We start from the raw sequence: 230,686 nt of genomic DNA, 5'->3' as shown, positions 1-230,686 counted from the left end.
CGGTTTGATATACCAGCCCCACGGGTCAGTTATTCCGGAAATCGATCCTTACCGGTTAGTAATTCGGGTTACGGGTTGCTACGCTCGACGTCGTCGGATTCAATTCGGCTTCATCCGCCGGTACGTCCCAGTAATCCATAAAGTTATAGCTGATGGTCACGTTTTTATTTACGACACCGGCGGTTGTAACAACGGTGTTGCCGTAGCTGCCGCCACCCGCTGAAATGTCATAGGTCCAGCCCCAGCGGCGGCTATCGTAATAGGCCAGCCCACGGCTGAACAGTGATACCCGGCGCTCTTTGGTCAGTTCGGTCATGGCCGCAGCAGCGCTCAGGCTTGTACCCGCCACAGCGGCGACGCCGGCGCCCTGCGTTGTCCGCACAGCGTCGATCAGTTTGAGACCATCCTCTACTTTACCCAGACGAATGTTGGCTTCAGCCAGCATCAGCGCGTTTTCTTCGTAGCTGCCGGCAATGTATACTTCAATCGCACCGGCAGATTTACTACCATACGTATAGACACCTGACAACCCTTTACCATCCACAATCATGCTATAGCGTGTGGTATAAATGTAGTTGTTTTTGTAAGTCGTCGTCGTATTAAAGTTATTAGCCACCCGCTGATCGCCGGTGTTATAATTCTGCATAAAGCGCTCACTGATCTTGAAGGTCGTTGAGGTATTTACGCCCGATGTCAGCGAGGCAACCGTACCGCCTGACGGCGAGAAAAACGAATTTGACGACGTGCTACGGCCGGTAAACACTTTATCACCCTTCTGGATACCGTTGGTAGTCAGTGTAAACACGTTGTTCCAGTCGGCAGCTGTCATAGCCGACATAGACGCCTTCGAAATTGTTGCGCTCAGGTTACCTTTTACAAACGGGGCCAGCTTGTTAACCAGAATGTTACGGGCCAGCATGGTATTGATGTTCCGTTTCCACTCGGCAATACTCGGCACTGTCCCGAGGCCAACCTGATTTGCAGACGGAATCATTGCTGATAATGCCGTGGCATAATCTGTGGCATTCGTTACACTGCCCAGCGTTGTCGCTGCCAGGTTGTAATATTTGTTCGATGCATCAATGATGGCATCATGGGTTACATAGTTGCTGTTGGTTTTACCGGCTTCATCTTCAATCAGGCCTGCATAATACATCGATCCGATGGACGCATACGCATAGCCTTTCCACCAGTACGCCCATGCCTTTACCGTATTCGCTTTCGAAGTTTTGTCGCCGGTAAACGGAATCTTGTCTACCAGGGCCAGTACCTGATTACAGGCATTGTTCAGCGAGTACATGTTCAGCCACTGGTAATAAATCGCGTTATTACCAGATCCCGTAGCCGCGCGGCTGTTATACGCACGGATGATGCCGACCTGCGGTGCCGAGTTTGTTTGTTTTGTACCATCATCCATGATGATGTAATCCGGTTGCCCGATGGTCGTCACCTGGTTGTTAGAGGCATCGGCCCCAACCATGTCGGCCATCAGTTCGCTGTAGCCCCACGGCAGCGAAAAGTAGCTGTTCCCTAGCCAGCCGTCTCCGTTCAGGAAACCGTTGACGTATACACCACCCTGCGCAAACTGGTACAACCCCGTTTCTGTATTTACGTTGGCTGCCAGGGTTGGCGCATTCGGGTTACCCACATCCAGCTGATCCTTACAGGATACGCTGCTGAGTAAAAGAGCAGTACAAAGAGCTGAAGTATATAATGTATGTTTATTAAACAGTTTCATAGTCTGAAGGATTAAAAATTAGAACCCGATGTTCAGGCCGATTTGGTACGACTTCGTGTTTGGCAGCGTGCTGTGGTCGACACCGCGGTCGAATGACGAGTTTGAGGCACCCGAGCTGATTTCCGGATCATAGCCTGAATATTTCGTGAATGTCAACAGGTTGCGGCCTGTAAACACCAGCTGTGCTTTTTTCAGGTACGGTGTTTTAATCACTTTTGCCAGATCAAACGCCAGTGACACGTTCCGCAGGCGAACAAACGATGCGTCTTCGAAGAAGAAATCTTTCGTAGCGTTGTTACCGGCACCCCGTAAGCTACCCCACAGGTTGTAGTAAGCACTTGACCAGTAGGCTGTATAGGCGCCGGTTTTTCCGTCGATGGTTACCGGTTTGGTGAAGTCGCCGCTGATACCGTCCCGATACATCCATTCTTTCGTCTGATTGTACAGGTGGCTGCCATATACCCAGTCGAACTGGAAGTTTAACGATACGAAGTCTTTGTACGAAAATACGTTAATGAATGATGCATTGAATTTAGGGTTCGGGTTCCCCAGGGCATACGTCTGATTCGTGAACTGCATCTGGTAGGTTGTCTTATCCACCACATGGCCATCTACCATGGTATATTTTCCCTCGTCGGCGGCGGCAATGTACCGCTGTCCTTCCTGATTTTTATAATCCAGGCTGGTCAGCAACTTATAGCCGTAAATCTGCCCGATCGGCTGACCAGGGGTCAGCACCAGGGCCGTGCTACCCGCCGAGGTCGTCAGGATAATGTCGGCACCACCCGAGATTGCGTCGATTTTTGATACCTGATGGCCGAAGTTTGCCGTGAAATCCCATTTCAGACCACGTGCGTTGTAGACCGGCAGATCCAGCGAGAACTGCACCCCGTTCGAGGACATGTCGATGGCATTGGTCAGCTGACCGGTAGATCCCAGCGACGGTGGTACACTCACGGTGTAAATTACGTTCCCGCTCTTGCGTTTCCAGTAGGTCAGACTGGCATTCACCTGCCGCAGCCATGCCCCGCCGGTATTTGTGTTGATCGTGAAGTCCGTACCGATTTCAAGTTCTTTCGATACCTCTACCTGGAGGTTCGGGTTCTTGGTCGTTGTCGGGATCGTATACACCAATGACGAACCCAGGTTTTGCTGGCTTAATACCGGATAGCGGTCAAAAGCGCCTGGCTGGATACCTGCTTCACCATAGGCTGCCCGTAACTTGAAATAAGGAACCGAGTTGCCGATCGGGTTATCTTTCAGGAACGACAGCGGGTTTACGTGTGCATCAAAGTGCGGGAATGTAAACGGCGTCGCACCACCGCCAAAGGCCGATGACCAGTCACTCCGGAAGCCGGCTGTTAACCCACCGTAATCACCAAAGTCAACCTTCTGGTTCACCAGATAACCATACGTAATAAACGGCGTCACTACGTCATAGGCAACAGCCTGTGAACTTGTTGAGGCAATGTTGTATGGCGGCGCAGTACTCAGGCCGATACCATACGTATCGTATTCCGACGACTTGTTTTTACGGTAATCAAACGTGATCTGCGTACTGGTCTGAATCGGCAGGTCAATGTTGAAATCGTCCTTGAAGTTTGTCCGGATGTAGGCCGTTCCCAGGAAGTTCTGGAACGTATTTGTATAGACAAAGTTGTTGATTTCTCCTTTGTTATCCGGTGCATAGTTACTCGCCCACGACTCGTAATACTCCGAACTTCCGTTCTGAGACTGGTTAAAATAGGTCTGCCGTAGGGTTTCCGTACGGTAGTCAATACCGTATTTAGCGTCCAGCTCAACAAACTTGTTGACCTTATAATTGGCATTAAAGTTCTGAATCGCGTTGACCTTATTGTTAACGGCATCTGTATACGCAGCCTGATAGAACGGGTTACCGGCGTTAACGCTGAGGAAGTCTGCCGTCGGGTAAACCGGATATGTTCCGTCGGCCAGTGTACGCGTCAGGTCAAAAAACGGTGATGTGTTCAGGAAGCCGTAGACCGAGCCAACGTTACCGGTACCGGTACCGAATACGGCACCCAGCCCCGGCTTCAGCGTGTTTTTGGTATACACCAGCTGCGTCGACGAGCGGATCGTAAAGTTTTTGAACAGCTCCGTACCCAGATTAACCGACACGTTGCTCCGGTCTACATACCCGTTCTGCTTGGTCAGGATTGGCGAAGTCGTGTGGTTGTTGGCTACCGAAATGTTGTAATCGCTCTTATCAGATGCCCCTGAGATACTCAGCGTATTGTTTGCCGTATGACCGGTCTGGAACACCTGTTTGAAGTGATCATAATACTTCAGGTTGGCATTATAGGCCTTGCTGGCATCATTCCGGATGTCCTGAATCGCATACCGTGTGGCACCGCCATACTGGTAAGAAATACCGGAAATCGCGCCGTACTGCGTATAATCCAGGATATTCCCCTTGGCATCGACGATGTTATTGTTTGCATCAGTCAGGTAAGGGTGTTTATCGGCTTTGTGTACATTACCGGTATTCAGGAATTCGTTTGTTGAATAGCTGGTTGAGAAATTGATAGCCGTCCGGCCTTTTTTCCCTTTTTTTGTAAAGATCTGAATAACCCCGTTAGCACCCTGCGCCCCGTAAATTGAGGCCGAAGCAGCACCCTGGGCCACCTCAATCCGGTCTACGTTACTCAAATCAAGTGAGTTGATGTCGGTCGCCGCTACCTGCACTCCGTCTACCATGATCAGGGGTTTGGTACCACCCTGTACCGAGTTAATCCCGCGAAGCAGGATGTTGACCGGGTCACCGGGGTTACCACTCACCGACGAAATCTGGGCGCCCGGGATTTTACCGATCAGCGCCTGGTCAATCGAAGCAGTTGGCGTCTGCGGCAGTTTTGCGGCCGAAATACTTTCGACGGCGATACCCAGATTGGCCTTGCTCGTCGCCACACCACTACCTGTTACGACCACTTCGTTCAGTAACCGGGAATCTGACACAAGCGATATATTAATTTCGGACTGCGCCCCCACTGCTTTCTCCTGTGGAGCGAAGCCGACAAAACTATATACCAATACTGCATTTTTCTCCGGTATGGAAATCGTATACGCGCCAGTAGCATCTGTAGTGGTCCCCCTATTGCTACCCTTCAGCGAAATAGATACACCCGGCAGCGGGGCTCCATCTTCTGAGCTGGTAACTTTGCCGACAATTTTCCTCTCCTGTGCCCATGCCGTGGCAAAGAGTGAACATACTAACAGCATGCTCACAAATAAAGATCTCATCATGATTGTTTGGTTAGTTAAGAAAATGTGTTTCCGACAAATTTAGCCGCTCAGAAACATTCAACAAATTCGTATTAACCCGTTTTTAACAATCATAAATTCTACAAATTAAAGCATAAGCAGAATTTTGTATTAGATAGCAACTCATTAAAACCATATTAAAAAAAGAAACTATTAACATTAAAAATTCTTCTTTTTTTTTAATACATGACAGCTATCATATTTTATAATATATGGCTTACTACCAAATAAATAAAATATTATTTTACTTATTTGATTTTTAACAATACACATACTAATAAATAAAATCACTTTCAGCATATACTAACAACTACAACAACTTAGCACCATATCGAAATTCGGATACGAAGTCATATTAGAGCAAAACATAGGTCAAGGCGATAAAACTATAAGCCCGATGCCGCTCAGTAGCAGCACCAGGCCCTGAAGAAAACAACCTGACAACTACCAGGAAGTCGGCAAAAACGTACTTACGTTCGTGTCGGCCTTATTAAAACGTACCACAAGGTTCTGTTTTCCGTTGCTCCCTTTCTGGATGGTATAATAATACGTCTGTGCCTTCAATTCAGAACGTTCCATGGGTCGGTTCACATTTTTACCGGGAATACAGGAGTAAAACCCACGGTATTTGCCCTCAGTGGGCGTTGTCGTAAACGAACCGTTGGCCTGATCGAAGTCTACGCTCCCTTTTTCGTACGTGAAAGCCTCTGTCCGGCAATTGGTGTAATCGCGGGTTGATGCTACAAAATACTTTTCATAGGTACCGTTTTCTTTAAAATCAAACACGACCGCCAATTCAAAGGGATTTCCCTGATAGGCCCCGTCATACGACCAGAACTGGCTCATAGCAAAGGATCCATACATCCATTTCCCGGTTGCCTGCGGATCTGGTCTTCCACCGGGAATTATAGCATCTTTCGTCTGACAGTTCAGACACAGCATGGCCACGGCAATTAGTGAAAAGAGTATACGCTTCATAATAGATGTGGGGACAAACCCCTTATTTGTTGTTTATGATTAAAAATTAGTACAATGAGCTATTGATGCTTACCTAGATGCCAACTGCGCTTCCGTATTTTTCTGCGCAATGTTATTTTTCAGTTTTGGTATGGTCTTCAGATAGTCATAAATCGCTCCGGCCTCGGCATCTGTCAGGACCGGACGCGGTTCCATCGGGTAGCTGATTATGCTTCCATCCGGTCTGACACCTGTCTTAACGGCCTTAATGAATTGCTCTCTGGTGTATTTTTTACCAATACCGGTCTTTTCGTCGAATGTCAGGTTTGCCGAGAAAACCGGTTTGCCGTCCAGATCTTTGAATTCACTGCCACCGCCGAAATAGCCCTTTGTCCGCTCCGGATACTCACCATCCAGGTCAAGGTAGTCCGCCGAATGACAGCCAAAGCAATCCGCTACGGCTGTCGCCAGGTATTTTCCGGTCTGGATCTGATCAGTACTGTCGGGCATTGGAATCAGTTGTTCAGGATATTTACCCGGCTTCATAACCGTCCAGGGCAATAGTTTAGCAATCAGACTATATTCAGCCGGCGGTGCTTCGTTGGTGGCAGGCTGCACAGGAAAGCGATCCGACCGCAGCCAGGCCACTACCGAATAAATGTCCTCCTCGGCCATGTGGGCATAGGTTGGCATAAAGGCTACCTGTCCGTTCCTGCGGATTCCCGTCCGCAAAAAATAAATGATGTCTCCGTCCGTCCAGTTGCCGATACCAGCCGCTTTATCCTGTGTGATGTTACGGGAAAACACCTTGCCGAAAACAGACGGGATGTCATTCAGTTTTTTACCGGTCAGCCGGTTATTTTCATCTGCATGGCAGGCAATACACTGGAGATGCGCAATTTTTTCACCGCGCGCCACCCGCGATTCCGTGACAGCGACATTGATCCGGGGTGTTACCGGAGGTTCATACGTACGCATCGGCGACAGCGACAGATACGTACAGAAACCGGCCCCGATAAGTGTTAAACCGCCCAATCCAAGACCAATGATTTTCAGTACTTTTTTCATGCGTATTGTTGTTTTAGTATTATCCGCTTACCGGACAACTCCACAAAACTCTGCCTGAAACCCTCTGAAACCAGCAATTTTCCGGCGGAAACAGCAATCAGACCCGACGAATAGACACAATTTGTCCATGAAGTGTGCCTTGAATCCTGCCAGACAGATACAAAAAAAGCCGGACAGGTAATCCCGTCCGGCTTTTCGGTAACGCTACTCTCTCATGAAAACTATCTTGGTCCTCGACGGCCGTTTCCGCCCTGACCGCCGCCTAAATCAGGCGTTGGGGTGGAGCGTTGCTCCTGACCACCGCCGCGCTGCTGGTACTGTCCGCCACCGGATTCCTGACGGCCGCCGCCCTGCACCCCGCCCCCTGCCTGCGGCATGGTTGGCTGGCCCGGGGCTTCATACCGGCGTGATGGCTGGCCACCGCGCGGGGCATCGCCACCGTAACCGCCGGCATTCGTTGATCCGGCATCGGACGGGCGACCGCGGAAGCCTCCGTTATCGTTCCGGCCCCAGCCCGACTCGCCGCGGCGCTCCGGCATGGTGGCCGGTGCGTTGTTCTGTGACTGGTAATCAGGACGCTGGCTGCGGTCACGGTTGTTATCGAAACCACCGCCGGCCGGTGCGCCCGGGCTTTGGCCGCGGTCGCGGTTATTATCGTAACCACCGTTCGACGGGGCATTTGGTGCCTGGTAGCGGCCACGGTTATTATCATAACCGCCGTTTGCCGGTGCGTTCGGACTTTGGTAGCGGCCATTATTGCCGTTGCCTGGGTAGTTACGTGTACCATCATTCATGTCCCGTGAAGGGCCCGGATACGAACCGGTCCGGTTTGACTGTCCACGATCGGGGCCATTACGCCAGCCATTATTGGCGCTGTAACTACCACCGCCACGACGTTCGTACCAGCTGTTATTGTTACGGGAATACCCTCCCGAACGATACACTTCGTTGCTGCGATAAACCGGCAGATTCCGGCGGGTCACATATTCAATATCGCGGCGGTTGGGTCCGTAATAATACGTCCGGTTATTGTACCGGTGATAATTATTGATAATCACTGTATTATTAAAGAACCCGCCGTAGTTATTCCGTGGCAGACAATAACTGTATACCCGCGGGCTGGTGATGTACATCTGCGGCACAAACACCCAGTAATTGTACGGGATATTTACGTTCAGGCTGATATTGATGCCAGGCGCTAACGGAGCCCAGCCATAATAGCCGCCACCCGACCGCCAGGCAACCCAGGCCGGTGCCCATTCGCGGCCAGGCACCCAGACCCAACCCCGGTAAGCATCAAAGTACCAGCGGCCGTAGTGAAACGGAGCCCAGCCCCAGGCATAGTCCGAGACCCAGGTATTGCCGTACTCTGTCATAACCCAGTGCCCGTTGGTAGCATATGGCTGGAATCCCTGCTCAACGCGCGGCATCCAGACACGGCCATATTCAGGCGTATTCACCCATTGTCCGTAAGGACTCAGTTCATCGTAAAAGCTGTCAACCGGCCGGTCAACGGTATAATCGCCGTATTGATCATAGCCGGTATCGTAACCGGGCTGATCATAGCCATAGCCGGTTTGGGGCTGACCGCCATAGAGCGGATCATAACCAGACTGCGCCATTGCACCGGAGGCAACGGACAGGCCTAGTACACTTAGTAATATCCGGAAAATAACACGGGCACTCCGTTGGGTATTCATGGCTTTATGTGTTCAGAATCAAATACTGATGGTTAGACGGTACACACAATCAAAGGTTTAACGAATACTAACTTTTTTTGAACATAAATCCGCGCGACCGGTCAGAATTCAGTACCACGGGCTAATTCTGTACAAGTTCTGATAAACAAACCATAAATTATTGCCTTAACTTTGCACATTATTTGACTGCGGGATGTTATACCGTCCCATATGCAACCTCTTTATTTCATGGAAACTGCGCAAAACGACGAACTTATACGGATCATTGATCTTTTAAATACAACATACGAAAGTGAAGAAACCTGGCACGGGCCTTCGGTAGTTGAAGTCCTGCGGGACGTAACGCCCGATATGGCCGGTCTCCGGATTACCCCGAATACCCATTCGATTGCCGAACTGGTTTTCCACATGACGAGCTGGCGTATTTTCACCGTCAAGAAAATGCAGGGCGATCCGACATTTGATATTCTGACGCCGGAGAAAAACTTTGGTTCGTTTCCGGATAAAATTGACGATTTCGAGTGGGAAGCGCTGCAGATGGAACTGAGTCTGAGCCAAGAAGAACTCGTGAACGAACTTGATAAGCGCGACGACGACGAGTTCCTCGAAGACATTGTCCCCGGCCGCCCGTATACGTATTATGACCTGCTGCACGGCATGATTAACCACGATGTGTATCATACAGGACAGATTGCCATTCTGCGGAAAGCACTGGCCTTTAAAAGCGCCGGTATGTCGAGCAAATACAGCGACGATGAATACGGCAGCGGCTACGGCGACACCTACGACAACGACGATTATTATTGATTCAATACCGGGGCGCCGGCCAACCCGCGCCCCGTTTTGTTAACTCACTTCACGTTACATTGAACTACTGGTTAGTTAAATCAGAACCCGACGCCTATTCATGGGATCGGTTTGTTAAGGAAGGACGCGCAATCTGGGACGGCGTCCGGAACTATCAGGCACGCAACAACCTGAACGCCATGAAAAAAGGTGATCAGGTTTTATTTTATCACAGCGTTAGCGGCACAGCCGTTGTCGGCCTGGCCATCGTTGACCGGGAAGCATACCCCGATCCGACCGATCCGCCGGCAGCCAATGGCAAGCCCACGCCCTGGGTAGTCGTTGAACTCATTCCGGAAATTGCCTTTGCCCGCCCTGTTTCACTGGCACAGATCAAGGCCGAACCACTGCTACAGCATATTTCCCTTATCCGCCAGTCGCGCCTATCGGTGATGCCGGTAAAACCTGACGAATTTGAACTGATCCTGGCCATGGGTCTTCACTAACCTCATTACTAGCCTATGCAACTGTTAACACCCGCTCCGTGGCCGGATTACGAACTATTGGACAGCGGAAATTTTGAAAAACTGGAACGCTTCGGCCGCTACATCCTTGCCCGCCCCGAACCACAGGCGATCTGGGATAAAACCCTGCCGGAACAGGAATGGAAACGCCTGGCTGATGCCTCTTTCCGCCGCGATAAACAGTCGCCCGAGCGCGGCGACTGGACGATCAGTCCGGGCATGCAGGTCCCGTGGATGATTAATTTCAACCAGCAGGGCCTTGATTTGCGCTTTAAACTGGCCCTGACGACGTTTAAACATGTCGGCATTTTTCCGGAACAGGCCACTAACTGGACTTTTATTCATGACCGGATTCAGGCGCTGCGCCAACAGGGCGTGGAACGTCCGAAGGTGCTCAACCTCTTTGCCTATACCGGTGCTGCCTCTCTGGCCGCCCGCCAGGCCGGTGCCGACGTGACACACGTAGATGCGGTTAAACAGGTGATCAGCTGGTCGCGGGAGAATATGGAAAACAGCAAGCTCGAAAACATCCGCTGGATTGTGGAAGATGCGCTGAAGTTTGCCCGTCGTGAAGCCCGCCGCGGAAATACCTACAATGGCATTATTCTTGACCCGCCGGCCTATGGACGCGGTCCGGAAGGGGAAAAATGGGTGCTCGAAGAACATCTGAATACCCTGTTGCAATTGTGTGCAGAATTGCTCGATAAAACAAATTTCTTTTTTATTATCAATCTGTATTCGCTTGGTTTTTCGGCACTTATCCTCGACAACCTGATTCAGCAGCACTTTGGTAATCAGGCCAAAGCCGAATGGGGCGAGCTGTTTCTGAACGATTCGCACAAGAAACGCCTGCCACTTGGTGTCTTTTATCGGTTTTCTTCCATATAAAAGCCTTATCTTTGCGGCAGGTGAATAACACGTTTATTACCGGACACGATTACAGGACAGTATCTGGCACTAAACATCCTGTTAACCCTGTAATCCTGTCTTGTTTTTCCTTTTGTCAATTAAACCGGATGTGCCTTGGGGACGCTTTTAAATACATAGTATTACTTGGGATAGTGCTGACACTGGCTGCCTGTGGCGATAACGAACGCCGTCAGGCGCGTATTCCACCCCTGCCCGATCAGGCAGACAGCAGTCGCAGCGAAGCTACCCTACGTGCGTTGACCCGGGCCATTAATCAATCGTCTTCCCCCTACGCTTACGCCAAACGAGCTGCCCTGTATCTTTCTATGGAGAAAAAGCAGGAAGCCCTCGATGACATTGATGAAGCAATCAGCCGTAATGCAAACGTTGGTAGCTTTTACCTGATCCGTGCGCAGGTGTACCGCCTGATGAAACAAATCCCGAAAGCGCTGGAAAATGCGCAGCGGGCCGAGATTCTGGGTGTTGACACGCCTGAACTGTATACGATCCTGGGAGACCTGTACCAGCAGCAGAAGCAGTTCGGCAAAGCACGGCTGCACATTGCCCGCGCCCTGCAAATGGCTCCATACGACGGAGAAGCCTACTTTTTTGAAGGCATCATTACGGCTTATCAGGGCGATACCGGCAAAGCGATCACTCTCTATGATCATTCGCTGAGCCTGAAGCCACGTTATCTGGCCACGTATAACCAATTGTCGAACATTTACCGGGCACTGGGGAATATTGACCAGGCACTGGCCTATAACGAAAAGGCTTCAGCCTACTTTCCGGACAATGCAGACCTCTGGTTTACCCGTGGCCTTACGCTGCAGAGCGGCGGCAAACTGGAAGACGCACTGGGTTGTTACCGGCAGACGGTAAAACTACAGACCAACTATTATCAGGCCCATTTTCAATCGGGTCTGATTTATCAGAAGTGGAAAAGTTTCTTTCCGGCGCTGGCCAATTTTCAGAAAGTACAGCAGTATAAACCGGATTACCCGCGGATCGATACATACATCGGCCAGTGCCAGGAACAGGTTGGTCAGTTAGACGAAGCCATTGCTTCGTACACAAAAGCCAGCCAGCTTGATCCGGGCGATCAGCTCGCCACTGCCGGATTGTACCGGGTGCAGCGCCGTCAGATGGGGTATTACTACAATAACCAGCAGACAACGGGCGGTTCTGAGACCAATACACCGGCCGTGAATCCGGCCGACACGGCGCGCTTACGCATTCAGGCACTGCCGTCGCGAACCCGGATGCAAAGCCGTAGTGACTCCATAAACCGAACCGTTAAACCAATCGGACAAAATTAAGTATGGTGGTACCGGCCTTTGCCGGCCGATGCCACGGTATGAATGATTAACTATTTATAACTATGACTGCACAGGACGTAATGATCCGTGTGACGCTCCCCGACGGAAGCGTGCGGGAATACCCAAAAGGAAGTACCAGCCTCGACATTGCCACCAGTATCAGCGAAGGCCTTGCCCGCAATGTGCTGGCCGCCAAGGTTAATGGAATTGTTCAGGATGCAACGCTTCCGATCGATGCCGATGCTACGGTGCAATTGTTGACGTGGAATGACCCCGAAGGTAAGTCTACGTTCTGGCACTCATCGGCCCACTTACTGGCCGAAGCACTCGAATCGCTCTATCCGAACGTAAAATTCGCCATCGGTCCGCCGATCGAAAACGGCTTTTATTACGACATCGACCTGAATGGTCAGCACTTTTCGCAGGAAGACTTCAAAAAGGTTGAAGACAAAATGCTGGAACTGGCCCGTCAGAAAAATGCCTATGTCCGGAAAGCAGTGCCGAAAGACGAAGCCATTGCTTATTTTGAAGAAAAAGGCGATCCGTATAAAGTAGAGCTGTTGCAGGACCTGCAGGACGGCAACATCACGTTCTACACCCAGGGCAATTTTACCGACCTGTGCCGCGGACCGCACATACCGAATACCGGTTTCATCAAGGCGTCGAAAATCATGAACGTAGCCGGTGCGTACTGGCGAGGAGATGAAAAGAATAAGATGCTGACGCGGGTATATGCCATCACGTTCCCGAAACAAAAGGAACTGGATGAGTACCTGCACCGCCTCGAAGAAGCAAAGAAACGCGATCACCGCAAACTGGGTAAAGAACTGGAAATCTTTACGTTCTCGGAAAAGGTTGGTCAGGGGTTGCCGCTGTGGCTGCCGAAAGGGGCCCTGCTGCGCGAACGGCTGGAGAACTTCCTGCGCCGGGCGCAGGTACGGGCCGGTTACTCACCGGTTGTCACGCCGCACATCGGCGGTAAGCAGCTGTATGTAACGTCAGGCCACTGGGATAAATACGGGAAGGACTCGTTCCAGCCGATTCATACGCCGGAAGAAGGCGAAGAGTTCATGCTGAAGCCAATGAACTGCCCGCACCACTGCGAAATTTACAAGTCGAAGCCACGGTCCTACCGCGACCTGCCGCTGCGGCTGGCAGAGTTCGGAACCGTTTACCGCTACGAGCAATCGGGTGAGCTGCACGGCCTGACGCGGGTCCGGGGCTTTACGCAGGATGATGCCCATATCTTCTGCCGCCCGGATCAGGTGAAGGAAGAATTTATCAAGGTAATTGATCTGGTACTGTATGTATTCCGGTCACTGGGCTTTGACGATTTCAGCGCGCAGATTTCGCTCCGCGACCCGAACGAGCCTGGCAAATACATCGGCTCCGACGATCTGTGGGAAAAAGCCGAATCGGCCATCATCGAAGCCGCTGCCGAAAAAGGCCTGAATACGGTGACCGAACTTGGCGAAGCCGCCTTCTACGGCCCGAAACTGGACTTTATGGTACGCGACGCCCTGGGCCGGAAGTGGCAGCTGGGAACGATTCAGGTAGATTACAACCTGCCGAACCGTTTTGAGCTGGAGTATACCGGTGCCGATAACCAGAAGCACCGTCCGGTAATGATTCACCGGGCACCATTTGGTTCACTGGAGCGGTTCATCGCGATTCTAATCGAAAATACGGCCGGTAACTTCCCGCTGTGGCTATCGCCGGAACAGATCGTTATTCTGCCGATTTCCGAGAAGTTTGAAGACTACGCCAACGAGCTGTTCTTTATCCTTCAGGAGCAGGATATCCGTGGCTTTGTGGATCACCGCGATGAAAAAATCGGCCGGAAAATCCGGGATGCGGAAGTTACCAAGGTACCGTTCATGCTCATCGTTGGTGAGAAGGAACAGGCCGAAGGCAAGGTTTCTGTACGCCGGAAAGGTCAGGGCGACTTAGGGACCATGACCATTGACGAGTTTGTCGCTATTTTCAAAGCGGAAGTAAAAGTTTAGTAAATAATAGAGTGGTTCCGGTAGCTTGTTCGTTGTGAATGAGCTACTGGTACCCGATTTGTAATCCTTGATAAAATTTGCGCTGAATCAACAAATTCAGTATTTTCCCGAAACTTTTCACGGGACCTGACGTTATCAGGGAAATATTTGTATCACTAACCAGTTTATATGGCATTACCCCAGCGCAGGCCACCACGTCGTGTGGTTGAAGAACCCTACCGAATTAACGATCGTATCCAGGCCCGTGAAGTTCGGGTTGTCGGAGAAAACGTAGAGCAAGGTATTTATAATCTCCAGCAGGCGAAAGCCATGGCCCAGGCACAAAACCTTGATCTGGTAGAAATTTCGCCTAACGCAACCCCTCCTGTCTGCCGCATCATTGATTATTCTAAGTTCAAGTACGAACAGAAGAAAAAGCAGAAGGAAATTAAGGCAAACGCCCAGAAAGTTGTTATTAAAGAAATTCGTTTCGGCCCGAACACCGATGACCACGACTTTGAATTCAAACTGAAGCACGCCATTAACTTCCTGAAAGAAGGAGCCAAAGTGAAGGCGTACGTACAGTTCGTTGGCCGTGCCATCGTTTTCAAAGAACGCGGATTCCAGCTGCTCGACCGGTTCGCAAAAGGTCTGGAAGAGCACGGAAAATTAGAAGCAGAAGCCAAACTTGAAGGAAAACGGATGAGTATTTTCGTTGCTCCGAAACAAGTGATTAAAAAATAATCTGCCTTAAGCAGACTTCAGGGAGAAAAGAAGCCTCACGGGACGTTTTTTTAAAACATTCCGCGGGAACTTCCTTTCTCCCTTTCTTTATTTTTCCGTATCTTTGCGGCCTGTTTACTTTTTTACATTTAGCGGTTCAAACTAATGCCTAAATTAAAAACAAACTCGGCAGCCAAAAAGCGTTTCAAGCTGACAGGCACCGGGAAAATCAAGCGGAAGCATGCCTTCCACAGCCACATTCTGACAAAGAAAAGCACAAAGCGGAAGCGCAATCTGGTGCACACGTCACTGGTACATACCAGCAACGAAGACCGGATCAAGGCTCTGTTGAAAGTGTAATTGTCGGTTTGTCCGATTGAGTAGCGCCAGGATTGGCCGTTTTTACTCACCCAAAATAATTAGGAGTCTGACTCCTGGTTTTATGTTTCACCCGATGGCCGGTATTAAGTGCAGCAAATTGCCACCGGCAGTCAAAAAACAAGTATTACAAAATGCCACGTTCCGTCAATCATGTTGCGTCACGCGCACGCCGGAAGAAATTCATGAAGCTGGCCAAAGGTTATTACGGCCGGCGTAAAAACGTTTGGACAGTAGCGAAAAACGCTATTGAAAAAGGTTTACAGTACGCATACCGCGACCGTCGTGCCAAGAAACGGGATTTCCGTGCTCTCTGGATTCAGCGTATCAACGCTGGTGCCCGCATCAACGGTTTATCATACTCTGCCCTGATGGGTGCCCTCAACAAATCGGGAATTGAATTGAACCGCAAGGTTCTGGCTGACCTGGCCATGAACCATCCCGAGGCTTTCAAAGCCATCGTTGACAAAGTAAAGTAGGGGCGCCCCCACGTGGGCGCCCGATTCTCTGAATTGAGTTCACTACGTCCACGTGAGCACCCGACACAAACACTGGTCACTCCAGATGCAAAAAAGGCACGCCGTTCGGCGCGCCTTTTTTGTTGTGGTACAGCTTGATATTAGGGTTAAAATGCAGGCAACCACCCGCAATTTTGGGGCGACCACGTGATTACAAAAGGGCGACCACGTGGGGTCGCCCGTACGATTACGATTATGTTTCGATGACGCGGGTTTTCAGGCCGGCACGGCCGGACCCGTCGGGTAGCCGCCCCAGCAGGTATACATCGACCTCCGTATCGCCCACGCGGAACACCTGACAGCCCGTCAACGGCGCAAGTGCCTCCTGAATCTGCCGGTACGCAGCTGTACGGGATTTCTCCTCCTCTCCGTACCAATCCTGCTCTGTCGTGACCGGCTCCCAGAACCAGTCTGTCGTTGTTTCTTCCACATAAACCGAAGGCGGAAGCATCAGCCAGTCCTTAATCTGACTGACTGTTAACGGTTCCTCCTGCTTCAGATAGCAGGTTACAAACGTAACGGCTTCGTCTGATTCGCTCGGGTACAGGACGTTTTCAAGTAGTGGCGTTACCTGAGATTCTAATTGGTTATTTCCCGCTTCGGATATGTTACTATTTTCGGTATTGTCCGTCATAAGATCGAAAAGCTTTACAGCAAAATAAACAGATATGCTGATTGCTGTGTCTTTTTTCATTTATTTTTAGGCCTGTACTCAAAACCCGTTAATACCGGTCTTTACCCCAAAACAGTAATACTCATGTTAGAAACCCTGTTGAATCTCGTCCGCGAATCATCTGGTGACGCCATCGTTAACAACCCTGCTATCCCGAACCAGCAAAATGAAGCGGCTATCGAAACCGTATTAAGTGGTATCACCAACGGCTTGCAGCAGCAGGCTCAGGGCGGTAATATCGGCGGGCTGCTGAGCACAATTATGGGTCAGGGCGGTGGTCTATCGGCCTCAAACCCAATGGTGAATGGTATGATCAGCAATGTAGTCGGCAACCTGATGGGCAAACTCGGCGTTTCCGAAACCGTGGCCAAAAGCATTGCCGCAGCCGTTATCCCGATGGTGTTGAGCAAACTCTTTGCCAAAGCAACAGACCCGAATGACTCCAGCATTGACGTTGGCAGCATCATGGGCGCCGCTACCGGCAACCAGAATGCCGGCAACATCGACTGGATGGGCATGGCCTCTACCGCTATGGCCGACGGTAAACTGGATATGAGCGATGTCATGCGTGTGGCCGGCGGCCTGATGGGTGGCGGCAACACGGGCGGCACGCAGCAGTCGGGAGGCCTTGGCGGCTTACTGGGAGGTCTGTTCGGGGGCAAATAATTGCAGTTTCCCCTTTTTTGGCTTTTTTTGTTAAGGCAAGCACATGCTTGCCTTTTCATTTTCCAGCCAGCTTATGCAGCCACTTTTTGACCTGATCCGCTCCATCAAACCCATGCCTGATGGCTTCGACCATGAATTAAGTACCTTCCTGACACCACACCGGCTCCGTAAACACGAGGTAATTCTACAGGCCGGTACTACGTCAAACCGGATCTTTTTTATCGAGACCGGGCTTACCCGCCGCTATTACCTGAAAGACGACAAGGAGATCACTACAGACTTCATGCGGGAGGGTGATTTTATCCTCTCTCCTCTCAGCTTTTACACCCGGCAGCCTTCGTTTGAGTTTGTTGAAACACTCGAAGCGTCGGTGCTCTGGTCAATTTCCCGCCCTCAGCTTGAATTCCTCTATGACAGATTCCCTGCTTTCAACGCTATTGGCCGCGTGCTGACCGAACAGTATTATGTCAAAAGCGAATTACGCGCCCATAGCCTGCGCCATCTTTCGGCCGAAGACCGGTATGAGCAGTTTTTCCATACCCATAAAGACCTCCTGAACCGGTTACCGGGAAAGCACGTTGCCACACTCCTCGGCCTGACACCGGAGACCTATAGCCGCATCCGGGCGAAAAAGGCGAAAGCCTAATTGATACAGATCAAGAAATTTACCCGGCCTCACAAGCACTTTTGTAAAAAAAGTCATGAGGTCAACACTCTTTTCGGTTAATACCCTCCGCAGTTTCCTGCTGCTGCTTATGGCTGGTTCTTTTGCGTTTATACACATCGGTGACGGGACTGTCTTTATGCCGCTCCTGATGTGGCTCCTCCTGCTATTGTGTATTCCGACCCTGGCAAACCTGATTACACTGCTGGTTCTCGCCTGTTGGGGATATTTGCTGGCAGCCGCCCTCTATCCGCGTTTCAGGCAAAGCGAGTTAACGATACAGATCATTATCACGGCTGCAATCCCGCACGGACTGGTGCTTTTAGCGCGCATACCGTTTCTGTCAGCCTCGAAGGAATCTCTTTTATGCTGGCTGCCGTGCCTGATTTTCGTACTAGCCAGTTACTTTTATATACTGATCCGCAATCATTGACTATTAATTTCTTAAAACTATGGCAGGAAAAAAGCTTCTAAAACCGCTGATGTTCATCATTGCTCTTTCCTGTAGTCTTTGTGGCGTAGGAAATGAGTATATGCTTTATCCGATATTCGGATTAGTGCTGTTCAGCGCGCTTACTCCATCCCCCTATGTGCTATACAGTCTCCTGTTTTGTTTTAGCTGGTCAGGTGTATGGCTCTATTTATCAGGCTATCTGCAACAGCCGTACTATGCTGTTTATGTCATTATACTACCTTTCTGGGTACCATTTCTGGTTTACCTTCCCGAATATTTGACCAGACCTGTTGCATCATGGAGCCTATACTTCTGGATTCCGTTTACAATATTTATTCTGGCTTTCGGCCTGTTTGCCTTCTTTCATCTAGCCAACGACCTTAAACAAAAAGCAACCAGGGAATAAACTCAGACAGTACGGCTGACTTTGTCAGAGCGACCCGCCGACTTGTCTCATTCGTTCGGATTCCACTGCCAATCTGTCACGATTCCGAACAAAATTACGGGCTGGCATATTGCTTGATAGGATAGGTGTAACTGACATTTAGAACACAAAGCATAAACATAGCAATAAACCATCATGGGAAAGATTATTGGCATTGACTTAGGTACTACAAACTCATGTGTAGCCGTCATGGAAGGTAACGAGCCTGTCGTTATTCCGAACAGCGAAGGAGCCCGCACCACGCCTTCAGTTGTGGCTTTCATGGACAACGGTAACGGTGAGCGTAAAGTAGGTGCTCCGGCCAAACGCCAGGCCATCACCAACCCTAAGCACACTATTCAATCAGTTAAGCGCTTCATGGGTAAGCGTTTCGCTGAAGTTCAGAACGAAATCAAAACGGTTGCCTATGACGTGGAGCGTGGTGCCAATGACACCCCGCGCGTACGTATCGGCGACCGTCAATATACACCACAGGAAATCTCGGCGCTGATTCTGCAGAAGATGAAGCAAACAGCCGAAGACTATCTCGGCCAGACTGTTACAGAAGCCGTTATTACGGTTCCTGCCTACTTTAACGATGCTGAACGTCAGGCAACTAAAGAAGCCGGTCAGATCGCTGGTCTGGATGTAAAACGGATTATCAACGAGCCGACTGCGGCCGCTCTTGCCTATGGTCTGGATAAAACCGATCAGGATCGCAAAATTGCCGTATTCGACTTAGGCGGTGGTACATTTGATATTTCAATCCTTGAACTGGGCGACGGTGTCTTCGAAGTAAAATCAACTGACGGTGATACACACCTGGGTGGTGATGACTTCGACCAGGTAATTATCGACTGGCTGGCCGACGAGTTTAAGAAAGACGAAGGCATTGACCTGCGTCAGGATCCGATGGCCCTTCAGCGTCTGAAAGAAGCTGCGGAAAAAGCCAAGATCGAATTGTCGAGCTCAACATCGACAGAGATCAACCTGCCGTACATCATGCCGGTAAACGGTATTCCAAAGCACCTTGTCCGTTCACTGTCACGCGCTAAGTTTGAGCAACTGGCTGATTCGCTGATCCAGCGCAGCCTTGAGCCTTGCCGCCGCGCGCTGAAAAACGCTGGTATGTCGCCAAGCCAGATCGACGAAGTGATCCTGGTCGGTGGTTCGACCCGTATCCCGCGTGTACAGGAAGAAGTTGAAAAACTGTTCGGCCGCAAACCATCGAAAAGCGTTAACCCTGATGAAGCTGTTGCCGTAGGTGCAGCGATCCAGGGTGGTGTATTGACCGGTGAAGTGAAAGACGTACTGCTTCTTGACGTTATCCCGCTTTCGCTGGGTATCGAAACAATGGGTGGCGTGTTCACGAAAATGATCGAAGCCAACACAACTATTCCGACTAAAAAATCGGAAACGTTCTCAACGGCTTCTGACAACCAGCCAAGCGTGGAAATCCACGTATTGCAGGGCGAGCGTCCGATGGCCACGCAGAACCGCCAGTTAGGCCGGTTTATCCTGTCAGACATTCCGCCGGCACCACGCGGTGTTCCACAAATCGAAGTTACGTTCGATGTGGATGCCAACGGTATCCTGAATGTAACGGCCCGCGACAAAGGCACCGGTAAAGAGCAGAAGATCCGGATCGAAGCATCAAGCGGTCTGACTGACGCCGAAATCAACAAAATGCGTGAAGAAGCGAAAGCCAACGAAGCGGCTGACAAAGCGGAACGCGAAAAAGTTGAGAAGGTAAACCAGGCTGACTCAATGGTGTTCCAGACAGAGAAGCAGTTGAAAGATTACGGCGATAAACTGTCGGCAGCCAATAAGTCAAACATTGAAAGCGCCCTGGCCGAGCTGAAATCAGCGCACGCCTCACGGGATGCGGCGGCAATCGACGCGGCCATGACAAAAATTACCGAAGCCTGGAACGCAGCCTCTCAGGATATTTATAACGCTGGTGGCGCAGAAGGTGCTCCAGGTGCTGATTTTAACGGCGGCGCACAAGGCCCTCAGGGTCAGGCAACCGAAGACAATGTGTCTGACGTTCCTTACGAAGAAGTGAAGTAATTCAAAGACCCTCGTGGTCTCTCATAAATACCGAAGCCCTTTACTGAACCAGTAAAGGGCTTTTATTTTGTAGTTCTTCATCACAACGGCCATGATTTCGTACAAGCACGAGGTTTTTATTGAGGTTGCCCGGCTGCTGAGCTTTACCAAAGCCAGCCAAACGCTGTTTATCAGTCAGTCGGCCATCAGTAAACAAATCCAGGCACTGGAATCCTTTTACAAAACCGGCCTGTTCGAACGGAAAGGCAACAGCATTCACCTGACCCCTGCGGGTAAACTTTTGTACGAACGGCTGCTTGAGGCGCGGCAGTTCCAGCAAACTTTATTTCAGGACATGCAGGCGCTGAACGAGGCATTTGCCCCGCCCCTGCGTATGATCCTTGGCGCAAGTACGACCATTTCGCTCTACGTGCTGCCTCGGGTGTTGTCGGCTTACCTGCAACAACATCCGTCCCTACAGCTCACCCTAAAAAACCGCAACAGCGAGAACATTCTGAAAGCCTTGCTCGACCATGAAATTGATCTGGGTATCGTTGAAGCAGTCAGCAAAGCAAACAACGTCACGTCTATTCCCTTTCTGACGGATGACGTGATTGCCGTCTGTTCGCCAACCAGTCCGCTGAAAGATCAGACGCTGACCATTGCAGACCTGCGCCAAACACCGATTGCCTTGCGCGAAACCGGCTCGGGCACGCTGGCCGTTGTCGAGGAAGCACTTGCCGCTACTGGTATTGATCTGTCGGAGCTACCGGTCCGTGTACGGCTGGGCGGCACGGAGGCCCTGAAAAACTTTGTCCGTGTAGACACCGCCATGGCCTTTCTGCCCCGTCAGGCGGTAGCGAAAGAGCTTGAATCCGGCGAGCTTATTCAGCTCCATATCAACGGATTACAAATCACCAGAACATTTCATTTCATTCAGCGTCGCGGCACCGAAAACCAGCAGGCGTTGCAGGACTTTATCCGGTTTACAAAGCGCTATTATGCCAAACCGGCATAACCCATTCCAAAAACGAGATTGCATTCCCGCCCGGTTGTGCGGTCTTTTGGGGCATGACTGCTGCTTTACCTACTTCATCGCCGACCCATAGCCGGTTCAGCCACCTGACCTGTTCCGCTTGCCGGAAGCCCTATACAGCGGCTGTTTTACATACACTGTCTCCCTGTTGTAACATGCCGCTGCTCGCGCAGTATACCCTTTCCGGCGGGCTGGACAAGCAGATACTCCGCCACCGCGAAGGCACTATGTGGCGGTATCAGGAAGTTTTACCCGTGCATAATCCGGTGCATATCATCAGCCTCGGCGAAGGCTTTACGCCCATGCTCCGGCTCAACCGGCTCGGCGCGGCCCACGGCTTTCCGGAACTGTGGCTGAAAGATGAAGGCAAGAATCCGACCGGCTCATTTAAAGCGCGCGGCCTGAGCATGGCCATTTCTAAAGCGCATGAATATGGCGTCGAGGGGTGTATTATCCCGACGGCGGGGAATGCCGGTGTGGCCATGGCGGCCTACTGCGCCAAAGCCGGTATAAAAGCCACCGTTGTTATGCCCCGGCACACGCCGAAAGCGTTTCAGGAAGAATGTTACTGGTATGGTGCCGACGTACACCTGATCGACGGGCTCATTAACGACTGTGCGGCCATCGTTCAACAGCTTAACGCCAATAAACAGTGGCTCGACGTGTCGACGCTCAAAGAGCCATACCGGATTGAGGGAAAAAAGACCATGGGCTACGAAATTGCCGAACAGCTTAGCTGGCAGTTACCGGATGTAATTCTGTATCCGGCAGGGGGCGGAACCGGGCTGATCGGCATCTGGAAAGCCTTCCATGAGATGCAGCAACTGGGCTGGTTAACGGCCAGTGCCCGGCTCCCGCGCATGGTGGCCGTTCAGGCTGAAAACTGCCAGCCGTTGGTGGATACATGGCTCGGCAGACAACAAAATGCAAAGCAGTATACCGGTAAACCAACGCTGGCAAACGGGCTGGCCGTCCCCCGCCCCATTGGCGAGCCGCTGATGCTGAATGTGCTACACGAATCACAGGGCGTGACACTTGGCATTCCGGAATCAGACATGGTTGACAGTGTGCGGGAAATCGGCAAAACGGAAGGAATTTTTGTTGCCCCTGAAGGAGCCGCCTTATGGGCCGCTGCCCGCCAGCTGGTTCAGCGCGGCTGGCTGCTGCCAACGGAGAAAATACTTTTACTCAACACCGGCAACGGCCAGAAATACCTTGATAATTTACGTTCCTTCCAGACCACATAACGGCTCCTTATTGCGCGGTATTCCCTATTTTTAGTAGCTTCGCAGGAAACCTGAACCATCATGCATCCATTCACGTATACAATTCTGCCTCCGCCGGTCAGCTGCTAAGCTAAACAACCGGATGTGATTTCGGGCACACACCTTTTGTGCCGTAAAGCCAGTCAGTCAGGTTGTTTAGCCGATTGCCCGTTTTATATGCAATTCAGCCAGACAATCCTTTTTATGACTAAATATATCTTCATGGTGTTAGCCGGTGCGGTCAGCTTCGGCATCCTGTCTTCTTTTGTCAAGATCGCTTATCAGCAGGGCTATACGCCGGCTGAAATTTCCTTTTCGCAAGCCTTTACCGGTGCCATACTGCTCTGGTTGCTGGCCCGTATCACCTCACCCGGCTTTCCGGTACGGTCCATGGGTATAGCGCAAATACTGGCTTTGTTGGGTACCGGAGCAACTATTGGCCTGGCTACCTTTTACTATTACCTTTCGGTTCATTACATACCGGCATCCCTCGCTATTGTCCTGCTGATGCAGTTTACATGGATGGGGATCCTGCTCGACTGGATCTTCTTCCGGAAAAGGCCGTCACTGATGGAAACAGGAATCTCGGCTGTTATTATCGGTGGTACTGTTTTAGCCGGCAATCTTGTGGAAAATACCGATATACAGTTTTCGTGGACCGGCGTTTTTTATGTATTACTGGCCTCTGTGCTGTACGCAGGTTATGTTGTCGCAAACAGCCGGGCGGGGAAAAACATACCGAATCTGACGAAAAGTGCATGGATCATGACCGGCTCGGCCCTGGCCATTGCACTGGTTAATCTCCCGTCACTCGCTGCCGAAAGCCATCCTGGCCTTGCCCTTGGCCAATGGGCTTTGTTTCTGGCCCTGTTCGGAACGGTGATTCCGCCGGTGCTGTTTGCCAAAGGTATTCCCCACGTCGGTGCCGGTATCAGTGGTATTCTGATGACAGCCGAACTACCGGTAGCGGTCATTACCGCCCATTTTCTGTTGGGCGAACAGCTGACTAACACGCAGCTGACTGGCATTGTTATCATGCTTGGGGCAATCATCGCCATGAATCTGTACCGCGTCAGGAAGGTAAAGCCGGTAACGGCTGAGTAAGGTATGCTGGTTTCACACCTGCTTTTACATATCCTTTAGCAGGTGTGAATCACAGCACATATATTTACGGCAATACACGATATCAGTCCAACCATTCACAAGTATGAAAATAACGATCCTCCCGGCGATAGCCTTATTTTTCACATCGCTCTCTTTATCTGCTCAGTCCACAAAAGAATTTCGCCCTGACAGCTCATTTGAAAAGCTTATTAACACGTTCACTTCGTTAAGGCCGTTCAGGCGGGATTCGGCACAGCTGCCCGTGCTGATGAAAGCCGAAAAGTTCAGCATACAACTGGCTGACGCTGTTTTGCCTTTGCAACTCAGAAGACGGCTTGAACGTAATCCGTTCAGCCACGAAAAATTTCCGCTATGTTATTCTGTTTTGTACCATAAACAGCTTGTGGCACTCTTTGCACCAGGAAAGTTTGCCTGTTATGACCCCGATACCTGGCAAAGGAATAAATCACTTGAAAGACACCTGAACACAAAAAACTTTGAGCGTCATTGGCTGATCGACGGACAGTTAACCGCATTATCGAATGGCAAGTACTGGCAGTTTGAGGAGCACAAAGGCTGGCAACCGTACAATAAGTCAGTCCCAATGAACGACAGACCCAAACTATTCGAGGATCATGATTTTATTGTGTATAATCTGAGCAGGGGTGAATTTGGCGGTTTCCTGTACTTTTTCGACAAACATTCCGGCAAAACCTATTACACTGATTTTGCTGATGCGGTCTGGGTGAGGAAAGAACCGGAGGGTTACGTTGTTCTGGCTAACTCCGGACACATGGTCGGTACGGGTCTGCAACAACTGATCGCAGATCCGCGCACTTTGGCAGAATGGACACTTGAGAGGGCGTCGAATAACCAAAAAGCAATATTTAAAAAACTTCCGGTCACCTTCAAATTCACGGGACTGCAGCTTTTTGGCGGAATAGAATATAATCGAACAATTTATTACCTACTACATATTCAGGGCATTACGTGTTTAGCTGCGCTATCCGACCAGACCTTTACTATTGTACATCCCTTATTCAACAATGCACTCTACACCCACAACCCGGCCACAACCCGCTACGGCGATGCCTATCTGATCAATCTGGACTTTTACGGAATAGGTGGAAATCGCGAAATAGCCTGCTTGCTTATCCGAGGCAATAAAATCACCTTTCTCAACTGGCATGATTTTCATAATTACTACTGACATGCACATGTCAGCCTAAGTCAGTAACTTGCCGGAAACAAACGTGCTTTGTGCATGATAACGTTTCAGACAGAACTGCTTAAGTTCGGAGCAAAAGGCGAAAAATCGGGCTGGACATATATTGAGATTACCACGTCAATGGCTGAACAGCTTAACCCCGGTACCCGTACGTCATTCCGCGTCAAAGGGTCCATTGATCAATATACCCTCAACCAGATCGCTCTGGTGCCGATGGGTGAGGGTGATTTTATTCTGGCCGTCAATACTACCATGCGGAAAGCCTTACGGAAGGAAGCCGGTGCTAAAGTAACGGTTACGCTGGCCCTTGATGAGTCAGCAGTGCAGCTATCCGCCGATTTACTGGCGTGTCTGGAAGACGCTCCGGAAGCCAAAGCCTACTTCGACAAGCTGCCGGGCAGTCACCAGAAGTATTATACCCGCTGGATTGAGTCGGCCAAAACACCAGGCACAAAAGCCAAACGGATCACGCAGGCCATCATGGGCATGACCCAAAAAATGGATTTCGGCGAAACACTCCGCCATTTTAAGGGCAAGGATGCTTCCTGAAGACCCGAAACTTTCCGGTCTGGCGGGGAGTTACGTTTCTGACCGGCGCACTTGCCCGGTCAGTACTATCTTTCTCAGCAACAAAAATTATGGCAGACGTTAGTAAAACGGCATTTATAACCGGTGGTTCCAAGGGGATTGGTTACGGAATTGCCGAGGTATTGATAAAAGAAGGCATCAACGTGGCGATCACCAGCCGCTCACAGGACAGTGCAGATGCGGCCGCCGCAGCACTCAACGCCATCAGACCGGGTTCGGCGCTTGGCCTCGAAGCCGATGTGCGTGATTTTGCCTCCCAACAAAAAGCGGTCGATACCATTCTCGAAAAATGGGGCCGTATCGATTATGTCATTGCCAACGCGGGCGTAGGCCATTTCGCATCAATTCAGGAGCTTACGCCGGAACAATGGCATGAAACCATTGATATTAACCTGACGGGTGTTTTTTATACGGCCAAAACAACGCTGGAAGCACTAAAATCATCAGAAGGTTATTTTATCACCATCGCCAGTCTGGCAGGTACCAACTTTTTCGAAAAAGGGTCGGCCTACAATGCCAGCAAATTCGGTTTGGTGGGCTTCACGCAGGCCGTCATGCTTGACCTGCGCAGCGAAGGTATTAAGGTAACGACCATCATGCCTGGCTCCGTGGCTACTTATTTTAACAACCACGAGCCGAATGACAAAGATGCCTGGAAAATCCAGCCGGAGGATATCGGGCAACTCGTCTCCGATCTTATTAATATGCCGGCCCGTACGCTGCCCTCCAAAATTGAGGTTCGCCCTACCCGCCCCGGCGGAAAATAAAACACAAAAAATCCCGTCAGACACTGACGGGATTTTTTGTTAGTACGGAATGCTATTCCGTTTTATTAATTGCAGGACGGAATTGCATTCCGTACTACATTATGCAATCTGAATTTGTTTTGGCTCAGGCTTCTGTTCAGCTACCTTCGGCACAGAAACCGTCAGGATACCATTTGTGTACGTAGCCTGAATGGCATCTGCATTTACATGTTTAGGCAAACGGAACGAGCGGGTAAAGCTGCCGGTAGTGAACTCCTTATGTGTATATTTCTCCTGCTTCACGTCTGCATCGGTTTCTGCCGGAGCATAGGCCAGTGTCAGGATATTGTTGTCTACTTTAACGGAGAATTGCTCCTTAACCAATCCCGGAGCCGCGACTTCCAGAGTATATGCCTCTGCTGATTCCTTTACGTTTACGGCCGGAACAGAACCACCTTTCTGGTAACGCGAGATAACAGGCTGGGCAAACACAGGGTGTTTAGCCAGACGGTTGATTTCCTGATTGAATAACTGATCAAAAATTGTTGGTACCTGGTTTGAGCGAATTAGCGTTGCCATTGTATTTCTTGTTTTTTAGTTCTTATGTGTTTGACTAGCTGATTTGCAAATGATGTACCAAAGCTAAAACACCGCCATAATGACATAAAAACAGGAAAATCGCACCAATAAACCGCCATATTGTCATATTCGACCGAATAATTGGTGGTTATATTGACAGCACAGCGCATAAATAGGGACTATTTCGCTCAACAATACATCAGATAACCAGTCTCCAACGTTTAAAGTTGATACGTTTTACTTTACAGAATGGGTGAAAGTTAACTGCCACTTCCTAAATTTTGACGGATTTTAGCTTGGTAAGCGTAGCTAATAGGGCTAATTTTAACTTTTCATTTACCACTCTGTGCTACCAGAAACCATCTATTAGCTCAATGAAGCACGTTTTTCAACCGCTGGCGAAGGTCTCTTTCCGGATACTTTTCTGCACAGGATTATGCCTGTCTGTCTTACCTGAGACGGTTAACGCCCAGCAAACAGCTGCTGATTATTTTGAAAGCGGCATTACCAAAAGCAAAGCCAATGACTTTACCGGGGCCCTGCAGGCTTTCAGCATGGCCATTACGATGAATCCCGATAATGCCGCCAGCTACTACAACCGCGGGTTGGCTAAAGCAAACCTGAAAGACCACCGGGGCGCTATTCTGGATTATGACAAAGCAATTGACCTCAACCCGAAAGATGCACTGGCGTTTCTAAGCCGGGGTGTCAGTAAGAGCAAGCAGGACGACCACCGGGCCGCTTTGCTCGACTATAGCCGGGCCATCGAACTGAACCCGAATGATCCGCAGGGTTACTATAACCGTGGTATCAGCCGGAGCTACCTGGAACAATACCGGGGTGCCCTTCAGGATTTCAGCAAAACCATCGAGCTCGATCCGGGCAATATCAACGCTCTGTTTGCGCGTGGTATCACCAAACAAAAGCTCGATGACTATCCGGGTAGTCTGGCCGATTTTACGAAAGTCGCCGAACTGAACCCGAAACGTTCGCAGGCCTACGCCGCCCGCGGTATGTCACGGGTGAAGCTGAACGATTTTACGGGTGCCATTCAGGATCTGAACAAAGCACTTGAACTCAACAGCAATGATGCCGAATCGTTCTACTACCGTGGTTTTGCCCACAGCAAGCTGGAAGACTATAAAACGGCAATCGCTGATTTTGACCGGGCCGTTGCTGCCGACAATGCCAATTACAAGTACTATTACGGGCGCGGCTTCTGCCATAGTAAACTCGGCGACCAGAAATCAGCGCTGGCTGATTTTAACAAGGCAATTGAACTGAATAATGCCAATGCTGACGGGAAAGTATATTATTCCGGAAAAATCACGCGCCCTATTCTGGATAATCTCCGGAATATCGTGCAGGAGCGGAATAAAATTAACGATCTGTCACCGGAGCGTTCAGAAGCGTATTTTAGCCGCGGTATTACCCGCAGCAAGCAGGGCGATCCGAAAAATGCAATTCTGGACCTCAATAAAGCCATTGAGCTCAACCCGACCTACTCCGAATCGTATTTTACCCGGGGATTAATTAAGTCACAGCAAGGCGATCAGAAAGGAGCTATTCTGGATTGTAACAGCGCGATCAAGCTGAATCCGCGCTATGGTGAAGCCTATTATGTGCGCGGCATTATCAAACACACGCTGGGAGACGAAAACGGAGGCTGTTTTGATCTGTCGAAAGCAGGCGAGCTGGGCTATACACCGGCTTATAAGGTAATCAGCGAATATTGTAACTAATACCGGCAACGGGGTTAGCGGGGCATTAAGCCCGCTAACCTCAGTTTCTTATTCAAACCGAAGGTGTTTAACCGATTCGCCCGAAGACCCTAACTCCTTCAGTGAGTCGATTCCGATTTCGAGGTGTTTATCGACAAAGTTAGTCGTCACCCGCTTATCACTTTCTTCCGTTTTTACCCCTTCCGGCACCATCGGGTTATCCGATACCAGCAATAATGCCCCGTGCGGTATTGAATTAGCAAACCCTACCGTAAAAACTGTCGCCGTCTCCATATCAATGGCCATCGCCCTGATTTCGCGCAGGTAATCTTTAAACACTTCATCGTGTTCCCAGATACGGCGGTTCGTGGTATATACCGTTCCTGTCCAGTAATCTAATTCGTGCTTTTTAATCATTGACGATACGGCGCGCTGTAACCGGAACGAAGGCAGTGCCGGAATTTCCGGCCGCATGTAATCATTACTGGTACCATCGCCGCGAATGGCCGCAATCGGCAGGACAAGATCCCCGATCTGGGTCTTTTTCAGCCCGCCGCATTTTCCCAGAAACAGGACTGCTTTCGGATTCACGGCTGTCAGCAGATCCATAACCGTGGCCGCCATCGGGCTGCCCATCCCGAAGTTAATGATCGTTATATTATTTGCCGTTGCCGTTTGCATGGCACGGCCCATTCCGTAGATTTCGACATCAAACTTTTTCGCGAACATTTCGACATAGTTGATGAAGTTGACGAGCAGAATGTACTCGCCGAACTGATCAATTGGTGTACCGGTATACCTTGGCAGCCAATTGTTTACGATTTCCTCTTTTGACTTCATAGATTAATCTGACGTTAGTGTTGAGGCAGGAAACTGACGCTTTCGTCGTATCTTCGTTACATGTACGACATTAATTTACCTTCCTTTGACTGCAAACTTAAGCAGATTGACGGGAAACCTTACATATTTGATCAACTTCGGCGTAAGCATATCCGGTTAACACCCGAAGAGTGGGTTCGTCAGCATGTTATCAACCTGTTAATCAGTCATTACCGGTACCCCAAAGCGCTAATCCGGTGCGAAGGGGGACTCATGCTGAATAAGCTGCAAAAACGCACCGATCTGGTGACATTTGACCGTCAGGGAAACCCATTTCTGCTGGTCGAATGCAAGGCGCCTCATATTCCGATCAATCAGGCTGTCTTTGATCAGATCGGCCGGTACAACCTGATCCATAAAGCCCCGTTTCTGGTGATCACCAACGGTAACGTACATTACTGCTGCGCCATCGACTTTGAAACGAATGCCATCACCTATCTCGACGATTTTCCGGCTTTTCCGGCATAACATATAGCTATAAAAAATCCCGGCTTCACCGAAATGAAGCCGGGATTTTTATGTATACCGGAGCAGATTACTTTGTAGCAACCAGTTTCAGGTCAACGGTAAAGTCGTCGTAGATCGCTTTGTCACCGATGTTTTCGAAGAATGACTTCGAGCCATAACGGATATCATATTTTGTACGGTCCAGCGTAGCTTTACCAGTCGCTTCCAGACCAGCCGGTGTTACTTTAACAACTGACGGGAATGTAACGGCGTTAGTAATTCCTTTAATGGTCATGTTGCCGGTAATGTCGAAGTTAGTACCACCTTTAGGCGTAACCTTTGTGATTTCAAACTTCGCAGTCGGGTATTTCGCTGTGTTGAAGAAGTCTTCTGACTTCATGTGGCCGATAAACTTGGCGTTATAACCGGCATCTGTCAGATCAGAACAAGTGATGCTGTTCATATCGATCAGGAATGTACCGCCAACCAGTTTCGTACCATCAACCGAGATTGTACCGTTTTCGATTTTCACCGAGCCAGAGTGCTCACCGGTTACTTTTTTACCGTTCCAGTTTAATACGCTTTTCTGCGCATCTACCTTCAGGGTAGATGCTTTCTTAGCAGTTTTGTCAGGGCCGATAAATGCTAAGTTACCAGCAAGTAAAGCAACGGCAGCAAGGCCAGCGATGAATTGACGAGTTTTCATAGGGATTGTTTTCCAGGTATTATAATTATTAAAAAAAGTAAACTATTGTTTCGAGTCGCACTCCTTACGGAGTTTATCAAGCAATTCACTGATCACAACGGCCTCATCTTCCGACAACCGCTCTTTCAGGCCATCTTCCCATCCAGCCTGGCATTCGTCCAGCATGTTCAGAAGGTCCAGCCCTTTTTGGGTTATCACCACATCGACCGCCCGGCGATCACTCGGGCACTCTGTCCGTTCAGCCAGCTGCTTCAACAGCAATTTATCGACCAGACGGGAAGCATTCGACATTTTATCCAGCATCCGTTCCGTGATGTCACTCACTTTGACCGGATTAGGGTATTGTCCCCGCAGAATACGCAACACGTTGTACTGTTGCAGGGTAACGCCATGCGGCTTCAGAATCTGCATCTGACCATCCCCGATCCAATTGCTGGTAAACATGATATTTACCAGTAACCTATGGTAAGGATTGCGGAATGCAGTTTGTTTTATATCCGTTTCAATTGACATGGTTCTTATGATCGGGGGTTAGTTAATAAGTCACCTGATATAACTTACAAAATAAGCACACCCATACATCAATGCCAGCAGTCTGCTGTTGTAATTTGTTGATGACGATGCAAATATAATGTCATTACATTAAATGTAACAACAGTTAATTCAAAAAAAGTTCTTTTCTGCTCAAAGATTTTCGTAAAGCTGCTTTGGAAATGTTCTTCTTAATAAAACTTGTATCTGAATCACATAATTCCGTATACTTTATGGTCATTTTCAATAATTATTGAGTATATATTGTTAAAGCTTGACTTGTAACGATACATATTAACACGTTTATGACTATCAACTCTTTTCTCTAATCACGCCCCCTGCCGTAGCCGTACCTTAACACGTTTACTTTTCATCTTTAACACCCCAAATCCCTAAGGTTATGTCAGCTTCTTTACTCAAATCCGGCTTTAGACAGTCAGGCTTCTTTTCATGCAGGATGCATCTGCTTTTTTTAGCAGCGTTATGCACGGTTTCTTTATTCAATAAGGCACATGCCCAGAGTAATCTGGCAGGATGGAATTTAAATAATACGTTAGTACCAACATCTGCCTCAGTAGTAACTGGGGTCACAGCAAGTAATTTTTCCTATGGCTCTAATGTAAAAGGGGGAGTGCCTTTTTTAAACACGTTTTTTTCAGTAAATTTTACAGGTTTTTTCTTAACAACTAAGAACTGGACTCAAAGCACAACACCAAATAATGACCGGTATCTGGAGTTCACAGTAACACCGGGAGCCAACAATATCATGCGCATTAAATCTGTTTCTTTTGAAGCAACTAACGCATTAGGTTTAGGCCCCAGAGAATTGATATTGAAATCCAGTTACGATAACTATACAAGCACACTATCATCTATAACCAGCTTTTCACAAACCTTTATAAACTTAACGAACTTCACCCTTCCACCTCCGGTGTCAATGACTTTATCATCTCCGATTAGTACAACAGGAGCGGTCACTTTTAAAATATTCGGATACAAAAGTGGAAGTAGTAACTCAGACGTTGCTTTATTAAATATTGACAACTTAAAAGTCAACGGTACTTTAATCTCTGTCTCATCGTCTTCCCTCAGCGGCTTAAACGCTACATGCAGCACTGCGTCAACGGCGCAGTCTTTCACATTAGCGGCAACCAATGCAACTGGCGCAGTGAGTCTGAACGCACCGGCAGGCTTTGAAGTAGCCCTCCGCTCCGGTGGTTCCTGTCCGACAACCGGTTATGCATCAACCACAACCGTTAGTCCAACAAGCGGAACCATTAATCAGGCAGTTTGCGTGCGCCGCCAGAGTGGGCTGACGCCGGGCTCAGTTACATCAGCGGCCCAATTAACCATTTCGGGTGGTGAAGTCGCCACGGTTACGGTTGGCCTCAGCGGCTCAACAACAGCTGCTTCAACAGTTAGTATTACCTCCTCAACTGCTTGTCAAGGCCAGGGTCAGAGCTTAACACTGGCAGCCGTTCCGTCATCAGCGGGCAGCTACACGTACAGTTGGTCCCCATCACCAAGTGCCGGTCAAAGCACCAGCCTGGTTACGATAACAACGGCTAATACCTACAGTGTACTCATTACTGATGCTAATGGCTGTACAAATACAGCATCAGCTTCGGCTTCATTTACTCCGCTACCGAATCCATCATTCACCGGTTTACCAGCCAGTTATTGCTTCGGCGCAGCGCCGTTGCTGTTAACACCGGCAACCCCTGGCGGTAGCTTCTCAGTTTCCGGTTTGGGTTCGATTAGTGGTAACAATTATGTACCACCCGGTTCAGGCGCTCCGGGCCCGGCAACAATTACCTACAGTGTTACAACCAGCGGGTGCAGCAATACCGCATCAGCATCCATTTCACTCGGTGATCAACTGCCAACCATTACCAATTTACTCGCCAGCAGCCCGGTTGGTAACGGTACTTGCTCCGTTAAGTTAACAGCAACCGGTACTGGCCCGAAATTTACCTTTACAGGCCCGAATGGCTATACATTTACAAATGTTTACCGCTCGGCCGGTACCTATAATGTATCTGCTATGGATGTGAAAGACCCGGGTACGTATACCTTAACTATTGATAACGGCAGTTGCCAGACCTCGGCACAGGTTGACGTAACAGGCACGGCTTGTCCTGAATAACAGTGCTTTCATAACTTACCAAAAGGCGGGGAAGCTATTCTCCGCCTTTTTTTATCACCGGTATGGAATAATTTCAGGCGCATTGATGTCAAAATCGCGGAAACGCAGGACGGGAACGGCTTCAAACGCAAAGCGTAACGCCTGAGCATTGTTAGGAATATTCGGGTAGTAGGCAACCCTGACCTGGAAGCTGTTGAAAGTCAGGTTCTCATTCCGGAAACGGAATCCCAGACCGTATCCTTGATATAACGGGCCGGCCAGCAATGATCTCTCCGGAAAACTGGCCAGCCCTAACGTCGCAAACGTAACAATAGCCACCCGGAAACCAACCAGATTGAGCTGAGAGAATAACACGTTCTCATAACTCAGAAGCAGCCGCTTGGTTCCCCGCAAGTTATCGTTGTTGATACCCAGACCGTCCCGGCCGCTCAGCGTAATATATTCGTTGGTAAACCGGTCGACTCCGCGGGTGTACCGTACATTAAGGAAGTGGCGCATGTTACCCCAGTGCGTTTTATGCAACGGACTGAAGTAATTCCCGATAAAGCCAAATAGCCCCTGCTCAATATTGTTAGAACGGAAAAAACCGCCCATACTAATCAAGGTATATAAATAGCCTGCCTTCTTCAGATACTGCCCCCGCGAAAAGTTGATTCCCCCATATATCCGTTCTCCCAGCTCCGCCCGGTCAAAGCCCCCCACGACAGAGAGCAGATTTCCGGCCGGCACATCCTCCGTACGGCCAAAACCATAAATCAGTACATCACGCACATAACGGCGCTGAGAGTACCCGACACTAAACAGTGTTGTCCGTGTATTCTGGTATAACTGGTTGGTATCTGCCCGTAATTCAGGCCGTTGAAAATACTTATAACTACTGCTTCTGGCAGCAATTACCAGCCGCGCCCGTGTAGAATCATTTGATAACCGGTAAAGTTTAAACGCCCGGCCCAGCCAGATATCACTATATAAATAATCCAGCCGGACGGTCTGGAGGCTGTCAAACCGGTCGAAAATATAGTTCCGGACTACATTACGGCTCAACTGAATGGAACCGGCATATTTCGTGTCGGGTGTGATAAAATTCCGGAATAGCCGCAATGAAATCTGCTTCAGATCGCGCTGATAAAAGAAATCGCCCTGGGCAGTCAGAAAGGTTTTGACATTAAAAGCATTAATGTAGGGTATAATATACCGCCCCTGGTACTCCAGTTTCTGCTGCGGATTTTTCCCGTCGTATGACACCCTGTTATAGAAATCATGGCCCAGACCACGGAAATTCCGGTCATCGAGCCCGAGCGTAAACCGGTCAAGCCCGCCGACACCGCCATCGGGCAATAACGACCAGACATCCTGCGTAATCACATATACATCAACAAACTGCCGGCTGCCGGGCCGGTTAACGACCAGAATCCGGGCATCGTGAAAAAAAGACGTATTCCGGAGTACCCGTTCATTATCCCGCAGCTTTACCGGATCAACCCGGTCTCCTTCCTGAAAAAGCAGGTACTGCCGCCGGATAACGCTCTCACGGGTATTAACGTGTAACCGGCTGCCGAAACGCTCAAACCAGTTATGCGATTGCCGGAGGGTATCATATACACTGGGCCCGAACACATCCAGCCGCCGGATATAAATCGTCCCGATTACCTTCCCGTCATATTCGCGGAACGGATTATTCTCCAACGCATCAACCTCACCCGTCTTTAACTGACTATTATACACGTCACGGAAAAGAGCATCGTACATCTGCCGCGTAAGCCTGCGCTTATACATCCGCTGTTTGAACCGGGTATACAGAATGCTATCCGTCCGGCGGCGCATACTGTCAGTAACAGGTACCTTAAACCGTACCTGAACAGAATCCGTCTGGTGCCTGAAAAGTGTATCGTTCTGCGCATACACCCATGAACCGGTGACAATCCAGCAGATCATCAGGCTTACAGAAACAATACCGGCACGTTTCTTCATTGGGGTACACAACTCAGTCATTATGTCTTATAACTCTTTTGGCGGCCATTTGTCACGCCGCCGGTCAATCCCGGACGGCACTGATTGTACCGAAACCTACTTTATGGTAAAAGCCGCTGCCTTCTGCGGGCTCTGCGCTCAGCTTTTCTGACAGTTCCGGTTCGGGCAAACGGTCTTTGTCTGTACTTTTGGGGTACGTATCATACAGTACCGACAACTTACAAAATTTACCAGACATGCTGCAACTTCGCTATCCACTTGTTTTAGCGTCGGGATCCCCCCGCCGGAAACAGCTGATGACCGATGCCGGATTCGACTTCACCATTGAAACCCGCCCCACCGACGAGTTATTTCCGCCCACGATGCCGGTCAATGACGTTGCCGAATACCTGGCATGTCAGAAAGCGGCCGAATTTAAAGCGGACCTTGGCGAACGGCTGGTACTTTGCGCTGATACGGTAGTTATTCTGGAAAACCGGATCATGAACAAACCGGCGGATGCTGCGGAGGCCTACCGTATGCTCCGTGATCTGGCAGGCCGCTCCCACCGCGTCCGTACGGGTGTATGCCTGTTGAGTCCGCAGGGGCAGCAATCCTTTACTGACGAAACCATCGTCCATTTTGCCCATCTGACTGACGAAGAAATCGGCTACTATATCCGTGAATGTAAACCCTTCGATAAAGCGGGCTCCTACGGTGCACAGGATTTTATCGGGCTGGTTGGGATTGAACGGCTCGAAGGCTCGTTTTATACAGTTATGGGGTTACCGACTCACCGGGTTTACCAACTTCTTAAACAGTTTGTCCAATAAACTATACAGATTATCCTACCACTCAACCTTAACTCCTGAATGGAGGTTAATATTTGACAAAACATAAAATTAATTTTCGCAAAGCAAGGTTCGTAACGTTTGTCATCCTATATTGCAGGCCAATACCAATAAAATAATGCAAAAAGGCACAGTTAAATTTTTCAATGAAACCAAAGGTTATGGTTTCATTAAGCCGGAGAACGGCGGTGAGGATATCTTTGTTCACGCTTCTGGTTTGATCGACCAAATCCGTGAAAACGATCAGGTTAAGTTCGAAGTAGAGCGCGGAAAAAAAGGCGTTAATGCCGTTAACGTTGAACTCGTTTAATCTTTCGATATAGCTCTTCCGATGAAAACACGCCTCCGGCGTGTTTTTCTTTTTTTGCAGCATACCACTGCGCACATTGTAGTGCCACTTTCCTAAAACGCCCCCACCATTTCGCTTAATATGCTTACCAACAACCAATTAACCGCCTCCTTTTCTTTCTTCTGCTACTACGAAAGTGGAACGATTCCTGACCGGAAGCCCCTTACTTTTGTCAGGCTATAATCCCATTATTTATAGCGATACTTCAGTTTCGTATTTTCTTAACTACACAAGGGTGCATAGCACTTTGTGGTCCGGACTCAATGCAACGATCTTTACTCTTTTTCGTCGGCTGGCTGTTTGTACTTGTACAGGCATCGGCCCAGGTTATCACCACACAACCTGCCTTCCCCACAGCAGATCAGGAAGTCACACTTATTGTCGATCTCAGACAGGCTAAAGACGGCCGCGCCGCAGGGCTGCTGGGCAAAACCAATGATGTTTACCTTTGGTCAGGTGCGGGCAGTACTGAAACCAATCCATGGGAGTTTGCACCAACCGGACAGACGGATTTCAGCAAGCCGTATGAACCTGGCCGTATGACGGCCTTAGGCAACGACCGGTGGCAGATTAAGCTGACACCGCGCACCTATTTCAACGTTCCGGCCGCCAAAACGGTTAAGCGGCTGGGGGTTGTTATCAAAAGCGGGGACGGCCGGTTTCAGACTGAAGACCTGTTTGTGTCTGTTTATGAAAACAAATTATCGGTAATTTTCACAAAACCGGCAGAGCAGCGTTTTTTTGTGGAAGCTAACAGCGTCATTGATATTCAGGCTATTGCCTCCCAAAAAGCAAACTTTACCATTACACGGCAAGGCACAACTATTTTTACCGCCTCTAACCGGGATACCGTCAGCTTTTCCTTTTCGGCCGGTAACCTTGCGAATACGGTTTTCCCCGTCATTGTACAGGCAAAAACTGCCACCGAAACAGCGGCTGATACCTTTTTCTACAGCATCCGGCCGCAACCGAAAATCGCCGATTTACCGGCCGGCGTCAAAGATGGCATCAACTACCTTGCCGCCGACCGCGTTATCCTGTCGTTTTTCGCGCCTGAAAAACAGTTTGTTCACGTTATCGGTGAATTTAATAACTGGACGTATAGCCCGGCTTACCTCATGAACCGCACGCCGGACGGCAACCGCTATTGGATCGAACTGGGCAGCCTGCCCGCCGGTCAGGAGGTGGCATACCAGTACCTGGTTAACGGTACACTCGCCGTGGCGGATCCGTATGCTGACAAGATACTCGACCCCAATAACGATAAATACATTTCATCAACAACCTATCCGAACCTGAAGGCCTATCCGCAGGGCGCTCAGGGGATTGTCTCGGTATTACAGACCAATCAGACGCCGTATGTCTGGAAGACCGCCAGCTTCCAGCGCCCTGACCCGAAAAAGATGGTCGTTTACGAGCTGCTCGTCCGCGATTTCTCATCGAACCGTTCTTATAAAACACTGACTGACAGCCTTTCCTACCTGAAACGGCTGGGCGTAAACGTCATTGAACTAATGCCCGTTATGGAGTTTTCGGGCAATGATTCATGGGGCTACAATCCGATTTTCTACTTCGCACCGGATAAAGCCTACGGAACCAAAGACGACCTCAAACGCTTTGTTGACGCCTGCCACAGCAACGGCATTGCCGTAGTGCTTGACATGGTATTAAACCAGGCAGATTATGAGTTTCCGTACGTAAAAATGTACTGGAACAACGACCGTCCGGCGGCCAACAACCCGTTTTTCAACCAGCAGGCTACTCACCCGTTCAGCGTTTTCTTTGATTTTAATCACGAAAGCACAGCAACCCAAAGCCTGGTGCAACGGGTTTGCCAGTACTGGATTCAGGAGTTTAAATTTGACGGCTACCGCTTCGACCTCTCCAAAGGGTTTACGCAGAAAAATACCGGCAATGATGTTAACGCCTGGGGTACCTACGATGCCAGCCGTGTAGCCATCTGGAAACGGATTTATGACCAGATCCGTAGCTATGATAAAACCGCGTATGTCATTCTTGAACACTTTGCTGATAATCAGGAAGAAAAAGAGCTGGCTAATTACGGTATGATGCTGTGGGGTAACCATAATTACGATTTCCGCGGTGCTGCCCGTGGTCAGGGTGGTAATTTCGAAGGCATTTCGTACCAAAAACGGGGCTTTACAAACCCGAATCTGATTGGCTACGCCGAAAGCCACGATGAAGAGCGGATTATGTTTGATCTGGAGCAAAACGGCATTATTGACGGCAGTTACAACATTAAAACCGTAGCCACAGCCCTGGAACGGTCGAAACTGGCAGCGGCCTTTCTGCTCTCAGTGCCTGGCCCGAAACTGATCTGGCAGTTCGGCGAACTGGGGTATGACCTGTCGATCAATGCCTGTTCGGACGGAACAACGATCTCAAATGACTGCCGCACCTCCGCCAAACCTGTCCGCTGGAATTATGCGCAGGACGCTCAACGGCTCAAACTTTACAAAACCTACAGCGAGTTTATCAAGCTGAAACAAAGCCTGCCGGCATTTTCATCCACCGATTTTACGATGGATTTCAGCACCACAATCAAGCGGCTGACGTTGCCGCATGTGAGTGGCAGTGCCTTTCTGATCGGCAACTTTGAAACCCGCAGCCAGACAGTGAAGGCCGGTTTTCCATCGGGCGGTATCTGGTATCACTATTTTACGGGGCAGGAAATCAATGTTCAGGACCCGAACATGACACTGGTCCTTGAGCCGGGTGCGTTCCACTTGTTTACGCAAACCAAACTGCCCGCCCCTGAATCAGGTATCGTGCCCTTTACACTTACCGCAAGCCTGATTACGGCCGTACCAGAAGAGCTGCAACTCGACCTGCAGCTTGCTCCCAACCCAACGACCGATGAAATTATACTGAACCTGACAAACGGGTATCGCGGGCCGGTCACCATCACGCTGATCGATATGCAGGGCCGCGAGGTGGTGGCAAAGCAGGCGCAGAAAAACAGCCCGCAACTCCGGCAGCCAATCTCAACCCGATCACTGCCCGCAGCAACCTATCTGATCCGGGTAACACAAGGCGACCAGCAGGCAGTGAAGCGATTTGTCAAAGAATAGTTTGCGATTGAGCGAATGAGTGATTGAGTGATATACCAACGCAAAAGGGAATATACAACCACCACCTTTTGCCAGTCTATCTATAAGTAAGCCGCATCTTTCTCACCCATTCGCTCAATCACTCATTCATCACTAATTTCCCAGGTGCCACTTTCCTAAAACGCTCCTAAATAGACTGGACAAATTCCTGAAAAACAATAGTTTAAAATTTTTTAGCGATAAAATACCATTCCTTCTAAAGTGGAACGACTGACCCACATCAGTCCTTTACCTTTGCATCATTGAAATAGGGCTTTTGTTATCCTTTTTTGAACAAAAGAACCTTGGCTCATTTTCTTAACATACTAGTTTCGTACACTCTACTCATGATGAAACAACATTACAAGCCTTTCCGGCAAGTGGATGTTAACCGTCGTTTCCGGCGGTTGTCGTCATTGATGATGCTGTTTGTTTTCGGACTGCTCAGCATGGCAGCAATGGCGCAGGATGTTACCATCACCGGTACCATCCGCGAAAAAGACGGTGCTCTTCTACCAGGCGCCAATATCGTTGTAAAAGGTACAACCCGTGGAACGCAATCAGACGTTAACGGCGCCTACAAACTCATCGTTCCGGCTAATTCCACGCTTATCTATAGCTTTGTTGGTAAAAACCCGCAGGAAGTAGTTGTCGGTAGCCGGACGTCGATTGACGTAACGCTGGAAGACGATGCCAAGTCGCTTACGGAAGTGGTCGTTATCGGTTATGGTACACAGCGGAAGAAAGACCTGACCGGTTCCGTAGTAGCCGTCACGTCGAAGGATTTCGTGCAGGGACAGATTACTAACCCGGAACAGCTGGTAGCCGGTAAGGTAGCCGGTGTGCAGATCACCTCAAACGGTGGTGCCCCGGGCTCGGGCAGCCAGATCCGTATCCGCGGCGGTTCGTCACTGAACGCCAACAACGATCCTTTGATCGTCATCGACGGCGTACCGGTTGACAACAACAGCATTTCGGGCTCGCCAAACCCGCTGAGCATGATTAACCCGAACGACATTGAAACCATGACGGTCCTGAAAGATGCGTCGGCCACGGCGATCTATGGTTCACGGGCGTCGAACGGGGTTATCCTGATCACGACCAAAAAAGGCGTAAAAGGTGACCGGATCCGGTTTAACTTCAGCTCACAGGAATCGCTGTCGAAAAACTATAAGCAGTTGAATGTATTGTCGGCTGACGATTTCCGCGCGCTGGTCAACAGCAAAGGCACGGCCGCTCAAAAAGCGCTGATGGGTAAGGAAAGCACCAACTGGCAGGATGCTATTTTCCAGACCGGTTTCACCCACGACAATAACCTGAGCGCAACCGGTTCACTGGCGGGCATGCCGTTCCGGGCATCAGTCGGGTACCTGGGGCAGAAAGGTATTCTGAAAACGTCAGATCTGGGCCGTACATCCGGCTCACTGGGCATTTCGCCGATGTTATTCAACAACCACCTGCGCATCGACGTAAACCTGAAAGGTACCATCGCTAACAGCCGTTTCGCCGATCAGGGTGCAATCGGCGCAGCCGCCTTCTTCGACCCAACGCAGCCAATCTACAGCGGAAACAACAATTTCGGCGGTTATTTCGAATGGCTGGACCCATCAACCAAGCTCCCGAACACACTGGCGACGAAAAACCCGGTCGCTATGCTGGACCTGAAACAGGACAAAAGCACGGTAAAGCGCAGCATCGGTAACGCCCAGTTTGATTATAAATTCCACTTCCTGCCGGAATTGCGCGCCAACCTTAACCTGGGTTACGACGTTTCGTCAAGCGAAGGCACAATTTATATCCCTACGTTTGCCGGGCTCCAGTATGCCCGTAAAGGCACAAACAACCAGTATTCGCAGACGAAGTCCAACAAACTGTTAGAGTTTTACCTGAACTATACCAAAGACCTGCGGAGCATTGCCAGCCGGATCGAAGTATTAGGCGGTTACTCGTACCAGGACTTTATGCGCGAAAGCCCGGCTTACCCGGACGTGAACGCCGAAAACGTGGTGATCAGCCCGGCCGGTATTCCGTTCAAGACCCAGAATACGCTGGTGTCGTTCTATGGCCGTGCTAACTACACCCTGAAAGACCGCTATCTGGTGACGTTTACGTTACGTAACGACGGTTCGTCACGGTTCAGTCCGAGCACCCGCTGGGGTCTGTTCCCGTCGGCCGCCTTTGCCTGGAAAATCAAGGAAGAATCGTTCCTGCGTAACTCAACCGTTATTCAGGACCTGAAACTGCGCTTAGGTTACGGGGTAACCGGTCAGCAGGATGTCGGTAGCGACTACCCGTATCTGGCCCGCTACACCTACGGACAAAGCACCGCCCAGTACCAGTTCGGCAATGGCTTTTTCCAGACCCTGCGTCCGGAAGGCTACGACGCCAACCTGCGCTGGGAGTCAACGACTACCTACAACGCCGGTCTTGACTTCTCCCTGTTCAAAGGCAAACTCAGCGGTACGATTGATGTGTACCAGAAAAAGACCAAAGACCTGCTGAGCGTAATTCCGGTTCCGGCGGGGTCTAACCTGACCAACCGTATCCTGACGAACGTGGGTAACCTCGAAAACCGTGGTATTGAATTAGGGCTGAACGCAACGCCGGTATCAACGGAGAAGTTTACGTGGGATGCCAACTTCAACATTACCTATAACGAGAACAAAATCACAAACCTGACCAAAGTACCGACACCGAACGATCCGGGCGTACTGATTGGTGGTATCTCCGGTGGTGTAGGTAATACGGTACAGATTCATACAGTGGGCTACCCGACGTTTGCCTATTACCTCTACAAGCAGGTATATGACACGAACGGCAAACCGATTGAAGGTCTGTACGTAGATCAGGACGCAAACGGCATCCTGACGCTTGGTGATCGCTACCGCTACAAATCACCGAATCCGAAAGTATACCTGGGCTTTAGCTCAAACTTTACGATGGACAAGTTTTCGGTAGCGTTTACACTGCGCGGCAACATCGGCAACTACGTGTATAATAACATCAACTCGGGTGCCGGTGCGTTGCAGAACGTCTTCAATACAAACAACTACCTGTCGAACGTATCGTCGAGTGTGTTGTCGACCAACTTCCAGACGAACCAGTATTTCAGCGATTACTATCTGGAAAACGCTTCGTTCCTACGTATGGAAAACCTGACTGTGGGTTATAACGTGTACCAGTCTAAGCTGGCAAGCGCACGCCTGACAGCCGCGGCTCAGAACCTGTTTGTGCTGACAAAATACTCAGGTCTGGATCCTGAGATTCCGGGTGGTATTGACAACAACTTCTATCCCCGCCCCCGTACCTTAACGCTTGGATTGAACGTAAGTTTCTAACCATAAACTAATCCGTCAGAAGAGTTTGACGTTTGCCGGCCCCGCAACAAGAGGTGAATAGGCAACAACTTTTATTGGGTAGGCTCCGGCAAACGACTCAAACTCTTCTGACCTGTTTTTTAGAACACGATGAAAGCATTCGGATTAAAACATATTTCTGCACTGGGCATCATGACGGCAATGCTGACCGTTTCGTCCTGTGTACAAGACCTTGACCGTCAACCGTTCTACGACGTTACGTCGGCAACGGTTTATAATGACCCGGCCAATTACAAGAAGATTCTGGCGAAGGTATATGCAGGTCTGGCCGTAAGCGGTCAGCAGGGCCCGGCCGGTCAGCCGGACATCAGCGGTATCGACGAAGGTTTTTCGACCTACCTGCGCCAGTACTGGAAAGCGCAGGAGCTGCCAACCGACGAAGCCGTGATCGGCTGGAACGATGGTAGCTTACCGGATTACCACCGGATGACCTGGACATCAAGCAACGAGTTTATCGCCGCGATGTACAACCGTCTGTATTACCAGATTGCGCTTTGCAACGAGTTCATCCGCGAAACAAGCGACGAGAAGCTCAGCAGCCGGGGCATTAGTGGCACCACCGCTACCGATGCTAAAGCCTATCGCGCCGAGGTTCGTTTCCTGCGCGCGCTGAGCTACTACCACGCACTCGACATGTTCGGCAATGTGCCGTTCGTGACTGAAAACGATGCCGTTGGTTCATTCCTACCGAAGCAGACAACCCGCGCCGAACTCTTCAATTATGTTGAGTCGGAGCTGAAAGCTATTGAAAATGATCTGGTAGCTGCCCGTCAGAACGAGTATGGCCGCGCTGACAAAGCCGCCGCCTGGACATTGCTGACAAAACTGTATCTGAATGCACAGGTCTATATCGGCCAGGCAAAATATACGGAGGCCATCACCTATGCCAGCAAGGTAATCGGAGCCGGTTATACCCTGGATCCGGAATACCGCAAGCTGTTTCTGGCCGACAACAACAAATCACCGGAAATGATTTTCCCGGTAACCTTCGATGGCCAGAATACAAAGACCTACGGGGGTATGACCTTCCTCGTACACGCACCGGTTGGCGGTTCGATGAATCCGGCTGATTTCGGTATCAACGGTGGCTGGGGTGGTGTCCGTACGACAAAAAACATCGTAAACCTGTTCAGCGATCCGTCGGGCAAAACCGACAAGCGGGCCATGTTCTATACAACAGGTCAAAACCTCGAAATCGCCGATATTTCGACGTTTACGGATGGTTATGCCATTACGAAATATAAAAACATTACCTCGGGCGGTGCCAAAGGCTCTGACCTGACCGGCGACTTTGTCGATACGGACTTCCCGCTGTTCCGGCTTGCCGATGTCTACCTGATGTATGCCGAAGCCGTTGTTCGCGGTGGCTCAGGCGGAACAACCGCACAGGCATTGCAGTATGTAAACGCACTGCGTCAGCGGGCGTATGGCAACGCGACCGGCAACGTTACGGCCTTGACACTTGACTTTATCCTGCAGGAGCGCGCCCGTGAACTGTACTGGGAAGGCCACCGTCGTACTGACCTCATCCGGTTCGGTAAGTTTACGGATGCCAGCTACGTATGGCCATGGAAAGGCAACGTAAAAGACGGTAAAGGTGTCGCCGACAACCTGAATCTGTTCCCGATTCCGGCAACCGACATTGTTGCCAATCCAAACCTGAAGCAAAATTCCGGATATTAAGCTATCGTGCTCAGCCTGCCGGACGTCCCTCCCGCAGGCTGAGACCAACCCATTATAGATCGCCATGAAGTTCAAAAAATTACTCTTATTGGTGGCCGCATTGCCCGTGCTGTGGTCATGCGAAAAAGACGAAATCAAAGCCACGCTGAACCCGGGCGTTGTGCCGGTAATTTCAGTATCGTCGCAAAGCGTCGTCCTGACGAAAGAAAATGCCGCTCAGGACGTACTGACCGTAAAATGGAGTCAGCCGGATTACGGGTTTCAGGCAGCATCGGCCTACACGGTACTGGTCGACAAAAAAGGCGGAGATTTCACTAACGCCGTCAGCTTTGCCGTCGGCAGCAATCTCCAGAAAGTATTCAAAGCATCAGAACTGAATCCGGCACTGTTGAAGCTGGGTCTGAAAGCGGCTACTGCCGGTGATATCGACATCCGCGTACAGTCGGTACTGGGACCTAAAACAACGCTGTCGTCAGCGATCAGCTCGATTAAAGCAACGCCTTACCTCGACAAGCTGGATCTGAGCTCGAACTGGGGCGTAGTCGGCAGTGCGACGACCAACGGCTGGAACGGGCCCGATATGCCATTCTATAAGTCAGACAAAGCCAATGTGTATGTGGCTTATGTGTATCTGGCGGTCGGCGAAATCAAAATCCGGCAGGATAACAAGTGGGACGTTAATTACGGCGACGACGGCGCTAACGGAACCCTTGAAGCAGGCGGCGCCAACATTGCGGTGAAAACAGCCGGCAACTACAAGATTACGTTCGATCAGGGTGCGCTGAAGTACACGATTGAGAAGTACGCATGGGGTATTGTCGGCAGTGCCACGCCAAGCGGCTGGGCCGCACCGGACGTACCGTTCTTCTACGATCCTTCCTCGGATCAGTGGCGGGCCATTGCTACACTGAAAGACGGTGAGATTAAATTCCGTCAAAACGAAGACTGGGCCGTTAACTACGGCGATACCAAGGCTGATGGCGTACTGGATGCCGGTGGTGACAATATCGTGGTGAAGGCCGGAACGTACCTGATCACCGTTGATTTCAAAACGCTGAAATACACCATCGAAGCCTATAAGGTATGGGGTATTGTGGGCAGCGCCACCGCGACCGGCTGGAATGGGCCTGATGCGAAATTCAAACCGGATTTTGCCAATGACGGCATCTGGACCCTGACAGGTATCAAACTGGTTGACGGCGAGATTAAATTCCGTCAGAACGATGCGTGGGATGTGAACTACGGGGATACCAAAGCAGACGGTATCCTAGACGCCGGTGGTGATAATATTGTTGTAAAAGCCGGCACGTATGACATCACCCTTGATTTTTCAATTGCAAGCAAACCTACCTATAAACTAACTAAGAAGTAACCTGCTTCTTAGGCCGGGTGGGGGCTTTCGGGCCTCCACCCGTTTTTATTAATCACCTCTCTCTCACTTTCCCGCCCTGTTACCTGCCGGCCCGCACGGGCTCCGGACAGGTGTCTACACTCTTTTAAGCATCCACCGCAACAGAATGGCACCCTAACTTTATTTCATTATGCGTAAGGTTTATTTCTGGATTTGCTGCTTACTATGCGCCCTCAGCCTGACTGCTCATGCACAACAGGTTATGCTACAGGGGTTTTACTGGGATTATCCTAAAACAGGTCAGGGCTTCAATTGGTCAGATACCTTGCGGCTGAAGGCACAGAACCTTGGGCAGGCTGGCTTTACCCACGTATGGTATCCCCCGTTTGCCGGAAACGGCAATAAAAGCGGTGGATACGATCCGAAAGATTTGTTTATCGGCCCGTCACAGACCTCACTCGGTACACTCCCGCAAATCACGGACATGGTTAATTCCTTCACTGCCAACGGCATTACACCCGTCGCAGACATGGTTTATAATCACCGCGACGGAGGCCGGCCGGAGAATAACCCTGCCGTTAAGGAGTATATGCTGAATTACGCCGGTGCCAACAATGGCAGCTGTAATTACGGTGACAACAACACGACCCAAACAACCAGCTATAAACAGCCCTTCCCCTCTGACCGCGTCAGAATGGTGGTGCCTGTTGGCGGATCAACCGGCCTTGGGGCAGGGCATTACTACATCAATATCAACTCGCGGTCAAGCGGTTATGTGGGACAGCGGTATCTGTTGTATATCACGACCAACAAAGCAGGCGGCGGCTCGGCCTGGGACTTTGCCAGCGGCTGTAACCCCTCAGCAGCAGCCACATCCATAAATGCCCCTAACGGCACCTATTCAGCCGGTTTACGGCAGGGCTACTGGGTGGAAATGAACAACAACAAAACTGAGTTTGATCTGAATCTGCAAGCCACTGATTTTAACGCCGACGGCGACAGTTTGTTTATTCAGGCGGTCAACCTGTGCGGCAACTACACCGATCACCGCATCTGGAAAATCTGGTACGGTGCCGGCAACTACGACATTGCCGATCAGGGGGCTCAGAACGGTGCTAACTATAGGCTGCTGTTTCAGACCTATACCGATTTCAGCGGATTACCCAGCAAACGCGGCGGTCTCAACTGGAACGCGTTCCGCCCGAACTGGAACGCCCAGAACGTAGCCGCGACAAACGGCAGCGGCTATCACGACGTCAGCAAAGGCGGTTACGGTTTCGGTGGCGCTACCGGCACCTGTCTTGGGCCCGCCTGGAGTCAGCAAAGTATGGACTATTTTAACGACTACGATCACTCGCAGTCGAGCGGACGCGATACGCTGATTGCCTGGACAAAGTGGGCCTATGACAAACTTGGATCAAAAGGATTACGGATGGATGCCGTTAAACACTTCGACCCTAAGTTTGTCGCCGATATGCTCAGCAGCATGTATACCAGCGGCCGCACGCCGAATCTGGTCGTTGGGGAATGGTACGGCGAAAACCTGAACGAACTACAGGGCTGGGTCACTAATGTATCCTCCCACCTGAACCTGCTTAACCCGTCGGCAGCCAGTGCCATTCCGGTTAAGGTGTTCGACTTCTCCCTGCGCCGCGCGCTGAAAGATGCGATTGACAACGGCGCCAATGCGCGGCAGGTTTATTTCTCGGGCCTGCGGGACGGTAAAGGTATGTCAGGCTTTAACATTATGACGTTCCTGAACAACCATGATTTCCGGTCGTCGAACTCGTCATATGGTGATGCGCTGGTGCACACCAACCCCATACTTGGCTACGCTTATCTGCTAACGAACAACCAGTTGGGCGTTCCTACAGTATTCTACCCCGATTATTACGGCTATCCGGCACGGAACTCGACATTTGGTACGGATTCTTACCCCTTCGATTACCATCCGACCGGCCTGCGTCCGATGAAAAAAGAAATTGACCAGCTAATGCTGGTGCTGAAACGATACATTACCGGCTCACAGGCCGTTAGTTATCTGAATCACTACGGCGGAACCGGCAACGCCCCGACCTCGCCAACCAATTTTATCAGCGGGGATTACAACCGGTGTTTGATTTATCAGCTGAACGGTACGGGAGCCGCCGGTGGCAAAGACGTCATTGTGGCCATTAATTTTGACTCAAACCCGCTGAAGGTTGATCATGCCATTGCGGCTCAGAACGGCATTAGCAGCGGTACCCGTTTTCTGGATGTACTGGGTCGCTCGGCCTTTCCGTTCGGTGTGGTCGACAACCAGAACCGGATGTATATCGAGCTGCCAGCGAAAAGTTATTCGGTCTGGGTACGGGATGCCACTCCCCTGTCGGCAACGCTGGCATCTGCCCCCGCCAATGCGACCATCTGCCCTGGTCAATCAGCGACGTTGACCATCAATACCGTTGGCGGTACGGCCCCCTACAGCTATTCATTTTCATCGAATGCAACCGCCACCAGCAGCAGCAGTGTTGTATCGGCGACGGCAAGCGGCACTTACTCGGTTACGGTCACAGATGCTCTCGGCCTGACAACCGTTGCTTCTGTTGACATTGCCCGGTACAGTGTTTCTGCCTTGACCCTGAGCAACAACACGCCGGTTTGTGCCGGCACACCGGTATCGCTATCAGCAAGCACCGGATTCAGCAGCTACACCTTTACCAGTAATAATACCAGCAACAGCGGCAATACACCTGTATTTACCCAAAGTCTGTCAGCGGGCATCTATGCCTATACAGTCACCACAACAGACGCCAATGGTTGTACAGCTGTCAGCAATGCATCTTCCGTTACGGTCAATGCACTGCCGGCTACCTCGCTGAGCGCCATTGGCAGCGGCCTGATTACCTGTGCCGCCCCGGCCACACTAGTAGCCTCCGGCGCCAGCAGTTATACACTCGCGGGCCCAAATAATTACAGTCTGACCCAAAACGCGGCAGAATTCATCGTCACTTCGGCAGGTGTTTATACGTTAACCGGTCAGAATTCAGCAGGTTGCCTGACCAGCGCGACGCTTTCTGTTTCCGAAGACAAGACCCCGCCAGCGGTCAGCATCAGCCCGTCGGCCCTCACCCTGACCTGCACCAGTCCGACGGCCTCGCTGTCAATCAATGGTACAGGCACCATACGGTGGGACAATGCCTCTACGGACGTCACCCGCACGGTCAGCACATCAGGTACTTATTCAGTCACGCTCACCGCCGCCAACGGTTGCACCAATACCGCCAGTGTGACCATTGCTGCCGATCAGGGAGCACCAACGGTCAGCATCAGCCCGTCGGCCCTCACCCTGACCTGCGCCAGCCCGACGGCCTCACTGTCAATTAACGGAACCGGCACCATCCTGTGGGACAATGTGTCAACGGACGTCACCCGCACGGTCAGCACATCAGGCACTTACTCGGTCACGCTCACCGCCGCCAACAACTGCACGAACATCGCCAGTATTCAGGTTTCAGAAGATAAAACGGCTCCTTTAGCCGGTATTTCCGGCAGCACATCGCTCTGCCTTGGTCAGTCCACAACCCTTACGGCAACCGGTACCGGTACATTCCGCTGGGATGACAACTCCGGCAATCCGGTGCGCGCCGTAAACCCCTCGACTGATACTCCGTACAGTGTTACACTGACGGGAGCAAACGGATGTTCGGCAACAGCAGGGCTTAGCGTCAGTGTCATCGCCGTACCGATGGTCAGCATTTCACCGGCCAATACAACGGTGGGTGTTGGTCAGAGTGTAACCTTGACGGCGGCGACTGCCAACACCTACCTGTGGTCAACGCAGGAGACGACCCCGCAAATTTCAGTATCGTCAGCCACGGCTGGCTCAGCAACGTACTCTGTAACAGGCACATCTGCCGGTTGCTCGGCCACTGCTACGGCGACTGTTTCTTACACGGGTACGCTCCCCTGCAACCGGGCAGCAGCAGTGCAGGTAAGCCAAAACGGCTGGATGTGTAACGGCAGCGGGCAGGTTTCGCTCTCAGCCACCGGACCGGGAAGCTACACCCTGACCGGCCCGAACGGAACCCAGCCGATGCCAAACGGAACGGCAACGGTCAGCCAGGCCGGTACTTATACCATTGTCACAATGAATGGCGGCTGTCCGGAAATCAGTACCGTTACGATTGCCCCGACAACACAGTCGCCGGTAGTGTCAAGCCTGACGCTGACCAGTCCGTTAAGCAGCAACACGTGCTCAGCAAAAATTACGGGGCTGGCCACGGGTACCAACTTTGTATTCACCGGACCGAACGGCTATGTATTCAGTAATGTTTATCGCGATCCGCTGACAACCAATGCCTTTGCGCTGGATGTCCGCCAGCCCGGCACCTACGTGCTTACCACTTACCTCGGCGGCTGTTCGGTTACCAATTCCATTGTTGTCACCGGCACCGCTTGTCCATAACAAACCGGCAGTCCGGCGATGGAGACGGACTGCCCCTTTTTATTTGTATGAAACGTTTCATTCTCTCTCTTTTCGCCGGCGCACTGGCCATTGGTCAGGCAGCTTATGCACAACCTAAAACGCCTAAGGTTTGCTACGAGATTTTTGTCCGCTCCTTTGCCGATTCAAACGGTGACGGCCTTGGCGATCTCAATGGCATTACTGCCAAACTGGATTACCTGAAAAACCTCGGCGTTGATGCACTCTGGCTGACCCCAATCAGCAAATCGCCTACGTATCACAAGTACGATGTGGTTGATTACAAGTCTATTGATCCGGAATATGGCACGCTGGACGATTACAAACGACTGATTCAGGAAGCTCACAAACGGGGCATTCTGGTGTTTAAGGATTTCGTCATCAACCATTCGAGTAGTGAGCACCCGTGGTTTGTGTCAGCAAAGGGCTCAAAAACAAGCCCGTACCGCAACTACTACAACTGGTTGCCACCCAAAACCATTGACTCGCTGGGAATCGCCACCCGCGAGGCGGCCGGCGGCTCGTGGGAGCTTACCCCCTGGCACTTTGCCAATAAGGGTGACGACGAAAAATACTACGGCCTCTTCACGGGAATGATGCCCGACCTGAACTACGATAACCCGAAGCTCCGGCGAGAAATCTACGAAATCGGTAAGTGGTGGCTGCAGGACATCGGTGTCGACGGCTTCCGGCTCGATGCGGCCAAGCACATTTACCCGGATTGGGAAGCCCCGAAATCACATGCGTTCTGGCAGGAATTTTACAAGGAAATGGCGAGTGTAAAGCCCGAAGTGTACCTCATCGGCGAAGTATGGACTACGCCGGATAAGGTAGCGCCTTACTTCAAAGGATTACCGGCGAACTTCAACATTGACGCCCACCTCAAACTGCACGAGATTCTGAAAACGGGTAATGAGCGGGGATTCATCAAAAAGCTGATCAGCGACTACAAAACCTATGCGGCAGCCAACCCGAACTTTATCGACGCCCCGATTCTGAGCAATCACGATGGTACTCGGATCGGTACGGTTGTCGGCGGCGACATCAATAAAATGAAGGCGGCGGCCAATTTGCTGCTTACCCTGCCGGGCGAACCGTATCTGTACTACGGCGAAGAAATCGGGATGCTGGGCGAAAAACCGGATGAATTCCTGCGCGAGCCGTTCCTCTGGACAGCACAGGCTACAGACAAAAGCCGGCCTACCTGGGAAAAGCCCCGCTTTTCGAACGACCAGACCGTGCGGCCGCTGAGCGTGCAGGAAGCTGATCCGAACTCGTTGTATAATCACTACAAAAAGCTGATCGCTTTCCGGAAAAGTCAGCCGGCACTGGTGCAGGTGACTCCGGTTAATCTGGCAGAATCGGGTATTGATCAGGAGGGTGTACTGTCGTTTATCCGGCCGCACCAGAAAGGGAATCTGGTGATTATCCAGAACCTGACCGGCGAAATGAAGACCATTCCCTTCTCTTCTACAACTAAATCATATAAAAAGGTGTTATTTCGGACAAATTCGGCCAACGTCGTCAAGGATGCGCTGCAGTTAGGCGCGTATGGCATGGCGGTTTTAACGAAGTAAGTTCAGAAAACACCTATGACAACCAGTAATGCATCCGTTACGGCGGCCAGAATGGGCCATACCGGCGTTCACTACGAAATCTTTGTCCGTGCGTTTGCCGACTCGAACGGCGACTCAATCGGCGATCTGAATGGCGTAACGGCCAACCTCGATTACCTGAAAGACCTGGGCGTTGCGGCCATCTGGCTGATGCCGGTAAACCCTTCGCCATCGTACCACAAATACGATGTGGTTGATTATTACGGCATTGACCCTGAATATGGCACCCTTGACGACTTCAAACGACTCGTACAGGAGGCCCATAACCGGGGCATTAAAGTGATCGTAGACTTTGTCATCAATCACACAAGCCGGCAGCACCCGTGGTTTCTGGAAGCCTGCAAAGGGCCTGATAATCCGTATCGGGACTGGTATGTCTGGATGACTCCGAAGCAGATTAAAGACCTTAACATCGCTACCCGTGAAATCACGGCCGATTCGCAGGAAAAAAATCCGTGGCACAAAGTACCGAAATCTGCTTATGACGAACGGTATTACGCCCTGTTCTGGAGCGGCATGCCCGACTTGAACTACGACAACCCGAATGTGCGGCGTGAGATTTATAAGGCGGGAAAATACTGGTTGGGCGAAATCGGGGTCGACGGATTCCGGCTTGACGCGGCCCGCCACATTTATCCGGACTGGGAAGAGCCGAAAAACCATGCGTTCTGGGTGGAGTTCCGGCAGGAAATGGAAACGGTGAAACCCGATGTGTACCTGATCGGCGAGGTCTGGACCCGCCCCGAACGCATCGCGCCCTATTTCCGTGGCCTGCACGCCAACTTCAACTTTGACCTCCAGCTGGCACTGGTCGAAATCATCCGCAACGAGGCCGATACCGAATCCATCATTCCGTATCTGACCGACGTGCACGCTGCTTTCAGCAATGTCAACCCGCAGTTTATCGACGCCCTGATTCTGTCGAACCACGATCAGGAGCGCATTGGCTCGTCGCTGAAAGGCAACATTGACCATCTGAAAGTCGGGGCCAATCTGCTCATGACGCTGCCGGGTAATCCCTACATGTACTACGGGGAGGAAATCGGAATGCTCGGCCCTAAGCCGGACGAATGCATCCGCGAACCGTTTGTGTGGGACATTGGCAAAAACGACCGGCAACGTGCCCGCTGGCGTAGGCCCCGCCACTCGACGAGCCGGACGGTACGCCCGCTGGCTCAGCAGATGAAAGACCCGAATTCACTGTATCATCACTACCGGCGACTAATCCACTTCCGGAATCAGCATCCGGTACTGAACAATAACCTCAGCCGCCTCGAATACGCCGGTATCCGGCAGGAGGGCATTGTTGCATTTATCCGGTGCTCCGGCGAACAGCGACTGCTGGTTGTGCAAAACCTGAGCGGAAATGCTATCGACGTAGTCTTTTCGCCAACTGAAGACGCATTCAATACGATTATTTTCCAGACAAACGAGGGTACAGCCTTGTCAGACGGTACGCTCCGGCTACCGGCTTACGGCTGTGCCCTGCTCGAAGCCTGATCCCTGATCAACGGTTTCATTCATTTACCATATAGTTGCATAGAACACCTGAGAATAAATCTTTGTTTTCTATGTAGCTATGTGGTAAACCTGTAAAAGAAGCTGCTCGTCAGCAATTTTCTACACTTCGTCGTTTGCCGGTTGTGGTTCGGTTGGTTAGCTGCCATCTTTGTAGCAGCAAAACGAACAACAGGTATGAACGCATTTACCGGTTCGATCCTCAGCATGGAACTGATGTCGACCAACCCTGCTAACCAGTATTTTCAGATCGTCATTGTCTCCGTCGGGCTGCTGACACTCATGGCTACCGTCTGGTGGCAGATCGACACGGCCTCCGAGGAGGAAAACAGCGAGACCGTCACCATCAGCCCCTTTGATACCATTGATCTCTCGGGCGCACTACATGTGTTGGTGCTGTGCGGTCATGAGACTACGCTCAAGCTACGGGGCAGCCGCAAAGCCCTGTCGTGGCTCCGTGTCCGGCAATACGGCCAGACCCTGAAAATCGGTAACCGCTTTTTCCTGAAGGCATGGGGTCATCATAAATCGCTGTTTATCACCATCACAACACCAACCCTGCGGCATCTGGAGATTTCCGGTGCCAACGTGGTGCAGGTCAATGGGTTCACGGATCTGGCCTCGCTCGACATGAACATTACCGGCGCTTCGAATGTCTCATTTGAGGGAAGTGTCGGCTTTTTAAGTACGGAAATCACCGGCGCCTCCCGCCTCACACTACAGGGAACGGGGCAGCACCTGAACGCTGAAATTACGGGGGCCTCATCGCTGCACGCCCTGCACTATGCGACTGAAATAGCCGGTCTTGAGCTGGCAGGCGCCTGTTCGGCACGGGTAAAAGTCAGCAAACAGCTGACGGCCGAACTGGCCGGAGCCAGCCGGGTGCAGTATCAGGGAGAGCCGATGATGCATGTCAAATCGGCAGGCGCCAGTTCTGTCAGCCGCGTTTAACTCCGTTATATATGCGCCGATTTGCGAAACTGATCATCCCCGCTGCCGGAGTCATTACCTTTCTCCTCTTTATTGACACTCCACTGCCGCTGTCAACACGGCTGCAAATCATTGGCCTGGTACTGCTGTCGGCCATGATCATTTACCGGTCGCTGGCGTTGTCGATTAATTACCTCATCACCCGCTCGGCCGAACGACTGACGCCCAAGCAAATCATTGCCAACATGGTTTCTTCCAGCGTTTTTCTGGCCGCGTTGGTCGGGTCAATTGCTACCATTACATTCGAGTGGCTCATCGGGGTCCACCTGACTGCCATCGACTATGTGTATAACATCGGCCTTTTCAGCGTTATTGCGGCGGGCGTTACGGCGATTTACTCGCTGCGGTCGTTTGTGCAGCGCTGGAAAAGCCTGTTGCTGATGGAAGAAGGGTTGAAACAGGCGGCTCTGAAAGCCGAATTTGAATCGCTGAAAAATCAGGTGAACCCGCACTTTCTGTTCAATTCGCTGAATATCCTGAGCGCGCTCATTCCCGAAGACCCGGCAAAATCGGTGCAGTTTGTAGAACGCTTATCGAAGGTATTCCGCTATAGCCTGCAACATGCCGACCAGAATACCGTCGAACTGGCTACGGAGCTTAAAGTTGCCGAATCCTATCTGTTTATCAACCAGATGCGGTTTGGAGACAATTTTTCGTATGACTTCGATCTGCCCGATACTGACCGGCAAAAACGGGTGGTGACCCAGGGACTGCTGACATTGCTTGAAAACGCGCTCAAGCACAACGAATGCTCCCGCGAACGTCCCCTGCACGTACAGGTGGCTACGGAAGAACAGTTTCTGGTGATTACGAATAACTTTCAGCCCAAAGGCAGACTGGGTACCGATTCGACGGGCATTGGCCTGAAGAACCTGCAAAACCGCTAAGCCCAGCTTGCCGCCGACCGACCGGTCACCATCAGCCAGACCGATACGGCTTTTACGGTTAAACTACCATTACTATGAACGTATTAATTATTGAAGATGAACCACTTGCCGTCAAACGCATCCAATCGCTGCTGAACGAAGCGGCCCCTGACCTGCGCGTGGTGGGCCAGATTGATACCGTCCGGGGAGCCGTCAGGTGGTGGGAACAGCTGCCGGACAACATGGCCCTCAAACCCGATTTACTCCTGATGGATATTCAGTTGGCCGACGGGCTGAGTTTCGAGATTTTCCAGCAGGTCGCGATTGATACGCCGGTGATCTTTACCACTGCCTACGACGAATATGCGCTGAAAGCCTTCAAGGTGAACAGCGTTGATTACCTGCTGGAACCCATTGAATTAGACGAGCTGAAAACGGCAATTGATAAATTCCGGCAACGGCAGCGGGGAGCAATGTCTGATAGTCTGATCAATATGCTGGAGACGTATGGCATTAAACCAATTCAGTACAAAAACCGGTTTCTGATCAGGCAGAACGGCCGTTTTGATGTGGTGGATACAGCTGATGTGCTATATGCCTACGCCGACGACAAAGTGATTTTTCTGGTCACCACCCAGTCCCGGAAATACGTCATTGACGAAACGCTGGATGAACTGGCCCCGAAACTTGATCCGAAGCTGTTTTACCGCATCAGCCGCAAATACATCTGCCACCTGTCGGCCATCGAGCGTATTGAGCCCTATTTTAACGGCCGGCTCCGGCTGTGGCTTAAAAACCGCCCCGCCGACGAAGAAATTTTTGTCAGCCGCGAGCGGGTGGACGGCTTTAAACAATGGCTTAATAATTAAGCACTTAAACAATAAAATTTTACCACATAGCCACATAGAAAACATAGTTTGGTTACTGATGTACGCGATGAGGCTATGTGGTAAACTTCGTTTATGCCAGTAAACCGCTCCGGCGGAGCATAGCTTTCGGCGACGGTTCGCGGCCCCGGAACTTCTTGTACAGGTCCATCGGCTTTTCACTGCCGCCCTTTTCCAGCACAAACTTCCGGAAACTGTCGGCCACCGCTTTATTGTTGAGTCCGCCGTTTTCCATGAACGCATCGAAGGCATCGGCATCGAGCACTTCCGACCACTTATAACTATAATAACCAGCCGAATACCCACCGGCAAAAATATGCGAGAACGACGGACTGAAGGCTACCCCCTCCACCCGTGGCAGTAGCTGTACCAGCGCATCAATCCGGCCTTCAACGGCCGAAACGGATTCGCCGGTTGGTGCCTGATTATGCCAGTACATGTCGGTCAGACCAAACCGCAACTGACGCAGGTTAGCCATACCGGCCATGAAATTCTGGCTGGCTTTGATTTTATCGATCAGCTCATTCGGGATCACCTCACCGGTCTGGTAATGTCGGGCGAACAGCTTAAGGGCTTCCGGTTCATAACACCAGTTCTCCATCACCTGCGACGGCAGCTCCACGAAGTCGCGCGGCACGTTGGTTCCGCTCAGGCTTTCGTATTGTCCGTTGGCCAGCATACCGTGCAGCGCGTGGCCGAACTCATGGAACAGGGTCGTAACCTCCATAAACGTCAGCAGCGACGGTTTGGTCTCCGTCGGGCGGCTGAAATTACAGACATTGACAATGTGCGGACGGATGTTCACCCCGTTAACGATCTTCTGCCCCTGCACGTCGTTCATCCAGGCACCGGCCCGTTTGCCTTCGCGCGGAAAATAGTCGCCGTAGAATACCGACAGAAATTTGCCGTCAGCATCGAATACCTCGTAGGCTTTCACCTCCGGATGATACACCGGTATGGCCTTGTTTTCGGTGAAAGTCAGACCATAGAGCTTATTGGCGACCAGAAAAACCCCTTCCAGCACGTTATCCAGTTCAAAGTACGGCTTCAGGGTTTCATCGTCCAGCTCGTATTTTTCCTTTTTCAGTTTTTCACTGTAATAGGCGTAATCCCACTGCTGAACGCTGTCACCGGCAAAGCCATTGGCGTTCGCATAGGCATTCAGTTCGGCCAGCTGTGCTTCGGCGGCCGGTTTCGCATACTCTACCAGCTCATTCAGAAACGACTGTACCTTATCGCTCGAACCCGCCATGCTTTCTTCCAACACAAAATCGGCGTGGGTTTTATACCCCAGCAGATTGGCCCGTTCGTGGCGCAGCGCTACGGTTTGCTGAATGATCTCCTGGTTATCGTTTTTATTGCCCCGGCTACCACGGCTGTTATAGTCGATGAACAGTTTTTTACGCAATTCACGGTTGTCGGCATACTGCATAAACGGCATGTAGCTTGGCATCTGGAGCGTAAACAGCCAGCCGTCAACACCCTTTGCCGTGGCCAGTGCTTTGGCACTTTCGAGGGCAAAATCCGGCAGACCGGCGAGATCCCGCTCGTCTGTCACAACCAGTTGATACTCGTTGGTTTCGTTCAGCACGTTTTCACCGAATTGCAGCGATAAGCGGGACAGTTCCTTGTCAATCTCCCGCAGCCGTTCCTTACCGGCCTCGTCCAGATTGGCGCCGTTGCGGGCAAAACGCTTGTAGGCTTTTTCGAGCAGCATGCTGCTTTCAGGGTCAAGGCTCAGGGTCTCACGCGTGTCCCAGACAGCTTTGATCCGGGCAAACAGGGCTTCATTCAGCGTTACGTCGTTGCCATACTCACTCAGCAGCGGGGAAGCGGTCCGGACAATTTCCTGAATTTCTGCACTGGTTTCAGCCGCATTCAGGTTAAACAGCACCGAGGCTACGCGATTCAGCAGAAAGCCCGAATGTTCGAGTGCTACAATGGTGTTTTCAAACGTCGGCGCATCCGGATTACCCGTAATCGCCTCTATTTCTTTACGTCCTTCGGCCAGCGCTTCATGCAGGGCCGGCAGAAAATGTTCGTTTTTTATCAGGTCAAAAGGAGCCGTTTCGTGCGGGGTCTGAAACGGCTGCAATAAGGGATTATCAAGCATAACCACGTTGTTATTTAAGTCAATACGTACAGATACTACATTATTTGCCGGTAATAAGTTTGGCCGCCGCTACTCCTTCCCGACCAGCAACGGGTGAAACCGTAAGCCGTTGAGGCGGTTGTATTCCAGCGAAGGGGCCGCAATTTTCATAAACTGGGCGGTACCGATAAACCGCTGCCACGAGGGGTTCAGGGTCCGGATGCGGGAAAAATCAGCGTCCGGTGAGAGAAAGAACTGCCGGTAGCGCTCAAAATGCAGTTCCTTGCCGGACGCATCCAGCACCCGCGGATTTTCATGCCCGCCGATCATTCCGCTCCCGCTGTAGCCAACGGCCAGATTAAGCCAGCGCGGAAACTGCGGGCCCACCGGCAACACCGACGCCACATTCATCGACAACCAGTATTGCTGGGCATTGTAATCCTTCAGCAGCTGTACACCGGTTGTCTTGCCCAGCAGGTTCGGGCGGTATTGCGCATAGATGCTTTTGCGCCAGCCGTATTTCAGGTTCACCTTTTGCTCGCCCCATGCATACTGCTGCCCGACAAACAAGGCCGTACCGGCCACATTGGCCACCATATCGCCCTTCGAAAAGCCCCAGCCTTCCGAATAGCCGTCATAGACTTCCAGCGTCGATTGAAACAGCAGCGCCAGCAGGCCACCGGTCAGAATAGATGCCCGTTCGTTGACTCCACTCCACCGAAAAAGCTCGTAGCCGCCACGGCTCATCAGGTAGGCCGTCGCCGAATGCCCCACCTTGTCCATCTGCAACCATTCCCGGTTGTCGTTGAAGGTATGAAACGGCACACTTTTTTTATACCACTGTTTCTTCAGCATCAGCAGGGTCAGGCCGTAAAACACAGCCGTACCGGCCACCACCCCGATAAACCGGCCTTTATTGATCCCCGCCGGTTCGGGCGGCGTCACGACCGGTGTGAGTGATTGCGCCATTACCGGACATATCAACAGCCAGCCGGCCAACCCCATCCATATGGTTTTCCGCACGTTACTCATGCCGCGAAGTTCGGGCAAAAAACTGACAGCCGCTCTCCCGCCTCCGAAAGTTTTTGGCCGCCTGAGCCAACGGCCTGCCGCGGACGATTACGGTTTGATAATCTGTTTCCCCATCGTAAATCAGCCGGAATCGCCGTATCTTTCGCCCATCACGAAGTCATTACCCACTCATGCATCAGTCTCCGCCTCTAACGCGCGCGCAGGCATCGCGCACCGCCATCGAACGATTGTACATCTCGATGCGTCAATTATTTAACCGTGGCTTTTATAAACCGTCAGGCGTATCAGCCGAAGAAATGCGGCGGGCCCTGCTGACCCTGAATCCCGAAATTTACGGCTCGGTCAACGACCCGCAGCGCGTCGAACTCGACGGCCTTGTCTACGTCATGGACCGCCTACCGAAAGGCATCGAGGCCTGCCGGATTATTACCCTGGCGTCGAAAGAAGGGTATGAACACTCCCATTTTCCGGTCCTGATTCCGGCCAAACGCCGCCGTAACTGCTACCGGATCGATCAGGAGCAGATGGTCATTGAAGTCACCAACGGCCGCAGTGAAATCTACGATATCCTGACCCACCTGACGTTTATGTACATGGAAGCCGACAAAATCCGGCGTAACGCCTTTGAAGGCCGTGGCAGCAAACAAAGGGAATGGGAAAAACTGGAGGCCATTGTGCAATCGGGCGGAAAGGTTGCCGAGGATGAACGCGAACTCGCGCTGACCTACCTGAGCTCGATTCTGGGCCGGACCTTTGAGGAAACGCAGCAGGCCTACCAGCGTTTTGATGAAACGGCCGGCACCAATACCGGTCTTTTTCAGATCGTGTACGGCCTCGGCAAAACCTCGATCCGCGAAGCAAACGAAGGCATCGACCGCGAAATTAACTTCACGCTGATGCTGCGCGAACGCATTGGTCAACACCTCTACGGCGAACGCTGGGCCAACCGCATCAAGGAATACATCTGGGAACAGGGCCTGCAGGAGCGGCCGATCCATATTATCAGTGCCAACCCGCACAGCGTTGTCAACAGCCTCTATGCCCCGGCAGCCCTGGCCGACAGCGTGTCCTGGGACTCTATCTATGACCTCGCCCTGACCCTCAGCCAGCCGTCGCAGCGGGCATTGGGTCAGCAGGTGTTCAATTATGCGCGTGAGCATGGCCTGCATGTGCTCGAAGATCAGGCCGGCACCAGCCTGCTTGTGCAGCTGATTGATACAGCCGACATCGAGATTGCGAAGCTGTCGCCCGACATTATCCATAATCCGGAGAGCATCGCCACCGAAAAACCCCTGCTGCTGGTGATGGATTATGCATTCGGCGAACAGGCGTTTGAAACAATGGACGAACTGCTCAAACCGTTCAAAATCAACGGCGAGTCGTTTCCGCTGAACGTAGCATCGATTTCGATCATGGGCAAAGCCGGTATCCTGACCGGCGATAAGGGCGATCTGATGATTCCGACCGCGCACATCTTCGAAGGCACCGCCGACAACTATCCGCTGGACAATGACTTCACAAAAGCAGACTTTGATGAATATGGCATCGACGCTTTTGAAGGAGCCATGATTACGGTATTGGGCACGTCGTTGCAGAATAAGGATGTACTGAGCTACTTCAAAAACTCATCGTGGCAGGCCATCGGGCTTGAGATGGAAGGCGCTCATTACCAGAAAGCCATTCAGGCACAGGCCAAAATCCGGAAAAGCATTGCCGCTAATGTGAAGGTGCGGTATGCATACTATGCCTCGGATAACCCGCTTATTACCGGTGCGACCCTGGCTTCCGGCAGTCTGGGCACGATCGGCGTCAAACCTACTTATGTGATCACGGTAAAATGCCTGGAAAAGATTTTTAAGTAGCGGAGTATCACCTCTTCCCGACATAAAAAGCGGCATGGCTCGTGAGCCATGCCGCTTTCCCTTTTTACGGGTTCTGTGAACTAGTTTATTTTTTTCTGCGAATGAATTCTATGATAATCAACCTGTTAATACGCTATTACTAGTTTATAACAAATAGCTTCTTCTATTCTGAGCAGAACCCGGATCATTAACTTGTATTACAATTATTTCATTATTGAAGCACGCTTAACCCGATTGCGACGGGGCCGAAGAACAGGCCGCATTTGTCCCCCATTCCCGGCGACAATCGGGCAAGCGTGACCAGGCAAGAGAGTTAACTCTCCGTATCGTATCATCCTGCCGGATGATTAATTCAATAGTTCTGTTTTGAGAATTTTTCGGTAACCAACAGCTTTTCTACAAAAACTGAGCTTTTGCAGGGTTGGTTAGCGTATATAATAATCCTTCAAGTGCGGCCAAAAGGATTTTATAGACCAATGCTAAATTGTATTTTTTCCGATTACATGAGCTAACTTATACAATCCATAGTCATTAATCAAATTTCAAGGCATATTATTTTAACATTTACCTAAATTTCAGATTTTCTTTAAAGTATTTCTACATTTTAACCAATTTTTATTCTAAATCACAAGTATATATAGTTAGCGAAAAGAATATCCTGACCATATATACAAAAACCTATATTTATTAATTTCTCACTTTTTTTGCAGTATATAGGCCACTTTTTAACCAATATTTCTTCACTTAACAGACTTTTTCAAAAAAATACCAAAAAATCAAACTTCTTTATGCAACATATAAATTGAACTTTATTACTTTTGTGTCGCAGCAGCAACAAATGATTGCAGGCATGCTTTACGAGAATCCAGGCAAGACGATTTATCTCTGACTTTAACCGGTTCGAATTACAAATCATTAACCGCAACCTAACACAAGCGTAGTTATGTCAAATTCTTTATCTCGTCGTCAGTGGTTGAAATCCGGTCTGTTAGCATCAGCCGGTACCATGGCTCTGCCTGCATTTGTTAACGAAGCTTACGCTACCGCACTGACCGGCCCTTATGGTACGGTGTATGCTGACCGCGAACGTGAGCTTGCCTTCGAAGCCGCTCTGGCAGCAGCCCCGCAACTGAAAGCCCGGCTGTCGGCCAACGAAAACCCGTGGGGACCTTCAGCAAAAGCAAAGGAAGCACTCATTAAATCCGTTGACTCTTCCTTCATGTACGCCGGTCCGGTTGTGATGGAACTCCGGAAAGTGATTGCCGAACAGGCCGGTGTTTCAGAAGATTATATCCTGCTTGGTGCGGGATCATCAGAATTGTTGTCGGCCAGCGTCATGATGGCGGCCACGAAAGGAAAAATCCTGATGGCAGATCCCTGCTACATCTCAAACCGGGACGACAAGAGTGACAACAGCGGCATGCAGCTTGATAAAGTTGCGCTAACCAAAGACTATCAATACGACCTGAACGCCATGGCACCCCGCGTGTCGTCGCAGACAAGTCTGGTCTATATCTGTAACCCGAACAACCCGACCGGTGTCATGCTGCCAGCTGAACAACTGCGTTCGTTCTGCGAAAGCATGTCGCCAAAGGCTCCGGTTCTGGTAGATGAAGCCTACATTGACTATGCGCCTAACCCGAAAACTGACAGCATGGTCGACTGCATCCGTAAAGGACAAAACGTCATCGTGCTTCGCACTATGTCAAAGCTGCACGCATTTGCCGGCCTCCGCGTAGGTTACGCCATTGCTCAGCCAGCGATGATTAAAGAACTCCGGAAATACTGCTCAGGTGGTTTTTCCATCTCTACACCGTCGGCGGCTGCGGCTCTTGCGAGCTTAGCAGACACCGGATTCCAGAATTTTGCACTTCAGAAAACAAATGAATCGAAGAAGTTCTTATACGACTTCTTAAAACAAGCCGACTACAGTTGGCTACCTTCATCAACAAACTTTGTTTTATTCCCGCTTCGCATGAAGAGTCAACCCTTTATGGCGAAGATGATGGAAGAAGGCGTCAGCGTCCGCCGCTGGGAATTCGACAACCAGCACTGGTGTCGGGTAAGCATCGGCACGCTTGACCAGATGAAAGCCTTCGCAGGAGCTTTCCAGAAAGTGGTAAGCTAAGTCCATTGAGTGAATTGTGAATGAGTGAATGAGCGATAAAACCTCGCAATTCACTCATTCGCTCAAGCACTCAATAGTGAATTTTGCTATCTTTATCTCCATGTTTGGCCTCGCCTGGCCCTTTGTTTACCTTCCAACAAATTTGATTTTGTATGTTAACCAGGCGTGATTTTCTTGAACGCTCCGGTCTGGGTTCGCTTGGCCTTATGGGTCTGGGCATGATTCCGGAAGCACCGGCCAGCGCGTTTGCCCTTGAGCGGACGGTCGTTGGCAAAAAAGTATTGATCTTAGGGGGCGGTCTGGCTGGTTTATGTTCGGCGTATGAGCTGGGCAAACTGGGCTACCAATGTACCATACTCGAAGCCCGCTCACGGGTCGGTGGCCGTGTATGGACGGTCCGGAAAGGTACAACCGAAACCGAAACCGGCGGAACGGCCCAGTCCTGTCAGTATGATCAGGGACTATTTTTCAATGCCGGGGCCGGCCGCATTCCGCATACCCATGCGCTGACGCTGCAATACTGCCGCGAACTGGGGGTGAAGCTGGTGCCGTTTCTGAACGTAAATGAATCGGCTTACCTCTACATGGAAGGCAGCGGTCCGCTGGCCAACCGCGCAATCCGCCAACGGGAATTTCACAATGACCTACGGGGCTTTACGGCCGAACTGCTTGCCAAAGTGGCTAATCAGCAGTCGCTCGACAGTGCAATGACCAAAGATGATGTGGAACAGCTCACCGAGTTCCTGCGTATGGAAGGCGATCTGAGTCCGGATCTGCTCTACAAAAGTACCGAACGGCGGGGCTTCAAAACACCGCAGGGCGCGGGTGACGCCCCGGGTGAATTCAGCGAGGCCCACCGCCTGCTCGATTACATCCGGTCGGGAATTTTCCACCCCTCCCTGTCGAACTACGGCGAATATACCCTGTATCAGCAACCGCCCATGCTACAGCCGCCCAATGGCATGGACGAGATTCCGAAAGCCTTTGAAAAACAGCTCGCCGGTAAGATTCTGTACGGAGCTGAAATTACCGAAATCCGGAAAACGCAGCCCGGGGTGCGGGTGGTTTATACCGACAAGAAAACCGGTGCCAAAAAAGAACTGACCGGCGATTATGCCATCTGTGCGATTCCGCTGCCGGTACTGCGCAAAATTCCGTCTGATTTGTCCCCTGCCGTTCAGCGTGCTGCCGACTTTGTACCCTATGTCAATACCGGCAAAATCGGTCTGGCGTTCAAACGGCGTTTCTGGGAAGAAGATGACCACATTTATGGTGGTCTGTCGAAAACCAACATGGACATCAACCAGATCATTTACCCGTCGCAGGACATTATGGGTAAAGGCGGGGTGCTCTGGGGGTATTACAACTTCAACGAAAAAGCCGTAAAGCTCGGGAACATGTCGCTGAAAGAACGGGAAGCCCTGGCGCTGGAACAAGGCGGCAAAATTCACCCGCAGTATAAACAGGAATTTGCCTCGTCGTTCTCGCTGGCATGGCAGAAAATCCCGTATAATCAGGGCGGCTGGGCCAACTGGTCGACCGAAGCGCGGAACCGCCACTACAAAGCACTGACCCGGCCCGACGATGATATTTACTTTGCCGGCGAACACGTCAGCTACCTGACCGCCTGGATGGCCGGCGCTCTTGAATCGGCACGGATGGTGGTCGGGCAATTACACAAACGAGTTAGTCAGACAGCAGCTATTAACGGTAAATAATTTACCAGAGTAAACCATGAAAAAACTCCTTTACGTAAGTCTCGCCCTGCTGATAAACGTCGCGGCATGGGCACAGGAAGAAAAGCGCGGCATCACCACCGCGGAGTTTACGGCCGCAAAAGCCGCTACGTTTAAAAACCTTGAAAAAGACTCGTACTTTAAGTCGGGTGGCCTGGTGTTTGACCGTAACGACGAGAAACCGCCGTATACCTTTAAGTTTAGTGACGGGCTGGAACGCAAGGTCTACCTGTACAGTCTCTTCGGCGCCGAAGACATGAAGTCGGTCGGGAGCCTCGCCGTTTTCACCTGGTCGAAGAGCCCGAAACCGTTGCTGGTTTGCATCCCGAACACATTGGCCGACAAAGCGATCTGGGGGCAGTACATCGACGATCTGAAAGACGGTGCCAAACAGGCTGACGGTTTTGCCGTATGCCTGGCCTTTGCCTTGTCCCGCGAATTTTCGGGGGGAGCCAAAGCGGAAGGCGCTAAAGCCGGCGAAAAAGACCACAATGAGTTCTGTTTTCCGGCTGACACCTATGTTTCGCTGGCAAACGGCCTCGAAAAACGCATGGATGCCATTCAGTCGGGTGACGTGATTGCCGGTTTCGGGGATCAGACCGTAACGGCCGTAACCGTTCACGAAGGCGCGTTTGCACTTACTCAGGTTGTGGTTCGTCCGGCAGAAAGTGTACTGGCAGCAAAAAATACAGGTCATACCCTGATGATGCTCGAAGCAACCGCCAATCACCCGATCCTGACAGCAGCCGGTCGCAAGGCCATGGGCTCGCTGACCAAAGGTGATTACGTTTTCGTTGCCAATGGCAGCAGCTATCAACTGGCCGAGGTCGTGGCGACACACGCTAATGCCCGCCAGACCAACCGTGTATACTCGATAGCCACCCAAAACGGGCTATCGGTGATCAATGGCATGGTTACTTTAGACAAACAGTAAGCTAATTCTATATTCCTTTTCATAAACGCCCGGTCAGTCTTTTCCGGGCGTTTTTTTTATCTCCCTGCCAAAACCTGAATTCAGGTAAGTTATGATGTAACCGAAGCCATAGTTAAAGTTTTACCGTATCTTTGGGCAATCATCCACGACCAGCAATTCTATAAATCCCCGCCTTTCGGCCTACTAAAATCTTATCATCTATCCGTTTGAAAAATCACGTTAACTTCTCTACAGTAAAGCTTACTGTCGCCCTGATCGTACTTATATGCCTGTCTGCGGCAACGTACATTTACCGCAATCCCACCGGCGACGATGCCTGGTTTGCCGAACAATCCTATTGGCTCAAGGAGACAGGCATCGTCAGGTCCAACTTCTTTACCGGCGTGCTGGACTGGGATAAACAGCTACTGGTCAGCCACAAGCTGTTCCTGGCGGTGGGTGCTGCGCTGATGGCTTTATTCGGCAATAACCTGGTGGCCGTTCAGTTCAGCGGACTGATTTTTTTCCTGATCATGGTGCTGGAGATCGGCGCGTATGTCTATAAAAGAGAACAGTCCCGGTCGTCTTTTTACCTGCTTGCTATCCTGATCCTGATTTTTTCAAACCGGTTGCTGATCAAAATGAGCTTCGAGAACCGGCCGGAAATGATGCTCGCTGCATTAGGTTTCGGATCCTTTCTATGCCTTAATGGCTCTCAGACCAAACCGTTTCGGGTGGTGCTAGCCGGTATCCTCGCCGGTGTAGCCTTTCTGACTCACCTCAACGGAGCCATCTACAGTTTTGCCGGGTTTGTCATGCTGTTGTACCTCCGTGATTACAAATCAGCCCTGATTTTCGGAATCTGTACTGGTCTGGTCAGCCTGTGTTACTTCATTGATGTGTTTATGGCACCCAATGGCCTGTCGGTGTGGTACTACCAGTTCCGGCACGATCCGGCGACCCAGAATGCGTTTGGTCTCTGGTCAAAACTGACGGTTATGCTGACCTATCCGAAAATGTTTTTCCAGCCGCTCGAAGTACTGGCACTTTCGCTCCTCCTGCTCTTTGTCGGTTACACCCAACGGGCGTTTATCCGGAAATTACCGGTAAAACTAACCGTATATTTTTTGTGTCAGCTTATTGCGTTCTGGCTGATTACCAAGAAGAATTCCGGTTTGTATACCGTTCTGTTTATGCCGCTTATGTTTGTGCTGCTTTATGAGTTATACCGTATCAACCCGTTCCGGAACCGTGGTTTATACGTTGTTCTGGCCGCTTATTTTATCATCGGTTTTTACGGGATTATTGAGATCATTTACAAGAATTTCTCGAAACCCTATTTACCCGACGCATACGCGTCATTACGGACACAGCTTCCGGCCGGCTCCAGTGGCCTGGTGCCGCTTACGTTTTTTTTCAACGATTATGAGCGCTATGGGAAACTGATTGCATACGAAAGTTTTCTGTTCCAGTTTAACGAATCAGAACGCAATACAGAGCGGCTCGCAGCCTGGGCTAAAGCCCAAAACCTCCGTTTTATGCTGGTTGATTATAAAAATGACCGGGCAGACTATGTACCTGATGAAAACACCACCCAACTCGGCGATTTCCGCCGGACCTATACTGATGGCCGGTTTGGGGTGTATAAGCGGTAAAGGGCATAAAAAAGTGGTGGCACGACCGGCAGCCAAAGCTGTTAAAATCGTGCCACCACTAAATTGCACCTGTATTCAGATTCAGGTACTACACATTAATCTCCCCCACCATATCGCCGGGGATTACCCACTGATCGAATTCTTCGGCAGTCAGGTAGCCCAGTTTAATGGCCGTTTCTTTCAGCGTTGATCCCTCACGGTGAGCCGTTTGGGCGATTTCCGCCGCTTTGTAATAGCCGATTTTTGTGTTCAGCGCCGTAACCAGCATCAGCGAGTTGTTTACGTGCTTCGTAATGTTTTCTTCAATCGGACGGATACCTTCCGCACACTTATCGTTGAACGATACGCACACATCGCCGATCAGGCGGGCTGAGTGCAGGAAGTTGTAAATCATTACCGGCTTGAATACGTTCAGTTCGAAGTGGCCCATGGCACCACCGAAGTTGATCGCCACGTCATTGCCCATTACCTGAGCCGCCACCATTGTCATCGCCTCACACTGGGTCGGGTTCACCTTACCCGGCATAATCGACGAACCCGGTTCGTTGTCCGGAATAAAGAGTTCACCGATGCCTGCCCGTGGTCCCGACGACAGCATACGGATGTCATTACCGATTTTCATCAGGCTGGCAGCTACGGTTTTCAAGGCACCGTGGGCTTCCACAATTGCATCGTGGGCAGCGAGTGCTTCAAACTTGTTTTCTGCTGTCACAAATGGCAGACCCGTCAGGCCGGCAATGTGTTTCGCCACGTTTTCTGAATAGTCCGGCGGCGTGTTAATGCCTGTTCCGACGGCTGTACCGCCAAGGGCCAGTTCTGACAAATGGGCCAGTGTATTGTTGATCGCCCGCAGGCCGTGATCCAGCTGCGATACATAGCCCGAGAACTCCTGCCCTACTGTCAGCGGCGTGGCATCCATGAAGTGCGTCCGGCCGATTTTAACGACGTTTTTAAACTCAACGGCTTTGGCGTGCAGCGTATTCCGCAGCTTCTGAATGCCCGGGATTGTTACTTCCATCAGGATTTTGTACGCCGCAATGTGCATCGCCGTCGGGAATGTATCGTTCGATGACTGAGACTTGTTCACGTCGTCGTTCGGGTGCAGAAACTTTTTCTCATCCGTCAGCTGACCGCCCTGCATCACGTGACCGCGATACGCAACCACCTCGTTGACGTTCATGTTCGACTGCGTACCTGAACCGGTCTGCCAGACCACCAGCGGAAACTGGTCATCGAGTTTACCCTCCAGAATTTCGTCACAAACCTGACCGATCAGATCACATTTTTCTTTCGGCAATACGCCCGCGTCGAAGTTCGTCAGCGCCGCCGCTTTTTTCAGGTAAGCAAATGCACGGACAATCTCGCGGGGCATTTTATTGATGTCCTGCGCAATTTTAAAGTTTTCGATGGACCGCTGGGTCTGGGCTCCCCAATAAACGTGAGCCGGTACTTCCACCTTACCCATCGTGTCTTTCTCAATGCGAAATTCCATAGTATAGTTAAAGAGCGAAAGAGTGAATGAGTGAATGAGCGGCGTTTAGACAACGGTCGCCCGTTCACTCCCTTAAATTTCGCTGCAAAGGTAAAGCACAGGGCAATACTATGTCCGGTAATTCAAAATTTTCCTGGTCAACCCCTATAGATGGGGGTTGTTTGACCAGCCTAAAGTAGCGCCCCTGCTGCCTCGTCGATAAACCAGATCAGCTGGCCATCGGCAGGTTTGATCACCTGCGACGGGTACTGGTCCGGAACGTATGGCCCCTCCAGCACGGCTTTGAGCGTTTCGGACTTGCCGGCTCCGGCCACCAGAAAGGCCACACAGGCTGCCTGATTGACAACCGGTGCCGTCAGTGTAATCCGATACATGTCCTGACTGGCCAGCCAGAACGCACTGGTCCACGCATGCTGCTCATGCACAACGTCCTGCCCCGGAAAAAGGGAAAGCGTATGCCCGTCGTCACCCATACCCAGCAGAACCAGATCAAACGTATGCGGTTGCCCGTCGAACAGGGAATGCAGTGTGTAGGCGTACTCGGTGGCCGATTCAATCGGCTCAAGGTCAGTCCGCATCACGTGAATCTGCGCCGGAGGCACCGGTACGTGGTTCAGCAGTGTTTCGTAGGCCATCCGGGCGTTATTACGGTCATCGTCAAACGGAACCGCCCGTTCATCGCCCCAGAACACCTGCCAGGCCGACCAGTCAGTCTGCGAACGGTAGGGTTCAGCCGCCAGTAAGGTATGCAGCGCTTTCGGCGTACTCCCCCCCGACAACGCGATGGCAAACCGCCCCTGCCGCTCAATGACCTCATTGGCATAGCCAATCAGCCAGTCCGCCACACGGGTTGCCAGTTCTTCGGTTTTTGTTTTGATTATCATACCTGTAGCATCACTGTAATACGGCACGCTATTTATTCCGTGCTAGACTTTTACATTTACCCAATGGTGCCCATCCTGTGCGATCAGCGCCTCTGCATCTTCGGGGCCCCACGAACCCGGCTGGTAGTTCGGAAAATCAACCGGCGGGCGTTTCTGCCAGACATCCAGAATCGGCGTAACCACCTGCCAGGCCTGATCGACCTGATCGGCACGCATAAATAAGGTAGCATCGCCCTGCATCACATCCAGTAACAGCGTTTCATAGGCTTCCGGCTGCTGCCCGTCAAAAGCATCGGCGTAATTAAACACCATCTCGACCGGATTCAGCATCATCGACTGCCCGGGGCGCTTGGCCTGAAAACGAAGACGAATGTCCATATCCGGCTGAATACTGATAATCAACCGGTTTGGCCGCCATGTATCGGCCGATTCCTGAGGAAACGCGAAATGCGGTGCTGATTTAAACTCAATGGTAATCTGGGTCTTTTTCTGTTGCAGAAATTTGCCCGTCCGTACATAAAACGGTACACCCGACCAACGCCAGTTGTCGACAAAGAACTTCACGGCCGCAAAGGTTTCCGTCGCCGATTCATGGGCGACTCCTTCTTCATCGCGGTAAGCAGCCACCTTTTTCCCGTTTACAACACCGGCGTCATACTGTCCGCGTACGGCATTGTCGCGAACGGCGTCATGCGTAAAATGACGGATCGCACTCAGCACATCCACCTTTTTATTCCGTACTTCATCGGCATCAAACGAGACCGGCGCCTCCATAGCAATCAGGCAAAGGACCTGAAGCAGGTGATTCTGGACCATGTCCCGAAGCGCACCGGATGTTTCATAGTAACCGCCACGGCCCTCCAGACCAACGGTTTCGGCCGCCGTAATCTGAATATGATCGATATAATTACGGTTCCAGAGGGGCTCAAATAACGCATTGGCAAAGCGAAGTGCCAGAATATTCTGCACTGTTTCTTTTCCGAGATAATGGTCGATGCGATAAATCTGCTTTTCGGCAAACAAACCGCCGAGCAGGGTATTCAGCGAACGGGCACTTTCCAGGTCATGCCCAAACGGTTTTTCCACCACAATACGCACACGCGACGTGTCGCCGCAGAGCGGGAGTTTCCCCAGATTTGTGGCAATATCCGGCACAAGCTGAGGAGCCACCGCCAGATAAAAAATAACATTTGCCTGCGTATTCCACTCCGTTTCCTTTTCCTTGACCCAGTCGGCAATCTTTTTATAGGCCCCGGCATCTTCGCCATCCATATTCAGGTAGGAAACCGATTTAGAAAAGGCATCCCATTTTGTATCCAGTTCGTCTTTCTGCCGCGAAAATGATTTAATCCCTTCCAGCAAACGGTCCCGGAATGAGCTGTCGCTATATTTACTACGGCCGATACCGACCACGGCAAACTGCTCCGGCAGGTAGCCGTCGAGCGATAAATTGTAAAGTGCAGGTATTAATTTCCGGTAGTTGAGGTCACCACTGCCGCCAAAAATAAAGACAATTGAGGCAGGTGGTCGTTTTGTAGTTGCAGTCATGTACAATTTTTGGTTGTATAACCCCTGTAACATGAAGAATTAATAAAACGTTATCTTTGGTAAGAATTTATCTCCTTTTTTATGGATCACAGATGGGATTTAGCAATCTATGACCGTCAGAACCGGCTTGTTCTGACCGGCGAAGTTAAGAACCGAAAGGGTACAACTCCTGCCTGGGCAGCTCAATACCGACGCAACATGAACGCGCACGGAGGTTTACCGGATGCACCTTTCTTCTTGCTGGCTACTCCCGACTTCTTTTACTTATGGTATGGTGATAATAAGTCGGACCTTACGAAACCAATAACTCCGGACTACATTATTGATGCTAAATCAATCATTGGCCCTTATCTGAACGGAGTTGTTGTTTCATCAGAGCAAATAAATAGTCAAATTCTTGAGTTTATTGTTTTCTCGTGGCTTAGCAACCTTATCCGGCAAAGTACAGCTACCGATTCCGTATTACCTCAATGGATCAAAAGTACAGGTTTGCAAGAGATGTTACCCCATGCTAATGTTGTTTATGAAATTGCAGCATGAATGTCTATATAGAGACTAATTTTATACTCGAACTGGCCTTTCAGCAAGAACACTGCAATGCCTGCGAAGCACTTTTAGTGTTAAGTGAACAACAAGTGTGTCAACTGATTTTACCTGCCTATTCGCTGGCAGAACCACACGAAAAGCTGAAAAGACAGGCAACAATACGAAAAGGGCTGCAACAGCAGCTAAATAATGAACTCGTGCAACTACGCCGGAACAGCGGTAATGCCGGACGAATTGATAGTCTTACAAACATCACCCAGTTTCTTATTCAGAGTTCAGTTGACGATTGGCAGCGATTTTCAGCATACAGAAAACGGCTTTTAGCAACAGCTGAAATAATCCCGTTAACGGCATCTATACTGAACCAAGCAACATATTACGAAAACACGTTCGGCAGTTCCCAGGACGCCATTGTATATACCTCCGTTTTACATCATCTTCAACAACATAAGTCTGACCAAAGCTGTTTCCTGAATAAGAATCGCAAAGATTTTGATGATCCTGTTCTCAGAGAAGAGCTTGATCTGCTCAGATGTAAGCTCATAACAAATTTTGATCATGGACTGCATTTTGTAAAAAACAATACATAACGATTATGAAAATAGCCATTGGATCCGACCACGCGGGTTTCCGGTACAAGGAAGCCATCAAAAAACTACTGACCGATCTTGGCCACGAGGTCATCGATAAAGGTACCGACAGCGAGGCTTCTGTTGATTATCCGGTGTTTATACGCCCTGTGGCAGAAGCCGTTGCGGCTGGTGAGGTTGAGCGCGGCGTTGTCCTGGGCGGTTCCGGAAACGGAGAAGCCATGATGGCCAACCGCATCAAGGGTGTCCGGTGTGCGCTGTGCTGGAACGAAGCGTCGGCGCGGCTCGGGCGGCAGCACAATAACGCCAATGTAATTTCTATCGGCGAACGGATGGTTACGGAAGATATGGCCCTTCAGATCGTCCGGATCTGGCTGGAAACGCCATTCGAAGGAGGCCGGCACCAGCAACGCATCGACTTGCTGGACGCCTGAAAAAGAAAGCGACCCAACTATCGGAAAGTCCGCCACACCACACGCACCAGTTTGTGGTTGAGCTTCCCGAAGTTGAGTCGTTTCTGATTTGCAGAGCCCCCAGCTCTAATTTGTTATTTTCGTCGCAGTTACCTTGATTTTGTTATAATACAAGGTAGTGATACCTTCAAAACCGGAGTCGGTCCCCACAATGACCCACAATTCGCCTTTGTCGTTGGTTTTGGCCGAAAACGTTTTGGTAGCATTATCCCGCTGAATCAGCTTATACTGGGTTACATCGGTTCCGGCACCGACATTTCCCAGCACAATCAGGTCCTTACCGCCCTCTGCCTGGTTGCCTTTATCCAGGTTCAGGTGATAGAAGTCATTTTCCTTTACTTTCGCCGGTTCGGTTGCTGACGCTCCTGCTTTCAGGTAAACACTGCCACCCGGCGATCCGCCAATGCCTACGCTGTTATCGGCATACATCGACGCCAGTTCAATGTCAAACCGGAGCTGATACGTTGTATTTGCCGTCAGACCAGTCACTTTCCGCTTCACGAACATAAACATATCATCGCTCCGGTTACTGCCGGTAATCCGCAAGGCCTTTTTCGTTGTATCCAGCGGAGCCGGTAGCCCCTTATGTGTCAGGCTAAATTCCATGATACTGTCCTGCTGAGTACTGTAATCCGTGAAATCACCCGTCCAGCTATCCGTATTCTGTTTAAAATCAGAATTTACCACAACACCATTATCCGGGGTGACTGAATCATTATCCTGCTGACAGGCAGACACTAAAGCCGCTAAGCCAAGCAGGCCATACATGAATGTACGCTTCATAAAAATTGAGTTTGTTAAAATAAAATCAATCCCGGGATCTGATAAAAAGACCCTGTCACCGGAAAAAGCGTTGGAACGATGGATTGAATTTCAGTGTAAGGCAGCAGGTGGTTCAACGGTAAGCTTCTTTCTATCAAGCCACTAGACGGCTAAAAAAAATAACTTTTTTTAGCCCAATCATTCAGTTGAGGTTTGTCTGAAGACAGGTGAAAATAAAAATCCCCGGCCGTCACTGACCGGGGATTTTTGTCTTTAAGCTAATGTAACAGTAAAACATTCTGACGGGTCAATTTGTTTCAACCCTGAAAAATAGTCCGGTTATTTTTCATAAATAATCTCATTATTACCAATTATCTTCGTTCGTAAATATATGGCCTGCATTTTGGGGCCTTTTACAGACCTAACTTGAACCAATTACACGGATGCCTTTTCTTGTTCTTGACCTTGAGATGACCGGCCCGGAGCCGGACTGGAATGAAATTATTCAGATTGGTGCTGTTTTATTCGACGATAACTGGGTGGAGAAAGGCCGGTATCTGACCAATGTGTACCCCGAAAATGAAGAAGCGTTTTCGTCATATTCCGAAAAAATTCACAACATATCGCTGGCCGAGCTCGAAGACGCGCCGATGATCTATGATGTGTTGCCGGAAATGGAAGAGTGGATTATTGAGCACCTGGGTATCCGTAAAACGCAGCAGACATCCGACAATACGCCCTACCTGAAAAACGTCATTATCTGCGGACAAAGCGTGATTAATGACATTAATTTCCTGAAAGAAGCGTATCGGCTCGAGAAGCTGAAATGGCCTTACAGCCGCACGCTCGTTGACCTGCACACGCTGAGTTACTTTATTTTCCGTGTGCTGAAGAAAAACAACCAGCGGGTACCCGACCGGCTCAGCCTCACCGCCATTGCCGCCCATTTCGGGCTTGAACGGGAAGACGATTTCCATAATGCACTGGAAGATGCCGTTCTGACGGCCGAGTGTCTGAAACGAATTTATGCCATCGGCGATAAGATGCAGATTAGCTTATAAAAACAAGGCCACTGCCTGTATTCGGGCAGTGGCCTTGCTGTTTAGTCCCACGTTGCTAGCTCTTCGGCATTTTCTCAAATAACCTGCCGACCGCCTGCTGTAACTCATCATTTGCCAGAGGCTGCGATGTAATTACGCGTGAAATGGCGGCGTCCCATACCAGTGCGTTCCGGTGGGCATCCACAATATGCACATTCAGCGTTCCCTCCTGATAATTCCCCACCGGCACTTCCTGGCTTTGCCAGTGATAACGGCGCTGACCGACATATAACGGCGCCTCCTGAATCGTAGTCTGACGGGTTTGGGTCTTTTCCCGCACCACAGCCCCTAAATTCACCAGCAGATCGGGATTATCGTTTGTCAGCTGATATCCCCTTTGCCGCATCTGTACCGTCACTTCTTTTTTGATGCGCTCCATCGCTGCCATGTAGCTGGTGCCCGGCTCCGACCCGACCCGGTTTGTATCAATAAAGGCAAAGGTCCGGTAATCAGACCATGTCGCCGACCGGTCGGTTTTGTTCTGAACTATCCGATAGGGCGAGCAGCCGATAACGCTTATCAGAAAGAGTCCGATGATTCCTTTAACTGCGTTTTTCATGTTCATTAGTATTTACTATAAAACACGTTTAAACGCTAAACAGTTGCTAACGGGCAGCCTGTGCCTGCACGACCTTCACCGTTACCAGTAACTGGCCCAGATGCCGCATCGTATGTTCCGCCGAATGGACGAGCAATCCCAGCACCGTCGATGGAAGCTGTGCACGACCGACGCCCCGGAAATTAGTCAGCGTCTGTTCATCTGTCCGGCTAAGCTGAGCCAACGCCTTGTCAACCTGCTGGTTGAAGGCCGCGACAAGCGCTTTTGCCGTCACACCGGTCACCGGTGGTTTCCCTTCCTGCGCCAGGCCCTCAAGCTGTTCCGGTGACAGCATTTCTCCCCGCGCATAGGTATGTAAACGGTCAAGCACACCCGTAAGATGCTGTAAATGGAACCCCGCCGAAGCCAGTCCGGCCGGGCGTTCCCAAAGCAGTTCATCGGCTACCCCGCTCATCAGTATATTTACTTCTTCACGGGCCTGCAACAACGCATGCGCCACCGGCTGTAGCAACGCCGGCATATCGGGCAACGGCCCCCGCAACCAAACCTCTTTTGTTTCTGCCATATTTTTTAACCTTAAAGGCCTGAAAGCGGTACGACAATCAATCTATTCCACCGGTCAACTAATCATGCCGGTCATTAAATCACACAAATCCTGTTATAATTCTCCGTCATCCGTCCTGAACGGAATAACAGGCAGGCCACCTTTGCTGAACAGATTCGGCTCCGGCGCGTCACGGAACGCAAACCGCACCGCCACCGGATTCGACACCGCCGGGCTCGATACCTCAATCGTGTTGCCCTTCACGCGTGCCTGCGCTTTCGTAAATACCTTATCCGGACCGGCAATTTCAAACTCCGTAATGTCGGTGCCTTTCACGATAAACCCGTCCGGCGCATTGTCGAACACAACCCGCACCACATTACCCGTCACCTGCATTGACTTGTACTGCGGGCTTTTATACGCACCAACCGCCTTACCATAGGTCTCGGCCAGTGCATAATTTGCCAGCCGTAACCCGACTTCTTTTTTGTAAGCCGGATGAATATCCCGGATGTTATCGACCAGATCGGTTGTTATCACAATTCCTGATTTGGGCAGATCCGTGGCCCGCACCTGTGCCTCGCGCACCGCAGCCGTCTCGTACTTACCATTATAGGTGTAGGGCGCAATCTGAACGCTATAGAACGGAAATTCCTTTTGCCACAGGCCCCGCCAGCTATCGACCATTACATGGGTCAGGTGATAATAGGCCCGGGGATCGTGCCGGTTCGATTCGCCCTGGTACCAGATCACACCGGCAATCGGAAATTGTGTCAGTGGCGCAATCATACCATTGTACAGCACACCGGCTTTATTCGGGCTCCACGGTGCCTTTCCAATCGCCTGTGCCGACCGCTTCAGATCGGGGTACAGCATTACCAGCGACTCCGGCACCCAGCTTTCCATATACGATCCGCCCCAGCTCGCATCAATCAGCCCGACCGGTACATTCAACGTTTGCTGAAGCTTCCGCCCAAAGAAAAAGCCAACCGCACTAACGTTTTTCAGGCTGTTGGAATCACAAACGGCCCAGCTGCCCCGCATCGTTGACTGCGGATAATCGGCCGCTGTTTTCGGGATTTTTATAAACCGGATCGCCGGATTATAGGCCGACGGCAATTCCGCACGGGCATCTTTCGCCCCGTAGCCCGACATTTCCATATTTGACTGACCGGAGCAAAGCCATACTTCACCGACCAGAACATTGGCAAGCACAATGGTGTTGTACCCCTTGATCGTGATTTTATACGGGCCGCCCGCAGCCGGTGTGTGCAGCGTGACGCGCCAGGTTGCATTCTCGGCACAGGTCGTGCTGACGGGTTTATTATCCCAGCCGGCCGTAATTGTAATCTGCTCCGTCGGGTTGGCCCACCCCCACAAGGTAATATCGGTCTGCTGCTGGAGCACCATATCAGAACTCAGGATGGCAGGCAGATAAACATCAGCGCGCGACCGGGCAGCTACCAGGAGCAGTAACAGGCAAAACAGATTTTTCATACGTGAAGGGTTACTGGTTTTTCCATGCAAATACTGGTGTCAAAACCAACATACGGCGGGTAATTAGGAATACGCACAAAACCGGCTTTTTCGTATAACCCAACGGCTTCGGGCTGTTTGTTGCCGGTCTCCAGCCGGGCAACCCGGAAGCCCTCTTCGGCAGCCCACGCCTCCAGCGCCTTCAACATGGCCATAGCGACGCCGTTGCCTCTGGCTTCAGGCTTGACAAACATCCGCTTGATCTCCACAGCCTCATCGTCTGTCATCGGCCGGAAACAGGCGCAGCCGACCGGCTGTTCATCCAGAAAGGCCACGACCACACGGGCCGTGGTATCAACCTTGTTGAAGGCATCGTATTTGGCCTGATAGGGCTGATACCGGATCCACAGATCAGCATCCAGGTCAGTGACCAGCGCCATAAAGTCCGGATCAGCCGCTGTCGTACGATTTATTGTTACTAAACTCATCGCAGTGATTTCTATAAAGATGACAAATCTGCCTAAATTTGACCTTACAACCGACAAATCCCCTGACAAATATCGTGAAACCGACTGTTACCATCGACTATTGCCCGAAATGCGGCTGGCTGCTCCGGTCGGCATGGATGGCCCAGGAACTCCTGACCACGTTTACCGACGACGTACATGGCGTGCTGCTCCACCCGTCGGAAGTCAGCGGACGCTTTACAGTCAGTATCGACGGGCAGGAGATTTTTAACCGCAAGGTAGCCGGCCGATTCCCTGAGATAAAAGAATTAAAGCAATTGGTGCGGGACATCGTTAATCCGGCTAAGAGTCTCGGGCATTCTGATAACCGTTAAGGCCGTTTTTGCCCGATTTTGCCTTAATTTTGTGCCTACATAGGTAAATGCATGAATACTAAACCGGCTGGCCGGCCAATTCCGGCGCAGCGGTTATAAATTAGTCAAACTGAAAAATGGATAACGCAAACTTCCGACGCTTCTTCGGTGCCTTCCTGACGATCCTGGGCACCTTTGTTATTTTATTTGCTCTGGTTGCCTACCTCAAGGACGGGCAGGCCGTATTGGGCATGAAAGTTAAAAACCTGGGCGAGGCCATCGTTCCGTTTCTGGTTGGTCTTGTGTTTTTCGGCGCCGGTGTAAGCCTGATCAACAGAACCTAGTATGTCCGGGCCTGATGCAACAATGTCAGGCCCGGCCTATTCTTCTTTTTACCTCTCTGCCTCCTGCTATAACGCTTGCATTTCTGTATTTATCAAGGAAAATTCTGCAACCTTATGGCAATATACATAAATTTTCAAAGTATTAATAAGATCATTTGCGGTCAGTAAGGGTAAAATCTGTCATGTAATAGACGGACAGCCTTCAACTTTATGAGCCGCAAAGAGCTAGGTTATTTACTGCAACAGTATCTGGAAGGGAAATGCACCGATGAAGAAAAACTCTTTGTTGAGCATTGGTACGGTACGCTACAAAATGATACTAAGCAGCCCGTTTCCGAACTCGAATTTCAGGAACTGGAACCCATGCTGTGGCAGCAGATACAAAACCGGACTTTATCCGCCGGTGTAGTTCCCATGCCGGTGCCGGCGTCCTCCCGCCGGATCGGTTTCCGACAGATCGCCATTGCCGCATCGGTGGTACTGGCGCTAACCCTTAGCTGGTGGTTCTTACGGCCACCGTCAAGCCCGATTGCACGGGTAAGCCCGCAGGAAATCGGTCATCCCGACTGGATTCAGCATATCAATACCTCCCGTCAAACCGAAACCGTCCGGCTCAGCGACGGCAGTACGGTCCGGCTCGCCCCCGGAAGCGCAGTCACCTACCCGACCGGTTTTGCCCCCGGAAAGCGGGAAATTTACTTAGCCGGGGAGGCATTCTTCGACGTTACCAAACAACCGGATCGCCCGTTTTATGTCTATTCCGGCCCGGTCATCACACGGGTATTAGGTACCAGTTTCCGGATAAAATCACAGGATCAAACCGACAATGTTGTAGTAGAGGTAGTAACCGGGCGGGTTTCTGTTTATCAGAGCACAGGGCAATCAACGCGTGGTCAGGCGGGTAAAATCATTCTTCGGCCCAATCAAAAAGCAACCTATATTACTGACAAACAACAGTTTGATATAAACGTATCAGATCATCCGCAGCTCATTGCCGAAGAGGCTACGATTCCCGTCAGGCCATCCTTTAATTACGACGATGTGCCCCTTGGCGAGGTAGTGACACAATTAGAAGCCGCCTACGGTATTAGCATCCGGCTCGATAATCCAAAACAAAAAGACTGCCCGCTGACGGCCGATCTCGGAGGCCTTGGCCTCTATGCACAACTCGATATGATTTGTGCAGCGACCAAATCCAGTTATGTCACAGAAGGAACAACAATTGTTATCAGTGGCAAGGGCTGTGCGAACATTTGACATTAACCTTAACCCGACCTGTAAACCAGATGCCTATGTAAGATCACTATACGCAAAAAAGCTGACCATGTTTGCACCACGGCCAGCTTCCGATACTTCCCTCCCTCATAGCCCGCCAGCTACGTGACCAGGCATTTGCACTGCCTGATCCAGAGGTTTTTTTGTCAAATAGTCCATTTAACAATCCTTAAAGGTATGAAAAAAATTGATGCAGCTCTGCCGGGCTGGTCATGCAGCCGACGTATATCGTTTTTTCTGCTGCTTATGAAACTATCCTTCGTTCAACTTTTTCTGCTCATCACATTCGTCAGCCTCTCCTTTGGTTACGACAGTAAGGCTCAGGAGCTCCTGAGCAAGTCAGTGTCGCTGCACATTGACGGTCAACGTCTGCGTTCGGTACTAACCCAAATCGAAAGGCAGACTACGACTAAGTTTGTCTTCAGCTCCCGCAACATCGGAGCCGACCGTACGGTATCGATTCACGTCAATAAAGTCCGGCTCGACGAGGCACTGATTCAGTTACTAAGGCCCTTAAACCTGACTTACCGCATTCTGAACGGTCAGATTATTCTGGACAGCATTGTACCGAAAGACGAAGCCGGCCTGCTCACGATTCCGCCTCCTACAGAAATAGCCGATCAGGTGATTACCGGTACGGTATCTGACGAAAAAGGTGAAAAACTACCAGGCGTCAGCATCATAGTGAAAGGGACGACCCGGGGAACGGCAACAGAAGCCAACGGGCAGTTCCGGCTTTCGGTCCCGAACGGTGACGTTACCCTGATCTTCTCCTTTGTCGGTTACAAAAGCCAGGAAGTTATGATCGGCAAGCAGACAACCCTTAACCTTGTTTTACAACCAAATCCGAATTCACTCGACGAAGTCGTAGTAATCGGCTACGGTACGACCAAACGGAAAGACCTTACCGGTTCCATAGCCAGTGTAAAAGCCGCTGACATTATCCTCAGTCCGGTCACCAGCCCGATGGAAGCACTGCAGGGCCGTGTGGCCGGCCTGGATATCGAACGGACCAGCGGCCGCGCCGGTACAACGCCAAACGTCCTGCTACGGGGTAACCGGTCTATTTCGGGCGGCCAGTCACCGCTCTACCTGATCGACGGTGTACCAGGCAACATCAACGCTCTGAACCCGAACGACATTGAAAACATTGACGTTCTGAAAGATGCCGCCGCAACCTCTATATATGGGGTTGCCGGAGCCAACGGCGTAATTATTGTTACGACCAAAAAAGCCAAAGCCGGGAAACTCCAACTCGATGTCGACAGCTATTATGGCATTAACGGGTTCGCCAGGTTTCCGAAACCGCTCACTAAAGATCGATGGATTAACTACCTGAAAGACAAATACTTTATGTCGCAGGGTGTTTATACCGACGATCTGGTGGAGCTTGTGCCGTCCATTGAAGTCCGTAACCTGGTTCAGCAGGGCAAGTGGGTCAACTGGGTGGAGGAAACGATGAAAACCGGTATCCAGCAGAACCACTTCGTATCCCTGCGCGGCGGCAGCGAAAAAATTCAGGCCTATCTGTCACTGGGTTACATCGGCGAAAAAGGGATTTATAAATTTGATGAGACCAAAATCCTGAATGCGCGGGCAGGCATGGATGTGAGGTTCAATAAGCTTCTGAAAGCCGGTATTCAGACGGTTGTAACAGCGCGAAACAACGATGCTACGTCGAGCCGCGTTAATAAGGCATATGGACTGGCACCGGTCGGCACTCCCTACAACGAGGATGGTACCATCAATATGAGACCGTTAGGAGCTACCAGCGCCACCATCAGCCCGATTGCCAACTACGCCCCTGGTGTTTATGTTGATAATTCGAAGAACATGAACATAAACATGTACCCGTATGTGGAGTTCACACCCTTCAGTAACCTGACCATCCGGTCAAACCTGGGTTTATCAGCATCAGCATCACGGGACGGTTTCTTTCAGAGCGAACTCGCCTACATACCGGCCTCCGAAGGACGGGTTACCAAAGAAGCCAGCTACGGAAATGGCCTCGGCTATTCATATATCTGGGAAAACTACGCTACCTACAACTTCGCGATCAACGACGTTCATCAGTTTACCGCAACCGGTATCGTTTCGATGGGAAAATCCCGGTCTGAATCGTCGATCATCGCTGTAAACGGGCTCGATTTTGACTATTACACCTACTACAATACCGGTGCAGCCAGTACTGTTACCAACCGCTCGACAGGGTACTCAGAGTCCAGCCGGATGTCGTATGCGGGCCGCCTCCACTATAACTACCGGAGTAAGTATCTGTTAACAGTTTCGAACCGCTGGGACGGCGCCTCGCAGCTCTATCAGCACTGGTCATCGTTCCCGTCAGTTTCAGCCGCATGGCGGGTCAGTGATGAATCGTTCCTGAGCAACCTCAAGCACTGGATCAGCGACATGAAAATACGGGCCAGCTACGGGGTTACCGGCAATAACAACATCTCTCCCTACCAGAGCATGACTGAAATGGTGTCGAAAACTGCCTCCGCCAACCTGTCCCTCGGCGGGTCAGGGGTGTTACCGATCTATGTTCTGAAACAGGCACTAGGTAATGAAGAACTCTCCTGGGAAAAATCACGAACGACCAACCTCGGCCTTGATCTCTCGCTGTTTAAAGGCCGGCTTGATCTGACCGCCGATCTGTATCAGACTTATACTGACGGGGTGTTATACAAACGTACACTCCCGTCAACAGCCGGCGGCTTTGACGCTAAAAACCTCTATACCAAGGTACTGAACATTGCCGAAACAGAGAACAAGGGTATTGAGCTGACGGCGTCAATCCGGACCATGGCGAAGAAAAATTTTCAGTGGAATACGTCCATTACCTACACAACAGCACGCGAAAAACTAAACAAAATCGATCTCGGTAACTCCGTAAACGTTACGTCGCTGATTTCGGAAAACCTGTTTGTCGGCCAGCCCCTGCGGAGTTTTTACGACTACAAGAAAATCGGTATCTGGCAGACTGTTGATACCACGGAAGCGAAACTCTACGGTGCGCGGCCGGGAGACATCAAGCTGGCAACCGTACCTAAGGTCAGCGCTACGGGCGAATCAGACAACGGCGTTCACGTTTATTCGGCCGCCGACCGGATGCTGGTAGGGCACGCTAACCCGAACTGGATGATGGGAATTCAGAACGCGTTCGTCTACAAAAACTTTGATCTGACAGTATTTGCCAATATGCGCTTCGGCCATACGATTAACGCCACCAGCCTCGGCTACTGGAATGCAACGGCTCAGCCGGAAACCTATGACTACTGGATGCCAACAAATCCGACAAATGATTTTCCGCGTCCCGGTTCATCGTTCAGCAACACCTTCACGTCGGCGCTCAGCTTAGTGGACGGTTCATACGTCAAGATCAAGAACATTACGCTGGGTTATACCTTACCGAAAACCTTACAGGATAAACTCGGTTTGTCACGCATGCGGGTCTACAGCACTATTTATAATCCCATCATCCTTACCCGCAGCAGTATGTTGAAAGGTGTTGATCCGGAATCAGGTGGTGCCGACTCGTTCCCGCTTTTCAAGCAAATCATCGTTGGTGTTAACCTTTCTTTCTAACCATAATTTCTTATGCGCTTACCAGTTCTTTTTTTCATAACTGTCCTCTTGCTCTCTTCCTGTCAGGGCCTGGATGAATACAATCCGGCAGGTTTACCCGTCGATAAAGTCCTGAAAGACAAAGTTGGTTTAGAAGGGGCGATTAACGGCTGTTACACAGACCTGTACTTTTTCCATGGTAAAATCGACTTTATCGGCCCGACGGAGGCCGGAACTGATAGCTGGGTAAATGTCGGCAACAACGACATTGGTCTGGCTCTCTATAACAATACATTGAATACAACCACAGGCACCATCCGCGTGATCTGGAATGGTTTGTATTCACTGGTGAACTACTGTAATACGGCTATTTTATATGCAAACGATGTGAAGGGCTACAACAGCAAGGATGAGCTGAATGCAAAAATTGCCGAAGCCTATTTTATCCGTGCCTATGCCAATTTCAATCTCGTCGAGCAGTTTGGCAATGTTACTCTATCGCAGAGTTCATCGGCGGAAGGCACCATTAACCTGACTCCGAAACGGAACACCGAAAAAGAGTTTTACGATGCCATCATTTCGGATCTGAAGTTTGCCTGCCAGTACTTGCCCTATACACAGGCGCTGCGGGGCCGGGTTACGAAAAAAGCAGCTTACGGCCTATTGGCCAAGGTATACCTGCAACGTACACGGCTTGGCGAAAAGGCAGAATATGCCAGACTGGCGCTGGAAACAGCAGAACAACTGATCAGCAGTGCCGCTACGTTTCAGTGTGCGCTCTACCAGAGTGATGCCAGCCGATCAGGATTTACTAAGCTGTGGGATGGTGCCAACAACAAGAACAACACGGAATCCTTGTTCCTGCAGGCCGTAGATGCCATGTCAGGCCTGAATCCGGAGCAGTATAACCGTGGCCGGACCCGGCAGTATTACCTGCCCGACCTCGGCAGCCGTGGTGCAGAATGGGGGACGCGGGAAACCAGTGTATTATATGGACGGTCAAACTCCCGCTATTATAAACCCAGCAAATACCTGCTCACCAGTATTTTTGAGCCGTCCGAAAATACGCCTGACACCCGGTTTAAGGAAACTTTCACCTACAAATTTTACGCTAACGCAAACAAAGCCATTACGGCGGCCCTGGCAACAACATACCGGAAAGACCCGTCCATTATCGGCAAAACCATTCTGGGAACTACGGGCGGGTACGCCAGTCCGTTCCTGCCGGTTACAACCCAGCTCGAAGAAGAAGCAAATATGGGGAATGATCAGGGACTGGCGATATTTACGCCCAACTGGACAATCGATGAAACAACAAAAAGCAAAATGGCGTATCTGGTAACTGATCCTAACGACCTGTTCGATCCGGCAACCGGCAACTACAGGACGTCGGTACCGGCCGGCTATCCTAACCTGCTCAACATCTATCCGGCATTCCGGAAATTTTCGAGCAAGCAGTTTTCTTACACCAATCAATACTGGCTCGGCGATATTCCGATCATCAGACTGGGCGATATTTATCTGGTGGCGGCTGAGGCAGCCCTGCTTTACAATAACAATCAGGCGAAAGCGGCAGAATACGTCAACGTTATCCGTAAACGGGCAGCCATTACATCACGCCAGAACGAAATGACAGTCACTCCGGGCGATATGACAATTGACTTTCTGCTTAAAGAACGCGGCCGTGAACTAACCGGCGAGCACTGGCGCTGGTATGATCTGAAACGTACCGGCAACCTGACTAAAAATTACCTGCAACTGACCAATCAGGTGGTCAGCGTGCTGTTCAGCGAGGCAAAACATACTGTGCGCCCAATACCGCAGGCGTTTCTCGATGCCGTTAATAATGCAGGAGAATACGGGAACAACGGGTACTGAGTATATGAATCTGCTTTATTAATCAGACGCTTTTCGTATCAGGATCCGCCGCTTGTGCGGATCCTGATACGAAAAGCGTTTTTTAGTCCCAAAACCAGAGTACTACTGCCAGCATAAAATAATCCTGTAATAAAGGGCGAAGGCGTTTGAGCGCAAGATGAATGTGATATTCTACAGTCCGTTCCGGAATTTCCAGCCGTGCAGAAATTTCTTTGGCTGATTTATATTCCAGCCGGTTCAACTGAAAAATAAGGCGGGTCTTTTCCGGTAAGTCATTCAGTTGCCGCAGCACTGTGCCCATCAGGTCATTCAAGGCAATCTCTTCTTCAGTATCATGGCCGGCATACGCTACGGTCTGAGCGTGTTCAACATAGCGTTCACGGGTTAGCCGTGCTTTAAACAGGTTAATAACGGCATATTTAAGGCTGGTATGCAGATAAGCGCCGAGATTGTCAATAGCAAGTTGTTCGCGTTGCTCCCAGAGCCTGACAAACAGATCCTGCACCATATCCTCCGGACTATCCGTTGCTGGTAGCTTTGCGCGGGCTGTAGCATAAAGTTTCCGCCAGTGCCGCATATAAATTTCCTGAAAAGCGGCTGCATCCCCTTTTTTCAGGCACTCTAATAAAGCCTTATCAGACAGATTTCGATACTCCATAATAGACATCATCATCCACGCAAGCACTTGCTAAAATACACAATTTTATACGGATAATGATGATATAAAACACTCTGGCATGTATGACAAATAAGTACATACAGTCAAGATACAATACTTTTTAGCTTAAAACAGCGATATTTAACAGCCAAGATCCGGCTGGCAACGTTGCCGGGAACGATTGCGTAAATAATCAGCCCATGTACAGAAAGGGGATAATTAAGCCGGTTTTTCAGTTTCCCGGATGCGCCGTCAGTAACCAGCTATAGGTATTACGCGGAACAGGTAACCCGTCCGGCCGGATCGCCAGATACATCAGGTGCAGGTGTGTCGGCGAGCGGGGATTGTAGGCGTTAAAGCCCGTACGGCCCACTTCGCTGATTTTTTGCCCGGCCCTCACCCATTGTCCGGGCGTCACCGATACTACTTTATTATGGGCATAATAGAACAGCCCGTGTAAGACGGGGTCATAAATCCAGATCCAGTTCCCGCCGCGGTATTCGCTGCCGGGCTGCCAGCCGGTTTCGATACCCAACACAATTCCGGCCGTCATCGCCACCACATCAACGCGTTCGCCCGTTTTATCGTCGACACTGTCCTGATTGCGGTCAGTAATGAAAATATCATGGGCCGGATGACTGCCCCGTACCTTGTAATCGAACAAATCAAAGCCCTTGTCACGGTAGCCTTCGCCGTGGGTCCCGCCAATGGCCTTCGGGGTATAGTTCCGCAACGGGAAGACCATGCTGCCGATGGCCGCCTTCATCACCGCGACGCTGTCCTGCTTCAGGGTATCTTCTTCCGAACGCAGCCGGGCCTGTAACCCATGCATGATACTACTGAACCGCATCCGGGCCGAATCGGGCGTGACGGTCTGCTCCCTGATTTCAACATACAGCTGCTGAAAGTCCTGGCAGAATTCGTATAGGGTCCGGCGATCTGAAGTATCCGCAATTACAGTTTGTGAAGAAGCCGCATTAAAGGTACCCAAAAGCACAGCCGCCACTAATCCCGTCAAACGCATGTATCTGGTAAAAAATTGAGTCACTAAATAGGTGATTGAGTTAGCTTCTCAAAATTAGGCGGTATCGGGCAGGTTTGCCAAAAAAACGAAAATTTCTCTTGACGCTGACCCAACGATATAGCCTGCACATATGATGTAAATCCAGTTTAGTTCCAGAAACATGCGTGTTCACTGCAAAAAAAACTCCCCGGAAGTTTAAAACTTCCGGGGAGTTACCTCCTTCTATATCTGACTGATTACTCAGTTACTTCTTCAGGTTTTTTCACGGTAATTGTCAGCGCTTCACCGGTACCGTCATAGTCGGCCATGAGTACATCGCCTTCTTTCAGGTCACCTTTCAGAATTTCCTCGGCGACGGGATCTTCGAGGTACTTCTGAATAGCACGGTTCAGCGGACGGGCACCATATTGCGGGTCGTACCCTTTTTCCGACAGGAAGTCTTTCGCTTTTTCTGTCAGCTCAACACGGTAACCCAGGTTGATCACACGATTCAGCAGTTTACCTAACATCAGATCGATGATGCGGTGCAGGTCTTCGCGTTGCAGCGAGTTGAACACAATCACATCGTCCAGACGGTTCAGGAACTCAGGCGAGAATGCCTTGCGCAATGCGTTCTGAATCGTATTTTTCATCATCTCGTCCTGGCTTTCAACTTTGGCCTTTGTACTGAAACCAATACCGGAGCCAAAGTCTTTCAGGTCACGGACACCAATGTTTGATGTCATGATGATGATGGTATTACGGAAGTCAACGCGGCGACCCAGACCATCCGTCAGGATACCATCGTCCAGCACCTGTAACAGGATGTTGAACACGTCAGGGTGTGCTTTCTCGATTTCATCAAGCAACACAACGCTATATGGCTTCCGGCGGATTTTCTCGGTCAGCTGACCACCTTCTTCGTAACCAACGTAGCCCGGAGGCGCTCCGACCAGACGGCTTACACTGAATTTCTCCATGTACTCCGACATATCGATCCGCACCAGTGCATCTTCCTTATCGAAGAGGTATGTAGCCAGAACTTTCGCCAGTTCGGTCTTACCAACCCCTGTCGGACCAAGGAAAATAAACGAACCGATTGGTTTTTTCGGATCTTTCAGGCCGACGCGTGTCCGTTGAATGGCTTTCACCAGTTTTTCAATGGCGGCGTTCTGCCCGATAACCCGACCCTTCAGTTCGTCGCCCATTCTCACAAGCTTCTTGCCTTCGTCGTTCGAAACGTTAGTTACCGGGATACCGGTCATCATCGCTACTACTTCGGCTACGTTGTCTTCCGTAACCGTATAGCGACGCTTCTTGGTATCTTCTTCCCAGGCTTGCTTAGCACGGTCCAGCTGATCGATCAGGCGTTTTTCCTTATCGCGCAGTTGTGCTGCTTCTTCGTATTTCTGGCTCTTAACAACCTGGTTTTTCTCCTTCTTGATATTTTCGATCTGCTCTTCGAGCTTCAGAATATCCTCAGGAACCGTGATGTTGCTGATGTGTACACGAGCACCTACTTCGTCCATTACGTCGATGGCCTTGTCCGGCAGGAACCGGTCAGAGATATAACGCTCTGACAGTTTCACCGCTGCATCAATGGCTTCCGGCGTATAATTTACGTGGTGGTGATCTTCGTACTTATCCTTAATGTTATTCAGGATTTCAATCGTTTCGTCGATCGACGTAGCGTCTACCATCACCATCTGGAAACGACGGGCTAATGCACCATCTTTCTCGATGTACTGACGGTATTCGTCCAGCGTGGTGGCACCGATACATTGAATGTCGCCACGGGCCAGCGCCGGCTTGAACATGTTGGAAGCATCCAGGGAGCCTGAAGCCCCGCCGGCACCCACAATCGTGTGCAGCTCGTCGATAAACAGGATCACTTCCGGTGATTTTTCCAGTTCGTTCATAACGGCTTTCATCCGTTCTTCGAACTGACCACGGTATTTGGTCCCGGCTACCAGTGACGCCAGATCAAGCGTTACCACGCGTTTTCCGAACAGAACGCGGCTAACTTTTTTCTGTACGATACGCAGGGCAAGCCCTTCAGCGATGGCAGTTTTACCAACACCCGGTTCACCAATCAGGATCGGGTTATTTTTCTTCCGGCGGCTCAGTACCTGGGCCACGCGTTCGATTTCTTTTTCACGGCCGACGATCGGGTCAAGTTTACCCAATTCGGCAAGTTTAGTCAGGTCACGGCCAAAGTTATCCAGTACAGGCGTCCGCGATTTTTCGGTGCCTTTAGGATCCTTGCCCGAACCAGAGCTACCGCTGCCGCCGAACATACCACGATCGTTATCGTCGTCGTCTGTTTCGGGGCCCATGTGCGGACGGGTTCCGGATGATTGATATTCGAGCATCTCCTTTATTACTTCGTAGTTGACGTTGTACTTATTCAGAATCTGCGTGGCGACATTGTCTTCATCGCGCAGAATTGACAGCAGCAAGTGCTCCGTTCCGATGAGCGGGCTCTTAAAAATCTTAGCTTCGAGGTAAGTAATCTTAAGCGTTTTTTCCGACTGACGGGTCAGCGGAATATTCGCCAGATTCTTGACGTTATTTGTGGCGGTTCCTTTGGTTGCCTGTTCGATGGTGATCCGGAGTTCATCCAGCGATAGACCCAGCTTTTTCAGCAGCCCGACGGCTACTCCCTCGCCTTCGCGAATCATACCCAGCAGCAGGTGTTCCGTACCGATATAGTCGTGACCCAGCCGCAAAGCTTCTTCCCGACTAAGCGAGATAACTTCTTTTACACGGTTTGAAAATTTTGCATCCATTCGCTTTGCCTCTCCTGTCGTAAGCGGTATTAATAGCTTAACGAATTTTATTTTGGGTTTGTTCACCAAGAGAAAAATGAGTGAATTGCGATTGAGTGAATTAGTGAATAGCCAACCGATAGCCTGATTCATCACCAATGTATGTCTCTTGTTAAATCACCAATTCGCTCACTCACTAAATCACTAAATCAAAAATCGCCTGGCTTCCGGGCCCTGGCAGAACATTATGTCCAGCAGACTTAAGTTCGGTACAAAATCAGGGCCAAAGTTCTGCGCATACGGGCTGGGCTGGTAAAAGGTATAGTTTTCGGTTCGTTTACGGGCATTCAGCCGTGAGCGTGCGTCAAAAATACCGGCAGCAGGTACCTTTTCGTAACTTTCTGTCAGGTTTACGGGTAGTTTAGTACGCAGCCACTTCCGACAAATTGTCAGTATCTCCCAGTTCAGGTCAAACAGATACGTCCAGTTCTTCTGTAAAACGGCATGTACATCGGGGCCGTAGTAGTCAAAAAAAGGAGCTTTCCCGTAAGCCGCCTGCAAACAACGCCAATGACGGTCCTGCCAGTGCTGACCGGTATCGATCTGTACATCCCGGATGGGCTGATGAGGGGCAAGGCTTTGTACAGGTACGGTCAAACAATCTGTTTTATTCGCCGTCAGCACATAACACCGGTTCCGGTAGCTTTGCTTCTGGTAATGCTCATGCGCTTCAATCCAGGTTTGATCGTGTGCCAGTAAACCCGAAAAAAAATCAAGGCCGGGCCAGTAATGCAACTCGATCAATAGTTCAGATAAATCAGTTGACGTTTGGTACTTTTCCAATAAATCTACACGTAATTGTTCCCAATTAACAGAAAAAACCGATACAGTCAAATACTTTTGTGCAGATTTATATAAATAAAAAAAGCGTACCCGGCGAATGTTCTTTTTCCGATTACTTTCCCGGCTGCCGTTGTTTGTTTTATACCGGCTGGCCGATTTTTTATACTTACTACTCTACTACGTTATCGGTTATCGCCGGGCTGTGGTAGCGGCTAATATCCGGCGTTCGTTTCCCGAAGCATCTGAAAAACAGCGCCTCGCCTACCGGAAAGGGTTTTACAGGAATCTGGCCGATCTGATTGTAGAAGCCATCAAACTGCCTTCTTTCTCCGCGGATGAGCTGCAACAGCGTGTAAAGTATACCAATCCGGACGTAGTGAAGGCATTACTTAAAAAAAGTCCGGTGATCATCACCGCTTCTCATCAGTGTAACTGGGAATTACTACCCCCTGCGGCTTTATTGAACGGTTTTCCTGCCGACTCAGTTTACAAGCAGCTGAGCAGTCCGTTCTTTGAAAAACTGATGCGGTCGATACGGTCAACATTCGGGGCCAATCCGATCCCGATGCATCAGTTATTGCGTGATATGGTAAAGCGCAAACACGAAAACCGGCTGATTGCGCTGGTCGCCGACCAGGTACCGGATGTTCCCGAAAATGCGTACTGGACCAGCTTTCTGCATCAAGATACTCCTTTTTACAACGGCACCGAGAAACTGGCCCGCAGCCTGAAACTGCCCGTTGTTTTTGTCGAAATGGTCCGCATCCGGCGGGGGTATTATGAGGCTACCTTTTTTCCGCTTGCCGAACCGCCTTACGAGGCGCTGCCTTTCGGCGAACTGCTCGAACGCTACCGCGATCAGCTCGAACGCAGCATTAATGCCCATCCTGCCGAATGGCTATGGTCTCACAAACGCTGGAAACACACCCGCGAAAAATTAATGGGACAGGGACGCCTGAAACGAAATGCAGAAAAGTAGCGTACAGGTTCTAAAATGGTCGGTTTATCAACGATCTGTCCCTATCTTATTGGTTACGCCTCGTGTTTTTCCAATAAATTAGCTGACATATCAACTAAATCTTCAAAAAGTACCACAATTCAATAAACCAAGTTGACCATCTGTGCGTTTACTTCTTCAAATAAATAGCTGCATCATATGGGCAATGGTATACGGTTTGTGTGGGTATGTTGGTTGATGCTGTGTAGCCTTTGCTCACAAACAGCATTGGCCCAAGCTACCTTTACAATTTCAGGACGGATTACAGATGCGTCTACAAAAGAAGGCGTTCCGTTTACAGCTGTTTCTATCAAGGGAACAACAAGCGGCACTACTTCAGATGTTGACGGAAAATATACACTTACGGTTAAGCAGCTCAGCGACTCGCTGCTGATTGCCAGCCTGGGCTATCAGACGAAAGCAGTTGCACTACAGAGAACAGCAGTACAGCAGATTGATGTGGTTCTTCAGCCTGCGGCTACCAAATTACAGGAGGTAAGAGTATACGGTAAAGGCGGCGATCCGGCATACCGAGTACTAAGACAGGCAGTAGCAAAGACGGACCTGTTCAATCCGGACAAACTTTCTGCGTATCAGTATGATAGCTACACTAAGATTGAAGCATTCGTAAACGAATTCAGCAAACCGCGGAAAGCCAACCGCAAGCCTGGTCCCGTCGGCCGGCTGCTGGGCAAACTGCCTTCGGTGACCGACGAAAACGGCAGTCCGGCGGTTCCGGTGTTTATTTCCGAAAACGTCTCGGAGCTTTATCAGCGTAATCAACCTGACTACACGAAGGAGCGGATTCTGAAGTCACAAGTACGGGCAGTCGGCATTACGGATGGCAGTCTGGTATCGCAGTTTACCGGTGCCTCGTTTCAGCAATACAACTTCTACCGGAATTATGTCCGTGTTCTGCAAAAGGACATTCCGTCGCCCATCGGTCAGAACTGGCAGACCATGTATACCTTTCGGATGATGGATACAACCATGGTAGGTAACGCGACGGTATACGAGATTGATTTCGAGCCGAAACGGGAAACCGACCTTGCCTTTACCGGTACGGTCTGGATTGACACGCTCTCTCTTGGCTTAGTACAAATTGAAACGAAAGTCGGGAAGCGCGCGAACATCAACTTTGTCGACGAATTACGGATTGATCAGGAATGGGAAGCGATCGGGTCCGGCGCACTGTTACCGGTACGGACGCAGGTCGTGATTGATACGGATGAAGTAACAGCCCGCTCACCGGGCGCACTGGTGCACTTTTTCGCTTCGGCCAAAAACATCGTAACCAGTCAGCCAAAAGAGATTTCCTTCTACACGCCATCCATCGAGCTGGCGGATGATTATAAGGAAAGTTCGGCTGAGTTCTGGCAGCATGCACGGCCGGAAACCATGACGGCTGAGCAGTTCCGTGCAATGCAGGTGGTTGACTCGGTCCGGAATGTGCCGTTTATCAAATTTACGGGAGAGGTACTGAAACTAGGGTTTAACGGCTACCAGCCGATTGGCCGGACTAATATTGATTTCGGGCCGCTGCTTTATACTTATGCGTTCAATTCTATTGAGGGCAACCGCATCCGGCTTGGCCTGCGGACCAATACCGGCTTCAGCCGCCGCTGGATCTTCAACGGATACCTTGCCTATGGCACACTCGACGACCGGTTTAAATATGGCATCGGCGGCGAATTTATTGTAAAGCGTAAACCATGGACGGTCATCGGTCTATCGCACAGGTATGACCTGGAGCGCCTGGGTGTTTCGGCAGAAAACGTTGGCCCGAGCTCATTTTTTCTGGCTTACTCCCGTTTTGGTACCATCCGCCGGCCTTATTTGCAGGAACAAACGTTTTCTTACATCCGCAAGGAAATGGGACGCGGTTTTACGCAGATGATCGGCCTTCGCCAGCAGTCTTTTGACCCCCAGTTTGCGTTTGCTTTCAAGAGTCTGTCCAATGACCCGGCCGATCCGGCCATTCAGCGGACATACAACACAACCGAAATTCTGTGGGAAACCCGCTTTGCTCCCGACGAAATTGTTCTGCAAAACGATAACGAACGGTTAAGTTTCGGGGCTATCCGTAAGCCTGTAATCACCTTCCGCTATAATTTCGGTCTGTTCTGCAACAGTCCGCAGCCTTATCACAAGTTTACACTGGATATCCGTCATTCGCTCCGGCTGGGTGTGCTCGGACGTACAACGTACACCATCGGGGCGGGCATTATTCCCTCGACACTCCCCTATCCGTTGCTGTTTATACCACTCGGTAACGAGTCGTGGTTCCGCGTTGACAATGCGTTTAACCTGATGAACTACTTTGAATTTGTCAGCGATAAGTATGCCTCAGCCATGATTGAACACAACTTTGAAGGGCTGCTGTTCAACCGGATACCGGCAATCCGGCGCTTAAAATGGCGGACACTGGCTACTGCAAAAATCTACTATGGCGGCCTTAGTCAGGCAAATGCCAATCTGTCTCCGACTGTGGATGAAAAAGGTAATCTGGTGCAGGGTTTCCGGACGTTTTCCCGTACGCCGTATGTAGAAGTAGGCTACGGTATCGATAACATTTTCAAGCTGTTCCGTGTCGACGCTATTCACCGGTTAACCTACCGCACCTCAAGCCTCGATCCGACCATTAAATCGGTAACCCCGTTTGCTATTAAAGTGTCAGCCTGGCTGAGCATGTAACTATCCGGCCAGGATACGCACCTCCTCCGGCAGGATGGTAATAGTTAATTGCTGCCCGACACTGACCGCCGGATCTGTAGTAAATAACTGAAGCGGCAGGCCACTGCCGGCTTCTGCCAGTAATTCGGTATATCCGCCCCGGAATAACACCGCCCGGATCACAACCGGAATCCCTGATGGACTTACCCGTATAGCCTCCGGACGAATACAGACCAGTTGATCCGGATCAGCGGTGGCGGACAGGTGAAGGGTTGGCAATAGTCCTCCGGCCATGATATTGGCAGGCCCCGTCATTTGGGCGACATACGCTGTTTCCGGTTGCCGGTAGACCGTTTGCGGCGTACCAAGCTGAATTAGTTCGCCGTCCTGCATGACCCCCACCTCATCAGACAACGCCAGGGCATCCGTGGCATCATGCGTTACAAACAGGCAGGCAAACGAAGCAGGCTCACCAGGTTCCGCCTCCCGGACCAGATCAAGCAGCAGGTCACGGATGTGCGTACGGTTTGGCAGGTCAAGGTGGCTGAACGGCTCATCGAGCAGTAAAATGACCGCCCGCCCGTCGGCAGAGGGTTCGGCAATGGCACGGGCGATGGCTGTCCGCTGTTTTTCTCCCCCCGAAATCTGGCGCGGAATCCGGTCGGCAACGGCCTCCAGCCGGCACAGGCGAAGGAGTTCATTCACGCGGTAAGTCTGATAGTCTTTCTGATAATACCGGACCGCATACGCAATGTTCTGCCGGACGGTTATGTTCGGCATCAGCTGATACTCCTGATGTACAAGACGGATATCCGGGTGGCCGGGCACCAGCTTTTCACCGGGTGTGGCGACATGAACGTCATTCAGCCGGACCTCGCCTTCGTCGGGATCCATCAGCCCCGCCAGCAGGTTCAGTAAGGTACTTTTGCCGGAACCGCTGGCGCCAACCAGTGCCATAATCCTGCCCCTTTCCAGCGCCAGTGATACATTCCGGACCGCAAACGTGTCGTTAAATGATTTGTATAAGTGATGAGCGGTAAGCAATCGAATACGGTTTTAGAGCCGCAAAGGTACGACAATAAGCGCTTACCAAAGAGACGCAGGTTACCTCATAAAACGATGCAGCTTACTATTCGTGAGGTAAAAGCGGCAGCAGGAGATAATATAGTGAGCAACGCGGACATGTATAATGCGTACTGTAAACTGACTGGTTAAAGGACAACCCGGCTTTTCACCGCTCTCACTTTACAATACGCATTTCCGTTTATCATTCCTGTTACTCGTAGGCAATACGGCTCAGAATACTACGCCCGAGCGTTACCTCATCGGCGTATTCAAGGTCACCGCCAATCGGTACACCACGGGCAATTGTCGAAATTCTGAGTTGATACGGCTTTAGTTTTTTCTGAAGGTAGAATGCCGTCGTATCGCCTTCCATTGTCGGGCTCAACGCCAGAATAATTTCTCTGACATCCTGTCGCTCAGGCCCTTGTAGTCGTTCCAGCAGGGAGTCAATGTGCAGATCGCCGGGACCGATACCTTCTACCGGCGAGATAATACCTCCCAGTACATGGTAGAGTCCTTTAAACTGTGCGGTGTTTTCGATGGCCAGTACATCGCGGGTATCTTCGACCACGCAGATGACTGACGGGTCACGGCGGTGGCTGGCACAGATCGTACAAAGCTCGCCATCGGCCAGGTTATGGCACTTGCGGCAATACTGCGTTTTGGTACGCATGGCAACGAGGGTATCAGCCAGCGCCTGTGTCTGTTCTTCATCCCGTTTGAGCAGGTGCAACACAAGGCGTAAGGCGGTCTTCTTGCCGATTCCCGGCAGTTTAGACACCTCGTTCACCGCGTCTTCGATTAGTTTTGATGGAAAATCCAATGGATGTCAGCTTGATAATCCGTTCTGTATGCAGTCTATCCGAACAACGATGCCCGCTGTTCAGGCAATCAATACATCACTATAATACTTCGGCACTGATGCCCCGGCGGCAGATTTCATTACGCATCGGGACCAAATCTTCCCATGAACCGTTCTTCACCGTACACTTGCCTTTATAATGAATAATCAGGGTACATTGCTCTGCTTGCTCCGGTGTATGGTCACAGACATCAATCAGGGTGTCGATCACATGGTCAAATGTATTAATGTCATCGTTAAACACTACCAGATTATGAACGTCGGTTTCAATGACTTCGTCCAGGACCTCTACGTCGTTTTCCTCGAAAGGTTGCATGTAAAAGAAAATTGTATTTGTTTAGCAAATTTACTGAAATCCGGCCACAAAATCTAGTAGTTTCGGGTCCGTTTGCAGCGTAAAAGGCGGTTTCAACCCCGACCATTACGTCACGGATAACCTATAAAAATAACCCCGATCCGGCCGGAAAAGTTGCCTGTTTACTCAATGAACGCTACTATCGCCCTCGTCATTCTGATTGCCTATTTCGGGATGCTCATTACGGTTTCGTACTATACGTCACGCGGAGCCGACACGAATACCTTTTTTACCGCCAACCGTCAGTCGCCCTGGTACTTAGTGGCCTTTGCCATGATCGGTACCTCGCTTTCGGGGGTTACGTTTATTTCGGTGCCGGGTGCAGTCGGTGCGCCGGTTGCCGGTTTTCCTGGCACCAAAGCCTTCTCCTACTTTCAGGTTGTGCTGGGCTATATCATTGGCTACTATGTCATTGGCACAGTGCTGATGCCGCTCTACTACCGGATGAACCTGATTTCGATCTACGGCTATCTGGAAAAACGCTTCGGGTTCTGGTCCTACAAAGCGGGCGCCGGTTTCTTCCTGCTGGCGCGTACCGTCGGATCGGCGGTACGGCTCTACGTAGCGGCAGGGGTTCTTCAGCTGGCTATTTTCAACAGCCTCGGCATTCCGTTCGAAGTATCAGTCGCCATTACGATTCTCCTGATCTGGCTGTACACATTCAAGGGTGGTGTAAAAACCATTATCATTACCGATACGTTGCAAACCACCTTTCTGGTAACCGCCGTTATTCTGACCATTATCCTGATTTCAAACGAATTAAACTTCGGGTTCGGGGAAATGGTGAGTGTAGTTAAGGGCAGTTCGTACTCACAGATTTTCTTCTGGGATGTCAACGATCCGCGTAACTTCTTCAAACAGTTCATCTCGGGAGCATTCATTGCCATTGTGATGACGGGCCTGGATCAGGATCTGATGCAGAAAAACCTGACGTGTAAAAACATCGGCGAAGCCCAGAAAAACATGTTCTGGTTTACGATTACCCTGACTATCGTGAACCTGTTGTTCCTCTGCCTCGGGACGTTGTTGTACCTCTATGCCGAGTCGAAAGGCATCAGTATTCCGGCCAAAACCGATAACCTCTACCCCGAACTGGCGCTGAATCATTTCGGCATGGTCGTCGGCATTACGTTCCTGCTGGGCATTACGGCCGCTACGTATGCCAGCTCTGACTCGGCGCTTACGGCCCTGACTACCTCGTTCTGTATCGACTTCATGAATGTAGAAGGCCGCCCTGAATCCGAACGGTCTAAAATCAAACACTGGGTACACATTGGCTTCTCAGTACTGTTCTACGTTGTGATTATTATCTTCAACCAGCTGAACAGTCAGGACGTGGTAACGACCGTATTCGATCTGGCCGGCTATACCTATGGGCCTTTACTGGGGCTCTACGCATTCGGTCTGTTTACCAAACGGGGTGTTAAAGACAGGGTTGTTCCGTTTATCTGCATCATTTCTCCGTTGCTGACGCTGTACATCAACAACCATTCAGCCGAGTGGTTTAACGGCTATAAATTCAGCTTCGAGCGGCTTGTACTGAACGGACTGATTACATTCCTGGGGATGCTGGCCGTTTCGCATAAACAAACAGCTGCACAGCAGGAAGCAACAGCCTGATGATTCCGGAAAGCTATACACAGAATGCCCGGGTATGCCTTTGCATACCCGGGCATTCTGCTTTAAATCCTATGGTTTACCCTAAATATCCAGTTAGGACTTACCTGCTTTTCTGTACAATCTGAACAAAAACCAATACTCAACGGCAGTTATACCATCATTTGTTTGGCTATTCCCGTACGAGTTTGTAATTTTCTTTGCCTTTATGCGGCCATCTGGTACGCACAACGGCAATTAACCTACTTTTTGTTTTCGGGCCCTGATGCCTGAATTACCTGTTACATGGAAAGACGTACTGCATTAAAAAGCCTGGCTGTGGCAGCGGGTGGCCTCATCAGCCTGCCGGGCTGGGCCAATGGCTGGTCCAACGTTTCAATGCCCGCAAACGGGGCACTGCTCACAACGGGCCAGAACGAATTACTTGCCGAATTTGTCGAGGTAATTATCCCTGAAACTAAAACACCCGGGGCTAAATCGCTGGGTATCCATCAGTTTGTGGAACGCATGGTGACCGACTGCTACGAACCGGCAGCGCAGGAATCATTCAAAAAAGGCCTTGGCATTGTAGAAGAGATGGCGCAGATCAGCTACGGCAAACCATTCGTCAGCTGCCAGCCGGCTCAACGGAATGAACTGGTCACGAAGCTGTCTACCTCGGCAGACGGGGCGCAGAAAGGGTTTTATTCGCTGGTAAAGGGACTGACCATCCGTGGCTATATGTCATCTGAATACGTCATGACGAACCTGACGCATTACGAGTTTGCCCCTGCCCGTTATCTGGGCTGCGTACCGGTTGTCTCCAAAGCCGTTTCAGAAAAAAAATAAACGGACATACCATATAACTATGTTTTCTTATGTGGCTATGTGGTATAAAATATTATTCCTTTTAAATCAATTCGATCTTACCACATAGACACATAGGGCATATCAGAAAAACGGTGCATATGGTTGTGTGGTGAAAAACTTTTTCAGCTTCTCATTGCCCCTGTTATCATGGCAAATTTCAATATTGATGTAAAAGCAGCAACCACCTACGACGCCATTGTCATCGGATCCGGCATTAGCGGCGGATGGGCTGCCAAAGAATTAACCGAAAAAGGATTACGAACACTGGTGCTGGAACGGGGCCGCGATGTCCGCCACATTGCCGACTACCCGACGACGATGATGCAGCCCTGGGAGTTCGAACACCGGAATCAGTTGCCGCTGGACGTAAAAAAAGCGAACCCGATCATCAGCAAGTGCTACGCGTTTTACGAAGGCACCACCCAGTTTTTTGTCAAAGACGCCGAGCATCCGTATGTGCAGGAAAAACCCTTCGACTGGATACGCGGCTATCAGGTCGGCGGAAAATCGCTGATGTGGGCCCGTCAGACCCAGCGCTGGAGCGACTTCGACTTTGAAGGTCCGGCCCGCGACGGTTTTGCCGTTGACTGGCCGATCCGGTATGCTGACCTGGCGCCGTGGTACAGCTACGTTGAAAAGTTTGCCGGTATTTCGGGCAACAAGGACGGCCTGGCCACCCTGCCCGACGGTGAGTTTCTGCCCCCTCACCAGTGGAACTGCGTCGAAAAATACTTCAGCCAGCAGATGGCCGGTAAGTACAAAGACCGCCATGTGATTATGGGCCGCGCAGCGCATATTACCAAACCGAACCCGATCCACATGCAGCAGGGCCGGGCTCAATGCCAGCATCGGACCATCTGCGAGCGCGGTTGTCCGTACGGCGGCTATTTCAGTAGCAACGCCTCGACCATCCCGTGGGCGATGAAAACGAAGAAACTGACCCTGCGTCCGGACTCGGTCGTTCACTCGATCATTTACGACGAGAAAAAAGGGAAAGCAACGGGTGTCCGCGTTATTGATGCCAACACCAAACAGATGATCGAGTTCTACGCCCGCATCATCTTCGTCAACGCGGCGGCCCTGAACTCAAACCTGATCCTGCTGAACTCCACGTCGAACCGGTTTCCGAACGGGCTGGGTAATGATAGTGGCGCGTTGGGTAAATACGTGGCATTCCACAACTACCGCGGTGGTATCTCGGGCGAATACGACGGCTTCCTTGACTCGACAACCGAAGGCCGCCGGCCAAACAGTCCGTATATTCCTCGTTTCCGGAACGTGTTCAAGCAAGAGACCGATTTCTTACGGGGGTACGCCGCCGGTTTCTCGGCCGGCCGTAGTTCACGGACCAATCAGGAAGGCCACGGTGTGAGCCTGAAAGACAATCTGGTGAACCCGCAGCTGGGCGGCTGGCATGTCGGCTCTCACATGATGGGCGAAACCATTCCGAAGGAAAGCAACTACGTGGCGCTGGATAAGGGGTTGAAGGATCCGTTCGGTATTCCACAGCTCAAAATTTCCATCGCCTACGACGAAAACGACGACAAGATGGTAAAGGATTATCAGGAGCAGATGACCGAGATGTTTACGGCGGCGGGTTTCAAAAACATCCGCGTCCGCGACGACCACCGGAATCCGGGCCTTGATATTCACGAAATGGGCGGCGTCCGGATGGGCAAAGACCCTAAAACGTCGATGCTTAACAAGTGGCATCAGCTACATGCCTGTAAAAACGTGTTCGTCACCGACGGCGCCAGCATGACCTCTACTTCGACGCAGAACCCGTCCCTGACCTACATGGCGTTCTCCGCCCGCGCAGCCGACTATGCGGTGAAGGAGATGAAGAAACAGAATTTGTAAGCCATTATTGGTTTCTGATCAATTCCTGTAGCGACAAGGCATACCTTGTCGCTACTTTTTTATGCCCTGTCTGTATTATTCCTCTAATTTTGCCAGCCGGGTATATCCTGACCGATCAACGTACTGCAAACAGACAAGACGTGTCTTGTCGCTACCTTGTTTTTCGATGCAACGATTTTTCTCCATCATTCTCCTGTGTGCCCTCTCTGTGCTGGCGCAGGCGCAGGACCCGTCTCAACGTTATCCGATTATTCCATTCCCGACGTCGCTGGTACCGGCGGCCGGACAGTTTACCATTACAGTCAACACGGCACTGATCGTTCAGGACAAACGCTTTGCCGGTGAAGGACAGCAGTTACAGGAACTGCTCCGGCCTGCCCTCGGCAAACAGCTGTCTGCCAATGGTTCCGGTACCAAAATCCTGCTACAACATGACCCTTCCATTACCTCGCCCGAAGGATACGTTTTGCGCATTACACCGCAACAAATTACGCTGAAAGCCGGTCAGCCGGCGGGTATGTTCCGTGCCATTCAGACCATTCGTCAGTTACTGCCGGTCCATATTGAAAAACCGGCCAAACCGGTTGCGTCCCTGACACTACCGGCCGTTACTATTCAGGATCAGCCGGCCTATGCGTGGCGGGGCATGCACCTCGATGTTTCCCGGCATTTTTACTCCATCGACTACCTCAAAACATTCATCGACCGGCTGGCGCTCTATAAATTCAACACTTTTCACCTGCACCTGACCGACGACCAAGGCTGGCGGATTGAAATCAAGGCCTATCCCAAACTGACTTCCATTGGTGGTTGGCGGACGTTTAACAACCAGGATTCGGTCGTGTTGAAGCGCGCTGTAACCAACCCTGATTTTGACCTCCCGAAGCAGTTTATCCGCCAACAGGACGGACAGACGCAATATGGTGGCTTTTATCCCCAGGCACAGATGCGGGACCTTATCGCCTATGCGGCGGCCCGGCACATCGACATCGTACCGGAAATCGACATGCCGGGTCACCTGAGCGCCGCCATCAAAGCCTATCCGTTTCTGAGCTGCACCGGTCAGGATGGCTGGGGGAAGACCTTTTCTGTTCCGGTTTGCCCTTGTAATGAACCGACATACACGTTTATGGAAACCGTGCTGAGCGAAATAATCGCCTTGTTTCCAAGTCAGTATGTGCATATCGGCGCTGATGAAGTCGAGAAGTCGACATGGGCGAAGACACCAGCCTGCCTGGAACTGATGAAGCGCGAAAAGCTGAACAACGTGGAGGAGCTGCAAAGCTATTTCGTCCACCGGATCGAACAGTTTGTGCAGTCGAAGGGTAAAAAACTCATGGTCTGGGACGATGCACTGGAGGGTGGCCTGAAGCCGTCATCAACGGTCATGTACTGGCGCAGCTGGGTAAAGAACGCGCCGCAAAAGGCCGCCCAAAATGGCAATAACGTGGTGATGACACCCGTCAGCCACCTGTACTTCGACAGCCAGCCAAACATTCAGTCGGTCGAAAACGTCTACAACCTGCCAGTGGTTCCGGAGGGTATTCCCGCCAGCCAGACAGGGCAGTTTCTGGGCGCGCAGGCCAACATCTGGACGGAATACATCCCGACAGAGAACCGCGTCGATTACATGAGCATGCCCCGCATGACAGCACTGGCCGAGATGGTCTGGTCGGCGAAAAAAGACTATCCGGCTTACCAACAGCGACTGTTACAACACTTTCTGCGCATGGAAAAAATGGGCATCCATTACCGTCTGCCCGACCTGACCGGCTTTACGGAAGAAAACGTCTTTGTTGACAAGGCGACGCTCAGCATCAACAAGCCCCTGACCAGCTATATATTACGGTACACCACAGACGGCACCCCGCCCACAGCAACCTCGAAGGAACTGCCTGCTGCTCTGACGATTGACAAGCCGCAGTCGGTTCAGGTAGCGGCCTTTACGCCATCGGGCATCCGCGGCGACATTTACACACTCCGTTACCAGCAGCAGGCTTATGCCCAGGCCGTTACACCGGCCGGTACGCAACCGGGCTTAACCTGTGAACTGCTGAAAAAGTACTTTAAAGCGACTACGTTCATGAAAGGTCTGCCTGCCGACAGCACGTATTTGATTAACAACCTGACGGTACCGAAGACCGTGACGGCGCCGAGCTTCGGCACCCGTTTCCGTGGGTATCTGAGCGTACCGGAAACCGGTGTTTACAGCTTTTTCTATACCTGCGACGATGGCGGTGTGCTTCGGATTGCTAACCGGCTGGTGGTCGATAATGACGGGAATCACGCACCGGTTGAAAAAAGCGGGCAGGTCGCACTGGCGAAGGGCAAGCATCCGTTCGAAGCCGATTTCATCGAAGGCGGTGGTGGCTTTACCCTGAAGCTCAACTATAGCGTCAACGGCTCAGCCCCTGCTGCTATTCCCGACAGCTGGTTTACGCATTAAGAATGAATAATGGTTAATGAGTAATGGATAATGTAACCGACACTTCATCATTATTCATTGTACATTACTCATTGTTCATTATCCATTAACCATTACTTTTTCTCCAGCCCGTCGATCCATGCTTCGATCAGCGCGACGCCCTCGTTGTGGATGCTGACGCGGCCGATTTCAGGCATCATGATCCCTGGATGGACTGAATTCATCCGGTAGGTCATGATCGACGCCTTGCCGTGACCCGGATTAACGTCAAATTTGAACGTTCCCGCCCCGATACCGGCCGCAACCGGCGATTTCAGTACGCCCCAATGAAACGGATCCCGCTGCTCGTAGTTCAGGTATAAGCCCGAGGTTGAGGCGGGGCCTTTCGGATTGTGGCAGTGTCCGCAGTTGACATCCAGGTACGAACGGGCGCGGGCATCAAGCGAAGCCTTCGAATCCTGCATGGCCACCAGTGGCTGAATGGCCGCAAGTGACTCCGGTGTTGCTTTCAGGTAACCGACCTTCATCCAGCGTGTTAACTGATTTTCAGCCGTATCCCCATACGCAATGCTGTGGTTCAGTTGCTTTACTTTCGGGCCAATCGGCACAAAGGCATCTTTCTGATTATGACAGCTTTTGCACTGATTTTTGTTCGGCATAGCATACGTGATCCGGTGTGCCTCTCCCTGTTCGTCTTTCCAGCTTACCGGTATGGCATCCCCCGTTACCTTATAGTCAGCATCTGTCTGCGCATCGTTCCAGCGATAGGGATAGGCTTTCCAGACGCCATCATTTTTTACGAGCAGCCGCGTTTCCAGAATCCGCCGGTCGCCGGTTGGTTTGGCGAAATCGGCGGGGTAATAAAAGTTTTTGATCAGGATTGTTTTGTCCGGAAACTGAAGCGGGTCGTCGGGCTGACTAGCATCAACGGTGGCGGCGGTACCCTCAGGCATCCAGACAAACCGCTTTTTAAAGGCATAATCGGTAAACAGCGTAGCAACCGGCTCATAAGGCAGTACCTTATCAGCGGGTGTCAACTGCCGCATCTCCCCTTCATAAAAACCATATTCCGATAATTTCTTCAGCGGAAACGTGGTAAAATCAAGCTGCGATGGGTGTTTACCGGCCTGATTACCCACGAAACAGGCATGCAGCACACTACCCGCAAATACTACCACCGCTATTAATAAGGCATTCTTTTTTGGCATATCCATCTTTTCATATCTGTACGGGCGACCCCATGTGGTCGCCCATCTAACCGGCAGGCTCGCCCATTTACAACGCAGGTGGCGTCGTCTGAACCTTCACCGTACAGCTTTTAAATTTATCGACATCATTGTGGGCTTTAATCTCCGACAGTTTACCGCTTGCTGGAATTTCGAAACGCGTAAACCGGAGATCTTCCTGCTTTTCCTGCACACAAATATTCATCGGGTTCTGCGCAATGGACTTGCCCTTGCTGTCGTCGATAATCCCGTCGTAAACCACATCCTGCGATTTAAAACACTTGGCTGCCACCAGCTTACCCATATCTTTTGTCAGGTCCGGCACACTGATTGAGCGTTCGAAACTGTTGTTGTGTACATATACATTGGTGGTGAACGGCGACCAGCCCGGATGCTTCGGAATCGGCAAATCGGTGATGTGATAGCTGGCAATGGCGATGCCGATGGTTTTGTGGTCAATCAGTTTGTTATCGAAAATATCGACCTCGTTGCCCGCCAGCACAATAATACCGCTCCCGGGAGGTACCATCGTAATAGCATTGCCATTCTGACCGGCACTGGCAACCGCAAAGTTTTCGTGGTTATTGTTCTTAATGGTGTTCTTATACACCTTCGTCCGCGATCCGAACGGCTTAGGCAGCCCCGGCAGGTTAAAAATCAGAATCCCGCCGGTATTGTTCTCGGTGAGGTTGTTATAGACTTCGGCGTTATCGGAGTTTTCAATTTCGATGCCGGCAACGTTCTCGAACACAAGGTTATCGCGGACAATGATGTTCTCGGACTGGCCCACATAAATACCGGCGTCCCGGGAATGGGAAACTTCGCATTTTTCGACCAGCACATTCTTACACTGCACCGGATAAATCCCGTAAGTGCCGCTTTTGCTCAGGTCCTGATTGGTCCATGTCGTGTTAATTCTACGGAAAGTCAGGCCTTCGCAATGCTGGGTTTTGATACAATCACCCGGCGCATCCATGACCGTAAAATCCTGTAAAACAATCTGATTACCCGCAATTTTCATTCCTTCACCACCCGTTGTGATGTTCTTAAACGACAGCACCGTTTTGTACATGCCCGCTCCCTGGATCGTCACCTTATTGATCTTATCCAGAATCAGCTGCGTATTCAGTTCAAAATATCCCTCCGGAATCTGAATGGTTTCCCCTTCCTTTGCCTCGATAAATTTCTCGACCAGCCCCTCCATCTGTTCCGCAGAGGCTTTGGGTAAGGATGTTATATCTAATTTCGATTGCTGTGAGCTCTCTGTCTGGCAGCTCATGAGCCATAAGCTCAGACAGCCAAGACAAAACAATGTGCGGGTGACGGTCATGTGTGCAGTTAGGTTTAGGAATATTTTACAATAGTATATACTTTTTCAGTGACCTGAAAGGCTATAATGCTGTAAAATAGTCCATGCCGGCAGATACTGAAACAGTAGATAGCTGCCTGAAATGATCTTAACCCCATGTCAGGCAGCTCCGCAGCGTGTACTTTTTTCAGACAGGATTACAGGATGAACCGTTTTTTTGCCGGTAACAATCCTCTTTAACCTGTAATCCTGTCAACATAGTCATCACCGGAAGCATACCAATCTGTATATCAACATAATCATAGTCATTACAGCAATCATTCGAACCATAGTATGCGTTTTCTCTCACTCATCGTTTTCTCTCTTTTCGCGTTTACAGGCCCTGTCCCGCTCAACCGGCCAGCCGGCACCGCCACGATGGTGACGGGCCCGATGGCCGCACCGCCCGGTTTGTCGGAGCAGCAGTTTTTGCGGCCATCGTCCCAATACGGGATCCGGTGCTGGTGGTGGTGGCTCAACGGCAACGTCACCAAAGAAGTGATTACCCGCGACCTGGAGGCCATGAAAGCCAAAGGCTTCAGCGGCGCCTGTATTTTTGATGCGGGGGGTGCCGAACAACGCGGCAACGCCCAGGTGCCGGAAGGACCGCTGTTTGGCAGTCCGGCCTGGCGCGAGCTGTACCTGCATGCCGTCAAGGAAGCCAACCGGCTGGGACTTGTCCTGAGTATGAGCATTCAGAGCGGCTGGAACCTCGGCGGACCGGACATTACGCCCGAAGAGGCCGCCAAGCAGGTAACCTGGTCGGAAGTGACGGTGAAAGGGCCCATGACCTACCGCGAAACACTGCCGCAACCTAAACTGCACAAAGACCCGTTTTACCGCGACATTGCCGTTCTGGCCTTTCCGGCTAAATCCACCAAACCAGCCGCTATTAAAGACCTGACGGCCAAATCGGGTACCGTTGAACTGGGTGGTTCTGCCCCGGATACGCGGTTTCTGCTGAACGACATTCCCGCCACGGCGGGCGAAGAGCACACCACGCTGAGCCAGATGCAGAACCTGACCACCAAAATGACTGCACAGGGCGTGCTCGAATGGCAGGTCCCGGCCGGTGAATGGACTATCATGCGCTTTGGCTATACCTCAACTGACGCCGAAGTATCGACCTCCAGCGGGAAGTGGCAGGGCCGCGTTATGGACCACATGAGCCGGAAGGTATTTAACCGCTACTGGGACACCCACGTTGATCCGCTCCTGAAACTGATCGGGCCGATGGCCGGCAAAACGCTACGCTATCTCCAGACCGACAGCTGGGAGGCAGGCGGCTGCAACTGGACCGATGAATTTGCGCAGGAGTTTCAGAAACGCCGTGGCTACGACATCATCCCCTACCTGCCCGTCATTGCCGGAAAAATCGTTGACAACCGCGACGCCAGCAACCGCTTTCTGGCCGACCTCCGTAAAACCATCAGCGACTGTATCGCCGACAACCACTACCGCCTGTTCGGCGAACGGGCCCGCCAATATGGCATTGGCCTGCAACCTGAATCGGCCGGACCACACGCGGGGCCAATCGACGGAATCAAAAATTATGGTTTCAGCGAGATCATGATGAGCGAGTTCTGGTCGCCGTCGCCCCACCGCCCGACGCCGGTGAACCGCTTTTTCGTGAAGCAGGCCGCCAGTGCTGCCCACATTTACAACAAGCCGCTGGTCGGTGCAGAATCGTTTACGACGATCGGTCCGCACTGGAATGACGTGATCTGGTCGGCCATGAAGTCGAGCGCCGATCACGAGTTCTGCGCCGGTCTGAACCTCGTCTACCTGCATACGTTCACCTGCTCGCCGAAAGAGATGGGGTTGCCGGGGCAGGAGTATTTTGCCGGTACCCACTTCAACCCGAACGTTACGTGGTGGGAGCTGTCGAACGGCTTCATTGATTACCTCGCCCGTTGCCAGTACATGCTGCAACAGGGGCAGTCGGTGTCGGATGTGCTCTATTACTACGGCGATCATGTGCCGAACATCGCCCGCCAGAAAGCCGACGACCCCGCCAAAGCCCTGCCCGAATTTGACTATGATGTGACGAATGAAGACCGCTTACTGGCACTTACGGTGAAAAACGGCCGGATCGTGCTGCCGCACGGGCTTTCATACCGCGTACTGGTGTTACCGGATCACCATGTGCTGTCGCTGGCGGCCCTCGAAAAAGTGCAGGCGCTGGTCAATGCCGGTGCAACGGTTATCGGCCCGAAAACCGAACGCATTGTCAGTCAGAGTAATTACCAGCCATCAGAAGTAAAACGAAAAGCTATTGCCGACAGGCTTTGGGGCGACTCACCCGCAGCGGCCGGTGAACGGAAGGCAGGAACGGGGCGCATTATCTGGGGTAAAACCGCCCGCGAGGTGCTGCTGGCCGACGGCATCAAACCCGATGTTTTATTCACCGGCGCCGGCCCGAATCAGGTATTTGACTTTATGCATAAAACGCTGGCGGACCAGGACTACTATTTTGTGAGCAGCCAGCATAAAGAAGCCGCTGCGGTAACGGCCACCTTCCGGATGACGGGTAAACTGCCGGAACTCTGGAATCCGGTAACCGGCGAAATCAAACCGGCGAAAGCCTACACCCAAGCCAATGGGCAGACATCAGTCAAGCTGGAATTTGACCCGTACGGGTCTGTGTTTGTGGTGTTCCGCAAGCCGGTACCAGCTACGCAGCAGGGTACCGCTCCGACCAATTACCTCCGCTACAGCCCCGTATCAACGCTTTCGGGCAGCTGGCAGGTACAGTTTGATCCGAAATGGGTCAGCAGCGGCCCGTCAGCGGTGACGTTCGACAAACTGGAAAGCTGGACAGCACGGCCGGAAGAAGGCATCAGGTTTTATTCGGGTAAAGCCGTTTACCGCAAAATGTTTGACGTCCCGAACCTGCCGGCCGGTAACCTGTTTCTGGATCTGGGCGAAGTACTGGATGTTGGTGTTGCCCGCGTCCGCCTGAATGGCAAGGATCTGGGCATTGTCTGGGCGCCGCCGTTTCGGGTCCGGATCAGCGGTGTAATCAAGCCAACGGACAATCAGCTTGAAGTGGAGGTCATTAATACGTGGCGCAACCGGCTCGTGGGTGACCGGGGCAAACCGCAATCCGAGCGCCTGACCCAAACCAACGTCACCATCCGCAAAGATTGGGAGCTGCTGCCTTCCGGCCTGATGGGGCCGGTGCAGGTGACGGACGGGAAGTAAAACGGTGTAACCTGGTGGTGGCACGACTTATAGCCGTGCCACCACTAAACGCTCCTTGAACAGGCGCACCTGCACTACTTTATTTCCTTATTTTTGCAGCATGCCAGACACTATGATTTTTTCAGACATCCGGGTCATCGCGTTTGATGCCGATGACACACTTTGGGTCAATGAGCCCTATTTCCGGGAAGCCGAAGATCAGTTTTGCGGCCTGCTTGAAGACTTTCTCCCCCATCACACCATTTCACAGGAACTGTACAAGGTGCAGCTTCAGAATCTTGCGCTCTATGGTTACGGCATCAAAACCTTTGTGCTGTGCGCCATCGAGACGATCTGGAACGTGACCGACGGAAAGGCGAACCCTGTCCTGTACAGCAGGGCGCTGGAAATCGGCAAGGAAATGATGGCTAAGCCGGTTGTTCTGCTCGATCATGTGCAGCGCGTTCTGGAGGCATTTAAAGATGACTACCGGCTGGTCGTGGCGACCAAAGGCGACCTGATCGATCAGGAACGGAAACTGAAAAAGTCAGGACTGGCCCATTATTTCCACCACATCGAGATCATGAGTGAGAAAAAAGCCCCTGATTATCAAAAGCTCCTGCGCCACCTCGATTGCCGGCCAGAGCACTTTCTGATGATCGGTAATACGCTCAAATCCGACGTACTGCCGGTGCTGGAAATCGGTGGCAGGGCCATTCATATTCCCTACCATACAACGTGGGTTCACGAAACGGTTGACCACCTTGTGGAGCACGAAAACATGCTGTCGCTGGCATCGCTGCACGACCTGCTGTCGACCGGCCTGGTCAAAGGGCGTTGATCGGCTGCCAGTCGCTTTTGAGCTGTGCCAGCATAGTCAGCTGTTTATCGGCTTCGGCAATGAGTTTGGGATCATCAACCAGATTAGGAACTTCCTGCGCCAGCCGGGTCATTTTGGCAAACAATGCCTGCTGCTGCACGGCTTCGGGCACCGACACAAACCAGGCGGCTTCGAGGAAATTGAGGATCGTCAGGACCCGTTCATACGGATACTCACCGGCAGTCCGGATGTCGAGCGCTTCATCGTAATACGATAAGGCACGGGTGTAGTTATCCGACAGTTTTGCTTCCGGAAATTTAGTCAGCGCGTTGGCAAAGCTGGTGCAGATGCGGGCGTATTCGTACGGATGGGTCTCGCGGGTAAAATACGTCAGCGCCTCCCGGAACGAGCTCATCGACACGGCCGCCCAGACACTTTTCTTTTTTACTTCGTCAGGAATTTCACTATAAATCACACCTAAATGGTGCTGTATTTCAGCAAACGCTTCCGGTGCGTTTTCTTTTGTGAAGACTTTCAAAGCCTGCTGATAGGCTTCCATCGCCGCGCGGAAAAACTGCGGATTACCGTTCTGCGCCCACGTATACAACAATGTACCCTTGCGGTATTGGGCATTACCGGTCAGCTCCGGAATACCCTCTTCCTCAAGCAGTTGAATGGCACGATTCACATAACCGAGCGCTTCGGAGAAACTGTCCGAAAAATTGGCAATCTGGGCTGCGTCGATCAGCAGCAGCGCCACCTGTACCGGCCGCCCGTTCCGTTCATAGTATTGCAGCACGTCCCACAAGGTGTCTTTGATCCGGCTTAGTAAATCCGGAGCATACGGAGCGGTCAGCTGCTTCATCCAGACGCCATACTGTACATTTTTCAGCTCATACAGCGCGTCTTCGGAAATAGCGAACCGGATACAGTCGGCGAGCAAGGCACCGGCCTCGGCTAATTCGTCGGCATCCAGCAGGAGCGTTGCCCAGTGCTTACCGGTAAAAGCCCGCCACTCGTCGTTGGGAGCCAGATCAAACGCACGTTCGTAGTACCGGCGAATAACGCTGTAATGCACAAACCGGGTCAGTTCACCGTAGTGTCCTAACACAGCCGCATTATGCCAGAAGCGATATTCCTCAAACGGCGAGTCAAACGCATCCGGCTCCTGCGGAAATCCGACTGCCACGCCGTGTTGTATACAATTCAGCAGGTCAATATCGCGCAGCAAGGCAGGGTTCTCCGCCGCTTTCTCATACGCACTTTCGTAATTGTTCAGTCTGGTGTAGACGACCGCCAGCAAATTTTCAGCGGTCAATGCCAGCGGATAAGCCAGTAAGTACGGAGGGGCCTCGTTTGCCCAGTCGATGGGAAGCCTGATTTCATCCCCTTTTACAATCAGATGTCTGGCCGCCTGTTCATCACCAACCTGCGACAAATCCCTGACAAAAACGACTTCATTCAGCCGGTATTCGGCATCAATCAGCTGCTGAACGGGCAATTGCTCTGCCGCCGGCACAAAAATGGTAAGCATGGGTTGGTAAGGGTTATAGGCTGATGGCAATAATACCCGTTTCCTTGACTGTGAACGGCAAAGGCCGGTCGGCAGTATCCAGATCATGGTCAATCAGGAGCTCCCGGACATACAGGGATTTATCGCCGGCCAGGTTTTTATCTTTCAGCATCATCCATTTGGGCTGGTGCAGCTTTTCGAAAAAGACCTTCGATTTCGCCGCTATCAACAACTGACTGCGCTCCGGATAATACACCATATTAATCTGTGGCTCAGCTAGAAGTACCTCCTGAAAAAGGCCGGCCGGAATAAGCAGGTGTCCGTTTTTTAATTCCATAATGCTTCCCGAATATACCCGGTTACGCGGTCACCGGCCTGCTTTACCGGCTCAGACAGGTCAACGGCCAGCCGCGTGTTTTCAACCGCAATCAGATAAACAGTAATGTCTTCAGGATACTCATCACGCAGGATTTTCCGGGCATAGCTCAGCGCCTGATCCCATTTCAGGCTGTGCAGAAACACCATCGGATCGTCCATGATGGCGGCTTCTACTTCAGCGGCCGGTACTTTATAAAGAGTCCCGACGGGTTCGCCGGTATTCAGCACCGCGTCGACGATGATAATCCGGTCGTGGCCCTGCAATTTAAACAGTACCTCAAAAGCAGCGGTCCCCATATCAAACAAACTGACCGATCCGGAAGCAACATCCCCTTTTTGCAGCTGATCAATCACATAGCACCCGACCGCATCATCTGACCGGACCGGATTCCCAAACCCCATGATAGCAGTTCGTTTCATTTTTAATGAGCGAAAGACTGAAAGAGCGGTATGAGGTCGCTCTTTCGCTCTTTCAGTCTTTTACAGTTTAAATTTCGCGAGTTCTTTGCCGGATTTCTGGTCGTGGGCGTGTACCGTACAGACAAGGCACGAGTCGAATGAGCGGGCAACCATACCGACTTCGACCGGATCGTGCGGATCTTCGATTTCGGTCCCTTCGAGCGCCGCTTCAATCGGTCCGGGATTCCCCTGCTCGTCGTTCGGCCCGACGTTCCAGGTTGTCGGAGCCATTACCTGGTAGTTTTTGATCACCCCGTTTTCAATTTCAATCCAGTGGGCCAGTGAGCCCCGGGCCGCCTCGGTAGCGCCGAACCCTTTGCCGTCCCGTTCTTCCGGCTTAATGTAGAAATCGCCGTTCAGGTCGATTTCACGCAGCCACTGGTCAATCTGCAGGTACAGACGCGCAGCTTCGTGCACCCGTGCCAGCGCCCGGGTAAAGACGTTCGGGCCCATTTTGGCATACACATCCCCGAACAGCGGATCAAAGATCTGATGCGGTTCCAGGTTATCCGGATTGGCATTCATCAGCACCCGCGCCAGCGGGCCGGCTTCAGCCGCATAATTCATATAACGCGGGGCCTTCGACCACGAATATTTGCCTGAGAAGTCGGTATGCTCCAGGTTTTGCGAGGCAACCGGCGTCGGCAGGGGCTCGTCCCACGGGTGAGCCGCCGGTACGTTTTCAAACCAGGTATGCGCCACGTGCTCTTTAATCTGCAGGTGGTCAAACACGTGGTAGTTATTGCCGTCGTAGAAACCGGACCGGCTGATGAGCGCCTTATTACGGCCCTCTACCGTCGGATGCTGGTAGTGGTCTTTGTGCAGATAGGTGCCATAGGCCACGAATTTGCCGACCCCCTGCCCGAACTTATGCAGCCCGAATTCCATACCGGCACGGATAAATAATCCCAGATCCGAATTGCGCTGTGATTCATTTTCGTCCACCCAGGCCATCAGGTCGTCCCACGTCTGAATCTGCATGTAACGCTCAATCGAACAGCCAAGCCACAAAGATTCCAGCCAGTCTTTGCGGAATTCGTTCATAATGGCATGGGCCCGTGTAATGTCTTTGAGGGTCGGTGCACACATAACTCCGCCCGGCACCATATACGACGAATGCGGCCACTGCCCGCCGAAGATGGCGTACACCTCAACCGGACGCCCAGACGTTACAATCGCCTTCTGAAATGACGTGCCGACATAGGCCGCAAACCGGCGGACGACTTCATCATACAGCGGTTTATTGGCAAACTTCTTGTTAGCTAAGTCTGTTGCGAAGATCGCGTAGAACCAGCGCGGAATGGACTGGATTGTTTCCGTAGCCTGACCGATGGCCCGCAGCAGCAATGCATTCGGCGGCAGGGTTGTTTTCCAGGCAGTATCCAGTGCCGACGAGGCACAGTAGAGGTGAGAACCGCCGCAAATTCCGCAGATACGGGGCGTTACGATCAGACCCGACTGCGGATCCTTACCCTCCATAATTTTTTCGAAGCCCCGGAACATCGCCGCCTGGGTGTGTGCCCGCGTCACAACGCCGTTTTCCATGTATACCTTCACATCGAGGTCACCTTCGACCCGTCCGACCGGTGAAATATTGAGTTCTTTCTGGGATGCCATGTCTGTTTAGAGTGAGGGTAAGGGATTACTTTGAGCCTTGTGCATGCGCTTTTTCGATACCCGCCGCGACTTCGGCATAGTGCATCGTCTTCTCAAAACCGGCGCGCATATAATAGCCGATTTTCGAATTGCCGGCAGGCACGTCTTTCGGCAGGAAACCAAGGTATTTCAGGGTTTTGAAGACACTGCCTTTCTGAAGATCATGATGCGGGAAGCCCGGTTCGGTACAGCCCAGGCACGGGTGGTTAGCCCGCGTTTTCGATGACTGCCGGTTCCAGAGAATCCGGTTGCAGCTTGCCCGTGTCATTGGTCCGCGACAGCCCACTTCGAAGAACAGACAGCCGTTGCCCCGCTTGCCGAAGCCCCCGTCGACCTTATTGGCGAAGTTGACCACATTGGTACAGCCGGTCTGCACAAAATCAGTGAAGAACGTTTTCGGGCGGTGGAATTCATCCAGCAGTACATCCCCGATCCGGCCGGTAGCGATGGCTACCAGAATCTGCGAAATCCAGTCGGGGTGGGCCGGGCAACCCGGAATGTTAATGACCGGCAACCCGCCTTTTGACACATAGTTAGCCCCCAGAAAGCCGCCTTTTTTCTCCTTATGAAACTGCACTCCGGTTGACTCCGACGGATTTGGTTCCACAGCCGGAATTCCGCCCCAGGTCGCACAGTCGCCGATAGCGACAACGAAACCAACCACTTTGGCCAGCTCCTGCACCCAGTCCTTCATGGGCCGGTCACAGAAGTAGTTCATGGTCCCGGTATTTTTCGGGCCTTTAATGATACTCCCCTCATACACCAGAATATCGCACTGCACATTGCCGGCCAGAATATCCTGCAACAGGTGAGTTACCTGATCGCCTATTTCCAGACCCAGGGATGGGTGCCACAGAATGTTCACCCCGAAATCGGTTACTAAATCGACCACAGTGGGTTCTTCAGCATTCAGAAACGACATGGTATTGCCGCTGCATGCCCCACCCTGAAGCCAGAGTACGTTTGCCATGATGAGAGGAGTCTAGTTAAGAGTTGGTTTGAAATTGCACTAAACGGAGCATTTATATAACTCCCGCAAATTAGAAACTATTTTCTAATTTGGAAAATAATTTCTAATTTTTTTCAAGTTTACAACACTCCCCTTACATGGAATATGATAAAGATCAGCAGGTCAGAATATTACCAGTAGAGCTGCGGAAGAATGGTTACCGAAAATTCCTGTTTGCCCTGTGGCGAGAAATACGGTTTGAGCAGGTTCCAGACACCGGACTTATAGCTGATCTCATCAATTGACTTCGCCATCATCTGCGCTTTGGGAATGAAGAAAATCAGGGCCATCCAGATCTGTTCGGCCAGTGTTTCGTAGAGGCCTGACTGTGGCTCAGGCAGCAAATCACCTTTAGCGACCAGAAACTGCAGCCGGCTTTTGAGCTGAATCATCATTTTGGTCATGTTCTCCTGCCACTGCCGGTGGTACGGTGTGGTGAGACCGGCTGTCTTGAAAAACTCAGACAAATAGAAGTGATTTTTAGAAAAAAACCGGTAATAATGAGCCACTTGCCCGTCAAAATCAGTCAGGGTCGGCTGGGCCAGGTACTGCCGGAAAATGGTATTGAATTCCTCAAAAAGCTGCTCGTAAACCGATTCAACAATGGCCTCTTTATTTTTAAAATGATAGGCCAGATTACCGACGCTGATCCCTACATCTTCGGCGATTTGCTGGAGCCGGACACTATCAATGCCGTTTTCATTAAACAGCCGCACCGATGCCTCCAGAATGCGTTGCTTCGTATTGTACATAGCAGCTTAATTATGGGATAAATTGAGTGACTGAATGGTAATTGACAGCGTACCACGCTGATCTTTAGCGGCTAAACGGCGCATAAATCCGGCTTTCTGGGCAGCACGTTTAGGACATGGATGGGACGTAATGTTGCGGCGGATAAATTTCAGCGGATTATGGATGTGGGCAAATACCAGATCAACGGCCCACTCGCCCTTATACCGGTGAATGTTTTCAATAACGGCGGTGTCAGCCAGCCAGAGATCATCATAATACAGCCGGAAATCGGACATATTGCCTTTTCTTTCGACAAAATACTGGCTGTTCAGCCCCTGCATAAGGGCTGTATAAGCGGCTGCATCTATCTGAAATTTCGGCTTCATCGCACGTCTCTGAACAGGGTTCCTGAACAAAGCTACAAAAAAGCCAGTATGAATGGAAAATATTTTCTAAAACCTAGCCTAAGGAATCAAAGGGAAGCTGCCGCATATACTTGTACTCCTCCCCTCCCTCAGCAGAGAACCAGGGCGACAGAATGGCCCAGATTACCTGCTTAAACACGTCTTCCTCTAGTTCTTTTACCGGTGTCCCCTGCATCACCTGATAACTCATCCAGGTTTCGGTAATCAGCAGATAGCGGTCGGCAAGCTGCTCAACGGTATCCGGAGCCACCGGCATCGCCAGGGCTCCGCGGCTGATATTAAAGTCCAGAAACAACTGGATCTGTAGCTTTTGCCAGCCGATGTGCTCACGGTGTTTACGTTTGATGGCCGGATAGGCCCGCATAATTTCCAGCGTATCGGTAAAGAAAAAGCTGTACCGCTGCTGAATCTGCCAGGTGTTCTGCAGGTGGCGTTCCAGATTGACAAACAAAGGCATGACCCGGAGATCGGTCAGTAACTGCTGCTGCTGCCGGACAATCTGCCCGTAAATAAACTCAACTAAGTCGTCTTTGGTCCGGAAGTGATACGCCAGATTGCCCACACTCAGCTGCGCTTCATCGGCAATGTGTTGCAGGCGCACACTAACGATACCGAAACGGTTGAATAAAAACAGGGCCGACTCAACTATCTTCTCCTTCGTTGTCATGCCGCAAAGGTACGGTTAGCTGCCGTTTTTCCGGCGTGCAATAGCCTCCCGTATCCGGACGGCGCTTTCGTAATCTTCCTTGGCAATGACTTTCGACAGTAACTCTTCAAGCTCCTCCAGCGTATACTCGGCGTAGGAGCCTTTTTTCTCGCGGGTTTTATCATCGGGGTAGTATGCTGACTGCTCGATTACTTCGCTTGTGGCATACACGGGGCATCCCATCCGGACGGCCAGCGCAATGGCATCCGACGGGCGGGCATCTACCTCCAGCTCGTCCGTCGCCGTTTTCAGCCAGACGGATGCATAAAAGACAGATTGCTCAATCCGGTTCAGCACTACACGGGTAACGGTAGCCTGCAACTGCCGGATAATGGAAGCCATCAGGTCGTGGGTCTGCGGCCGAAACGGCTGCATTTTTTCCATAGCAATCGCAATGGCCTGTGCTTCGGTCAGGCCGATAATCAGCGGTATCCGGCGTTTGCTCACCGTTTCTTCCAGGATCAACGCATATTGACCGGCTTGTGACTGACTTTCTGACAAGGCAATAATCCAGAGTTCGTGGAGAGCGGACATTTGGTAAAGAGTGAAAGAGCGAAAGACTGAAAGAGCGGCCGCCGCGCGGTGAAAGAGCAGCCCGCCGTTGCGGTGAACGAGCTACAGGCTGTGGCAAGGCACTTAAGTCATTCGCTGCATAAAGAGGGTGCCGGCTTTACTGATAACTGATTGCTAGCTCAGGTTCGCTTTGAGGAATGAGCAGAGGTGGCCGATATCGTCGAAGGGCGAAATAACCCACCCGTCGCAGGACAGCCGGTACAGGTCGCGGCTCTCTACTTCGATCCGGAAGTTTTTTTCCAGATCAAAATACTTCCCGTCCCGCCTGACAACCGGAATATTCATTTCGTGCAGGGCATACGCCACAAAATCCGCTTCGTCGTAGGGCATATTTATGTCAGATTCTGAATAACAACCATTAACCCCAGCCCGATACACAACAGGGCCGATGCCAGCGTGATCCCGGTACGTACGTACGGGTGACGGATAATGCGCCCGGACAACGGAGCGCTGAACAAACCCGCCGCCAGCATCATGCCTGCAATTGACCCTATCCCGAAGATAGTCAGGTACATAAACCCGCCAATGGTCCCTTTTATGGTTGCCAGCACCGACAAAATCAGTGCCCCGCTACCCGCCAGCCCATGCACCAGCCCAACGCCATACGCCAGCTTATGGGCATGGATTTGACCGTCGTGGCTGTGCACCAGTGGTTTAGTACCCTGTGCTAGACTGTTTAACCGGAATCCGCCCAACAGGATCAGCATTCCTCCGACACCGGCTTCCAGGTAGCGGAATGCTTCCTGACGGACGGCAAACCGGCCCAGCAGAAAGATGCCGCCCACCAGCAGTATGGTTGAGGTATGCCCGAGTCCCCAGTAAATACCGTCTTTTACGGCAGTCAGCAGGTTAGTCCGCCGGGTCACAATGCTGCTTACCGCTACCAGATGGTCGGCTTCAAAGGCGTGGGTAAACCCAACCACTCCCGCGAAAAGTAACGGTACTAACTCCATAGCGGCGACGCGGTTAACTGATAAAGAATAATCCGGTGGTTGCCGGTATCGGCAACGGCCAGCCGGTCGCCGTCGATGCAGATCGAGAAGGGCCAATAGAGTTGTTTATCGGTACCGTACCGGGTATTCGCGTTTTCGCTGCCGGTCCGGAAATCGGCGTGTCCGATCAGGTTATCGGCAAGCGGTGCGTGATGGTTTGGTATGGTGTCGAACCAGAGCAGGCGGCTGTTGCCGGTATCGGCGACAAAAAGCCCGTTACGGTAAAAAAAGGCGTCGTAGGTCCAGCTAAGCGTATTTTGGGCCGGAAAAAGTCCGTACTGATTCATGCCATTGGCCTCGAACGACGGTTGCCCGATGAGCACATCGGCCGGTTGTGCAAAGGCCGTCTGCCAGTCGTGCCACACCATGGTCCGGTAATACTGAGTGTCTGCCACAAGTAATTGGCCATCGGACGAAACCCGTACGGCATACGGCCAGATGGGGTTTACCGGTTCGTAATCGCGTTCGGTAAACGACTCCTTACCGATTACCGCATCCGACGGAGCAAAGTTTTTGTCCGGAATCCCGTTGTAAAACAGAACCCGGCGGTTGCCGGTATCGCACACCCAAAGCCGCTGCCCATCCGAAAACACGCCGTATGGCCAGTTCAGCGTCTGCGCCGTCGGACTTGCGCCAATACCGTTGACATTCGGCTGATTATGAGCAAAGTCCGGTTGACCCAGTACTACATCAGCCGCCTGACCATGCTGCGTAGGGAAGCGGTGCCAGATCAATACCCGGTGGTTCCAGGCATCGGCAATGATCAACCGCTGCCCGTCTGACCAGATGCCCGACGGGTATTGCAGCGTATGTGCGCTGACACCCGATCCGCCGTTACGGCCGGTATGCGTGGCCGACGCCTGCCCCAGCACCACATCAGCGGGGGCAAAGTCCGTATCCGGCAGGTTGTTCCAGATAAAAACGCGGTTCTGTCCCGTATCGGCCACAATCAGCTTCTGTCCGGCAATCCAGACGCCTCGCGGGGCCAGCAGCGGATTCCCCGCTTCGCCCCGGAAAATGGCGGCCGAACTGACCAGCGGTTCACGGCCGGCAACAGAGGCAGTTACGTTGATGTCCATATCAGCAGATGCGGGGTAATTGTTCGCCAACCAGCATATTCACCACCCGGCGGCCACCGATCCGGCTCGTCAGGACCACCTGCCGGGGATGATCCGCCACCATCTCACCGATGATGGCCGCGCCGTCTCCGTGGGGTAGTGTCTGTAACCGGGCCAGCAGCGTATCGGCTATATCCGCCGCGACAACAGCCATAAATACGCCCTCGTTGGCCACGTACAGCGGATCGAGGCCCAGCAGCTCACAGGCACCCGCCACCTCATCGTGCACCGGAATCTGTCCCTGGCGAATGTCAGCGCCCAGGTTTGTGTCGCGGGCTATTTCGTTCAGAACCGTTGCCACGCCGCCCCGTGTCGGATCGCGCAGCAGGTGAATAGCTTCGCCAAATTCATCAAGCAACGTCTTTACAGTATGGTTCAGGTTAGCCGTATCACTTATAATATCCGTCTCAAAGTCAAGCCCTTCCCGCACCGACATGATAGCGATTCCATGGGTGGCAACCGGCCCTGAGACAATGATTTTATCGCCGGCGGTTACGCGTCGGGCCGAAATTGCTGCATTCGGATGCACCTGCCCGATGCCCGATGTATTGATAAAAATTTTATCGCCTTTCCCCTTTTCGACCACCTTCGTGTCGCCGGTTACGATTTGTACCCCTGCCCGGTCAGCGGCCGTCCGGATGGCCACCAGAATATCCCTGAACTCGTGCATGGTCAGGCCCTCTTCGATGATAAAACTCAGCGACAGATATGCCGGAATAGCCCCGCACATCGCCAGATCGTTGACCGTGCCGTTGACCGCCAGCTCCCCGATATTACCGCCCGGAAAAAAGACCGGCGAAATCACGTAGCTGTCCGTAGAGAACGCCAGCGGGCCGGTCAGCGTAAAGACGGCGCCGTCATGATGTGTATCGAGCAGCGGGTTTTTCAGCACCGAAAACACGCCCGATTCCAGCAGTTTATTGGTTAAAAGCCCGCCCGAGCCGTGCCCCAGCGTAATGACATCAAAGTCAAACTGCGGCACCGGACAAGCGAGACTGATTATCGATGTCATAAGCGGGTAATGAGTAATGTAAAATGAACAATGTATAATGCTCCGTGCACGTTATCCCCACACGGGGCGCTCAACACTCCAGAACAAGCACTTCGCTCCAGGCTCAATGCCCCCCGCCCCTACACTTCCGCGTAATGATAATAAGCGGCGCAGGCTCCTTCGGAGGAGACCATGGGCGCACCCAGCGGATTTTCCGGCGTACAGGCTTTACCGAACTGGCTGCACTCAACCGGCTTTTTGATGCCTTTCAGCACCAGACCGGCAATGCAGTCGGCGCATTCCGGAGCTTTGGCAATCCGGACGTCAAATTTCTTACCGGCATCAAACGCAGCGAGTTCGGGGCGAACCTCCCAGCCACTCACCGGGATAGTACCGATGCCCCGCCATTCGCGGTCAGCCACGGTAAACACCTGTTCAATTACCCTACGCGCCTCGGGATTGCCCTCGGCTTTCACCACCCGGCTGTATTGATTTTCCAGATTGGCCTTGCCCGCCTCCAGCTGACGAACGGTCATCAGAATGCCGTGCAGCAGGTCTACCGGCTCAAAACCAGTCACGACAATCGGAATGTTATACTGCTCAACCAGCGCATAGTACTCCCCGACTCCCATGATCGTGCAGACGTGGCCGGCCGCCAGAAAAGCCTCAATACGCACATCATCATCGTTCATAACTGCCGCAATCGCGGGTGGTACCAGCACGTGTGAGGCCAGAATCGAGTAATTGGTCAGGCCCAGCCGTTGTGAATGCAGCACCGAAAGGGCATTGGCCGGAGCGGTTGTTTCAAAACCAACGGCAAAAAACACCACTTCGCGGTCGGGGTTCTCCTTCGCCAGCCGGACCGCTTCGAGCGGTGAGTACAGAATCCGGACATCGGCACCGCCGGCCTTGGCTTCCAGCAGGCTCCTGGATGAGCCCGGCACACGGATCATATCCCCGAAGGAGCACAGGATTACCCCTTTTTCTTCCGCCAGATAGACGGCCTTGTCAATCAGATTCAGCGGCGTGACACAGACCGGACATCCGGGTCCGTGCACCATGCGGACGTTTTCCGGCAGGAGGTTCAGTATGCCGTTTTTGACCAGGCTGTGCGTCTGCCCGCCGCATACTTCCATGATTGTCCAGGGGCGGGTGACGGTCTTCCGGATTTCGTCAAGGTATTGGGCAACCAGCCCGGGATCACGGTATTCGGTCAGGAATTTCATTGGGCAGTATCGGGGTTAGGGGCATCAATCTGACTGGCATCAATCAATTCATCCAGTTCACCGATCTCCTGAAGGTACCGGAAGCTTTTTTCCGCTTCGTCTTCATCCACCACGCTGATGGCTACGCCTACATGCACCAGCACATAATCACCTATCTGTGCATGCGGTACCATATCCAGACTCGCATCTTTGGTAATACCGCCGAACAGCACTTTTGCCATGCGTACGGCCCCGCCGTATTGGTAGTCAATTGATTTTATTTTTCCCGGAATAGCCAGACACATGGTTCCTGAGGTTTAGGTTTCGTACACGTTCAAATCTAGGGAATTCGGCAGGGCTGGTAAAGCAAACACCCTGTTTTTAGAAAAGCTTTTCTAATTACGATCAGAAGCTGTGGTGACAACCGCGTTCCAGGCCAGCTGACCCATCGAAATACACTCATCATTGGGTGACAGCTGCTGGTGAAAATAAAGCGAATAGTCGGCACTCAGCCGGTCAATCAGCAAATCGACCAATACACTGTTCTGAAACACGCCACCGCTGAAGGCCAGGCTCTGGCAATCCGTTTTCCTGGCCACCAACCGTATCCATTCGACCAGGGAAACATGAAACCGCGCCGCCAGATACGGAATCGGTCCGGCGGATGCCCGTTCAGCGAGCAGCACACCAATCCAGCATGCAGGATCAGGGCCGAACGACGCCAGCGTTTCATGGCCATGCGCGGCGATATACTCTCCTGCCGCTTCTTCCAGCCGCAACGCTGCTTCTCCTTCATAACTGTTACTGTGCGCAAGGTCCAGCAAAGCGGCCACTCCATCAAATAGCCGCCCGATACTGCTGGTCTTAGGCCGGTTCTGTGGCAGGAGTTTCCGGTAAAGAACCAGTTCCGGTGCCGGAAACAGCCCGCAGAGCCCCTCCGGCAGCGATTCCCCACCGGAAAACGCGTGTACCAGCGACAACGCCGACAGCCGTGGTTCACGCGGCATTTTATCGCCCAGCAGCGCCTCGAAATACGGAAAATGACCGATCCGCCGGCAAAACTGCTCCGTATCCTGAACGGCAGAGCGGACAAAAAACTCGCCGCCCCAGATATGGCCGTCGGTGCCCAGGCCGGTACCATCCCAGACCACGCCCAGGACGGGCTCCGGTGCAGCAAGCAGGTCATTTTCGGCCAGTACAGCGGCAAAATGCGCTTCGTGATGCTGTATTTTCCGGACCGGAATACTATGCAGTCTGCCCGTTTCCAGGGCCATCTGCGTAGCGGCATATCCGTCATGCGCATCGGCCAGCAGAAGGTCCAGCATCGTAACAGGTTCCGCTATGCCGGGCATACAAGCCTTTAGCATACCTGTTAATACAGTCTGGTAATTCAGCTGGGTTTCGTAGCTTTCCACATCACCCAGGTATTGGCTTACATACGTCCGGTCACCTGTTTGCAGGGCAAAACTTCCCTTCAGCGATGCACCGAAGGCCAGTTTCTGCCCCCCTGTCCCTGATGGCAGCGTACCGGTATAATTCGGGCTTAATCCCCGCCCCCGCCGGATAACGATCCGTTGCCGGTGACGGGCCGAAAACCGCACGACCGAATCGTCCTGCGGCATGGCAATCGCACGGTCATGGGTCAGCAGGTAGTCTGCGATGGTGTTGAGTTCGGTACAGGCTTTTTCGTCAGTATAAATAATCGGGTTATGGCTGATGTTGGCACTCGTAGCCACCAGTGGCGCGCCAAAGTCACTGGCGATCAGCGCAAGTAACGGCGCGTGAGGTAGCATGATGCCGTAGTGCGAAAGGCCCGGAGCAATGCTGCCGGCAAGCTTGTGTTGGGGTTCAGACCGCTGTTTCAGCAGCACTACCGGTGCCGCCGCACTTTGCAGGGCCGCCAGTTCCCCGTCATTCACCCACACATCCTGACGCACCATTCCGGCCGACGGATAGAGTAATGCGAACGGTTTTGCGGGCCGGTGTTTCCGTTGCCGCAAGGTCCGGACAGCCTGCTCACTGGCTGCATCGCACAGGAGCAGATAACCGCCGGTGCCTTTGACGGCGACAATCTGTCCGGCCTGAAGAGCCCACCGGACGCGCGGCAGTATCCACCGGTCATCATGCAGGGCCGAAAGCAGCCGGGTACCTTCCGGTGTTGCCGCGTACCAGCTCAGTTTCGGGCCACAAACCGGACAGGCGTTGGTCTGGGCATAAAACCGCCGGTTGGCCGGATCGGTGTATTCCCGTTCACAAGCTGCACACAATCCAAAGGGCTGCATGGTGGTATTGGGCCGGTCATAGGGCAGCGCCTGAATCACCGAATAGCGGGGTCCGCACTGCGTACAGGTAATGAACGGATACCGGAACCGCCGGTTTTCCGGGTCATAAAGTTCTGACCGGCAGTCGGTACAGATTGAAAAATCGGCAGGCAACAGCAAGGATGCCGTTTGGGTTATTTCACTGTCAACAATCCGGAATGTGTCCGTGCGGTTCATGATGACCGGGCGCAGGCGGGTTTCCATAACCTGTGTCTGCGCGGGCAACGTCTGCAACAGGCTGTCTAACAACGCACGGGCTTCCTGCTCCGTTGCCTGAAGGTAAATATGCACACCATCCATGCCATTGCTGACGGTGCCACATAGCCCCTGCGCCTTAGCCAGCTGATACACCCGGGGCCGGAAACCAACCCCCTGTACAAGGCCGTTCAGGTGAATCCAGAAACCCGGGACCTGCTGCATCCTATACTGTTTCGAAGCGGGCCTTTTTCTCCGCCACCTTAGTCAGCAGCCAGTCGCACCAGGCATCCAGCCCATCGCCTTTGAGGCTGGAAATAGTCATTACCTCAATATCCGGATTAATGTCGCGGGCGTCCTGCGTTACAGCCTCCACGGAGAACGGGACATACGGCAGCAGGTCCGATTTGGAAACCAGCAACAACTCACTGGTCAGAAACATGCGGGGGTATTTTTTAGGCTTATCATCCCCCTCGGTACTGGCCAGCACCGTAACGCGGAAGTCCTCGCCCAGATCAAAGGCCGCCGGACACACGAGATTACCCACATTTTCGATAAACAGCAGGTCAGTTTCACCGAGTTCGATGTGATCAAGCGCCTGGTAAATCATCTGGGCTTCGATGTGACACATGCCGCCCGTCACGATTTGCAGGGCGTTGATCCCGACATTACGCATCCGGATTGCATCCCGCTCCGTCTCAGGGTCACCAACCAGCACAGCCATGTTGATCTTCCCGGCCAGGCGTTTGCCGGTTTCCTGCATCAGCGTCGTTTTCCCGCTCCCCGGCGAAGAACATACGTTGACAATGAGTGTATCAGGCAGGCGGTCCCGAATGGCTTTGGCAACAAAGTCATTGGCCTTCAGCAGGTGCAGCGTTGTGTTGTCGCACTGAATGGAGCCGACGGCGGCCCGGTTCGATTTAGGTTTATACATTGTTAAGGTCAGGTAAGTCCGTTAATCGTCGAAGTCAACTTTTGCAATCAGCAGTTCTTCCCCCTGCACGACCGTCCGGGACGGTTTTCCGCAGGGACAAATAAAGCGGTATTGTTCTACCTCCGTGGTTTTCCCGCAGTTGTCACAATGGATCAGAATGGGCAGCACCTCCACGTGCAGCGAGGTTTGCCGGTAACGGGGCTCGTCGGTTACTACTGCGTCAAACGCATTCTGCATCAGAATCGGCTGTACATTCGACAGCAGCCCCACCTTCAGATAAATCCCCCGGACACGGTCCATGTCCGCCGGGAATTCTTCTTCAAGTGTCCGGAAAATATTTCTGACTAACGAAATCTCATGCATGGTTGCTACTGATTACAACCGCTAAGTTAGCCGGATCCCCTGTTCATCGATAGAGCTGCCCCCTGACTTAGAAAAGTTTTTCTAATCTGATGCAGATCGTGTTTTTTTGCAGAAAAAGTAACCTCCGTTCCTGATCTGGCATACTTGTTGCAAAACAACAGCGTAAGCCTCCCGCTATCACTAAACGGATATGAACATACGGTTACTCTTTCTTTGCCTATTGATATGCACGTCTGCACAAGCGCAGCGCTGGGTATTCTACGGGTTATTCCCGCAGTATTCGCAGACGGGCGGTATCACCAAACGGCTTAGTTATAATGTTTTTGCTTCGTCGACAATCAGTGCTATAGACCGGACGATTGAGCAGAAGCAGTTTCCGGCTACGAATCTTCAGATTTATTTACAGCCTAGCCTGCATTATAAGGTATCACCGAATGTGCAGGTTGGTTTGGGGTATGCGTATGTCAAACACAACCTGTTCGGCATTTATGAGAATGAAAACCGTGTGTGGGCGCAGGCTGTGGCCGGACACGCACTGGGAGCCGGCCGGTTAACGCACCGCCTGCGCTACGAAGAACGGTATCCGCTCCGTGTATCAACGCAGCAGTGGTCGTATGCCACGCTGTTCCGCTATCACGTTGGCTTTACGCTGCCGCTATATGATCAGTCGACGCAGAAACAGGGACTGTACCTGACTGTTGCCAACGAAGCGTTTTTATGTCTGACCGGCGCTAAAAACGGGCCGGTCAGTGCCAAAAATGCGTTTTATGGCGAAGACTGGGTATCGGGCGGCATCGGGTATAATACCGGTAAATGGGGTAAGATTGAGCTGGGTTATATGTTTCAGGACCTGATCCGGAATCCGGCACAGGACCACCGGCACCTGCATTTAGCCCAGATAAACTGGTCAACTGCCTTTAATTTTGATGCACTGAAAATCTGGATGTTAACGCCGCCAAACTAATAGTGTCACTAAAAAGTAATTAAAAATAGTACGTACAACCTGACTGGCATGCTATTATTTATGGCTTTTGCTATATTTGTATGGAAAAACTAAACAATTCAATGGCGAAACGGTTACTTGGCCTGGGTTTATTGACCTTGCTGCTCTACCACGCGCTCGGAACGGTGTTTATCTCGTTCGGGACCTGGTGGCAGGAAGAGCATGACCTGTCCGAGCGGCTAACCGTCTATCGCTCAGTGGATAGTTTAGTTGAATTTCAGATTCCGCTTTCCGGCCAATCCGCCCATGAAGGTATTCTTGACGCCACCGAAGAAGGCTTCACGTACCGCGGTCATTACTACGATGTCGTCAGTATGGAGATCAAAGGCAATACCTTGTTTATTGCCGGTCTGGAAAACAAAAAAGCCTCTTTCTGGCATCGTGATCTGCTTTCATTCATGAAAGACACGCTCAACACCCCTTCCGAATCAAGCCGGAAAGCCGGGCAGTGGGCTAAGCTGTTGCTGAAAGAGTATTCGCCCAACACGCGGACCGTCCTCCATTTTTTCCTGTACGACTGGCGCGAATCGGTACGCATTCCGGTTGCTGCGCTGCGTTATACGACGCGCTCACTTTCTATTCTGTCGCCTCCTCCGCGATTCGCTTAACAGACAGGTTTATTGGGATTATTGCATCCATGCGGGCTTCTTGTGGCACTATAACCGCCATAGCATAACCGTATCATGCAAGGGCCTATCCGGGACTAACCCGTCTTGTCAGCACTATTGACCTTATCCTCTTTTACTGGTTGTTGTCCGGCTGAAGTTGCTGCCTGTGTGTCTGTAAGCAGGCGCGGCAAACAGCTGCGTATATTCATACCGTTGGGCTAGTCAACCACGTAAAAGACCGGTTAATCAATAGCGCCTGATCAGGACAGATACTGTCCCGCGCCCTCCCATTCTTTTTCTCAACCTTTTATTCACCCTGTACCCGTGTACACAGGCGCTCATACCTGTTGCATACGGACAGATGAACCATGTCTATGAAAGCGAACATCTTTACCTTAGCAATTACGGCCTTAGGCCTTTCTCTTTATACCCAATCGGCATCAGCACAGGGCTGTGTGGCCGTTCGTCACATGAGCTGTGCAGCGCCCGGGGGGTCATCTCAGCTGTTTCAGCAGAAAGCCGGTCAGTGGCAGATTAATGCCGGATACCGGTATTTCCGGTCGTTCCGTCACTATAAAGGGGATGTTGAACAAACCGAACGCCTTGAGCAGCACACCGAAGTAGTGAACCTCTCCCATGCGCTGGATCTGGGGATCAGCTACATGCCAACTCCCCGCTGGACGCTCTCGGTAAACCTGCCGGTCCAGTACAATGACCGTTCGTCGCTGTACGAACATTATGGCAACGCCGTATCAGCCAACCCACAGCAGAAACGGTTCCATACCGGCTCACAAGGCATTGGCGATCTGCGGATTTCGACCAGCTACTGGCTTATCAATCCGGCCAAAATCACGAAAGCCAATTTTGCTATCGGCGCGGGCATTAAACTGCCAACGGGCAATTATAAAGTGACGGATGACTTCCACAAACTCACTAAAGAAGGTGTTGACTACACGGTTAATAAACCGGTTGACCAGTCCATTCAGCTGGGCGACGGTGGTGTGGGCTTCAACATCGAAGGTCAGGGTTATGCCCAGATCACCAAAACGCTGACCGCTTACGTTAACGGGTTCTACCTGTTCAACCCGCGCGAGACAAACGGCGTTGTCCGTAATCCGGAAGCCACAACGATTGACCTCGTAACCGGTTCGTTTTCAGTAGCCGATCAGTTTGCTGCCCGCATTGGTCTGAGCCAGTCGCTGCCGTTCATTCCGGGTCTGGCCGTTATGGCCGGCGGTCGGGTGGAAGGCGTACCGGCCAATGACGTTTTTGGTGGCAGTAAGGGATTCCGCCGGCCAGGTTATATCGTTTCGGTTGAACCAGGTCTGGCTTACATGAAAGGCAAATTCTCCGCCACCGCTACCGTTCCGATCGCGCTATACCGTAACCGGATTAAGAGCTACTCCGACCGCCTCGACCCGCTGGGCGTCCGCCACGGCGATGCCGCTTTTGCCGATTATCTGGTTTCTATCTCGCTTAGCCGATGGTTTTAGCCTTTTGTTACTGGTTTTAACCTTTTGTTGCTGATTGTTCTGAGTTACTGTTGGTTCTGAGTTCTGTAACAGAGATGACTTATAACCATCAGAAACAACCAGCAACCATCAGAACAACCAGCAACCCTAAAAACAACCAGCAACCGTAAAAAATAAACCTGAGCATTCTAATTCCGTACTCATGAAAAAGTTAATGATTACCCTGATAGCAGCCTGCGGGCTAGCCGGGTCGGCGCATGCGCAAATGCCGCAAGATGCTATATACATGCCTAAAAAAACCGTCTGTGCAGCTTTAATGTATGGTCATAGCAGTTGGAAGGAATATTGGGAGCATAATCTCAAACGGGAGAACTACAATATCGGTACTCTAACCACCCAAAGCGTTTCGCTGATGGCCGCAGCAGGAATCACAAACCGTGTCAATGTCATTGTGAATCTACCATACGTCAGCACTGAAGCAAGTGCTGGTAACCTGATGGGGCAAAAGGGCATACAGGACTTATCGGCCTGGTTAAAGTTTAAAGTGATTGATCTGAAAGGTTTTTCTGTAAACGCACTGGCAGGTGGCTCCATTCCAACGACCAGCTATGTACCCGACTTCCTGCCGATGTCGATCGGGATGCAGTGCCGGACCGCCAGTGGCCGCTTGCTGCTGAATTATACGCACCCGAAAACCGGCTTGTACGTAACCACGCACGGTACCCTGACATGGCGCAGCAATATCTCCGTTGACCGGGATGCCTATAAAGCAGGCGACAAGGTATATAATACCAATCAGGTAAATGTGCCGAATACATTCGACGTGGCAGCCCGTATCGGAGTGCTGCGTAAAACATGGCAGACCGAAGTATGGGCCGAACATGGCTCCTGCCTGAGCGGTGATTATATCGCACGGAATGACATGCCTTTCCCGACCAACAACATGCAGGCAACAACCATTGGCTGGTATGGTAAATTCCAGCCGAAAAACGTTGGCCTGAATGCCCGCGTCGGCTACGTAGTCGATGGCGTCAACGTTGGCCAAAGCACCAGCTATATGCTTGGTTTACTTTATCAATTCAACTGGTAAGCCCCAAACGTAACAATTTCATGAAAAAAAATATTAAGCATATCGTAATCATTAGCCTTGTTGCTGCTGCCGCCGGTTTATATTCCTGTGACAAAACCATCACCGAGCCGCAGCGCGTAGGGTACACCCCTGCCAATGTTGACGAGAAGGCCGGTAGCTGGAAGACCTATATTCTGGCCTCGCCGGACGAAGTGAGTGTAGCCGCACCAGCCTCGGTTAGTTCAGCCGGGTACCAGACCGAACTGGCGGCCCTGAAACAGGCATCAGCCAGTCTGACGCAGGAGCAGCAGGAAGCAGTTGTGTACTGGGGTGCCGGTGCCGTTTACCGCTGGAACGAAATTGCCCGGGAGCTGGCAGCCCGCTATAATATTCCGCCCGCGTCGAATGCCGACGGGAAATATCCGGTGCCGGACGCCAATAACCCGCTCGCCGACCCGAAATTCCCGTTTGCCAACCCGCCTTATACGGCCCGTGCCCTGGCTTACCTGAGCGTCGCCCAGTATGATGCCCTTGTCAGCGCATGGAGTTACAAATATAAATTCAAGCGGCAGGCGCCGTCGAAAACAGATGCAACCATTCGCGTGGCCCTGCCTGTTTCCAGCATTCCGACATATCCATCCGAAGATGCGGTTGTGGCAGCAGCCTCATTTACTATCCTGAAAGCCATGTTCCCGGGCGAAGTGCCGTTCCTGGAAGCCAAATACAATGAGCATAAACAGAGCCGCTTATGGGCGGGCATGAACGTTGGAAGCGACATTACGGCCGGTAATGATCTGGGGCTGGCCGTGGCGGCTAAAGTAATGGGCCGCGCCAGAACAGACGGCATGAGTGCAGCCAATAACCAGACTGTTACAAGCGGCATGATCGAAACGGCCAAAGCCATGGGTTTATCGGAGGTATGGCTGAGCCAGGAAGCGCCGGCCCGTCCGCCGATGCTGCCGAATTACGGCGCCGTCCAGACCTGGAACTTTGATAAAGCTGCCCTTGTAAAGCTGCGCCCCGGTCCGCCTCCTGCCCTGAACAGTAAAGAATTCCAACAAAACATTGATGAACTTAAATCGATTCAGAAAAACCAAACCCGCGAACAGGCGCGTATCGCCAACTTCTGGGCTGACGGTGCAGGGAGCTACACCCCGCCGGGTCACTGGCACCGGACTGCTGCCAACGCCTCACATGAAGCCCGTTACAGCGAGGTGCGTATGGCCCGTACGTTAGCGCTGGTAGGCACTACGCTTCAGGACGCAGGAATCTCATGCTGGGATGTCAAGTATTATTACTACTACCCTCGTCCTCAGCAGTTCGGACTTAAAACCTCGGTTGGCCTGCCAAACTTCCCGTCCTATACATCCGGACACTCAACCTTCTCGGGAGCAGCCTCGGCCGTACTGGGCTATATCTTCCCGGACCGCGCGGCCGAATTCAGCGCCCAGGCAAGTGAAGCATCGGTATCACGGATTTACGGCCTCATCCACTACCGGTTCGACTGCGAAGTGGGCCTTAAAGTGGGCAAAAACGTGGGCCAGTATGCCATTGACCGTGGTAAGGCCGACGGCTCCGGTCTGTAGGTCTTAATGACATTCGTTGTGAACAGACTGCTCTTTTCTTTTCCTGCTACCGGACCATGCGGCATTTGCTGCATGTATCCGGTAGTTTGTAAACCATTGCTCAAATGAATACTGCCAATGAATAAGCTCTATAAATTATCCCGCTTACAACGCAGCTTACCGGTTCTTGCCATATTGGTAACCGGTAACTACGCCTACACGCAATCAACCGATACCCTCAAGGCCCGCATGCTGAACCAGGTTACCGTTAAAGGTGTCCGAGCCAGTGTGGTGGAAGAAATGCCGGCCGTAAAGGGTACATACCTGACCGCCGGCAAACGAAACGAAGTCATTAAACTGGCGAATGTGGATGTGAATGTTGCCGAGAAAAACGCAAGACAGGTGTTTGCCCGCATTCCGGGCGTGTTTGTCTACGACATGGACGGCACCGGCAATCAGGTCAATATCGCCACCCGCGGGCTGGATCCCCACCGGTCCTGGGAGCTGAATATCCGCCAGAACGGCATCGTAACCAACTCGGATATGTACGGCTACCCTGCCAGCCATTACTCGGCCCCGATGGAAAGCATCGACCGCGTTGAACTGATCCGCGGAACGGCATCGCTGCAATACGGGGCTCAGTTTGGCGGGATGATCAACTACGTAACCAAACAGGCCGATACTACGCGCCGGTTCGGCTTCGAAAGCACCTCGTCGGCCGGTTCATTCGGCCTGCTGAGCAGCTACAATGCTGTCCACGGACGTGTCGGGAAGGTGACCTACTACGGTTATTTTTACAAACGCCACTCAACCGGTTACCGCGACAACAGCCGCTCCGACGCCAATGCACAATACGGTCGCATTCACTATCAGGCAACCAGCCGGCTGGGCATTACCGCCGAATTCGGGCGGTCGCAGTACCAGTATCAGATTCCGGGCCCACTGACCGATTCCATGTTTGCGGCTAATCCCCGCCAGTCAACCCGGGCGCGGAATTATTTCAATCCCGACATTTATATTCCGTCTGTTAAGCTGAACTGGCAGATCGGTGACCGTACGCAGTTACTCTGGACTACCTCTTCGGTCCTCGGTGCGCGCAACAGTGTCCAGCTCGATGCCTTTGCAACCGTTGCCGACGTGATCGACCCGAAAACCGGCCAGTATAGGGCCCGTCAGGTCGATATTGATAACTTCCACAGCTACACGTCCGAACTGCGTCTGCTGCATCAATACCGCGTCGGAAACATTGAGGCGACTGCTGTGGCCGGCTTGCAGTACATGAACAACGACCTGCACCGCCGTCAGCTCGGCACTGGTACCACCGGTACGGATTTTGATCTGAGCCTGACCGCTCCGTTTAAACGTGACCTGCATTATTACACGAACAACATTGCTTTTTTTGCCGAATCGCAGATCCGCCTGACGGATCGCCTGACGGTTTCGCCGGGAATCCGGATTGAAAACGGAGAGACGCGGATGCGGGGCACGATCTCGTACTATACACCGGAGAACCTGCCGACTAACATCAGCCACCGCTTTGCCCTGCTGGGTATAAACGGTCAGTATCAGCTCAATCCGGCGATGCGGATCTACGGTGGCTGGTCGCAGGCTTACCGGCCGGTGATTTTCAAAGACATCATTCCGGCATCGGTGTATGAACAGGTCGACAAAAACCTGAAAGATGCCTATGGTTACAATGCCGAACTCGGGATCAGCGGCCAGTGGTCGGGGCTGCACATCAACATCAGTGCGTTTGACCTCCTGTACCGCAACCGGCTGGGTTCGCTGGTGCTGAACGATGCGCAGGGGCAATCGTATTTATTACGGACCAATATCGGCGACAGCCACAACCGTGGTGTAGAAGCCCTGATCGAAGCACAGCTTTACCGCAATAATCAATTGTTGATCAGCGGTTTTACGTCAACAGCGTTCATAGACGCCCGCTATCAGAATGCCCGCGTATCGACCGGTACGGAGAATAAATCCGTCAATGGTAATGTAGTTGAATCAGTTCCGCGCTGGACCTCACGCAACGGTTTGACCATCCGTTATCGTACAGTTAGTCTGACAACCCAGTTCAGCTATGTCGGCGAAACCTATTCAGATGCGCTGAATACCGTTACCCCAACGGCCAACGGTGCAAAAGGGCTGGTACCGGCCTACAGCCTCTGGGACGTGAATACGACCTGGCGTATCAGCCGGCAGCTGAGTATCCGGGGCAGTCTGAACAACGTACTGAACAGCCAGTATTTCACCAAGCGCCCGACGTTCTATCCGGGGCCCGGCGTCTGGTCGTCTGACGGTCGCAGCGGCGTGGTCAGTGTTAGTTTTTCCCTGTAAATTTTACGTTTATGAAGTACCTGATTACCATTCTCTTCACAACCGGTCTTATTTTACAACTGGCAGCGCAGAATAAGTCAGCCGACGAGTTACTGAGCTGGGCGAAACTGCCCCCCCATCAGTTTGATGAGCTCATGTTTAAGCAGGGGTTTACCTGCCAGAAACGGGTTGGAAATGTGACCGGATGGCTGTGTATTTATGCGAAACAGCCTGGTGGGTATATGCAGAGTGCAGCAACGGCATCAACGTTGATGGAATACATTTCCAATGCGCAGTCGACCGTGCTGGTGTACCAGTTTCAGGGTAAAGAGCAATCTGCGGCAATTCAGAAACGGCTGACTGAGCTTGGCTTTTCCAGTGATGATGATACGAGTATTCAGGCAAGCGGACGGCGGATTTTCCATAAACCACCGTATATAATCAATATCCGCGACGTTGACCAGAGTAACGGAATCATGGGAAACTACGCCGGGTTTAGTCTGTCGATTCAATATAACCGGCTGGCACTGCAACCCAATGATAAAGCAACCCAACCGCTGACCCGGCCAATGGCACACTAATTGCGAAAAGCGAAATGAGCGTACAAGCAACGAGTATAGATAGATTCCTGCTGTCTCTTTCTTTTACTGATATACGCAGCCCGGCATAGTATGATTACGGTCATTTTGCGTAGTATATAGTAACAAACGCCATGCACACAGGGCAACCCTTCGCTTTTGCGACTGCCCTTATATATACCGCATTTCTATACACACCACAACTTTCATCATAGGTTAAGGGAATACTCCCCCGGCTGATTTTCGGCCGGGGGATATATATCGTAACACACAATAGTATGTCTCGTCTAGCTCTCTTTTGTTCCGGCATTGTTTTTCTGATTATTCTCGAAATAGCCAAGGTTTATTTCATCATGCCGATGCCCGGCAGCCAGCAGGCCAATACCATTGACGCCGCCTACTGGATTCATCAGCACATCTGGTTGCTGCGGGTGGCAGGCTGGGTCATTATCCTGTTGACAGCGCTGCCGGTTATCCGCCGGCCGCACCGTCCGTGGCACCGCTGGCTAAGCCTAGCCCTGCTTGCGGCTTACCTGATTGTCGCCTATCTGTTTAATTTCCGGTTGCTGGCCGAAAAAATGTTTTACCAGCCCCGTCATAAGCAACTGACTCATCTCGACAAAAACAAGGTCCCGATGGACAGGCTGGTGATGGGTATTGTACGCCACGACGAAGCCAGGGCCTATCCGGTTCAGTTTATCGGCTATCACCACCAGGTCCGCGATACCGTCGGGGGCGAACCGGTGATGATTACCTACTGCACCGTCTGCCGGACCGGCCGGGCGTACAGCCCGCTGGTTGGCACACATCCTGATAATTTCCGGCTGGTAGGCATGGATCATTTTAACGCCATGTTTGAAGACAGCCGCACGGGCAGCTGGTGGCAGCAGGCAACCGGTAAAGCCATCGCCGGCCCGCTGACCGGCCAGTCGCTGACCGAACTGCCGACGCAGCACATGACGCTGAAAGAATGGGCCGCACTGTATCCATCCACGCTTGTGATGCAGCCCGACAGTGAGTTTCAGGAATCGTACGACAAGATGAAACCATACGAAACCGGCAAAAGTAAAAGTGACCTGACCCACCGCGACAGCCTGTCGTGGCACGATAAATCATGGGTTGTCGGGATCACCCGGAACCGCGCCTCCCGCGCCTACGACTGGAACGGGCTCTTACGGCAAAAGATCGTAAACGACGAAATCGGGCAGGTACCGGTCGTGCTGACCATCGGCAACGACAAGGCTTCTATTTTTGCCTGGAACCGGCAGCTTGACGATCAGGTACTCACTTTCTCCCGTTTGCCGGACGGTACGCTTAAAGACAACCAAACCGGCTCTGTCTGGGGTAAAAACGGGGTTTGCAAAGACGGGCTGCTGGTCGGGAAGCAGTTGCAGCCCGTACAGGCGTATCAGGAGTTCTGGCATTCCTGGAAAAACTTCCATCCGTCAACCGACCGTAAATTATAAGACCAAAACCTCATTTTCCCTCTTGCTCAATTAACAATCAATTAATCAACAATTCCCATAGAGTATAGTTAATGTAGCAATATCAACACTTTTTATCAGCGTTATGAGCTACATACAAACCAACGATTCGCGCTTTGGCGAACCCGTTAACCTTTTTTATCAGGACTGGGGTCAGGGAAAACCTGTCGTTCTGATCCATGGCTGGCCGTTAAGCCACGAAATGTGGGAATATCAGATGACAGAACTGCCGAAGCAGGGCATTCGTTGTATCGCCTATGACCGGCGCGGTTTCGGTAAATCATCGAAACCATGGAGCGGTTATGATTACGACACACTGGCCGACGACCTGAAAGCCGTACTCGACGAACTCGATTTACAGGATGTGACTTTGGTCGGTTTCTCGATGGGTGGCGGAGAGATAGCCCGTTATTTCAGCCGTCACGGCGGTGCACGGGTATCCAAAGCGGTACTGGTCAGCGCAGTGACCCCGTTCATGCTGCAGACAGACGATAATCCGGACGGTGTACCGCAGGAAACGTTTGACGAAATGCTCGCCAACATGAAAGAAGACCGGATTAAATTCCTGGACGATTTCGGCAAGCAGTTCTTCGGCGTAAACCTGATCAATCGCCCGGTCAGCACACCACTTCTGGAGTATTACCGCACGCTGGCTTCGCTGGCATCACCGGTAGCAACGCAGGAATGCGCGAAGTCCTTTTCGTCTACTGACTTCCGTCAGGACATGGGATCAATCAACGTACCGACGCTCATTATCCACGGCGACTCCGATAAGACGGTACCGATTGAAACCTCAGGCGAGCAATCATCGCAGATGATCCTGAATTCAACGTATAAGGTATACGACGGCGCACCGCATGGTTTGTTCTATACAGAAAAAGAACAGCTGAACCGCGACCTCGCCGACTTTATTCTGGAACCGGTGGCCGCCCGTTCGGCAACAACCAGCCAGATGTATTAGGCTTACCCGCCGTTTTTGCCGCGCCGGTTGATTGTGCAGACAGTCAACCGGCGTTTTATATGGCCCGGTAGGTCCGGACGTATTCCATCGGGGTTTTGCCGGTGATTTCCTTAAACTGCCGGTTAAAGTTTGACAGCGTCCGGTACCCGCTTTCATAGCTCACCTGTGTCACATTCAGACGTCCTTCCATCATTAGTTTACAGGCGTGACCGATCCGGACTTCAGACACAAATTCCGAAAATGTTTTATTGGCCCGCGCCTTGAAATAGCGGCAGAAAGCCGGCGGTGTCATACCGGCCAGTTCGGCAACGGTATCGAGGTTGATGTGTTCGTGAAAATGCTCCAGTACGTAGTCGTGTACCGTCTGCATGCGGTCGGTTTCGTGCGGCTTTACGGTATTCGTATAGCCCGCACTGGTAATAAACCGGTAGCTTGCGGTATGCGCCAGCTCATCAAGCAGCGTCAGCAGTGCCAGCACACGGCCGAAACCAACGGGCATCCGGGCGAGGCGGCGCAGCGCATTGGCAATGTGTTCACGCGTGGCATCCGGCTGCCGGCCTTCCCCCCACTCTAACCCCTGCCGTGCATTATTGAGCAGTTGCCGGAGCAGCAGCATTTCGGGTTTATCGAAGAAATCCGTACCCAGAAAATCCTCCTGAAAATAAACCACAACCCCGCGTACGTGCAGCCCGGAATCCTTTACAAAATAGGCTTGATCACTACGCCATAAATGCGGTAAATTAGGCCCCAGAAAAACAAGGTCTCCCGGCCCGAACGGCTGAATTGAATCGCCGATGAACCGTGTTCCGGTGCCTTCTTCGACTAAAAATAACTGATAATGGGGATGAAAGTGCCAATAAGGATCAAAGAATGGATCCGATAGCTGCTTTACTATAAAGGAGGCGGCTACTGGCTCTAAATCTTTACGAAGCGCGCTACGCATAATAAACTGCTTTTTACCTCAAATGAGGCACAATTAAAACAAATTAGGTTAAAATACAATCATCATTAGCCAAATAAAGCCGAGAATCCTCCAAATATACAAAGTAGTTTTGTAGTAATCTTCTTATGTAAAATATGAATAAGCTGGGGATAAATTTATTTCCGTGGACAGTTACCATGGATGAAGACCTGACCGGAACCTTTTCGTTTCTGAAAGAAACCGGATACGATTTTATTGAAACGCCGATCAACGATACCAACGTAGCTAAATGGGAGCAGCTGGGCCGGAGTATCCGCTCCTACGGGCTGGACATTCAGGCATGCAGCATCCTGCCGGCTCACCTGTCGCTGATCAGCACTGACCCTGCGATCCGCCGCGCCGGTACCGACTACCTGAAAGGCGTCGTTGATTGTACGGCAGCGCTGGGGGCGAAAATCCTGATGGGACCGTTCTTTGCCGGCTTCAAGACATTTACCGGTCAGGGCCCGACCGAAGAAGAGTGGAACTGGTCGGTAACGGCCATGCGCGAAATCGCGGAACACGCCCAAACCCGCGATGTGACCCTGGCCATTGAATACCTGAACCGGTTCGAAATTTACCTCATCACCAGCGCCGACGAGCTTGTCCGGTACCTGGAGGCCGTCAACCATCCGAACTGTCAGGCAGCGTTTGACACCTTCCACGGCAACATCGAAGAAAAAAGCATGCCGGCCGCCCTGCGCACGCTGGCGCCGTATCTGGTGCACATTCAGCTGTCAGAAAATGACCGCTCTACACCGGGGCAGGGCCAGATCAATTTCGAAGTGATTTTTGACGCGCTCCAGGAAATTAACTACACCGGTCCGATTGCCATCGAGGCCTTTGGCCAGACACCAACCGAAATGGCGTCGGCCGCGCATATCTGGCGCAAAATGTTTGCCTCACCCGAGCAGCTGGCCGTCGACAGTATGGCGTTCCTGAAAGCCGCTACCGCTGAACGCATTCTTGACAAATAATACGGTACTGACCACTTTTAGTTGCTAACACATTTCCCAGGTTACGTAATAGAAGCCTTTTTCCTTTTTTCACTATGTCGAAGATTAATATTGCCATTGTCGGTCTTGGTTTCGGTGCCGAATTCATTCCCATTTACCAGCGTCACCCGAATGCGAACATGTATGCTATTTGCCAGCGGAACGTTGAAAACCTGAATAAGATCGGGGATGCCTTTGGGATTGAGAAACGGTACAGCAACTACGACGAGCTGCTGGCTGACCCTAACGTAGATGCCGTACACATTAACTCACCGATTCCGAATCACGCCGAGCAGAGCCTGAAAGCGCTGCGCGCGGGCAAACACGTTGCCTGTACCGTTCCGATGGCAACGAGCGTTGAGGAGTGTATGGAAATCGTGAAAGTCTGTAAGGAAACCGGAAAGAAATACATGATGATGGAGACCGTGGTGTATGCCCGCGAGTTTCTGTTCGTTAAGGAATTGTACGAAAAAGGTGAGCTGGGGAAAGTACAGTTTCTGAAAGCCAGTCACCAGCAGGATATGGACGGCTGGCCGGACTACTGGCCGGGTCTGCCACCGATGCACTACGCCACACACTGTGTCGGACCGGTTGCCGGGCTGCTTAAACTGGACGCTGAATATGTATCCTGCTTTGGTTCTGGTACAATCCGCGAGGAGCTGGCAACGATCCACAACTCGCCGTTTGCGGTTGAATCGGCTCATATCAAGTTCAAAAACAGCGATTTGTCGGCTTATGTCTACCGTTCCCTGTTCGATACGGCCCGGCAGTACCGCGAAAGCTTTGAAGTCTACGGTTCCGAGAAGTCATTTGAATGGCCGCTGATCGAAGGCGAGGATCCGGTAATTCATACGGCGAAAAAGCCGGAGCATGAAATTCCGGAACACGTTACGGTTCCTGACTACGCACACCTGCTGCCGGAAGAAATCCAGCAGTTTACGACCAAAGGTGTATACGATCTGGACGAGCAGCAGCACCTGTCGTTTACGCAGGGGAGCGGCCACGGCGGTTCACACCCGCACCTGGTGCATGAGTTCCTGACAGCGCTGGTTGAAGACCGCGATCCGTTCCCGAATGCAGCACAGTCGGCCAACTGGACATCGGTTGGTATCCTGGCGCACGAATCTGCCCTTGAGGGCGGGGCTATCAAGCACCTGCCTGATTTCTTTGCCATCTAGTTTGGTAAGGCCCCTTACGGGGCCTTATAGCCGAAACCAGAAGTCAACCTATCAACCAACATGAACAGACACTCTTACGGTGTATTACTCGGGTTACTCTCGCTGACCCTGATGTATTGCACCCGAAAACCCTCCAGTAATCCGCGTGACTTTGGCGGTCGTCCGTCTAATTCGGTGAAAACAACAGCGGTGCAACCCGCTGCCCGGCGTACTGAAATCCTTTTCTTAGGCGATAACGGCCACCACCGGCCTGCCGAACGGGTTCCGCAGCTAATGGCCGCCCTCGGTAACCGGGGCATCAACATCACGTATACCGACAAAATGGAGGATATCAATCCCGAAAATCTGTCGAAATACGATGGCCTGCTGATTTACGCCAACTGGGATACCATTGCCAAACCACAGGAAAAAGCCATTCTGGATTTTGTGGCATCCGGCAAGGGACTGATTCCGGTTCACTGTGCGTCGTACTGTTTCCGCAATTCGCCGGAGTATGTAAAAATGGTAGGCGGCCAGTTCTGGCGGCACCGGATGGATACCATTCAGACCCTGCACGTGCAGCCGGATCATCCGGCCATCATGGGTCTGAAACCATTCAAGGCATACGACGAAACCTACCTGCACGAAAAACTGCAGGCCGATAACAACGTGCTGGCCGTTCGGGAAATCAAAGCTGATCAGGCAAAAGACAAGCCGGATCAGAAAACGGAGCCGTATACCTGGACCCGTACGCACGGCAAAGGCCGGATTTTCTACACCGCCTATGGCCACGACGAGCGTACATGGGGCCAGCCGGGCTTCCAGGACCTGATGGAAAAAGGCATTCTGTGGGCCGTTGGTGATGAGGTCAAAAAACTGCACGATGCCCTGAATCCCCAGCCGTTTACGTATGGCGAAGCAAAGCTCCCGAACTATGAAAAACGCCCTGGCCCGCAACTCCGCCAGAACCCGCTTTCACCGGAAGAATCCGTAAAACAGATTCAGGTACCGGCCGACTTTACACTCGAAGTGTTCGCGCATGAGCCGGATGTAATGCACCCGATTGCGATGACGTGGGATGAGCGCGGCCGTTTGTTCGTACTGATCACAAAGGATTATCCGAACGAGCGCAAGGAAAACGGTGGCAGCGATTATATCCTGATGTGTGAAGACACCAACAAGGACGGTAAAGCAGACAAGTTTACGCGCTGGGCCGACGGCCTGAGCATTCCGACCGGTATGGTGTTTGCCAACGGTGGTCTGATTGTTTCTCAGGCGCCGCACATGCTGTTCCTGAAAGATACCGACGGCGACGACAAGGCGGATACCAAAAAGATTCTGTTTACCGGTTTCGGAACGTTTGATACGCACGCCGGTCCGAGCAACCTGCATTACGGATTCGACAACTGGGTCTGGGGTTGCGTGGGCTACTCAGGCTTCCGCGGCAAAGTGGGTCAGGCCGACAGTCTTCGGTTTGGTCAGGCATTCTTCCGTTTCAAGCCCGACGGCTCTGAACTGGAGTGGATTACGAGCACATCAAACAATACGTGGGGCTTTGGCTTTAACGAAACGGGTGATGTATTCGGCTCAACCGCCAACAACTCACACGGCTGGTACATGGCTATTCCGCACCGGTATTTCAGCTCAGCGCCCGGCGTTAACAACGGCAGCCGCGGCACCGATTCCCATAAGGACATGAAGCCGATAACACCGCGCGTTCGTCAGGTCGATGTTTTCGGGGGCTTCACCGCCGCCGCCGGGCATAACTTCTATACTGCACGGGCCTATCCGAAAAACTACTGGAACCGGATCGCTTTCGTGGCCGAACCAACCGGCCATATCCTGCACCAGAACGTGATGGTGAAAAAAGGAACCGACTACGAAGATGCCGAAGGGTTTAACCTGCTGGCCGGTGCCGACGAATGGGTAGCGCCGGTGTTTGCCGAAGTCGGTCCAGACGGAGCGGTTTGGGTCGCCGACTGGTACAGCTACATCATCCAGCACAACCCCGTACCGGAAGGCTTTAAAAACGGCGCGGGTAATGCCTACGAAACCGAACTGCGTGATTTCACCCACGGTCGTATCTACCGCGTTGCCTATAAAAAAGCACCGGCCTATACCCCGTTGTCACTGAGCAAGGACCGGCCGCAGGAACTGGTTGCCGCCCTGAAAAACAATAACATGTTCTGGCGGATGCAGGCCCAGCGTCTGTTGGTGGAGCGCGGCCAGAAAGACGTGGTGCCGCAACTGATTGCGCTGGTAAATGATACCTCTCTGGACGAAGCCGGTATTAACCCGTCGGCCATCCACGCGCTGCGTACCCTCGAAGGTATCGGTGCGCTGACTGATCCGCAGGTACAGCAGGCGGTTGTAAACGCACTGAAGCATCCATGCTCAGGTGTCCGGAAAACGGCCATTCAGATGATCCCGCGCAACGAATCGTCGCTGAACAGCCTGTTACAGGCGAACACGCTGAACGATAAGGAGCCACTGGTTGTCCTGAACAGCATTCTGGCCATGACCGAGATGCCGCTGACACCAACGGCCCAAACGGCGCTGCTGACCCGTCTGACGCAGGCAACTGAAGCCAATGACCGCTGGTTGCCGGATGCCTTTGCCTGTGCCCTTACAGCCCAGGACGGCAAACTGATGCAGGCTTACCTGAAGCAGCTGGCTGCTCAGCCAAAAGCCATGCCAGCCGGTCACGACCACGCAGCGATGAATCATGCCGGCCACGGCCAGGCAGCCGCTGCTGCCACAACAGTTACGCCAACGGGTGACAAACCGGATCTGGTTATTACTGACATTAAAATGGACCCAGCTTCGCCGTTTGTCCGCGAAAGCACGTCTATGACAGCCATCGTGACGAACCAGGGTGGTGTGGCCATTCCGAAAGGCACGGTCATTCCGCTGGCGATCCGGATTGAAGGTCAGGGCCGTAAGGTTGAAATGATCAGTGTTACCTATAAGGACGGACTGGAACCGGGCCAGAGCGTTGGCATCCGGCAAACCAACAACGGACCGTGGACCGGTGGTATGGGCTTCGGCTCCGACATTGCCGGTGACTATACGGTTTCGATTGCGGTTGACCGCGATAATGCGATTGCCGAAACGAAGGAAAACAACAACCAGATTTCGCGTAAGCTGACGTTCCGCCAGCCGCAGAAACTGGCGACGTTTGCCCTGGAGCGCGCTGCCCGCAGCTATGCCTCAACAGCACCGGCCGAATCGGTTGTCAGCATGTTCCGTCAGGCACAGCAGCTGGGTACAGACGATGGTCAGGCGATGGTAAAAGGCTTGTCAGAAGGCTGGAACCCACGCAAAAAAGCTACCTTGTCGGCCGAAGATAAAACGTTTATGGCCAGCCTGAGCAGCTCACTGCCGGAAGAAAGCCGTAACCGCATGGGCCGTCTGCTCGAAGCCTGGGGCGTCCGTTCGGCCAACGACGATCTGGACCCGAACGCACAGGTAATCCGGATGAAAACGATACGGGAAGAAATGAAATTCGATAAGAAGGAGTTTACCGTAACGGCCGGCAAGCAGGTGGTGATTATTCTGGAAAACCCGGATGCAATGCAGCATAACCTGGTGATCGGTAAACCGAAAACGCTTGAGGTGATCGGAGCCGCTGCCGACAAAATGATTACGGCGAAGGATGGTGCCGAAAAGAACTACGTACCGTCGATTCCGCAGATTGTGGCCAGCACACCGCTGGTGAATCCGGATCAGACGTACCGGTTAATTTTCACGGCGCCGGCACAGGCAGGTGATTATCCGTTTGTCTGTACGTTCCCGGGCCACTGGCGCATCATGAACGGTATGATGAAGGTAGTAGCACCGGCACAGGCGACAAACGCTAAATAAACAGGCAGTTTACGCTGACTGGAAGGGCAGCGAAGTGAAGGAGGCATTCGGGATATGGATGCTGAATTCGCTTCCCTGCCCTTCTTTACTGTTGAGGGTCATATACCACCGGTGGGCTTCCATGATTTCCTGCACATAGCTTAGCCCCAGCCCGAATCCTTTGGCACTGACATGTTTTTCACCAACCCGGAAAAACGGCTCAAAAATCCGGTGCTGAAGCGAATCCGGAATGCCGATGCCATGATCACGGACCGAAATGGTCAGTTCATCGGCAGTCAAGGATGTAGCAATACAGATATCCGGTTTACCGGCGCTGTATTTGATGGCGTTATCCAGCAGATTGTGGAGGACATTGGTCAGGTGCAGTTCATCGGCCAGAATCCGCTGTGAGGCGCCTTCGAGCGTACAGGTCACGTACGCTTCGTGCCGTTCAAGCACCTTCAGAATAAGCGCATGCACATCTACCGGTGCAACGCAAACGAAAAGCTCATTGCGGTGGGCACGGGCAAGCCCCAGAATGGTCTCCACCTGATGCTGAAGCCGTTCTGTTTCCTCTCGAATGATCCGGACATACTTTTCCTGGCGTTCGGCATCGTCCCGGGCAATGGGAGACGCCAACACATCTGCCGCCATCCGGATGGCGGCAATCGGGGTCTGAAATTCATGGACAAGCGTTTGCAGCGTATCTAACGGAATAGACACCGCACCTGCCATTTGTTGATCATTTCTTGATGCAGAGAGATTGCGCATGAGCGGTTACAGCCGTTTCCCTAAAGAAACCGTTCATGGATAATTAATAATATCCTTGTATCAGTAACAGACGATATAATAAGCTAAAAGTCACTATAAATTTAGCTTATCCACTCATATAAAAGTACACAAAATAACCCGTTTGATGCTCAAACGGGTTACAGAATATACCAGGAAAAGAAAAATTATGCGGCAGTCTCTTCTTCCTTATCCGCTGATTTTGAGCGGGGTCCTTTGCGTGGACCACGTGTAGAAACTGCCGTTACCGTGTCATCCGCAGCCGGCAAAACACTATCTACCGGGTTAATTTCTGTCGGTATAATCGAGTTTACCGGTATTGCGGTCAGGTCTTTTTTCTTTTTTTTTGCAGTACGCTTCGCATTCTTCAATGCCTTGGCAGCGTTCTTTTCCAGCTTGTGAGCTTCTTTTTTAGCTTTCTTTTTAGCCTTCTTCGAATCTTCGTCTACTCTTTTTTCTGCTTTACGGGCGAGCTTCGTCAATTTCTTTGCTAATTTCTCAGCAGCTTTCTCAATGGCTCTCGTTGCTTTTTTAGCTAATGCCGTTCCATTGTTAACTTTTTCCGAAATTGCAGCCGACAGGTCGGCCGACAATTGTTTCTTAGTGGTTTTCATGGTACCCTGTTATATGAAAAAAAATCTGCTAATAAATAGGGATTTATTTACGAAATCAAAATAGTTGCGTTAAGCTTTTGTTATCTTTTTAGAAATAAAATCCCAGCAGACAACACCGGCCGTGACGGCGATATTGAGCGAATGCTTGGTGCCAAATTGGGGAATTTCGAGCACAATATCAGCAGCCTCAACAATTTCTTCACATACGCCGTCAACTTCATTGCCGAACACGAATGCGTATTTTTTGTTAGGTTCCGGCCTGAAATCTGACAGAAAGGTACTTCCCTGCGCCTGTTCGACAGCGCAAATCACCCAGCCTTCCTGCCGGAGCTTCCCGGTAAGTGCCACAATATCCGGTGCGTGCTCCCAGTCAACGGATTCGGTCGCTCCGAGGGCGGTTTTCGTAATGTCGCGGTGCGGGGGCGTTCCCGTTATACCGCATAAATACAGGCGGTCCGCCCGGAACGCATCGGCTGTCCGGAAAACTGATCCGACGTTGTTGAGGCTCCGTATATCGTCCAGAATCAGGCAGTAGGTAAATTTATCCGCTTCTTTATATTCCTCCACCGAGAGGCGGTTGAGCTCGTCCAGACTTAATTTTTTGGGCATTTTTCGTTAAATTTGAAGAATATTTTCTGCAAAAGTAGCTGCTTTAGCGCAGCATGTACATGATAAATGGCACGTCCTTCGTCTAAAACTGAAACGGCCGGCAAGCCGGATAAACAAGTAAAAGAAACACCGCTCAATCGTCAATATAACCAGATTAAAGCCAAATATCCCGGCGCACTGCTGCTTTTCCGTGTCGGGGATTTCTACGAAACATTTGGGGACGACGCGATCAAGGCCAGCCGGATTCTGGGTATTACGCTGACGAAGCGTAACAACGGCGGTGCGCATGAAGAGCTGGCCGGCTTTCCGCATCACTCGCTCGATACCTACCTGCCTAAACTTGTGCGGGCGGGCGAACGTGTCGCCATCTGCGATCAGCTGGAAGACCCGGCTGCCGCCAAGGGTATTGTGCGCCGCGGCGTTACTGAACTGGTTACGCCCGGTGTTTCGTTTAACGATAATGTGCTGGACACCCGCCGCAATAACTACCTGGCGGCTATCCACTTCGGAAAGAGCGTTGGTCAGGAAGAACAGTTCGGGATAGCCTTTCTGGATATTTCGACCGGCGAGTTTCTGGCGTCGCAGGGCAATGCGGCCTACGTGGATAAACTCCTGCAAAGCTTCAATCCGTCGGAGGTGTTGTATTGCAAACGAAACCGGAATGAGTTCGCGACCTTATTCGGCGGTACACCGGCTGCTGAAAAATTCCATACGTTTACGCTCGAAGACTGGGCCTTTACCTATGATTTCGGCTATAATTACCTCAAACAGCATTTTCAGACTACCTCGCTGAAAGGCTTCGGCATTGAAGGGTTACCCGACGGCATTATCGCTGCCGGTGTTATCCTGCATTACCTCAACGAAACCGAACATCGTGATTTACAGCATATCCAGCGCATTACGCGTCTGGAAGAAGACCGGTATGTGTGGCTCGACCGGTTTACGATCCGTAACCTCGAACTGGTTGCTGCACAACAGGACGGCGGTGTGCCGCTGATTCAGGTACTTGACCAGACTGTGACGCCGATGGGTGCCCGCTTGCTGCGGAAATGGCTGATGCTGCCGCTGAAAGACCGCGCCCTGATCGAAGAACGGTTAAATCTGGTGGAGTGGCTCCACGAAGAGCCCGAACTGGCCGATACGCTGGTTGGCCACCTGAAACAAATCGGCGATCTGGAGCGGCTTATTTCCAAAGTGGCCGTCCGCCGGATCAACCCGCGCGAAATGGTACAGCTGAAACGGTCCCTTCAGCACGTTCTGCCGGTTAAGGAACTCCTGATTACGGCCCTCACCCTGCCCGCCTTTACGGAGTCGGCCGAAGGAGCGTCGAAAGCCAAATCGCTCAAAAAATACGCCGACCAGCTGAATACAGTGTCGTTTTTACTCGACCGCATCGAAACCGAACTCCGCGACGATCCGCCGACGCTTTCCAATCAGGGGGGTATGATCAAGTCGGGCATTGATCCGCAACTAGACGAACTGCATGCTCTGGCTTACTCAGGTAAAGATTACCTGCTTCAGTTGCAGGACCGCGAAATCCAGCGGACGGGCATTACCTCCCTTAAGATTGCCTATAACAAGGTTTTCGGCTATTACCTGGAAGTCACGAATGCCCACAAAAACCGCGTACCCGAAGACTGGATCCGGAAACAGACACTGGTCAATGCCGAGCGGTATATTACCCCTGAGCTGAAAGTTTACGAAGAAAAGATTCTCAATGCCGAAGAGCAGATCTTCGCCATTGAGCTGCGGATGTTTAACGAACTAGTGCTGGCCGCCGGTGAGTATGTGGCTGCCATTCAGCAGAATGCGCGTGTTCTGTCGGTGCTGGATGTGCTGTCGTCGTTTGCCGGCGTGGCGCAGAAAAACCGGTATGTGCGACCTGTTATGACCGATGGTAACGTACTCGATATCAAGGACGGGCGTCATGCGGTCATTGAACAGCAGCTGCCTCCCGGCGAAGCGTATGTACCGAATGATATTTATCTGGACGACGAAACCCAGCAGATTATCATTATTACAGGGCCAAACATGGCGGGTAAATCAGCCCTGTTGCGGCAAACAGCCCTGATCGTACTGATGGCCCAGGCGGGTTCGTTTGTTCCTGCTTCGGCCGCCGAAATCGGTCTGGTCGACAAGATCTTTACCCGAGTCGGGGCTTCCGACAACCTGTCACGCGGCGAATCAACGTTTATGGTTGAAATGACCGAAACGGCCAGTATCCTCAATAATCTGAGCACCCGCAGTCTGGTATTGATGGATGAAATCGGCCGGGGAACGAGCACCTACGACGGTGTATCCATTGCCTGGTCGATTGCGGAATACCTGCATAATCACCCGCAATGCCGTGCGAAAACCCTGTTCGCGACGCACTACCACGAGCTGAACGATCTGGCCAATGACAACCACCGGATCAAAAACTTCAATGTAGCCGTTAAGGAGATGGGCAATAAGGTGCTGTTTCTGCGGAAGCTGAAAGAAGGCGGCTCCGAACACAGCTTTGGCATCCATGTGGCGCAGATGGCCGGTATGCCCCCCGGTATCGTGCAGCGTGCCAACCAGATTCTGACCCAGCTGGAATCCTCGCACGGCCGCGAAGAGAATAAAGAGAAGATTAAACAGGCCGTGCCGGCAGAGCGGGAACTGGCCCTGAAAATTTTCGAAGCCGGTGATCCGAAAGCCGAACTGATCAAGGAGAAACTTCGCGCCATCGACGTAAACCGGCTGACACCGATTGAGGCATTGCTGAAACTAAACGAGCTGCTGAATCTGGCAGAGTAACCCTACAAACACCAAACGCGGCAGATAATGACCTCTAGTCATTATCTGCCGCGTTTGGCTTAATTACGTCTGCGTTTTAATTCGTATAAACCCGGTATTCCCAGGGCTTCAGTGAAAACGACATGCCGGATTTTAGCTCGGTCGGCTGACGGGTAAAAATTTCGGTGTAAATTCCGTCAAAGCCTTCGCCGGTGAGCCGGATCAGCTGGGGTTGGTCGGTCAGGTTGGTAATGACCACAATGCGGTCGATTTCCTTTGCACGGTAGAACGCATAGACAGCCTCGTCGTGATCCGTCGGGATTTTACTGGCTTTTCCCCCGGCCGTTCCGTTCCAGAGCGCACGGTTACGATGCTTGAGCGTCAGGAGGGATTTATAGAAACCGGCTTTGCTGTAATCGCCCCACGAAATCGGTTCGCGTTCGGTGAGCGGCAGGCGTTTCTCCAGATTGGCCTCCATCCCGTTATATACCAGCGGCATACCTTCGAGCGTACTGGTCAGCACGACAAACGTTTCAGCTCCCTGGCCGAAAATCTCTTTCAGCGTACCAAACTTCCGGTTAATATCCTGATTCTGCGTAAACAGCATCTGGAAATACCAGGACGGATACGTCTTCCGGTTGTGGGCAATTAAGGTATCAATCGATGTTGCCGGGCGTGCTCCCTGGGCAATGGCTTTCAGCACGGTATACATCCCCCAACCATAATTCATGTTGAAACTGCTGAACTGTTTGGGTTCCGATTCGGATTCGGCGAGCATAAACATGGTTTTCACTGAATCGAGTGCCGGGCGTGCCTGTGCCCAGAAATCGTCTGGCACCATCCCTGCCACCCCGCAACGGAAACCGTCGATATCACACTCCTTTACCCAGTACTTCATGGCCTTAATCATCTCAAGGCGCATGGCTGCATTACCGTAATTGAGATCCGCCACATACGTCAGGTCCGATGGTTGTCCCTTGTCATCGAGCGGTGAGGCGATTTTTCCGTTGATTTTTGTATAGTATTCCGGATGCTCCTTTACCCACGGATGCTCCCAGCTGGTATGGTTCGGCACCCAGTCCATAATCACCCGCAATCCGAGATCATGGGCCCGTTTGACAAGTGCCTTAAAGTCGGCCGTTTTTCCGTAGGCCGAATCCACCGCCATGTAGTTCGTAACCGCGTACGGATTACTCAGACTATCTTCCGGTTTGGCTTTGCCCGACGGATGCACCGGCATAAACCATAGTATATCGACACCCAGCTCTTTCAGCCGCGGAAGCTGCTCTTCAACAGCCCTGAACGTGCCTTCCTGTGAAAACTGACGGATATTTACTTCATAAATCGTTGCGTTCCTCGCCCATTCAGGCATGGGAGGTGCAACTCCGCCCGCTGAAACGGAATCAGGCGTAGTTATGGTTTCTGCACCCTGCGAATCGCTCTCCGATTTCCGGCAGGCATTGGTGAGTAGTAACAACCCGAATGCACTTGCCAGCAATAATAGCTTTTTCATCGTGATAGTTGAGGCCAGCCCCGTTCAGTTTGTTCAGACAATTAAAGGCTGTGGATGCACTTTTAACTGACGAATGGCTTCGTGAGGGTCTTTTGCCGCAAATACCGACGTGCCTGCTACCATTACACTGGCACCGGCGTCAGCCAGCATACCGGCATTATCCAGGGTTACACCCCCATCAACTTCAATCAGAATATTGGTATAACCGGTTTCTTCCAGCAAGCGGCGCATTTTGCGAACTTTCGGAATCGACAGCGGAATGAGTTTCTGCCCGCCGAATCCCGGATTGATCGTCATAATCAGGACGATATCGATCATGTCCAGCACATCTTCCAGCACGGTTACGGGCGTCTGCATATTCAGCGCGACACCTGCCCGGCAACCAGCCTCTTTAATCTGTGCCAACGTCCGGTGAAGATGGGTGCAGGCTTCATAATGAACGGTAATGGATGCGGCACCCGCTTTGGCAAACTGCTCAATATAGCGTTCAGGCTGCACAATCATCAGGTGTACGTCGAGTGGTTTTTCCGAGTATTTTTTCACCGCTTCCAGCACCGGAAAGCCATAGGAGATATTGGGGACAAATACCCCGTCCATAATGTCAATATGCAACCAGTCGGCATCACTGCGGTTAATCATCTCTACATCACGTTGCAGATTTGCAAAGTCGGCGGCCAGCAGAGATGGCGCAATCAAAGGGAACGTCATACAATAGTCGTCAGTTTACCGAGAATGGTACTCTTTTGTCTCTTTAGTTAGTTGAGAAACAACAAATAACCAATCCTTGTGAACTGAATAAAAGTTTGCTGTAAAACTACTGCTTTTTACCGGGATTGTTACAGGAAATTGTGATCAGGCTCGTTGCGGCCAGTGAGGTCCGGAGGGGGCGGACGGAGCGGAACAATGGTTAATTACTGAGGCTCAGCGGTCTTCCATTTGACCGGAAACGCTTTGTTATCGGACTTGGGCTGCGGACGCAGCACGTGTACATCCAGCATGGCAAGCGGACGGGCAAGGTACTCCCGGATCAGTGTACGGAGCGAATACCCGTCGGGGACATCCTGTGCGGCAAAGGCAATGGCCTCAATGCCCTCGTGGTTGCCGATGTACAGGGCGCGGGCATTGTGGAAGTTCTGCGAAATAATGGTGATTTTGTCTTTGTGAAAAACTTCCTTGCACCGGACAACCGAGTCGAACGTCCGGTAGCCGGCATAATCAAGGATCAGGACATCTTCGGGAACACCTAACCGGCGCAGCGCCCGCATCATATCGGCCGGTTCGTTGTAATATTCCGAATCGTTGTTACCGCTCAGAATGATGTACTTGATTTTACCTTCTTTCCAGAGCAGGGCCGTTGCTTCCATACGGTACCGGAAAAACAGGTTTTCCTTGCCGCTCCGGACAAACTTGCTGGTGCCCAACACCAGGCCGACGTCATTTGCCGGCAACCGCTGCAGGTTAAAATAGATTTGTCCCTCCGTACTGTTCACTACCCACCAGTTGCAGAGCAGCACGATCAGCACAAGCCCGAAACCAAAAGCAATACCGCCCTTGATTAGCCGCTTGACTAACCGAACCGAAGAACGACGTTTCGTTTCGTCTCCGCTATAGTCAGTAGTGAACAGTGTAGGGTTCATAATCGCTATCGGGTTAGCCGTTGCCGGTATTCCCCTTTATTCAGAATAGGCCTAACTGGCCATTCAGCTCAATGCTTAACGGTTCGACCTGAATTGGTTGGGTCTGAATTGGTTCGGCCTGAACCGGCTCCGCTTCAACGGATTCCGTGGCAGCCTCCGGCAATTGCCCTTCCGCCTCTCCGGTATCCAGATCCAGCCCGCCCATTGGTGGGGCCGGCGGTGCGTCGACTTCCCGTGGTGTCAGCAGTTTTACTTCCTTAACCTTCACAAACGGCAGTTTATTGCCCAGCGCCTTCCAGCCTCGGATGTCAATAAAGCCTTCCGGCTCCAGCACCATTTTTTCCAGCGGTCCGCGCTCTTTCACCTGATAAACCACTTCAATCCGCGGATAACGGTCGGCCGTTGCGGCCAGCAGTTTCGAGCCCTTGGTGTCGCCTATAAAGCTAAACTTCTTGTCGAGCGATGTAGTTTCAACTTTGAACCGCTTGACATAGTAAAGCTTTTGATTTGCCTCGTAATAAATCACTGACAGCACACTTTCCGGATCAAACTTCTGCAGGACCTGGATTTCGGCCGGTTCATAGCGGTTCAGCAGATCAAACGACGTCAGCTCATATTGTCCGTCCTTGTAAACGACCAGAATACAGTCTTTCGCATCAAAATTTCCCAGGAACCGTCCCCGCTCATCGCGGTTTAGCCGGCCGAGGTGCTCGTCAAACCAGATGTCTACACCACCCAGTGTTGATGTACCCGCACTTTTCTGAACAATCTTCCGGACAGGATACTTCGTCAGGATATTCCCCTGCGCCGCACGGTTCTTCACACTCAGCGTCGCAAAGTCAAAATCAAACTGTTTAACCTTAGCTGAGCTCTGCGCCGTCAGATTTACCTGAATTACTTCCGCTTCCCCGTTATCATTGGCCGTAAAGTACAGCACTTTTGATTTTGGGTTACCCATCGTCAGGTCATATTCACGATCACGGGTGACGGCCGTAATCGGGAAGCGTTTCACCATGGATATACCCGATTTTGCGTCAAGGTAAGCCACGTTATAAATCTTCCGTTCGTCGTTTTTCTTGAAAACGGCACAGTAAATAATATCTTTTCCGACAAAGACTTTTTCCTGCACCTTCGTAACCAGGCACTTGCCGTCGCGCCGGAAAACAATCACATCATCGATATCCGAGCAGTCGCTGACAAACTCATCCTTCTTCAGGCCATAGCCGATGAAACCGCCTTCACGGTCAACATACAGTTTCTGGTTGGCCGCCGCCACGATGCTGGCCGCAATGGTGTTAAACGCCCGTATTTCGGTGCGCCGTTCGCGGCCTTTGCCGTATTTCTTCTGTAATTCCTTGAAATAGGCAATGGTATACCGGATGATGTTGGCCAGATGGTCTTCCGTCTCGGCCAGCTCTTCCTGTAACCGCCGCATCAGCTCGTCGGCCTTAAAGCCGTCGTATTTCGAAATCCGCTTAATCTTGATTTCGGTCAGGCGGATAATGTCATCTTCAACGATTTCGCGGTAGAACTCCTTCTTATACGGTTTGAGTGCCTTATCGATCGTCTCGATAACGGCTTCAAACGTTTCGCATTCCTCGATTTTCCGGTAAATGCGTTTCTCGATAAAGATCTTTTCCAGCGAGCTGTAGAGTAACCGCTCTTTCAGTTCATTACGCCGGATCTCAAGTTCCCGTTGCAAAAGGACAACCGTCTGCGCTGTGTTGAGCCGCAGAATATCCAGTACACTGACAAAGTGCGGCTTCTCGCCGATGATCACGCAGGCATTCGGCGATACCGAGACCTCGCATTCCGTAAAGGCGTACAGCGCGTCAATGGTTATGTCCGGCGAAACACCCGGTGCGAGGTGTACGTGAATCTCAACGTCTTTCGATGTCAGATCCTCTACCTTCTTGATTTTGATTTTACCATCATCATTGGCTTTGATGATCGAATCCTTAACCGAAGTGGTTGTGGTGCCGAACGGAATTTCGCGGATGATCAGCGTCTTTTTATCGAACTCTTCGATACGGGCCCGGATCCGGACCTTGCCGCCGCGATGCCCGTCGTTGTAGTTACTGACATCAATAAAACCACCCGTCAGAAAATCCGGATACAACACAACCGGTTTTTCTTTCAGCATCTGAATGGATGCCTCAATGAGCTCATTAAAGTTGTGCGGCAGGATTTTGGTCGACAGACCAACGGCAATCCCTTCCACGCCCATTGCCAGCAGCAACGGAAACTTCACCGGCAGGGTTACCGGCTCTTTTTTCCGCCCGTCATACGAGAGCTGCCATTCGGTCGTCTGCGGATTAAACACCACATCGGCCCCGAACTTCGACAGCCGGACTTCGATATACCGCGGGGCCGCCGCACCGTCGCCGGTCCGGATGTCACCCCAGTTGCCCTGTGTATCAAAAACCAGACTTTTCTGCCCCATCGTCACGATGGCCTCGTTGATCGACGCATCGCCGTGGGGGTGGTACTGCATCGTTTGCCCGATTACGTTCGCCACCTTGTTGAAGCGGCCGTCGTCCATTTCGTTCAGGGCATGCAGAATGCGTCGCTGTACGGGCTTGAGACCATCCTCTACTGCCGGAACCGCCCGTTCGAGAATTACGTACGAGGCATATTCCAGAAACCAGTTTTCATACAGGCCTGACACAACCGTTTGCTGGTGCAGGACTTCTTCGGGTTGATGTTCAGTATTTGCTGTTTGTTCTTGATCGATAGGTTCCTGATGTTCGTGTTCGTTCATCATGAAAAATTACAGTTGTTACGTATTGCAAAAGGCGGGAAGTGCCACAATCTGCGTCGCTTTAGACCTTATAAAGATACAAAAAAATACCCGGAAAATAAGCCCTGAATGCTATTTTCCTGCGGTTCCCGATTGGAAAAACACTATTTCCGGAAGCATCCCTTTTTCTGTCATATGAGTAGCGCCCGCCCCGTGATAAGAATCAGCGTCAGCCCGTTTTCTACTGTTTACGGGCTTGTCAGTAAATCACTCCTTACCTTTGTCTTTTGCCTGTATAGAACTGCTTATCTGTGAAAAAACTACTGTACTGCTTACTTTTTTACCTGCTGTACCAGCCGCTTGCGGCACAAAAAAAGAACGAAGCGTATCAGCTGCATATCAAACGGGCCAGCTCCCCGGTTAAAATCGACGGCGCCATCGATGAACCGGCCTGGCAGGAAGCCGACGTGGCGTCTGACTTCTACATGGTATTGCCGATGGATACCAGCCGCGCCAGGCTCCGGACCGAGGTGCGGATGACCTACGACCAGCACCATCTCTACATCACGGCCGTATGCTTCGACGGTATGCCGGGACCCTACATGGTCGAATCGCTCCGCCGCGACTGGTCGTTTACCAAAAACGACAACTTCCTGCTGTTTATGGACACCTTCGACGACCAGACCAACGGTTTCACCTTCGGGGCTAACGCCGTCGGGGCGCAGTGGGACGGACTGCTCTATGACGGCGGCAAGGCCAACCTGAGCTGGGACAATAAATGGTTTTCGGCCGTAAAACAGTACGGCGACCGCTATGTGTTCGAAGCGGCCATTCCCTTCAAAACCCTGCGCTACAAAAAAGGCATCACCCGCTGGGGCATTAACTTCAGCCGGCTCGACCTGAAAACGACCGAAAAATCGTCGTGGACGCCCGTGCCCCGCCAGTTCCCCACGGCTTCGCTGGCATACACCGGTGTGCTGGTCTGGGATGAAGCCCCGCCGACTCCGGGGCCTAACGTCTCGCTGATTCCGTATGTACTCGGCGGCCTGACCAACAACTACGCAAACGGCTCCCCGACGGCCTACCGCCGTGATATCGGAGGCGATGCCAAAATTGCCGTTACCTCATCGCTCAACCTTGACCTGACCGTCAACCCTGACTTTTCGCAGGTCGACGTTGACCAGCAGGTTACCAACCTCGACCGCTTCGAGCTGTTTTTTCCGGAACGCCGCCAGTTTTTTATTGAAAACGGCGATCAGTTTTCGAATTTCGGATACCAGACCATCCGCCCGTTTTTCAGCCGCCGCATTGGCCTGGGCGTACCGATTCAGTTCGGCGCACGGCTGAGCGGCAAGCTCAACAAAGACTGGCGGATCGGCCTGATGAACATGCAGACCAGCGCCGTGAAGGAAACCGGTCTGCCTAAACAGAATTTTACGGTGGCCGCCCTGCAACGGCGCATCTTCGCCCGTTCCAACATCGGCGTCCTGTTCGTCAACAAAGAATCGCTGAATTACGAGCCGCAGCCCGACAAACCAACCTACTCTCGCTACAACCGGAATCTGGGGCTGGAATACAACCTTGCTTCGTCTAATAACCTCTGGACGGGGAAGCTGATGTACGTCAAATCGTTCCAGCCAAATACGACCAAAGACAACAACATCCTTGCCGGTAACCTGCAATACGCCAGCCGCCGGTGGCTGATCAACGGTCAGTTTGAGAGCATCGGCAGCCGGTTTTCGGCCGAAACAGGGTATGTTCCGCGTAAAGGATACAACCGCTGGACAACGACCGTCGGTTATTTCTTCTTCCCGAAAGGCGGATCTGTGCTGAGCCACGGCCCGACACTGGTGTCGAGCTATTATTACAACATGGCGTTTAAACAAACAGACAACGAGACGTATCTGAATTACCTCTGGACCTTCAGGAGCCGGAGTACGTTCAATGCCTGGATCGCAACCGACTATGTCAAACTGCTCAGTCCGTTTGATCCGACTAACCTCGGCATTGACACCCTATCCACTGGCTCCCGGCACAACTGGAAGGCATGGGGAACGGAGTATGTATCAAAACCGCAAAGCCTGTTTACCTATGGTTTCTCGACCCGTTACGGCGGTTACTATGCCGATGGCAAGCGCCTGAACATTACGACCAGCGCCGGATACCGCTTCCAGCCATACGTCAGCCTCGCCATGACTGCCAGCTACAATGACATCCGCCTGCCGCAGCCGTGGAGCAGACGTGTGTTCTGGCTCGTCGGCCCCCGCTTTGACCTGACTATGACCGACAAGCTGTACCTGACGACTTTTCTGCAGTACAACGACCAGGCGAAGAATGTCAATGTCAACGCCCGTGTACAATGGCGTTACAAACCGGCATCCGACTTATTTCTGGTCTACACGGACAACTATCTGCCCGAAACCTTCAGGGTTAAAAACCGGGCACTGGTGCTGAAATTTACCTATTGGTGGAACGTCTGACGCTAACATACTCAGGCTGATATCAGCGTAGTAACAACGCCGAGGATAAGAAACTGGTTTGTTTTTGCATCTTCGGAAGATATAAGCGTTGCTACGCCGATATTCATCATCAGAGCAAGTACCAGGCAGTCATCGACCGGCTCCATGCTGGTATCCACGATGAATACATTACCCTCTTTCAGGTCACCGGTTCCGTTTTTCACTTTTACCATCAGCTTGCGTTCAGTTGAGTCGGGGGGAATGATGTCTGGATTTTCCATGAAGAACTGCTTATTTGCTTATTTATGTACTAATGCAACAAAAGGGGACTGCTGCCGGCGCTTCTTACAGGTCAAAGCTTCCGGCCCATCCATCAGCATTTCCTCTCACTCAGAGAGCAGTACAGGCAGGTTTGCCGCTATACCAGCAACACGAGGCATATGCATGAAACAAAAAAGTAGTTTCCGGAACTAAAGTCAAAGATCAGGCATAGACAATTGCATAGACAAAGACTTATATAATTAACAATCAGATCATTACCCCGATCCAGTTAACGACGGTAATCAAGAACAAATAAATTCGTCTATGCCTTTATACCGGCACTGACGGTAAACTTTATTGCTTTCCCTAACGCTTTCAAACAAACCTGCGCGTCAACGGTTTCAGTAGTAAATTATTTTCCCATTTACTCAACGTTTGACGATCATGAATAAATTTGAACAAATAACGATGCTGCTGCTCACGTTCTGGGTAGCCATCACCGTAAGCGGCTGCGAACTGGCCGGTGATATTTTTAAAGCAGGTGCGTGGACGGGCATAATCGCCGTTGTTGGCTTTATTGTGCTGGTTATCTGGCTGATCTCAAAGCTTTTTGGTGGCGGAAGCCGGAATACATAGAGACATATACAAACACAAAAGCCCTGACCAGTTGCTGGTCAGGGCTTTTGCTTTATAGACAGAACAGGTTTAGGCTACCAGTTCGACCAGATTATCCTGCTTCAATACCACTTTAATGCGCTCACCGAGGCTGTCGGATGCCTTCATCAGCGGCAAACGCACATCGGAGTTGATCAGCCCCATAATTTCCAGAATCTTCTTCACCCCTACCGGATTGCCTTCTTCGTACAACAGCGGATCGATCCGGAGGAAATGACCCAGCTCTTTGCGGGCAAAGGCAAAGTCGCCTTCGAGAGCAGCATTCACCACCGCCGAAAACTTAGCCGGCAGCGCGTTGGCAATAACCGACATAACACCCACTCCGCCAATGCTGATGATCGGAACAGCCTGCACGTCATCACCCGAAATCAGCAGAAAGTCTTCCGGCTTGTCCCGTGCAATTTCCATACACTGCTCAATGATGCAGGATGCTTCCTTTACACCAATGATATTGTCGTGTTCAGCCAGTTTACAAACCGTTTCGGCCGACATGTTAATGCCCGTCCGCGGCGGAATGTTATATAGAATAACCGGTACCGGCGAAGCGTCGGCAACCCGTGTAAAATGCTCAATCACACCCCGCTGACCCGGCTTATTGTAATAAGGACAAACCGACAAAATAGCGTCAACGCCGTCAAAGTCGATGTCTTTCATACCCGCCACAACGTCTGCCGTTACATTACCGCCAACACCATATACAACCGGCAGCTTACGCGAATTATGTTCATTCAAAAACGTCAGTAACTGTTTCTTTTCGGCTTTTGTAACGGTAGGCGATTCGCCGGTGGTGCCCTGCAGGACAATGTAATTCACGCCTCCGTCTGAGACGTGCCGGATCAGACGACCGAAACCGTCGAAATCAATTGAATGGTCAGCGTTGAAAGGTGTCACAATAGCTACGCCAACGCCGTGAAAACGAGTATCCATGTAAAGGATAATTAGGGTGATAAGGCGGTTTACTTCCGGATCTGCCGGGAACATCATCCGACGCGTCTGCATTCCGGTTCATTCACCGCACGCAAGTGAGTTATTACGGCAAAGTTAATAGATTTAGACGGGAAAAAGCTGTTTATCAGCCCCGGCAACTGAATTTCATTCCCCCAGCAGGGCTTTAAACTGCGCTTCGTCAATCATCGTTACGCCCAGTTGCGTGGCTTTGCTGACTTTCGACGGACCGGCGCCCTCACCCACAATCAGGTAGTTGAGTTTTTTCGACACGCCACTCAGCAGTTTACCCCCATTGGCCGCAATTTTCGCCTCCAGTTCCTCACGGCTGTAGCCGGCAAATGTACCCGTATACAAAAACGTCTTGCCAGCCAGACTATCCCCTTCGACCTCAACCACTTTCCGTTCACCCGCAAACTGCAGCCCCGCCCGGCGGAGCCGCTCCACGTAGGCGATGTTTTCGGGTTCGGCAAACCACGCCGCCAGGCTTTCGGCAATGCGCGGCCCGACTTCCGGCACCGTCACCAGCGTTTCGTAGGGGGCCGTCATCAGCGCGTCCATGTTGCCGAAGTAATCAACCAGCTTTTCGGCCGTGGTATTACCAACATAGCGGATACCGAGGGCAAACAGGACACTGGCAAACGGCTGCCCTTTCGATTTATCAATGGCCTTCAGGATATTATCGACCGTTTTTTCGCGGAAACTAACCACACGGCGTTTACCGGTCTCTTCATCGGTAAATACCTTTTCGAGGCCCAGCAGCTGGTCGTGGGTCAGGTCATAGAAATCCGCCGGCGACTCCACCAGCCCCTTGTCGATCAGCATTTCAATTTTCCCTTCGCCCAGGCTTTCGATATTCATCGCCTTGCGCTGGATGAAATGCTCAAAACGGGCCTGTCGCTGCGGCGGGCATCCTTTTTCGTTCGGGCAATAAAAATGCGCCTCGCCGTCTTTCCGGATCAGCGGCGTCTGGCAGGCCGGACAATGGGTCGGATACACGACCGGCTCACTATCGGCGGGGCGCTTCGTCAGATCGACGCCGGTTACTTTCGGGATAATTTCCCCGCCCTTTTCGACAAACACCGTGTCATGCAACCGGACGCCCAGCCGCTCAATTTCGTTGGCGTTGTGCAGCGATGCCCGCTTCACGACCGTGCCGGCCAGCAGCACCGGCGTCAGGTTGGCTACCGGCGTAACCGCGCCCGTCCGGCCTACCTGATAGGTAATGCTGTTGAGCGTTGTAGCGGCGGCTTCGGCTTTAAACTTAAACGCAATCGCCCAGCGCGGGCTCTTGGCCGTAAAGCCGAGTTCGCGCTGCTGGTCGTAGCGGTTCACCTTAATAACAATACCGTCGGTTGCGAGCGGCAGCGTAAAGCGTTTGGTTTCCCATTCATTAATGTACAACATCACCTCTTTGATGTCAGCACACTTTTTCCAGGTCGGCGACACATTGAAGCCCCAACGGCTCAGCGCCAGCAGGCTTTCTTCGTGGGTTTTAACCGGTTCTGTCTGATCGCCGGCGGCCTGCGCAGCGTCCGGATCAATCAGGAACGAATACAGGTAACAATCCAGCCGCCGGTGCGCTACCACCGCCGAATCCTGCATTTTAAAGGTCCCGGATGCCGCATTACGCGGGTTTGCCAGCAGCGGTTCACCGATATCTTCGCGCTCCTTATTAATCCGTTCAAACTCCGACAACGGGAAAAAGCCCTCACCCCGTACCTCAAATAAGGCCGGGACATCGGATCCGTGCAGCTTCAGCGGCAACGTCCGGATCGTCCGGACGTTGGGGGTAATATCGTCCCCGCGAACACCGTCGCCACGGGTTGCTCCCTGCACCAGTACGCCGTTTTCATAGGTCAGGCTCAGCGCAACGCCATCAAATTTCTGTTCGCAGATATAGTCAAAATCAGCCCCGTCGAGGCCTTTACGGACCCGGTTATCGAATTCGATCAGATCAGCTTCGGAGTAGGTATTTCCGAGCGAGAGCATCGGAAAACGGTGATACACCGTTGGAAATGCTTTGGAAATGGTACCGCCCACCCGCAGGGTCGGCGAATCAGGCCGGCGGAACTCCGGATATTGCCGTTCGAGGTCTGTCAGTTCTTCCAGCATCCGGTCGAAGGTAAAATCGTCGATTTCCGACTCGCTGTTCTGGTAGTACTGATAGTTATAATAATTCAGTTTATCGGTCAGTTCCTGTATCCGCTCCTGAGGTGTCATTGCGTAAGGCATCAATTTGTTGTTGGCCGGCAAAGTTGGCAAAAAAATAGATTGGCAAAAAATGGCAGACACGCTCCCGCCTGAGCAGGATCATTTCCTGCGTTGACACTGATCAAGGTTATTTCATTGATGATCAGGTAGCTTTGACCCATCAAACGTAGATAACCAAACGCTGCATGAAAACGATACTTGTTCCCACAGACCTTTCTGAGCATGCAAAAAATGCACTGCGCATCGCGGCAGAAGTTGCCCTCAAAAACAACAGCCGGATTTTACTGCTGAATAGTAATGAATTGCCGGTTTACAGCAACCCGCTGGGCGAATACAATCCCTATGACCGTGCTTTCGACGAGAGCTATCAGCAGGAAGTCCGGGCAGGTCTGCAGGCGGCTGTTGATACCCTCAAAAGCGATTCCCGCTTTGCTGACACAGCGATTGAAACAGCCATTGAACCCGGCTCGCTGGTTGCGCTGGTAGAAACCACCATCGACGAGAAAAAAGTTGATCTTGTGGTGATGGGCACCCACGGTGCAAGGGGTATGCAGGAAGTACTCATCGGCTCCAACACCCAGAAAGTTATCCGGTATGCGACCTGTCCTGTGCTTAGTATTCCGCTGTCGTTCAGCAAAACGGGATTTACTACTGTCGTTTTCCCGACAACGTTACAGGCAGATCAGGCAGTGGCTTTCCGCCAGCTCGCTGCTTTCCAGCGACAGTTCAACTTCGCTGTTTCGGTTTTATACCTGAACGATCCGGCCGGACTGAAAGCCGATGAAGCGGTCGAACAACGGGCGCTGTCGATGGCAGAAGCAGCCGGACTGCAAAACGTAGACGTTTTTGCCTCCGCCGACAATGTCTTTAATGAAGAGGAAGCGATTCTGAACTTTGCCAATGAGCAGAAAGCGGACCTGATCGCGATGGGTACCCACCAGCGTACCGGTCTGTCGCACCTGATTTTTGGCAGCATTACCGAAGATACAATCAACCATGCGACCATTCCGGTCTTAAGCATACCACTCCATTAACATTCTGCCGCTACCTCTGTCAGTCCCTGCCCGACCCGTGCCTTCCGGAAGACACGGGTCATTTTGTAACGCTATATCACTGATTTATAGACTAACAGGATCAATATTACCAAATTATTAACATTGTATTACTAATCACGTTTGAACCCTAACACTTCGTTAATTTTGCAGCACCATATTGCCGTAATTAATCGTTCCCGTTGTGTTTCTAAAATCGCTTAAGACCTGCCTGCCGGCGCTTTTTCTGTTAACGAGTTTCAGTTCTGTTTTCTCACAAACAAGTATCACTCCGTCAACGCCCTGGGGAACCTGGTTTATCGGAACGGTTCAGTTGCCGGGCGGGCCTAAGAAGTGGGGTGGTTTCGCCGAAGTTCAGGCCCGTACGAACGGTCTTTTTTCCCAGTATTTCTATAATGAATTAAAAGGCGGCATCAGCTACGATCTCGATAAAAACTTTACCGTCATGCTGGCCGGTGGCCGGTATGCTACCTACGATTACAAAGCCATTTCAGAAGGTACGCTTACGCTCGAAAAACGGTTCTGGGAACAGCTGATTATTAACCAATACCTGTCGCGGCTGAAGTTTGAGCACCGTTACCGGGTGGAACAACGCTGGCTGGAGAGCCGCGACGGCACCGTTTCCTACCGCAACCGGATCCGTTACCGCCTGAATGGCTTCCTGCCGGTTAACCAGAAAACCGTGAGTCCCGGCGCGTTTTTTATCTCTGCCTACGACGAGATTTTTCTAAACCCCAAAGGCCCGACCTTCGAGCGGAACCGTCTGTATGCCGGTATTGGCTATCAGGTAAATAAAAGCCTCATTCTACAGGCGGGCTGGGTAAACCAGACCAATTATAACCCTGCCACCTTCAGCCAGGGTGTGTTTACCCCCATTTCGGGCTCAGGTAAAAACAATTTTGTCCTTAACCTGACATTCCGGATTAACCGGCACAAGGGCAAAGCCACTGTACCCGCCGAACGCCTGCCATCGCAGCCGGACTAATTCTGCTGCGTGATTGTGTGATTGAGTGGGGCAACACGGTTAGTCTTTGCTTTTCTCAGGCAGGCAATAGCCTTTCAGGCCGCGTACTAAGTAAAAAAAAAGAGGGTTTTTCTTAACTGGAAATTATACCATAATGAGTAGAAAAAGGTTAATTTTCACGTTATAAGACTGATCGTTTAACATGATCTGAAACACTTTTATTTTACCTATGCTTAAGCTACGCATTTCCGTACTGAGTCTCCTGACCGTTGGTGGGTTGGCATTAGCCTCTTCATCGGCCCTGGCTCAGCGGGTTCTGGTATTTTCTAAAACCAAAGGGTTTCGTCACTCCTCCATTCCGGCCGGTAAACGGGCGATTATGAAGCTGGGACAGGACAATGGCTTTGCCGTTGACACAACCGAAGACGCATCTGCCTTTACGGATGTAAACCTGAAAAAGTATGATGCCGTTATCTTCCTGAGTACAACCGGCGACGTACTGGATAACGACCAGCAAAAAGTTTTCGAAAACTACATTCACGCAGGTGGTGGTTATGCGGGCATTCACGCGGCGGCCGACACCGAGTACGACTGGCCGTGGTATAACCAGCTGGTGGGCGCCTATTTCCTCAGCCACCCGAAGCAACAGAATGCCGAAATCGTTGTGACCGACAAGTCGCACCCGGCCACGCAGATGCTGCCCGACCGCTGGAAACGCTACGACGAATGGTATAACTACCGGAATATTGTCAAAGGCATCCGCGTGGTAGCGAAGCTCGATGAAAAAACCTACGAAGGCGGCAAAAACGGGGATGACCACCCGTTTGTCTGGTACCGGGATTTTGAAGGCGGCCGCTCATTTTATACCGGCGGCGGACACACCGACGAATCGTACAGCGACCCGATGTTCCTGCAACACCTCCTCGGCGGTATTAACTATGCGCGTCAGAAAAAGGCCGACGACCTGATTCCGGAAGAAAACCGCTTTACCAAACATGTACTGGCCGAACGCCTTGATGAACCAACCGAACTGGTGGTACTGAACGACGGCCGCGTACTTTTTGCCGAGCGGAAAGGTGCCCTGAAGCTCTTCAACCCTAAAACCAAAGCGGTTAAGGTGGTGGCCAACCTGCCGGTATACACCAAGTTCGAGTACGGACTCATGGGCCTCAACGTTGACCCTAAGTTTAAGGACAACAAGTGGTTATACATGTACTACTCACCGGTTGCCAATGCACAGGGCGATACAGCCCAGCGGCTGGTGCGGGTAAAATACGACGATATCAAGGACGAAATTGTACCGAATACGGAGCAGGTACTGCTTAAGGTTCCGGTAAAACGGAATGACTGCTGCCATACCGGCGGCTCAATCGCGTGGGACCGTCAGGGCAACCTCTACCTGTCGACCGGTGACGACACCAACCCGTTCAACTCAAACGGTTTCGGACCGATTGACGAGCGGCCGGGACGCGCCGGCTGGGATGGTCAGGCGGGGCCGGGCAATACCAATGACCTGCGCGGCAAAATCCTGCGGATAACCCCGCACCCTACCGATGCGAAGTACAGCATTCCGGCGGGTAACCTGTTCGCACCGGGCAACGACAAGGCACGGGCCGAAATTTACGTCATGGGTAACCGTAACCCATACCGGATTTCCGTTGACCAGCGCACCGGTTTCCTCTACTGGGGCGAAGTTGGTCCGGATGCCGGTGAAAACAGCGAAAGCCGTGGTCCGCGCGGACACGATGAAGTAAACCAGGCGCGGAAAGCAGGCAACTTCGGCTGGCCGTTTTTCGTAGGCGACAACAAGGCGTACCGCGATTATAACTTTGCAACGGAAACATCGGGACCGGCCTTCGATCCGATGAAGCCGATCAACGATTCACCGAACAATACCGGTCTGCGTGAGCTGCCACCGGCCCAGAAAGCGTTCATCTACTACCCGTATGCCGATTCGCCGGATTTCGGGCCGATTGTTGGTAAAGGTGGCCGGAATGCAATGGGTGGTCCGGTGTATTACTACGATGATTATCCGGAAAACGCCGTGAAGTTCCCGCGTCATTACGATGGCAAATTCTTCTCGTATGAATGGATCCGCGATTACATTCACCCGGTCACGATGACGAAGGAAGGTGATTTTGTGACGATGGAGCACTTCATGCCGAACGCTAAATTCAGTCACCCGATTGACATGCAGTTTGCCAACGACGGCACGCTGTATGTACTGGAATACGGCCAGACATGGTTTGCCCAGAACGACGATGCCCGTCTGTCGCGGATTACCTACAACGCCGGTAACCGCCAGCCGGTAGCCATCGCGTCGGCCAATAAGACCGTTGGTTCGGCTCCGCTGACCGTTCAGTTCAGCAGCAAGGGATCAGGCGATCCGGACGGCGATGCTGTCAAATACGAATGGTCGTTTGGTAAAGGACTGGCCAAAAACACCCAGGCAAACCCGACGTTTACCTTCGCCAAAGCAGGTACCTACGAAACCGTTCTGAAAGTAACCGACGCCAAAGGCAACGTATCGACGAAAAACCTGCAGATCAAAGTTGGTAACGACCAGCCGAAAGTGGAAGTAGCGGTAAAAGGTAACAAAACGTTCTTCTTCGATAACAAGCCGGTTCAGTATGAAGTGAAAGTGGCTGATAAGGAAGACGGCTCACTGGCAAACGGCAAAATCGCACCGGAAGACGTGACGGTAACGGTTGACTACCTGGAAGGCTTCGACAAAACGATTCTGGCGCAGGGCCACCAGGCCAATCTGGGCTTCGCTACCGGCAAACGCCTGATCGAACTGTCAGACTGTAAAGCCTGCCACAGCATTGACCGCAAATCGGTTGGGCCGGCGTATATCGACGTGGCGAAAAAATACAAAGGTGTCCGGAATGCGCTCAGCACCCTGGCTGAAAAGGTAATCAAAGGTGGCGGCGGTGTCTGGGGCGAACAGGCGATGAGCGCCCACCCGCAACTGTCAATCGACGATACCAAGGACATGGTTCGCTATATCCTGTCGCTGGCCGATGATAAATCGGCAAACAAAAAGCCGGTGAAAGGCGAATACGTACCGGCTCCGAAATCAAAAGATGGCTCGTATATTTTCTCGGCCAGCTACACCGACCGTGGCAATGGCGCGATGGGCCCGCTGACGGCAACCTCATCGGTCGCGCTGCGTAATCCGAAAGTGAAAGCCAGCACGTATGATGAAGGCAAAGGCGTTTCCCGTACCAAAGGAGCATCGGGTGCTGACGTCGTCATCAGCAATTCGACACAGAGCTACATTGCCTTCAATAACATTGACCTGAACGGTATTCGTAAGCTCGAGCTGACACCGGTGAAAGATGCGAAAGCCGCCGGTGGTAAGGTTGAAGTGCGGTTGGGTTCACCGACCGGTGCGCTCATCGGCGAAGCAGAGATCAAAGGCGATGCAACGTCGCCGGTTGAGGTGCCGCTTCGTCAGCCGGGTGGTGCTGCCCAGACTGTCTACTTCGTGTTCGTTAATCCGTCGGCCGGCACCAAAGCCTTGCTGACGATTGACACGATTCAGTTTGAAGGCGATAGTATGTAATTGATTAGCCCTATTGGCCGGATATGATAACCCCCCGGATGTTTAAAAACATCCGGGGGGTTTCTTTTTACAACCAACGTTGCTTTGGGCAACCACGCGGGGTTGCCCCTACGGTTTTTGGGCAACCGCAATCAATATCGATTTGGGCAACCTCAACCAACATTGCTTTGGGCAACCACAATCAACTTTGCTTTGGGCAACCGCAATCAATATCGATTTGGGCAACCGCAATCAATATCGATTCGGGCAACCACAACCAACTTTGCTTTGGGCAACCTCAATCAATATCGATTTGGGCAACCACGTGGGGTTGCCCCTACGGGGTTTGGATACCTTTGAATACAACGGCTGCCAGCGGTGGCAGGGTAATTTCCATCGAATGCTCCCGGCCTTGCCAGCCTGTGGCTTCGGCAGTAAGCGGCGCTACATTACCAACCCCGCTGCCGTGGTACCCTACATTATCGCTGTTGAAAATTTCTTCGTAGGTACCGCCCGCCGGTACACCAATGCGGTAACCGAACCGTGGTACAGGAGTCATATTGAGAACAATCACCACGTTGTCGGCCGGATTTTCGCCCTTACGCATGTACGAGATAATGGTATTTTCGCGGTCCGACGTATCAATCCACTCAAAGCCATCGGCCTGGAAGTTGCGTTCGTGCAGGGCCGGCTCTGAGCGGTACAGGTGGTTCAAGGCCTTTACGCAGGTCGCAATCCCCTGATGCGCCGGTTCATTCAGCAGATGCCAGTCGAGACTGATGTCGTATTTCCACTCCCGCTGCTGCCCGAACTCGCCGCCCATAAAGACTAGTTTCGTGCCGGGGTGCGTAAACATGTACGCAAACAACAGGCGCAGGTTTGCAAACCGCTGCCATTCATCGCCCGGCATCTTGTTAATCAGTGACTTCTTGCCATAGACGACTTCATCATGCGACAGCGGCAGCATGAAGTTTTCGGTAAATGCATAGACCGCACTGAATGTAAACTCATCCTGATGGTATTTCCGGTAGCCTGAATCCCGCTGGAAGTAGCGGAGACTGTCGTTCATCCAGCCCATCATCCACTTCATACCAAAGCCCAGGCCACCGGTGTAGACCGGACGCGACACGCCCGGAAACGCCGTTGACTCTTCGGCAATCGTCTGTACATCCGGGAACTCGCGGTAAATGGTTTCGTTCAGCTCGCGGAACAGGGAAATCACTTCCAGGTTTTCGCGGCCGCCAAAGATATTCGGCTCCCACTCACCGTGATTCCGTGAATAATCCAGATACAGCATCGACGCCACCGCATCTACCCGCAGGCCATCGACATGGTAGCGGTCGAGCCAGTACATGGCGTTCGAAATCAGAAATGACCGGACTTCCGGACGGCCGTAGTTGAAAATATAGCTTTTCCAGTCGGGATGATAACCTTTGCGCATATCCGGATGCTCGTAGAGGTGCGAGCCGTCGAACTCGAATAGTCCGTGGGCATCACCCGGGAAGTGTGATGGTACCCAGTCCAGAATAACCCCGATACCGGCGTTGTGCAACCGTTCGACAAGCTGCATGAAATCCTGTGGCTTCCCGAATTTGCTGCTTGGCGCAAAGTAACCTGTAATCTGATACCCCCACGACGGCGCGTACGGATACTGCATTACCGGCATAAACTCCACGTGCGTGAAGCCCATATCCTGTACATAAGGCACCAGGGCATCAGCAATTTCACCGTAGCTCAGCTCACGCTCCGGATCCGACGGGTCGCGGCGCCATGACGACAAATGGACTTCGTAAACCGAAAACGGAGCCGTAAGTGCGTTTTTCTCCTGACGGGTCTGCATCCACTCCTGATCGGTCCACTCGTGCCAGTTATCCCAGACCATTGAGGCAGTCAGCGGCGGCACCTCCCAGGTATGGGCATACGGATCGCCTTTTTCAAGCTCGCGGCCACTTTCGTGAACGATGAAATATTTATAGACTTCTCCGCGGCCAATGTGCGGAATGAAAATTTCCCAAATGCCGGAACCGTCCCAGCGCACACCCATGGCGTGCGCTCCTTTGTTCCAGCCGTTAAAATTACCGATAACGGCAACGTATTTTGCCGACGGTGCCCAGACCGCAAAATAAGTTCCGACTACTCCCTGATGATCGATAACGTGGGAGCCAAACTTCTCATATAGCCGGGCGTGTTTACCTGAGCGGAAAAGGTAAATATCGAAATCTGAAAAACGGGAATATGCTCCGCCTTCAGGCTGGCTGCTCAACGCCGCTGAATCGTCGGACGCCGGAGAAACGGCTGCTGAAGTATCCGGAGCAGGTTCAGAGGCAACCGGTACAGTTACGGTCGTTGCGGTTTCGGCGGCAGCTGAAACCTGCGTATCGGTTGATTTTTGGGTCTTACGTTTTGCCATAGTTAGCTGGATTAAGGCATTTTCTATACACTTTACTGTAAAGCATAAATACCCTCCTGTGGTTTTCAGTAATGGAGCGGAAAGTTAATGATTAGCGTATTGTCTGGCAATAAATTATTTTTAGTCAATTAACTATTGCAAAAAACATATGAGGCAACGTCATCTTTACCGGATCTTGTCAGTGCCGGCGTTTTGGAGCATTTTTACCTGTATTGTTCCGTTAGCCGCAAACGCGCAGGTGGTGAACGAGCCCATCCTGAATGAAGCTCCTAAACCCCTTATTCCACTGGATACAAGTACCCGCTTACTTCCGGTCAACAAAGCCGTGTCTCAGCCCTGGAACCGGACGGCGATCATTACCGACTACATTCAGAATTTTATCGGTTCATCCGTCAGCGCCACCGAATTAGGCTGGACAGGAACTGTTAACGGCTGTATTGCCGGCAGTATTTCTACCCTGGCGCAGAACCGCGTCATCCAGCGCATCAACTATTACCGGCGCTTAACGGGCCTGTCGGACAATATGACTCTTGACCCAAGCCGGAATGTACCTACCCAGGAGGCCGCCCTGATGATGCGGGCTAATAATAGCCTCAGCCACAGTCCGCCAACCAGCTGGACATGCTATACGGCAGCAGGAGCACTGGGGGCGGGCAGCTCTAACCTTGCCATCGGTTCGTTTGCGTCGAATGCTATCAAACTCTATATGGACGATCCCGGTTCGGGTAACGAACCCGTAGGACACCGCCGCTGGATTCTGTACTCACGGGCCAGCAGTTTCGGCACCGGCTCCACCACCAACAGTGACGCCCTGTGGGTTTTCAATACCTTTTCGGCACCGGCCAGCCTGCCGGCCTATGTAGCCTATCCGCCGGCCGGTTATGTACCCCGCGAATTAATATCGCCGCGCTGGTCAATCAGCATTCCATCGGCGAACTTTACCAATGCCACCGTGCAGGTACTCGACGATAACAATGCCCCTGTAGCGGTTACGAAATATACGCCAACAAGCGGTTACGGCGACAATACGCTTGTCTGGGATCTTGCGAATCCCGGCACGGCGCTGGCATGGAACGGCAGTGCCGATAAAGCCTTCTCCGTGCAGGTGTCGGGCGTAGTCATCAACGGCATTACCCAGAGTCCGTACAGCTATACAGTCGTAGCCATTGACCCGAATACATTCTGTCCGAATCCGACGCCGGTAGCGGCCTGTTCAGTTACGGCCAATAACAGTCCGAGCATTTATTACGGACTGGAGACGTTCCGGTTTAATACAATAGACGTAACCTCCGGCTCAGCCAGCAACGAAGGTGCAATCTATGTTGACCGTACGTGCCTGAATTCGACCACCGTAACGGCCGGCAACAGCTATTCCTTAACGGTCAAGGGGGCATTTTCGAACACCCATAATCTGAAAGCGTACATTGACTTTAACAACAACGGACAATTTACCGATGCCGGTGAGCTGGTACTCAGCGCCGCATCGGCAAATACGCAGTCGGTAACCATCCCGATTCCGCAAACGGCGGTCGTCAATACCCCGCTCCGTATCCGTGTGCTGGCCGATGCGCCAAGCACCAACGCCTCGGGTCCTTGCCTGGTGGCAGGTAGCAGGGACTTCGGTGCTGGGCAAATTGAAGATTTTACGGTTTTTGTGCAGGGCGCTTCCTGCAATGCCATGTATACCGTCAAAACCGGTAACTGGGACGACCCGACCGTATGGTCCTGTAACCGCATACCGGTCGCCACCGATGCCGTTGAACTACGGCATGCAGTGGCTGTCCCCGATAACCTGATTGCCCGTGCGCTGAAAATCACCTACCAGACCGGTCAGACACTAACGCTCGGCACCAATGCCAGGCTACTGCTGAATCAGTAGTGCTTACAATAGAATGCACGGAATATTATTCCGTGCTACACTTATTAAGGCACCACATCCACAATCACCCGTTTGTAACGGGTCAGAGCCGGTTTGCCCTTGTCAGTCACTTTCACGATAAAATGCAGGGTCTGCGGGCTGGTAACGGCAGGTGCCTTAACCTCCGGGATCTCGTACAGGTTCGAGGCAAACGGCGCAAAACTGACGTAACCTGGATACGAACCGGCCTCCTGATACTGTAGCCAGCGGTAACTCATCGAATCGCCGTCGGGATCGGCTGAACCGGCGGCGCTGAGCCGGAACGACCCGCCGGAGGTGACGGTAAACCGCTCCGGATGCCCGAGTCGCGGCACGGGCGGGTGATTAGCGTCCTTGTAGGATTTGGTACACCAGTCCATGCGGGCTGCAAAATCGTTCTGAAACTCGTTCCGCCACCGCCAGATCGTTGCCTGACTGCTTTTACGGGTCCTGATCTCATCGGCCGGCGGCGGGCCGAACGGTGGTCGTGGCGCAATTACCGAATCAGCGCTGTTGGTCCAGATGGGTCGTGTTTCGGGCTCCTCGGGCGGCGCTCCGGCCGGTCTGAACCGACTGACAAGTACCTCTTTCGGCTGCTGCAACACATACCGGCCGCCCCAGCCGCCCCAATCGGGGTGATCGGGCGCATTCAGGCCATTGGGAATCCAGCCCAGAAACGTCGGCGTATCCCCTTCCATGCCATAGGCAACATCCGGATATTCAGCCCCCAGCGGACCATGTCCCTGCTGAATATGTTCGGCCAGCCACGCATTGCTGATGTATTCGGCGTGCGTCCCCGGATCGGTGCCGTTAATACCCCGCCAGGTAGCATGTTCATAGCCATAGCCCGGACTGACGATAAAGAAAACGTCCGGAAAGTTTTTGCGTATCCACGGGCCGCTATCGTCCTGATCCGAAATGGTGTAGACCCGCAGTTTGCGGTAAAGCCGGCCGGCCTGTTGCGGTGTCCGGGTCTTGCGGATCGTCCACAGGGCCTGTGCCAGCGTATTCGGTCCGCCCCAGACAGCCACCCACAGCGGACGGTCATCGGCTTTGTCCAGTTGCCGGATAATCCAGGCCGAGCCTTCGGAATCTTTGCCTTCGCCGACACCATCCATTCCGTAAACGGGCAATCCTTTTTTAATCAGCGGCTTCAGTACCGTTGCTGCCGGATAACCGGCTTCGTGCTTCGTCAGGTTCGGCTGCACCTTTCCATAGGCGTCAACGAGCCGGTGAATGGTTTCAGGAGCAACCCGCTTTTTCTGGTGAATAGATGTAGTGGCGACCAGGCCTTCAATATCAAACTGGTTGGCATACAGCAGCAAGCGCACCATCGACTGAGCATCATCGGGATCGGCTTCCATATCGGTCAGTACCAGCAACCGGTTTTTCGGGGCCGGCTGCTGCGCCCGTAAACAGCCTGTTATAACAAGCGAGAAGATGAGTAAAGAAATCGTTTTTTTCATGGGTATCCGGTCAAGGGAGCAATTGCGTTAAATAAACGAAAAAGTAAAAGCAATCGAAAGCCCCCCGATGAAAGTACCTTTTAACAGCATTGCTGGTGCTAATCAAAGAATGTTGATGAATATTTAATCCCCGGAGGATAACCAACAGGCTTCTGTTGTAACTTGCCCGCGATAGCCTCTCCACTATCTCAACCGGCTATGAACAATGTTGAAATACTTTCGCGCATACAGTTTGCCTTCACGGTAGCCTTCCATTACATCTACCCTCCGCTCAGTATCGGCCTCGGCGTTTGCCTGGTCGTTATGGAGGGTCTCTATCTCAAAACAGGTCAGAAAGTCTACGAAGAACTAACCCGCTTCTGGGTTAATGTCTTTGCCCTGATTTTTGGCATCGGCGTGGCCACCGGCATCGTCATGGAGTTCGAATTCGGCACTAACTGGGCCGTTTACTCCCGCTATGTCGGCGATATTTTTGGCAGTGCACTGGCCGCAGAGGGCATCTTTGCCTTTGCGCTGGAGTCTGGTTTTCTGGGTATTCTGCTTTTCGGCTGGAACCGTGTCAGCCCCCGTGTACACTTTCTGTCGACGGTACTGGTTGCGCTGGGCTCCATGTTTTCGGCGCTCTGGATTGTGGTTGCCAACTCGTGGCAGCAAACACCGGCGGGCTACCGGATCGAAGGCGAAGGCATGCACGCCCGCGCGGTCATTACCGATTTCTGGGCCATGGTGTTTAACCCCTCATCGGTCGACCGGTACCTGCACGTACTGATCGGCGCTTTTTTGTCGGGTGCTTTTCTGGTAATCAGCGTCAGCGCCTGGCACCTGCTGAAAGGCAAGTTCACCGACCATGCCCGCAAAGGCATGCGCATCGGCCTTTGGGTAGCGGCTATCGCCTCCCTGCTCCAGCTCTTTACCGGCCACCGCTCCGCCGACGTGGTAACCCATCACCAACCGGCCAAACTGGCTACGATGGAAGGCCATTTCGACAAACTGGCACCGGCCGATATGTACCTGCTGGGTTGGGTGGATGCCAAAACGCAGCAGACAACCGGGCTGAAAATTCCCGGCGGGCTGTCGTTTCTGGTACACGGTGATTTTAAGAAGCCAATCCCCGGCCTGAATGCATTTAGCCCCAATGATCGGCCCTCGGCGATTAACTTCGTTTTTCAGACCTATCACCTCATGGTGGCCATCGGCATGACACTCATTGCTCTGACCTGGTTCGGTCTGTTTATGCTGTACCGCAAAAAACTGTTTGACATGCGGTGGCTGCTGGTCATTTTCACCGGTTCGGTGCTGTTGCCGCAGATCGCCAATCAGGTTGGCTGGTATACCGCCGAAGTCGGCCGGCAGCCGTGGGTGGTGTACGGGCTGCTGCGTACGTCAGATGCGCTTTCACAGGCCGTGAAAGCAGAACACGTTGTCGTGTCGCTCATCCTGTTTACGGGCGTTTACGTTATGCTGTTCCTGCTGTTTCTGTACCTGCTCAACAAGAAGATTCAGCACGGACCTTACGTTAAGGTGGAAGACCCCGAAACCCCGCCGTCAAAATTCAACACAATCGCCCGGTAATTATGGACTCATTTCTTGGTATAGACCTGCCTACGTGGTGGTTTTTATTAATCGGTGCGCTGGTCAGCGGCTACGGCATTCTGGACGGCTTTGACCTGGGGGCCGGAGCATTGCACCTCTTTTTCCGTAAAGAACAAAGCCGCCGGATTGCCCTCAACGCCATCGGTCCGGTGTGGGACGGTAACGAAGTGTGGCTGGTCATTGGCGGCGGGGCCCTGTTTGCCGCGTTTCCGCTGGTATACGGACTTATTCTGTCTGTGCTGTACCTGCCGTTTATCCTGTTGCTGGTCTCCATCATCTTCCGGGCCATATCGATTGAGTTCCGGAGCAAGGAGCCGATGAAATGGTGGCGGCAGTTCTGGGATGTCAGCTATTGCCTGTCGAGTACGTCGATTGCCCTGTTACTGGGTCTGGTGCTGGGCAACCTCATTCAGGGCATGCCGCTGAATGCTAACCACGAGTTTACCGGCCGGCTGCTCGATTTTATTAATCCCTATGCGGTGTTGATCGCGGTGACCGTCCTGTCGCTTTTTATGCTGCACGGCGCCATGTATCTGGCCATGAAAACGGAAGACCGGCTCTATGCCCGCATGACCATTCTGATCAACAACACGAGTAAGTTCTTTATACTCTGTTTCATTACGGCCTCTATGGCCACGCTGATCTATGTGCCCCACATGCAGGCTATTTTTCACAATCATCCGGTTTTGTTTGTGCTCCCGCTGACGGCCGTCCTGATTGTGCTGAATATCCGGCAAAGCATTGAAAAGCGCCGGTACCTGCGGGGGTTCATTTCTTCGTCGGTTACGATTGCGCTGATGCTGGTTTTGTTTGCGATGGGCTTATACCCCAACCTTGTTTTGTCGAATACCGATCCGGCTGGGCACATCAGTATTTATGAAGCGGCATCAACCAATAAATCACTCAGTATCATGCTGCTGTTTGCCGGGATCGGCATGCCGCTGGTGCTGACTTATACCGTTTTTGTGTTCTGGACCTTCCGTGGTAAAGTAAAATCAGACGAGATCAGCTACTGAGCCGGCAGCCTTTAGTTGTGCTTGTTTTGAACCATGCATCATCTGTCATTGTTCTGACAACAGCGGTCACTGAACCGCCGGAAAACCGTTAGGTCATTTTATAAAATCTGTACCCTTTATTAGGTGTTTAGCCTTTAAGGTATTTGCTTTACAGCTGTAACCAAACCGGTTTACCAAAAACAGACTCAATTATTCTGGTTATGCAAATTTCAAGACACAAGGTAGTCGGCATCCATTATACCCTGCGCGACGATAACGGTAACGTACTGGATTCGAGCGAAGGCCGCGAACCCTTATATTATTTACACGGTGAAGGTAACCTGATTCCGGGCATGGAAGAAGGCCTGGAAGGCCAGTCGGCCGGCGCCAGCCTGAAGCTGGACGTTTCGCCGGAAAAAGGCTATGGTCAGATTGATCCTGAGATGGTTCAGCAGGTACCACGCAGCGCATTCGGCGGTCAGGAAGTAAATCCCGGCATGCAGTTCCATACAAACCAGGGTCAGGTAGTGACGGTTACGGACGTAACGCCGGATTCGGTAACGGTTGATGCCAACCACCCGCTGGCCGGTCAGAACCTGCACTTCGACGTTGAGGTAATTGAGGTTCGGGAAGCTTCTACCGAAGAAATCGCCCACGGTCACGTACACGGCCCGGGTGGTCACGAACACTAAAAACACCGGCCCCGCCCCGTTGGAGCGGGGCTTTTTTATGTTACCCGTTTTGAATCCAGTGCCTTCACCCATGTATCGTGCCCGCAACGGTCGCAGGCTGGCTGCGCGGCCGGCTTGTCAAACGACTGAATATTGCCGCAAAAGGTACAGGCATACTCCCCTTTTCCGGCTACGCTTTTCGTGCGTTGCGCAAACAGCTCCGGCAACACCGGCAGCCCGGGCTTAACGGCTTTATCTTCGTAAAAGAAAACGCTGATGGTGCCGTTGGTTTCCAGATACGCCTTCCGGACCTGCCCCAGATGCTCGATGCCGGCCGACCGCAGCTCCATAAAAAACTCGTCCTGCGCCAGATCTTCCTTACCGAAATCCTGATACGAAAACTCCCCTTCGTCAATCAGATTAATTACTTTACCTTCCAGCAAGGTCTCTACCCGCGGCGATTTGGCCGCCATCCGGGTCAGGGTCCGGTAGCTTATAATAACGACGATAAATACCAGCAGGGCAGGTAATAAACCCACGTCGTGGTAAAACATCGGATCGCCGGCCGCGGAGCCGAGGCCAATGATCAGTACCAGTTCGACCACCGACAGTTGCCTGACAGTTCGCTTACCGGTAGCCCGTAACGCCACAAAAATGACAACAAACATCAGCAGTGTCCGGCCCAGGACTTCCAGCAGAAAAGTACCCGGCACCTCGCCGAATAGTATCCGTTGCCAGTCACCGAATTCATAATCCTTCATGGTTGGTAGCAGAATGGTTGTAGTACCTGGTTATTGAAAAACTGCGCCGTCCGGACGCATGGTTATAACCCGTCTGCCTGCTGTTCAGTTAAAAAAAACAATTGAATACACCCGATTACCGGAAATTACCGGAACTTTGTGGCTTAATCGACTAAACTAATTCCAGTACATGCTTAAAATCGGACGCATGAACACCCTGACTGCCTTACGCCGTACGAGCGTGGGCATGTTTCTGGGTGACCCAACGAGCGACCCTGAAGACGCCACTGATATCCTGCTACCAAACAAATACGTGCCGGAAAGCCTTCGTACAGAGGATGAAATCGAAGTGTTTGTGTACCGGGATTCCGAAGACCGCCTGATCGCTACCACCCTCGTGCCGCATATTCAGCGCGGTGAGTTTGCCGCCCTGCAAGCAGTTTCGGTGATGAACTTCGGGGCGTTCATGGACTGGGGACTGGAAAAAGACCTGCTGGTGCCGCACAAAGAGCAAAGCCGCCCGATGCGCGTTGGCCGCTGGTATGTGGTTTACCTTTACCTCGACGAACAAACCGACCGGCTGGTAGCCTCCAGCAAAATCAACAAGTTTGTCAACGACCGCGCCTTTGATCTGGAAGTCGGACAGGAGGTTGACCTGCTGGTGTATGAACCGACAGATCTGGGGTTCAATGCTATTATTGACAACCGATACCGCGGGCTGTTGTATGCCAATGAGCTGTTCCAGAAAGTATTTCCGGGCGACCGGCTCGTCGGGTATGTAAAAACCATCCGCGAAGACAACCGCATTGACATCACCCTCCAGAAACCCGGCTACCAGAATGTAGAACCGAATGCAGACCGGATCATGCAGGTACTGCAGCAAGCCGGCGGCTTTTTACCACTTACCGACAACAGCGATCCTAAACTGATTTACGATCAGCTGGAAATGAGTAAAAAAACGTTTAAGAAAGCCATCGGAGCCTTGTACCGCGACCGGAAAATTGAGCTGAAACCGGACGGTATTTACCTGATCAACGCCAGTAAATAATTCCGGACTGACCATAGTCCGGAATTTAAGAACAAATCATACCTTTAGTTCAGAAATGCCTTCACTGCCGCCCCATGGCAGTATCTGCTTTACATTTGCGTAACTGAAACCCGTATGATGTCCGATACAACAATGAGCACCGATGCTTCGCAGCTTACTGAATTGCTGTATGGTATCATGAATACCTCATCGCGGCTCATCACGTATTGCGAACCAGTAACCGATCCGGAATCAGGCCAGCCGGTGGACCTGATCTACCGACTGGCTAATCAGGCGCTTTTTGACCTCTTCGGGCTAAGACCGGAAGAGGTTACCGGCCGGCGGGTTTCGCAGGTTACCGGCCCGTTTCAGCAGGCAGACCTTCTGGAGAAACTACTGAAAGCCGCCGGGAGCCGCCAGCCAGCCTCATTTGAGCTATTCCTTGCCAAGCGCTGGTTTCTGGCGAATGTGACGCCGGTACTGCATGGCATCATCATTTCGTTCAGTGATATAACCCACCACAAGCAGTCTGAACAAAACAACGGACAGGCACTGAAGTTGCTGCAAAGCGTGCTGGATGCCTCGCCCTATTCGATTGTTTATTGTTCATCGGAAAAAAACGAAGCCGGCGAAATCGTTGACTTTGTGTATGAGATGGCCAATAAGCGTGTGGAAGATGTAATCGGCATGACTCCGGAAAGCATTATCGGACTCCGGATGACCACTCTTTTCCCGGGCATCCGCGAAAATGCCCTATTCCGGCTGTATACATCTGTTGTTGAAAGCCAGACGGCACAATCGCTCGAATGGCTGCTCCAGCTGGGGACCTACAATAACTGGTATATGATTTCGGCAGTCCCGTTCGGTGAGGGATTTGTGGCAACCATTGTTGATATTACGCGACTCAAAAAACTCCAGATACAACTGGAGAATACGGTCAAAGACCTTAAAACCTCGAACGAATATTTACAGCATTTCGCCTACATTGCCTCCCATGACCTACAGGAGCCTTTACGAAAAATACAGGCGTTCAGCGGCCTGATGGTCACCGAATACAGCCAGCAGGTAGGCGAAGACGGGGCCGATATTCTGCTCAGGATGAAGGGTGCCGCCCAGCGGATGCAGAACCTGATCCGCGACCTGCTCGTTTACTCCCGCATCAGTACACAGCAGGAACCATTCCAGACGGTTGCCCTGAGCAGGGTGATTGACGCTGTACTGGATGACCTTGAATTTTCCATCCAGGAACACGATGCGGATATTTACGTCGATCAGCTGCCGGTTATTGACGGTGACCCTATACAGTTACAGCAACTCTTTCTGAACCTGATTTCGAATGCGCTGAAATTTGTAAGACCCGCTCAGAAACCGGTTATTCACATTAACAGTAAACCGGTTGCACAGGAAGATCTGCCGATACTGCTCCAGCCGGACCGACAGCTTTACTACGAAATCACCGTCAGTGATAATGGGATCGGATTTGATCAGGCCTATCAGGAGCGGATTTTCCAGCTTTTTCACCGTCTTCATAACCAGAATACGTATCCCGGCACCGGCATTGGCCTGGCCATCTGCAGGAAAGCGGCCGAAAACCACGGCGGTACAATACATGCCCGCAGTGAGCCGGGTAAAGGGGCAACGTTTTCAGTTTTCTTGCCGCAAAAAAGCAACTAATCCTGCCTTTCAGCCACTTAAATCATTTCTGTATAACTACATACGCTTACAAAGGAGCGAATCCGGCTATCTTTTGTGACTATATAGCAATCCATACATACACTCTTTTCATCGGCGGAAACCGGCTGTTCATCGGCAAACGAAGCCTCCCGGTCGACTCTGTCCGGGCAGCCGTTAAACGATGAACGGCCGATTGTCTCTAAGAATCAGAAACAACAAAAAACTGATAATAGCCATGAAAAAGACAATCATCACCGCCCTGACCTTAGCCCTCTTTACAACCGGTATTTCGTTCGCACAACGCGGCTATAACCCTGGTCCCGGCCGTTATCCGGCCCAGCCACAAAGCCGCATGGATGACTATCAGGAAGATCTGCGTATCGACCGGATTGATAATATCGTTGGCCTGACAAGACGCCAGGAACGCGACATCAAACGCATCGAAAACCGGTATGATTACCTGGAACGCGCCCGGCTGACACCACAGGAATACCGGCGTGTCATTTCGGAGAAAAACAGAGCCATTCTGTCGGTACTGACACCGACACAACGTGACCGCTTGTATGCGTCTCAATACCGCAACCGCCCTGGTGGCTATGGCCGCCGCGGATAGATTATCTGCTCTTACAACCTGAATACATACGAAGCCCGCAGCGAATCCTGTTCGTCTGCGGGCTTTTGTCTTTTGGTGATCCGGACAGGCCGGTTCAGGCACTGGCCGGCGTATGGGGCTGTTTTTCACTGCCAAAACGTTGGGCCAGTATACTCGCCGCAATCAGCTGAAGGGCATGATACATCATGATTGGCAACAGAACCACGCCGACGGCATTGCCGGGAAACAGCACATTGGCCATTACACTCCCCTGCACCAGCGATTTCTTGGACCCGCAAAACAAGGCCGTAATCTGATCCGGCCGGTTGAAGTTCAGCAGCCGGCCAATGGCATACACGATGCCGTACATCAGGAAAAACAACCCGAGCATCGCGACACCCAGCAGCAGCAAATCAGGGAGGGTAAGGCCATCAAACAGGTGACGGCTGAAGGATTCGCAGAAGGAGATGTAAACAATGGTCAGAATGATAATCTGGTCGAAGTAACGGAGTTGTTTTTTGAACCGGTCGGCCAGAAAACCCAGCCACCGGTTTAACACCAGCCCCAGTACCACCGGCACCAGCACCTGAAGCGTCAGCTTCCAGATGACACCGGCCAGATCATAGTTTCCGGACGTATCCGTCATCACAAGGCCCATCAGTACGGGAGTCAGAAAGACACCGATCAGGCTCGAAATGCTGGCGTTGAAAATGGCTGCCGGCAGGTTCCCGCCCGCAATCGACACCATTACAACCGACGATGACACAGTCGAAGGCAATGAAGCGACATAAAACGCACCCAGCCAGAGCAAGGCAGCCTCGCCTTCGCCGAAAAATGGTTTGGCGGCGTAAACCACCACCGGAAACAGCACAAACGTGGTCAGGTGGATGGTCAGGTGCAGCCGCCAGTTGGTGAGGCCGGCCCTGAGCTTGTCGGGACTCAGTTTCAGTCCGTAAAAGAAAAAGATCAGTGATACGCCCACATCCGCAAACGTATCAAGCGACCAGAAGCCTTGCTGAATGCCGGGTTCCGGCCAGAGCCAGGCCAGACCGATCATGCCCAGCAGGGCCAGTAAAAACCAGTCGAGGCCGGCCCGAACCATTAAACTGCTCACCGCCGACCAGGATGATGTATGCTTTTTCTCCAACGTTACGCCCGTTTAGTTCTCCTTATTAAAGCTGAGAATAGGCCGTTGGGTTCAGATAGTGCCCTTCAATTTTTGATACGGTATTGGCATATTCCGGCAGCGGACTCAGCTTTTTCCATTCCGGATCGCTGCTGAACGCTTTCCAGTGGGCATCCCGTGAGGCTTTATCGTCGAAGGTAGTCATGTAGGCAAGGCAAGGCATCCGCGGGCCGGCAACCACTTTTGAATAGAACATGGCATTAAACCCGAGCCGGTCGAAAATTTTGATTTCGCCGCCAACATTGAACATGTCAATTTTTTTCTGCCCTGCCCGCTCGCTGTAGCTTTCATAAATCCGGAATTCATAAATGCGTTTATCGCGCGGGGCCGTTGTGGCCGGAGCTTTCAAGGCAGGCATTTCGTCGAATGCTTCCATAATCATCGTTTCGATCCGGTCATAGGCCGGTTCGGTGTTCGGCGTATTCCAGTAGGGCGCGGCGGCCTCCATATAGGCTTTGTCGTTCGCCAGTTTTGCGGCCACCTTCGGCAGCTGATCCAGCGATTTGTATGGAATCAGGACATAGAGTTTCAACCCGTCTTTCTGATCAGCCTCCTCAAACACACCAATCTGCTGAATGCCCGCCCGGTTATAAGCCGCAATGGCAGCCTGCTCCCAATACGCTTCGGTCAGTTTTTTCTGCTCCGGTGTTTTAAACCGGTAGATGCGCATTTCATAGGTCTGTTTTTGTTTTTTTGCCGCAGTTGCCAGATCATGAACGGCCAGCATCAGGGTCATAGTCCAGACCGCCAGCGAAAGGTATTTGAGTACGGGTTTTAGCGATACCATAGTTTTAAACATTTTTTGTAGAGACGCAACATCTTGCGTCTCAGACAGCAGGCTCTGCGTCTCAAACAGCAGTTCCTGCGTCTTCTGGTTTAAGAAGATTTTGTATTTTCCGGTTGTAAAGATAAAGAACCGCTATTTATCGACACAATGCCTTACCTTTTAGACACATCTCTTTAATTTATGAGTTGAATTTCTACCGGTTTGCCACGTTTTATACCGTCACTGCGTAACCCATAACATCAACCAATATGAAGATTACTCTATCCCCTGAAACACGAACGAAACGATGGCTTACCCAACCGTTAAACCACCTGGTCATCTGTCTGGTATCTCTCCCATAATCGCGCACTCCCCTGCTCATATGGCGCCGGATATCCATGCAGTACAGCCAATCAGCCACCTCCGCACAACGGAGTTAACCAGCCGTCCGTTTCCGGAACTAATTGACCAGCGGCTCATGCAGTTCGACCCGATTTCACTGGACGACATGGATGCGGTAAAGCTGATGGACCGGACCGACACCAAATTTCTGGTACCGCTCGCCTTACTGCCTGATCTGCTGGACCGGTTTTCAGATCATTATCGGCTATTAACCGTAAACGATACCCGGCAATGCCGTTACCAGACGCTGTATTACGACACGGCTGACCTCCGGCTATACCACCGCCACCAGTCGGGCAAACTGAACCGGTTTAAAGTCAGAGCCCGGACGTATATCGAATCAGGGATCAGTTTTTTTGAAGTAAAGCACAAAAACAACAAGGGTCGCACGGTTAAGAAGCGGATTCCGCAGGCGGCAGTAAGTCCGCAACTGTCCGACCTGACCCGCGGTTTTCTGAACCGTTTTCCGGGATGCGAAGCCCTGCCGCTCGAAGGTCTTTTCTGGATCGATTATACCCGGCTGACACTAGTCGGCAAACAGACCGCCGAACGCCTGACGATTGACCTGAATCTGACGTTTCGCAATGAGGTCCGGCAAATAGCTTACCCCGAACTGGTGATTGTGGAACTGAAGCAGAACCGCGCGCAGAAATCAGTTTGCCGGCAGGTGATGAAACAGGCCGGTATCCGGCAGGGCGGCCTCAGCAAATACTGCTTCGGGGTCATGAACCTCTACCCTTCTGTAAAACAGAATAATTTTAAACGCCACTGGCAAACGATCCGCAAAACCCAACAACAACATGCTGCTTTTGCAACAACTCACTACCCACTCAACCGAAACGTATCCCTTGTTCACTGACTTAAACCTGAGTTTTTTCATCCGGCTGGGCATTGATCTGGCCGCCGTGCTGATCCTCGTACGGGGTATTTACTACCAAACCTACCGGCGGGCCGACCTGTTTCTGACGTTTTTCAGCTTTAACTTTATCATCTTCCTGATTTCGTTTTTGCTGAACAAGGTCGAGATGTCGATGGGCGCTGCCTTTGGCCTGTTTGCCGTGTTTTCGATGCTGCGGTACCGCACAGAAAGTATTTCACTGAAAGACATGACCTACCTGTTTCTGGTCATCGCCCTTGGCCTGATCTCGGCCATCAGTAAGGGAAACGGGATAGAGCAACTCCTGTTCAACGGGGTAATCCTGACGGTCACGTTTCTGCTTGAAAGCCCGCTGCTGATGAAAAAAGAATCGGCGCAACTGGTTTATTACGAACGAATTGAGCTGATTCCCCCGCAGCAGCGCGCCGAACTGCTAAGCGACCTGCGCATGCGCACCGGCCTGAACGTGCATCGGGTAGAAGTCAACGAAATTGACCTGCTGAAGGACGCCGCACGCCTGACCGTTTACTATTACCAGTAATCTTATCCTTACATGACACGCTATCTGACCGCTCTGATCTTTCTTTTTGTCAGTACGATTTCATTAACTGTCCGTGCCCAGGACCCGAGTCTGCGGCTCTGGACAGGTATTCAGCTGGAGAAAAAGCTCCTGAAACGGGTAACCATTCAGGCCACTGCCCAGGCACGTTTTATCGAAAACGTATCTGATCTGGGTTCGTATATCGGTGAACTGGGAGCCGCCTACAAACTGAATAAACACTGGGAAGTAGCCGGCTATTACCGGTTTATCGGCAAGCGCAACTGGAAACCTAACCGCGAAGTGTACGTTAACGAGCAGATGCACCGGTTTTACGCCGACCTGAGTTACCAGCACAAAATCGGTAAAATTAAGGTTGAGAACCGGCTCCGGTATCAGAACCAGTTTACCGATGTCACCCGTGAACAGGCCAACCGTGATTACCTGCGGAACAAGATCGAAGTTGCGCTCCCGAACAAAAGCCGGTTTACCCCCGGCGTTTCGGCGGACCTTTTCTATGGCTTCGGGCTGGGTTTTGATGTGATCCGCTACCGGGCAAACCTCGATATTAAGCTCAATAAGCACAATACCATTACCGTCTACGGGTTTACGGAACAGGAGTTGATTGAGACACCTGACCCGACCTATACGCTTGGGTTAACCTACAAGTTAAAACTCTGACCAACACACCATTGCCCTCCATATGGTCACGCGCGGCCGGTGGAGGGTCCGGTGTTTTTAGCACCCCATACCTCCAAAACCGGTCATTAGCCCGTACCTTTGTAGCCGGATCGATTTTGGTATTACGTTGGAACAGACTTTTTTATTACTGACTCCCCCCTTCACGCAGCTCAACACGCCCTATCCGGCAACGGCTTACCTGAAGGGTTTTCTGAATACGCAGGGCGTACCGGCTCATCAGGCTGACCTGGGGATTGATGTCATTTTAAAGCTGTTTTCCCGCCCGACGCTTCGGAAACTATTCGATGACCTGCTGGCGGCTGAGGCCGAACTGTCGGAAAACAGCTACCGCATTGTCGAACTGCGCGACGAATACGTTCAAACTATTGATCCGGTCATCCGGTTTCTGCAGAACAAAAACCCGACACTGGCCTACAGCATCTGCGATCAGAGTTACCTGCCGGAGGCTTCACGTTTTGCGGATCTGGAAGACCTGGACTGGGCCTTCGGCTCGATGGGTATCCACGACAAAGCCCGCCACCTGGCCACGCTTTACCTCGAAGACCTGTCGGACCTGATTACCGAAGCCGTTGATCCACACTTCGGTTTCAGCCGCTATGCGGAACGGCTCGGTCGCACCGCCACTCATTTCGACGATCTGCATGCTGCCCTGCTGGCACCCGATACGCTCATTACCAACCTGCTCTGTGCGGCACTCGACGACTATATCCGGCAGTATACCCCTACGGTTGTCTGCCTGACCGTACCCTTTCCGGGTAATCTCTACGGTGCGCTGACCTGCGGAAAATACCTTAAGCAGCATTACCCGCACATCAAGGTTATTATGGGCGGTGGCTATGCCAATACCGAACTCCGGTCGCTGGCCGAACCCCGCCTGTTCGATTATATCGATTTCGTTTGCCTTGACGACGGGGAAGCACCTCTGCTTTCACTTATCGACCACCTGAACGGTAACCGGCCGGCCAGCCAGCTCAAGCGGGTTTATACCCGCATTGACGGCAAGGTGGTGTATAACAATAGCGCGAAGGAACGGGATGTGCCGCAGCGCGAAACGGGTACGCCCGACTACCGCGACCTGCGCCTGACTGACTACCTGTCGGTGATTGAGATTGTGAACCCCATGCACCGGCTCTGGAGCGACGGCCGCTGGAATAAGCTGACCCTGGCCCACGGCTGTTATTGGGGTAAATGCTCGTTCTGCGACATCACGCTCGACTACATCAAGCGCTACGAACCGATGACGGCCTCCCTGCTTTGCAACCGGATTGAAGAAATCATTGAGCAGACGGGGCAGAACGGATTCCATTTTGTTGACGAGGCTGCACCACCGGCCCTGATGCGCGACCTGGCCATTGAGATCCTTCGCCGGAAGCTGACGGTGGTCTGGTGGACCAACATCCGGTTCGAAAAAAGCTTTACGGCTGATCTTTGCCGGTTACTGAAGGCGTCGGGTTGTATTGCCGTTTCGGGTGGACTGGAAGTGGCCTCTGACCGGTTGCTGGAACGCATGAAAAAGGGCGTAACGGTGGCGCAGGTAGCAAAGGTGGCCGATAACTTTACGCAGGCGGGCATCATGGTGCATGCCTATCTGATGTACGGTTTCCCGACGCAAACTGCGCAGGAAACCATTGACTCGCTAGAAATGGTACGGCAGCTGTTCCAGGCGGGCATTGTGCAGTCGGGTTTCTGGCACCGCTTTGCCATGACGTCCCACAGTCCGGTGGGTCTCCACCCTGCCGAATTCGACGTCATGCGGTTAGGACCCGACCAGGGCCCGTTTGCCGACAACGACCTCGACCATGCCGATCCGCTGGGCGGTCCCCATGAACAGTTTTCGGAAGGGCTCCGGAAGTCGTTGTTCAACTACATGCACGGCGTCTGTTTTGACTTCCCGCTCAAAAAGTGGTTTACCTTCAAGGTGCCGCCAACGACCATACCGCCGACCTATATCCAGAACAGCCTGCGCCATGAGGCCGACAGCCAGCCCCGTGCCAACGCCATGGTATTGTGGCTGGGTAGCGTGCCGTCGGTCTCGATCATCGAAGTGCAGCAAGGCCGCCGGATCACTGAAATGGCGGAGCTGGTCTTTTTCGACAAGAAAAATGAATGGGCTATTGAAACCAGTCTGGCGTTGGGCGAGTGGCTGGAAACTATCATTCCGCGTCTGCGCATCGGACAGGGCGATGTTTTGTCGTTTGAGACCCTGAAAGCTGATTTCGAAGCGGCCGGATTGGGTGATTTCAGTGCGCTGCTCCAGTCGGAGACCTGGAAGGAACTTCAGGAAAACGGGCTGCTGGTGGTGTAGCGGGTTGTTACATCGCTGGTGTTGACCGTCTAAACCGGAAACTAATTCCTGTCTGGTTATGCCACAGTCTATCTCCCACGTCTACGTCCATCTGATTTTCAGTACCAAATACCGCCAGCCGCTCATCGATGACAGCATCAAAGAAGAATTGTACAGCTACATGGGCGGCATTTGTAAGCATTACGAATGCTATCCGGTACAGATTGGTGGTTACTACGACCACATTCACATTTTGTGCACCCTGTCGCCGAAAATTCCTTTAATGAAGTTGATGGAGTATGTTAAAAAGAACTCCTCAAAATGGATTAAGACTAAGGGGTCGTCCTATACTGGTTTTTACTGGCAAACCGGCTATGCAGCCTTTTCGGTAAGTATTTATAAGGTTGAGACCGTAAAACGCTACATTCAAAACCAGTACCGGCATCATCAGAAAAAGAATTTTCAGGATGAATGCCGGGGGATTTACAAGAATTACAAAATCCCTTATGATGAAAAATATGTCTGGGATTGATTTTTTTTTCATTTCATCTCATAGGGCTGTGCCCTATGCAATAGATTGAGCCCTTTCAGGGCAACCATAAAAATGCCCCAAAGGGCTCAATCTATTGCCTGGGATATATTCCCAGGTTATGAATTATTTATCTCCCTCCATAGGGCTGTGCCCTATGCAATAGATCGAGCCCTTACAGGGCAACCATAAAAATGCCCTAACGGGGCTCAATCTGTTGCCTGGGATACATTCCCAGGTTATGAATTATTTATCTCCTTCCATAGGGCTGTGCCCTATGCAATAGATCGAGCCCTTACAGGGCAACCATAAAAATGCCCCAACGGGGCTCAATCTGTTGCCTGGGATATATTTCCAGGTTATGAATTATTTATATCATCTCATAGAGATCAATCTGTTGCCCGGGATATATTCCCAGGTTATTTTAGAAAAATCATTAACCCCCTGTTTCATGCATCAACAGCTACTTGCACTTACCTTAATGTGCTGCCTGGGTCTTGCACCCATGCAGGTCAATGCTCAGACACCCGCCAAACAGGTGATCCTGACCGAACGGGAACGCGCCCGCGTTGTCGATGAGGTGCTGGAAGACCGGTTCACCAATCTCCTGCCCCAGCTCATGCGCCGCGAAGGGATTGACATGTGGATCATCATCTCGCGCGAATACAACGAAGACCCCGTCCTGAAGACCATGCTCCCGTCAACGTGGCTGTCGGCCCGGCGTCGTACCATCATGGTCTTTTTTGATCAGGGGCCGGAAAAAGGCGTTGAAAAACTGGCCATCGCCCGCTACGACGTCGGGAATCTGCTGAAAGGCGCCTGGGACATTGATGTGCGCCCTAACCAGTGGGATGCCCTCACCGACATTATCCAGAAACGGAATCCGAAAAAAATCGGCCTGAACTTTTCGGCCAACTACGCCCATGCCGACGGACTAACCCATACCGAATACGGCGAGTTTACCCAAAAACTACCGGCAGACCTCCAGAAACGCATCGTTTCGGCGGAACGGCTTTCGGTCGGCTGGCTCGAAACACGGACCCCGAAAGAAATGGCGGTCTATCCGCTCATCTGCCGGTTGTCGCACCAGCTGGTACAGGAAGGGCTTTCGGAACAAGTCATTCAGCCGGGCGTGACGACCACCGAAGACGTGATGTGGTGGTACCGGCAACGCATTACCGAATTGGGACTCGACACCTGGTTCCACCCGACCGTCGACATTCAGCGCGCCGACGAAGCCCGCTTCGATCACCTGCGGACCTTTTCCAAGCGCCCCGCCGGTGAGGTCATCATGCCCGGCGACCTGGTCCATGCCGATTTTGGCATTACCTACCTGCGGCTCAATACCGATCAGCAGCAACATGCCTACGTGCTGAAACCCGGCGAAACCGACGTTCCCGAAGCGATCCGGAAAGCCTTTGTCCAGGGGAACCGCTTACAGGATATTCTGACGGAACATTTTCAGGCTGGAAAATCAGGTAATCAGATCCTGAAGGAAGCACTGGATCAGGCACAGAAGGAAGGTATCAGAGGCACCATTTACACGCACCCGATCGGCGCGCACGGACACGCCGCCGGCCCGACCATCGGCATGTGGGATCAGCAGAAGGGTGTGCCTGGCTCCGGCGATTACCCGCTCCTGCCTAACACAGCCTATTCGATTGAGCTTAATGCCGCTGTGGAAATCCCGGAGTGGAAAAAGACCGTGCGGATTATGCTGGAAGAAGATGGCTTTTTCGACGGTAAAACGTTCCGGTACATCGACGGCCGCCAAACCGAAATCTATACCATTCCCCGGAAACTGGAGTATGTGAAATAAATAAACCATGTAAAATGGCTAATGAATAAGGTCAGCCTGACATCGTTCATTAGCCATTATCCATTCACCATTATAATCACTCTTTCAGTCCCTTCAGATAGGCGATGCTTTTAGGCATCTGGGCGTACTCCTGATTGCTTTCGTCCTCAATGAAGTAGTGTTTTACTCCGTTTTTGCGGGCAATTTTCAGGATTTCAGGAATGTTGACCTGCCCGTCACCCAGCACCACATCGTTTTCAGGCGGAGTTCCACCTGTCAGGTCACCTTTTATGCCCTTGCGGAGGTCTTTCAGGTGCATCAGCTTCCAGCGGGTCGGGTATTTTTTCAGTAAGGCCACCGGATCAGCGCCGCCGTGCTGCGCCCAGAGAATGTCCATTTCAAAGGAAACATACTCCGGATTGGTGTTTTTCACGAGGTAATCAAACAGTGTCCCATCCTCATACGGCTGAAACTCATAGCCGTGATTGTGGTAACAGAACGTAAGGCCGTTGTCCTTCATGACCTTTCCGATCCGGTTAAAATCCGTAACGGCCTGCTTCGCATTCTCCAGACTGAACGCCCCTTTTTTGTGAGGGATCCAGGCGCACATGACAAAGCTCGATCCCAGCTCTTTCGCCTGTTTCGCAATGCTTTCCGGATCTTTCACCAGCTGTTCATAACCACCGCCGGTGCCGACAATCTTAATCCCGCGCTCTTCGCACAGTTTCCGGAACTCCTGCGACGTCATACCCTTCGGCGCACCGCCCTCCATTTCGGTAATGCCCAGCGCCTTGATGGTATCGAGGGTAGCAATCACATTTTTCGGGAAGCTGTTCCGGTAGGTATACGCCTGAACGCCAATCGGGAAACGATAGATCGGTTTGCCTTTCTGGGCAACGACATCGGTCAGGCCCAGGAGCATACTGGCCGAAAAACCGAGTGCTAACAATTGTTTTTTCATCTGATAAGGGTTGTTTTTAATGCATAATGTACAATGAAAAATGGATAATGCATAGCTCATGTACCCTGTGCATATGCCATTCTAAATTGTCCATTTTTCATTATTCATTTTAGGTTAAAGGTTTTTCTTTTTCAGTTCGCGGACGGCAAAGTCGGCTGCACGGGCGGTGAAGGCCATGTAGGTCAGTGACGGATTTTGGGTAGCCGTTGAGGTCATACAGGCCCCGTCGGTGACGAACACGTTCTTGCAGCTATGCACCTGATTCCACTTATTCAGGATGGACGTTTTCGGGTCTTTTCCCATCCGGACACCGCCCATTTCGTGAATATCCGAACCCGGATTCGAATGGCTGTCGGTCGCCTGAATGTTCGTAAAACCGGCCAGCGTAAACATTTCGGTCAGCTGCGTGATAAAGTCCTCCGTCATTTTATCGTCATTGTCGGTCCAGCCGGCTGACGTCACCAGCAACGGTATGCCGTATTTATCCTGCTGAGACGGGTCGAGCCGGACATGATTCTGCTCCGTCGGCACGGTTTCGCCCATCATCCAGCCGCTGACATGCCACGGGCCTAAAGCAGGATGCAGCAGGTTTTCTTTCAGCTCAGCCCCGAGTCCTTCGCGGTTGGCGTTGCTGCCCCGGCCGCCGCCGATACCCACCGCATAACCCCGCAAAAACCGGGACGCCGGACCACTCGTCTCCTGCTTAAGCACATTCCGGAAACGCGGGATATAGCCATTGCTCGGGTTCTTTCCATCGGCTCGTTTATCCTGAAAACCATCGTATTGCGCCGAAATCTTTCCCCGATAATTATGCCAGGCTATGTACTTGCCCAGCAACCCGTTATCGTTGCCCAGACCATTCGGAAAGCGATCTGAAATGGAGTTTAGCAGTATCAGATTGCTGTTGAGCGCGGATCCGTTCACAAAAATAATCCGGGCGTAGAATTCCGTCATCTGCAAGGTATTCGCATCAACAACCCGCACACCGGACGCCTTACCCAGCTTGTCGTCATAAATAATTGAATGTACCACCGAATGCGGCCGCAGGGTCAGGTTGCCGGTTTTGGCCGCCCACGGCAGGGTCGACGCGTTGCTGCTGAAATACCCACCCAACGGACACCCGCGGTTACACAGATTCCGGTGCAGACACTGCCCGCGCCCCTGCATCATGTGCGTTTCCGTTGGTTTGGTGATGTGGGCACAACGACCCTGAATCAGCTGCCGGTCCTTATAGTGTTTGGCCAGTGTGTTTTTCAGATGGTTCTCCACACAGTTCAGCTCGATGGGCGGCAGAAACTCGCCGTCGGGCAGATGGGGCAGGCCGTCGCGGTTGCCCGAAATGCCGGCAAAGCGCTCGACATGGCTGTACCATGGCGCCAGATCGGCGTAGCGCACCGGCCAGTCAACGGCGAACCCGTCGCGGGCGGGGCCTTCGAAGTCGAAATCGCTGAGCCGCTGGGTTTGTCGTGCCCACAACAGCGATTTCCCGCCCACGTGATAGCCACGCGTCCAGGTAAACGGTTTTTCTTCCACAAAAGGCTGCTCGTCCGGCTTAATGGCCCAGTGTACGGTTTCCTCGCGCATAAACGACCGGATATTGCCGTACTGTTCGCGGGTTGCCAGCGGCACCGTTCCCCGATGCGGGAACTCCCACGGATTTTTCATGGCCGTCGGGTAGTCGGTGACGTGCTGCACGTCGCGGCCCCGTTCGAGGACCAGCGTTTTGAGGCCCTTTTCGCAAAGTTCCTTGGCAGCCCACCCGCCGCTGATGCCCGACCCGATCACAATCGCATCGTAGGTAGCGGCTTTCCGGGCATCTATATTAACATTTGCCATACACGCATATCATTAGACAATTGCCTTATTATAAAGCACATAGATACATAAGACTAAAAAGAATTCAGTAAAAAACTATGCTTTCTCTGTGGCTATGTGGTAAGCTTTTATTTGCGTTCGGAGACAGCTTTGGGTTCGACGGGGACGCAGCCGTAGTAGTGACCAGGCGCCATGACGTAATTCAGGTGGTTGGTCATAACGTATTCCGATGTCGTGTACCCCTGAATGGTCAGTGATTTCAGTGTCGCAAAAAAGTCTTTTTCCGCCGCCTTCGGACTTGCCTGAAACTGCATCAGCACCGATAGCCGCTGCGGAATATCGCACTGCCGGTACGACTTACCGTATTGCTGCTGAATCATGGTTTCAATGCCAGACAGTCCGGCGCGGAAGGCTTCCTGCGCCGGTTTTTCGTAACAATCGGCCAGCATCCGCTCCACAAACACATGCACATCCAGCGCCTGCGCGCCCGGTGTGTCGGTAGGCGGAATAATCGTATCGACAACCAGAGCAAGCAGGTCATTTTCCGTAACCGATAACCATGCTGACTGCTGCTGAACGGCCTGTGCCGTCCAGCCTGAAGCCCAGGCCGGTAGGGTTGTCAGCCCACCCGCCAGTGTTGCCAGCCGTTTTAACGCAACGCGCCTTTCCATAGAATAACAAACCAGTTGTTCTTCTATAAGAAAGGCGCGCTGCTGCTTTACCTATCCAGGGCCCTCAACGGCCGGAATGGATTGTATTTTGCTAAAGTTGTATTAGCCGGATGCCCCGAAAAGTCATTTTCCGGATTTATTTTGTTCCGGAGGTTACCTTCTGCGCTTCAAGCACATGCTCCTGAGGGGGAAGCACCTTAACATCCCGTTCTTTTTCGGTTTGTTCAACGTAAACGGCATAGTCAGCCGGTTCGATACGGATGCCGTACAGGTTGGCGTAGGCCTGCGTAAATTCAGCCCCGAAATACAGAATGGCCGCAGTATAGTAAATCCAGACCAGAATCACGATCAACGAACCGGCAGCGCCATAAGTCGAGCCGGTGCCGGTGGTTTCGATGTATAGCCCGATCAGGTAACGACCCAGCATAAACAGCAAAGCCGTAAAAATGGCACCCCAGCGGATGTCTTTCCAGGCAATTTTAGCATCGGGCAGCACTTTGAAAATCACCCCGAACAACACCGTAATCACCCCGGCGCTGACCAGAAAATTAATCCCGCTGACCAGCCAGACACCACCACCCGGAATATACCGGCTCAGCCGGTCGCTCAGGGCCAGAATAACCCCGTTGATGACCAGTGACACCAGCAACAAAAAACCCAGGCTCACTACCAGCGAAGAAGATAGCAACCTGTCTTTCAGTATCTTTACCCAACCCCGTTTAGGTTTTGGCTTTACCCGCCAGATCAGGTTAATCGAATCCTGAATTTCGATGAAGATACTCGTCGCACCGATGATCAGCGTCACAATGCCCGACACGAGGGCGATGTTTGTTTTGCCCGACAGTTCCACACTCTTGAGCATGTCCTGAATCTGTTTGGCCCCCTCGGTACCGACAAACCCCTGAATCTGCCCGAACACCTGTCCGCGGGTCGCTTCTTCGCCATAGACCAGGCTCAGGAGCGAAATAATCAGCACCAGCAGCGGTGCCAGCGAGAAAACGGTATAGTAAGCCAGGGCCGCACTCAGTTTCAGGCACCGGTCATCCATAAATCCATTGAAGGAAGCCAAGAGCAAGGTCCAGGCATCTTTGAAGAAGCGTTTCATAGTCTTAGTGATTCATAACGATGATGGATGTGGTCTAGACCCACAGTAGTCTAACCAATTAGGGGATGGGTTGTTATGGATTTGCAGCGCCGGATACGGATAGTCTCGGAAAATTTAGCGAATTTTAGCCTACTTAATGGTTAACCGGCAGCCCGCCGGACGACCCTCGAACGCATGCAAGACGAACAAAAACCAAAACGAAGCCAACCGGGTAAGCGTGATTCAGCGCCGAAGGAGACCCGCCTGATTGTAACAGAAGACACCGAACTGATGGTGTTTTTGTTGGCTAAACTTCCGCATAAAAACCGCAACAATATCAAATCAATCCTGCGCGACCGGCAAGTCTGGATCAACGATCAGGCCGTTACGCAGTATAATTACCCGCTTAAGGCCAATCAGGAAGTCATCGTGCGCTGGACCAAACTGGGGCCCGAACGCAAGTACCCTGGTCTGACGATCATCTTCGAAGATGAACACCTGATTATCATCAATAAAAACGAAGGCATCCTGTCAATGGCCACCAATAAAGGTGCCGAACGAACAGCCTACAGCATTCTGTACGACCACGTTAAACGCGACAACCCATCGAACAAAATCTTCATCATCCACCGGCTCGACCGCGAAACCTCGGGGCTGATGATGTTTGCCAAAAGTGAGCGGGTCCAGCAACTGGTGCAGGAAACGTGGGGGCCAACTACTAAGGAACGGATTTATCTGGCTGCCATTGAGGGCACACTCGATCCGCCGAACGGCACGCACATATCCTACCTGCACGAAAGCAAGGCCTTGATTGTTTACTCGCACAAAAACCCGGAACACGGGCAGGAAGCCATTACGCACTACGAGACGGTGAAGTCGAACAGCAGCTACTCGATGCTGAAGGTGACGCTGGAAACCGGCCGTAAAAACCAGATCCGTGTACATATGCAGGATCTGGGCCATCCGATTGTCGGTGACCGGAAATACGGCGCATCAGCCGATCCGATCGGCCGGCTTGGGCTGCATGCCTGGTCGCTGTCGTTTGTGCACCCGATTACCGGTCAGCGCCTCCGCTTCGAAACCCCGGTTCCACGGCGGTTTATGGCCTTGTTTTAACGGCTAACCCGATATTCATTACCCTATCTGCATGAACAAACTCTGTACTGTACTGCTCACCGGCAGCCTGCTGGCGACGGGCTCCGTAATGGCCCAGAAAAAGGAAACCTGGGACGTGACTAAACCCCACGGCCCGTCCAGAGACGTGTCGTTCACGACCAGCGAAGGCACCTGGATGAACCTCGACATCAGCCCCGACGGCAAGGAAATTGTCTTCGACATGCTGGGCAATCTCTATACGCTGCCCATCGCCGGCGGCGAAGCTAAACTGCTGTCGGGTGGGCTGGCCCTTGAGGTGCAGCCGCGCTACAGCCCCGACGGCAAACGCATTTCGTTTACCAGCGACCGGGGCGGCGGGGATAACATCTGGACCATCAACCGCGACGGCTCGGGGCTCCGGCAAATTACCAACGAGGATTTCCGGCTGCTGAACAATGCGGTCTGGACACCCGACGGCCAGTACATCATTGCCCGGAAGCACTTCACGGCTTCCCGCTCGCTGGGTGCCGGTGAGATGTGGATGTACCACAGCAGCGGCATTTCTTCAGGCATTCAGCTGACGAAGCGCAAAAACGACCAGCAGGATGCGGGTGAGCCCTGTGTGTCGCCCGACGGCCGGTATGTCTATTACAGCGAAGATGTGAGTCCGGGACCGATTTTTCAGTACAACAAGGACCCGAACGGACAGATTTATGCCATTCGCCGGTTCGACCGGCAAACTGGTGAGACCAAAAACATCGTGACCGGTCCGGGCGGAGCGGTCCGGCCGCAGATTTCACCCGATGGCCGGCAACTGGCGTTTGTGCGGCGGGTGCGGACCAAATCGGTTCTGTTTATCCATGACCTGAAAACCGGCGAGGAGTTTCCGGTCTTCGATCAGCTGAATAAGGATCAGCAGGAGGCATGGGCCATCATGGGGCTGTATACGAACTACAACTGGACACCCGACGGCAAAGACATCATCATCTGGGCCAAAGGCAAGTTTTTCCGCGTGAACGTGGCGACCACAAAAGCCACCGAAATTCCGTTTACAGTCAATGCCAAACTGACCGTTCAGGAAGCGGTCCGGTTCCCGCAGACGGTGTTTTCGCCGACCTTCGAGTCGAAAATGATCCGGCATACACGCACCTCGCCCGACGAAAAATTCATTGTTTTTCACGCGGCCGGTTTCCTGTACCGCAAAACGCTGCCCAACGGCAAACCGGAACGCCTCACCACAGACACCGGCGTTTTTGAGTATGAGCCTACGTTCAGCCCCGACGGGAAGTTTATTCTGTACACAACCTGGAGTGATTCGCTGACGGGCAGCATCCGGAAATATACGCTCGCCACGCGCAAAAGCGAGGTCCTGACCAAAGAAAAGGGCTTTTACCACGCACCGGCCATTTCGCCGGACGGGACACAGCTGATCTACCGCAAAAGCAGCGGCAACAATTTCATGGGCTATGCTTACGGCAAAGAGCCGGGGCTGTACCTGATGCCAATCAGCGGGGGCACACCCCGCCTGCTGCGAGAAGGCGGTGATGACCCGATGTTCAACAAGGCCGGTGACCGGATTTTCTTCGTGGAAGGCGGTGCGGCCAACGCCCTCAAAAGCGTCAGTCTGAACAACACCGACGAGCAAACGCATTTTACGTCGCAGTACGCGACCAAATTTGTACCGAGTCCGGACGGCCGCTGGATTGCCTTTCAGGAATTGTTTCAGCTCTACATTGCGCCGTTCCCGGCAGCCGGAAAAGGCATTGAGCTGTCGGGCGGCACGCGGTCGTTTCCGGTCTACAAGGTGACCCGCGACGCCGGTGATTACCTGCATTGGTCAACCGACAGCCAGAAACTGCACTGGACCATCGGACCGGAGTATTTTACCCGCAGCGTGCAGCAGAGTTTTGCCTTTGTGGAAGGCGCTCCCGACAAGCTCCCGCCCATCGACTCCACCGGTATTCAGATTGGCCTGACCCTGACGGCCGATGTACCGAAAGGTATTGTCGCCTTTAAAAACGGGACGATCCTGACCATGAAGGACGACGCACAGGGGCAACCGCTGGTTATCGAAAACGGAACGGTTGTGGTGCAGGACAACAAGATTCTGGCAGTCGGTCCGGCGTCGCAGGTGACGATTCCGGCCGGTGCCCGTGAAATTGACGCAACCGGCAAAACCATTATGCCCGGCCTGATCGACTCACACGCCCACATCGGCACCGGCAACGATAAGTCACCGCAACAGCAGTGGTCATATTTTGCCAACCTTGCCTACGGGGTCACGACCGTACACGACCCGTCGTCGAATACCGAAATGGTGTTCAGTCAGTCGGAAATGGTAAAGGCCGGCCGGATGGTTGGCCCGCGCATCTACTCGACCGGTACGATCCTCTACGGGGCCGACGGCGATTTTAAAGCCATCATCAACAGCCTCGACGACGCCAAATCGCACCTCCGCCGGTTGAAAGCCGTGGGGGCGTTCTCGGTAAAAAGCTACAACCAGCCCCGCCGGAACCAGCGTCAGCAGGTGATTCAGGCGGCCCGCGACTTGCAGATGATGGTGGTGCCGGAAGGCGGTTCGTTCTTCAACCACAACATGACAATGATCATGGACGGCCACACGACGGTGGAGCACAATATCCCCGTTGATCCGGTCTACAAAGACGTGGTGCAACTCTGGAGTAACAGCAAAACCGGCTACACTCCTACCCTGATCGTGAGCTTCGGCAGCGTCTCGGGCGAATATTACTGGTATCAGAAAACCAACGTCTGGGAGCAGGAGCGGTTGCTGCGGTTTACGCCGCGCGCGGTCATCGACAGCCGGTCGCGCCGCCGTCAGATGCTGCCCGACGACGATTTTGGCCACATCGGCAACTCGCAGACGGCCAAAAAACTGGCAGATGCGGGTGTGAGCGTTCATCTGGGTGCCCACGGGCAGTTGCAGGGCCTCGGTGCGCACTGGGAACTGTGGATGCTTGGTCAGGGCGGCATCTCAAACATGCAGGCGCTGAAGCAGGCAACCATCGGTCCGGCCCGTAACCTGGGACTGGACAAGGAAGTCGGTTCGCTTGAAGCGGGGAAACTGGCCGATATTCTGGTGCTCGACAAGAGTCCGCTTCAGGACCTGCGCAACAGCGAAACAATCCGGTATGTGATGGCCAACGGACACTTATACGATGCCGCCACGATGAACGAAACGGGCGTCGTCAGCCGTCCGCGGGCGAAGTTCTTCTGGGAAACCAACCGCTACAACGACGCCTTCGAATGGCACGCCGAAACCCGCAGCTTCGGCAATGTCCACTGCATTTGCCAGGGGCAACATTAATTTTTTTGTTGCTGTTAGTTCTGAGGGTTACTGATGGTTGCTGGTAGTTCTGATGGTTGCTGATGGTTAATTTCATTCCGGAGTTGTAAAAACCAACTAATCATCAGCGATTCAGAATAGTAAGACTATCACCCAAAGTGGTGGCAGGACTGGGCGTCTAGTCGTGCCACCACTATACAAACAAAAACAACAACCAGCAACTATCAGAACAATCAGCAACCACCAGAAACAAAAAAAACAACAAGAATTTAAACTATGAGCATAGCCATCAACCGTCTCCAGCACATCGGTCTGCCTGTTACCGATATTGCCGTTTCTGAAGCCTTCTATCAGCGGCTGGATTTTGAACCTGTTATGCGGTCAACCTTCATGCACGAAGGCGCCGAGGGTAAGGTGTCGATGATGAAGCGCGGCGAGATGATCATGGAACTCTACCAGATGCCCGAGCCGGAACTGAGCCGCGTCCGGCAGCGCACCGACGGTCGCATCGACCACATTGCGTTTGATGTCGATGACGTGGATCAGACCTTCGCCCAACTGAAACAGGAGGGTTTTGACGTCATTGAAGAGGCGCCGGTATTTCTTAATTTCTGGCAGAAAGGCTGCAAGTACTGCTACATCCTCGGCCCTGACGGCGAGCGGCTGGAGTTCTGTCAGATTTTGTAACACGGCTCAGACTGTAGGACGGAATATCATTCCGTCCTATACCTGCAACAATGAACCCTTATAACCTCATTGCCGGACAATGGGCCGCCATCAGGAATCAGATGGCGGTCAGTCAGCTGGTGAATGATTTTACCGGTTTATTGCCGGCCGGCGCCCATATACTGGATGTCGGCTGCGGCACCGGCTATCCGATTGCTGCATATCTGGTTCAGCGCGGACTCAGAGTAACCGGTATCGACAGTGCCGGTGAGATGATCGCACAGGCGCAGCAGTCGGATTTGCGACATACACAATTCCTAACCTGTGATTTTTTTGATTTCCCGACAGACCAGTTATTCGACGGCATCATTGCCTGGGACTCCTTCTGGCATATTCAGAAAGCAGCACAGTCTCGCATTTATCCGCACCTGCGTTCTTTACTGAAACCAGGCGGTTATGTGCTCTTTACCCACGGCAATACTGATGATAGCCATACGGATACTATGTTCGGTGAGACTTTTCAGTATAATGCCCTGTCCACCGGTCAGGTCCGGTGCCTACTGAACGAGCACGGGTTCACAATCCATTATCTACACGAAAATTACCGGGACGACGCCGGCCACCGGGCACTGGTTGGACTGGCTCAGCTTACCAATTCCAGTCAGTAACCGTTCTCCGACAGGCTAAAAAAATAAAATCAGCACCATAACTTGGAATATTATTTGTTTACTGTAATTTCGGGTACGTAAACGGAGTTCTTATTTGCCGCATTATTCAAAATAATATATGGAAATTTAGATGAACCGCAGAAAATTCTCCATCCTGACGACCCTTGGCCTGAGCGGCCTTTTCCTCCCGGCTTTTGCGGGTAATCACAGGCGATTTATTCCATCATCCGGCAAACGGGTTGGCATCATCGGTCTTGATACCTCGCATAGCGTCGCCTTTACCAAAGAGCTGAATAATCCGGCTCCCAACCCGGACTGGCTTGGCTATCGCGTTGTGGCCGCCTATCCAAAAGGTAGCCACGACATCGAAACCAGTGTCAAACGGATACCTGGATTTACGGCCGACGTACAAAAACTCGGCGTTAGCATTGTCAACTCAATTGAAGACCTGTTGCAGCAGGTTGATTGTGTTCTGCTGGAAACCAATGATGGTCGTCTGCATTATGAGCAGGCTATGCAGGTCTTTGCGGCCGGAAAACCGGTCTTTATTGACAAGCCTTTGGCGGGTTCCCTGACCGATGCCCTCAGCATAGCCGAGGCTGCCCGGCGCAAAAACGTTCCGTTTTTTTCGGCCTCTTCACTCCGTTATATCAAAGGCATCGAAAAACTGGATAAAAGTCAGGTACTTGGTGCAGATACGTATAGCCCTGCCGTTCTTGAAAAGACCCATCCTGATTTATTCTGGTATGGTATCCACGGCGTCGAAGCACTTTTTACGGCTATGGGTACCGGCTGTAAACAAGTTGTCAGAATACACAATCCGGATACCGATATCGTGGTCGGGACATGGGCAGACGGCCGCGTCGGCACGTTTCGCGGCACCCGGACCGGCAAACATGAATATGGCGGTACCGTTTATACGCGCGACGGCAATATTACACTCGGGCCTTACGGTGGCTATAATCCATTACTTAAAGATATTATCCGCTTTTTTGAATCCGGTCAGCCACCGGTGCAGATGACGGAAACCCTGGAAATTCTCGCATTTATGGAGGCCGCCGACGAAAGCAAACGCAAAGGCGGTATTCCGGTTACTCTCGATAGTGTTTTAAAAAAAGCAGGCAAGGGTTAATACTCTTTTTTTCTCCGGTTTCGGGTACGTACCCGAAACCGGAAACTACCATCCGTTACCACCATACATCTTTATATTTCAACCTTTTAACCAGTTAGCTTCACGTTTACCATGAAAACTTTTTCCTATGCACGGACACGGCCGTTATGGGTGGCCATAACGTGTTTTCTGCTCTTTTTCAGCAGTCTTCCTGTCAGCGCCCAGACAGCTGCCACGCAGGTCAGTGGTGTCGTCCGGGGCAACACCGCACAGTCGCCGTTACCCGGCGCAAACGTAGCCATTAAAGGCACCACACGGGGTATATCAACCGATGCCGCAGGGAAATATACCATTGACGCCCCGGCAGGTACTACACTCGTATTCTCGTTTATCGGCTATGAATCCCGGGAAGTTACGGTTGGCCAGCAGAGAACCATTGATGTTACGCTCACGCAGGCGGCTTCTTCGCTCAATGAAGTGGTGGTGGTGGGCTATGGCACACAACTCAAACGGGAGGTAACCGGCTCTATGACGTCCATTAAAGCCGAAGACCTTCAGAAGGTCGAAACGGGTAGCCTGACCTCTGCCCTTCAGGGCCGGGTGCCGGGGGTATTTATCAGTCAGACAAGCGGAGCACCCGGCGGCGGGGCCTCGGTGCGGATTCGCGGGGTCGGTACGACCGGCGGCAACCAACCGCTGTATGTTGTCGACGGCTTTCCCATCGGTGGCGGCAATATCGGCATCAACGGCAGTTCTGACCGCATCGACGGATTATCCATCGTTAATCCGAACGACATTGAATCTATTGACATTCTGAAAGATGCAGCTGCCGCCGCCATCTATGGCGCACGGGCCGCAAACGGCGTAGTGCTGATTACCACAAAACGCGGTAAGGAAGGACAGGCAAAGGTTAACCTGAATGCATACACCGGTATCCAGCAGCTATGGAAAAAACCGGAATTCCTGAATGCAACCGAATTTGCCACCCTGGCAAACGAACTCTACACCAATTCCGGAATGACCCCGAATCCGGAATGGGCCAACCCCGCTGCCTTCGGCCAGGGCACCGACTGGATCAGCGAGGTATTCCGGACGGCACCCGTCCAGAACGTCGATCTGAGCATCTCCGGCGGGAGCCAGAAACTGAAAGGGGCCTTATCGCTCGGCTACCGCGACCAGCAGGGAACACTGATTGAGACGTGGCACAAACGGTATAGTGCGCGCGCAACCGCCGATCTGACGGTCAGCAGTAAACTCAAGTTCGGCGGTACCCTCGCCCTTGCGTTAACCCAGGCGCAGGGTCAGCAGAATCAGGACCTACGGATCGGTATTTTTAACCTTGCCCAGCAATATTACCCGACACTCAAACCCGATGCTGTGGTTAACGGCTCATCGGCTTACTACACTACGCAAAGTGATAACCCCGTTATGCGGGCAAAATCCATCGACAATATGCTCAGTAATCTGCGGGTATATGGCAATATCTTCGGGGAATATGAACTGCTGAACGGTCTGAAATGGCGGACGAGTGTCGGTATTGATGCCAGCAACAGCCGCAATACGACCTGGGAACCTAAAACCGAGCGCGGCCATTACCGCAACCTACAGGCCCGGCTGGGCGAAACGTACAATCAGGGACTCAACTGGCTGATTGAAAATACCTTATCGTATAGTAAGGATCTGGGTGCCCACCGGCTCAGCGCTGTTGTTGGCCAGACGGCGCAGAAAAATGTTGCCGACTGGATTTCAGTAACGGCACTTGACTTCCAGAACGAGCAACTTCAGGTGATCAACGGCAGCAACGAGACTCAGCGCCGGGCCACCGGCACGGGTACCCTTTACTCGCTGGCCTCCTATCTGGGCCGTGTCAACTACGCCTACAAGGAGCGCTACCTCTTCTCCGCCAGCCTGCGCCGCGACGGTTCATCCAACTTCGGACCGGCTCATAAATGGGGGAATTTCCCGTCGGTCTCGGCAGGCTGGAATATCTCTGATGAGCCATTTATGCAAAAGATCACGGCCGTTAACTCGCTGAAGTTACGCGGCAGCTGGGGACAGCTCGGCAATGACGCCATCGGTGCCTTCGGGTATCTGAGTACCATTCAGCTCGGAACCGTAAATGATAACTATGTGCTGGGACTCAATCAGGGTCTGGTGATCGGTGCCAGCATGTCGCGGCCGGGCAACCCTGCCCTGAAATGGGAAACCAGTGAACAAACAAACATCGGACTCGATGCCTCCTTTTTTAATGACCGCCTGTATCTGACGACGGACTATTACATAAAAAATACAAAAGGGATGCTCGTCAGCCTGCCGGTATCCATCGAAGCCGGATTTCAGAACGCACCATCGGTCAATGGCGGTAAAGTTCAGAACCGGGGCTGGGAGTTTCTGGCCGGGTACCGGGGCCGGTCGGGCCATTTCCGCTATGACGTGAGCGGAAACCTCGCTACGCTGAAAAACGAAGTGCTGAGCCTCGGTGTCGGGCAACCAATTACAGGCGCGGCGGTTTCCAGCTACTTTGACATGCGGGCCACGTACACCGAAGTCGGGCAGCCCATCGGTTATTATCGGGGATATATTGTCGACGGTATTTATCAGACCGACGATGCAGTCAACAAAGTACTGCAGCCAAGTGCGAAAGCCGGCGATTTCCGGTTCCGCGACATCAACGGAGACAATAAACTGTCCGACGCCGATCAGACCTACCTGGGCAGTCCGTGGCCTACTCTTACCTACGGAGCTAATGCCGACCTGTCGTACAAAGGGTTTGATCTGAATATCATTGTGCAGGGCATAAGCGGCAGCAGTATCTATAACGCCAACCGCAGGTCGGTTTATCCCCTGAAATATTTCGGCGGCTCCGGCGTAATCAACGGCGTTAAAGATGTATTGAACCGCTGGACACCCGGCAGCGGCCGTAATGACGTGCCGATCCTGCGCTACACGGATGCCAACGGGAATTTCGGCAACAGCTCAACGTTTTACGTCGAAGACGGCGATTACCTGCGGATCCGTAACCTTACGCTTGGCTACCGCATTCCGGCCGCACTGCTGGCCAAAACACGCGCGGTACAGGGAATCCGTATTTACCTGACAGCACAGAACCTGTTTACGTTCACGAAATACTCCGGCTTCGACCCTGAAGTTGGCAGCCTCAACCCGTTACAGGCTGGTGTCGACGACGGTGTTTACCCGCAACCGCGTACGTTTATGGCCGGTATTAACCTCACCTTTTAATGGCTCACAACGATGAAAAAACTTCTTAATCAGCTTTTGTTATCCGGCTTATTGGTAGCCACAACGGCATGCAGTGACTCATTTCTGACCCTGACGCCGAAAGATGTCTTAACCGACGCGAATTTCTTTGTTACAGAATCCGATGCACAGGCTGCACTGATTGGTGTGTATGCTGTCCTTCAGCGTGAAGAAACCTTTTCAAACGTACGCGACGCAGCAGATATTGAATGGGCTATGTCCGGAGATATGTATGAAATGGATGGCAGCGCGAACCGGATTGAACTGCACACGCTCCAGCTCCCGTCCAACAATACCATTATCCGTGATGTATATCAGGGGGCCTATCTGGGAATTGGCCGCGCAAACATGGTTATCAACCGTGTCGAAAAAATGCAGGGCCTCGAACCGGCAGCCAAAGCGCTGATTCTGGGTCAGGCCAGATTTCTCCGTGGTTTATTCTATTACAGACTGGTCAACTATTTCGGCGGTGTACCACTGATAACAGAGGAGCTGAATGCAACCTCTAATCTGGAAATTCCACGGGCATCTGTTGAGGCCACCTGGAAACAAATCGAAGCCGACCTGACCGATGCCGCCGCCGTGCTGCCGGTTTCGTGGAACAATACAGCCGACATTGGCCGGGCAACCAGGGGAGCAGCCCTGGGCTACCTCGCCAAAGCCAGCCTGTGGCAACAAAAGTGGAATGATGTAATCCGGTACAGTGAGGAAATCATCGCGACAAAAGCCCACGATCTGCTTCCCCGTTACCGTGATGTGTTCCGGGAGGCAAATGAAAATAACCGCGAAATTCTGTTTTCGACGCAGTTCCGGCCATCTGTGGATGCCGAGGGTAACAACCTCGTCAAACGGACCTCGCCACGCGGTGCTCCTTCACAATATACCGGCAGCGCCGCCTGGAGTAACTTTGTCCCGCAACAACACTGGGTTAATGCCTTCGAAAAAGAAGCAAACGGACGCATTAAAGACAAACGCTACTGGGAATCAATTATCGGGCCGGGCGAACCGCATCAGGATATGCCCGCCTTTGTGATGCCGGCAGCCGTACCGGCCGGATGGTCGCGCTCAGGGTATATTGTCACCAAATACTGGGAAGCACCGGCTGTAGCTAACGCGGGCATCAACCCGCCGCTGCTCCGGTTTGCCGAAGTACTGCTCAATTACGCCGAGGCGCTCAATGAATCCGGCCGGACCGCCGATGCCCTGCAACAGGTCAACCGGCTGCGGACCCGTGCCGGACTGGAAAGCCTGGGCACAACACTCAGTAAGGCCGCAACCCTTGATGCCATCTTCCGCGAACGCCGGATGGAATTTATCTGGGAGCCCGCCGGTGGCTTCTCAGACCTGAACCGCCGTGGCCGCTTTATCGACTTTATCAAAGCGAACCGGCCCAATATTAAGGACCTTGAGATCGACAAAAAGCCATGGCTGAGCACAACTCCTATCCGTTTCCCCATCCCGCGCGACGCCTGGAACCGGAATAAAGCCCTGGAACAGAACCAGCATTACACATTTTAATACCTCCATGATGAAACGACTCAACGTTAGCTGCCGGTGAATGCGTCCGGGAAACGGACCTATACGGTTACGCCCCGGACCGCTTAAATACGAATCCAGTTCCCTACAACATCCTGTATCAAACCGCTTTGCATATGAATACAAACGAGAACAAGTCCCGCCGGGCGTTTCTCCTCAAAACCTTAACCGGCACCGCAGCCCTGTCAATCGGCGGGGTTTTGCCGGGCTTTACGCCAAAAAGTTACGCCCGCATTACCGGCGCCAACGACCGCATTCAGGTTGGTATGATGGGCGTTAACAGCCGGGGGCTGGCATTGGCTACCAACTTTGCTTTACAGCCAAACTGTCAGATACGTTCAGTATCCGACGTAGATACCCGCGCGGCCGCCAAATGCATCGCTGCTGTCGAAAAAAACGGCGGGAGCAAACCCGTTGACCAGCCCGATTTCCGGAAAGCCCTGGACGACAAAGACCTTGATGCCCTGATCATTGCCGCTCCCGACCACTGGCATGCTCCGGCAGCTATACTGGCCTCAAAAGCAGGGAAGCATGTGTACCTTGAAAAACCATGCTCCCATAACCCCAACGAGGGCGAGCTCCTGGTTGCGGCCCAGAAAAAATACCGCAACATTATCCAGATGGGTAACCAGCGGCGGTCATGGCCCAATGTAGCGGCCGGTGTGCAGGCCGTCCGGAACGGCGAAATCGGCCGGCCGTATTTTGCCAAAGGCTGGTACACCAACAACCGCCCGTCGATTGGTACCGGCAAGGCAACCGGTATACCCGACTGGCTCAATTATGATCTCTGGCAGGGGCCTGCGCCACGGCAGGCATTCAAAGACAATATCCTGCACTATAACTGGCACTGGTTCTGGAACTGGGGGACCGGTGAAGCCCTCAACAACGGTACCCATATGCTCGACCTCATGCGCTGGGGGCTGGATGTCGCCTACCCGAGCCGGGTCACATCGTCGGGCGGGCGCTACCGGTTCCGCGACGACTGGGAAACGCCGGATACGCAGGTCATTAACCTGGAATTTCCCGATAACAAGGCTATGACCTGGGAAGGCCGCAGCTGCAACGGCCGTACCATCGAAGGCAGTAGCGTCGGCCTCATTTTTTACGGCGAAAAAGGGGCGTTGCAAATCGATGGCGGAAACAGCTACAAAATCTATGACCTTGATAATAACCTCGCTAAAGAAGTAAAGAACGATGTGGTCATTAATGCCCGCGACCGGATGAATCCGTCTCAGGCGCTCGACAGCCTGCACATTCAGAATTTCTTTGACAGCATCCGGAAAGGATCTCCGCTCAACGCCGATATTCTGAGCGGGCACCAAAGTACGTTGCTGTGTCAACTGGGCAATATTGCTTTACGGGCGGGCAGTGTGCTGGAAATCGACCCAGCAACCGGACGTATCAAAAACAACAAACAGGCGCAACAATACTGGAAACGCGAGTACCAGCGCGGCTGGGAACCGACTATCTGATTTGTTATGAGAACAAAACCAACCGTTGTCGATGTCAGCAGCCTCAGCACCAGAGATACCATGCTGTCTATTGTGTTGATTGGCATCTTATTTTTTGTCTTCGGCTTTGTCACCTGGGTCAATGCGATTCTGATTCCGTATTTTAAAATCGCCTGTGAACTCACCAACTTCCAGTCGTATCTGGTGACGTTTGCCTTCTACATTTCGTATTTCATCATGTCTGTCCCCTCCTCCTATCTTCTGAAACGGGTAGGCTTTAAACAGGGCATGATGATTGGCTTCTGGATTATGGCCCTGGGCGCATTTATTTTTGTGCCTGCCGCCATGACCAGAACCTACGCGGTTTTTCTGCTTGGCTTATTTACGATCGGGGTCGGGCTGGCGGTACTGCAAACGGCCGCAAACCCATACATCACCGTTCTGGGGCCTAAAGAACGGGCGGCTCAGCGCATCAGCATCATGGGAATCTGTAATAAAGGTGCGGGTATCCTGGCTCCGCTTTTGTTTGCTGCCGTCATCCTGAAAGCAACCGATACCGACCTGTTCAGTCAGTTACCGGTTATGTCCCCGGCCGAACGGTCGGCGGCGCTTGATGCCTTAGTAGGCCGGGTAATCGTTCCTTACTCGGTTATGGGGCTGGTGCTGATCAGTCTTGGCCTGCTGGTCAGATTTTCACCGCTGCCGGAGATCAATACCGAACACGAAACCGCCGATGTGGCGGCCGCCAATCAGGAAAAAACATCTGTCTTTCAGTTTCCGCATCTGGTATTGGGGGCAATTGCTGTTTTTCTGCACGTCGGTACACAGGTTATTGCGATTGACACAATCATCGGGTATGCAGGCTGGTTCGGCATTCCCCTGCTCAGTGCCAAAGTCCTGCCTTCGTATACACTTGCGGCAACCATATGCGGCTATCTTACCGGCATCATCCTGATTCCCAAAGTGGTCAGTCAGGTAAATATGTTCAGAGCCTGTACATTACTGGGTCTTCTCTTCTCCGGCCTGATTCTGTTCAGTCACGGACCCATAAACATAGCCGGGCTGAAAGCAGACTGGTCACTGGTGTTTGTGGTATTGTTAGGACTGGCTAACTCGCTGGTCTGGGCGAGTATCTGGCCGCTTGCTCTCGACGGTCTGGGCCGCTTTACCAAGGTCGGTGCAGCGCTGATGATCATGGGGCTGAGCGGCAATGCCATCCTGCCGCTTATATACGGCCTGCTTGCCGACCAGGTTGGCTTGCGGGAAGCATACTGGGTACTGGTGCCTTGTTACCTTTATCTGGCTTACTATGCATTTTACGCCCATAAGCTCAGGCACTGGTCTATCCGGAAACGTACCGTTACAACCGCGCATGAATCATCCTTCCATACAACGGCTTAAACTCACAAATGGCCTGATTATTACGCCGTTCAGGACTTTGCGCGATAGCTGCGTGTTGATTGAGGCGGGTAAAATTGTCGATATCTGCCCGGCGGCCACCGGTTTCCCCGATGCTGTAGAAATAGATGCAGACGGCCATTATATTGTTCCCGGATTCATCGACCTCCATGTTCACGGCGGGGGCGGCTACGACTTTATGGACGGTACGCCGGAGGCGTTTCTCAACATTGCCGCCCTGCACGCACAGCATGGCACTACCGCTCTTGTACCGACAACGCTGACCGGCACCCTGTCAGGGCTTCTGCATATTCTGGACTGTTATCACCAGGCAAGCCGCCAGGCACATGCAGGGGCGCAGTTTCTGGGTATGCACCTCGAAGGGCCTTATTTTGCCCTTTCGCAGCGGGGGGCTCAGGATCCGAGGTATATCCGCGATCCTGAGCCTGCGGAATACGAAGCAGTTCTGGCCCATTCGTCAGCAATCAGCCGGTGGAGCGTGGCTCCCGAGCGCAGCGGGGCCCTTGCTCTTGGCCGGCTACTGCACCGTAAGGGCATTCTTGCAGCCATTGCCCATACCGATGCCGTTTACGACGAGGTTCTGGCTGCCGTCAGGAACGGCTACAGCCTGGTAACCCACCTCTACAGCGCCATGTCGGGGGTTACCCGCCGGAACGGATTCCGCTTTCCGGGCGTGATCGAAAGTGCCTATTTACTTGACGAGCTGGATGTTGAGCTTATTGCAGACGGCGTCCATCTGCCCGGTCCTCTTCTCCGGCTGGCCCATAAAATTAAGGGCCCCGACAAGACCGCACTTATCACGGATGCCATGCGTGCGGCGGGCCTGCCGCCGGGCCCGAGTATTCTTGGCAGCCTCCGGGGCGGACTGCCGGTTATTGTTGAGGACGGTGTGGCCAAACTGCCGGACCGGCAGGCTTTTGCGGGCAGCGTGGCAACTGCCGACCGGCTGCTCAGAACGGTAATGACCCAAACCGACATTCCGCTGACGGATGCCCTGCAAATGATGACCAGCACCCCTGCCCGCATTATGGGCGTCGGGAACCGCAAGGGAACCCTGACGCCGGGCTATGATGCCGACCTGGTCATCATGGACAGGCAATACAATGTCCGGCTAACCATCGTTAACGGGCGCATTGTTTATCAACACGACAAGACATTAGTCAGCTCCTGATTTTCATCTTTTTTGTACATTACGCATGACACATTATTCCGATTCCGGTCTGTTAACCGTTCATAAATTCCAGGACCGTGCACTACTCGGTACCGCATCGGCGCAGGCAGTTGCTGACAGGCTGCGGTTCCTGCTCAGCCGGCAACCACAGGTAACCATGATTTTTGCTGCGGCCCCGTCTCAGCAGGAATTCCTTGACAACCTTTGCCGGCAACCAGCCATTGACTGGTCAAGGGTAACGGCATTTCACATGGACGAATATGTAGGGTTGCCCGCAGATGCGCCGCAGCGATTCGGCAATTTTCTGAAAGACCGGTTATTTGGCCGGCTTCCTTTCGGGGCAGTTCATTATCTGGATGGGAATGCGGCCGATATTGAGGCCGAATGCCGGCGTTACGAAAAACAGCTAAGCGCTCAGTCAGTCGATATTGTTTGTATGGGTATCGGCGAGAATTGTCATATTGCCTTTAACGATCCGCACGTTGCCGATTTCAACGATCCGGTCCTGGTTAAGGTTGTTGACCTGGATACCGCCTGCCGGCAGCAACAGGTTAATGACGGCTGCTTTGACAAGCTGGAAGCCGTACCTACCCATGCCTTGACGCTGACGGTTCCGGCCCTGATGCAGGCCTCATGGGTGTTCTGCATGGTTCCCGGTATTAACAAGGCCGACGCCGTTTTTCATACGCTCCGCTCCGGCATCAGCGAACAGTTCCCGTCGACCATTCTGCGGCAGCATCCGCAAGCCGTCCTGTTTATAGACAGGGCAAGTGCCTCGAAACTGATTCCGGTAAACGTAGTTCAGGATTAGTGACGCCGGCAGGCTGGTTTGTTGCTCCGGCACAGGATTTCCTGATGCCGGAGCAACAAACCAGCCTGACTACCCGCCGCATGATTAAAGTTGTGATTCAATACCTCAACCTGTAACTTGCCGCTATGTTCCGTATAGTGCTATGCTCACCCGCTACGGGCTGGTTATTTAATGAAAAAGAAAGAACTGCAGGGAGTCAAAGAAATTGCCCGGCGTGCCAATGTTGCCATCGCAACGGTCGACCGTGTGATCCATAACCGGGGAGGTGTTTCGGAAAAGACGAGGGCGAAAATCAGCCGGATTATCGAGGAAATGAACTACCAGCCCAACCTGTTGGCCAGGCGGCTGGCTTCCGGTAAAAACACCCGTCTGGCAGCCCTCATTCCTTCGGCTACGGAAGCACTGGATTTCTGGGAGGCACCGTTGCGTGGTATCCGCCGTGCCGAAGCCGAACTACGCGCCTACGGCATCTCGGTTGAGCTTTACTTTTTTGATTTACACGACAAGTCATCTTTTACTAAACAGACCAGCCAGCTGCTGGCGTCTGAGCCGGACGGGATTGTGCTTGCACCTATGTTTGTGGATGAAGCCAGAGAGGTTGCCGCGCTTTGTCAGGCCAAAGCAATTCCCTATGTGTTTATCGATTCAGCCATTCCCGGACTGGCGTGTCTGTCCTATATTGGTCCGCCTTTACTGGAAAGCGGATTGCTGGCCGGTAAACTAAGTACGTATGCGTTGAAGGGACAGGGTACTGTTTTAGTTGTTAATATGGCCGCCGACCTGGATAGCTTCACTTACCGTCAGATCGAAAAAGGCTTTCGTTCTTTTTTTGAGAGCGACAGGCCGGGCGTAACCATTCACCGGATTGATATTCCGGAAACGGATCAGTCTGCGGTTAACGATGTGCTGGCGGGGTACTTTTCGCAGTACGCCCCGATTGATGTCATTTTTGTGACCAATTCACGTACGTTTCTGGCTGCCCGTTACCTCGAACAACAAACGCAATACCCTAAACCGATGCTTATCGGGTATGACCTGGTAGCCGATAATCTGATGCATTTACAAAAAGGTACGATTGACTTCCTGATCTGCCATCAGCCGGAGGATCAAGGCTACCGGAGCATGATGACCCTATACCAGTACCTGATTTTTGACTCACCTGCGGAACCGGTTCAATACATGCCTATCGATATCATCACCCGTGAAAACTATGCGTTTTACAAAAATTAAAAGTTTACGGCCAGCTCTGTCATGCTGTTTCGGCTGATATATACAGTAATCGCCGGTAAGGCTGCATAGTCAGACGGGGTAACAAATCGGATATAGGCTTCCATGCCTACAAGTTAATCAATCCGTCCTTTAAATGGCCAGCCATTTTTTTTCTGAATTTCTCCACCTTCGGTACCGAGATTTTCTGGATGTAATACTCGTCGGGGTGCTGTTTCAGGTAATTCTGATGGTATTTTTCGGCGGGATAAAACGCCTTAAACGGCACAACTTCGGTCACGATCGGGCCGGTATGATGGCCGGATGCGTTTTCGCGTTTGATCACGGCATCAATCGTTGCCTTTTCGGCAGCGTTGCGGTAAAACACAATCGAACGATAATCGCGCCCGATGTCAGGTCCCTGCCGGTTTTTGGTTGTCGGATCATGACCGGTAAAAAAGCCTTCCAGCAGTTTTTCAAAGGAAATCACCTTTGGGTCATAGTATACCTGTACCGTTTCGGCATGGCCGGTCTGATCGGTCCCCACCTGCTCATAGGTCGGAAATTCAACATCACCGCCGGCATAGCCCGCCACCGTGGTGCGGACACCTTTCACTTCGTTAAACTCTTCCTGAATCGCCCAGAAGCAACCGCCCCCGAACGTGGCCACTGCTTCGCCGGGACGCGCTTTGGGCAGCTGGGCGAGCGCCGTGTCTTTGATTTGATTGGAGGAGTCGGCGGTCTGACAGCCCGTTCCGCCCGTGAGCCATAACGCGGCCAGACTCCATAGCATTATTATCCGTTTCATGCCTGATTGCTAACGTTTGTTTACCTCTCCTATAAACATCGGAAAACCGGAAATGATTTATGCAATCCGGCCCGTTTTTCGACCATTCGCCTAATCCGGATACCATTCATATAAACTTTCTTCCACTACTTGGCATTGCCTAGTACCTTTGAATCAACAACAGCAACAAATGCTAAGAACAAGAAAGAAACATTAATCTGAACTTTAAACAACATACAGTCATGGAACCTAAAAAATTGCAACGGATCACATCAGAAAAGGTCATTGGTGGTGTAGCCGCCGGTTTAGCCGATTATTTCGGTATCGACAAAGTGATCGTTCGGGTATTGTTTGTCCTGGGCGTCTTCGCTCCGATTCCGTTCCCGTTCATTCTGAGCTATATCGTTCTGTGGATTGCGATGCCAAAGGCTCCCCTTTTCCTCCAGTCCCCAACGCATGATCAGCATTATTCGGTAGGCTAACCGGCCGGGTAATCCCATAAAACAAGGCAGCGCTCTCCGGAACGCTGCCTCTTGTTTTTTTATACTAACCTGACAATACGCCTGCTCACTTCCAGATTGATTTTGCCGGGTAAAACGTCAGGTCTTTGACCTCGATCCGGTTGCCCCAAAACACCAGCCCTTCCTTATTGGCCGGATTCGGCTTCCGTTCCAGTGAATACGAGAAGCTACCGCCGTTGACGAACACTTCCACCGAGGTACGGTCAACGTAAATATCCGCCGTAATCTCCATACTTGTCATGTCTTCGGGCGAGTAGAACGCACCGTTCAGCAGATTGTGGTTCAGATCGTAATCGAGGATTTTCTGCCCGAACAGCGAAAGGCCGGCACTCGTGGCATGCGACAGTTTCAGGGTAGTCCGCAACCGGAACTGATCCAGCGACCCGACTGATTTCAGTTTCTCATTTGCTTCCGCCTCACTCAGTGCTGCCCATTGGCCGGCCGGCGAAAACAGCTGCTCTACCTCCCTGACCGGCACACTTACCAGGCGCGGACCGCTTTTGGTTGTCCTAAGCTGCAATTCGGTCGGCAGGAGCATCATGCCATTGAACGGCATGCCGGGCTGCTGAACCCTTCCCCAGCCAATCTGAATGCGCCGCGGATCGCTGCCGGGCATGTTGGTAAAGGTCTGTGCGGCGTAAATTGTCCCGTTTGTGTAAGCGTGTTTGCCGGATTCGGGGGTAAATTTCTTTCCGTCAAAGCTCCCGATCATGTAAGTGGCCGACGCGCCGTACATCACCCATTTTGTTTTTCGCTTGTCACCATCAACCGGCAGTTCAAACAAATCCGGGCATTCCCAGAAACCGGTTGTGTGGCTCTCGTACTGCCACTGTTTCAGGTTTTTCGAGGTATAAATGGAATGGCCGTCGCGTTCATTCAGCACCATGACCCAATGCTTGCCGGGCTCATACCAGAATACGCGGGGATCACGGGTATCCTTGCTGTTCCATTTTGCCTTTGAGTCGATCACGGGGTTTTGATCGTACTTTGTCCATGTCCGGCCTTTGTCCAGACTATAGGCGAGGCACTGTATTTCCTTTTCCGGATTATCGACAGTGTACAGCGCAATCATCGCCGGTACGTTCCCCTTGTTGAAGCCCGCCGTATTGTCATAGTCAATCACGGTTGACCCCGAGAACATCGTCCCCAGCCGGTCGGGCAGCAGCGCGGTTTGCAGCTCCTGCCAGTGAATCATGTCTTTACTCACGGCATGGCCCCACGACATATTTTCCCATTCGCGTTCGAAGGGGTTATGCTGGTAAAATAAGTGGTATTCGCCGTCGTAGAAGATCATGCCGTTGGGGTCGTTGATCCAGCCACGGCGGGTGGTAAAGTGGTATTGCGGCCGGTTTTTCTCGGTATACAATGAGTCCTGGCCCGCAAACCGGTCATCCTGATAAATCGTCTCGAGGCCATCGGCTTTACCGTCGTAGCGGATGGTGATGGTTTTGCCCATCGCGCCAGCCATGTCGCAGAATACCCAGTAATCGGGCTTACCGGCAGCCAGCCGGATTTTAAACGAGCGATCGCCGTCGGGCATGGTCAGCTGCATGGTGCCTCTGTCCTGCGTCTGGGCGACCGGCAGGTTCAGGTATCGTTTGGTAATGGTCAGTGTGCGGGTCTGGGCCAGCAGCGGTTGTGCTACGCCTGACAGCAGACAGGTGAAGGCCAGCAGGGTACGGGTCAGGGGTGTTTTCATGGGTCGGGAAACGGTTATCGGGGGAATGGTTATCCCGCTACAAGTTAACGTTCTTCCGATTCACTACGCAGCTTTTTTCACCATAATCCGCATCCGGTACGCATTCATGGCCGTTACGCCCAGTTTGTCCAGCAGCCGGTAGTTGACCACCAACCCGACGGCCGCACCGATTCCGGGAATAAGCTGTGCCATTTTAGCCAGGTCAATGTAATCGCGATACTCCTCCTGAAAGGTCTGCCAGTCGAACTGATGGATGTCGTCGGGCAGCGACTGGCTGTAGGTATCCCATTGCTGCATGCGCCGGAACACCTCCAGCCGGTGATCGGGACTCGAAAAGGCCAGCTGGAAAATATGCATGATGTACAGGCGCTCGCGGTAGTCGTTGCCCGAAAAGCCGTACAGGGCCGCAATTTCGAACAGCAGCTTCACTTTCAGGGTCAGTAACAACGGAAAATCCGCAAGCCCGAGCAGAATGCCGCCCGCGCCGGTGATTCCGCCTTCGGCCGCACCGGTTGTCTTATAAAACTCAATCCGCGTTTTCACGACGGCCTCCCGCTCCTGCAACGATGTCCCGACCGTAGGCTGACGCGTCAGTTTATCGGCCCCAAACAGCACTACCCGTGTCATTTGTTTGATGACGGTGGTAATGACCGTCCTGACTTTTTGGGGAATAAACCGGTTCATCCGCCGCTGAAGCCCTTTGGCAAGCCGGTCGAAGGTGGTGGGTGGTTTCTGCATCTGCTGCTGCCAGCGCTGCAATTCATTGAGTACGTGTTGTTCGTAAGGTGACATACGTCTGTGTAACAATTGAACAATACGGGTAGTTTCGGTATTATGTATCTTCGCCTTTTAATATTCGCTCAATCACTAAATCACTCACTGACCATGAGTCAATATACGCCCGTTCCGGAGCGCTATCAGCAGATGCGCTACCGGCGCAGTGGCCGCAGCGGCCTTAAATTACCGGAAATTTCGTTAGGGCTTTGGCACAATTTCGGAGATGTAGACCGGTACGAAAACAGCCGTGCAGTCTTGCGGCTCGCCTTTGACCGCGGCATTACCCATTTTGATCTAGCCAACAACTACGGCCCGCCACCGGGCTCCGCCGAAGAAACGTTCGGACGGATGATGCAGACCGATTTCCGGCCGTTCCGCGACGAAATGGTCATTTCGACCAAAGCCGGTTACCTGATGTGGGACGGCCCCTACGGCGAATGGGGTTCACGGAAATACCTGATCTCAAGCCTTGACCAAAGCCTGAAGCGGATGAAGCTTGATTATGTCGACATTTTCTACTCGCACCGCCCTGATCCGGAAACGCCCATCGAAGAAACAATGATGGCGCTTGATCAGGTGGTTCGTCAGGGAAAAGCGCTGTATGCCGGTATTTCAAATTATCAGCCAAAGGAGGCCGCCGAAGCCATCCGGATTCTCCGCGAGCTGGGTACTCCCTGCCTGATTCACCAGCCACGGTACTCAATGCTGGACCGCTGGGTAGAAGACGGGTTGCTGGATTTGCTGGGTCAGGAAGGCGTTGGCTGTATTCCGTTCTCACCGCTGGCGCAGGGGCTGCTGACCAACCGCTACCTCGACGGTGTACCGGCCGACTCACGGGCCGCACGGACGAGCGGATCGCTACCCACCCGCCTCACCGACGAAACGCTGGCGAAGGTACGGGCGCTGAACGGCATTGCGCAGGAACGCGGACAGTCACTGGCCCAAATGGCCCTTGCCTGGTTGCTCAAAGACCCGCGCATTACCTCGGTGCTTATCGGAGCCAGCCGCCCCGAACAACTGGCCGATTCGTTACAGGCCCTGGACAACATCCGGTTCACCGACGACGAATTAACCCGCATCGAATCAATCCTGTAACACTATTTCGTATACAACCACGCCCACCAGATCAGTAACCCCTGTAGCGGCAGCCGCGCCCACAGCGCCCAGGCCGGAAACTGGTGAAACTTACCGGACGTGGCCATGTACAGATTAGCCGGAAACACGGCCACAAGCAAGGCAATAAGGCCCCAGGCAGCCAGCTGTCGGGTTGCCGGAAACAGCAACCCGACACCTACCACCACCTCAGCCACCCCGCTCAGCAGCACCATAGCATACGGAGCAGGTATATAAGGCGGCATAATAGCCATGTACATCCGTGGCTTCACAAAATGCAGGATGCCCGCCAGGATGTAGGCAACCGCCATGAGGTATACAAGCATAACCGTCAGTTAAAGGATACTCGTCAGCAACATTGGCACACCATCGTCCAGCCCATGATCGCTGATCCGGATTTTTTCAATTTCGCGGATCACGTCAATAATTCCCTTGAGCGGAATCTTCACCCAGGCCGGCCGGTAACTGATCTCATAACCAAGCTCGTAAACCGCTTTTTCCAGCAGGTAGACCAGCAACAGGAAGTTGATTTCGTTATTGTTCCGGAACAGCGGGTGCGGCATGCCGATGCGGTCGAGGTAAGCGTCCTGGTAGGTCTCACGAATAAGCCGGAACCACCGGTCCGACACCCGTTGCAGGTGATCCGGTGCCAGGCTTTCGGTTTCGGCCGAGTAGTAGATTTTAGCGCAGACCGCATAGTGATATGACCGGATCATACCCGCCACATCCTTCAGCGGCGAGTGCTTGATTTTGCGGTCGGCAATGCTGCTTTCGGGCTCGCCTTCAAAGTCGATAATAATAAAATCATCGCGGGTAGCGAGTACCTGCCCGAGGTGATAATCGCCGTGAATCCGGATACGCAGCGACTCCAGCGGCCGCGTCCGGAACTCTTCTACAAAGGCTTCGATCATCTCCCGTGCTTCCATAAACACCCACGCCAGCTTCTGCCCGATGGCATCCAGCTTGTTGTAATTGTCTACCAGCAGGGCATACCGGCGGTCGAGCAAATCCGTAAAGCGGTGGATCAGAAAGTTCCGGTACTCTTCCGTAAACGGCTCGGGGGCAAACGCCGGATCGCTGTCGGGCGCGTAGAGGGCAAGGTGCATTTCGGCCGTGCGTTTCCCCAGCAACTCCACCTTGTCGAACACATCCTCCCGAATGGCAAACTGCCGCTTCGGCACCGCATACAGGAAATCGTTCAGGTAATCGCCGGTCTGCGACCAGCTGTCCTTTTCATTGGCCACCATCCGCTGCATCATCCCGAGGGTGATGTCGGTTGTCCCCGCCGCATACGTCACGCTGCCGGCATAGGCCGGAATATTGGCGAAATCGCTGTTTTCGGTGATAAACGCTACCATATCCACTTCGGGATTGGTGAGTTCAAACAGCTTGCGGTAAAACTTAAAAAAGTATTTGTCGGCAAACACCATCGCCGAGTTGCTCGAATCGACGGGCAGCACCCGGCTCGTCACATCGGCGTGTACATCTTCAGCATCAAGGCCCCGCCCCCGCTGGAAAACCAGCTTTCCTCCGTCGACCTGCCGGTTTTTCTGTTCGGCGATGTGTTTATACAACGACGCCCGGAAGCGTTCATCGTAGATCCCGTCGACGAGCAACCCGCGTACCCCGTTCAGGTGCATAACCGTGACGATACCTTTGGCCGGTATTTCGGGGTTATCGTGCTGATCGTGGGTCACAAACGAAAGCGGCAACAGGTACTGCTCCGGCGGGCCATCACTGTACAGCGCTTCCAGGATCAGTATATACGCCACCGAATCGCGGGCCGGAAAGTCAAAAATGGTTCCGACACGGAAACCTGTCTGGTGCCTGGCCTTGCCGGCAAACCACCGGCACGTATTCACGTATGGAGGCAGCACATGCTGTTCCAGATCCTGCCAGAAAGCCGGAATTTTCCGCAGTTCAGACCAGGGAGTTGAGTAGGTTAAGGGATGAGGCATAGTCAGCAAAGAGGGTTATAGCTCGATTCGCAGCAAGTGCATTGGCAGCATGTACGGGTCCAGTTCCACATAGTTCCATTCGCCCCGCCAGGTATAGGTTGCATCGGTCAGCAGGTCCCGCACCCGGTATTCCTGATCGTTGGCAATGCCCAGCTGCCAGATCGGCACCTGTACCATATTCGCGCGGCGATTGTAGGCATCCATGTTAACCACGGCCAGTATCCGGCTGTTTCCGGAAACTTTCAGATAGGCCATCAGCGCATCATCGTCCACGCGGCAGAACGTAATGTTGTTGGTCTGCTGCAACGCCTCGTTTTCGTGGCGCAGCCGGTTCACCAGCGTAATCAGGTAGGTCAGTTTGTTGGTCTTATCCCAGTCCCAGTGCCGGATTTCGTACTTCTCCGAGTTCAGGTATTCTTCCTTGCCCGGGAACGGATCGTGCTCCATCAATTCAAACGACGGCCCGTAAATGCCGTAGTTCGACGACAGGGTCGCCGCCAGAAAATACCGGATCAGAAACTGCGGTTCATGGCCGCTTTGCAAAACACCCGGGTTAATGTCGTGGGTAGTCGGCCAGAAGTTCGGGCGGAAATAATATTTCAGATCCGTCTGTGTCAGCTCGGTCAGGTACTCCTGCATCTCGTATTTGTTGTTGCGCCACGTGAAGTAGGTATACGAGTGTGCAAAGCCAACCTTCGCCAGCTGCTGCATCACCTTAGGCTTCGTAAAGGCTTCAGACAGGAACAACATGTCCGGATATTCCTTTTTAACCTCCGCAATTACCCAGTGCCAGAACGAAAACGGCTTAGTATGCGGGTTATCGACGCGGATGATGCGCACGCCCCACGAGCCCCACGTCAGCAGCACACGCCGCATTTCGAGCCACAGGTTCTGCCAGTCTTCCGTCTCGAAATAGACCGGGTAAATATCCTGGTATTTTTTAGGCGGATTTTCGGCATACTGAATCGAGCCGTCGGGGCGTTTCTTGAACCATTCCGGATGATTTTTGGCCCACGGGTGATCCGGCGAGCACTGAATGGCGAGGTCCATCGCCACCTCCATGCCGTAGTTTTTACTGATGGCAATCAGGTGCTTAAAGTCATCGATGGTACCCAATTCCGGATGAATGGCATCGTGGCCACCGTCTTCGGAGCCGATGCCATAGGGCACCCCCGGCTCTCCCGGCTGGCAAACCACATTGTTGTTTTTCCCTTTGCGGAACTGGTGCCCGATCGGGTGAATCGGCGGCATGTATAACACGTCGAAGCCCATGCCCGAAATCCGCGGCAACAGCTTTTCCACGTCCTTGAACGTCCCGTGTACACCCGGCTCCCGCGACGCCGACCGAGGGAACAGGCAGTACCAGGTACTGAATCCGGCTTTGGCCCGGTCAACATCGACCGACAGCTCCTTGTAACGGGTGGTGTGCACCTTTACCGGATACTGCTCAATCCAGGTATCCAGGTGCTCTTCGGCCAGATGGATGGCTTCGTTATAGCGGTTTTCATCACGAAACGCTTCAATAGTATGCTGAATGGCTTCTTCCTTACCGGCAATGGCTTCCAGCAGTTTCGCCCCTGCCAGCAGTTCACTGGCAATATGCTGACCGTCGTTTAGCTTCAGGTGAATCTCATGTTGCCACGAGGCCAGATGATCGACCCACGACTCAATTGTATACAGGTAAGTCCCTTGTTTTTCAACCGTAAATGCACCGGTCCAGCGGTCATTGACGATCAGCGCCATGCGTGTTTCCTGCCAGTCGGCGTCGTCAATGTGCCGGTAGCATAGATGGGCGGCCAGCTTATCGTGGCCATCCACAATAATATCGGCCTCTACCGTAATGACATCGCCCGGTACGGCCTTTATGGGATATAAACCTCCGTCAATTTCCGGAGTCACATGCGCAATCACCGTCCGTGACTGTCCGTTTTCAGGCATGCCTTCTCTCAGAACCGGCTGTTCCTGTACATGCTTTGCGGCTGTTTGTGTACTTTCCGGCGATTCTGTAGCGGTCTTTTTCTTACCGCGGCTCGATTGTGTTTTCATGCGATTCTGGTAATAATCTTGCTGTCACAATAATACCCAAAAAACCAGAACAAACGCCGGATTCGGGGTTAAGTTAGGCTTATCCGGATACTTGTTTGCACAAAAAGCGGTTTTCATCCTGCTTTGATACCTGTGCAGTAGATAGACAATACAAAATCTATATTTGTTTACCATCTTTTTACCAACAAACTCATTATCAAAAATTTATCACAACAAGATCAAATTAAAGTAAGTTTACGGTTAATGCTGGCTTATTTTTCAGTACCTTTGCGGCAAATTTCCCCGGCAGATGGCATCTTTCAATCCGGTCAAAATTTTTTCAGGCAGTCAATCGACGTATTTAGCCGAAAAAATTGCCCGCTATTATGGTAAGGAGTTAGGCGGCTACACATGCCGCCGGTTCAGCGACGGTGAAATGTCGCCAAGTTTTGAGGAGTCCGTACGCGGCTGCGACGTTTTTCTGGTTCAATCGACCATGCCGCCCGCTGATAACTTCCTTGAATTATTACTGATGGTTGACGCTGCGCGTCGGGCCTCAGCGCACTACGTAACCGTTGTTATTCCGTATTTCGGCTATGCCCGACAGGACCGGAAAGATAAGCCACGGGTAGCCATTGCGGCCAAACTGGTGGCTAAAATGCTCGAAGCATCCGGCGCTGACCGGCTGATGACGATCGACCTGCACGCCGGTCAGATTCAGGGCTTCTTCGATTTTCCGGTTGACCATCTCGAGGGCGCGTCGGTATTCGTACCGTATATCAAAAGCCTGGCCCTTGACAACCTGATCATTGCTTCGCCGGACGTTGGCGGGGCGGCACGGGCACGGGCCTTTGCCAAGCATTTCAACGCCGACATCGTTCTGTGTGACAAACACCGGAAACGGGCGAACGAAATTGCTTCGATGCAGGTTATCGGTGACGTGGAAGGCGCTAACGTCGTACTGATCGACGACCTGATCGACACCGGTGGTACGATGTGTAAGGCGGCTCAGATCCTGCTGGATAAGGGTGCCAAGTCGGTACGGGCCGTGTGTACGCACCCGGTTATGTCGGGCAAAGCCCACGAAAACATTGCCAACTCGGTATTGGAAGAATTAGTGGTATCGGATACGCTCCCGCTGAAGCAGGACAATCCGAAAATTAAAGTGCTGTCGGTGTCTGAGCTATTCGCCAAAGCCATCGGCCGCATCCGTGATCACGAATCTATTAGTTCACTTTTTATAAAATATTAATTTGTGAATGAGCGATTGAGTGAATGAGCGATTAAGCTTCGCCCACAATTCACTCAATCGCTCATTCACTCAATCACTAAATAATTAACATGAAAAAACTCGAGATTGTAGGGTATAAAAGAGCGAATCTCGGTCGTGGTGAATCACAAGAGATCCGGGCCGAAGGTAGTATTCCATGCGTATTGTATGGTGGCTCAGAGCAGGTTCACTTTTTCGCACCGGCTATTCTGTTCCGTGACCTGTTGTTCACGCCGGACACGTATGAGGTAACGCTGAACATCGAAGGTGCAGAATACCGTGCCATTTTGCAGGAAACACAATACCACCCGGTAAGTGATGCCCTGCTGCACGCTGACTTCCTGCAGATCATCGACGGCAAACCATTGAAAGTTGCCGTTCCTGTACGGATCGTAGGTAACTCGCCAGGTGTACAGAAAGGTGGTAAGCTGGTAACGCGGATGCGTAAAATCCGTGTAAAAGGTCTGGCTGAAAACATTCCTGATTATATTGACGTAAACGTCTCTAAACTGGATCTTGGTAAATCTGTACGGGTTAACCAGATTGAGGTAAAAGACATCGAATTGCTGGAAAGCGGTTCAAACCCGGTTGCTTCTGTAGAAATCCCACGGGCACTGCGGAGCCAGCTGCGCGGCTAGTCTGCGGATTGCTGATACAACTAATAGATACACGAAAGCCTGTTCTCCGGAACGGGCTTTTTTGTTTTCGTTCCCTCCTCCTGCTTATCTCCCATAACGAATAGTGATTGGCCCTGCCCGCCTGCCTTGCCTACCTTTGTGGCCTACGCATACCAGACAACAAGACCATGATTACCACTGATATATGCATCATCGGCGCGGGGCCGGTCGGACTGTTCGCCGTTTTTGAAGCCGGTTTACTGAAAATGCGCTGCCACCTGATCGACGCCCTGCCACAGGTCGGCGGCCAGTTGTCGGAAATCTATCCGCAAAAGCCGATTTACGATATTCCGGGCTATCCCGAAGTAAAAGCGCAGGAACTGGTCGATAACCTGATGCAGCAGATTGCCCCCTTCCACCCGACATTTACCCTCGGCGAACGCGTCGACGGCTTACAGAAACAGGACGATAGTTCGTATCACGTTATCACCAGCGACGGCACCGTTGTGCATTGTCAGGTTGTTGTGATTGCCGGCGGCCTGGGCAGTTTTGAACCACGCAAACCGGAAATTGCCGGCCTGGAGCAGTTTGAAGGCAAGGGCGTGTCGTACATGGTCAAACATCCGGAGCAGCTGCGCGACAAACGGGTTATTCTGGCCGGTGGCGGCGATTCAGCCCTGGACTGGACACTTTACCTGACCGACATTGCCCGTGAGGTGACACTTATCCACCGCGGTGAGTCGTTCCGCGGCGCGCCCGATTCGGCGGAAAAGGTGGTTGAGCTGGCCAACGAAGGGCGCATTAACCTGATCCTGCAATCGAACATTACGAGCCTGCACGGCAACGGTCATTTGAACGGAGTGACGATTACGGCAAAGGACAAAACCGTTACCAGCCTGCCGGCCGACTACCTGATTCCGCTGTTTGGCCTGACCCCGAAACTCGGGCCGATTGCCGACTGGGGGCTGAGCATTGACAAATCGGCGATTGAGGTCAATACTCACGACTACAGCACCAACGTCGAGCGCATTTACGCCATCGGCGATATCAACACCTATCCCGGTAAGCTGAAACTGATCCTCTGCGGGTTTCACGAAGCAGCCCTTATGTGCCAGAGTGCGTTCCGGTATGTTTATCCGAGTCAGAAATTAAGTTTTAAATACACCACCGTTAACGGCGTACACGCCTTTTAACCATGATCCGATTTACGATTGAAGACCGCACCGGCGACCGGCAGGAGCTCGACATCCCGGAAGGCATCAACCTCAGTTTAATGGAAGTCCTGAAAGCGTCGGACTACAACATTCTGGCGACCTGCGGCGGCATGGCGCTCTGTGCGACCTGCCATGTGCAGGTGCTTCAGGGCCTTGAACAGTTACCGGACAGCAACGACGCGGAACTTGACATGCTGGATACATTACCGGATGCCGACAGCGACAGCCGGCTTGCCTGCCAGCTCCGCGTTGACGAAAGCATGGAGGGTGCCGTTTTCCGGATTCGCGGGGCAGAGAATTAGTAAAACAAAAACGGGGAACCTGATGGCTCCCCGTTTTCATACATATCTAGTTCCGGTTTACAAGCGCTCAACCGGCTTCATGGCCGAAGCGGCTACCTTATCGCGGCAAACCGATGAACATTTCTTCTCCGCTTTTACGGTGTGCTCACCCGTTTTAATCGCAATATACGGTGCGATAACCAGCGATACGATGGACATCAGCTTGATGAGGATGTTCATCGAAGGCCCTGACGTATCTTTAAACGGATCACCTACGGTATCACCCGTTACAGCTGCCTTGTGCGGCTCCGATTTTTTGTAATAAATCTGACCGTTGATCTCTACGCCTTTCTCAAACGATTTCTTGGCGTTATCCCAGGCACCACCGGCGTTGTTCTGGAAAATCCCCATCAATACGCCCGATACGGTCACACCAGCCAGCAAACCACCCAGTACTTCCGGACCGAAGATAAAGCCAACGATTACCGGCACCGTCAGGGCGATTACGCCCGGCAGCATCATTTCGCGGATAGATGCCTGCGTCGAGATTTCAACGCATTTTTCGTATTCCGGCTTTGCCTTACCTTCCAGGATACCGGGAATTTCGCGGAACTGACGGCGTACTTCTTCCACCATCTTCATAGCCGCACGACCTACCGCTGCAATCGCCAGCGACGAGAAAATAAACGGAATCATCGCGCCCACAAACAGGCCCGACAATACATCCGCCTTGTAAATATCAATAGCGGTAATGCCGGAAATACCGACGAAGGCCGCGAACAGCGCCAGCGATGTCAACGCGGCCGAAGCAATGGCAAAGCCTTTACCGGTAGCTGCCGTTGTGTTACCAACCGCATCCAGAATATCGGTACGGCCCCGCACTTCTTCCGGCAGTTCGCTCATTTCGGCAATACCACCCGCGTTATCGGCAATCGGACCGAAGGCATCAATCGCCAGCTGCATCGCCGTAGTGGCCATCATACCGGCGGCCGAAATAGCAACGCCGTACAGACCGGCAAACTTATACGACGTAAAAATACCGGCTGCCAGTACCAGAATCGGCAATACGGTCGATTCCATACCCATCGCCAGACCACCAATGATGTTCGTTGCGTGACCCGTCGACGACTGCCGGACAATGGTCATTACCGGCCGCTTACCCATCGACGTGTAATATTCAGTGATGATCGACATCAGGGCACCGACAATCAGACCCGTGAAAATGGCGTAGAACACATCCATCCGGTCGAATGCAACGCCCCGGATCTCAAACGTAGCTTCCGGCAACAGGTGGTGTACAAGGAAATACGAAGCAACCAGCGTCAGTGCGATTGACCCCCAGTTGCCCAGGTTCAATGCCGCCTGTACGTTCCCGTTATCGTCTTTAACCCGTACGAAATACGTCGCAATGATGGAGAAGATAAGCCCCATGCCGGCAATAACCAGCGGCAGCACAATCGGTGCGTGACCGAAAATATTTTCAGCAGCCGGCACGTCAATCTCACGGCCTAATACCATGGTAGCCAGAATAGTTGCCACATACGAGCCAAACAAATCGGCACCCATACCAGCCACGTCACCTACGTTATCGCCTACGTTATCGGCAATGGTCGCCGGGTTACGCGGATCATCTTCCGGAATACCGGCTTCTACCTTACCCACAAGGTCAGCGCCAACGTCGGCCGCTTTGGTATAGATACCACCGCCTACACGGGCAAATAGGGCAATCGACTCGGCACCCAGCGAGAAACCGGCCAGTACTTCCAGCGCTTTCTCCATTGCCAGGCCGTTTACATCGCCCGAGTCGCCCACATACATGTTGTAAAACAGGATGAACAGGCTACCCAGACCCAGTACGGCCAGACCGGCTACCCCGATGCCCATCACCGAACCACCGGCAAACGACACATTCAGGGCCTGTGTCAGGCTTGTCCGCGCGGCCTGTGCCGTCCGGACGTTGGCTTTCGTCGCGATTTTCATGCCGATATAGCCTGCCAGCGCCGACGTAAAGGCACCCACGGCAAAGGCCACACCAATCACCCAGTCAGAGTTTTCGACCAGGGTACCCGACCATGCCAGGAGCGCGGCCACAACTATACCAAAAATGATGAGAACCCGCCATTCGGCTTTCAGAAAGGCAATCGCACCATTGGCAATGTACGAAGCAATCTCCTGCATTCGGGCGTCGCCGGGGTCCTGTTTAGAGACCCACTGAAATTTGAAAAACATCACGAGCAGGCCCACGATGCCCAGGAGAGGAACTACATAGAGAATATCCATGCGGGAAAAAGTTAAATGGGTTTAAGTAAGGTTATTTTGTGTTTCCCGCAAATATAATTTCTTATAAATGATCCCCAAATCTTTATACGCTTAGATTTGGGCATATTTGATATAGAATTGCAAATTTTTTATAGATCATGCCGGATATCATAACCACTGCTTCCGTTTGAAATACCACCAGGTACCCATTGAGGAGATGATCATCAGCAGGATAGCAAACGGATAGCCGTATTTCCAGGTGGTTTCGGGCATGTTCGGAAAGTTCATCCCGTAAACGCTCGCGATGAGGGTCGGCGGCAGCAAAACCAGCGATACGACGGTGAATATTTTTACGACCCGGTTCTGCTCCAGGTCAATCAGACCAAGAAAGGTATTCTGGAGAAATTCGAGCCGCTCGAAGATAAAGTTCGTGTGCTCAATCAGTGAGTTGATGTCTTTAATTAACGTCCGGAGCTTATTTTGTTCGTCTTCGGTAAACCACCCGTCGGACCGGATCATGGCCGAAATTACCCGCTGCTTATCGACCACGTTCTCCCGGATCGACATCGTCAGGTCCTGGTAGTCGTTGATCTGGAGCAGCATTTCGCGGTCGAGCTTGGCGTCAAGGTCGAGCTGTTTGTTGATAAACCGTACTTCCTGCGCCACCGCTTCGATCAGGTCGGCGTCATAATCGATCCGTGACTCAAAGAGCGAAATCATAATCTGTCCGCCATCCTTAAACACCGCCCGCCGCGACTTGATTTTTTTGACCATGTCGGCAAACGATTTCAGATCCGCATTCCGGTACGTAAACAGCATATCGTCTTTCAGAATAAAACTGACCGGTACGTTAATGTACCCGCTTTCTTTCGACGGAATCAGAAAATTCGTGTTGGCAATCAGGTAATCGTCTTCTTCGATATACCGCGAACTGCTCTCAATTTCTGACTGCTCCTGCTGGCTCTGGAAGTTAACATCAAATTTTTCTTCCACGCTTTCCAGCTCGTCACGGCTAGGGTTCTGTAAGTCAACCCACAGCGTCCGGTCGGTCTGCGAAAACGATTCAATGTCTTTGATTTTACGAACGGCGGTTTCGTCCTGCTGAAAAATGCGGATCATACTCTACGTTTTTTGACGGCTTTGCTGACTGTACAGCAAAGTTCAGAAACTTTAGTCAAGATTATTCCGGCGGGCCTCATCTTTCTGCTCACACTACCTGACCTGTAGCCTTATTTTACTGAAAAACAATTTATTACAGGCGAACACCGGCTTGTTAAGAATTTATGTAGTCCGAAAGACCTACGCGGCATTGCCTCTGTTTTCCGCACAAATCCCGTTGCCCGGCGTTATACTACGAAGACTCAACGTTTCCGAATATGAATTGTTCCCGTTTTTTCACGGGCGCCGGCCTCGTCCTGCTGACCCTGTGGGCACCGGCAGCACCGGCGCAACGCAGCAGCTATAAATTACCGGATGGTCTGGTCCGGTACGCCAGTCAGCGCGGCGTAAGACCCGAAGCTACCGGCACCGACAGCCTGCGGCTGACCCAGCTGCTGTTTACGCTGGCCTACGGCACCAAAGACCGTACCTACTTCGACTACGCAGACCGCCTGCGCGTTCCGGAGCAGCCTGATACCGCCGGCATCCGGACGGCAGCAGCAGCGATTGCGCGTGGCAGTAACTGGGAACCGGTCGTCAGCAAACTGGAGCCCCGCTTTCCCGAATACCAGCAGCTGGTGAAAGCCAACATGCAGTCCGGGCTATCAGCCCAAAACCGCAAATGGCTGGCCATCAGCCTGAACGGCTACCGGCTACTGAACCGCTATATGCCTTTTGACCGGATGCTGCTCATTAACATTCCGCAGGCGGTGCTGACGGTGATTGACAACGGATCGGCCACGAAGCTACGGATGAACGTGAAGGTAGGTACCTCCCGCACCCCGACACCGCGCTTTTATACGCTCGTACGGCAGGTAAATCTATACCCGTACTGGACGGCGCCAAAGCCCGAAATTGACGGCTACCTGCCCAAAATCCATACCAATACCTTACCACCGGCGTTTTATGTGGTCCGGAAAAAAGACAGCCTCCGCATGGACGGCAACGACCGGAAACTGCGCCGGATTTCGGCCCGTAAATTCAATAAAAAGTACTGGCTGAAGAAAGGCCCCGGCACCGACAATCCGCTGGGCGTGGTGCGGATTAATTTTCAGGAGTCGTTTGAGGATATTTATCTGCACGATACCAACGAGCGCACGGCCTTTTGCCAGACCCCGTCGGCGCTTAGTCACGGGTGTATCCGGCTCCAGAAACCCCTGTCGCTGGCCAACCTGCTGCTCGAATCGCGTAGTGACTGGACGCCGGTCCGCATTCAGGATCAGGGATGTTATCAGGAACCGGCCGGGAATCCGGTTGTGGAGAACCGGCCGGTGCTGGTCAAAGGCACCATACCGGTTTTTATCGTTTATTTTCCCGCCTTCTATGACCCGCAGGCCGGCAAAGTCGCCTATCGGGATGTGTATAAGAAATTTCCGGAGTAGTGGTAATGAAGAACTCCCCGAAGGTTCAAAACCTTCGGGGAGTTGAAACGACAGCAGCTAGACGTGACGCATTGCGTGTGTTAGTGGTTATGCAGGTAAAACGGTGGTTTGCCGGAAAGCTCCGGACGCTATTTACAGACGGTGTTGACGGTGAATGTATTGGCCGCGATCTGCTTCCCCGATTCTTTGATGACGGTGCTGAAGGCGGCGTTGCCGTTAGGGTAGGTAAAGCTCTCCGTGGCCTCAAACATCGGGTAGGTGCGGCTTTTGAGCCGGTGTTTACTCAGCAGCAGGTCGTAATTGGTTTCGGTGTTGTAGTAGGCATAGCTGCCGAAATAATTGATCAGCAGCCGCAGGCCCACCGGAAGCCCACCGACTGGGTTGGGCTGCGTGGTCTCGTAGGCCGATTCCAGTAAGACCGCCGTTGTTTTGCCGTCCGGAATCGTGATTTTGGTTAAATCGCCGTTGGCATCAAAGGCGGGCGTGAGCTCATCCGACGAACCGAAACTCTGATCGGTGATTTTGGCCACCTGCCCGCTTGCGGTATAGCTCAGGCTGATTTTCCGGATGGCCTGGCAGACTCCATCGTAGGTGTAATACACCGCAAACGTGGTGAGCCGTTTCTGACTGTCGTACTGAAAGGTAACGGCGTCTTTGTCGTCTACCTTGCCGGTATCGTCGAGACCATCCATGGCCACGGACAGGCCGTTTTCATTGCGGATAGCCGTTTTTCAGCTGGTGACGGCGTCGGTATAGGTAATGCCGGAATGAGGCCGGCGGTAGTGGTCAGCTTAACCGACCCTTTTGCCTTGCCATCCAGCGAATGGGTGAATTCGGCAGGGGTGCAGGTGATTTCGGCGGGGGCGACGTCTTCTGTTTTTTTACTACAGGATGCGGTGAAGACAAGCAGCCCGAGCATAAGGGCATAACCTGATTTGGTGTATGAATGAATCATGGTGGTTATTGGCAGGTATTGCGGACCTGTGGCCGGTGTACGTGAATTGGTGAAATACTTTTTGTTGTCACTGTCATCGCTAACTAGCTGCTGGCGATGACAGTGGCTTTAATAATTAATGGTCTGTAGCGATAGCTGGCTTCCTCCCATAGATTGCTTTGGAATAAGCCAGCTTTCGGGCCAGAGGCCCTGCCTGATATTGACCCTTCGCAATATGCGAGCGATAACGGGGTTGTTTTTTTGTGGCCGTTATTCAACACGGTAAACTCGATCAAATGATCACCATTTTTCGATCTTAAAAAAATGTACTTTAGCTCTTGACTCTATCGGAACTAACTATTCTTCTATTATAGGTTCAGGCTCAAGTTTCAAAATAAATTCTTCAAAGGAATTCGTTAGTAAGAATATTGGCAGCGTATCAGTGTTATCATGCTCTAACATTTGTGTTGGTGAGAATATGAATACTTTATCAAAAGTCTCATTTTTTGTCCCAAGAAGAATTCCTTTATCTTCAGCTGTAGATCCGATATATAGTAAACCCTCATATGGCAAAAACATATTATACTCATTGAGTACTTCATTTAGAGTTAGATTCATTCGAACTGTTTCTTCCCATTGAAAAAATTCACCAAAAACAAAACCACGCTCATCTTCTTCATAGTATTCTAGTAGTGTACATCGTTTGAAAGAAATGCCATTAGAAATTGACATCATCAAAATATAATTATCAGGCAAAATTGATATTTGCTTAATAAAGCTTATTTCATTTGAGCTTAAAATAATTCCTTCATTAAACTTTCTAGCATATTTAGCTAAAGACTCTTTCATTTCTTCTAATTGCATGATTCTCCAATTTTATGGTTTGCTGTAAAAGGATCGTCAAAATAACCAATAAGGCTATGTTCCTTAACTAACTTAGCTCCTCCAATATGAGTAGCACCACCAGCAGCAGGGTTGTTTACAAAGCTTGGTACAAGCATCATATGTTTCCCATCTTGGTGATGATGCCAAGTATATTTAATTCCATCAATGGGAGCATCAACGAAACTAGTCCCATCCGAAATAGGTATTCCGCCTTTTCTTAAACGCTCTACCACTTCTTGATTTGCTTTTGAGAAATCTACACAGCTTGGTGTATCTTTTTGGCAACCAGTCATACCTCCCGATAGCTATGATAAAGTCAAGGGTTTAAGTGCAATTTTTTAAGCCTTGGGAATGGTGGTTATTTGGTCGGGCTTACCCTGCCGGATAACCGCCACCAATTGATGTAATAGCTTGTTACGGACGTTGTTAATGACCAG

Annotated in this window: 187 protein-coding genes; 106 read left to right on the top strand and 81 right to left on the bottom strand. The window is 52.0% G+C overall.

Features of this window, described 5'->3' with window-relative positions; genetic code table 11:
* Positions 1-55: 55 nt before the first annotated feature.
* The 5 genes from AC23NW_RS12475 to AC23NW_RS12455 all read right to left on the bottom strand — a co-directional run bounded on the left by AC23NW_RS12475 (position 56) and on the right by AC23NW_RS12455 (position 8,745).
* Entirely contained in the window at positions 56-1,738 is a 1,683-nt protein-coding gene (locus AC23NW_RS12475) for a RagB/SusD family nutrient uptake outer membrane protein (RefSeq protein WP_487449861.1), read from the bottom strand.
* Positions 1,739-1,756: 18 nt separating this feature from the next.
* Positions 1,757-5,002 carry a SusC/RagA family TonB-linked outer membrane protein gene (locus AC23NW_RS12470; protein ID WP_487449860.1) on the bottom strand — a complete coding sequence of 1,082 codons (3,246 nt, stop codon included), beginning with the start codon at positions 5,000-5,002 and terminating at the stop codon, positions 1,757-1,759.
* Positions 5,003-5,464: 462 nt separating this feature from the next.
* Positions 5,465-5,998 carry a hypothetical protein gene (locus AC23NW_RS12465; protein ID WP_487449859.1) on the bottom strand — a complete coding sequence of 178 codons (534 nt, stop codon included), beginning with the start codon at positions 5,996-5,998 and terminating at the stop codon, positions 5,465-5,467.
* Between the two features lie 69 nt (positions 5,999-6,067).
* Positions 6,068-7,045, bottom strand: coding sequence for a c-type cytochrome (locus AC23NW_RS12460; protein WP_487449858.1), 978 nt, complete (start codon positions 7,043-7,045; stop codon positions 6,068-6,070).
* A 221-nt stretch (positions 7,046-7,266) separates the two neighbouring features.
* On the bottom strand, positions 7,267-8,745 hold the full coding sequence (locus AC23NW_RS12455) for a DUF6600 domain-containing protein (RefSeq protein ID WP_487449856.1): 1,479 nt from the start codon (positions 8,743-8,745) through the stop codon (positions 7,267-7,269).
* Between the two features lie 228 nt (positions 8,746-8,973).
* Between AC23NW_RS12455 and AC23NW_RS12450 the strand changes: the two genes are divergently transcribed.
* The 8 genes from AC23NW_RS12450 (at position 8,974) to rplT (ending at position 15,848) form a co-directional block, all read left to right on the top strand.
* On the top strand, positions 8,974-9,552 hold the full coding sequence (locus AC23NW_RS12450) for a DinB family protein (RefSeq protein ID WP_293839067.1): 579 nt from the start codon (positions 8,974-8,976) through the stop codon (positions 9,550-9,552).
* A 59-nt stretch (positions 9,553-9,611) separates the two neighbouring features.
* Positions 9,612-10,037: an EVE domain-containing protein gene (locus AC23NW_RS12445; RefSeq protein ID WP_293839064.1), complete on the top strand. Its 426-nt coding sequence runs from the start codon at positions 9,612-9,614 to the stop codon at positions 10,035-10,037.
* A gap of 15 nt (positions 10,038-10,052) precedes the next feature.
* On the top strand, positions 10,053-10,943 hold the full coding sequence (locus AC23NW_RS12440; RefSeq protein WP_487449854.1) for an RsmD family RNA methyltransferase: 891 nt from the start codon (positions 10,053-10,055) through the stop codon (positions 10,941-10,943).
* 173 nt (positions 10,944-11,116) lie between these two features.
* The gene (locus tag AC23NW_RS12435; protein WP_293839058.1) at positions 11,117-12,283 is read left to right on the top strand and encodes a tetratricopeptide repeat protein; all 1,167 of its coding nucleotides are present in this window, start codon (positions 11,117-11,119) and stop codon (positions 12,281-12,283) included.
* 62 nt (positions 12,284-12,345) lie between these two features.
* Positions 12,346-14,289, top strand: coding sequence for a threonine--tRNA ligase (gene thrS / locus AC23NW_RS12430; RefSeq protein WP_293839055.1), 1,944 nt, complete (start codon positions 12,346-12,348; stop codon positions 14,287-14,289).
* A 168-nt stretch (positions 14,290-14,457) separates the two neighbouring features.
* On the top strand, positions 14,458-15,012 hold the full coding sequence (gene infC, locus AC23NW_RS12425; RefSeq protein WP_293839052.1) for a translation initiation factor IF-3: 555 nt from the start codon (positions 14,458-14,460) through the stop codon (positions 15,010-15,012).
* Between the two features lie 144 nt (positions 15,013-15,156).
* A complete protein-coding gene (gene rpmI, locus AC23NW_RS12420) occupies positions 15,157-15,351 on the top strand; it encodes a 50S ribosomal protein L35 (protein WP_071503033.1) in 195 nt (64 codons plus the stop codon).
* A 152-nt stretch (positions 15,352-15,503) separates the two neighbouring features.
* Positions 15,504-15,848: a 50S ribosomal protein L20 gene (rplT, locus tag AC23NW_RS12415; RefSeq protein WP_293839047.1), complete on the top strand. Its 345-nt coding sequence runs from the start codon at positions 15,504-15,506 to the stop codon at positions 15,846-15,848.
* Between the two features lie 232 nt (positions 15,849-16,080).
* On the opposite strand, the gene AC23NW_RS12410 is transcribed toward rplT, so the two are convergent.
* Positions 16,081-16,521, bottom strand: coding sequence for a nuclease A inhibitor family protein (locus tag AC23NW_RS12410; protein ID WP_487449853.1), 441 nt, complete (start codon positions 16,519-16,521; stop codon positions 16,081-16,083).
* Between the two features lie 123 nt (positions 16,522-16,644).
* Here AC23NW_RS12410 and AC23NW_RS12405 point away from each other — a divergent pair, with 123 nt between their 5' ends.
* The 11 genes from AC23NW_RS12405 to AC23NW_RS12355 all read left to right on the top strand — a co-directional run bounded on the left by AC23NW_RS12405 (position 16,645) and on the right by AC23NW_RS12355 (position 26,805).
* Positions 16,645-17,226, top strand: a complete 582-nt coding sequence (locus tag AC23NW_RS12405; RefSeq protein WP_293839041.1) for a hypothetical protein — start codon at positions 16,645-16,647, stop codon at positions 17,224-17,226.
* 73 nt (positions 17,227-17,299) lie between these two features.
* The gene (locus AC23NW_RS12400; protein ID WP_487449852.1) at positions 17,300-17,872 is read left to right on the top strand and encodes a Crp/Fnr family transcriptional regulator; all 573 of its coding nucleotides are present in this window, start codon (positions 17,300-17,302) and stop codon (positions 17,870-17,872) included.
* A gap of 55 nt (positions 17,873-17,927) precedes the next feature.
* Complete coding sequence (locus AC23NW_RS12395) at positions 17,928-18,323, top strand: hypothetical protein (RefSeq protein WP_487449851.1); 396 nt, start codon at positions 17,928-17,930, stop codon at positions 18,321-18,323.
* A gap of 19 nt (positions 18,324-18,342) precedes the next feature.
* A complete protein-coding gene (locus AC23NW_RS12390; RefSeq protein ID WP_487449849.1) occupies positions 18,343-18,750 on the top strand; it encodes a hypothetical protein in 408 nt (135 codons plus the stop codon).
* Positions 18,751-18,924: 174 nt separating this feature from the next.
* Positions 18,925-20,838, top strand: a complete 1,914-nt coding sequence (gene dnaK, locus AC23NW_RS12385) for a molecular chaperone DnaK (RefSeq protein WP_293839033.1) — start codon at positions 18,925-18,927, stop codon at positions 20,836-20,838.
* Between the two features lie 91 nt (positions 20,839-20,929).
* A complete protein-coding gene (locus tag AC23NW_RS12380) occupies positions 20,930-21,835 on the top strand; it encodes a LysR family transcriptional regulator (protein WP_487449848.1) in 906 nt (301 codons plus the stop codon).
* Between the two features lie 53 nt (positions 21,836-21,888).
* A complete protein-coding gene (locus tag AC23NW_RS12375) occupies positions 21,889-23,100 on the top strand; it encodes a threonine synthase (protein ID WP_487449846.1) in 1,212 nt (403 codons plus the stop codon).
* A 222-nt stretch (positions 23,101-23,322) separates the two neighbouring features.
* Positions 23,323-24,222, top strand: coding sequence for an EamA family transporter (locus AC23NW_RS12370; RefSeq protein ID WP_487449845.1), 900 nt, complete (start codon positions 23,323-23,325; stop codon positions 24,220-24,222).
* 103 nt (positions 24,223-24,325) lie between these two features.
* Complete coding sequence (locus AC23NW_RS12365) at positions 24,326-25,432, top strand: hypothetical protein (protein WP_487449844.1); 1,107 nt, start codon at positions 24,326-24,328, stop codon at positions 25,430-25,432.
* A 54-nt stretch (positions 25,433-25,486) separates the two neighbouring features.
* Positions 25,487-25,999: a DUF1905 domain-containing protein gene (locus AC23NW_RS12360; RefSeq protein ID WP_487449842.1), complete on the top strand. Its 513-nt coding sequence runs from the start codon at positions 25,487-25,489 to the stop codon at positions 25,997-25,999.
* An 89-nt stretch (positions 26,000-26,088) separates the two neighbouring features.
* Positions 26,089-26,805 carry an SDR family oxidoreductase gene (locus AC23NW_RS12355; protein WP_487449840.1) on the top strand — a complete coding sequence of 239 codons (717 nt, stop codon included), beginning with the start codon at positions 26,089-26,091 and terminating at the stop codon, positions 26,803-26,805.
* Positions 26,806-26,904: 99 nt separating this feature from the next.
* On the opposite strand, the gene AC23NW_RS12350 is transcribed toward AC23NW_RS12355, so the two are convergent.
* Positions 26,905-27,363 (bottom strand): Hsp20/alpha crystallin family protein, encoded by a 459-nt coding sequence (locus tag AC23NW_RS12350; RefSeq protein WP_487449839.1) that lies wholly within the window; start codon positions 27,361-27,363, stop codon positions 26,905-26,907.
* Positions 27,364-27,737: 374 nt separating this feature from the next.
* Between AC23NW_RS12350 and AC23NW_RS12345 the strand changes: the two genes are divergently transcribed.
* Positions 27,738-29,105, top strand: coding sequence for a tetratricopeptide repeat protein (locus AC23NW_RS12345; RefSeq protein ID WP_487449837.1), 1,368 nt, complete (start codon positions 27,738-27,740; stop codon positions 29,103-29,105).
* A 48-nt stretch (positions 29,106-29,153) separates the two neighbouring features.
* On the opposite strand, the gene AC23NW_RS12340 is transcribed toward AC23NW_RS12345, so the two are convergent.
* Positions 29,154-29,924 carry an AMP nucleosidase gene (locus tag AC23NW_RS12340; protein ID WP_487449836.1) on the bottom strand — a complete coding sequence of 257 codons (771 nt, stop codon included), beginning with the start codon at positions 29,922-29,924 and terminating at the stop codon, positions 29,154-29,156.
* Between the two features lie 60 nt (positions 29,925-29,984).
* Between AC23NW_RS12340 and AC23NW_RS12335 the strand changes: the two genes are divergently transcribed.
* The gene (locus tag AC23NW_RS12335) at positions 29,985-30,431 is read left to right on the top strand and encodes a type I restriction enzyme HsdR N-terminal domain-containing protein (RefSeq protein WP_487449835.1); all 447 of its coding nucleotides are present in this window, start codon (positions 29,985-29,987) and stop codon (positions 30,429-30,431) included.
* A gap of 67 nt (positions 30,432-30,498) precedes the next feature.
* Here AC23NW_RS12335 and AC23NW_RS12330 read toward each other — a convergent pair whose 3' ends face one another.
* Positions 30,499-31,116, bottom strand: a complete 618-nt coding sequence (locus AC23NW_RS12330; protein WP_487449833.1) for a YceI family protein — start codon at positions 31,114-31,116, stop codon at positions 30,499-30,501.
* 42 nt (positions 31,117-31,158) lie between these two features.
* Entirely contained in the window at positions 31,159-31,629 is a 471-nt protein-coding gene (locus AC23NW_RS12325; protein ID WP_293842788.1) for a MarR family winged helix-turn-helix transcriptional regulator, read from the bottom strand.
* Positions 31,630-32,047: 418 nt separating this feature from the next.
* Between AC23NW_RS12325 and AC23NW_RS12320 the strand changes: the two genes are divergently transcribed.
* Complete coding sequence (locus AC23NW_RS12320; RefSeq protein WP_487449831.1) at positions 32,048-33,793, top strand: hypothetical protein; 1,746 nt, start codon at positions 32,048-32,050, stop codon at positions 33,791-33,793.
* A gap of 54 nt (positions 33,794-33,847) precedes the next feature.
* Here the strand turns inward: AC23NW_RS12320 and AC23NW_RS12315 are convergent, their stop codons facing one another.
* Entirely contained in the window at positions 33,848-35,764 is a 1,917-nt protein-coding gene (locus AC23NW_RS12315) for a hypothetical protein (protein ID WP_487449829.1), read from the bottom strand.
* Positions 35,765-35,828: 64 nt separating this feature from the next.
* Positions 35,829-36,002 (bottom strand): hypothetical protein, encoded by a 174-nt coding sequence (locus AC23NW_RS12310; RefSeq protein ID WP_487449827.1) that lies wholly within the window; start codon positions 36,000-36,002, stop codon positions 35,829-35,831.
* Between AC23NW_RS12310 and AC23NW_RS12305 the strand changes: the two genes are divergently transcribed.
* The 12 genes from AC23NW_RS12305 to AC23NW_RS12250 all read left to right on the top strand — a co-directional run bounded on the left by AC23NW_RS12305 (position 36,001) and on the right by AC23NW_RS12250 (position 56,788).
* Complete coding sequence (locus AC23NW_RS12305) at positions 36,001-36,576, top strand: Maf family protein (protein WP_487449826.1); 576 nt, start codon at positions 36,001-36,003, stop codon at positions 36,574-36,576. The two genes, AC23NW_RS12310 and AC23NW_RS12305, sit on opposite strands and share 2 nt — an antisense overlap.
* Positions 36,577-36,712: 136 nt before the next feature.
* Entirely contained in the window at positions 36,713-36,904 is a 192-nt protein-coding gene (locus AC23NW_RS12300) for a cold-shock protein (RefSeq protein ID WP_071503053.1), read from the top strand.
* A 302-nt stretch (positions 36,905-37,206) separates the two neighbouring features.
* Positions 37,207-40,035 carry an alpha-amylase family glycosyl hydrolase gene (locus AC23NW_RS12295; RefSeq protein WP_487449824.1) on the top strand — a complete coding sequence of 943 codons (2,829 nt, stop codon included), beginning with the start codon at positions 37,207-37,209 and terminating at the stop codon, positions 40,033-40,035.
* A 365-nt stretch (positions 40,036-40,400) separates the two neighbouring features.
* Positions 40,401-43,391, top strand: a complete 2,991-nt coding sequence (locus AC23NW_RS12290) for a SusC/RagA family TonB-linked outer membrane protein (protein WP_487449822.1) — start codon at positions 40,401-40,403, stop codon at positions 43,389-43,391.
* Positions 43,392-43,520: 129 nt separating this feature from the next.
* Positions 43,521-45,113: a RagB/SusD family nutrient uptake outer membrane protein gene (locus AC23NW_RS12285; RefSeq protein ID WP_487449820.1), complete on the top strand. Its 1,593-nt coding sequence runs from the start codon at positions 43,521-43,523 to the stop codon at positions 45,111-45,113.
* A 64-nt stretch (positions 45,114-45,177) separates the two neighbouring features.
* Positions 45,178-46,485 (top strand): SusE domain-containing protein, encoded by a 1,308-nt coding sequence (locus tag AC23NW_RS12280; protein WP_487449819.1) that lies wholly within the window; start codon positions 45,178-45,180, stop codon positions 46,483-46,485.
* A 169-nt stretch (positions 46,486-46,654) separates the two neighbouring features.
* Complete coding sequence (locus AC23NW_RS12275) at positions 46,655-50,911, top strand: hypothetical protein (protein ID WP_487449817.1); 4,257 nt, start codon at positions 46,655-46,657, stop codon at positions 50,909-50,911.
* Between the two features lie 47 nt (positions 50,912-50,958).
* Positions 50,959-52,506 (top strand): alpha-amylase family glycosyl hydrolase, encoded by a 1,548-nt coding sequence (locus AC23NW_RS12270; protein ID WP_487449816.1) that lies wholly within the window; start codon positions 50,959-50,961, stop codon positions 52,504-52,506.
* 15 nt (positions 52,507-52,521) lie between these two features.
* Entirely contained in the window at positions 52,522-54,045 is a 1,524-nt protein-coding gene (locus tag AC23NW_RS12265) for an alpha-amylase family glycosyl hydrolase (RefSeq protein WP_487449814.1), read from the top strand.
* 195 nt (positions 54,046-54,240) lie between these two features.
* Positions 54,241-55,014, top strand: coding sequence for a GIN domain-containing protein (locus tag AC23NW_RS12260; RefSeq protein ID WP_487449812.1), 774 nt, complete (start codon positions 54,241-54,243; stop codon positions 55,012-55,014).
* 11 nt (positions 55,015-55,025) lie between these two features.
* Entirely contained in the window at positions 55,026-55,940 is a 915-nt protein-coding gene (locus AC23NW_RS12255) for a sensor histidine kinase (protein WP_487449811.1), read from the top strand.
* Positions 55,941-56,014: 74 nt separating this feature from the next.
* Positions 56,015-56,788, top strand: a complete 774-nt coding sequence (locus tag AC23NW_RS12250; RefSeq protein ID WP_487449809.1) for a LytR/AlgR family response regulator transcription factor — start codon at positions 56,015-56,017, stop codon at positions 56,786-56,788.
* A 91-nt stretch (positions 56,789-56,879) separates the two neighbouring features.
* Here AC23NW_RS12250 and AC23NW_RS12245 read toward each other — a convergent pair whose 3' ends face one another.
* Together AC23NW_RS12245 and AC23NW_RS12240 are read right to left on the bottom strand one after the other, a co-directional pair.
* The gene (locus tag AC23NW_RS12245; RefSeq protein ID WP_487449808.1) at positions 56,880-58,919 is read right to left on the bottom strand and encodes a M3 family metallopeptidase; all 2,040 of its coding nucleotides are present in this window, start codon (positions 58,917-58,919) and stop codon (positions 56,880-56,882) included.
* 69 nt (positions 58,920-58,988) lie between these two features.
* Positions 58,989-59,867, bottom strand: a complete 879-nt coding sequence (locus AC23NW_RS12240; protein ID WP_487449806.1) for a DUF2279 domain-containing protein — start codon at positions 59,865-59,867, stop codon at positions 58,989-58,991.
* A gap of 233 nt (positions 59,868-60,100) precedes the next feature.
* Here AC23NW_RS12240 and AC23NW_RS12235 point away from each other — a divergent pair, with 233 nt between their 5' ends.
* From AC23NW_RS12235 to AC23NW_RS12215, 5 genes are all read left to right on the top strand, one after another.
* Positions 60,101-61,792 carry a DUF6909 family protein gene (locus AC23NW_RS12235; RefSeq protein ID WP_487449805.1) on the top strand — a complete coding sequence of 564 codons (1,692 nt, stop codon included), beginning with the start codon at positions 60,101-60,103 and terminating at the stop codon, positions 61,790-61,792.
* A 943-nt stretch (positions 61,793-62,735) separates the two neighbouring features.
* On the top strand, positions 62,736-63,920 hold the full coding sequence (locus tag AC23NW_RS12230) for a pyridoxal phosphate-dependent aminotransferase (RefSeq protein ID WP_487449804.1): 1,185 nt from the start codon (positions 62,736-62,738) through the stop codon (positions 63,918-63,920).
* Between the two features lie 152 nt (positions 63,921-64,072).
* Positions 64,073-65,638 carry a flavin monoamine oxidase family protein gene (locus AC23NW_RS12225; protein WP_293835046.1) on the top strand — a complete coding sequence of 522 codons (1,566 nt, stop codon included), beginning with the start codon at positions 64,073-64,075 and terminating at the stop codon, positions 65,636-65,638.
* A gap of 16 nt (positions 65,639-65,654) precedes the next feature.
* A complete protein-coding gene (locus AC23NW_RS12220; protein WP_487449803.1) occupies positions 65,655-66,590 on the top strand; it encodes a hypothetical protein in 936 nt (311 codons plus the stop codon).
* Between the two features lie 206 nt (positions 66,591-66,796).
* Positions 66,797-68,224 (top strand): ArnT family glycosyltransferase, encoded by a 1,428-nt coding sequence (locus AC23NW_RS12215; protein WP_487449802.1) that lies wholly within the window; start codon positions 66,797-66,799, stop codon positions 68,222-68,224.
* Between the two features lie 88 nt (positions 68,225-68,312).
* On the opposite strand, the gene fumC is transcribed toward AC23NW_RS12215, so the two are convergent.
* From fumC to zwf, 3 genes are all read right to left on the bottom strand, one after another.
* Entirely contained in the window at positions 68,313-69,716 is a 1,404-nt protein-coding gene (fumC, locus tag AC23NW_RS12210; RefSeq protein WP_487449800.1) for a class II fumarate hydratase, read from the bottom strand.
* Positions 69,717-69,886: 170 nt separating this feature from the next.
* Positions 69,887-70,600 (bottom strand): 6-phosphogluconolactonase, encoded by a 714-nt coding sequence (gene pgl / locus AC23NW_RS12205; protein WP_487449799.1) that lies wholly within the window; start codon positions 70,598-70,600, stop codon positions 69,887-69,889.
* Positions 70,601-70,642: 42 nt separating this feature from the next.
* Positions 70,643-72,148, bottom strand: coding sequence for a glucose-6-phosphate dehydrogenase (gene zwf, locus AC23NW_RS12200; protein WP_487449797.1), 1,506 nt, complete (start codon positions 72,146-72,148; stop codon positions 70,643-70,645).
* Between the two features lie 81 nt (positions 72,149-72,229).
* Here zwf and AC23NW_RS12195 point away from each other — a divergent pair, with 81 nt between their 5' ends.
* From AC23NW_RS12195 to rpiB, 3 genes are read left to right on the top strand one after another with little or no spacing between them, the layout of a single operon-like run.
* Complete coding sequence (locus AC23NW_RS12195) at positions 72,230-72,688, top strand: hypothetical protein (protein ID WP_487449795.1); 459 nt, start codon at positions 72,230-72,232, stop codon at positions 72,686-72,688.
* Entirely contained in the window at positions 72,685-73,284 is a 600-nt protein-coding gene (locus AC23NW_RS12190; protein WP_487449794.1) for a PIN domain-containing protein, read from the top strand. The genes AC23NW_RS12195 and AC23NW_RS12190 overlap by 4 nt, the downstream gene beginning before the upstream one ends.
* Positions 73,285-73,289: 5 nt before the next feature.
* Entirely contained in the window at positions 73,290-73,718 is a 429-nt protein-coding gene (gene rpiB / locus AC23NW_RS12185; RefSeq protein ID WP_293835059.1) for a ribose 5-phosphate isomerase B, read from the top strand.
* 105 nt (positions 73,719-73,823) lie between these two features.
* Here rpiB and AC23NW_RS12180 read toward each other — a convergent pair whose 3' ends face one another.
* On the bottom strand, positions 73,824-74,540 hold the full coding sequence (locus AC23NW_RS12180) for a hypothetical protein (RefSeq protein WP_487449792.1): 717 nt from the start codon (positions 74,538-74,540) through the stop codon (positions 73,824-73,826).
* 422 nt (positions 74,541-74,962) lie between these two features.
* Here AC23NW_RS12180 and AC23NW_RS12175 point away from each other — a divergent pair, with 422 nt between their 5' ends.
* A complete protein-coding gene (locus tag AC23NW_RS12175) occupies positions 74,963-75,580 on the top strand; it encodes a 3'-5' exonuclease (protein WP_487449791.1) in 618 nt (205 codons plus the stop codon).
* A 55-nt stretch (positions 75,581-75,635) separates the two neighbouring features.
* On the opposite strand, the gene AC23NW_RS12170 is transcribed toward AC23NW_RS12175, so the two are convergent.
* The 4 genes from AC23NW_RS12170 to AC23NW_RS12155 form a co-directional block, all read right to left on the bottom strand.
* Positions 75,636-76,178, bottom strand: a complete 543-nt coding sequence (locus AC23NW_RS12170) for a DUF4136 domain-containing protein (RefSeq protein WP_487449790.1) — start codon at positions 76,176-76,178, stop codon at positions 75,636-75,638.
* Between the two features lie 46 nt (positions 76,179-76,224).
* On the bottom strand, positions 76,225-76,743 hold the full coding sequence (locus AC23NW_RS12165; protein WP_487449789.1) for a DinB family protein: 519 nt from the start codon (positions 76,741-76,743) through the stop codon (positions 76,225-76,227).
* A gap of 93 nt (positions 76,744-76,836) precedes the next feature.
* Positions 76,837-78,219, bottom strand: coding sequence for a sialate O-acetylesterase (locus tag AC23NW_RS12160; RefSeq protein ID WP_487449788.1), 1,383 nt, complete (start codon positions 78,217-78,219; stop codon positions 76,837-76,839).
* The gene (locus AC23NW_RS12155) at positions 78,216-78,686 is read right to left on the bottom strand and encodes a GNAT family N-acetyltransferase (RefSeq protein ID WP_487449787.1); all 471 of its coding nucleotides are present in this window, start codon (positions 78,684-78,686) and stop codon (positions 78,216-78,218) included. Before AC23NW_RS12155 ends, AC23NW_RS12160 begins: the two co-directional genes overlap by 4 nt.
* A 74-nt stretch (positions 78,687-78,760) precedes the next feature.
* On the opposite strand from AC23NW_RS12155, the gene AC23NW_RS12150 reads away from it, so the two are divergent.
* From AC23NW_RS12150 to AC23NW_RS12130, 5 genes are all read left to right on the top strand, one after another.
* A complete protein-coding gene (locus AC23NW_RS12150; RefSeq protein WP_293835073.1) occupies positions 78,761-79,039 on the top strand; it encodes an Rdx family protein in 279 nt (92 codons plus the stop codon).
* Between the two features lie 116 nt (positions 79,040-79,155).
* Positions 79,156-79,362 (top strand): hypothetical protein, encoded by a 207-nt coding sequence (locus AC23NW_RS12145; protein ID WP_293835075.1) that lies wholly within the window; start codon positions 79,156-79,158, stop codon positions 79,360-79,362.
* Between the two features lie 210 nt (positions 79,363-79,572).
* A complete protein-coding gene (locus AC23NW_RS12140; RefSeq protein ID WP_487449785.1) occupies positions 79,573-80,619 on the top strand; it encodes a FecR family protein in 1,047 nt (348 codons plus the stop codon).
* Between the two features lie 195 nt (positions 80,620-80,814).
* Complete coding sequence (locus AC23NW_RS12135) at positions 80,815-84,222, top strand: TonB-dependent receptor (RefSeq protein ID WP_487449783.1); 3,408 nt, start codon at positions 80,815-80,817, stop codon at positions 84,220-84,222.
* A 12-nt stretch (positions 84,223-84,234) separates the two neighbouring features.
* Positions 84,235-86,079, top strand: coding sequence for a RagB/SusD family nutrient uptake outer membrane protein (locus AC23NW_RS12130; protein WP_487449782.1), 1,845 nt, complete (start codon positions 84,235-84,237; stop codon positions 86,077-86,079).
* 82 nt (positions 86,080-86,161) lie between these two features.
* Here AC23NW_RS12130 and AC23NW_RS12125 read toward each other — a convergent pair whose 3' ends face one another.
* The 4 genes from AC23NW_RS12125 to AC23NW_RS12110 form a co-directional block, all read right to left on the bottom strand.
* The gene (locus AC23NW_RS12125; protein WP_487449780.1) at positions 86,162-86,737 is read right to left on the bottom strand and encodes an RNA polymerase sigma factor; all 576 of its coding nucleotides are present in this window, start codon (positions 86,735-86,737) and stop codon (positions 86,162-86,164) included.
* 232 nt (positions 86,738-86,969) lie between these two features.
* Positions 86,970-87,761 carry a M23 family metallopeptidase gene (locus AC23NW_RS12120; RefSeq protein ID WP_293835078.1) on the bottom strand — a complete coding sequence of 264 codons (792 nt, stop codon included), beginning with the start codon at positions 87,759-87,761 and terminating at the stop codon, positions 86,970-86,972.
* A 236-nt stretch (positions 87,762-87,997) separates the two neighbouring features.
* Positions 87,998-90,529 (bottom strand): ATP-dependent Clp protease ATP-binding subunit, encoded by a 2,532-nt coding sequence (locus AC23NW_RS12115; protein ID WP_293835084.1) that lies wholly within the window; start codon positions 90,527-90,529, stop codon positions 87,998-88,000.
* 183 nt (positions 90,530-90,712) lie between these two features.
* Entirely contained in the window at positions 90,713-91,312 is a 600-nt protein-coding gene (locus AC23NW_RS12110) for a WbqC family protein (protein WP_487449778.1), read from the bottom strand.
* Positions 91,313-91,448: 136 nt separating this feature from the next.
* Here AC23NW_RS12110 and AC23NW_RS12105 point away from each other — a divergent pair, with 136 nt between their 5' ends.
* Positions 91,449-92,330, top strand: a complete 882-nt coding sequence (locus AC23NW_RS12105; RefSeq protein WP_487449776.1) for a lysophospholipid acyltransferase family protein — start codon at positions 91,449-91,451, stop codon at positions 92,328-92,330.
* A 246-nt stretch (positions 92,331-92,576) separates the two neighbouring features.
* Positions 92,577-95,042: a DUF5686 and carboxypeptidase-like regulatory domain-containing protein gene (locus AC23NW_RS12100; RefSeq protein ID WP_487449774.1), complete on the top strand. Its 2,466-nt coding sequence runs from the start codon at positions 92,577-92,579 to the stop codon at positions 95,040-95,042.
* On the opposite strand, the gene AC23NW_RS12095 is transcribed toward AC23NW_RS12100, so the two are convergent.
* The 3 genes from AC23NW_RS12095 to AC23NW_RS12085 all read right to left on the bottom strand — a co-directional run bounded on the left by AC23NW_RS12095 (position 95,043) and on the right by AC23NW_RS12085 (position 97,264).
* On the bottom strand, positions 95,043-96,065 hold the full coding sequence (locus AC23NW_RS12095; protein WP_487449773.1) for an ABC transporter ATP-binding protein: 1,023 nt from the start codon (positions 96,063-96,065) through the stop codon (positions 95,043-95,045).
* 232 nt (positions 96,066-96,297) lie between these two features.
* The gene (recR, locus tag AC23NW_RS12090; protein WP_293835093.1) at positions 96,298-96,909 is read right to left on the bottom strand and encodes a recombination mediator RecR; all 612 of its coding nucleotides are present in this window, start codon (positions 96,907-96,909) and stop codon (positions 96,298-96,300) included.
* A gap of 79 nt (positions 96,910-96,988) precedes the next feature.
* Positions 96,989-97,264, bottom strand: a complete 276-nt coding sequence (locus tag AC23NW_RS12085; protein ID WP_293835094.1) for an ATP-dependent Clp protease adaptor ClpS — start codon at positions 97,262-97,264, stop codon at positions 96,989-96,991.
* A gap of 168 nt (positions 97,265-97,432) precedes the next feature.
* On the opposite strand from AC23NW_RS12085, the gene AC23NW_RS12080 reads away from it, so the two are divergent.
* From AC23NW_RS12080 to AC23NW_RS12065, 4 genes are all read left to right on the top strand, one after another.
* Positions 97,433-98,923: a sodium:solute symporter gene (locus AC23NW_RS12080; protein ID WP_487449771.1), complete on the top strand. Its 1,491-nt coding sequence runs from the start codon at positions 97,433-97,435 to the stop codon at positions 98,921-98,923.
* Between the two features lie 282 nt (positions 98,924-99,205).
* The gene (locus AC23NW_RS12075; RefSeq protein ID WP_487449770.1) at positions 99,206-99,748 is read left to right on the top strand and encodes a gluconate 2-dehydrogenase subunit 3 family protein; all 543 of its coding nucleotides are present in this window, start codon (positions 99,206-99,208) and stop codon (positions 99,746-99,748) included.
* Positions 99,749-99,916: 168 nt separating this feature from the next.
* The gene (locus tag AC23NW_RS12070; RefSeq protein ID WP_487449769.1) at positions 99,917-101,629 is read left to right on the top strand and encodes a GMC oxidoreductase; all 1,713 of its coding nucleotides are present in this window, start codon (positions 99,917-99,919) and stop codon (positions 101,627-101,629) included.
* Positions 101,630-101,795: 166 nt separating this feature from the next.
* The gene (locus AC23NW_RS12065) at positions 101,796-104,075 is read left to right on the top strand and encodes a family 20 glycosylhydrolase (protein ID WP_487449768.1); all 2,280 of its coding nucleotides are present in this window, start codon (positions 101,796-101,798) and stop codon (positions 104,073-104,075) included.
* Between the two features lie 92 nt (positions 104,076-104,167).
* On the opposite strand, the gene AC23NW_RS12060 is transcribed toward AC23NW_RS12065, so the two are convergent.
* Entirely contained in the window at positions 104,168-105,262 is a 1,095-nt protein-coding gene (locus tag AC23NW_RS12060; protein ID WP_487449767.1) for an SO2930 family diheme c-type cytochrome, read from the bottom strand.
* 67 nt (positions 105,263-105,329) lie between these two features.
* Positions 105,330-106,610: a parallel beta-helix domain-containing protein gene (locus AC23NW_RS12055; RefSeq protein ID WP_487449766.1), complete on the bottom strand. Its 1,281-nt coding sequence runs from the start codon at positions 106,608-106,610 to the stop codon at positions 105,330-105,332.
* A gap of 312 nt (positions 106,611-106,922) precedes the next feature.
* On the opposite strand from AC23NW_RS12055, the gene AC23NW_RS12050 reads away from it, so the two are divergent.
* On the top strand, positions 106,923-109,832 hold the full coding sequence (locus AC23NW_RS12050; RefSeq protein ID WP_487449765.1) for a glycosyl hydrolase: 2,910 nt from the start codon (positions 106,923-106,925) through the stop codon (positions 109,830-109,832).
* Positions 109,833-109,944: 112 nt separating this feature from the next.
* Positions 109,945-110,652, top strand: coding sequence for an HAD family hydrolase (locus tag AC23NW_RS12045; protein ID WP_487449763.1), 708 nt, complete (start codon positions 109,945-109,947; stop codon positions 110,650-110,652).
* Here the strand turns inward: AC23NW_RS12045 and AC23NW_RS12040 are convergent.
* The 18 genes from AC23NW_RS12040 to AC23NW_RS11955 all read right to left on the bottom strand — a co-directional run bounded on the left by AC23NW_RS12040 (position 110,639) and on the right by AC23NW_RS11955 (position 126,201).
* Positions 110,639-112,165 (bottom strand): hypothetical protein, encoded by a 1,527-nt coding sequence (locus AC23NW_RS12040; RefSeq protein WP_487449762.1) that lies wholly within the window; start codon positions 112,163-112,165, stop codon positions 110,639-110,641. The genes AC23NW_RS12045 and AC23NW_RS12040 overlap by 14 nt on opposite strands.
* Positions 112,166-112,178: 13 nt before the next feature.
* The gene (locus AC23NW_RS12035) at positions 112,179-112,481 is read right to left on the bottom strand and encodes a hypothetical protein (protein WP_487449760.1); all 303 of its coding nucleotides are present in this window, start codon (positions 112,479-112,481) and stop codon (positions 112,179-112,181) included.
* Positions 112,472-112,942 carry a hydrogenase maturation protease gene (locus AC23NW_RS12030; protein ID WP_487449759.1) on the bottom strand — a complete coding sequence of 157 codons (471 nt, stop codon included), beginning with the start codon at positions 112,940-112,942 and terminating at the stop codon, positions 112,472-112,474. The genes AC23NW_RS12035 and AC23NW_RS12030 overlap by 10 nt, the downstream gene beginning before the upstream one ends.
* Positions 112,943-113,002: 60 nt before the next feature.
* Positions 113,003-114,598: a nickel-dependent hydrogenase large subunit gene (locus tag AC23NW_RS12025; RefSeq protein WP_487449758.1), complete on the bottom strand. Its 1,596-nt coding sequence runs from the start codon at positions 114,596-114,598 to the stop codon at positions 113,003-113,005.
* Positions 114,599-114,623: 25 nt separating this feature from the next.
* Positions 114,624-115,607, bottom strand: a complete 984-nt coding sequence (locus AC23NW_RS12020; RefSeq protein ID WP_487449757.1) for an NADH-quinone oxidoreductase subunit B family protein — start codon at positions 115,605-115,607, stop codon at positions 114,624-114,626.
* A gap of 170 nt (positions 115,608-115,777) precedes the next feature.
* Positions 115,778-116,398 carry a TetR/AcrR family transcriptional regulator gene (locus AC23NW_RS12015; RefSeq protein ID WP_487449756.1) on the bottom strand — a complete coding sequence of 207 codons (621 nt, stop codon included), beginning with the start codon at positions 116,396-116,398 and terminating at the stop codon, positions 115,778-115,780.
* Positions 116,399-116,404: 6 nt separating this feature from the next.
* The gene (locus tag AC23NW_RS12010; RefSeq protein ID WP_293834141.1) at positions 116,405-116,764 is read right to left on the bottom strand and encodes a hypothetical protein; all 360 of its coding nucleotides are present in this window, start codon (positions 116,762-116,764) and stop codon (positions 116,405-116,407) included.
* Positions 116,765-116,837: 73 nt separating this feature from the next.
* Complete coding sequence (locus tag AC23NW_RS12005) at positions 116,838-117,470, bottom strand: TetR/AcrR family transcriptional regulator (RefSeq protein WP_487449755.1); 633 nt, start codon at positions 117,468-117,470, stop codon at positions 116,838-116,840.
* Between the two features lie 15 nt (positions 117,471-117,485).
* Positions 117,486-118,043 (bottom strand): bifunctional nuclease family protein, encoded by a 558-nt coding sequence (locus AC23NW_RS12000; RefSeq protein WP_487449754.1) that lies wholly within the window; start codon positions 118,041-118,043, stop codon positions 117,486-117,488.
* Positions 118,044-118,196: 153 nt separating this feature from the next.
* Positions 118,197-118,412, bottom strand: a complete 216-nt coding sequence (locus tag AC23NW_RS11995; protein ID WP_293834138.1) for a hypothetical protein — start codon at positions 118,410-118,412, stop codon at positions 118,197-118,199.
* A gap of 2 nt (positions 118,413-118,414) precedes the next feature.
* Complete coding sequence (locus tag AC23NW_RS11990; protein ID WP_487449753.1) at positions 118,415-119,035, bottom strand: urease accessory protein; 621 nt, start codon at positions 119,033-119,035, stop codon at positions 118,415-118,417.
* Entirely contained in the window at positions 119,026-120,153 is a 1,128-nt protein-coding gene (locus AC23NW_RS11985) for an NHL repeat-containing protein (protein ID WP_487449752.1), read from the bottom strand. Before AC23NW_RS11985 ends, AC23NW_RS11990 begins: the two co-directional genes overlap by 10 nt.
* A 1-nt stretch (position 120,154) precedes the next feature.
* A complete protein-coding gene (gene hypE, locus AC23NW_RS11980) occupies positions 120,155-121,204 on the bottom strand; it encodes a hydrogenase expression/formation protein HypE (RefSeq protein ID WP_487449750.1) in 1,050 nt (349 codons plus the stop codon).
* 119 nt (positions 121,205-121,323) lie between these two features.
* On the bottom strand, positions 121,324-122,409 hold the full coding sequence (gene hypD, locus AC23NW_RS11975; RefSeq protein ID WP_487449748.1) for a hydrogenase formation protein HypD: 1,086 nt from the start codon (positions 122,407-122,409) through the stop codon (positions 121,324-121,326).
* A complete protein-coding gene (locus tag AC23NW_RS11970) occupies positions 122,406-122,693 on the bottom strand; it encodes a HypC/HybG/HupF family hydrogenase formation chaperone (protein ID WP_487449746.1) in 288 nt (95 codons plus the stop codon). Before AC23NW_RS11970 ends, hypD begins: the two co-directional genes overlap by 4 nt.
* 90 nt (positions 122,694-122,783) lie before the next feature.
* On the bottom strand, positions 122,784-125,129 hold the full coding sequence (gene hypF / locus AC23NW_RS11965; RefSeq protein ID WP_487449745.1) for a carbamoyltransferase HypF: 2,346 nt from the start codon (positions 125,127-125,129) through the stop codon (positions 122,784-122,786).
* A gap of 1 nt (position 125,130) precedes the next feature.
* On the bottom strand, positions 125,131-125,838 hold the full coding sequence (hypB, locus tag AC23NW_RS11960; RefSeq protein ID WP_487449743.1) for a hydrogenase nickel incorporation protein HypB: 708 nt from the start codon (positions 125,836-125,838) through the stop codon (positions 125,131-125,133).
* Between the two features lie 21 nt (positions 125,839-125,859).
* Positions 125,860-126,201: a hydrogenase maturation nickel metallochaperone HypA/HybF gene (locus AC23NW_RS11955; RefSeq protein ID WP_487449742.1), complete on the bottom strand. Its 342-nt coding sequence runs from the start codon at positions 126,199-126,201 to the stop codon at positions 125,860-125,862.
* 190 nt (positions 126,202-126,391) lie between these two features.
* On the opposite strand from AC23NW_RS11955, the gene AC23NW_RS11950 reads away from it, so the two are divergent.
* From AC23NW_RS11950 to AC23NW_RS11910, 9 genes are all read left to right on the top strand, one after another.
* Positions 126,392-127,165 (top strand): DUF2490 domain-containing protein, encoded by a 774-nt coding sequence (locus AC23NW_RS11950; protein WP_293834129.1) that lies wholly within the window; start codon positions 126,392-126,394, stop codon positions 127,163-127,165.
* A 101-nt stretch (positions 127,166-127,266) separates the two neighbouring features.
* A complete protein-coding gene (locus AC23NW_RS11945; protein ID WP_293834128.1) occupies positions 127,267-127,812 on the top strand; it encodes a hypothetical protein in 546 nt (181 codons plus the stop codon).
* 374 nt (positions 127,813-128,186) lie between these two features.
* On the top strand, positions 128,187-129,305 hold the full coding sequence (locus AC23NW_RS11940) for a hypothetical protein (protein WP_487449740.1): 1,119 nt from the start codon (positions 128,187-128,189) through the stop codon (positions 129,303-129,305).
* A 181-nt stretch (positions 129,306-129,486) separates the two neighbouring features.
* Positions 129,487-130,374, top strand: a complete 888-nt coding sequence (locus AC23NW_RS11935; protein ID WP_487449739.1) for a hypothetical protein — start codon at positions 129,487-129,489, stop codon at positions 130,372-130,374.
* Between the two features lie 20 nt (positions 130,375-130,394).
* A complete protein-coding gene (locus AC23NW_RS11930; RefSeq protein WP_487449738.1) occupies positions 130,395-131,939 on the top strand; it encodes a phosphatase PAP2 family protein in 1,545 nt (514 codons plus the stop codon).
* Between the two features lie 117 nt (positions 131,940-132,056).
* Positions 132,057-134,258: a TonB-dependent receptor family protein gene (locus AC23NW_RS11925; protein ID WP_487449737.1), complete on the top strand. Its 2,202-nt coding sequence runs from the start codon at positions 132,057-132,059 to the stop codon at positions 134,256-134,258.
* Positions 134,259-134,269: 11 nt separating this feature from the next.
* Entirely contained in the window at positions 134,270-134,818 is a 549-nt protein-coding gene (locus tag AC23NW_RS11920; protein ID WP_487449735.1) for a hypothetical protein, read from the top strand.
* A 275-nt stretch (positions 134,819-135,093) separates the two neighbouring features.
* Entirely contained in the window at positions 135,094-136,281 is a 1,188-nt protein-coding gene (locus AC23NW_RS11915; protein ID WP_487449734.1) for a DUF3179 domain-containing (seleno)protein, read from the top strand.
* A gap of 103 nt (positions 136,282-136,384) precedes the next feature.
* On the top strand, positions 136,385-137,260 hold the full coding sequence (locus tag AC23NW_RS11910; RefSeq protein WP_487449733.1) for an alpha/beta fold hydrolase: 876 nt from the start codon (positions 136,385-136,387) through the stop codon (positions 137,258-137,260).
* A gap of 55 nt (positions 137,261-137,315) precedes the next feature.
* Here the strand turns inward: AC23NW_RS11910 and AC23NW_RS11905 are convergent, their stop codons facing one another.
* Entirely contained in the window at positions 137,316-138,203 is an 888-nt protein-coding gene (locus AC23NW_RS11905; protein WP_293834120.1) for an AraC family transcriptional regulator, read from the bottom strand.
* 176 nt (positions 138,204-138,379) lie between these two features.
* On the opposite strand from AC23NW_RS11905, the gene AC23NW_RS11900 reads away from it, so the two are divergent.
* From AC23NW_RS11900 to AC23NW_RS11890, 3 genes are all read left to right on the top strand, one after another.
* Positions 138,380-139,198, top strand: coding sequence for a sugar phosphate isomerase/epimerase family protein (locus AC23NW_RS11900; protein WP_487449732.1), 819 nt, complete (start codon positions 138,380-138,382; stop codon positions 139,196-139,198).
* Between the two features lie 74 nt (positions 139,199-139,272).
* Positions 139,273-140,394 (top strand): Gfo/Idh/MocA family protein, encoded by a 1,122-nt coding sequence (locus AC23NW_RS11895; RefSeq protein ID WP_487449731.1) that lies wholly within the window; start codon positions 139,273-139,275, stop codon positions 140,392-140,394.
* A gap of 111 nt (positions 140,395-140,505) precedes the next feature.
* Entirely contained in the window at positions 140,506-144,237 is a 3,732-nt protein-coding gene (locus AC23NW_RS11890) for a PVC-type heme-binding CxxCH protein (protein WP_487450036.1), read from the top strand.
* A gap of 9 nt (positions 144,238-144,246) precedes the next feature.
* On the opposite strand, the gene AC23NW_RS11885 is transcribed toward AC23NW_RS11890, so the two are convergent.
* The 3 genes from AC23NW_RS11885 to AC23NW_RS11875 all read right to left on the bottom strand — a co-directional run bounded on the left by AC23NW_RS11885 (position 144,247) and on the right by AC23NW_RS11875 (position 146,228).
* A complete protein-coding gene (locus AC23NW_RS11885) occupies positions 144,247-144,987 on the bottom strand; it encodes a sensor histidine kinase (protein ID WP_487449730.1) in 741 nt (246 codons plus the stop codon).
* A gap of 185 nt (positions 144,988-145,172) precedes the next feature.
* On the bottom strand, positions 145,173-145,619 hold the full coding sequence (locus AC23NW_RS11880; protein WP_487449729.1) for a hypothetical protein: 447 nt from the start codon (positions 145,617-145,619) through the stop codon (positions 145,173-145,175).
* A 69-nt stretch (positions 145,620-145,688) separates the two neighbouring features.
* A complete protein-coding gene (locus AC23NW_RS11875; protein ID WP_487449728.1) occupies positions 145,689-146,228 on the bottom strand; it encodes an RNA methyltransferase in 540 nt (179 codons plus the stop codon).
* Positions 146,229-146,294: 66 nt separating this feature from the next.
* On the opposite strand from AC23NW_RS11875, the gene mutS reads away from it, so the two are divergent.
* On the top strand, positions 146,295-149,009 hold the full coding sequence (gene mutS / locus AC23NW_RS11870; protein WP_487449727.1) for a DNA mismatch repair protein MutS: 2,715 nt from the start codon (positions 146,295-146,297) through the stop codon (positions 149,007-149,009).
* 76 nt (positions 149,010-149,085) lie between these two features.
* On the opposite strand, the gene AC23NW_RS11865 is transcribed toward mutS, so the two are convergent.
* The 4 genes from AC23NW_RS11865 to AC23NW_RS11850 all read right to left on the bottom strand — a co-directional run bounded on the left by AC23NW_RS11865 (position 149,086) and on the right by AC23NW_RS11850 (position 154,902).
* Positions 149,086-150,501, bottom strand: a complete 1,416-nt coding sequence (locus tag AC23NW_RS11865) for an alpha-amylase family glycosyl hydrolase (RefSeq protein ID WP_487449726.1) — start codon at positions 150,499-150,501, stop codon at positions 149,086-149,088.
* A gap of 33 nt (positions 150,502-150,534) precedes the next feature.
* Positions 150,535-151,209 (bottom strand): ribulose-phosphate 3-epimerase, encoded by a 675-nt coding sequence (gene rpe, locus AC23NW_RS11860; RefSeq protein WP_487449725.1) that lies wholly within the window; start codon positions 151,207-151,209, stop codon positions 150,535-150,537.
* Positions 151,210-151,412: 203 nt separating this feature from the next.
* Positions 151,413-152,138 (bottom strand): SanA/YdcF family protein, encoded by a 726-nt coding sequence (locus AC23NW_RS11855; protein ID WP_293834109.1) that lies wholly within the window; start codon positions 152,136-152,138, stop codon positions 151,413-151,415.
* A 40-nt stretch (positions 152,139-152,178) separates the two neighbouring features.
* Entirely contained in the window at positions 152,179-154,902 is a 2,724-nt protein-coding gene (locus tag AC23NW_RS11850; protein ID WP_487449724.1) for a DNA gyrase/topoisomerase IV subunit A, read from the bottom strand.
* A 287-nt stretch (positions 154,903-155,189) separates the two neighbouring features.
* Between AC23NW_RS11850 and AC23NW_RS11845 the strand changes: the two genes are divergently transcribed.
* On the top strand, positions 155,190-157,358 hold the full coding sequence (locus tag AC23NW_RS11845; RefSeq protein ID WP_487449723.1) for a carbohydrate binding family 9 domain-containing protein: 2,169 nt from the start codon (positions 155,190-155,192) through the stop codon (positions 157,356-157,358).
* Between the two features lie 11 nt (positions 157,359-157,369).
* On the opposite strand, the gene AC23NW_RS11840 is transcribed toward AC23NW_RS11845, so the two are convergent.
* Entirely contained in the window at positions 157,370-157,618 is a 249-nt protein-coding gene (locus tag AC23NW_RS11840) for a hypothetical protein (protein WP_293834106.1), read from the bottom strand.
* Positions 157,619-158,042: 424 nt separating this feature from the next.
* Between AC23NW_RS11840 and AC23NW_RS11835 the strand changes: the two genes are divergently transcribed.
* Entirely contained in the window at positions 158,043-158,234 is a 192-nt protein-coding gene (locus AC23NW_RS11835) for a hypothetical protein (protein WP_293834105.1), read from the top strand.
* Between the two features lie 69 nt (positions 158,235-158,303).
* On the opposite strand, the gene dapA is transcribed toward AC23NW_RS11835, so the two are convergent.
* Together dapA and ligA are read right to left on the bottom strand one after the other, a co-directional pair.
* On the bottom strand, positions 158,304-159,200 hold the full coding sequence (gene dapA / locus AC23NW_RS11830; protein ID WP_293834104.1) for a 4-hydroxy-tetrahydrodipicolinate synthase: 897 nt from the start codon (positions 159,198-159,200) through the stop codon (positions 158,304-158,306).
* 165 nt (positions 159,201-159,365) lie between these two features.
* Entirely contained in the window at positions 159,366-161,441 is a 2,076-nt protein-coding gene (ligA, locus tag AC23NW_RS11825) for an NAD-dependent DNA ligase LigA (RefSeq protein WP_487449722.1), read from the bottom strand.
* Between the two features lie 176 nt (positions 161,442-161,617).
* On the opposite strand from ligA, the gene AC23NW_RS11820 reads away from it, so the two are divergent.
* From AC23NW_RS11820 to AC23NW_RS11810, 3 genes are all read left to right on the top strand, one after another.
* Positions 161,618-162,466: a universal stress protein gene (locus AC23NW_RS11820; protein WP_487449721.1), complete on the top strand. Its 849-nt coding sequence runs from the start codon at positions 161,618-161,620 to the stop codon at positions 162,464-162,466.
* A 202-nt stretch (positions 162,467-162,668) separates the two neighbouring features.
* Entirely contained in the window at positions 162,669-163,469 is an 801-nt protein-coding gene (locus AC23NW_RS11815; RefSeq protein WP_487449720.1) for a DUF2490 domain-containing protein, read from the top strand.
* A gap of 208 nt (positions 163,470-163,677) precedes the next feature.
* Complete coding sequence (locus AC23NW_RS11810; RefSeq protein ID WP_487449719.1) at positions 163,678-167,016, top strand: ThuA domain-containing protein; 3,339 nt, start codon at positions 163,678-163,680, stop codon at positions 167,014-167,016.
* Between the two features lie 316 nt (positions 167,017-167,332).
* Here the strand turns inward: AC23NW_RS11810 and glgB are convergent, their stop codons facing one another.
* A complete protein-coding gene (glgB, locus tag AC23NW_RS11805; RefSeq protein WP_487449718.1) occupies positions 167,333-169,405 on the bottom strand; it encodes a 1,4-alpha-glucan branching protein GlgB in 2,073 nt (690 codons plus the stop codon).
* Between the two features lie 148 nt (positions 169,406-169,553).
* Between glgB and AC23NW_RS11800 the strand changes: the two genes are divergently transcribed.
* The gene (locus tag AC23NW_RS11800; RefSeq protein WP_487449717.1) at positions 169,554-171,284 is read left to right on the top strand and encodes a CAP domain-containing protein; all 1,731 of its coding nucleotides are present in this window, start codon (positions 169,554-169,556) and stop codon (positions 171,282-171,284) included.
* 44 nt (positions 171,285-171,328) lie between these two features.
* On the opposite strand, the gene AC23NW_RS11795 is transcribed toward AC23NW_RS11800, so the two are convergent.
* Positions 171,329-172,768, bottom strand: coding sequence for a DUF1593 domain-containing protein (locus AC23NW_RS11795; protein ID WP_487449716.1), 1,440 nt, complete (start codon positions 172,766-172,768; stop codon positions 171,329-171,331).
* Between the two features lie 198 nt (positions 172,769-172,966).
* On the opposite strand from AC23NW_RS11795, the gene AC23NW_RS11790 reads away from it, so the two are divergent.
* The 3 genes from AC23NW_RS11790 to AC23NW_RS11780 all read left to right on the top strand — a co-directional run bounded on the left by AC23NW_RS11790 (position 172,967) and on the right by AC23NW_RS11780 (position 176,048).
* Entirely contained in the window at positions 172,967-174,340 is a 1,374-nt protein-coding gene (locus AC23NW_RS11790) for a cytochrome ubiquinol oxidase subunit I (RefSeq protein ID WP_487449715.1), read from the top strand.
* 2 nt (positions 174,341-174,342) lie between these two features.
* Positions 174,343-175,377, top strand: a complete 1,035-nt coding sequence (cydB, locus tag AC23NW_RS11785) for a cytochrome d ubiquinol oxidase subunit II (protein ID WP_293839592.1) — start codon at positions 174,343-174,345, stop codon at positions 175,375-175,377.
* Positions 175,378-175,577: 200 nt separating this feature from the next.
* Positions 175,578-176,048 carry an FKBP-type peptidyl-prolyl cis-trans isomerase gene (locus AC23NW_RS11780; RefSeq protein ID WP_487449714.1) on the top strand — a complete coding sequence of 157 codons (471 nt, stop codon included), beginning with the start codon at positions 175,578-175,580 and terminating at the stop codon, positions 176,046-176,048.
* A gap of 35 nt (positions 176,049-176,083) precedes the next feature.
* Here AC23NW_RS11780 and AC23NW_RS11775 read toward each other — a convergent pair whose 3' ends face one another.
* Positions 176,084-176,788, bottom strand: coding sequence for a DUF421 domain-containing protein (locus AC23NW_RS11775; RefSeq protein ID WP_487449713.1), 705 nt, complete (start codon positions 176,786-176,788; stop codon positions 176,084-176,086).
* Between the two features lie 169 nt (positions 176,789-176,957).
* Between AC23NW_RS11775 and AC23NW_RS11770 the strand changes: the two genes are divergently transcribed.
* The 3 genes from AC23NW_RS11770 (at position 176,958) to AC23NW_RS11760 (ending at position 180,081) form a co-directional block, all read left to right on the top strand.
* On the top strand, positions 176,958-177,815 hold the full coding sequence (locus AC23NW_RS11770) for a CvfB family protein (protein ID WP_487449712.1): 858 nt from the start codon (positions 176,958-176,960) through the stop codon (positions 177,813-177,815).
* Positions 177,816-177,929: 114 nt separating this feature from the next.
* On the top strand, positions 177,930-179,468 hold the full coding sequence (locus AC23NW_RS11765; protein WP_487449711.1) for a sensor histidine kinase: 1,539 nt from the start codon (positions 177,930-177,932) through the stop codon (positions 179,466-179,468).
* A gap of 235 nt (positions 179,469-179,703) precedes the next feature.
* Positions 179,704-180,081: a hypothetical protein gene (locus AC23NW_RS11760; protein WP_487449710.1), complete on the top strand. Its 378-nt coding sequence runs from the start codon at positions 179,704-179,706 to the stop codon at positions 180,079-180,081.
* Between the two features lie 94 nt (positions 180,082-180,175).
* On the opposite strand, the gene AC23NW_RS11755 is transcribed toward AC23NW_RS11760, so the two are convergent.
* Both AC23NW_RS11755 and AC23NW_RS11750 read right to left on the bottom strand, forming a co-directional pair.
* Positions 180,176-181,162, bottom strand: a complete 987-nt coding sequence (locus tag AC23NW_RS11755) for a bile acid:sodium symporter family protein (protein WP_487450034.1) — start codon at positions 181,160-181,162, stop codon at positions 180,176-180,178.
* Between the two features lie 70 nt (positions 181,163-181,232).
* Positions 181,233-182,033: an NIPSNAP family protein gene (locus AC23NW_RS11750; protein ID WP_293839575.1), complete on the bottom strand. Its 801-nt coding sequence runs from the start codon at positions 182,031-182,033 to the stop codon at positions 181,233-181,235.
* A gap of 286 nt (positions 182,034-182,319) precedes the next feature.
* Here AC23NW_RS11750 and AC23NW_RS11745 point away from each other — a divergent pair, with 286 nt between their 5' ends.
* The 6 genes from AC23NW_RS11745 (at position 182,320) to AC23NW_RS11720 (ending at position 189,163) form a co-directional block, all read left to right on the top strand.
* Complete coding sequence (locus AC23NW_RS11745; protein ID WP_487449709.1) at positions 182,320-183,273, top strand: polyphosphate polymerase domain-containing protein; 954 nt, start codon at positions 182,320-182,322, stop codon at positions 183,271-183,273.
* Positions 183,215-183,832: a DUF4956 domain-containing protein gene (locus tag AC23NW_RS11740; protein ID WP_487449707.1), complete on the top strand. Its 618-nt coding sequence runs from the start codon at positions 183,215-183,217 to the stop codon at positions 183,830-183,832. Before AC23NW_RS11745 ends, AC23NW_RS11740 begins: the two co-directional genes overlap by 59 nt.
* Positions 183,833-183,844: 12 nt before the next feature.
* Positions 183,845-184,510 (top strand): DUF2490 domain-containing protein, encoded by a 666-nt coding sequence (locus tag AC23NW_RS11735; RefSeq protein ID WP_487449706.1) that lies wholly within the window; start codon positions 183,845-183,847, stop codon positions 184,508-184,510.
* A gap of 127 nt (positions 184,511-184,637) precedes the next feature.
* Positions 184,638-186,836 (top strand): B12-binding domain-containing radical SAM protein, encoded by a 2,199-nt coding sequence (locus AC23NW_RS11730; protein WP_487449704.1) that lies wholly within the window; start codon positions 184,638-184,640, stop codon positions 186,834-186,836.
* Positions 186,837-186,894: 58 nt separating this feature from the next.
* Complete coding sequence (tnpA, locus tag AC23NW_RS11725; RefSeq protein WP_487449702.1) at positions 186,895-187,347, top strand: IS200/IS605 family transposase; 453 nt, start codon at positions 186,895-186,897, stop codon at positions 187,345-187,347.
* Between the two features lie 502 nt (positions 187,348-187,849).
* Entirely contained in the window at positions 187,850-189,163 is a 1,314-nt protein-coding gene (locus AC23NW_RS11720) for a M24 family metallopeptidase (RefSeq protein WP_487450032.1), read from the top strand.
* Between the two features lie 76 nt (positions 189,164-189,239).
* Here the strand turns inward: AC23NW_RS11720 and AC23NW_RS11715 are convergent, their stop codons facing one another.
* From AC23NW_RS11715 to AC23NW_RS11700, 4 genes are all read right to left on the bottom strand, one after another.
* On the bottom strand, positions 189,240-190,103 hold the full coding sequence (locus AC23NW_RS11715; protein ID WP_293844998.1) for a sugar phosphate isomerase/epimerase family protein: 864 nt from the start codon (positions 190,101-190,103) through the stop codon (positions 189,240-189,242).
* A 114-nt stretch (positions 190,104-190,217) separates the two neighbouring features.
* Positions 190,218-191,939: a GMC oxidoreductase gene (locus AC23NW_RS11710; RefSeq protein ID WP_487449700.1), complete on the bottom strand. Its 1,722-nt coding sequence runs from the start codon at positions 191,937-191,939 to the stop codon at positions 190,218-190,220.
* Between the two features lie 107 nt (positions 191,940-192,046).
* Entirely contained in the window at positions 192,047-192,589 is a 543-nt protein-coding gene (locus tag AC23NW_RS11705; protein WP_487449698.1) for a gluconate 2-dehydrogenase subunit 3 family protein, read from the bottom strand.
* Positions 192,590-192,725: 136 nt separating this feature from the next.
* The gene (locus tag AC23NW_RS11700; RefSeq protein WP_487449697.1) at positions 192,726-193,694 is read right to left on the bottom strand and encodes a YihY/virulence factor BrkB family protein; all 969 of its coding nucleotides are present in this window, start codon (positions 193,692-193,694) and stop codon (positions 192,726-192,728) included.
* A gap of 174 nt (positions 193,695-193,868) precedes the next feature.
* Between AC23NW_RS11700 and AC23NW_RS11695 the strand changes: the two genes are divergently transcribed.
* The 12 genes from AC23NW_RS11695 to AC23NW_RS11640 all read left to right on the top strand — a co-directional run bounded on the left by AC23NW_RS11695 (position 193,869) and on the right by AC23NW_RS11640 (position 211,393).
* On the top strand, positions 193,869-194,789 hold the full coding sequence (locus AC23NW_RS11695; protein ID WP_487449695.1) for an RluA family pseudouridine synthase: 921 nt from the start codon (positions 193,869-193,871) through the stop codon (positions 194,787-194,789).
* A gap of 31 nt (positions 194,790-194,820) precedes the next feature.
* Entirely contained in the window at positions 194,821-198,093 is a 3,273-nt protein-coding gene (locus tag AC23NW_RS11690) for an amidohydrolase family protein (RefSeq protein ID WP_487449694.1), read from the top strand.
* 255 nt (positions 198,094-198,348) lie between these two features.
* Positions 198,349-198,759: a VOC family protein gene (locus AC23NW_RS11685; RefSeq protein ID WP_487449692.1), complete on the top strand. Its 411-nt coding sequence runs from the start codon at positions 198,349-198,351 to the stop codon at positions 198,757-198,759.
* A 50-nt stretch (positions 198,760-198,809) separates the two neighbouring features.
* Positions 198,810-199,406, top strand: coding sequence for a class I SAM-dependent DNA methyltransferase (locus AC23NW_RS11680; RefSeq protein WP_487449691.1), 597 nt, complete (start codon positions 198,810-198,812; stop codon positions 199,404-199,406).
* Between the two features lie 130 nt (positions 199,407-199,536).
* Complete coding sequence (locus tag AC23NW_RS11675) at positions 199,537-200,538, top strand: Gfo/Idh/MocA family protein (RefSeq protein WP_487449689.1); 1,002 nt, start codon at positions 199,537-199,539, stop codon at positions 200,536-200,538.
* 111 nt (positions 200,539-200,649) lie between these two features.
* Complete coding sequence (locus AC23NW_RS11670) at positions 200,650-203,757, top strand: SusC/RagA family TonB-linked outer membrane protein (RefSeq protein ID WP_487449687.1); 3,108 nt, start codon at positions 200,650-200,652, stop codon at positions 203,755-203,757.
* Between the two features lie 12 nt (positions 203,758-203,769).
* Positions 203,770-205,293, top strand: a complete 1,524-nt coding sequence (locus tag AC23NW_RS11665; protein ID WP_487449685.1) for a RagB/SusD family nutrient uptake outer membrane protein — start codon at positions 203,770-203,772, stop codon at positions 205,291-205,293.
* A gap of 134 nt (positions 205,294-205,427) precedes the next feature.
* On the top strand, positions 205,428-206,783 hold the full coding sequence (locus AC23NW_RS11660) for a Gfo/Idh/MocA family protein (RefSeq protein ID WP_487449683.1): 1,356 nt from the start codon (positions 205,428-205,430) through the stop codon (positions 206,781-206,783).
* Between the two features lie 6 nt (positions 206,784-206,789).
* Positions 206,790-208,163: a sugar MFS transporter gene (locus AC23NW_RS11655; RefSeq protein WP_487449682.1), complete on the top strand. Its 1,374-nt coding sequence runs from the start codon at positions 206,790-206,792 to the stop codon at positions 208,161-208,163.
* Positions 208,135-209,352 carry an N-acetylglucosamine-6-phosphate deacetylase gene (gene nagA / locus AC23NW_RS11650; protein WP_487449681.1) on the top strand — a complete coding sequence of 406 codons (1,218 nt, stop codon included), beginning with the start codon at positions 208,135-208,137 and terminating at the stop codon, positions 209,350-209,352. Before AC23NW_RS11655 ends, nagA begins: the two co-directional genes overlap by 29 nt.
* A gap of 25 nt (positions 209,353-209,377) precedes the next feature.
* Entirely contained in the window at positions 209,378-210,163 is a 786-nt protein-coding gene (locus tag AC23NW_RS11645; RefSeq protein ID WP_487449679.1) for a glucosamine-6-phosphate deaminase, read from the top strand.
* A 171-nt stretch (positions 210,164-210,334) separates the two neighbouring features.
* The gene (locus AC23NW_RS11640; protein ID WP_487449677.1) at positions 210,335-211,393 is read left to right on the top strand and encodes a substrate-binding domain-containing protein; all 1,059 of its coding nucleotides are present in this window, start codon (positions 210,335-210,337) and stop codon (positions 211,391-211,393) included.
* Between the two features lie 106 nt (positions 211,394-211,499).
* On the opposite strand, the gene msrA is transcribed toward AC23NW_RS11640, so the two are convergent.
* Positions 211,500-212,177 carry a peptide-methionine (S)-S-oxide reductase MsrA gene (msrA, locus tag AC23NW_RS11635; RefSeq protein ID WP_293843221.1) on the bottom strand — a complete coding sequence of 226 codons (678 nt, stop codon included), beginning with the start codon at positions 212,175-212,177 and terminating at the stop codon, positions 211,500-211,502.
* A gap of 221 nt (positions 212,178-212,398) precedes the next feature.
* Between msrA and AC23NW_RS11630 the strand changes: the two genes are divergently transcribed.
* Entirely contained in the window at positions 212,399-212,638 is a 240-nt protein-coding gene (locus AC23NW_RS11630; protein WP_293843223.1) for a PspC domain-containing protein, read from the top strand.
* Positions 212,639-212,723: 85 nt separating this feature from the next.
* On the opposite strand, the gene AC23NW_RS11625 is transcribed toward AC23NW_RS11630, so the two are convergent.
* The gene (locus AC23NW_RS11625) at positions 212,724-214,376 is read right to left on the bottom strand and encodes a glycoside hydrolase family 32 protein (protein WP_487449675.1); all 1,653 of its coding nucleotides are present in this window, start codon (positions 214,374-214,376) and stop codon (positions 212,724-212,726) included.
* Positions 214,377-214,439: 63 nt separating this feature from the next.
* Positions 214,440-215,168, bottom strand: a complete 729-nt coding sequence (locus AC23NW_RS11620; protein WP_293843227.1) for an EcsC family protein — start codon at positions 215,166-215,168, stop codon at positions 214,440-214,442.
* A 93-nt stretch (positions 215,169-215,261) separates the two neighbouring features.
* On the opposite strand from AC23NW_RS11620, the gene mgrA reads away from it, so the two are divergent.
* Complete coding sequence (gene mgrA / locus AC23NW_RS11615) at positions 215,262-216,248, top strand: L-glyceraldehyde 3-phosphate reductase (RefSeq protein ID WP_487449674.1); 987 nt, start codon at positions 215,262-215,264, stop codon at positions 216,246-216,248.
* Between the two features lie 2 nt (positions 216,249-216,250).
* Here the strand turns inward: mgrA and AC23NW_RS11610 are convergent, their stop codons facing one another.
* The 3 genes from AC23NW_RS11610 to AC23NW_RS11600 are packed head-to-tail and all read right to left on the bottom strand — an operon-like array spanning position 216,251 to position 220,162.
* Positions 216,251-216,592: a DoxX family protein gene (locus AC23NW_RS11610; RefSeq protein ID WP_487449673.1), complete on the bottom strand. Its 342-nt coding sequence runs from the start codon at positions 216,590-216,592 to the stop codon at positions 216,251-216,253.
* A gap of 9 nt (positions 216,593-216,601) precedes the next feature.
* A complete protein-coding gene (locus tag AC23NW_RS11605; RefSeq protein WP_487449671.1) occupies positions 216,602-218,224 on the bottom strand; it encodes a putative maltokinase in 1,623 nt (540 codons plus the stop codon).
* A gap of 15 nt (positions 218,225-218,239) precedes the next feature.
* Positions 218,240-220,162, bottom strand: coding sequence for an alpha-1,4-glucan--maltose-1-phosphate maltosyltransferase (locus AC23NW_RS11600; RefSeq protein ID WP_487450031.1), 1,923 nt, complete (start codon positions 220,160-220,162; stop codon positions 218,240-218,242).
* Positions 220,163-220,559: 397 nt separating this feature from the next.
* Here AC23NW_RS11600 and AC23NW_RS11595 point away from each other — a divergent pair, with 397 nt between their 5' ends.
* The 4 genes from AC23NW_RS11595 to AC23NW_RS11580 all read left to right on the top strand — a co-directional run bounded on the left by AC23NW_RS11595 (position 220,560) and on the right by AC23NW_RS11580 (position 223,652).
* The gene (locus AC23NW_RS11595) at positions 220,560-221,501 is read left to right on the top strand and encodes a ribose-phosphate pyrophosphokinase (RefSeq protein WP_293842301.1); all 942 of its coding nucleotides are present in this window, start codon (positions 220,560-220,562) and stop codon (positions 221,499-221,501) included.
* A gap of 89 nt (positions 221,502-221,590) precedes the next feature.
* Entirely contained in the window at positions 221,591-222,157 is a 567-nt protein-coding gene (locus AC23NW_RS11590) for a 50S ribosomal protein L25/general stress protein Ctc (RefSeq protein ID WP_293842304.1), read from the top strand.
* A 167-nt stretch (positions 222,158-222,324) separates the two neighbouring features.
* The gene (locus AC23NW_RS11585; RefSeq protein ID WP_487449670.1) at positions 222,325-223,329 is read left to right on the top strand and encodes an NAD(P)/FAD-dependent oxidoreductase; all 1,005 of its coding nucleotides are present in this window, start codon (positions 222,325-222,327) and stop codon (positions 223,327-223,329) included.
* A 2-nt stretch (positions 223,330-223,331) separates the two neighbouring features.
* A complete protein-coding gene (locus AC23NW_RS11580) occupies positions 223,332-223,652 on the top strand; it encodes a 2Fe-2S iron-sulfur cluster-binding protein (protein ID WP_487449668.1) in 321 nt (106 codons plus the stop codon).
* Between the two features lie 57 nt (positions 223,653-223,709).
* On the opposite strand, the gene AC23NW_RS11575 is transcribed toward AC23NW_RS11580, so the two are convergent.
* Both AC23NW_RS11575 and corA read right to left on the bottom strand, forming a co-directional pair.
* A complete protein-coding gene (locus AC23NW_RS11575; protein WP_487449666.1) occupies positions 223,710-225,911 on the bottom strand; it encodes a sodium-translocating pyrophosphatase in 2,202 nt (733 codons plus the stop codon).
* 147 nt (positions 225,912-226,058) lie between these two features.
* Positions 226,059-227,009: a magnesium/cobalt transporter CorA gene (corA, locus tag AC23NW_RS11570; protein ID WP_293842312.1), complete on the bottom strand. Its 951-nt coding sequence runs from the start codon at positions 227,007-227,009 to the stop codon at positions 226,059-226,061.
* 257 nt (positions 227,010-227,266) lie between these two features.
* On the opposite strand from corA, the gene AC23NW_RS11565 reads away from it, so the two are divergent.
* The gene (locus tag AC23NW_RS11565) at positions 227,267-228,430 is read left to right on the top strand and encodes a L,D-transpeptidase family protein (protein WP_487449664.1); all 1,164 of its coding nucleotides are present in this window, start codon (positions 227,267-227,269) and stop codon (positions 228,428-228,430) included.
* 128 nt (positions 228,431-228,558) lie between these two features.
* Here AC23NW_RS11565 and AC23NW_RS11560 read toward each other — a convergent pair whose 3' ends face one another.
* The 4 genes from AC23NW_RS11560 to AC23NW_RS11545 all read right to left on the bottom strand — a co-directional run bounded on the left by AC23NW_RS11560 (position 228,559) and on the right by AC23NW_RS11545 (position 230,542).
* Positions 228,559-229,122 (bottom strand): hypothetical protein, encoded by a 564-nt coding sequence (locus AC23NW_RS11560; protein WP_487449662.1) that lies wholly within the window; start codon positions 229,120-229,122, stop codon positions 228,559-228,561.
* Complete coding sequence (locus AC23NW_RS11555; protein ID WP_487449661.1) at positions 229,092-229,385, bottom strand: hypothetical protein; 294 nt, start codon at positions 229,383-229,385, stop codon at positions 229,092-229,094. Before AC23NW_RS11555 ends, AC23NW_RS11560 begins: the two co-directional genes overlap by 31 nt.
* A gap of 336 nt (positions 229,386-229,721) precedes the next feature.
* Positions 229,722-230,228, bottom strand: coding sequence for an SMI1/KNR4 family protein (locus AC23NW_RS11550; protein ID WP_487449660.1), 507 nt, complete (start codon positions 230,226-230,228; stop codon positions 229,722-229,724).
* The gene (locus tag AC23NW_RS11545; RefSeq protein ID WP_487449659.1) at positions 230,219-230,542 is read right to left on the bottom strand and encodes an HNH endonuclease; all 324 of its coding nucleotides are present in this window, start codon (positions 230,540-230,542) and stop codon (positions 230,219-230,221) included. The genes AC23NW_RS11550 and AC23NW_RS11545 overlap by 10 nt, the downstream gene beginning before the upstream one ends.
* Positions 230,543-230,686: the final 144 nt, after the last annotated feature.

It is taken from the genome of Arsenicibacter sp. R0_47 (assembly GCF_057652235.1).
This window is presented reverse-complemented; position numbering and strand designations above follow the sequence as displayed.

What these genes read in the sequence shown, in the direction of transcription:
- AC23NW_RS12475 (WP_487449861.1), bottom strand. Translation starts at nt 1,738, where the DNA reads ATGAAACTGTTTAATAAACATACATTATATACTTCAGCTCTTTGTACT.
- AC23NW_RS12470 (WP_487449860.1), bottom strand. Translation starts at nt 5,002, where the DNA reads ATGATGAGATCTTTATTTGTGAGCATGCTGTTAGTATGTTCACTCTTT.
- AC23NW_RS12465 (WP_487449859.1), bottom strand. Translation starts at nt 5,998, where the DNA reads ATGAAGCGTATACTCTTTTCACTAATTGCCGTGGCCATGCTGTGTCTG.
- AC23NW_RS12460 (WP_487449858.1), bottom strand. Translation starts at nt 7,045, where the DNA reads ATGAAAAAAGTACTGAAAATCATTGGTCTTGGATTGGGCGGTTTAACA.
- AC23NW_RS12455 (WP_487449856.1), bottom strand. Translation starts at nt 8,745, where the DNA reads ATGAATACCCAACGGAGTGCCCGTGTTATTTTCCGGATATTACTAAGT.
- AC23NW_RS12450 (WP_293839067.1), top strand. Translation starts at nt 8,974, where the DNA reads ATGGAAACTGCGCAAAACGACGAACTTATACGGATCATTGATCTTTTA.
- AC23NW_RS12440 (WP_487449854.1), top strand. Translation starts at nt 10,053, where the DNA reads ATGCAACTGTTAACACCCGCTCCGTGGCCGGATTACGAACTATTGGAC.
- thrS (WP_293839055.1), top strand. Translation starts at nt 12,346, where the DNA reads ATGACTGCACAGGACGTAATGATCCGTGTGACGCTCCCCGACGGAAGC.
- infC (WP_293839052.1), top strand. Translation starts at nt 14,458, where the DNA reads ATGGCATTACCCCAGCGCAGGCCACCACGTCGTGTGGTTGAAGAACCC.
- rpmI (WP_071503033.1), top strand. Translation starts at nt 15,157, where the DNA reads ATGCCTAAATTAAAAACAAACTCGGCAGCCAAAAAGCGTTTCAAGCTG.
- rplT (WP_293839047.1), top strand. Translation starts at nt 15,504, where the DNA reads ATGCCACGTTCCGTCAATCATGTTGCGTCACGCGCACGCCGGAAGAAA.
- AC23NW_RS12410 (WP_487449853.1), bottom strand. Translation starts at nt 16,521, where the DNA reads ATGACGGACAATACCGAAAATAGTAACATATCCGAAGCGGGAAATAAC.
- AC23NW_RS12405 (WP_293839041.1), top strand. Translation starts at nt 16,645, where the DNA reads ATGTTAGAAACCCTGTTGAATCTCGTCCGCGAATCATCTGGTGACGCC.
- AC23NW_RS12400 (WP_487449852.1), top strand. Translation starts at nt 17,300, where the DNA reads ATGCAGCCACTTTTTGACCTGATCCGCTCCATCAAACCCATGCCTGAT.
- AC23NW_RS12395 (WP_487449851.1), top strand. Translation starts at nt 17,928, where the DNA reads ATGAGGTCAACACTCTTTTCGGTTAATACCCTCCGCAGTTTCCTGCTG.
- AC23NW_RS12390 (WP_487449849.1), top strand. Translation starts at nt 18,343, where the DNA reads ATGGCAGGAAAAAAGCTTCTAAAACCGCTGATGTTCATCATTGCTCTT.
- dnaK (WP_293839033.1), top strand. Translation starts at nt 18,925, where the DNA reads ATGGGAAAGATTATTGGCATTGACTTAGGTACTACAAACTCATGTGTA.
- AC23NW_RS12380 (WP_487449848.1), top strand. Translation starts at nt 20,930, where the DNA reads ATGATTTCGTACAAGCACGAGGTTTTTATTGAGGTTGCCCGGCTGCTG.
- AC23NW_RS12375 (WP_487449846.1), top strand. Translation starts at nt 21,889, where the DNA reads ATGACTGCTGCTTTACCTACTTCATCGCCGACCCATAGCCGGTTCAGC.
- AC23NW_RS12370 (WP_487449845.1), top strand. Translation starts at nt 23,323, where the DNA reads ATGACTAAATATATCTTCATGGTGTTAGCCGGTGCGGTCAGCTTCGGC.
- AC23NW_RS12365 (WP_487449844.1), top strand. Translation starts at nt 24,326, where the DNA reads ATGAAAATAACGATCCTCCCGGCGATAGCCTTATTTTTCACATCGCTC.
- AC23NW_RS12360 (WP_487449842.1), top strand. Translation starts at nt 25,487, where the DNA reads ATGATAACGTTTCAGACAGAACTGCTTAAGTTCGGAGCAAAAGGCGAA.
- AC23NW_RS12355 (WP_487449840.1), top strand. Translation starts at nt 26,089, where the DNA reads ATGGCAGACGTTAGTAAAACGGCATTTATAACCGGTGGTTCCAAGGGG.
- AC23NW_RS12350 (WP_487449839.1), bottom strand. Translation starts at nt 27,363, where the DNA reads ATGGCAACGCTAATTCGCTCAAACCAGGTACCAACAATTTTTGATCAG.
- AC23NW_RS12345 (WP_487449837.1), top strand. Translation starts at nt 27,738, where the DNA reads ATGAAGCACGTTTTTCAACCGCTGGCGAAGGTCTCTTTCCGGATACTT.
- AC23NW_RS12340 (WP_487449836.1), bottom strand. Translation starts at nt 29,924, where the DNA reads ATGAAGTCAAAAGAGGAAATCGTAAACAATTGGCTGCCAAGGTATACC.
- AC23NW_RS12335 (WP_487449835.1), top strand. Translation starts at nt 29,985, where the DNA reads ATGTACGACATTAATTTACCTTCCTTTGACTGCAAACTTAAGCAGATT.
- AC23NW_RS12330 (WP_487449833.1), bottom strand. Translation starts at nt 31,116, where the DNA reads ATGAAAACTCGTCAATTCATCGCTGGCCTTGCTGCCGTTGCTTTACTT.
- AC23NW_RS12325 (WP_293842788.1), bottom strand. Translation starts at nt 31,629, where the DNA reads ATGTCAATTGAAACGGATATAAAACAAACTGCATTCCGCAATCCTTAC.
- AC23NW_RS12320 (WP_487449831.1), top strand. Translation starts at nt 32,048, where the DNA reads ATGTCAGCTTCTTTACTCAAATCCGGCTTTAGACAGTCAGGCTTCTTT.
- AC23NW_RS12315 (WP_487449829.1), bottom strand. Translation starts at nt 35,764, where the DNA reads ATGAAGAAACGTGCCGGTATTGTTTCTGTAAGCCTGATGATCTGCTGG.
- AC23NW_RS12305 (WP_487449826.1), top strand. Translation starts at nt 36,001, where the DNA reads ATGCTGCAACTTCGCTATCCACTTGTTTTAGCGTCGGGATCCCCCCGC.
- AC23NW_RS12310 (WP_487449827.1), bottom strand. Translation starts at nt 36,002, where the DNA reads ATGTCTGGTAAATTTTGTAAGTTGTCGGTACTGTATGATACGTACCCC.
- AC23NW_RS12300 (WP_071503053.1), top strand. Translation starts at nt 36,713, where the DNA reads ATGCAAAAAGGCACAGTTAAATTTTTCAATGAAACCAAAGGTTATGGT.
- AC23NW_RS12295 (WP_487449824.1), top strand. Translation starts at nt 37,207, where the DNA reads ATGCAACGATCTTTACTCTTTTTCGTCGGCTGGCTGTTTGTACTTGTA.
- AC23NW_RS12290 (WP_487449822.1), top strand. Translation starts at nt 40,401, where the DNA reads ATGATGAAACAACATTACAAGCCTTTCCGGCAAGTGGATGTTAACCGT.
- AC23NW_RS12285 (WP_487449820.1), top strand. Translation starts at nt 43,521, where the DNA reads ATGAAAGCATTCGGATTAAAACATATTTCTGCACTGGGCATCATGACG.
- AC23NW_RS12280 (WP_487449819.1), top strand. Translation starts at nt 45,178, where the DNA reads ATGAAGTTCAAAAAATTACTCTTATTGGTGGCCGCATTGCCCGTGCTG.
- AC23NW_RS12275 (WP_487449817.1), top strand. Translation starts at nt 46,655, where the DNA reads ATGCGTAAGGTTTATTTCTGGATTTGCTGCTTACTATGCGCCCTCAGC.
- AC23NW_RS12270 (WP_487449816.1), top strand. Translation starts at nt 50,959, where the DNA reads ATGAAACGTTTCATTCTCTCTCTTTTCGCCGGCGCACTGGCCATTGGT.
- AC23NW_RS12265 (WP_487449814.1), top strand. Translation starts at nt 52,522, where the DNA reads ATGACAACCAGTAATGCATCCGTTACGGCGGCCAGAATGGGCCATACC.
- AC23NW_RS12260 (WP_487449812.1), top strand. Translation starts at nt 54,241, where the DNA reads ATGAACGCATTTACCGGTTCGATCCTCAGCATGGAACTGATGTCGACC.
- AC23NW_RS12255 (WP_487449811.1), top strand. Translation starts at nt 55,026, where the DNA reads ATGCGCCGATTTGCGAAACTGATCATCCCCGCTGCCGGAGTCATTACC.
- AC23NW_RS12250 (WP_487449809.1), top strand. Translation starts at nt 56,015, where the DNA reads ATGAACGTATTAATTATTGAAGATGAACCACTTGCCGTCAAACGCATC.
- AC23NW_RS12245 (WP_487449808.1), bottom strand. Translation starts at nt 58,919, where the DNA reads ATGCTTGATAATCCCTTATTGCAGCCGTTTCAGACCCCGCACGAAACG.
- AC23NW_RS12240 (WP_487449806.1), bottom strand. Translation starts at nt 59,867, where the DNA reads ATGGCGCAATCACTCACACCGGTCGTGACGCCGCCCGAACCGGCGGGG.
- AC23NW_RS12235 (WP_487449805.1), top strand. Translation starts at nt 60,101, where the DNA reads ATGCATCAGTCTCCGCCTCTAACGCGCGCGCAGGCATCGCGCACCGCC.
- AC23NW_RS12230 (WP_487449804.1), top strand. Translation starts at nt 62,736, where the DNA reads ATGTCAAATTCTTTATCTCGTCGTCAGTGGTTGAAATCCGGTCTGTTA.
- AC23NW_RS12225 (WP_293835046.1), top strand. Translation starts at nt 64,073, where the DNA reads ATGTTAACCAGGCGTGATTTTCTTGAACGCTCCGGTCTGGGTTCGCTT.
- AC23NW_RS12220 (WP_487449803.1), top strand. Translation starts at nt 65,655, where the DNA reads ATGAAAAAACTCCTTTACGTAAGTCTCGCCCTGCTGATAAACGTCGCG.
- fumC (WP_487449800.1), bottom strand. Translation starts at nt 69,716, where the DNA reads ATGGAATTTCGCATTGAGAAAGACACGATGGGTAAGGTGGAAGTACCG.
- pgl (WP_487449799.1), bottom strand. Translation starts at nt 70,600, where the DNA reads ATGATAATCAAAACAAAAACCGAAGAACTGGCAACCCGTGTGGCGGAC.
- zwf (WP_487449797.1), bottom strand. Translation starts at nt 72,148, where the DNA reads ATGACTGCAACTACAAAACGACCACCTGCCTCAATTGTCTTTATTTTT.
- AC23NW_RS12195 (WP_487449795.1), top strand. Translation starts at nt 72,230, where the DNA reads ATGGATCACAGATGGGATTTAGCAATCTATGACCGTCAGAACCGGCTT.
- AC23NW_RS12190 (WP_487449794.1), top strand. Translation starts at nt 72,685, where the DNA reads ATGAATGTCTATATAGAGACTAATTTTATACTCGAACTGGCCTTTCAG.
- rpiB (WP_293835059.1), top strand. Translation starts at nt 73,290, where the DNA reads ATGAAAATAGCCATTGGATCCGACCACGCGGGTTTCCGGTACAAGGAA.
- AC23NW_RS12180 (WP_487449792.1), bottom strand. Translation starts at nt 74,540, where the DNA reads ATGAAGCGTACATTCATGTATGGCCTGCTTGGCTTAGCGGCTTTAGTG.
- AC23NW_RS12175 (WP_487449791.1), top strand. Translation starts at nt 74,963, where the DNA reads ATGCCTTTTCTTGTTCTTGACCTTGAGATGACCGGCCCGGAGCCGGAC.
- AC23NW_RS12170 (WP_487449790.1), bottom strand. Translation starts at nt 76,178, where the DNA reads ATGAAAAACGCAGTTAAAGGAATCATCGGACTCTTTCTGATAAGCGTT.
- AC23NW_RS12165 (WP_487449789.1), bottom strand. Translation starts at nt 76,743, where the DNA reads ATGGCAGAAACAAAAGAGGTTTGGTTGCGGGGGCCGTTGCCCGATATG.
- AC23NW_RS12160 (WP_487449788.1), bottom strand. Translation starts at nt 78,219, where the DNA reads ATGAAAAATCTGTTTTGCCTGTTACTGCTCCTGGTAGCTGCCCGGTCG.
- AC23NW_RS12155 (WP_487449787.1), bottom strand. Translation starts at nt 78,686, where the DNA reads ATGAGTTTAGTAACAATAAATCGTACGACAGCGGCTGATCCGGACTTT.
- AC23NW_RS12145 (WP_293835075.1), top strand. Translation starts at nt 79,156, where the DNA reads ATGGATAACGCAAACTTCCGACGCTTCTTCGGTGCCTTCCTGACGATC.
- AC23NW_RS12140 (WP_487449785.1), top strand. Translation starts at nt 79,573, where the DNA reads ATGAGCCGCAAAGAGCTAGGTTATTTACTGCAACAGTATCTGGAAGGG.
- AC23NW_RS12135 (WP_487449783.1), top strand. Translation starts at nt 80,815, where the DNA reads ATGAAAAAAATTGATGCAGCTCTGCCGGGCTGGTCATGCAGCCGACGT.
- AC23NW_RS12130 (WP_487449782.1), top strand. Translation starts at nt 84,235, where the DNA reads ATGCGCTTACCAGTTCTTTTTTTCATAACTGTCCTCTTGCTCTCTTCC.
- AC23NW_RS12125 (WP_487449780.1), bottom strand. Translation starts at nt 86,737, where the DNA reads ATGGAGTATCGAAATCTGTCTGATAAGGCTTTATTAGAGTGCCTGAAA.
- AC23NW_RS12120 (WP_293835078.1), bottom strand. Translation starts at nt 87,761, where the DNA reads ATGCGTTTGACGGGATTAGTGGCGGCTGTGCTTTTGGGTACCTTTAAT.
- AC23NW_RS12115 (WP_293835084.1), bottom strand. Translation starts at nt 90,529, where the DNA reads ATGGATGCAAAATTTTCAAACCGTGTAAAAGAAGTTATCTCGCTTAGT.
- AC23NW_RS12105 (WP_487449776.1), top strand. Translation starts at nt 91,449, where the DNA reads ATGTTCTTTTTCCGATTACTTTCCCGGCTGCCGTTGTTTGTTTTATAC.
- AC23NW_RS12085 (WP_293835094.1), bottom strand. Translation starts at nt 97,264, where the DNA reads ATGCAACCTTTCGAGGAAAACGACGTAGAGGTCCTGGACGAAGTCATT.
- AC23NW_RS12080 (WP_487449771.1), top strand. Translation starts at nt 97,433, where the DNA reads ATGAACGCTACTATCGCCCTCGTCATTCTGATTGCCTATTTCGGGATG.
- AC23NW_RS12075 (WP_487449770.1), top strand. Translation starts at nt 99,206, where the DNA reads ATGGAAAGACGTACTGCATTAAAAAGCCTGGCTGTGGCAGCGGGTGGC.
- AC23NW_RS12070 (WP_487449769.1), top strand. Translation starts at nt 99,917, where the DNA reads ATGGCAAATTTCAATATTGATGTAAAAGCAGCAACCACCTACGACGCC.
- AC23NW_RS12065 (WP_487449768.1), top strand. Translation starts at nt 101,796, where the DNA reads ATGCAACGATTTTTCTCCATCATTCTCCTGTGTGCCCTCTCTGTGCTG.
- AC23NW_RS12060 (WP_487449767.1), bottom strand. Translation starts at nt 105,262, where the DNA reads ATGCCAAAAAAGAATGCCTTATTAATAGCGGTGGTAGTATTTGCGGGT.
- AC23NW_RS12055 (WP_487449766.1), bottom strand. Translation starts at nt 106,610, where the DNA reads ATGACCGTCACCCGCACATTGTTTTGTCTTGGCTGTCTGAGCTTATGG.
- AC23NW_RS12050 (WP_487449765.1), top strand. Translation starts at nt 106,923, where the DNA reads ATGCGTTTTCTCTCACTCATCGTTTTCTCTCTTTTCGCGTTTACAGGC.
- AC23NW_RS12045 (WP_487449763.1), top strand. Translation starts at nt 109,945, where the DNA reads ATGATTTTTTCAGACATCCGGGTCATCGCGTTTGATGCCGATGACACA.
- AC23NW_RS12040 (WP_487449762.1), bottom strand. Translation starts at nt 112,165, where the DNA reads ATGCTTACCATTTTTGTGCCGGCGGCAGAGCAATTGCCCGTTCAGCAG.
- AC23NW_RS12035 (WP_487449760.1), bottom strand. Translation starts at nt 112,481, where the DNA reads ATGGAATTAAAAAACGGACACCTGCTTATTCCGGCCGGCCTTTTTCAG.
- AC23NW_RS12030 (WP_487449759.1), bottom strand. Translation starts at nt 112,942, where the DNA reads ATGAAACGAACTGCTATCATGGGGTTTGGGAATCCGGTCCGGTCAGAT.
- AC23NW_RS12025 (WP_487449758.1), bottom strand. Translation starts at nt 114,598, where the DNA reads ATGGCATCCCAGAAAGAACTCAATATTTCACCGGTCGGACGGGTCGAA.
- AC23NW_RS12020 (WP_487449757.1), bottom strand. Translation starts at nt 115,607, where the DNA reads ATGGCAAACGTACTCTGGCTTCAGGGTGGGGCATGCAGCGGCAATACC.
- AC23NW_RS12015 (WP_487449756.1), bottom strand. Translation starts at nt 116,398, where the DNA reads ATGTACAATACGAAGCAACGCATTCTGGAGGCATCGGTGCGGCTGTTT.
- AC23NW_RS12010 (WP_293834141.1), bottom strand. Translation starts at nt 116,764, where the DNA reads ATGAAGCCGAAATTTCAGATAGATGCAGCCGCTTATACAGCCCTTATG.
- AC23NW_RS12005 (WP_487449755.1), bottom strand. Translation starts at nt 117,470, where the DNA reads ATGACAACGAAGGAGAAGATAGTTGAGTCGGCCCTGTTTTTATTCAAC.
- AC23NW_RS12000 (WP_487449754.1), bottom strand. Translation starts at nt 118,043, where the DNA reads ATGTCCGCTCTCCACGAACTCTGGATTATTGCCTTGTCAGAAAGTCAG.
- AC23NW_RS11995 (WP_293834138.1), bottom strand. Translation starts at nt 118,412, where the DNA reads ATGCCCTACGACGAAGCGGATTTTGTGGCGTATGCCCTGCACGAAATG.
- AC23NW_RS11990 (WP_487449753.1), bottom strand. Translation starts at nt 119,035, where the DNA reads ATGGAGTTAGTACCGTTACTTTTCGCGGGAGTGGTTGGGTTTACCCAC.
- AC23NW_RS11985 (WP_487449752.1), bottom strand. Translation starts at nt 120,153, where the DNA reads ATGGACATCAACGTAACTGCCTCTGTTGCCGGCCGTGAACCGCTGGTC.
- hypE (WP_487449750.1), bottom strand. Translation starts at nt 121,204, where the DNA reads ATGACATCGATAATCAGTCTCGCTTGTCCGGTGCCGCAGTTTGACTTT.
- hypD (WP_487449748.1), bottom strand. Translation starts at nt 122,409, where the DNA reads ATGAAATTCCTGACCGAATACCGTGATCCCGGGCTGGTTGCCCAATAC.
- AC23NW_RS11970 (WP_487449746.1), bottom strand. Translation starts at nt 122,693, where the DNA reads ATGTGTCTGGCTATTCCGGGAAAAATAAAATCAATTGACTACCAATAC.
- hypF (WP_487449745.1), bottom strand. Translation starts at nt 125,129, where the DNA reads ATGCAGCAGGTCCCGGGTTTCTGGATTCACCTGAACGGCCTTGTACAG.
- hypB (WP_487449743.1), bottom strand. Translation starts at nt 125,838, where the DNA reads ATGTATAAACCTAAATCGAACCGGGCCGCCGTCGGCTCCATTCAGTGC.
- AC23NW_RS11955 (WP_487449742.1), bottom strand. Translation starts at nt 126,201, where the DNA reads ATGCATGAGATTTCGTTAGTCAGAAATATTTTCCGGACACTTGAAGAA.
- AC23NW_RS11950 (WP_293834129.1), top strand. Translation starts at nt 126,392, where the DNA reads ATGAACATACGGTTACTCTTTCTTTGCCTATTGATATGCACGTCTGCA.
- AC23NW_RS11945 (WP_293834128.1), top strand. Translation starts at nt 127,267, where the DNA reads ATGGCGAAACGGTTACTTGGCCTGGGTTTATTGACCTTGCTGCTCTAC.
- AC23NW_RS11940 (WP_487449740.1), top strand. Translation starts at nt 128,187, where the DNA reads ATGAAAGCGAACATCTTTACCTTAGCAATTACGGCCTTAGGCCTTTCT.
- AC23NW_RS11935 (WP_487449739.1), top strand. Translation starts at nt 129,487, where the DNA reads ATGAAAAAGTTAATGATTACCCTGATAGCAGCCTGCGGGCTAGCCGGG.
- AC23NW_RS11930 (WP_487449738.1), top strand. Translation starts at nt 130,395, where the DNA reads ATGAAAAAAAATATTAAGCATATCGTAATCATTAGCCTTGTTGCTGCT.
- AC23NW_RS11925 (WP_487449737.1), top strand. Translation starts at nt 132,057, where the DNA reads ATGAATAAGCTCTATAAATTATCCCGCTTACAACGCAGCTTACCGGTT.
- AC23NW_RS11920 (WP_487449735.1), top strand. Translation starts at nt 134,270, where the DNA reads ATGAAGTACCTGATTACCATTCTCTTCACAACCGGTCTTATTTTACAA.
- AC23NW_RS11915 (WP_487449734.1), top strand. Translation starts at nt 135,094, where the DNA reads ATGTCTCGTCTAGCTCTCTTTTGTTCCGGCATTGTTTTTCTGATTATT.
- AC23NW_RS11910 (WP_487449733.1), top strand. Translation starts at nt 136,385, where the DNA reads ATGAGCTACATACAAACCAACGATTCGCGCTTTGGCGAACCCGTTAAC.
- AC23NW_RS11905 (WP_293834120.1), bottom strand. Translation starts at nt 138,203, where the DNA reads ATGCGTAGCGCGCTTCGTAAAGATTTAGAGCCAGTAGCCGCCTCCTTT.
- AC23NW_RS11900 (WP_487449732.1), top strand. Translation starts at nt 138,380, where the DNA reads ATGGATGAAGACCTGACCGGAACCTTTTCGTTTCTGAAAGAAACCGGA.
- AC23NW_RS11895 (WP_487449731.1), top strand. Translation starts at nt 139,273, where the DNA reads ATGTCGAAGATTAATATTGCCATTGTCGGTCTTGGTTTCGGTGCCGAA.
- AC23NW_RS11890 (WP_487450036.1), top strand. Translation starts at nt 140,506, where the DNA reads ATGTATTGCACCCGAAAACCCTCCAGTAATCCGCGTGACTTTGGCGGT.
- AC23NW_RS11885 (WP_487449730.1), bottom strand. Translation starts at nt 144,987, where the DNA reads ATGCGCAATCTCTCTGCATCAAGAAATGATCAACAAATGGCAGGTGCG.
- AC23NW_RS11880 (WP_487449729.1), bottom strand. Translation starts at nt 145,619, where the DNA reads ATGAAAACCACTAAGAAACAATTGTCGGCCGACCTGTCGGCTGCAATT.
- AC23NW_RS11875 (WP_487449728.1), bottom strand. Translation starts at nt 146,228, where the DNA reads ATGCCCAAAAAATTAAGTCTGGACGAGCTCAACCGCCTCTCGGTGGAG.
- mutS (WP_487449727.1), top strand. Translation starts at nt 146,295, where the DNA reads ATGGCACGTCCTTCGTCTAAAACTGAAACGGCCGGCAAGCCGGATAAA.
- AC23NW_RS11865 (WP_487449726.1), bottom strand. Translation starts at nt 150,501, where the DNA reads ATGAAAAAGCTATTATTGCTGGCAAGTGCATTCGGGTTGTTACTACTC.
- rpe (WP_487449725.1), bottom strand. Translation starts at nt 151,209, where the DNA reads ATGACGTTCCCTTTGATTGCGCCATCTCTGCTGGCCGCCGACTTTGCA.
- AC23NW_RS11855 (WP_293834109.1), bottom strand. Translation starts at nt 152,138, where the DNA reads ATGAACCCTACACTGTTCACTACTGACTATAGCGGAGACGAAACGAAA.
- AC23NW_RS11850 (WP_487449724.1), bottom strand. Translation starts at nt 154,902, where the DNA reads ATGATGAACGAACACGAACATCAGGAACCTATCGATCAAGAACAAACA.
- AC23NW_RS11840 (WP_293834106.1), bottom strand. Translation starts at nt 157,618, where the DNA reads ATGGAAAATCCAGACATCATTCCCCCCGACTCAACTGAACGCAAGCTG.
- AC23NW_RS11835 (WP_293834105.1), top strand. Translation starts at nt 158,043, where the DNA reads ATGAATAAATTTGAACAAATAACGATGCTGCTGCTCACGTTCTGGGTA.
- dapA (WP_293834104.1), bottom strand. Translation starts at nt 159,200, where the DNA reads ATGGATACTCGTTTTCACGGCGTTGGCGTAGCTATTGTGACACCTTTC.
- ligA (WP_487449722.1), bottom strand. Translation starts at nt 161,441, where the DNA reads ATGACACCTCAGGAGCGGATACAGGAACTGACCGATAAACTGAATTAT.
- AC23NW_RS11820 (WP_487449721.1), top strand. Translation starts at nt 161,618, where the DNA reads ATGAAAACGATACTTGTTCCCACAGACCTTTCTGAGCATGCAAAAAAT.
- AC23NW_RS11810 (WP_487449719.1), top strand. Translation starts at nt 163,678, where the DNA reads ATGCTTAAGCTACGCATTTCCGTACTGAGTCTCCTGACCGTTGGTGGG.
- glgB (WP_487449718.1), bottom strand. Translation starts at nt 169,405, where the DNA reads ATGGCAAAACGTAAGACCCAAAAATCAACCGATACGCAGGTTTCAGCT.
- AC23NW_RS11800 (WP_487449717.1), top strand. Translation starts at nt 169,554, where the DNA reads ATGAGGCAACGTCATCTTTACCGGATCTTGTCAGTGCCGGCGTTTTGG.
- AC23NW_RS11795 (WP_487449716.1), bottom strand. Translation starts at nt 172,768, where the DNA reads ATGAAAAAAACGATTTCTTTACTCATCTTCTCGCTTGTTATAACAGGC.
- AC23NW_RS11790 (WP_487449715.1), top strand. Translation starts at nt 172,967, where the DNA reads ATGAACAATGTTGAAATACTTTCGCGCATACAGTTTGCCTTCACGGTA.
- cydB (WP_293839592.1), top strand. Translation starts at nt 174,343, where the DNA reads ATGGACTCATTTCTTGGTATAGACCTGCCTACGTGGTGGTTTTTATTA.
- AC23NW_RS11780 (WP_487449714.1), top strand. Translation starts at nt 175,578, where the DNA reads ATGCAAATTTCAAGACACAAGGTAGTCGGCATCCATTATACCCTGCGC.
- AC23NW_RS11775 (WP_487449713.1), bottom strand. Translation starts at nt 176,788, where the DNA reads ATGAAGGATTATGAATTCGGTGACTGGCAACGGATACTATTCGGCGAG.
- AC23NW_RS11770 (WP_487449712.1), top strand. Translation starts at nt 176,958, where the DNA reads ATGCTTAAAATCGGACGCATGAACACCCTGACTGCCTTACGCCGTACG.
- AC23NW_RS11765 (WP_487449711.1), top strand. Translation starts at nt 177,930, where the DNA reads ATGATGTCCGATACAACAATGAGCACCGATGCTTCGCAGCTTACTGAA.
- AC23NW_RS11760 (WP_487449710.1), top strand. Translation starts at nt 179,704, where the DNA reads ATGAAAAAGACAATCATCACCGCCCTGACCTTAGCCCTCTTTACAACC.
- AC23NW_RS11755 (WP_487450034.1), bottom strand. Translation starts at nt 181,162, where the DNA reads ATGGTTCGGGCCGGCCTCGACTGGTTTTTACTGGCCCTGCTGGGCATG.
- AC23NW_RS11750 (WP_293839575.1), bottom strand. Translation starts at nt 182,033, where the DNA reads ATGGTATCGCTAAAACCCGTACTCAAATACCTTTCGCTGGCGGTCTGG.
- AC23NW_RS11745 (WP_487449709.1), top strand. Translation starts at nt 182,320, where the DNA reads ATGGCTTACCCAACCGTTAAACCACCTGGTCATCTGTCTGGTATCTCT.
- AC23NW_RS11740 (WP_487449707.1), top strand. Translation starts at nt 183,215, where the DNA reads ATGCTGCTTTTGCAACAACTCACTACCCACTCAACCGAAACGTATCCC.
- AC23NW_RS11735 (WP_487449706.1), top strand. Translation starts at nt 183,845, where the DNA reads ATGACACGCTATCTGACCGCTCTGATCTTTCTTTTTGTCAGTACGATT.
- tnpA (WP_487449702.1), top strand. Translation starts at nt 186,895, where the DNA reads ATGCCACAGTCTATCTCCCACGTCTACGTCCATCTGATTTTCAGTACC.
- AC23NW_RS11720 (WP_487450032.1), top strand. Translation starts at nt 187,850, where the DNA reads ATGCAGGTCAATGCTCAGACACCCGCCAAACAGGTGATCCTGACCGAA.
- AC23NW_RS11715 (WP_293844998.1), bottom strand. Translation starts at nt 190,103, where the DNA reads ATGAAAAAACAATTGTTAGCACTCGGTTTTTCGGCCAGTATGCTCCTG.
- AC23NW_RS11710 (WP_487449700.1), bottom strand. Translation starts at nt 191,939, where the DNA reads ATGGCAAATGTTAATATAGATGCCCGGAAAGCCGCTACCTACGATGCG.
- AC23NW_RS11705 (WP_487449698.1), bottom strand. Translation starts at nt 192,589, where the DNA reads ATGGAAAGGCGCGTTGCGTTAAAACGGCTGGCAACACTGGCGGGTGGG.
- AC23NW_RS11700 (WP_487449697.1), bottom strand. Translation starts at nt 193,694, where the DNA reads ATGAAACGCTTCTTCAAAGATGCCTGGACCTTGCTCTTGGCTTCCTTC.
- AC23NW_RS11695 (WP_487449695.1), top strand. Translation starts at nt 193,869, where the DNA reads ATGCAAGACGAACAAAAACCAAAACGAAGCCAACCGGGTAAGCGTGAT.
- AC23NW_RS11690 (WP_487449694.1), top strand. Translation starts at nt 194,821, where the DNA reads ATGAACAAACTCTGTACTGTACTGCTCACCGGCAGCCTGCTGGCGACG.
- AC23NW_RS11685 (WP_487449692.1), top strand. Translation starts at nt 198,349, where the DNA reads ATGAGCATAGCCATCAACCGTCTCCAGCACATCGGTCTGCCTGTTACC.
- AC23NW_RS11680 (WP_487449691.1), top strand. Translation starts at nt 198,810, where the DNA reads ATGAACCCTTATAACCTCATTGCCGGACAATGGGCCGCCATCAGGAAT.
- AC23NW_RS11675 (WP_487449689.1), top strand. Translation starts at nt 199,537, where the DNA reads ATGAACCGCAGAAAATTCTCCATCCTGACGACCCTTGGCCTGAGCGGC.
- AC23NW_RS11670 (WP_487449687.1), top strand. Translation starts at nt 200,650, where the DNA reads ATGAAAACTTTTTCCTATGCACGGACACGGCCGTTATGGGTGGCCATA.
- AC23NW_RS11665 (WP_487449685.1), top strand. Translation starts at nt 203,770, where the DNA reads ATGAAAAAACTTCTTAATCAGCTTTTGTTATCCGGCTTATTGGTAGCC.
- AC23NW_RS11660 (WP_487449683.1), top strand. Translation starts at nt 205,428, where the DNA reads ATGAATACAAACGAGAACAAGTCCCGCCGGGCGTTTCTCCTCAAAACC.
- AC23NW_RS11655 (WP_487449682.1), top strand. Translation starts at nt 206,790, where the DNA reads ATGAGAACAAAACCAACCGTTGTCGATGTCAGCAGCCTCAGCACCAGA.
- nagA (WP_487449681.1), top strand. Translation starts at nt 208,135, where the DNA reads ATGAATCATCCTTCCATACAACGGCTTAAACTCACAAATGGCCTGATT.
- AC23NW_RS11645 (WP_487449679.1), top strand. Translation starts at nt 209,378, where the DNA reads ATGACACATTATTCCGATTCCGGTCTGTTAACCGTTCATAAATTCCAG.
- AC23NW_RS11640 (WP_487449677.1), top strand. Translation starts at nt 210,335, where the DNA reads ATGAAAAAGAAAGAACTGCAGGGAGTCAAAGAAATTGCCCGGCGTGCC.
- msrA (WP_293843221.1), bottom strand. Translation starts at nt 212,177, where the DNA reads ATGAAACGGATAATAATGCTATGGAGTCTGGCCGCGTTATGGCTCACG.
- AC23NW_RS11630 (WP_293843223.1), top strand. Translation starts at nt 212,399, where the DNA reads ATGGAACCTAAAAAATTGCAACGGATCACATCAGAAAAGGTCATTGGT.
- AC23NW_RS11625 (WP_487449675.1), bottom strand. Translation starts at nt 214,376, where the DNA reads ATGAAAACACCCCTGACCCGTACCCTGCTGGCCTTCACCTGTCTGCTG.
- AC23NW_RS11620 (WP_293843227.1), bottom strand. Translation starts at nt 215,168, where the DNA reads ATGTCACCTTACGAACAACACGTACTCAATGAATTGCAGCGCTGGCAG.
- mgrA (WP_487449674.1), top strand. Translation starts at nt 215,262, where the DNA reads ATGAGTCAATATACGCCCGTTCCGGAGCGCTATCAGCAGATGCGCTAC.
- AC23NW_RS11610 (WP_487449673.1), bottom strand. Translation starts at nt 216,592, where the DNA reads ATGCTTGTATACCTCATGGCGGTTGCCTACATCCTGGCGGGCATCCTG.
- AC23NW_RS11605 (WP_487449671.1), bottom strand. Translation starts at nt 218,224, where the DNA reads ATGCCTCATCCCTTAACCTACTCAACTCCCTGGTCTGAACTGCGGAAA.
- AC23NW_RS11600 (WP_487450031.1), bottom strand. Translation starts at nt 220,162, where the DNA reads ATGCCTGAAAACGGACAGTCACGGACGGTGATTGCGCATGTGACTCCG.
- AC23NW_RS11595 (WP_293842301.1), top strand. Translation starts at nt 220,560, where the DNA reads ATGGCATCTTTCAATCCGGTCAAAATTTTTTCAGGCAGTCAATCGACG.
- AC23NW_RS11590 (WP_293842304.1), top strand. Translation starts at nt 221,591, where the DNA reads ATGAAAAAACTCGAGATTGTAGGGTATAAAAGAGCGAATCTCGGTCGT.
- AC23NW_RS11585 (WP_487449670.1), top strand. Translation starts at nt 222,325, where the DNA reads ATGATTACCACTGATATATGCATCATCGGCGCGGGGCCGGTCGGACTG.
- AC23NW_RS11580 (WP_487449668.1), top strand. Translation starts at nt 223,332, where the DNA reads ATGATCCGATTTACGATTGAAGACCGCACCGGCGACCGGCAGGAGCTC.
- AC23NW_RS11575 (WP_487449666.1), bottom strand. Translation starts at nt 225,911, where the DNA reads ATGGATATTCTCTATGTAGTTCCTCTCCTGGGCATCGTGGGCCTGCTC.
- corA (WP_293842312.1), bottom strand. Translation starts at nt 227,009, where the DNA reads ATGATCCGCATTTTTCAGCAGGACGAAACCGCCGTTCGTAAAATCAAA.
- AC23NW_RS11565 (WP_487449664.1), top strand. Translation starts at nt 227,267, where the DNA reads ATGAATTGTTCCCGTTTTTTCACGGGCGCCGGCCTCGTCCTGCTGACC.
- AC23NW_RS11560 (WP_487449662.1), bottom strand. Translation starts at nt 229,122, where the DNA reads ATGGATGGTCTCGACGATACCGGCAAGGTAGACGACAAAGACGCCGTT.
- AC23NW_RS11555 (WP_487449661.1), bottom strand. Translation starts at nt 229,385, where the DNA reads ATGATTCATTCATACACCAAATCAGGTTATGCCCTTATGCTCGGGCTG.
- AC23NW_RS11550 (WP_487449660.1), bottom strand. Translation starts at nt 230,228, where the DNA reads ATGCAATTAGAAGAAATGAAAGAGTCTTTAGCTAAATATGCTAGAAAG.
- AC23NW_RS11545 (WP_487449659.1), bottom strand. Translation starts at nt 230,542, where the DNA reads ATGACTGGTTGCCAAAAAGATACACCAAGCTGTGTAGATTTCTCAAAA.